The sequence below is a fragment of the Pseudoalteromonas luteoviolacea genome (assembly GCF_018100925.1).
GTDB classification, from domain to species: Bacteria; Pseudomonadota; Gammaproteobacteria; order Enterobacterales; family Alteromonadaceae; genus Pseudoalteromonas; species Pseudoalteromonas obscura.
In genome coordinates, this window is sequence record NZ_JAGJEH010000010.1 from 1 (window position 1) to 230,686 (window position 230,686).

Genomic DNA, 230,686 nt, shown 5'->3' on the forward strand with positions numbered 1-230,686 from the left:
GGAATCGTATTGAAAATCTATTTGCCCAGATAGCTCAGTCGGTAGAGCAGAGGATTGAAAATCCTCGTGTCGGTGGTTCGATTCCGCCTCTGGGCACCACTTTCCCTTAGCCTCCAGCTAGATTTTAAATTACCCTTTTCCTACAAAAACACAATTTCCCTATAAAATTATATTTTCGTCGCGAATGACGGAGACGACTTTGCGAACGCCAGAAAGCAAAAAACCGTGCTGAAATACAATATAAGTTTGGCGACTTATGTTTCAAACGCGGCTTCCATAAACATTTCTACCTGTTTACGTTGGTTATCTTAGCCTTAGGGTATCCCTATGCCTAGCGTTTAACCTAAAAATTGCTTTCTTTTGTTCCTGTCGAATTTTTATGACGAAAAAATTTAACAGACAATCTAATATCCCACAGCGAGATCCCAACAAAGGATTTTGTAGGAATAAAAAACAAGTGTTTTTTGCTCCTGAAGTACTTAAAGCAACAAGGTCAGATACTCAGACACTTGTTTTAGGCCATATTGCCTACCACCACGCAAAGCACAACAAATTCAATTCATCTGTATCAGCAATTGCTAAGCATTTAAATTACTCAGTCAATGCAGTCAAAAATGCTCTGAAAAAGCTCTTAGAGCCGTCTGATGGCGGAAATGAGGCGCTTTTAAGGGAAGAACCAAACCCAAATAGCTACAGCCGCCAATTATTTATAAACACAAAACACCCTCTAGGATATAGGCTCCTACAAAGTTACGTTCAGATGTTAAATAAACAACAATCACAGCATACACTGCGCTTGTATGGTGTACAGCTACATTTGTTTGAATCTAAAACTCGTTATGACTCTAGGCACCAACATAAGATGCTAATGCTTCATGCACTCATTGCTGGAAAAATTAACGCAGTAAAGCTCTCAAAAAATAGTAAAAGGGAAAGTTATTGCCAAAGTATTGGTCAGCTGGCCCAGAAGCTTGGTTGGGCCTATATGACAGTTAAAGCTCTGCTTCAATCAATAAATGAGTTCGACTTACTAGAAGTCATGTGGAGTGCAGTGAATAAACCAGCTTTTATTTTATTCTCGATCAAAAGCAGGATTCATAAGCCTCAAAACAGTTCAAAACTTATAGATAATTTGCAAATACCTATAGAGCGCTATAGAAGCTAATTTTTCACGATAACTTTTTACTGTCATGCCTTGGTAGGGAGTATCCGCGTCTAAAATACGGCAAAAAGCAATAAAACCAATATTCCACCTTTTTTTAGTCGCTAACTTTTAACTGTATTTAGAGAAAGTATATTTTTGTTTCTCCTTTTGGAAGACAAATAATTTTAATTTTCCGATTTATTAATTTAGTGACAGCAAAAATACCGAGTAATTAATTTGGTGCAATATCGTACTAAATCCGTTTCTAAGTGTCCAAATTCAGTGATGCCTTTAAAACGTATATAGATAAAAAGTAATAATATTTGATAAGAGTCAATCTTTTAAGATATTTTGAAATTAGTGGTTTTGTCTGTTTTTTGGGCGTGTTAGTTTTGTTTAACCAGTTCTTTAGTATTGGAAGTTTAATTAACTGGTTTATTAATTATGAAAAAACTGACTAAGTAGAAGGAGTTTATATGAACTGCACATGTTGTTCGAAAAAGCTGAATATAGGTATGATTCATAAATCAGACCCATTAACGGGGCAAAGGTTTAAATCTTGCCCACATTGTTCTGATGCTAATGGAAATGAACATGTATTTCATCCATACCCAGCTTCATTTGGTAAGACGCCTGCAAGAAAAACAGCTAAGAACCCAGAAGGCTTTCAAAGCTATTGTTGTGATTGTAGGACTTTACCAAAGGGTAATATTTCAAGGGCATATCAAAATGGTCGAACATGTCAGACATTAAAATAAATATGTCTATATTTAAGGAGGATGCAGTAGCTTGGTTGTCAAAACTAGAGTCTGGAAGTGTGGATCTAGTAATTACTGATCCTCCCTATGAGTCATTAGAAAAATATAGAAAAATAGGAACAACAACGAGGTTAAAAAATAGTAAAAGCTCAAGTAATGCTTGGTTTCCTATTTTTTCAAATGATAGATTTGAAGAATTACTTACTGAAATATATCGAGTACTTAAAACGAATAGTCATTTCTATCTTTTTTGTGATCAAGAAACGATGTTCATTGTAAAGCCCATTGCTGAAAAAGTAGGTTTTAAGTTTTGGAAACCTATAGTGTGGGATAAAGTAAATATTGGAATGGGTTACCACTATCGTTCGAGGTATGAGTTTATCTTATTTTTTGAGAAAGGTAAGAGAAAGTTAAATGACCTTAGTATTCCTGATGTCCTTGAATGTAAGAGAATATTTAGAGGTTATCCAACAGAAAAACCAGTTTCTTTGATAGAGGTTTTGGTTAACCAAAGTTCGGAAGAAGGAGAGTTGGTGATAGATCCTTTTTTCGGCTCTGGTTCTACTTTGTTAGCAGCAACTGGTAATAACAGAGTTACCTATGGGTGTGATATTTCAGAAAGTGCTCATAAGTATTTAATGGATAGAGTTAGTTAGAGTAGCTGTGCTTCACTGCTTTTTTTTAATTCTTTCTCTAGCTTGTTTTAGCTCTGCATTAGCTACACCAGCTATTGTTGGGCTAACCTTTTTTAGTACACTTAAATTTTGAGCTAGCTTGTTAAGTTGTCTTAATTCTTTTACTTTTCTTGCTTTTCTACAGTATTTTTTAGCTTGAGCTTCATCGATCCCTTTTAAAGCGTCCAAAATGTTTTTTAGCATATCTTTTGCTTTTGGAGAGCCTTGTGCCTTTAAGGTATTTACTTGACCTAAAGTACTTTTAAATAAAGAAATTGTTTCAGAAAGGCAGCCCCTACTATTTACAGAATTCTTAAGTTTATTAATCTGAGCTCTAACATTAGAAACTCTTTTCCTTGAGGGTGATAACTTATGAGAGTTAACAGTCACATCATGAACATCTATCCGAGAAGAATTACGCATGACTCTACTTTTTGATAATGATCTATTTGGCTTCACTTGAATGCTTGAAAACATTCCGTAGATTTGAGCCTTCAAAAAGCTTACATGTTGGTAAAAATTACCTTCTTTAGAGCTAACATAAATGTCGTCATAATACCTGGTATATTTTAATCCTAGACTTTCAATAGCTTGAACGAGCTGGGGTTCTTTGTGATAAAAAATCAGATTTGCAATATCACCGCTTACTGGGCTGCCTTGAACTAGGTGACCTTTAAAAGTACATAGATCAGTTAAGGCTTCTGCTACATCGTTAGGGAATTTAAACAAATATTTAAAGACATTAATAACATACTTCGATTTTATGGAGTCAAAAAAGTTACTAATGTCTTCAGATTGAATCATCTTAGTGGACATATGCTCCATGGCATTATCCAAGTAACTTTTCCCTTTTCTTCCAGCTAATATATATTTAGGCAGTTGAACGTTTTTTATGACTCTGCTTCTTAATTTTTGCAAGATAGTTTTCAGTGGGTATTTTACATCGTAAGTAATACGTTCACTTCCGTCTGCTTTTACGACCCGTTTAGCTATTTGATAATAGCTATCAGAGTTTGCGCGGAGTCTGTTTAATTCATTAACTGTTATAGAAAGAGTTTTAGCTAAAACTGATAAAGAACCAATTTGTTTTTGAGTGTAAAAGAAATTAAACCTTTCCACGAATTAGTTCTCTAGTGGCATCTTTGAGTAAGTCATGCAAATGAGTAAGGTCATTCTTCTCAGGCTCTTCAGCAAGAAGAATTAAGTTACTGAGTTGAATATTGAAAGCTTTACAAATGGTAAGTAAAGAAGACAGAGATGGGTCTCTCTTGTTATTCTCTATTTTTGATAAATATGATTTATCAATGCCTGAAATGTCAGCTAGTCTTCCTAGACTAAGGCCCTTTAGCTCTCGACACTCTTTTATTGCATCTCCGATAAATAGCATTTTCATATCACCTAAAAAGTACGGAGGATTTATTTGGCTGGTTGCACATGAGAAAGAAATCATTCAATAAAACCAGCCAATAACTTAAGTAAGTAATATGCCTGTGTTACGTATTGAATTATGTCCTTGGACTTAATTCTTTCTTTATCTTCTAGCTGCTGAATTATACAATCCAACTTGTCTAATGTGCTTTTGTCTACAGTATCTGCGCAGTTATCACGAGCTTCTTTTAAAGCAGTAATAATTTCTTTCATTTTTATAATCCTATTATGGAGTTAATAACAAATCAGGTTAGATGTACCCGCCGTTATATACATCACGAACTGATTTGAAACACTGTAGATAAACCAAGCCAACACCCCCAGAGTTTGCTCTGGAAACTCTTCCCGCCGTTACCTGTTATTCAACTGGTATGAAACTTATCAGGCACTGGGCCGATAACCGTCTGTTGGAGAAAAGTAGTTCACAATAATAGTGAACGACCAAAATGGCCTTTTGCAGTTCGAAATAGAATTATGAAAGAACACAACAAGCGAAATCGCTTGCTCTAGGAGTACTTTATTATGGTGTGGACTATATGTCAACACTTATTTGCGCGTCACTCACTGCGAAGCAATAGGGGAGTGACGCGGCAGCACTCCCCAGAAAAATTAATGCGACCCAATCAATATTTGAAGTTATGGGCGCATTATGCCACTATTAAACTGATTAATTAGCGAGGCCTACTGGCTATCGCACCTTTAAGAAAGCTTAGCTTTCTCTTGTCTAAAGCCGCGGCTGTACGCGGCGAAAAAATAACATTGGGTCAGATTTAATGGCACGCTGTATTTTGCTTTTGAAGTCGCAAATTACTTACGCACTTACCATAATCTTTTCTAAGCACTCAATAATTCCAATAGGAGATTCGTTGTCACTTAACTAACCTGTGCTAAGCACATTTTTACTGCGCTTTATTATGTACGCTTGTAACAAGAAGCATTTAAAGCGAGGCTTTTTGGCCTTATTGAACCTTCGTGCCTGTATTCGCTTTTAGCGGAAATTGTATGCTCCAACATGCAATTGGCATTTAAAACTTACCAATTGGATATGGGTTCAAATAGTTAGTTAAGTTGATAGCGAACCACCTTTATTTTTTCCAAATAAGGTGCGATTTATGAGCAGTTTAAAATATCAATTGCAAGGGTTAATACTGCGCAATAAAGATGGCAGCTTTGCTTCTCAAGCTGAGCGAAGAAAAACACTTATTCTCGTCGCATCACAGTTAAAGAGTGGTGGCTATCGACTCTCATCAGTTAATTCCCTAAAACCAAAGCACGTAAATCATTTAGTTTCTCGATGACAAAGCGAAGGGCTGTCTTCAGGAACAATCAAAAATAGAATGAGCCATATTCGATGGTGGGCTGAAAAAGTTGGTAAATCATCTATGCTGCCAAAATCTAATAATGGTTCAAACCAAGCTATTCAGTTGGAAATAGAAAAGCGTACTTATGTAAGTAATGACTCAAAAGGCAAAGAATTAGATTTAGATAAGCTTAATCAGGTCAATGATAACTTAGTGAAACTTTCACTTAGACTTCAACAAGAGTTTGGCCTCAGAAGAGAAGAAGCAATCAAGTTCAGTCCAAGCTTTGCGAACAGAGGCGATAAAATAGTTCTTAAGTCGTCCTGGACTAAAGGTGGTAGACCTCGAGCTATTCCAATCAAAACTCACGCACAAAAAGCATTGTTAAAAGAAATTGAAGATACAGTCGGCCGCGGCGCTCTTATAAGGACTGATAGAAACTATGTTCAACAATTAAAAAGTTATGAATGGCAAACAAGCCGTGTTGGGCTAGATAAAAACCATGGTTTAAGGCATATGTATGCTCAAAAACGCTATTTGGAATTAACTGGCTGGCAGGCGCCTTTAAATGGTGGTCCAACTAATAAGGGTTTAACAGCCGAGCAAAAAGCTATTGATAGGGAAGTAAGGTTAAAAATATCAGAAGAACTAGGTCATAGCAGGGAGCAGATTACAGCGATTTATCTAGGTCGATAATTTGATATAGAACAGTCTTATAGAGTTATTTTTACTCAATTTAAGTAAATATGTGAGTCTTCGAAAATCGAAGGGCTAATACTATAGGGTTAGAAGTGCAAGCTTTCTTATCTACAAGTGCTTCTATTTATTGCATTATTGCATTATTGCTTTTAATTAATTTTTGAGACAGCCTCTAAAAAGGTATCGGTATGCCAGCAAAATATTATTACTCAGAAGCTAACAAGCACTTCATCTGTTATGAAGGTGACGTCGAAATAACCAATGATGATGAGATGGAAGCTTTTATGGCCTCTTCTTTTTACTTTGGCTTAGGTATGACGAAAGAAAGTGCACAGGAAATATTACTTATGAATAAATCAGAGTTAAAGAAAATAATTTGGCATTGATTTTCGTTTTAAATAAGTTGATATTAAAATCAGCTTTATACCATTGATTTTATTTGTTTTTAAAGTTTATTTGCTATAATTTCTTCCGACTAACTACTAATGTTTTTACAGTGCTAATTTGGGGAGAATAACTATAGGTTTTTTATCTCAATTTGGCATTTTATAAACTCTACCTGTCAAAAAGTTTAGAGCATCAACTTTAAATTTTTGATATTGCTCCTTTGTCGGTGGTTTATCTAGTTCTACATCTAGACGTTGGCGAATAAGATTATAATCAGCTAATATTTCATCAAGACAGTTATCACCTGCATTGATTATTGTTTGATAGCGCTCTTCGAATAATAGAAACCAATTTTTTACATTGTTTTTATTATGAGTTTCTTCAACTTTAAATAAATCTAAATTTTTATCCAGCTCGTTGTTTAGTTTTTTAACTTCAATATTTATAGATTCAATGTTTCTACCTTGGTCAAACATATATTTAAAATTAAAAAGTGTTTCTTGGTTAACGCCATTTAAGAATGGGTTAACATATCCAATCATTGACTTATCTTTTTTATATTTTTGATTACACCTAACTCCTGCTGGTATAAGGTTTGATAGTGTCAAAGCTAGAAATGGAAATTTTGATTTTGGAAAAAAATGGTCTAAATCAGGCCTTGTTTCAGCGCCGATCTCATTGATGGTTTCTATGTCCTCATTATTACAGTATGGACATATGTCCAAGTTTAGGGAGTTTGTAATTTCTCGTCCAAAAATTTTTGACATAGAGTCATAATTAAATACATTGTCGAAAGAGTTTACCCAGTCAGGAAAAAGAGCAATTTCTTCTTCAGATAGTTTATAATTGCCTGACTTCATTGAGCTTAAATTCTTGAGCTGTGTTTTTATTTGAGATGCAACAGTCGTTACTTCCATTTTTTTTATGATACCAGGAAGTAGCTTTGAATTACGATTCGTCATTAGTAATTTAAGTTCAGTTATGATATTGCAATGAATAGTCTTTATTTTTTCCTGATCGACTCTTTTCCTTATTGGCATTGAACTTATTGATGAGTCTAAAGTTATGTCTTTAAAGTAAAACTCCAGGCAGTACCTTTCTGATAGTTCAAATAAATGATTATAAATAGTGTCTATTTTTTCATATAATTTATCTGCGCTGCATAACACTAAGTCTTTTACAAACTTATCGGAAAAAACTTTTTCCACTCGCTCTTTATCATTACCTGAATGTTCTATTATCAGCTCATGCAGGGATGGGATAACTTTTTCATTTATTATTTTTTGCTCGTAATCATTCAAAAAGTCTTGTGTATAGGAATAGCTAATTTTGATCATTGGTACCAAGTATCATGTTTTGTATGTTTTTACTTTTAATCTTCTTAATTAGAAGGTGGTCTAGATGAGTGAGTGAATCTGTATTTGCATGTTTTAGCAGTCTGCTAATAGCTTTCTTAGAGTGTTCACCAAAAGTAGAGCTTAGGTGCATTCCATCTAGGTAAAGATCAGTAATGTGTGTAGCAAATCCAAAAGATTCAACTACTTTTGTATGGCCATTATTCCGATCAAGTGAGACTATATCTTCTGGAAGAAAATCACTTATTATAATCGGGGAGTGAGTGCTCAGTATGAGTTGTACAGAGTTTTTAGGAAACTCAAACCTTATAAACTCTAGTAACTCTAAAAAAAATGTTCTTTGCCAGTCAGGATGTAAGTATAAATCTACTTCATCCATAATAATAATGTGGTTGTAATTTTTATTTACACCTACCCTTTCTATGTAGTGATACAATTCAGAAAATATATTTAGTTTAGCGAACTCTCCGGTACTAAAACCTTGCCAACCGTATTTGAAATTACTTTGTAATAATTGCGGTAATTTTGATATACAGTGTGTTAGATTTACTATTAAGTTAGCGTTAAATGTTGATATTTCATTTTTGTTTTGTAACTTAATATGATGTTGATAACGATTAACTAAGTCTGAAATGTCACTTAGTGTAGCAAGAATTTCATTAAACTTTAGTCTTATTATAGGTGTATCAAGTTCGATGATATTTGCTTGCGAGTCAATGTCATTTTTCCCTCTTACTTCGGCTAATATTTTAAATATGTAATTATCGTTGACTGTTTGGTTTATAAAGCCTAAGAGTAGTTTTATAAAAAATACATCTCTGTAATCTTTTCTTATTATTGAGAGCTTAGATAAGTAATTACAAATTGTTATTATATTTGCTTCTAGTAATTGAGAGCCTATTTCAAAAAAGTCATCAATTAATAGTTCTTTTTGAGAATCATTAAGCTTATCTGACAGTTGCTCCAATTGGTACTTTGAATCTATATTCTCGGAAACAAAGTCTTTGTTATTGAGTAATGATTTTAAATATGCATTAGAAGATGTGCTAAATTGAAAAGTAAATTTTACAGTAGGCCTTGTTTGTTGCTTAAAAGAGGGACTACTAGATAAGTACCTAATCAAACGGTTAGTTCGCTCTATTATAACTTTATTACTGCCGTTAACATACTGTGAAAGTGACAAGTCTTGAATGAAGGAGTTAGACCTCCTCTTAGAAGAGAATTCATTTGCTTCGACTCCAGTCAAGTTATTAGCTTTGATTAGTTTGAGTTTGTGGCGTTTACTAAATACGGGGAAGTTTTCTTCAAATGTAACATCTTGATTGCTAACGATTGAATCTTTATCTAAGTACAAGTTCACACTACAAATGTGATATTTTTTGTTCTTTGAACTATACCAAACAATAATACCGCTAGATTCAGTACCCTCGTATGCAACTTCAAGAAAATCAAGGATAGTGCTTTTACCAACACCATTTTTTCCAATGATTGCACTACAGTCTAACCCTTCATAATAATCCAAATCGCTTGGATCAAATTGCAAGAATAGCTTTTCTTTTGAGTAATGACACTTATGAGAACTGTTGATTGGGATATCTATTTCCTCTAGTGCTTTGTGATTTACTATATGGATAAATGCTAATTTCATGCTATGAATGCAAACTGAGTTGTAAAAAAGTTCATTTATCATAGCAAGTTATAAGTTTTACTTGAACTTTTAATATCAATAGTTCATTTAAACTAAACTTATGATTAGTTACTAAAATGCTTGAAAGAAAAACAAACTTAAAGTAGCTTTATCAATCGGAGAGGCCAAATATGGCCATCTCGAATATAAAATGAGGTCTTTGACCATCAAAGTTTAAGAATTCAACAGATGAAAACTAAGCGTGTGTTTAGTTCTGTTTAAGTGTAGCCGTTACCGGCACTAGGTATATTCCTAGTAAGAAACTTTTCTTACTAGTACTTGAAGGGCAGTACATTCGTTAATGCTTTGTACACCCTTGGGTATGACGTATCACTTCGTTTTTTATCCAGAAACCTATGCATTTTCTCACTGGTATGTTTACCAGTTTTTCTTATTTCTTTGGTGGGAGCTCTCATGACTACATTCCTGACAAAACCCGAAGTGATTGAACTAACGGGTCGCAAGCAAAAAATTAAACAAATAGAACAACTAACCTTAAATAGAATTCCTTTTACTGTAGATGCCTTTGGGTGGCCTAAAGTTTTACGCCGAGCGATTGAGCTAGAGTTAAGCTTTTCTTCTAAAGTTAATAAATCAGGGTATATCTAGGAGATTAAGCCATGGGTAGAAAACGTGCTCCTGAAAATGCAGCTCTACCAAAGGGTATGATCTTTAACAAAAAGAGTAATACCTATTATTTGAGGCTGCATGGTCAAAGAGATATTCCTTTGGGTAAAACAATGACTGAAGCCTTTAGGAATTTCTATAACTACGCTGATATTAATTTTGAATGTCATACTATGCATGATTTGATTGATCGTTATATGAAGGAAATTTCGGTCACTAAAAGTGAGGCTACTCATAAAAGTAACTTAAGCGCGGTAAAGCATTTATTTAAGCGATTCGGGCATATGAACCCGACTATGATAAGAGCTAAGCATGCATATCAATATTTAGACCTAAGAGCCCGAGAAGGAGCACCAGTCAGGGCAAATAGAGAGTTTGCATTGCTAAGTACTATCATGAGTCATGCTGTTCGGTGGGGGATGATAACTGAAACTCCATTTCACGGCATTATTCGTAATCCAGAAAAGCCAAGAGACAAGCTTGTCACAAATGAAGAAATAGCCATTTTTCTGAAGTTTTGTCCTAGATGGCTGCAACTTTATATTGCGTTAAAACTTGCTACAGGGCTCAGACAAACAGATCTTGTTTAGAGATTGGGATGACGAAATTGGCCTAAAAGTATTCGTCTCAAAGTCTAATAGCCGCATACAGTACAACGCGGTTGATTATATTCGACAGATTGTAAGTGAGCTTAAAGAAATTAACGGGTATCGTGGTAAAGGCAAAAAAAGATCGCCGCTCTTACATTGGTACTTTTTTGCGTCGCATTCCAATTCAAGGCTTGAGAAACCATTAACACCTGATGGTTTAAGAACGGCATGGAGTAAAGCGATGAAAGCGGCCATTGAAAGTGGTGAACTGACCCAAGAGCAGCGTTTTCAGGAGCGCGATTTGAGAGCTAAGGTTGCATCTGACTGTATTAATATCTCACAAGCTAGTGAGTTATTGGGCCACATGAATATGTCAACAACGAAAAGAGTGTACAGAAGAGGATATTCAATTGTTGACCCTTTATCGCCAAGTGAGTCAAGCACTAAAAAACAAAGCATTGAAAAGTAGTGTCAAAAAAGGCATTATCTTTCAGTAAAGACTTTTCGATTACCTTGAATATTCTAGCTTATTAAAAATCATAGAGTTTCTAGGTTTTATTTACTAACTGATTTAACCCAGACGAAAATAATAGGAAAATTCGGATTGGTTTTATTAGGAAAATCAGTAGTTTAAAATTCTGTAGGCTGTGGATTGAAAATCCTCGTGTCGGTGGTTCGATTCCGCCTCTGGGCACCACTCTTTTTGAGTGCCGACTTAGCTCAGTTGGTAGAGCAACTGACTTGTAATCAGTAGGTCATCCGTTCGACTCGGATAGTCGGCACCATCTTCTTTGCCACATCAATTTAACTCATTTTAATGATAATTCTGCCGTAATATATCTTTCTGCAAGATGGTTTTTAACCCTCAGATAAGTAAGCTCTTTAGGCTGTAAATGGTCGTTTTCCTAAATGGATACAGCTCTGCTATTCGGTTAAAAATCAAGGTGTCGTTGATTAAAGTTAGATTATCCTTTTTTATGGTAACGATCGAAAAATATAATCAAATTAAATAAATAGTACATCTCTATGCCATTTGTTAGGATGAACTGAAGCGGACAGAACTCACCTTCTAGGGGTGTCTGTTAGTAAAACATTCACTCATTTGTTGTACAAAACTGCTATGTATATTCACCATGTGAAAGGTGCTTAATGGACAATCTTAGAGCGGACCTAATATCATGAAATTTCAGTTTAGAATTGAAAGCCAATAGTTAAAAGTAAAGTCTATGTCGATAAAGCCAGAAGAATACGTTGTTGATGCATGGATAGCATTACTGCGAGCGAAAGAACATTCCCTCAATTTTGTTGAAAAGTCTTTTAAGGAAAACGGTTTACCACCATTTTTTTGGTACGATGTTTTGTGGGAGTTGGATAAAGCAGGTGAAAAAGGGCTCAGACCCTTTGAGATTGAGCAAGGGATGTTGTTGCCTCAATATGGCCTATCTCGGCTTTTGGCTAGAATGGAAAAAGCTGATTATGTTGAAAGAGTGCCATCACCAAATGATGGTCGTGGTCATCAGGTTATTATCACAAAGCTAGGTAAAGAGGTTCGTCAAGATATGTGGAAAGTGTATGCCAAAGGCATTCAGTCTACAATCGGTGAAAACTTTAATGAAGATGAGTGCAGAACAATCCAAACGCTCTTAACTCGGCTTTATCGCCGATAAGGTCCATTGTGTGTCACTGTTGTTTGAGTTAGCTAATTTGACGTATTATAAAGAAAATTCACATGCTCAATTACAAGTCATCAATGACACAACAGAGGGGATATTGTTGCGCCATTTAAGCTAGTTTAGCGTCACTCTATGCTATACCACACAGAAAAAGTTAAGTTTGTTGCCATCTAGGTCACGGAAGTACGCGCCATAGAAGTGCTCTCCTCTGGGCCCTGGGGATCCTTCATCGGTTGCCCCCAACTCTAACGCTTTTGTATGCAACATATCTACTTGCTGAGGGGTTTCAACCGCGAGTGCGATCATGACGCCGTTTCCAATAGTTGCGCTTTTACCGTCAAAGGGTTTGGTTATGGACAGCTTTGGTTGTTGTGGATCTATTGACCAAGAAATAAAGGTCTCAAACTCCATAAACCTTGTCGCGCCAATCTTCTCCAGTAATTCATCATAAAACTTGGCGCCTTTTTGCAAGTCGTTTGTGCCGAGTGTTACATATCCAATCATGTCTTTAACCTCAATTTAGAATTTATCATTTGTAACCAATTAGTTGTTTGAAAAACCAATCGTAAAATTTGGTTTGAGAATTGCGGTGCGCATTTCAATGATCTCTTGATATTCAGTGCAATGCCAAAAGTCTTCGAGATGTTGGCGGGTGGGAAATTGGATCATGCTCAGTCCAGTTTCTGTGGGCCAGTTACCCTCGAAAGTAGAGATGCTAGAAGCGTTTACTCCCGCAATGATCAGCTCGCCTCCAAACTTTTTTAAAATCACATCTGCTACTCGAGCATATGTGTCAAACCCTTTCATGTTTTCTGACTGACTAAAACTGAACAGTAGGTAAGCTGATTTATTATTTAACATCGGAGTGTCCTCATTTTTAGAAAATGTGCCGTTCTCAGAGGTCAACCTGAAAAACGAGTACCACTGAAGGTGATGCCATTCAGAGCTAAGTGAACAAGCATCATTGACAAATAGAGCAAGGCCAATTTCGTGCTGATATATGCTCTATCCACCATGGAAAATTGAATACACCATTCGTTCGACATGTTGTGGAAGGTCACTGTAGTTTCCCAGATCTCTGTATTTTGGAAGCTTCACTTGCTTTGGCAGGGATTTAGCTAAGCTCATAGTTGCGTCAGCACTTTTTTTCATCGCCTCTTGTAAGGCTGGCTCAACTGCATTAAATAGGTCGTTGTAAAAATCAGCAGCTATTTGCAGGTGTTTGGGATCCAAGTTTTTTGAATGTGCTGTAATTGCGTATTTAGGACCAAAGGAAACCAATGCGTTAAGCAGCTTTCGGCTGCCCAAATAATTAGTATCTGCGATGAATGCTCCTTGGGTAATTGCACCAACTTCATACAAGTCAGCCGAATAAACAACCTGCTCATTTGGTAGGTGTACTGCGATCATGCCTACGCCATCAGCGGCCCCAAAGTGTAATAGGTTGATGGTTGTTTTCCCTACCACCAGCTTGGTGTTATCGCCAACATAATGGTGCACTGTTTTGGGGGCTTGCCCTGTTACATCTAAGCGGAAAATTGAGTTCGCAGCCTGATGTGCATAAATTTCAGCATTGGGAAAGACTTCAGTACCGCCAACGTGATCATAATGCTCGTGTGACAGTACTATTTTTGTTACTGGCAATGAAGTTAACTTTGAGATAGTTGACTTGAGTAAGGTCGCACGCTGCGTATTTGCAGGATCTGTAATTAGTACTCCCTTATCGCCTATTACAATTAGCGACTGGTAATGGAGCAGAAAAGCTGAATAAACGTTTTCTGATAACTTTTGAACGTTCGCTTGCTGTGCAGATATCTGCGAACCATAAGACAAAGTAAACAGAACAAACGCAATTTGAGCTATGTATTTCATGATAAACCCTCGAAAAACTGCATCTAAACCAGCTATATTGCGTAAGTAGATGCAAGTGCATGTAAGTCTGAAATGTACATGCAAGTGCATCTACTTGCAAGTGGAAATGAAAATAGATAAGCATCAGGTGACGCTTAAACTCAAGTTAAGTACCGGTAAATATATGTTTGAGCACAAAAAAATCGGAGACGGCATGGAACGAAATTCTTTTTTTAAAATGGTGCTGAGGCTTACTCTGAGTCCGGCATGGCTTGCTTTACATAGCAAGAAATCTTTTAAAGTGCTTCTGAACGCAGCCTTGGGTGGTTTACGAAAATTCAACTAGTATTTTATTAAGTGTTCGAGTTAGGTAGTATCAGATCATTGTGGGCGTTAAATGCACAGGATTGATCTTTGACCCTTAGTATGGAACAAATTGAGATATTCACGATCCCTAGTCCGTGTAAGGGGATCTGTGAAGTTAATAATCGCGGTTACTGTAAAGGGTGCTTTCGCAGCCGGGAAGAGCGTTTTTGCTGGAACCAGATGACAGAGCATCAAAAAAGAATGGTTGTGGATTTATGCCAGCGGCGCAAAAAGCGTATTATGGCAAAGAAGCAAGCTCAGCAGCCTGACAATGCGACTGAGTCACAGGATAAGCAAGACGATTTATTTAAATTCGATATTTAGCCTTGAGCACTGCAATAACCCCCTTTTTCTCTAGTTTTTCTAATGTACTTTTTAATTTGGGGATCAGCGCTTTGTGTTTTTGATGAAGGTAGTGGAAGCTATCTATGGTCATAAGGTCATCAATTTTAAGCGTATCAATATCCATATATGGCAAGTGTTCTCTTAGATGAAAGTCAACAATGAGTGCGCCTTGCACTTTTTTTTGCATCAGTAAGTTGAGCTGAGCCGCACTGCTTTTTACTTCAATGAGTTCGCCTTTATAGCTTTGTTCCATCATATATTGATAAACAACTAAGTAGCCACTTTGTACCACCATAGATTCGATCTGATTAAATGAGCAAGTTGTGCAATGGCTTATTAGCTGTAGGTTGAAGGAGTAAAGGGGAAAGTCGACGTAAAGTAAGTTGGCATAGCTATCAGTTACACCAGCGATCCGGCCAAGTTGTCCATCCAGCTCACCTTCGTTGGCAGCAATCAACGCACTTTGTCTGTCAAAATCAATTAATTCAAGTTTATGGCCTATGTCTTTATATGCCAAACTCAATAGCTCTATAACATAGCGAGCTTGCGGGGTATCTGCAGGACGATTGAAGTAAAGTGTTTGTGCGTGAGACAAAGAGCATTGCGATAATAAAAGTATCCATAATATTTTGATATTTCCCACATATTTCCCCTAAAATGCAGTTTTCATTGAGCGTCTTGCTTCGGTCTAATTGATTACCCTGCAATAATTAACTTTGTAATTCAAGACTGCCGCTGTCTAGTACATATATGATACACTGTTTTTATAGTTTTCAATAATTGTACAGTACGATGTCATATAACCTGTGTAACCTCTCCCGAGCCGAAAAGTATCAAGTTCAACTGGAATATGAAGCGTCTTTTTGGGCGTATCAGATTAAACGCGGCAAAAATACGCGAGAAGCAATTTATGATGCTATCAATAGTCGCCCTTTATCGGAACGTGACACACTAAAGGCGAAATTTGAGCAATACTTGGGACTTATGTTAGTTTAGTTATGCAGTTGAGTTGTTATCGTTTGCCTGAAATCCAAACACCATTGGTTAATAAGTTTTATCAGGCTAACAGAGTACGAGGAAGGGCAACCAAACAAGATACGGTATGGGTTACTAAATCATCAGAGTTGATTGCAGCTTGTAGAATTCAAAATGTTGAACAATATGCTTTTTTGTCAACCGTTTTTGTTGCTACAGCATATCGAGGACAAGGGGTTGCGAAGCGGTTGCTGCTCTGTGCCATTGAGTCGCAAGAATGTGTTTACACATTTGCTTATCGCACTATTGCACCTTTGTACTCACAACTCAATTTTGTTGAAATTGATCAACTGACTTTACCTACAGTCTTGCGGGAAAAGTTTGTGAATTACACGAATCAAGGCAGAGAAATTATCGCAATGTGTTTTCAAAGGACTGTTCACACATGAAGTATATCGTCACTTTTTTGATATTCATTTTTAGCGCGGTATGCAACGCGCAAGTATCTCGTATCTCCCCGGCTGAAGGTTTGTCACAAAGCTATGTTAATACGCTGCTCTTTGATAAAAAAGGCTATTTATGGCTATCTACTGAAGGGGGCTTGAATCGCTATGATGGTTATCAGGTGCTTGAGGTCATGGGCCCAAATAAAGCCCTTGATAAAATGCAAATTGACCGGATTTATCAAGACCCAACAGGAAAAATATGGATAGCCTCGGGCCGAGCTGGATTGTTTAGCTATCACCCGGAAAAAGACCATTATAGACAGTATATAAAAGCGCCTGCGTCCGAACTTGACTACATCCAAAATAGTGTTTTTCAAATGCTTGAGAAAGGCCCCAATGAATTATGGCTAGGGCGCACTAAGAATGTATCAGTATTGAACAAAGAAACGGGAGAGATCACCGAAGTTATTCCTATTCCAGGTATGACAGAGCGTAGTCTTGTGCGCGGGTTGTTGCAGTTTGAAGATATTTTGTATATTGCAACGACCGAGCGATTATTTGCCTACCATATTCCAAGTGCTAGGCTTAAGCCGTTAACACATATCGATGACCCAGAGCACCCATTTCAGCTCAACACCAAATCACTGTTATTACTTGATGACTCAACCTTGCTTGTCGGCGCTGTTCTTGGTTTATACGAACTGGATATCGGTGAACTACAAAGAGACTTTGAGGCAACCCCAGCATATAAAACTGTGCTAGAAGAATTTAATATTTGGCACATGTTAAAGCAGCAAGCATACCTATTGCTTGGTACAGACAAAGGGTTAATGCGCTTTGACCCACAAACAGGCCTTATTGAACCGGATAAACGCCTGACACAAAGTCGATTTTCGATTTCAGATAGCAGCATTATTCATTTAAATGAAGATCAAAACGGTGGAATTTGGGCCGCTACGCGTACTGACGGCGCATTTTATATACCACCAGATAATCATATTTTTGATAACGTACAAAATGATTCGATTTATGGCGAGCTTTCTCATGGTGCTGTGTGGGGAATAGTTGAGTTTCAAGGATATATTTGGGCTGCGACAAGAGATGGTTTAACGCGATATGACCCACAAACACGTGAAGCAACGCCACTCCTTCAAGGTTATATGGGCGAGAGCTTTTTACCCGAATTCTCTATATTTGAACTATTCCCATACCAAGATAAATTGTGGCTTATCAGTAATCGTGGCCTGTTTGTTTTTGATCCCAAAACAGAGATTGTTGCTCGTCCTAGTGCACAAAACCCAGAGTCAACGGAAGTCTTGGCAGGGTTTGTTAAAGGTGCTGTGTTAGTTGAGCCCGGGTTACTTTATTTTGTAGACGGAAACTCAGGCTTTTACTTGTTCAATATGAACAACGGTATTTTGGAGCCTTTGGGGTCAAGCTTTGCTCAGTTTGATCCTTTCTTAAGCTATGGTTTTTTCGAACCCCTTTCAAGCCATCCATCTGAGCCCGTCTTTTATAGTGAGGGCCGCTTATTTAGGTACAATCATACACGGCAAAAGCTGACTCAGATTTATCAAGTACCAAAAGCGCATAAACAGTCGGCTGTAGACTTGCTCAGTTATACCATCGATAAAAATAATGTGCTTTGGCTATCGTTTGCTACGCATGGGTTGGTTCGATTGACTGCTGATGGGTATAAACCACTGCCACTGCCTGCTGATTCACTTTCGGTAACCAATTTCATCCTATATGAAATGCAGCAGGATAAAGCCGGTATGATCTGGATGTCTTCTCATCAAGGGATATGGCGTTTAGACCCCGATAATTTTCACCTTCAAGGGTTTACCATAAATGATGGTTTGATGAGCAATGAATTTAATAGTGGCTCATCGGCAAAATTGGCGAATGGTCATATTGCATATGGCTCCTTGCAAGGGATCACGATATTCGACCCTGAAGTTAATCGTCCTAATCGGCCTCTTTTGACACGTGTAAATATTACCAATGTCGATTTAATGTCCCGAGATCTCAAGCCCGCAGGATTAAAGTCGTTTTCTTCTATTGATTTGAATCACGATGATATTGGGTTGGAGGTGTCATTTTCAGCAATGGCTTTTACAGCGCAAGAACGCATTGTTTATGAATACCAACTTTCAGGCGAACAAAGAATCTTAAGTCGCAATAGTAATCGTGTTGTATTCCCAAAGCTAAACCCCGGCTCATACCGTCTCAAAGTATGGGCTAAAGATCCCCTAACAGGTGATTATACTCAGCCAGCGGAGCTTAATATTCGCGTTAAATATCCAATTTGGCGCTCACCCGTGGCGCTTGCCTGTTATCTAATATTAGCCAGTGGCCTATTTGCTCTTTGGGTGCATAGGAAAAATAGAGTCGCGCAACTATTAATGGAAGCCCATAAAGAGACCAGAAATAGTGAAACACGTCTTAAAATGGCGTTGGAAGGCAGTAACTCAGGTGTGTGGGATTGGCAATCTGGGTCAAATTTGGTCTACCAGCCAAGGTTAGTAAATGAACTTGGATACAAAAATGACTACATTAATCTAGATGACTATTTGGAGCTTATTCACCCACAAGATCGCGCGCTTTTTCGAATCGAGTGGCTAGAATTTGTCTCGACCGCAAAGGGGTATATTGATTGCACATACCGCCTAAGAAATCGCGTAGGACAATGGCGCTGGTACAAAGACTACGGCAAAGTTATGGCGTGGCGAGAGGCGGTACCTATGCGTGTAGCTGGTACATACACAAACTTAACTCGTGAACGTGTATTTGAAGAGCGAGCAGCACTCTTTGGCGAGGCTTTTGAGCAAACCCGTGACTGGGTTATGATTTTCGATAAGCGTTTTCGTATATTGGCATGTAACAAAGCGCTTCAGGATGCGTTCTCCGTTGAAGCCAACCCATTATCCAGTACCAGTGTGAGTCTAGGCTTAGAGCGTCATGTTAGGATGCATTATCTGCGCACCATGAGTAAGTTGTCTGAAGAGGAATATCATAGCGCTGAAGAGGTTTTGCGTTTGCCGAGCGGTGAGGTTAGGCATGTGCTGGTAAAGATCACCTCAACATTGGGGCAAAACTATATTATTGTCCTCACCGACATCAGCAAGCAAAAACGCACAGAGAAAGAGCTTTACCAATTAGCCAATTACGATGCACTGACTAAACTGCCCAACAAAGTGTTGTTTATGGACAGAGTGCAACATGGGATAGAGCAAATTGGAGGAACGGAACACTCATTAGCAATATTGGCAATAAAATTTGGTAAGTTGCAACGTTTGGCTGATACATTTGGTGAGGATTTTGTATTAGCTATTATTCAACAGGCCGCGACAACACTGCAATGTTGCTTTAGAGAAGTTGATAGTTTAGCAATTGGCCAAGAAAAAGACTTTTATATCTTGATGGAACACTTGGACTCAGTTGATGCTGTGACTCAGTACGTACATTGCTTGATGGCTCGGTTTGAAGAGGGAATACGAGTGCATGAACAGCAAGTAGAGATAGATGTATTTGTCGGAATTGCATTATTTCCCAATGACGCATCAGATGCTTTTGAGCTCAATCAGGCAGCAGAAATTGCGTTAAGCCATGCTAAAAAGAGTCCGAATAGTCACTTTCAATATTATCACCAAGATATCAATCAACAAGCAAAGCGGCATATTGAAATCGAACGACGTTTAAACGCAATCCATAAAGATGAATTGCTGTGCAATTATTATCAGCCGATACTCAATGCGACTCGAGGTCATATCGAAGGTTTTGAAGTGTTGTTGCACTGGCCTGACGATAACAGAGTGAGTGCACAAGAATTCTCGGCAGCTGCTGAGAAAACAGGATTGGGTATAGATTTGATATTGCAGACGATAGAACGCGCTTTGATAGAACTAAAAGTGTGGCATTTAACTTGGCCAGATCTTTACATATCAGTCAACTTATCGGCGCAGGCTTTGCATTATGAAGGTTTGGTTCACCATGTGCAGCATGCGCTTGAGAAAACCAATTTGCCTGCGAGTTGTTTGGTGTTCGAAATCTCCGAATCGGTGATGATGGAAAATGTCGCCGACTCCATAGAGCGTATGCACTTGCTCAAAACACTTGGCTGCCGTTTATACATGGACGATTTTGGCACAGGGTACTCATCTTTGATGTATCTTACCCAATTTCCGGTAAGTACCTTGAAGATTGATGGTGGATTTATCGTCGATATTGGTAAAAACAAGGACCACGAAAGCATTATTCACTCCACTTTGTCTCTTGCGCACAGCTTGGGTAAATACTGTGTTGCGCAAGATGTAGAAAACATAGAGCAATTAAAGTTTCTGCGCATGCTAGGCTGCGAACGTTTTCAAGGGTTTTTATTTAGCCCACCTTTACCTGGCGATATGATCGCGCATTTGATGGAGAATACTTGGCAAGAAATGTTTGATAGCTAGAGCTTTTCTCCACAATGTCTGCAATAAAGGCTGTGGGAGCGTTCAGAGGTCATCAATTTAATCGCTTGGTGAGCCTCTGTTGCGCTGAGGCCCAATTCCACTCTTAGGGCTTCGAGGTGCTCAGCTTCTGTATCATCGAGCTTTCCGTCGACCAAGGCGTGTAATACGGCTTCATGAAATGCGTCGCGGCGCTTGCGTAGCTGGTCTGCAAAACTAGATGCGAGCAGCCCGGTTGGGATCGCAACCATGCCCATACTGAGCAAGGTTATCACTCCGCCAAAAAATCGTCCAAGTGGCGTAATGGGCACGACATCCCCATAACCAACGGTGGTCAACGTTGCCATAGCCCACCACATGGCAGCAGGAATTGATCCAAATTTGTCAGGTTGGACATCATGCTCGATTAAGTAAATACCGCACGACGCGACGATTAACACCAAAGACATAATAAAAAATGCTGCCATGAGTGAGCTGGCTTCTTCCTTAAATGCAGCTAAAAGTAATTGCATGGCACGTGAGTAGCGGGTGAGTTTAAAAATGCGCATCAATCGTACAACACGTAAGAATCGCAAATCGAAAGTGAAAAATACCATGAGCAAAGTTGGTAAGATGGCGACTAAGTCAATGACGGCCAAAGGAGAGCGAATATAGCGCAAGCGAATTATAAAGTGGCTTTTTGTGTCATCTTTGAAGTTGAGTTTATCAACACAGCACCACAATCGAAGCAAATACTCAACACAAAAAATACCCACGGAAATGACCTCAATATAAAAAAACGTGAGGTAATACTGCGCGGCGAGTTCAGGCACTGATTCAAGAACGATAGCGACCACATTAAAAATAATGAGTGCGATTAAAAATATATCTAAGCTGTGGGCTATTTTCCGATATTTTCCACTGCCTTCTAGTATTGCCGCCGTTTTTTGTCTCAGTGTTAAACTCATGTCTTGCAATCACTAACTGTTATTTTGAAGTGGTAAAGTCATAATAGCTGCACCTTCTTCAAAGTCTCTTTTTACATTGAAGCCAAGGTGTTTGGCCAAATTGATCATGCCGGTATTTTCAAATAGTGTGATCCCTTCAATATTTTCTACGCCCTTTTCTCTACAGTAATCTATCGCCGCATTCATCAACAATTTACCTAAACCAAGGCCTTGTGAATCAGAGCGTACTATTACAGAAAATTCAGCTTGAATATTATCTGGATCCATTAAAACCCGAGAAACCCCTAAAGTACGAAAGGCGCTTTTGTAGCGTTCACTAATGATAAAGGCCATTTCACGGTCGTAGTCTATTTGCGTCATTTTCGCGAGTTGGTCGTGGGTAAATTGTGGCAATTGGCCAAAAAAACGATTATACCTGTCCTCTTTAGTGAGCGATTGGTCAAACTCTTGGTGATTGCGCTCATCCTCTGGTTTAATTGGTCTAAGAATCACTTCTTGGCCATTTTTTAGTGTTAAAACTCGTTCTAGTTCTTTGGGATATGGCTTAATTGCTAAACGCTTACGGTGTGCTTTGGGCTGGTATGGCGAGAGCCCTATCTGGGCATCCAGCACTAGAAATTGACCTGAGCTTGCTAAAATAGGGTTGAGCTCTAGGCTTTGAATATCAGGTTGTTCAACAATCATTTGTGACACCCTAGTGAGAAGGGCACATAAGCGATACTTGTCGACTTTGTCAGGCAGTGTGCGCTCTTTTAACACACCTTTGTCATGGGCAGCTGCGATTAAATATTTTGCTAGATTCATGTTTAAGGGCGGGAGCGCTACGGCAGCTTGAGAGAAGTTTAACCCTGTTCCCGCTTCGCCTAGTAAGATAACTGGCCCTACATCAGGTTCGGTTTTTATTGCAATACGCAGTTCTTGAGTGCCAGCTCTGGATGCCATTTTTTGTAGAGAAAACCCTTCAATCTCAGCGTCTGGGTAGGTTTTTTTGATCCGCAGTAGCATTGAAAATGCGGTTTGCTCGACTTCATTACCATCATTCAAATTGAGCACGACGCCGCCCACTTCAGATTTAGAAGGGATCGCAGCGCTGATCAACTTCAATGCAACGGGGAACCCTATCTCTTCAGCTTGCTCTTTTGCTTCGCTGGGCGTAAGTGCAACTTCGGTATGAATACAATCTATGCCATAGCAAGAGAGGATCTGGCTAGCCGAGTGGGTGGATAGATATTGATGGTTGGTGCGCAAATAGCCATTAATTTGCTGTTTGGCCTCTTTGCTATTGATGAGTTCATCTTGGATGATAGATTCTGGCGTCTGGGTCAAGTGCTTTTGGTTTCTGCGATACGTAATTAGATGCATAAATGCACTGACAGCGCCTTCAGGGGTGCGATAGGTTGGTATGTTACTCAGCACACAAATATCTCTTGCTGAACGGGCGGCTTCTTCGCCCATAAAATTCGTCATAACAAAGGGCCTTGCCATTTTGGGAATTTTTTCAAGTGTTTGAGCAATGATTTTGGCATAGGCCGAGCTTGGCGCAAGTGCAGACGGTGTATGAATAATCAACAAGTTTTTCACCTCATCAGCCTTTAAAAGTACTTCTAATGCACGTTGATACCGTTTAGGTGACGAGTCGCCAAAAATGTCGACAGGATTATCCGTTTGCGAGGATTGAGGCACGATCTCATTAAGAGCACTGACGGTTTTTTCACTGAGTTTAGTAAGCTTTCCTGAGCGCATTAACAGGGTATCAACGGCCATGATCCCCGGTCCACCGCCATTTGTTAATATAGTCAGTTGTTCCACTTTAAGCAGTTTTGGGTGCAATGCGAGCGTCTGAGTGGCCGCAAATAGCTCTCTTAAATCATTTACTCTTAGCATGCCCGCACGTTGAAACATTGCATCGTACACCGCATCGTCAGAAGTTTTCCCGCCAGTATGGTGGTAGGCGGCGCGTGCGCCGGCGATTGTGCGGCCAGTTTTGATGGCGATGACGGGTTTGTTAAAAGCGGCTGCTCGCGCGGCGGATATAAACCTGCGCACGTCTTTGATATTGTCTATGTACAGTAAGACCGCAGATGTTTTGCTGTCTCTTGCCAAGTAATCGAGCAGCTCATCGAAATCGATATCTAGACAGTCGCCTACAGAAATAAAGTGAGAAAAGCCAATGTGTTTAGTTTGCGCCCAATCTAAAATCGTTGAGCACACAGCAGCTGATTGAGATACAAAAGCGAGCTTTCCAGGTGTGGCGACCGTATGCGAAAAGCTTGCATTGAGTCCGATGTGCGGCAGGATCAACCCTAGGCTGTTACTTCCCAAAAGAGTCACCTCAGATTGCTGTGCAGTACTGTGCAAAGTGTGCTTTTCAGTGTTACTTAAACCGGCAGCAACGATAATAGCATGTTTACAGCCTCTTGAACCAAGCGCTTGAATTAGTTGGCATAAAGTGTTTTTGTTAGTACAAATAATGGCCAAGTCAGGTATGCAAGGGAGGCACTCTATATCCTGATAGGCGAGCACGCCATGTACCGCAGTGTACTTTGGTGTGACTGGCATAATAGGGCCTTTAAAGCCGCCTTGGAGTAGGTTTTTCATTACGACATTACCAGCACGATTGGGGTTGTTGGAAGCACCAATAACAGCCACTGATTTAGGGTTAAAAAACTGGCCTATACGTCTAACACTCATGCGTACTCCTTTGATTTACCAATACCAAATTATGTGCTGGATCATGACTGTAACATGTTTGTATGAGATTTCGAGCAGATAAGTGTTTTACTTTGATCTCAAAAGCGCTTTTGCGAAAAACAAAAGCGCTTTTGAGGGTTAGAGGTGAGTAGCTTGATTAGACTTTAAATCTGGATACATCTTCTTGCATCTTATGTGCGTCATATTCCAGCGCTTCGCAATTTTTACAGTTGTGGCAAGAGTCGACGTAAAGCTGCTCTGCTGACACTGAAATGTTTGCGGCAGCATTTTCAACGCCTTGAACTGTCGCCATTTGCTCTTCAGTCGCACCAGCTATTTGAATGACCATGTCGCGTATTTTATCCATGGCTTGTTTGTTATCGTCCATGCTTTGCTGTGCTTCTGTAATGCCTTCATACATTTGTTCGCTTAGTTCTAAGCTGGTTTGCATGGCTTGCTCAGAGTCATGTACTAGGCTTTGCAGACCATGGATCATACGTTCAATTTCTACTGTTGAATTTTGGGTGCGTTTGGCCAGTGTGCGAACCTCATCAGCGACCACCGCAAACCCACGTCCACTTTCACCGGCGCGGGCTGCTTCAATTGCGGCATTTAATGCCAATAAGTTTGTTTGCTCAGTGATCCCACGAATAACCGATGTGACACTCTCAATCTCGCTGCTCGCTGAAGAAAGTTGATGCATCAGTTTACTGTTTTCATTGATATGTCCGGTTAGCTCAGACATGTTATGGTGGGCTCTGTGCATAATATCTGAGCCTCGGGCCATGTTTTCATCTGCTTCATTGACGTTGTTTTGCACAGCCACACTATTTTCGGCGATAAGTGACACCGCTTGTACCAGTTCACTGACGGCAACTTTAACGGCGTGTGTATTGTTTTTTTGCTCTTCAATAGCTTGTTGGGAGCGTTTTGTCACTTCGACGGATTGGTGTGCACCATGTTCGACGGTCTCACCAGTGTGTTTGATTTCTCTTACTATATCAGCGGTTGTATCTATGAACTGATTGACCGACCCTGCAAACTCCGTTACCTCATCGCGACCAGTCAAATTGATATGATGGGTTAAATCCCCTTCGCCATGACTAATGGTTGCCATATTGGCATTGGCCGCTTTTAATCTTTTGACAATATGCGACCCCTTCCAAAGCAAAAGTCCTGCAATTATTGCTGTGAGTATTCCTGCTAGCATCATGCCTTGGTGTTGCGCAGAAATAAGCTCATTGCTGATCCCCATCTCTATGTCACCAGAGAGTTTATTCATGGTGCCTTCTACCTTGTGAATGCTTGAACGCAACTCACCACGTAAGCCTGAATTGGCATCGAGGCCGCGCTCTACCAGCGCTACAGTCAGCGCTCGCGCAGTATTTTCAAACAGCGTCAGGTCATTTTGCCCAGCGCTAAATTGATCATTAAAGTAAACCTTCATGACTGCTAACTGCTGAGTGACTTCGTTTTTGGTAGACATATTGAGGTTTGTTTGGAAGTCATTTTCAAGTAGCACTAATCGCAATGCTTTACTCATCGCGGTAATATCGCCAATATTGGTCAGGGATTCGTGCAAGGCAACTTCGGCGTGATTAAATTCACCGCGCAGCCCTTGGCTCGGTGAGAGACCTATCTTTTTATCTAGCGCGACTAAGTTTCGTAGGTTTGACTCGTAGCTACTCAGATCTTTTTCAGCCACTACCAAAGCCTGTTGTAAATGACTGGGGAGCTGACGACTCAATATGGTCATGTTGTTGCGCATTAGCTTGATCCGAGCATCAAACTTGTCGACGTACTTTTGCTGTTTTCGAAGTAAAAAATCTTTCTCATGGCGTCTTAGCATCAAAAGGTCGTTGCTGATCTCTTTGCTAGTGGCCAACTTTTGCCCCAAATTGGCGATGTGAGTCGTTTCATACCAAAGCACGCCCACCATACAAAACAGTGCAATCATGACAAGAGAAGAAAGTAAAATGAAAGTGTGACGAATGGTCATAGTCTACTCCTTAGCTTTGATATTCCTATCATCAAAACTTAGAACAGAATTATAAAATTACCAATACGCAGTGAAATTTATTGAAATTATTTGTCCAACCACTTATTCATAGCTGTGTAATAGCTAGTTGTTTTACATTTTTATTACATTAATCCCCAAGTGAAATCCATGTAAATTCATTTTTAGATTTAGCTTGTGGTATATGCTAATCACTTTCGTTATGAGCGCTCGGTAGCACTGTAAATTGCAGGCTTTAGAGTGCTTCCTTGAAGGTGTGTGGTCGGGAGCTAATTTTATTAAATGTCCTTATTGTTCGATTGTTTACACAGTGATGGTGCCTATGGGAATTAAAGGGGGCGAATAGATATTCCACCACCCAACTTCTTTTTCAAAGTAGGCCTTACAATAGCTTCTGGCAATTAAAGCGTTTTTAAATACACTGAACATTTTTCCAATTGAGAGCGATTTTCCCTGTATATTCCGCCAACAGGGGAAGCATTTCATTAGTCAATGTTCAGGCCCATAATTTCTTTTGCAACAGTTTCTAATATCGCCAGCTCTCTATATATCGACTGTCCTTTTTTGTTGCTATTAGCCAGTGTTTCACGATTGTGCGAAATTGCATCTTTAATCGGCAACCAAACTGGTCGCATACCATTTGCTTGCTCGTAGGATTCCATCTGAGGTTCAGTGAAAGAGCCACAAATATCGACGACAAAGCAGTGTGAAATAATATGTACATTGTCGAAATCTGGTTTGTACCAGCTTTGATACTCTTCATATATACCAAATGGTGAAATGTGCGTTATTGACTCTGCACCGGTTTCTTCTAGTAATTCTCGGCTTAATGCGACTTCAATCTCTTCACCCTCATCAACACCACCGCCAGGTAGTGTGTAATCATCATATCGCGCTGTATAAAGAAGTAAAATTTCTTCTCCCCTGGTTACAATTGCGCGCACGGCATGTCTAATAAAGTGGCTGCCAGGCAGGGGCACGATAGGCTTGCTATTGAGTTGTTTCATAAATACGTCGTTATTTGAGAATGCAAATTTGGTGAGTTTACCATATTTGCATTCTAATCTGTGGGTCAGCTTAAAATGGAACTGGGTAAGTTTTTAAAATGGTGTCTATTTCTGCCAACGCTTCAGGAGGAAGCGGTTTGTCAAAAGCACTGATGTTTTCTTTCAGTTGTGCCATTGAGGTAGCCCCGATGATGGTTGAAGTAACGCCATCTACCTGATCACACCAGGCTAAAGCAAGCTGTGCAGTACTGAGGTGGTGTTCATGTGCAACTTCTTGATATGCAGCGGTCGCCTGTTGTGAGTATTGGGTATCTCTAAACAGCCCGTTGCGCTGCATTAAGGTCCAACGACTGCCTTCAGGCCTTGCACCACCTAAGTATTTACCTGATAGCAATCCACCAGCAAGTGGAGACCAAGGCAAATAGGCGATGTCCTCATTGACGCAGTTTTCTAATAAGTAAGGCCAGTCTTTCTCATGAAGTAAATTGAATTCGTTTTGAATGGAAACTGGTCGCTCTATACCGTGCTGCTCACACAAATGTAAGTAAGTATTGATCCCCCATGGCGTTTCGTTAGAAAGCCCCCAATGACGTATCTTTCCTTGATCTTGACAGACTTTTAAGCCTTCGAGGATATTACTCATTTCGTCTAGCTGCTGTGCTTTGCTGACAGCGTGTAGGTCTAACATGCCGTGCCAGTGTTTGCCAAAATGTGGTGATGTGCGATTTGGCCAATGTAATTGGTATACGTCGATGTAATCTGTTTGCAGTCGTTGTAATGATTGTTCAACAGCGTTGATGACTGCGCTTTTATCGATAGGTTTGCCCTCTCTTATCCAACCGAGTCCCGCACCTGCTATTTTTGTCGCCAAAATAACTTCTTGGCGTTTTTCTTCATGGCGTTTAATCCAGTCACCTATGATCAATTCGGTTTTACCATAGGTATCTGGCGAAGGGGGTACTGCGTACATCTCTGCGGTGTCTATAAAGTTGATCCCTTGACTTAGTGCGTAGTTGATTTGCTCATCAGCATCGTGCTGATTGTTTTGCAGCCCCCAAGTCATACTACCTAAACAAACTCGTGAAACCTTTAGTGATGAGTGGCCTAATTGGCTGTACTTCATAGATACTCCTTGCAAAATCGAACAGGTTTAAACAGCTAAGATGTAGTCGTTAGATACATACAAATTCACTAACAGCAGTGTAGAGCATTTCTACTTATTCTGCTGAGGTTTGTTTACACTGAGTTATTAAAATTAGCAACTGTGCCTTTATTGTAAACAAATGATTGGATGTATCTGTTTGATAAATTATTGTACCTAAGTTTTTGGATGTAGACGATTGTTAGGTTTATTGAGAAATGGATCATTACGTTATTTTTGATTTAATTGATAATTTAGGCTTAGTAGTTCTATTTTTTGGATTGCTTATTGGCTGAAAGAGTCCAATTGCTCGGTGGTTTGTTATCAAATAAGTCTATTTTGGAATACGCACTTCTATATCTTTGAAGTCTTTATGTGCCTTGTATTTAGCTACCGATACTTTTGAGGCGTTATATCGCATTTGTTATATATCAAAAAACCAGCAGGGGGCTCTTCTTAACGGTTGCAAAGGGCAGAGGGCTGACTGTATACGCGATGTATGCGTTTGTTATGTACTGCTATGCGTTAACGCTCGAGTCTGGCCTAAAAAGCGATGTTCATAAATCGTAGTCATTGAAGCAATAGACAAATGGCTAGAAAACTGCCACCATACTGTATAAGTAAACAGTGTTTGTAAGGGGCGTATCGGTGAGGAAATTTATCCATATTGATATGGATTGTTTTTATGCTGCGGTAGAAATGCGTGATAACCCCGCACTCGCTAAAGTACCCATGGCAATTGGTGGCAATAGCCATCGCGGGGTATTAAGTACCGCGAATTATATTGCACGTGAATTTGGTGTGCGATCCGCGATGTCTAACTACAAAGCCAAACAACTTTGTCCTCAATTGGTCATTGTTCCGGGGCGCATGCAAGTTTACAAAGAAGTCTCTCAACAAATCCGGCAAATATTTGCGCGCTACACCCATTTGATAGAGCCCTTGTCTTTGGATGAAGCCTACTTAGACGTTACTGAGTGTGAGGTTTGTCAAGGCAGCGCCACCTTGATCGCGCAACAGATCCGCACAGATATTTATAATGAAACAGGGCTGACAGCGTCAGCTGGCGTTGCGCCGATCAAATTTTTAGCCAAAATAGCCAGTGATGAAAATAAACCCAACGGACAGTGTGTGATCACACCTACTCAGGTAGATGACTTTATCGATGAATTACCGCTGAGAAAGATCCCCGGGGTTGGTAAAGTGACACATGAAAAGTTGTTGGCATGTGGACTTGTTACTGGCCGTGATATCAAAGCACTGAGCCAAGATGAAATGGCTCAACGTTTTGGTAAATTTGGCAATGTATTATGGCGGCGCTGCCAAGGTGTTGATGATCGGGGTGTAGAGACTGAGCGAGTGCGCAAGTCGGTAGGGGTTGAAACAACTTTTGAGAAGGACATTAAAGATTTAGCGCAGTTAAAGGCTATTTTATGTGACAAGCTTATCCCTGAACTTACTCGTAGAAGTGCTAGGTATCAAACGGAGCGCGCCTTTACAAAGTTAGGGGTTAAAGTAAAGTTTTACGACTTTTCTCAAACCACCAAGGAATGTCAATGTCATCAAATTGACAAAGATATTTTGTGTACTTTGTTGGAGCAGGCTGTGGCGCGCTATGGCAATAAACCTGTGCGGCTGGTGGGGGTGCAAATTGGTTTAGGTGATGCGCCGAGCAATCAGGTACAAATGGGTCTATTTAGTTGAGATCACAAGACAAACTTTATATGTGTTAGGGGTTGTGCGACTAAAATATAACTGAATTTGCATGTTTCCGTGTTAGAGTAATGTTAATACAAAAATAACACAGAGGACATCTCGTGCAATCGATCATGATAGTGTTGTTCGGTATTTTAGGTATGCTGTTTGGCTGGTTTGTATACTCTAAGTTTATCGCAACCAAAATTTTCAAAATGGACGATAACTTCGTCACACCTGCCCATGAACTCAATGATGGGGTTGATTATGTTCCAACCAATAAAGTGGTGTTGTGGGGTCATCATTTTACTTCAGTGGCTGGTGCTGCGCCCATAGTTGGTCCTGCTATTGCAGTCTATTGGGGATGGGTTCCAGCTGTACTTTGGGTGGTAATTGGTACCATCTTTTTTGCCGGCGTCCATGATATGGGCGCACTTTGGGCTAGTGCTCGCCACAAAGGCAAGTCAATGGGGGCATTATCTGAAACTGTCATTGGCAAGCGCACCCGTTCGTTATTTATGATTGTGGTATTTTTAGTACTCTTAATGGTTAATGCGGTGTTTGGTGTTGTGATCGCGAACTCGTTTGTTGCTAACCCCAATGCTGTTTTCCCTGCTTGGTCGGCCATTGTTGTGGCTTTGATTATTGGCCAGTTGTTAAAACGAAAAGTGCCACTGATCCCGTTGTGCTTAGTAGGTGTAGTGGTGCTGTATGCGACAATTTATGCAGGCAGCGGTATGCCTATTGCGCTTCCCAGTGAGGTATTTGGCTTAACTGATAAAGCCAGTTGGATATTAATCTTATTTGTTTATGCGGCTGTTGCGTCTTTGCTACCTGTTTGGATGCTATTACAACCTCGAGACTTTATTAATGGCATGCAATTGTTGGTTGGGTTGGTACTGCTATATGGTGCAGTTTTTGTTGTGATGCCAGACATAACGGCACCTGCATTTAATACGCAAACGGCTATCGACACGCCAAGCATTATTCCTTTGCTCTTTGTCACCATTGCCTGTGGTGCTGTCTCTGGTTTCCATGGCATCGTATCGTCAGGCACCAGCTCAAAGCAGTTAAATAAAGAAACTGATGGTCGTTTTGTCGGGTATTTAGGAGCAGTTGGTGAAGGTTCGTTGGCGCTCATTACTTTAGTGGCTGTGAGCGGGGTTATGTTGGCGGTATCGCCTGAAGAATGGCACGAAATATATAGTCATCTTGGTGCAGGATCTGTTGGCGCATTTATTCAAGGCGGATCTAATTTAATCAGCACAGGGTGGGGGCTATCCGCTGAAATCGCATCTACTTTATTAGCTGTTATGGTCGTTTTGTTTGCGGGCACGACTATGGACTCAGGTGTGCGTTTACAGCGTTATATCATCCAAGAGTGGGGTGATATCTATAAGTTACCAGTACTAAAAAATGGCATTGTCGCCACCTTAGTTGCTGTGGGATGTTGCTTATTACTTGCATTTGGTGCAGGCGGGGCTTCGGGCAGTGGTGGCATGATAATTTGGCCGTTGTTTGGCTCGACGAACCAAATTTTGGCAAGCCTAACCTTGTTGGTGATCTCTGTTTACCTTATCAAGTTGGGCCGACCAGCCAAATTTACGCTTATTCCCATGATATTTGTGATCTTAATGGCATTTTTCGCGGGCTTGATTAAATTGGGAGAGTACTACGAAAAAGGTAATTGGCTACTAGTTGGATTAGATATCGTCGTATTGGTCGTGAGTGTTTTAGTGATGTTAGAAGCTTGGAGTGTGGTCAGTAAACTCAAAAGTACACCGGAAGCGGCTACGGACAGTGAAGAATCGACAAGCTAACTTGGCTCTTGCAAATAAATAACCGATAATTGGCCCTTAAATTACAAGAACAAGGGCCTTTTTATGTCTTTTCCTCTCTCATTGCCAGCATCAAATTGGCAGCAAAGTGACGCTGATGCCTTAATCGTCATTACTTCAGATGTAAGTGATTTAGGCGATAAACAGCTCAATGAGGCAGCTGCGCCTTATTTGGCCGTAGATGCACGTTTGGCAACACAGGCAAATGTCTTGTTGGCGCCTCAAGTTCCGGGCCAACGTTTAATTTTAGCGCCGACCGGACCTCTAAATCGTGATTACGATGATGTGCGTCGTTTCTTCGCTGCTGGTCAAGCGGCCATTGCACAAGCCAAAGCGGCTGGTGCTGTAAAGCCTGTTGTGGTGTTGGCGGGTGTACCGAATGACGAACGTTATCAAAACGCCTTACAGGTTGCATTTTTGGGAATGTGCCAAGCACTTTGGCAGCCTTTGGAAGCACGAGAGTATCGCGGTACGCAAATTGAGCCAGTAGAAAGCATTTATCTTGTTGGTGCTGACGAAGCTCTGTGTTCACAGCTAAATGCGATTGCTGCGGGTCAATATGCTGCGCGTGATTTATGTGGCACTGAACCTGAGCGTATGGCCCCCCCTCGTTTTGCCGACTACTGTGTGTCTTTATTTGAGAATACCTCAGTTAAGGTAGAAGTTATTTCCGACATCACGGCCATCGATAAAGAATACCCAATGTTGAGCACGGTTGCGCGTGCGTCGTATGCTGTGGAACGTCATCACCCGCGTGTTGTAAAAATGGAATATGTACCTGAAGGCGATATTGAGCGCACTTTAATGTTTGTAGGTAAGGGCCTTGTTTACGATACTGGTGGAGCAGACTTAAAAGTTGGCGGTTTTATGGCTGGTATGAGTCGTGACAAAGGTGGTGCTGCATCTGTGGCTGGGTTTATGAAGTCAGTGGCCGAATATCAACCAAAAGGTGTGAAGGTGATTGCTTATCTAGCGGTCGTTAGAAACTCTATTGGCTCTGATTGCTTTGTTCCGGATGAAATTATCGAAACCCGTGAAGGTGTGCGTGTACGTATCGGTAACACCGATGCTGAAGGGCGTTTAGCAATGGGTGATTTACTCAGTGAAATGAAAGATTTGGCTAAATCTGAGGTAAACCCTGAACTATTCACCGTTGCTACACTTACCGGCCATGCAGCAAGAGCGATGGGCCCATATAGTGCACTTGTTGAAAATGGTCCAGCACGTGCAAACTCAGTATCGCGTCTGATCGCTGATCAAGGAGATATCTGGGCAGATTGTGCGGAAGTATCTCGCAGCCGCAGAGAAGATTATGACTTCGTACAGCCGCGCACTTTGGCTGATGATGTGCTGTCTAGTAACAATGCACCTTCAGCGGTAACAGCGCGTGGCCACCAGTTCCCAATGGCATTTTTGGCCATTGTAGGTGGTTTGGACAAACATGGCTGCGATTCTGAGCTACCTTTACCATATGTACACATGGACATTGCAGGTAGTGGAGTGGAAAACGGCGATTGGCAACATGGTAAGCCAACAGCCGCGACGGTAAGCAGCTTATTCGCTCGCTATTGTCTATAAGAGCGAGTGATCTTATGACAACGTCATGATCACTGAATATAAAGCAGGTACTGAGTATCTGCTTTTTTTATCGGAGTAGAGTACATGGCATTTGAACTTGCCCCTGAATTACATAGAGATTGTATAGAGCTAGCGTCTTGGCCGCTGTGCAAAGTGCTATTGATGAATGATAGTCAATACCCTTGGTTTATCCTTGTGCCTCAAGTTGAGGGAGCACGTGAAATCATTGACTTGACCGAAGCGCAGCAGACCCAATTTTGGCAGGAGTCAAAGCAACTAAGTGAGCTTTTAATGACGGTTTTCACGCCAGATAAACTCAATGTTGCTGCATTGGGCAATATGGTACCGCAACTACATGTGCATCATATTGCGCGTTATACACATGACGCCGCTTGGCCTAAGCCTGTTTGGGGTGTGCACACTGCTCAACCATACAGTGAGAGTCAATTATTAGCATTAAAAAAGGCGCTGTCACTTTAGCGCCTTTTGAATATTTAAAGCCCCAAGACAGACTTGCCTTGTTTGAAGGTGACGTCGACGGGGATATTTGCATTGGCCAACTTATTTAAGTCTGCTTGCAACTCTGTTTTTATATCTCCGTGAGTTGCAATTAGTTGGTCAACCTTTTGGTAATCACCATCACCTTGTAGGGTGAGGATCAAATTAGATAGCTTTTCCATTGCAGCACCCATTTTATCCATATCAACCTGATACAAGCCTTGGGCATTTTTAGAAAAGGCGCCTTCTTGTTTGAAGAAGTTGAAGCGGATCATGTTAGCTTTACCATGGGCGCTAGAAGCGCCGAAGCGGACCGAACGGAAGATGCCAGCCATAAAGGTAACATAATAGTCTTCCAAGGTACCTTCCGTTATCTCGCCTTTTTTCAGTAGCTGTTCCACCATGTAAAGCCCTAGGATATCGGCCTTACCTTCTTCTATGGCGCTGGCATGTTCTTGTAGCGACTGACGTACAGTCCCTTTACCTGTGAGGGTATTCTTGATCCCCAAACCGTGTGCAACTTCATGGAACATCGTATTGGCAAAGAATGCGTTAAACGTAATGTGTTTGCGTTGTTCTGGCACTATCAACTCATCCGCAATGGGTACGAGAATTTTATCAAACTTAGCGCGCATTGCATTTTTTAATTGCAGTCGGCGAGTGCCTTTTTCTAACTGAACTTGTTCGTCGTTTGGCAAGTTGATAGCAATGGTTTTACTGCCAGCATTGGAGTGTCCTGCGTAGTACACTACGTCATAAGCGTTTAGATCTGCATCTGAGCCAGGGACTTCTTGCTTATATTTTTGCGCAACGGGCAAACCTGTTTGTAACTCAGGTAAAAATGCAGCAAATTTTGCGAGGCGTTCGCTCCATGCTAAGTCTTTAACTAATACGTATGACTCAAATGCGCTTCGGTAGCCAAAAAGTTGATCTTCATATGTTTCGATAGGCCCAATAACCACGTCGATAGGGTTATTTTTCATATCCATCCAAGCAAAATCCGAAGGCTGATAACTGTTGTTTAACAACGCATCTGCACGCAGGTTTAAGTAATTTGAAAACTGCTTGTCTACGGCAAGGGCGCTAGCTTCTCTTAAAAGTTTAGCTGCGGCTTCAAGTTCAGACCTAAATTCAGTGGCATATGGCACTGAATATAAGTTACCTTGCTGGTCTCTTTTAACCATGGAATAAAGACCCTGCTTGTCTTTGAAATCAGCTTGGTTTAGTTCTTCTTTAGAGATGTCACTTGGATAAAATTCTGCCCCAGGTGCTTTTTGATCAAAGCGAGTTAGGAAAATTTTGTCGCCATCTAAGCGGTCCCAAGGGCCATAGTTAATATCGGCAAAACGGCGTACCTGTTGGTCGTCGATGCGCGCAAGGAAGGTCTCTTTATCTTGTCCAAAAGCTTGTTTCCAGAACAGATCATCCATAATTTTTGACGCATCTATAAGAAGTGCAATCATTTTTTTCTGGTTGTCATTAAGATGACTCAGGTCACTGGTTAAAGTGACCTCTGTATAAATATTGAGGCGATTTTTATCAATATTTTGCAATGAATATGTCACAGTGTCTTGCGCAGCGGCTGTATTCGATTTGGGTGTGTCTGCTTGTTGCTGTGAGCATGCGCTTACTAGCAAACCGGAAGCGATTAAAATCGCACTAGAGAGTTTAGAAAGTTTCATCATTTATCCCAGGATTTTAGTTATTATGATTGTGTCGCATCTATGATGCGGAAAAAATAGCAATTGAGCAAACGGTAAAAACAAAGTATTTTTTATTGTCACCATGCTCAGAATAATTTTTATACTTTTCTTAACTTTATCGAGAAGTTAGACAATACTTAAAGCAGTAAAAATTATAAGGCCATCGTTAAGTGGCGAATTTAAAGGACTTGACCATATGTCTACAGAAAACGCATTACTTACCATTCTTGTCGATAAAATCAATAATGACACACTCGTTTTACCTACCTTACCTGAAATAGCTGTTCGAGTTCGTCAAGCTGCCGACGACCCCGAAGTCAACCTACTACAAATGGCAGACGTGATATCTCATGATCCTGCACTGGCTGCTCGTATGATAAAAGTAGCAAATAGTGGTTTTATGGGACGTTCTATTAAAGTAAATACCTTGAACCAAGCGGTAACTCGTATTGGACTTCGGCAAATAAAAAATATTGCTACGGCCATGGCCATGGAACAACTGTTCGTTTCTAACAACAAGTTGATAAAAACATACATGGATAAAGCGTGGCAAAAAACTTTGAAAGTGGCTTGCCAAGCGATTTCGACAATGGAGTTTTACTTGCGCTTGAACAAACACACATCGCTGAACAAAGACACAATTACTCTTGCCTCGCTAGTATTTAATATTGGTGTGCTACCTATTTTAACAGAAGCAGAGAAACACCCGGAAGTATTCGCAAATCCAAGCTTTCTAGCACACGCTATTCAAAAATTAGCAGGCCGCATAGGCGGTGCGATTATGCGTGAGTGGGGATTTACTGACGATTTTGTTGAAGTTGCAGAAAGTTGGGCTAATCCAAACTATAAACCTGAGCATGTTTGTTATGTTGATTTCATCCGTGCTGGTGCTATTGTTGAGGGGATTTTACAAGTATCAGACAAAGCCGCTGCTTTGGGTGTATATGAAGAAAAAGGCGTACTTCGCTCTATTGATATGTTCACAGATGATGCATATTTAGACTTGCTAACGGATGTGAAATCGATGTTTGCTTAACTTTGTATTTAGACAATAAAAAAGGGCCTAAAGGCCCTTTTTTATTAAAGGTCGTCTTTATCACCCAGTTCTTTTGTGAGGTCTTCAAGTAATTCTTTAACTTCCTCTGAGACAAGAATAAAGTCTGCATCTAGCTTAATTGCTAAATCTTCTTTTGGAATATCAGCGTTTTGCTCTTTTAGCGCATCATTGTAGCTAACACGCTTGATTGATCCGTCGTTCTGCAATAAAAATTGTACACGCTCTTTCCAATCTAGCGCCAGTTTAGTGACGCGTTTGCCATTTTCTAGATGAAGCTTAATTTCGTCACTGGCTAAGTCATGTTGCTTTAATTTAACTTGAGCACCTTCGTCGGCAGCATCTTGTAGCTCTGCATCGTTGCCAATAGCAAAGCCCTCAGGAGCTTCAAACTTTGTGAGCCAATCAGTTAAGAATACATCGAGGTCGTAATTAGCAAATGCTGGCACAATGGGAAGTGTGCCCAGAGATTTACGCAATAAAGCCATCATTTCTTCAGCTTTATTAAAGCTGGCACTATTGACGATAACCCAGCCACTTTCTTGATCAATAAAGGCAAACTGCAAGCTCGATTTTTTGAATGCTTGAGGTAGCAGAGTTGCTAGGATATTTTCTTTAAGCTCATCTTTTTCTTTTTTCTTTACTGGGCGGTTTTCTTCACGCTCTATCTGCTCGATTTTTTCAGCGACCATGTCATTGATCACCGCAGCTGGCAGTACTTTTTCCTCGCGTTTGGCACATAACAAAATGCTATTTTGCGAGAAGTGAGACAGAGTCTGGCCGTGTTTCCCTAATGCGTTTACCCAACCAAAGGTGCTCATATCTTGGCTGCCGCAAGCGCGGAATATATCTTGCTCAAGTGCTTTTTCAAAGTCTTCTTGCGTGTACGAAACATCTTGTTTAAAACGGTAACAGATCAGGTTGCTGAACCACATATATTCAAATATCCAAGTGAAAAATCGAACTGCATCATAGCAAATCAAAGGTGTTTCGGGCAAAGCCAATATTGTGGCTTTTGTTATTAAATTTCACGGGCTGAAAAGGCGTGAATAAAAGATCAATTCACGCCGTGGCGTTAGGGTTAACTAAACATTGCTTGTTGTGCTTTCATTTCTTTAGGGAAACGAATGTGGTAGGTGAGTCCTTGGCCCTCTTCCGAGCTAACTTCAATATCGCCATTCAGTGTTTGTTTCACCAAGTTGAAAGTAATATGTGTACCAAGGCCGCTTCCACCTTGATCTCGTTTAGTAGTGAAGAAGGGGTCAAATAGCTTCTCCAATTGTGCTGGTGAAACGCCTTTACCATTATCTTTATAAACGATTTTGACATCTTCATTGTCATCAGTAATTTGGATGTCTATGGTGCCCTTATTCACCCCCTCAAAGCCATGGATAAGAGAGTTCATGATAAGGTTAGTGAAAATTTGGCTAATGGCTCCCGCAGGCAAATTAAGTGTGAGATCAGCAGGACAGTCAATGTTGACTTCATGAGCTGTTTTTTTCAATTTTGGGTGTAAAGAGCGAAGAACTTCGCCTAGATACTGTTGGAAGTTTATGGTTCTAACCGCTTCACTGGCCTGATCAACGGCAATTTGTTTGAAGCTGGCAACCAACTCAGAGGCCCGGGCGAGATTGTTGGTTAGAAGGCTGGCGCTTTGTTTTGCCTCGTGCATAAACTCTTCTAAGGCCTTTGGAGATAAGGTTTTTTCTTTATATGCGGCTTCTAATTGATCGAGGCGTTCTTGTAAAAAGGAGGTCGCAGTGACGCCAATACCTACTGGTGTATTGATATCATGGGTGATACCAGCTACGAGGCCACCCAGCGCAGCCATTTTTTCTGAGCCGACCAAACGTTCCTGTGCCATATTCAGCTCTTCGACATATTTTTCTAATTCGTTTTGTTTTGTCAGCAGTTCTTCTTCTGTTTGGCGCCGCAAATCTATCTCTTCTGTGAGTGTCAGCTTTTGTTTTTCTAGTTCATATTTTTGCTGTTGTAAGTCCATCATTGCCTGACTAAGGTTTGACGTTTTCCTAGCAACTTCTTGCTCCAGCTGAATATTGTGCTGATCTAATTTTTCATTACTAATAATGAGCTCTTTTTGTGTCTGATCGAGTTGTTTTCGATATTCTGCAACTTTGTCGATCAGCTTATTAAAGGCTTCTTCCATAACCTTGAGCTCATTTCGCTCTGTGGTATCAATATCTATTTTATGTCCATCAACATTGTCGACTTCAAAGTCTTCTATCTGTTCTGTGAGGTCCGTCAGTGGCTCTGTAAGGAGTTTTCTAAAGGCCAATAAAAATAGGATAATTAAGAAAGTCGTTTTGACCATGGCATTCCCTATCAGAAAATAGATAGAGATCATAATTCGGCTGAAAACAACTTCGCGACTAGAAAATAAGGTTACGTCACCGACTTGTGTGGCCCTTCCTGAAAACTCAAAAATGAGTGGGAATGTGTATCCGAACAATCCGGAGGGCGTGTCTTCAATTAAAGCTTCCTCTTGAACAAGCTGCTGACTATATAATTCGTGAATATTGAGAGAACGCCCGAGTTGCGAGATGATTTCACCGCTATCATCTCTCACAATTATCCCCTCGATCATTGGTATCGCCAATAACCCTTCGGCAGTTGTGACAGTTTGTTTGGTGTTTAACTCCCAGATAGCGCGTGTCAGGCTGCGACTAAATGTTTTTTGCAGCATGGTCAGTTCGTTACGGATGTAGTCTTTAGTGTTGACATATTCGGCGACAACTTGTCCACAAGTTACGACAAACGTTAGCAGAAAGTAAACTGACAGAACGTTTGTAAGTAGTTTTTTCGACAGACTTTTCTGTAGCATGGAGTGTTCTTCGCTCCTGACGACCATGTTATAGCACGCGTGTTAAAATTAAAGTTAGCCAATAAATGGCTAAAAATAAATGTTTATCTTGCTATCTTTACAACATATAAGCGTATATAAAAAACTTACTGGATGTTGATTATTGTGTTATAAGATTAGAACAACAATAACGTTTATTTGTTACTAGAACAATAAAGATTTACCTTCTTATGAGCTATTCCGTGTTAGTGTGTGACGATTCGACCGTTGCACGTAAGCAAGTTGTGCGCTGCCTGAACACGCACTTAGATGTTGAGGTTTGTCAGGCTAAAAACGGCCAAGAAGCCGTCGAAATATTGCAAAATTCGCAAATTGACTTGCTTTGCCTTGACCTTACCATGCCGATATTGGATGGAGTGGGTGTGCTTGAGGCGATTAAGACGCTTAAAATTGAAACCTATGTGGTTGTGATCTCGGCAGACATTCAGGACCAAATGAAAACAAGAGTGGCACAATTGGGTGCTTTAAAATTCCTTGAAAAGCCGGTCAAAGCAGAACAACTGATCTCTTTACTCAGCGAATATGGTATTCGTTAGATAAGTATTTCACTTTCCAGTACGTACCTTGAACTTTTTGCATATTTAATTTCTATTTATCGACTTGACAGATTGACTAAAGATCGGGCAGTCTAGGTCCTGTAAATATTTTTTAAGTAAAAATTAAACTTAGGTTGACGTAAAAACCATGAACCCAATTACATGTAACGTGACAATTATTATTACGACCACCATCCATACTGGATAGTGGCATAGGTCCGTGCATATTTAAAAAAGGCCTGTGCTCACCAAGAGCACAGGCCTTTTTCGTTTCTGGAATGAGGAAAATTGAAAAATGCGAGTTTTAAAGTTTGGAGGCTCTTCACTGGCAGATATAGCATGCTTACGTCGCGTGCAGTCTCTGATCCTGAATTATGGCGGTGAAAAAGCGGTTGTGGTGCTCTCAGCTCCTGGTGGCATGACTGATAGTTTGGTCGAATTGGTTCAAATAGCCGCGCGCGGCGACGATTATGCTGCGCCGTGGGATGCACTAGAGTCGCGCTGTGAGGCCCTTAAACATGACGTTGAGTCTCAATATGGAGAGATCTTAGAGTGGCCTGAATTGGACGTACTCAAGCAACAATTGCAGGGTGTCCAATTGCTCAAGCAGTGTCCTGCATCGGTCAATGCTTTTGCAATTAGCTTTGGAGAACGAGTAAGTGTTTCTCTTATGGTGACAATGTTAAAAGCGCATGGTGCGCGTGCGTTGGATGCGACAAGTTGTATCAAGACTCAAGCTCAGTACTTAGATGCAGAGGTTGACTTGGACAGAACCCGTGAAGCCGTTAATCAGCAAGTGGCTTCTAGAGACTCAGGTATATATATCATGGCTGGGTTTACTGGCAGCAATGCGGCAGGCGAACTGACAACACTAGGGCGCAATGGGTCTGATTATTCCGCAGCTGTAATGGCCGCAAGTCTCAATGCCGATATTTGCCAAATATGGACAGATGTTGATGGAGTATACAGTGCGGATCCTAGGTTAATTAAAAAGGCGACTAAAGTTGACCGCTTGTCATATAAAGAAGCCATGGAGCTTGCCTATTTTGGGGCAAAAGTTTTGCACCCTAAAACAATCTTGCCATGTGCTAAAGCCAATGTGCCATGCGAGATAAAAAATACTCATGATCCGGATGTGCCCGGCTCTTTAATCTCGTCTGACGGTACAGGTGACGCGCCTGTGAAAGCACTATCCAGTTTAGATAATCTCGCCATGCTGACTGTGTCTGGACCGGGAATGAAAGGCAAAGTGGGTATGGCTGCAAGGGTGTTTGGTGCACTGGCTAATGACAATGTATCTATTGTTCTGATCACGCAGTCGTCATGTGAGTTTAGCATTAGTTTTTGTGTGTATGAACAGGACTTAGCATTGGCACTCAATGCGTTAGAGACAGCATTTACATTGGAGACGCAAGCAGGACTTATAGAGCCTGTTGAGGTACGTAGAAAGCTCGCCATCGTAACCTTGGTCGGTGACAATATGAAGTCACATAAAGGTCTTGCTGCTAAATTTTTTGCCTCTTTGGCACAAGCTCAAGTAAACGTGGTTGCAATTGCACAAGACTCCACAGAGAGTGCCATCTCAGCAGTTGTTTCAGGAGAGTTATGTAAAGATGCAATGAAAGTTTGCCATGAAAACTTCTTTACTCATGTTCCTTCTATAGACCTCTTTTTATTGGGCTGTGGCTTAGTCGGTAAAGAGTTAATCAAACAACTGGAAAAGCAACAAGGCTGGCTGGCTAAACGCAATATCAAATTAAACCTATATGGTGTGTCGAATTCGAAACAGTGCTTTTTAAGTAAAGAAGGTGTGGATTTCGAACAGTGGCCAAGTCAACTGAAGCAAAGTGAAGCAGGGTTTGACCTGAATACACTAGAGCAATTTGTCAAAGTGAATCATTTGATTAATCCAGTCATTGTTGATTGTAGTTCTTCCGAGCAACTTGCAGATCAGTACGCAAACTTTTTAAATGCAGGGTTCCATGTGGTAGCCGCCAACAAAAAAGCTAACACTGGAGATATGGCGTATTACCATCAGCTAAAAAATGCAGCGCAACGTTCAGGAAGGAAGTTCCTTTATGAAACGAACGTTGGAGCCGGTTTGCCGGTTTTAGACAATTTACAATTGTTGTTTGGTGCAGGTGATGAATTATTGTCTTTCAACGGTATTTTATCTGGTTCGTTGTCATACATGTTCGGTGCGATTGAAGATGGTCTCAGTCTGTCAGAAGCAACAGCGAAAGCGAAACAAAACGGTTTCACTGAGCCAGATCCGAGGGATGACCTATCGGGTACCGATGTGGCAAGAAAGCTATTGATCATTGCTCGCGAGGCTGGATTAGATTTGGAGTTGAATGATATTCAAGTTGAGCCTGTGGTTTCAGAGGAGTTTGCTCAGGGCAGTTCAGTTGATGAATTTATGGCTCGTCTGCCAGAATTGGATGGGGCATTTTCCGATCGGGTACAAAGTGCGGCCAGTGAAGGTAAAAAGCTGCGCTATGTTGGCAGCATTCAAGACGGTAAGTGTAAAGTGGGTATAGAAGCAGTGGACGCTAGCCATGCGTTGTTTGATATCCGCGATGGAGAAAATGCGCTAGCAATTTTGAGTCAGTATTATCAGCCTAAGCCATTTGTGATCAGAGGTTATGGGGCGGGCGCAGAAGTAACGGCCGCAGGCGTATTTGCTGATATCTTAAAAACACTTTCTCGTTAGGAGCGCAACATGAGAAAATTTTATGCGCCAGCTTCCATTGGGAATTTTTGCGTTGGATTTGATTCGCTGGGTGCTGCGATTGCGCCAATTGATGGCCAGTTACTTGGCGATGTGGTTAGTATCGAAGAAGCTCCACGAGATCAGTTCAGCTGCGTTGGCAAATATGCCCATAAATTGCCTCAAGAGGCACAAGATAATCTCGCTTTTCAGTGTTTAACGCATTTCAGGTCCCATGTGAAAGCTGATATGCCTAGCTTGTCGCTGACTCTTGAGAAAAGGCTGCCGGTTGGCTCTGGGCTAGGATCTAGTGCTTGTTCCGTAGTTGCAACATTTGCAGCGTTAAATGCTTTTGCAGGCACTCAACTGTCCCAGATTCAAATGATTGAGTTGATGGCTGATTTTGAAGCTAAGGTGAGTGGTGCTCGTCACTACGATAATATCACACCATGTTATTTGGGGGGGCTCCAGTTGACAGCTGAGTTGGTGCCAGACCGAGCATTGGCACTGCCAGTAGACCCTAATTGGTACATTGTGGTGGCCTATCCTGGTTTTGCTTTAAATACAGCAAAGGCAAGAGCGGTTTTAGCACCTGAATTGAAACTTGGAGACAGTGTTGCATTCGCTCAGCGATTGTCAGCATTTTGTGCGCTGCTGCAACTACATAGATTTAGTGAGGCGGTGTCGCTTATGCAAGACTCGGTGGCAGAGCCCAGCAGAGCGCAATTAATCGATGGATACTCAGATGCGAAGTTGAGCCTGCCAGAGCTAGGTGCGAGCGTCGTGAGTATATCTGGCGCAGGTCCGACATTATTTGCTCTGTGTCCAACATTAAATGCGGCTCAACAATGCCAATCTTGGCTTGAGTCTAATTATTTAAATGAGCACGGTTTTAGCCATATCTGCCAGCTGGACAGTGCAGGTACCAGAGAATTGGTTTAAGGAATTGATATGAATTTAGTAAATCTTATGGATCCTCAGCAGCAGGTTTCATTTACAGAAGCGGTTAAAATTGGCTTAGGCCGTAACCAAGGTGTCTTTTTTCCACAAAACTTAGCGCTAATCGAGGATGTCAACGCACTATTGGCGATGCCATTTCAAGCGCGTAGCAGTCGGATACTACAGCATTTGATTGGTGATGAGTTACCGAGCGATACGCTGGATGCCATGGTTAAAAGTGCTTTTAACTTTCCAGCGCCGTTGGTGGAAGTGGAAAGCGGTACTTATTGTTTAGAACTGTTTCACGGTCCAACATTGGCGTTTAAAGATTTTGGTGGACGCTTTATGTCAGAGTGCATTAGCTTATTCAATCAAGGTGAGCGCGTCACGATTTTAACAGCCACCAGCGGGGATACAGGGGCTGCTGTTGCCCATGCATTTTATGGCAAAGAAAATGTTGATGTAGTGATTTTATATCCTAAAGGCAAGATATCACTCGCACAACAAAAGCTGTTTACTACACTTGGCGAGAATATTCATTGTTTCGCTGTAGATGGCAGCTTCGATGATTGTCAGGCGCTGGTAAAACAGGCGTTTTTGGATGATGAAGTTAAGTCTCAGTTAGGGTTAAATTCAGCTAATTCAATTAATATCAGCAGGCTACTTGCTCAAGTGTGTTATTACTTTGAAGCATTTGCACAATTAACGGACTCTCAACGTAAACAGGTTCATGTTTCAGTACCGAGTGGTAACTTTGGCAATGTTTGTGCTGCCATGATCGCTGCGGCGATAGGGCTGCCTATTAAAAAGCTCAGTGCAACAACGAATCAGAATGATACCGTACCGCGTTATATCGAGACGGGAAATTGGTCTCCAAATGCCACGCTAGAATCATTATCCAATGCTATGGATGTGAGTAAACCTAATAACTGGCCACGAGTTGAAAGCATGCTTAATGGTAGATCTTTTTCTAAAGATGATTTTTATTCATGTTCAGTGTCGGAATCTCGCACCCAAGAAGTGATGAAGAAAATCAACCAGCTTGGTTATATTGCAGAGCCGCATACAGCAATTGCCTATGAAGGTTTACGCTTAAATCAAGCTGAAAATGAAACTGGCATCTTTTTGGCAACAGCGCATCCTGCTAAATTTAAAGAGTCTGTTGAAGGTGTGTTAGAACAACAACTTGAAATGCCTGAAGTCCTTGCTACTGCACTGGCAAAGCCATGTTTAGCAGAATCAATGAGTGCTGACTACGAGGGTTTAAAAAAGCGTCTTTTTGAAAAGTTAGTGTCATAAGCATGGCTGTTTAAACTATTTGTGCATACAGAAAGTCGCAATGGGTGAATGTATGCACATTTTAATTCTTAATGAAATAATCAATTTACATAATATTTTTTTATATTTAAATAAAAAAATATCATCCCTTAAACACTGTGAAATAAATTCAATCCTTGCTTAAATATGCTCACGCAGATTTCGTAGGCAATTGGATGTAAATTGCGTACAATTGCATTCGGTAAATTTAATCATACGTGCACCTAGGAGAAACCATGTTAGAACGTAACATGAATATTGCAGATTTTGACCCTGAACTATTTAACGCGATCCAATCAGAGACGACTCGTCAAGAAGAGCACATTGAACTAATCGCATCTGAAAACTACTGTAGCCCGCGTGTTTTAGAGGCTCAAGGGTCACAGCTTACAAACAAGTACGCAGAAGGTTACCCTGGCAAGCGTTACTATGGTGGTTGTGAACACGTTGATGTTGTAGAGCAGCTTGCAATTGACCGTGCATGTGAACTATTCGGCGCTGATTACGCAAACGTTCAGCCACATGCTGGTTCACAAGCAAACGCAGCGGTATTCCAAGCATTACTTCAGCCACATGACACAGTGTTAGGTATGAGCCTTGCGCACGGTGGTCACTTGACTCATGGCTCTCATGTGAACTTTTCAGGTAAGACTTATAATGCAATCCAATACGGTCTAAATGAAGAAACCGGTGAAATCGATTACGCTCAAGTAGAAGCACTAGCACTTGAACACAAGCCAAAGATGATTATTGGTGGTTTCTCTGCATACTCAGGCATCGTTGACTGGGCTAAGTTCCGCGAAATCGCTGACAAAGTGGGCGCATATTTACTTGTAGACATGGCGCACGTTGCAGGCCTTGTAGCGGCTGGTGTATACCCTAACCCTGTACCTCATGCGCACGTTGTGACAACAACAACTCACAAAACGCTTGCTGGTCCTCGTGGTGGTTTGATTGTATCAGCTTGTGGCGATGAAGACGTTTACAAAAAGCTAAACAGCGCAGTATTCCCTGGTGGTCAAGGTGGTCCTTTATGTCATGTTATCGCGGCAAAAGCAGTGGCATTTAAAGAAGCATTAGAGCCTGAGTTCAAGACTTACCAAACTCAAGTTGTTAAAAATGCACAAGCTATGGTTGCAGTGCTTCAAGAGCGTGGCTACAAAGTTGTTTCTGGTAAAACAGACAACCACCTGTTCCTACTTGACCTAATTGATAAAGATATCACAGGTAAAGACGCAGATGCAGCGCTTGGCCGTGCAAACATCACAGTTAATAAGAACTCTGTACCTAATGACCCACGCTCTCCATTTGTAACATCAGGTCTACGTATTGGTTCTCCTGCGATTACTCGCCGTGGCTTTAAAGAAGCAGAAGCGGGTGAGCTAGCAGGTTGGATCTGTGACGTACTTGACAACATCAATGATGAGTCAGTGCAAGCAGAAGTGAAAGAAAAGGTAAAAGCTATCTGTGCTAAATTGCCTGTTTACGCATAATTACACTCACAATTTGCGTTATTTTTGATATTATAAAGGCCGCATTTATGCGGCCTTTTTATTTTCTGTCATCCAGCGTAATTGAACACGCTTAGTTGCCATCGAGTGGCATTGATGATTTTCAAACACGCCGCATTAATAGACTACCTAACAGTGAGAATATATGCATTGTCCTTTTTGTACGGCAAAAGATACCAAAGTAATTGATTCGCGATTGGTGGCATCAGGCCATCAAGTGCGTCGCCGTCGCGAGTGTATAGTTTGTCATGAGCGTTTTACGACCTTTGAAGGCGCTGAATTATTGATGCCAAGAGTGATTAAACAAGATGGCACCCGAGAGCCATTCAATGAAGATAAGCTGCTCAATGGGCTGCATCGTGCTCTAGAAAAGCGCCCAGTTAGTACTGAACAAATAGAAGAAGTGGTACATCAAATCAAATCCCAGATCCGAGCAACGGGAGAGCGTGAAGTAAATAGCAAAATGATTGGTGAATACATTATGGAAGCACTTAAAAAGCTGGATAAAGTCGCTTATGTGCGTTTTGCTTCTGTATACCGCAGTTTTGAAGATATAAAAGAATTTGGTGAAGAAATTGCGAGGTTGGGTGATTAATGGCGTTTTCGCAGGCTGATCATGATTATATGGCAATGGCCATCGAACTTGCAAAGCAAGGACAGTATACGACGACGCCTAATCCGAACGTCGGCTGCGTCATTGTAAAAAATGATCAAGTGATAGGGCAGGGTTTTCACATACAAGCAGGTGGCCCCCACGCTGAGGTACATGCATTACGTCAGGCTGCTGGAAATACCCAAGGAGCCACAGCATATGTAACGTTAGAGCCGTGCAGTCACTATGGTCGCACTCCTCCATGTGCAAAAGGGCTGATAGATGCAGGCGTAAAAAAAGTAGTTTGCGCTATGGTGGATCCCAATCCACAAGTTGCAGGCAATGGTTTGAAAATGTTGGAAGAAGCTGGGATCGAAACAGCATTTGGTTTACTTGAGCACGAAGCGCGAGCGCTGAATAAAGGGTTTCTAAGAAGAATGGAAACCGGCAAGCCATTTGTTACCGCAAAGCTGGCCGCAAGCTTAGATGGAAAAACAGCGCTGCAAAATGGCCAAAGCAAATGGATAACGGGCCCACAGGCGAGGCGGGATGTACAAAAATATCGCGCACAAAGCTGTGCCATATTATCTGGTGCTGATACGGTGTTAGTGGACGACGCCACACTTAATGTGCGTGCAGGTGAATTTGACGACTTTGATAAAGTTTCTCAGTTAACTGAGTTGCGTCAACCAATTCGCGTGGTTATTGACACGCAAAATCGTTTACATCCAGATCTCAACTTGTTTAGCTGTGCATCAAAAATCATTATTTTTCGCTCCAAACTTGATAATCGGCATCAATGGCCTCATTTCGTAGAGCAAGTATGTTTGCCCACTGTAAATGACAAGCTTGATCTGAGGGCTGCGCTAACATATTTAGCACAGCAAAATGTGAATCAGATATGGCTTGAAGCGGGTGCGACATTATGTGGTGTGATGCATGAACACGGCCTAATCGATGAATATATGATTTACATGGCGCCAAAAATTATCGGCGAAGGCGGCAGAGGTTTGTTTAATAGTTCGGTACTGACTGAAATGGGACAGATCGCTGAGCTTGAAATTACAGAGTGTGCGCAAGTAGGCACAGATATTCGCATTAATGCGACTAAAAAATAAGAGAATTTATGTTTACAGGCATTATTGAAGCAACCGGCACATTATCAGAGCTAACACTCAAGCAAGGCGACTTAAGTGTTAAAGTGAAATCCCATAATTTAGATATGGCAGATGTAGCACTGGGTGACAGCATTGCGACTAATGGTGTTTGTTTAACTGTGGTAGAAAAATACAGTGATGGTTTCAGAGCGGATGTGTCAAATGAAACGCTATCACTGACACGATTTGGTGACTACCAAGTTGGTCAAAAGGTGAATTTAGAAAAAGCACTGCAACCTGTCTCGCGTCTTGGTGGGCACTTGGTTTCGGGTCATGTAGATGGCATTGCAACCATTGTTTCTGTTGAAGCGAATGCCAGAGCCACAGACTACTGGCTATCGGCACCGGAAGCGTTACTAAAATACATACCTTACAAAGGTTCTGTGGCCATTGATGGTATCAGCTTGACAGTGAATGCCATTGAGGGCAATAAATTCAAACTCACTATCGTGCCTCACACAGCACAAGAAACCACTATCGCAGACTTTAAAGTCGGTACTGTGGTGAACTTAGAAGTTGATCAAATTGCAAGGTACTTGGAGCGTTTAATACAAGGTAGCAAAACGACTTCTAGCGAATCGACTCTCACAACCAGTTTGTTAGCACAAGCTGGCTTTATTAAATAATTGGCCATTCAAACAAAGTAAATAATGGGAAAATTATGAGCTTAAATAGCGCAAAAGAAATCATCGAAGACATTAAAGCCGGTAAAATGGTGATCTTGATGGACGATGAAGATCGAGAAAATGAAGGTGATTTAATCATCGCGGCTGAGCATATTACGCCTGAGGCGATAAACTTTATGGCGACTTATGGCCGAGGTCTTATTTGCTTAACTATGACGCAAGAGAGGTGTCAACAACTCGACCTTCCGTTGATGGTGAGAAATAACGGCGCTCAATTTTCTACTAACTTTACTATGTCTATTGAAGCTGCTAAAGGCGTGACTACGGGGATTTCAGCTGCTGATAGAGCACGCACAGTGCAAGCTGCTGTTGCTAAAGGCGCTGTACCTGAGGATATTGTTCAACCCGGTCATATTTTCCCAATTATGGCGCAGCCAGGCGGTGTTTTAACACGCGCAGGTCATACTGAAGCTGGCTGTGACTTAGCTCGCTTGGCAGGACTTGAGCCGTCGTCTGTGATTGTCGAAATCCTTAACCCTGACGGCACTATGGCAAGACGTCCAGAGTTAGAAGTTTTTGCCAAAGAGCATGACATTAAAATTGGTACAATCGCGGATTTGATCGAATATCGCAACTTAAATGAAACCACGATTGAAAAAGTAGCCCAGTGTAAACTGCCAACTGAGTTTGGTGAGTTTGATCTTGTTACTTATAAAGATACCATTGACAATCAACTTCACTATGTATTGTTGAAAGGCGAAATAAAAGAAGATGAGCCTACGCTAGTGCGGGTTCACTTGCAAAGCACATTCAATGACATTCTTCTATCGGATAGAAGTGCAGATCGCAGCTGGACTTTACATGGTGCGATGCAATATATCGCCCAGCACCAAGGAGCATTAGTGATCCTTGGTAAAAGTGAACAAACAGAAGATCTGGAACAGCTGGTCAAAGCATTTGCAGCCGAAGATCAGGGGGAAAAGATTAACTATCGCAAATTCCAAGGTACTTCTCGTACTGTAGGTGTTGGTTCACAAATTTTGGCAGATTTAGGCATTCAGAAAATGCGCTTAATGAGTTTGCCGAAGAAATATCACGCATTGTCGGGCTTCCACTTGGAGGTTGTCGATTACGTAGAGCCGAAATAATCTCGGTCTTCACTTTTTACACCTACTGTCTTGTTGGACAGTAGGTGTTTTTCTTTAAGATGTGCTATTATGCGCGTCAATTTGGCTATTGCTAATACTGATCAGGAATCATCTAATGAAAATAATTGAAGGTAACAAGTTCGCTCCAGGTAAAAAATTTGCCATTGTCATTTCTCGTTTTAACGATTTCATTGGCAGCAGCTTATTAGAAGGTGCTGTAGATGAACTTAAGCGCACAGGTGGCGTGAAAGAAGAAGACATCACAGTGGTTTATGTACCGGGTGCCGTTGAGTTACCTCTTGCAGCTAAACGTGTTGCAATGAAAAAAGAGCATGATGCTATTATCGCGCTAGGCGTTATTATTCGCGGTGGCACACCACACTTTGATCTGGTTGCTAACGAGTCAAACAAAGGACTAGCAAGCGTTTCATTAGATTACGATATTCCAGTTGCATTTGGCGTATTGACAACAGAAAGTATTGAGCAAGCTATCGAACGTGCGGGAACCAAAATGGGCAACAAGGGCGGTGAAGCTGCACTTGGTGCACTTGAGATGGTTAACGTACTTGAGCAAATTTAAGAGGAATCTCAGTGAAACCAGCAGCTAGACGTAAAGCGCGTGTGCTTGCATTGCAAGCTGTCTACTCATGGCAGTTAAGTGGCAACCCGATTGCTGATATTGAACAGCAAATGCTAATCGAAAATGACGTATCAAAAGTTGATGTTGAGTATTTTAAAGATTTAGCACGTGGTGTTGCAGTAAACCATAAACAGTTGGATGAAGCGATTCAACCTCATTTATCTCGTCCTTTTGATGACTTAGATATGGTTGAATTAGCGACTTTACGCGTAAGCGCGTATGAGCTTAAGTTCCGTGAAGATGTGCCATACAAAGTGGCTATCAACGAAGGGATTGAACTGGCCAAAATGTTTGGTGCAGAAGACAGCCATAAATTTGTTAATGGTGTGTTGGACAAAGCAGTTAAGAAAATCCGCAAATAATCAGAATCATGAGGAGAGCCGGCGTTGGCCGGCTTTTTTAATGTATGAAGGAATTTGAGTTAATAAATCATTACTTCAAAGGCAGAGGCATAACTCGCCGAGATGTTGCCGTTGGTATTGGTGATGATTGTGCAGTTGTTGAAATTCCAGAGAATTGTCAACTTGCCGTAACCACAGACACCTTAGTCGAAGGTGTACACTTTTTCCCCGACATTCCAGCCAGAGCGCTAGGTCATCGTGTCTTGGCAGTTAATCTCAGCGATTTGGCTGCGATGGGTGCCGAACCTACTTGGATATCAATTGGTTTAACTTTGCCTGATGTCAATATGGCTTGGTTGGAAGAGTTCACCGAAGGTTTGCATGAAATCGCGGAATACTACAATGTACAATTGATCGGCGGTGATACCACTCAAGGGCCTCTTACTATAACAATTTGTGCTAAAGGGATTGTGCCTAAGGGTAAAGCATTGACGCGTTCTGGCGCCAATGTGGGGGATTGGATTTATATTACAGGTCCAGTAGGAGATGCTGCTCTAGCGATTGAATCTCGAAAACGTGGTATTGCATTAAGTGAAGATCAAACCAAACGTGTAGTTGAAAAATTACATTATCCAAAACCACATGTGGCGGCTGGTCAAGTATTGAGAGGTTTGGCAACTTCATGTATTGATATTTCCGACGGTTTGCTTGCAGATTTACAGCATATTGTTGAGCGCTCTATGGTTGGAGCAGATATCGATGTGGACAAAGTCCCCGTTTCTGATGATTTGCGAGCGGTAAAAGATCAAGCTCTGATTGATATGCTAAGTTTGTCGTATGGTGATGATTATCAATTACTCTTTACTGTAAATGACAACAACAGAAGTGCCGTTGAGGCAAGATTAATGCAGTACGGTGTCGAAGCGACCTGTATAGGACAAATAACTAATACTGTAGGCGAAATTGAGCTCTACAAAAATGGCGAGAAATACTCTATTCCAGAGCAAGCTGGCTATGAACATTTTAATTAGGAGCGAGCTTGGATAAGTCGTTAAAATTCAATCTCAAACGCCCACATCAATTGTTTGCATTGGGGTTTGGTACGGGCCTTGCCCCCAAAGCCCCTGGTACAGTCGGCACCTTGGCTGGTTTGCCTTTTATTTTTGCTACTATGACTCTACCAATTTGGTTTCAAGTTAGCCTCGCAGTATTGATGACAATATTTGGGGTATGGGTATGCGGTAAAACGGCTCGGGACGTTAATGTACATGATCACCCCGCAATTGTATGGGATGAGGTCGTAGGTTTTTATATTACTATGATTGGTGCAGCTATCAGCTGGCAATCATTGTTGGTCGGTTTTGTACTGTTTCGATTCTTCGATATTGCAAAACCTGGACCGATCCGCATGCTTGATAAGAAACTGCATGGTGGTCGCGGGATCATGGCGGATGATGTTTTAGCAGGTATTTTTTCATTGATTTGTATCCAAGCTTTGTTTAAAACAGGGGTCCTAGGCGGCTAAATTAAAGTTGAAAAAGAGGGAATCTATGCACAAGTTTTTTCTACTGTTAATTTTGACGGCTGCGTTTCACGTAAATGCGGCTATCAACGATTACGTTGTTAAACAGTGGAATATGCAAAATGATTTACCATCACAGAGTATTAAAAGTGTGGTGCAAGATCAGCAAGGCTATATTTGGCTCGGTACACAATTTGGACTGAGCCGATTTGATGGACACCAGTTTGTAAACTTTAATACTCAAAACACCAACTTTTTAGTCAGTAATGCAATCAATAAGCTTGTTGTTGATCGCTTTGGCATGCTGTGGGTAGGCACTCGACGAGGTGTATTGCGTATCGATCCGCAGACGATGAAAGCGCAGCAATTTAAAATACAAGCTGATGTAAAAGACATCATCGAAGACAATAGTGGCAACATCTGGGTTGCGGCAAATGGTCTGTACTACATCTCAGCGAAGCGTTTAATGTTGGACAAAAACAACTTAGACGACAGTAAATTATCACTTACACATATCAGTCAAATTGTCGGTGCGGTAACTAAAATGGCGCCATCTCCAGATGGTATCTGGGTGGTCAATGAGCGGCATTTATTACGTATAGGTGAAGCGCAGTTTGTCGGATCAAACGGCATGAGGCTGGAATTATCGAGTAAAATTTCACTGCCTAGACAATTGGCTCAAACCAACATTCACGACTTAGCTTGGGTTGACGGCAAACTATTTTTGGCTTCTCAACTCGGCGCATTTTTCTTGGACTTTGATGAAGTATTACGTCGCTTTGACGAAATTGGAAACAGTGCTGTTTATAAATTTTTAAGTGATGAGCAGGGGGGCTTGTGGGTTTCTACATATGGTCGTTTGCTCTATAAAGAAAGTGGTGGGGAATGGCAGTCTGTCGATCTCGTACAACTTGATCAGGGGATATGGTTTACCGACTTATTCATTGATAAAAGCAACAATGTGTGGCTAGCAAGCATAAACGAAGGATTATGGCTTGCACACTCAGGTCGAGTGGAAAGGTTCCAAGCTGGCTTGCGGGGCAAGCAAGCTATTTCCGCAATGACAATGGGTCCAAGAGGTAATGTCTGGGTCGCGACCCGTGAAGGGGTCGGGATGCTCGATCAAGATGATAACTACCAGCCTATTATTACGCCTGCCCAGTTAAAGGGTGTAGAAGTACATGATATGGAGTTTCTTGACGACCGCCTTTACTTAGGGACTGGACGAGGGGTTGTAATATACGATGATGGTCGCTTATTGGCCATTCCGAATAGAGAGTTTCGTCAAACACAAGTATTTACAATTAGTCCATCCAACCAAGGTGGCCTTTGGATAGGCACAGGGCGTGGTTTATATAGACTCGATTACAATGGTTTAACGCCATTTACCTACAATGCTTTTTTAGGCAGTCAGTTTGTTACCTATATTGTCGATTTTCCTCGCTATGGGTTTATTGGCACTGATAAAGGTGCTTATAAATATAATGAACGTGGAATTGAAAAAATTGGCGGCCAAACCTCTTTAGAATCTGCCTATGTGACAAGTATTTTGCACGTTGAAAATTACACAACGCTGGTCGGTACGTTTTATGACGGGCTGTATTATCGCACCAGTTCGGGTGATTGGTTCCAATTAGATGCATCGCACGGTCTACCATACGGGCCTATTCTGTCATTGCATTATGATAAGGAGCAAAACTTTATTTGGGTTAGTTCAATGAAAGGGGTCTATCGTATGTCGATAGAGCAATTTACCCGTGAAATAGACAACCTCAAAGTAGAGCAAGTGATAAACCCCTTTGACCGTCAACTAGATGGCATGCCTAGTCAATGTTGTACAGGCCTTGGTCATGACTCAGTTGTTGAAGTGGATGATGTACTTTTATACCCAAGCTTGCAAGGGGTGGTGAGGATCCCTAAAAGTGTTAAGTTGTTCAGTGATAGTGAACTACAACCTCGCTTTGAAGGGATCACAACTCCAACACGAGAGCTGACACCTAATAAAATTGTTGAGAGTATTGTGCTCGATACAAATGAGCGGGATTTGACTATTCGCTATACGGCAATTGATTTTTATGCGCCGCAAAGTATTGAATTTAGGTATAGACTTGAAGGGCACGATGATCAATGGCGCGATGCGTTGGCGCGAAGAGAGGCGATATATACTAACTTACCGCCAGGTGAATTTACCTTTAAGTTGGAAGTGAAGCGCAGAGGTGAGGATTGGCAAGAAGCCCATTCAAAGTCTGTAAAATTGACACTTCCGCGTCGTTTTGACGAAACCGTATTTTTCAGATTGATTATTACTTGCGGCTTCATTTTCTTATTTTATCTAGTTTTCTGGGTATTTAGAGCGCAAGAGCGACGTAAACAGGCTGCGTTAGAAGAGTTGGTCACTGAGCGGACGACCGAATTGAGAAAAGCCAATGAAAAACTCAATAAGGTTAATACGCAACTGAAATTGGTAAGTCATTCTGATGAACTAACAGGTCTCAAAAGCAGGCGCTTTTTATTCGACCAGTTGCCTAAGGATATTGAGCACTATCAGCGCAATGCTCACTCATTGAGAGAGCAGGGTAAAAGCCTTGTGTTAATGATTTTGAATATCGACAAATTTAGCAAGGTAAATGATGCAAATGGTCCGATAGGTGGAGATAGTTGTCTGCAGCAGCTTGCTACATTGCTCAATACTCGCACACAGGGGTCAGATTATGTGGCACGTTGGAGTGGCGACGAGTTTTTATTGCTATTACGAGACTTTCAATGTTCCGATGTTGATGAATATGTGAAAGAGCTTTGCAAAGCAATTGGTGAGTTTGATTTTACTTTACCAAATGGCAAGTCTACGAAAATGACTGTTTCAGTTGGCTGGTCTTTCTATCCGTTGCAAATGCTCGGAGGGCATGTAATTGGTTGGGAAGCGTCGGTTAACTTGGCTGATATTGCATTGCATCAAGTTAAGCGCAGTGGTGGAGATGGCGCTGCGTCGGTTGTCTTCGATGATGAGCTAGACGCATTTGAGTTTGAGCAGAGTCAAAACGTAGAGTCTCAATTGCAATTGTTGCAATCAAATGGCTTGGCGGAAGTCAAAGTTTGGATGCGATAGCAAACACATTATAGTAGCTTGGGTGACACATTTAATTTGAGATGTATCACCCGCTTTGAGTTAAAGGCCTGCCCTGTGCCGTTTGGTTTATTTATTCATTTGCGCTTGAACGGTGAGTAAGGCTTCATCCATTTTTTGTATAAAGTCATATTTGTATGGAAACTTGTCGCCATTGTCTTTGGTGTAGCCAATATGTGCGGTTCGGCTAAGAACTATGCGATCTTCTTTGAACTGTTTCATATCCAGTGTTTGAATTTCTTTCTTTACCGACTCAAACCCCATCAATGTTGATAATCTGTCGTTGACGTAACAATCCAAGCGAAACTTCGAGAGCTTTTTAATATTGGTCAGGGTGTCTTTATTTTCCCAAATCTTGATCAGTCCTTGGTTTTTTGCTGAATTAAGCTCCTTATCTAAAATCAAAAACCCCGAATTAATACCTATATTGATTGGAGGGCGCTGAGGCGAGCGTTGCAAAATATTGTTTAACGTAATGCCTGGGTTGCAAAATGCCACAACGTCTTCTGCGCCTAAAGACACTGAATAAGGCCAAATATAGGGCCTTTTGTCTTTGTGGATGTATGGAGGAAGTAAAGCAAAGGCTTCGCCATTCTCCATTGCTGCCACCCCTCGCTTCCAAGGAATCGCTTCAAGTGTTACTTGGTAGTGTTCAGACAATTTCCTCGCTGCAAGTCTAACTTGCTCGATATAAATGCCGTACAAATATCCGTTACTTTCGTAAGAGTACGGAGGGTAGCTGTCGTCCACTAAAATGGTAACACGTGGCTTGAAAGCCGCATCAGCTGTGGCTGGAAAGCTGATTACAGAAGTGATGAGCATCAATATAAGTGGTATAATTATGGGACTCAACATAGTTTGTGTCATAGTTTATTTGAAGGGAGCCATTGATAACTTTAGGCAATTTTGATTGAGATTACCAGAATCGGGTTATCGACACGGAGCGAAATAGGCACAGATATTTTGTAAATGTGTAGGTGTAATAAGGCGTAATTTATTTAGTTGGGCTTAGGCGTTAAAATATGTAAAAGGTAGCTTGCGTAAGTATTGCGTTGTATACCTAGTTCAAGATAGTACCAAAAAGAGAAATAAGGCGAATCCATGGCAAAGCTTAAAGTAAAGGACTGTACAGATGTGATCTACTTAAAGGCGTTTCATCGTTTTGGTAGGCTAACATATTCTGTTGATACGCAAGTCAGTGGTGTTGAGATTTCACGTATTCATGCAGTCATTGAACACAATGGACAGGATTGGGAGTTACGTGATCTGAGTAAAAATGGCGTATGGCTGAACGGACAAAGAATAGCTTACAATCAGGCAATACACCTGAAAGTCGATGATGAGATCACATTTTCCGAAATGCATCCTCAGACCTTTATCGTAGACTCAATCTCTCCGCCAAAGGATTTGCTGATCCCGTCGTGCAATGATCAACCAGATGAAGTTATTCCACTCGAAAAGTATCACTTTCTACCTTCAGAAGCAGACCCAGAGTTAGTGGTTTTTTATGACAATGAAAAACTATGCTGGTGCTACGAGCATCTTGAAAGTGGCAGGATAGTTGCCCTAACTGACAGCGATAACCTGTGTGTCGCAAATGAGTTATGGTATCTATTTCAAGTTGAGGCCGCTTCTCAAGAAGCGACCATGCCTATTGATAAAGCACATCAGTCAAATCTTGAATTTGTGTTTGATATTAGTCTCGACGAAGAAATAACAGAACTAAAAGTGAATCACAACGGCGCAGCGTTAGATTTTGACGTCAGAACACACCATTATCTGACAGCGTTATTGGCTCGTTATAAGGCCCGTGATGAGGCCGCAGTAGAAGAAGAAAGTGAAAGAGGTTGGGTTAGCGTATCTCAGTTGTCTAAAGATTTAGGTATTAGTGAAAGCCACATCAATATCCAAATACATAGAGCTCGTAAACAATTCGTCGACTTGGTTGACGACAAAAGCTTGGCTGAGAAAATTATTGAGCGGAAACGTGGCAGAGTACGTTTCGGTGGAAAACACTTTACCATTAAAAAAGGTTCTCACACCGAAGCATCTTACACAGGGATGCAGCTAGCGCTATAATTCTACATTGAGATCTAGTTTAGAGTATGGGAATGTATGGGGCTTTCATGGCGTTGCATTGCGGGATTTACATGCTTTGTGGGCTGCTGTTTTCCTGCTTATAGCAATAGCATTGAAGCGGTCTGGCACAGTGCTCCCAGCACGTCTTTAGAATCTGAAAAAGTGAACAATTGGTTATACCATGGTCTTGAAAAGACCACCTTTGTTCTTGGTAAATTAGAACAACCGACTGTACCAGTATATATTCACGCTATTGAGTATGCGAATGAGCCAGTCCCCTGGGGCGAAATATCCCGGGGGAATATTGATAGCATCACACTTCATGTAAACACCAAAGCGTCATTATGGGCATTAAAGGCTGATTGGACGCTATATCATGAACTCGCTCATCTATATCATCCTTTATTTGCCTACCGAGACATGTGGCTAGCGGAGGGTTTGGCGACCTATTTACAAAATGGGGTGATGCTAAAAAGTGGTATCATTTCGTCACAAGAATTTGTGCAACGTATCAGCGATGGACTTGCCCGAGGTGAACGAGCAACGCACTTATTTATCGGCACCTTGTCCTCGGTATCAGAAAATATGTGGCGGCTAAAAGCATATCAGCGCGTTTATTGGAGCGGTGTCGCTTTTTTCATTGAAGCTGAATTAAAGTTACAGGAAGAAGGTGTAAAGCACAGCTTGGTGGGGCTTATTGCTCGCTATCAAGCGTGTTGCCGAAAAAATGCGAGCGCGGGCAAAAAGGAGAGTGCTTTACACTTTTTGAGAGAGCTAGACAAACTCGCGGGAAGCAAGGTACTTGAGCCTCTTTATCATTTCTATGGCACAAGAAGCAATTTCCCTTTTATTACAAAATCCCAAGTACGCCTAGCTTCTGTACATTATTTACCACTAACAAAATAATGCGCGAGCAAAGGGCGGAGAGCTTTACTCGCTTTTTTAACACTATAATCTGGCTTTAACGTATTCTCCTGGGGCGTCGTAGATACCAGGATTAGCCTTGGTTTTTACTGCTCGAGCTGGTACTTTTTCATCAGTGAATTGAGTTATCCATTTACCCCAATGTCCCCACCATGAGCCTTTTGTATGTTCGGCTTTTTCGAGCCATGCATTTGCTTCGCCTTGCAGTGCAGGCCCAGACCAAAATCCATATTTATTGGCTTTTGGTGGATTGATCACACCCGCGATATGTCCTGACTCACCCAGAACAAAAGTCGTTTTTGAGCTGGTATATTGGAAACCTTTAAAGGTGGCTTGCCAAAGTGCAATATGGTCGTCACGGGTAGAAAGTGCATAGATAGGTTGTTTGACCTTGGTTAAGTCAATTTTAGTCCCCCTGATATCCACTTCTTTATTAGCGATCAAACGGTTTTCCAAGTACAGATCTCGGAGCATGAAATTATGGCATTTTGCCGTGAGATTTGTGCTATCGCCGTTCCAATACAGGAGATCCAGATCCATCGGCGGTTGGCCTTTGAGGTAATTGTTGACGTAGTAATTCCAGTAAAGGCTGTTCTCCCTAAGCATACTGAACGACACGCCGAGCAGGTGGCCGTGCATGACACCATTTTGTAGATTGTACGCCTCAAGTGCCGAGATGGTTCCTTCATTGACAAAAACACCAAGTTCACCAGGCTGGGAGAAATCCAGTAATGTCGTTAGCAGCGTCGCACTTTTTATCTTTTGCTTCATTCGCTTGGATGTGAAATACGCCATGGCGGTGGCGACTAGCGCACCGGCAATACAGTAACCGATGGCATTCACATATGCTTCACCTGTTTGCTTTTCTATCTCATCTATAGCTGTAATAACACCGTCAACGACATAATCTTCAAAACCAATTTCAGCCATACTCGGATCTGGGTTTTTCCAAGAGATCATGAATACAGTATGGCCATTGTCCACGGCCCATTTGACGTAGGAGTTCTCTTCTTTTAAGTCCAGAATGTAATATTTGTTTACGTAAGGAGGGACAAACAAAAGAGGCGTTTTATGTACTTGTTTTGTTGTAGCTGAATATTGTATCAATTCAAACAAGTGGTTTTGGAAGATAACTCTACCCGGTGTAGTAGCAAGGTCTTTCCCCAGCTCATAGGCATTCTCATTGGTCATGCTGATCCTAAGCATGTCGCCACTTTTTGCCATATCTTTTTTGAATAGCTCAAGCCCATTAATTAGGTTTTGTCCTTCAGACTCGATGGTTAGTTTTAATAACTCTGGGTTGGTGGTGATGAAGTTACTTGGAGAAATCGAGTTAATAACTTGTCTTGCAAAGAATTCGAGCCGCTCTTTTAGTTTTTCGTCCAACCCAGGTGTTTGGCGAATTGAATCAAGTAATGACTGTCCAAAAAGTAGATAACTTTGTTTGATGTAGCTAAACCACGGATTGTCTTGCCATTCATCGGCAAGAAACCTCTTGTCACCACGCTCAGTTGAGATAACTTCTTCACTTGAAGCGTTCAGGCTTTGCTCCCAAGTTTGCTGAACAATTTTTAATTGTTCCTGCCACCAGTTTAATTGTTGTTTTGCAAATATCTCTGGTTGTTTTGTAATTTCTTTGGCCCATTCGCCAAAGTCTTCTGCACTTTGTTCATTTAGCGCTTTTTGAACTGGACTATTATTGAACAAATTTTGTGAGAATATACTGTAAAGATCTTGATTATACTGCCACCAAGCGCTCATGGTCTGAGTAAAATCTTTATTGTCGGTATCCATTTTATGCTTCCTAGTCGGAGGTGTGACAGACGAGTCATTGCTGTAAAAGGCGCTGTATTTACCTGACAAACTGCATGCAAACTTGAGTTAGAGCTGGTGTATATTCATGGCGTTTTCGTAACTAGAGCACTCTTACTCAAGTGACTTGTCAATGGTGTTAGCTCTAAAGTATGACAGAGCGGCCTGAGCAAACTTAATCTCACACAGGCCGGCAGTGCATTAGACTTTTGCAGCTTTAACAGTTTCTTTAGAAATAGTCTCTAAATTGTCTTTGAACTCTTGACCTAGTTGAGTCAATTTTTGTCCATCTTCGATCAGCTGTTGGCTCAGCTTATTAACAGCACTTAGTTGGCTTGCGTTGAAATCGATGAAAGACTTAACGTCTTTTACTTCCGCTGCAGTTTTAAGTTGTTCAACTGATGTTTCAGTGAATGAGTGAGCGGCATCAAGTTGAATTTTAGCCAGTTGCTCAATATTTTTAGCAACTAATTGGTTGAACTGAATTGCCGGAGAGAAGAATTTCTCGCTTTGCTCAGTGATTGATTTAAAAAAGTCGTTGTACATGGCTTGCTTCCTATTGAGAGATAATCCGTTTAATTAAATGCAATATCCACCTACTACAGAAAAGTTACCTTTTCTAAATGGTATCGATGAGTTTCTAGTTCATATACAGGCCACCATTGAGGGCCAGTGTTTCACCTGTAATATAGGCTGCGCCTTCAGAGGCTAAAAAGCTAACAGTTTCAGCTACTTCTAAAGGTGTAGCAAGTCGCTGCATAGGGACTTGAGCTTTGATGCTTTCCAGTACGTCTTCACGCATTTTCGCGACCATAGGGGTTTCAGTGTACCCAGGTGCAACAACATTCACAGTAACACCTGCTCTTGCCCCTTCATATGCGAGTGACTTACTAAAACCAATCATCCCTGCTTTAGCAGCAGCGTAATTAGCTTGACCAAATTGTCCTTTTTGACCATTTACGCTAGAGATATTGATAATACGACCTGACTTATTGCTACACATGTGTGCAAACAATGGTTGGGTCATGTTAAACATTGAATTTAGGTTTGTATCAATGACTTCGTGCCATTGCTGTACGTTCATTTTCTTGAACGACGAATCTCGGGTAATACCAGCGTTATTTACTAATACATCAACCTTGCCGTGTTTATCGATGATAGACTCAAGGCTGTTGTTGCACGCTTGGGCATCGGTTACGTCCAAAAATAATGGCGTAACAAACTTTGGGTTAATATTTGATTGGTTGCACCAAGTATCGAAATCTGCTTCGGTACGTCTTGGGCTTGCCACGGCAATAACAAAGTAATTGTTTTCTACGAGCTTTTGGGTAATTGCAGTACCTATACCACCTAAAGCGCCTGTTACTACTGCTATTTTTTGATTTTCCATAATATGCTGTTCCGAACATAAAGTGGCAAAACAACTGCACAACTAAGCCACAAATTCACTGAAGCCTATAGGCATTCAGCAGGGGTTAAAACTAACGCTATTGTTCATGCCTATTGTGACGAAATAATAACTAATTTGTTTAATATAAAAGACAAATTCTCATCATTTTGTATGTGATATAGGCACGAGACCACTGCGATGGTCACTCAAAGCGCAATGAACAATGTTAATTTTAGACTAATAACTCAAATTTAAAAATGTAAAATCAAATTTGTCTAACCAATTGTCCAAATACGCGTGCAGTAAGTAATAGTCGGTATTTAAAATTTCGGTATTAGACTAAAGGCTAGTAGACACAAATTAATTCAAAGTTGATATTTTAAATCTATAAATATCAATGTTTTATTTGTTTTTGTGGAGGTAAAAAACAAATAAAAAAACTATCATTTGGATCAATTAAAATCACACTATTTCAGTTTTGGGTAATTTATTTTGGACTATAATTTATCTAAAATGCATGTTCAGTTTGAGGGTTATGATATGTTGCATGAAAGACGCTTTAAGAGCACATTATTTTTTTATAAGCTATTGATAGCTATGTCAATATTATTTAGTTCGTTTTCTTATGCGGATATCAAGGTAGTCAGTGCTAAAGATCTTTTAATTAACCAAATGTCAGCAAAGCCTCATACCATCATAGATGTACGTACGCCTGAGGAGTTTGCAAACGGTCACTTAAAAGGTGCACTCAATATCCCTTACGATCAGATAGCTGCACAGTCGTTTTTACTCGCAAAGCTAAAAGACAAAACGTTAGTGGTGTATTGCCGTTCCGGTCGCAGGGCAAATATCTTCGAGCGTGCTTTGCTTGAGCAGGGGTTCAAATTGTTACACTTGGAAGGGGATATGCTAGGGTGGCAAGGACAAGGGCTACCAGTTGTAAAGTGATAACCCTAAAAGTGGCTAGATTTATACAAGTGAAGAGAGCATTTCTTCACTGTACTCTACTAATGGCTGGTGATTTTTAACTCTTTCAATATAATCTGGGTTGGCAATGAGTGGTCTACCAATTGCTAGTAAGTCAAAACGGTCCGATTGAATCGCTTCTGCACCGGTTTGTGGTGTAAAGCCACCAACACCGACCAATGTTTTGTTGTAGCGACTTCTAACATAATCGGATGCTCTCCCTCCAAGGTGTTCGAAAGTCATTTGGTCGTCGAAAATACCAATATGCAGAAATGCCAAATCACGTTTTTCCAATTCAGGTAACAAATAGTCGAAAACCTCTTTATCACGCGAGTCTGGCTGCATATTAAAATAGGCTCCCGGTGATAGACGCAAAGCTGTGCGATGGTAACCAATTTGGTCTGCTATAGCATCAACGACTTCTAGCGCAAATCGGCTCATATTTTCTGGTGTCTCGCCATACTGGTCGACTCGTTTGTTGCTATCAAAATGTAAAAATTGATCTATGAGGTAGCCATTTGCGCCGTGGATCTCTACACCATCGAAACCAGCTTCGATTGCGTTTGCGGCTGCTTGAGCATAGTCGTGGATCAACTCTTCAATTTGTGCCACCGTCGCTGGAGTCGGAGTGATATAAGTCAATTCACGCATGCGGGGTACGGTCCCTTCGACAGCTTCTGCACTGGGCGCAATGACTTCTTCACCAGAGAAAAAGAAAGGATGGGCCACTCGACCTGTATGCCACAACTGAGCAAAAATCTTGCCTCCCTTTTGGTGTACAGCATCGGTCACTTTTCTCCAACCTGTGACCTGCTCGTTCGTGAATAAACCAGGAGTATTTGGGTAACCCTGAGCATCAGGGCGAATGATAGTGGCTTCTGAAATGATTAAACCTGTGTCCGCACGTCGCGCATAATATGCGGCCATTTCCTCAGTTGGCACTAGATCTTCATCCGCCATACATCTTGTAAGTGGTGCCATAAGTACCCGGTTTTGTAGTGAAATAGCCGAATTCAGTTGATAAGGTTGAAATAGAATATCTGTCATGGGTTGTTCTCTTTATTTGAATGTTTGTTCAAGATAGCCTTATTTGAATGATCATTCAAGAGCTATTTTGAACATTTGTTCAAATTTGTTTAAGATATACCTAAATGATTTACCTGAGTAGCCTATGAGAAGTGCAGAGTTCAACCGAGAAGCCGTATTAAGAGCTGCCATGAATGCGTTTATGGAAAAAGGGTTTAACAAGACCAGCATGCAAGATTTGAAGCAAGCGACAGGTCTGCACCCGGGATCAATATACTGTGCTTTTGAAAATAAAAAGGGGCTCTTGCTCGCGGCGTTAGAGCAGTATAATTTGGATCGAAACGCTGAACTGCAAGCTATCTTCAGCAATGAAAATGATGCAAAAAGTGGGTTAAGCGCTTATTTGAGTAATATTGTGGCTGAATGCGTAAGCGGTGATCCGACCCAATCTTGTCTAAGCCAAAAAGCCATCAATGAGATTGCGCAGACAGATGAACAAGCGCAAGCTGTACTCAGTCAACAGTGCGTTATGTGGCAAAGCGTTATGAGAGATGTTTTTGTTCAAGCTGGTGAAGAGGGAGATCTCACTGGTACGCGTTTACCTGAACAACGTGCGCAAAGCTTAATTGTCGGTATTTATGGCCTAAGAACATTCTCGCAGGCGCAAAAAGATCCAAGTGTTATATCGGAAATTGCTGAACAATTGCTCATTGATGTTTGTCGGTAAAGTCTTTATCTGGACAGTAGACGTGAGCACAGGGCTCAGCTCAGGCAAAATTTACTTATATCATTGTTCTATTAGACATTATTACTAGCTATAAAGGCTAGCTCTGTTGAAGACTTTGGTATAGTCTATGAATTCTTTTGGTTATTAGTTAATTAAATGGAAATCATAGTGATATGGAATATCAATTTTCTAATGCAGCTTTAAACATTAGGAACCAAAGCCTTAAAGTGGATGGTAAAAGTGTCGCACTGGAAGAGCGCACGTTTAAGTTGTTAGTTTATTTAATTGATACTCGGCCTAAAGTTTGCACGCAGGATGAACTTGTCGCTTATTTATGGCCAGATTCTGTGGTTTCACCTTGGTCATTACCCCGCTTAATATCTGATACACGCAGTTTGTTACGACGCCTTGGTGTGGAGCAGGATTTGATATTCACTGTTCGAGGCCAAGGATATAAATTCAACCCTGAAATCGCCGTCAGCTTCGAGCATGTATCTGAGGATACTAGGATTCAACTAGAGCAGCTAAGAGCAGAGCACAGCTCAGATGGGGTCCACTTGAAGTTTTGGATAGGTGTCACTTTACTAATGTGCTCAGCATGTATTTGGTTGGTGATAAATCAGTCAGTTATACACCAACAAAATACGAGCTTCAAAGCCAGTGAACCGACAGATGCGAAAGGACGTATTCTGTGGGTAGACGACAATCCGAAAAATAATGTCAAAGAGCAAGGCTATTTTTTGAATCAAAAAATAGGCGTTTATAACACCACATCAACCCAAGAAGCCCTGTTACTGTTAAGTATGTACGAGTACACCGTCGTGATCTCTGATATGGGCCGAGATGGTGAGCCCTTGGCTGGGTTAAAGCTGCTTAAAGCGATGCGCTCAACAGGAGATCAGACGCCATTTTACGTTTACACCTGGGTTGAATCAGAAAAACAAAAAGAGGTTATTTTGTCAGCCGGCGGGCAGGGAGTCGCGACAAAAAAGCGGGAGTTATATGACTATATATTACTGCACTTTAATGATGAAAAAATTTAGTTTGAATTTTTAAGTATATGATTATTTTACTTTTCAATTTAATTCAAAGGGATTCAAGGGACAAATTCATGCAACTATGTCAACGTTGTATAGCTGCTCTCTTACAGCAAATGTCTTGGCCTTAACACTAATACTGTGGTGGGTATTTTGTGTTAAGGCCGTTTTATTTTATTGGTCTGGCTTCAAGAGCAAATGGGTATACCTGCCAATTGAGGCATACGGCTCCGCTCTATTGTATTTAAGTTCAAGTGCCAATAGTTCATCGAATTGCTCGTCTGCTTTATTCGTTTCACGTAAATAGTCATGAAAACAACGAACGCCCGTCTTACTTAAAGTGCGTAAACACAGTTCGGCGAGCCAACTATCTACATGCTCACTTTCAAGTGGCTGGTTGGGGCTCAGGCCCACTTTTTGTTTGACCTGAAGACCATTTGAAACATAATCAAAATTACCGTAGACCATATTGGCCAGTCGTTGCGCTGATTTGTTAAAGTACATTAAGGACAAAATACCATCTGGCTTTAAACATTTATTAAGGATTGTCACAGCCGTCTTTTGTTCCACAATCCACTCTAGTACGGCATGGCAAAGTACAAGGTCAAACTGCCCGAGATTTAATTCTGCGAGCTCTTGCAGCGGTGCATTGATTAACGACAGTGATGAAATATTCCTAGCTTCGGCGCGCTCTTTGGCAATGGCTAACATTTGCGCAGAGACATCAAGTAAAATAACTTCATGGCCGAGTTCAGCTAAATATAGCGACAGTTGCCCTTGCCCACCTCCAGCATCTAAAATTCTCAGAGGCTTACTGTCGAAATGTTCGTCCAGCAATTCATCCAAGTCTCGTTTTAGAACCGCTTCTCGGATCTTGCCTTTACTCGTGCCGTAAATGTTATTCTTAAATTTTCCGGCAATATCGCAAAAATTGCGATCTGTTGGCGCGGAGGTGGAGTACTTTTTAGCCATGTTACATTTATACCGGGTTATTGATGTCGACAAATTCTACATCTAGGTCATATTTATCGGCTAAGTATTCACCTAGGGCTTTCACTCCGTATCGCTCTGTCGCGTGGTGTCCAGCTGCAAAAAAGTGGATCCCTTGCTCATTGGAGCTGTGAATTGTTTGTTCTGATGCTTCGCCTGTCAGGTAGGCATCGATACCTTGACTCGCAGCTAAGTCGATGAAGCTTTGCCCACCACCTGTGCACCAAGCAATGGTTTTAATAAGATGATCGCCAGCTTGATTAACTAGCGGCTTTCGATCTAACTTATCTTCTATTAGCTTCGCGAACTCAGCTACTGTCATCGGGTTTTTGAGTTTTCCTTTAACCGCAACACTGTTTTTGTTCCACGGCTCTAATGGGCGCTCAATTTCTAGGTCTAACAATTTTCCGAGCTGTGCATTGTTTCCTAGCTCGGGGTGCACATCAAGGGGTAAATGATAAGCAAGAAGGTTGATATCATGCGTTAAGAGGCTTTGGATTCGGCGCTTTTTCATGCCTGTAATTGATTGCTCTTCGCCTTTCCAAAAATATCCGTGGTGTACCAAAAGTGCGTCGGCGTTCTTTTCTATTGCGACATCAATCAACGCTTGGCTTGCGGTGACACCGGTGATTACTTTTTTGATGTTGTCTTTACCCTCGACTTGTAACCCATTTGGGCAAAAGTCACTTATCTGGAAGGGCTTGAGTAATTCAGTAAGTTGGTTGACTAATTTTTTGCGCTGCATAATGGCCCCTAACGGCGATAAAAACGCATAGTTTAGCGTTTTTTTTCACGAAGAAAAGTGGATATTTAGATTGGTAAAACTTGGTTTTTGGGGTTACTACCGTTTGTGCTTTGCAAGAAATAGACTAGTTTTATTCAGACTAACTAGCAACTGAGAGACAGTAAAATGGCCGTGAACGCAATTCCCGAAGGCTATCATGCTTTAACACCGTACCTTATTGTGCAAGGAGCTACACAGGCAATTCAATTTTATCAAAAGGTATTTGCAGCCGAGTTGGTATTACAAATGAATATGCCAGATGGTGGTGTTGCCCATGCAGAGCTTAAAATAGGTAATTCCCACCTAATGATCAGCGATGAATGTCCCGACATGCATTTTAAAGGACCTAATCAACTTGGTGGTACGCCCGTTACTTTGATGCACTATGTTGAAGATGTGGATATGGTATTTTCTCAAGCCTTGGCAATGGGGGCAAAAGAGCTCAGAGCAGTAGAGAATCAATTCTACGGTGATAGAGCAGGCACACTTGAAGATCCATTTGGCCATATTTGGACGATCGCAACTCATATTGAAGATTTAAGTGAATTGGAACTACAAGAACGGATGAGTGAATATATGTCTAAGCAGGGTTAATAGTGAGTGTATAAGCCCCACCCAAATGAGGCTCACGCAGTAACCTTGTTATTTAGTTGTAGGTTGGTCTTGGACTTTTGACTCAAAGTCGCGGCTGTCATGGCGTTCATGAAGCTGCTCGTGATCTTCTCCCCAAGTGCGATTAACCATGCGCCCTTTTTTCACAGCAGGCCTTGCAGAGATTTGCTTGGCCCAACGGAGCACATTAGGATATGCCTGCACGTCTAAAAATTCTGCTGCTTCATATAAATCACCTTCTACAAGTACCCCATACCATGGCCATATAGCCATATCCGCTATGGTATAGTCATCACCACACAAGTAACGATTATCTTGCAAATGAATATTCAATACGTCCAACTGCCTTTTTACTTCCATGGCGTAACGATCAATTGGGTACTGAAACTTCTCAGGCGCATACGCGTAAAAGTGGCCAAACCCACCACCCAAAAGAGGTGCTGATCCCATTTGCCAGAATAGCCAATTAAGGCACTTTGTTCGATCTTCAAGTTCACTAGGAATAAACTCACAAAACTTTTCTGCTAGATAAAGTAAGATTGAACCTGATTCAAACACATTTATCGCAGGTTGGTGTGTGGTATCAACCAAAGCGGGTATTTTCGAGTTTGGGTTGATACCTGTAAATCCCGAAGAGAATTGTTCACCTTCCATAATGTCGATAAGAAATGCATCATATTCTGCTCCAGATATCCCTTTTTCAAGCAACTCTTCTAATAAAATAGTGACTTTAACTCCATTTGGGGTTGCCAATGAATATAGCTGTAAAGGGTGTTTTCCTGTTGGCAGTGTTTGTTCAAAACGGTGACCAGCCGTAGGTCTATTGATGTTTGCAAATTTACCGCCATTTCCGGCTTCCCATTGCCACACTTTTTCTGGGGTATAGGTGTTCTGTGCCATATCGTTTCCTATAGGTTTAGAAAAAACTTTGAAGTATCGACAGATGACCGTGATGATTTAAATTTTAGTTCACATAGCAAGATTTACTTTGCACGATTGCTTCTCTAGAAGGTTTGGAAAAATTGCAAAACTTCCAATGACGTATAAGTCTCTGCGTTTTTTGATGTCGTCAAAGCGTGGCATTGAATGTTATTTAGTCAATTATTTTTACTATTTGTTTTTGAGGAAATTAATGTTGTTCAATTTTTATAAGCTTGAATTTCAACTTGGTAGGTAAATTTATAGGTATGGATGAATGAAAAGGAAACGAGTTTGAACTACGGTGATTATTTTTTAGTCCCTAAAGTGGGTTGTGTTTTTCGTTGTATTCGGTACATTGGTGTTAACAGTATTTTTGTTTTGTTAATTAATTTTAGAGGGACATGAGCACATGCGTATTTCTTTTCGTCCAATCATCTTATTTTTGACACTTCATTGTTCTTTTCTTGTTCATGCTGATGACAGCGCTGTCTCTGGTGTGGCCAGTGCCAAGGAGCAAGCTACTGAAAGGCGTATCGCTGGCTTATGGCATGATGTAAACAACAGTAATTTTGCCAATGGTCATTTGATTGTGTCGCAACAGGGGAGTGAAGTTTTTACTGCGCATTACCTTGAGTTCAAAGGTATACCTTTTGTGGAGCACGGAGCGGGTAAGAGAGAGCAAGATACCATTACAGTTAAGGTCCAAGTAACACAACAGATCCCAGGCTGGACGACTGAAGGTGTCCATACATTAACTTTGTCTGAGGATGGGCAATATCTAATTGGAGAGTATTTTTCAGGGGGAAATAAAGGCCCTCTGAAGTTTAAAAAGGCAGGCAAATAATAACCTGTAAAACAAGAAAAACATGTAGAAGGAAATAAAATGAAAAAATCACACAACAGGGTATTGAGCAGAGTGAAGCAGGCATTGCTTCTCTCTGGCTTTATGGCCTCTCTTCCTGCTCTTGCTGCGGTACCTGGCGCGCCAAAAGTAGAGTGGATGGTCGAAAAGCATAGTTTAGTAACAATTACAGATTCACTGGCATATAAAGATGTAGTCGTCGCGCCAAGTGTTGATGTTTCTGTGCCTTGGTCAAAGTGGACTGGGGAAGCTGGCGAAACAGTTAAGATTTTACTTGATGGTAAAGTAGTACATAGCAGAGTTTTGACTGAGGTAGGCAGCTCGCAATCGGGTGTAGAAACATTAACATTTAAAAAAGGCGGTAAGTTCAATTTAACTGTCCAGCTGTGTAATTTAGACGGATGTAGTGACAGTACTAACAATAAAGTACTTGTTGTTGCGGATACCGCAGGGAGTCATTTAGACCCTTTGCCAATGAAGGTGAATGATCCTCGCTTTCCAATTGAAATGACAAACCGTTCATACGTCAATACAACAGGCAAAGTTGTCGCGGCATATGCGGCAGAGTGGTCCGTGTATCGTGTGGAAGGAATGGACTACTACATTGACAATATTCCAGCGGAAAACTTGACCCATATTTTTTATGGCTTTGTTGCTATCACAGGTCCCAACGAGTCTTTTCAAAAAGAGAACCCTACTGGATATAATACGTTTCAACGCGTCGCAGCTGGCTTAAATGACTTTGAACTTGCGCCACCAGATCCATGGGCTGCGTACATGAAGCCAGTTGGCGACCAAGTGAATCAAGATGCTATCAAGGGTAACTATGGTCAGATGATGGCCTTGAAGCAACGCTATCCCGATCTGAAGATCATTCCATCTATTGGTGGATGGACTTTATCTGATCCGTTCTACTTTATGGCAGATGATGCCAAGCGAAAAACTTTTGTAGAATCATGTCGTAAGTTTTTGAGAACATGGCAATTTTGGGATGGCATCGACATTGACTGGGAATTCCCAGGTGTTGCAGCGGCGAATCCTAACCTAGGTTCGCCAAGCGATGGTGCAACTTATATCAAACTGATGAAAGAGCTTCGTACAATGTTGGATGAAGAGGAAGCTCGTACAGGTCGAAAATACGAGCTAACATCTGCCATTAACGTCGGTTTTGATAAGCTAGAAAAGGTCAACTACGGCGAAGCGATAAAGTACATGGACTATATTCTTATGATGTCCTATGACTATTTTGGCGCTTGGGATTTAGAAGGTCTGGGCCACCAAACCGCGGTGTATCCTTCTGATTTCAAACCTTCTGATGTACGTACAACACAATATAATCTGAAAACAGGTATTGATCTGCTCAAGGCACAGGGAGTACCAGGTAATAAACTGATCGCAGGTATTGCGATGTATGGCCGAGGCTGGACTGGTGTTGAGCATACGCCTGGTACGCACCACATGCAGGGCACGGCAACTGGGCCGTCTGCACCAGCGGATGCATTTAAACTTGAACCTGGCACGTTAATGTATGCAAACATTGCGCAGTGGGCAAAACACCCAGATTGGGAATATCACTACGATACAGTTGCGCAGGCACCGTACATTTATCGTCCAAGTACGGGTGATTTGATCTCTTACGACGATCAAAGGTCGATAAAAGCGAAAGGCGAGCTTGTATTCCAAGAGGGTCTTGCTGGTATGTTTGGTTGGGAGATCGATACTGATAACGGCGATATCTTAAATTGGATGCATGAATCACTTGGACACCCATTGGTTGACGGCTCTAATCGAGCGCCTGTGGTCAACGCCGGTGCAGATCAGAGTGTATTATCAGGTTCAGTTGTCAAGTTATCGGCAACAGCCAGTGATGCTGACAACGACGCGTTGACTTATCAGTGGCAACAGGTGTCAGGCCCCGCAGTGACGCTTGGTGTGACAAGTGCACTAAACGTAGAGTTTGTTGCGCCTGACGTAATTGGAGAAGCCACAGTCGCATTACGCTTTACGGCCAATGACGGCAAAGGCGGTAGCACAAGTGATGAAGTCATTGTTACGATTCGCGATAGTGTTGTAAATACACCGCCTGTAGTCAATGCCGGCGCAGATCAGCAAGTTGAATCAGGCGCTTCAAACGTATTATTGGATGGTAGTGCGACATCTGATACGGATGGTGATGTTCTTACTTATGCTTGGACACAAGTGTCAGGAAGCGCGGTTGTTTTGGCTGGTGGAGATACCAATAAGGCAACCTTTTCAGCCCCTCAAGTAACCCAGTCTGAACAATTGGTGTTCCAGTTAAGTGTATCTGACAATGGGGTAGACACGTACACAGATACCGTGACTGTGACTGTAACGCCAAAAGGTACTGGTGGGCACCCTGCGTATGATGCGTCCGTAATTTACAATACGGGAGACCGTGTCAGTCACTTTGACCAAGAAGTGAAACAGACTCTGGTTTGGGAAGCTAAATATTGGGTATCAGGTGTTGAACCTACGCGTTTCGCTGATTCTTGGAAATTGGTTAGCCAAGCTGAGTTTCCATGGCATGTGAACGTGGCATACAACGCTGGCGAAGAGGTAAATCACTGCGATGCATCTAACCTATGCGCGCGCTATCAAGCGTTATGGTGGACTAAAGGTGATGAACCAGGAAAAAGTGGTGCATGGAAAAAGCTATAAAGCTAGATAATATGCTTTAGTACGACCATGGCAATACATCAGTGTCACTTCATCAAAAACCCAGGAAGTGACACTGTTTTATTAACGCTAAAAGTCTTGCCTCATAACGAATCTATTCGCTTGCATTTAATGTTTAGCTGTTTTTAACCAGCGTTTTGCATCGTTCAGTATGTCGCAATAAATGTCAATTTTGCGCACAGAATATGACAGCATATCAGAGCTTGAAGCAATCGCTTGATTTTTAAACTTTTGATATCTAGTTATCTGCTCTTGGTTTGATTTAAGATAATCACGAAAAAGGATGGCTTCGCTAAAACAGGGGAGAGAGTGGTGGGCGAGGTGCAATATATAACATTTGCGGGACTCGACCTTCCAGTACCAACAGCATTGTGTATGAATTGGGCTGCGGCCAAAAAATGTATAACCCAATTTTGCAAGCGCAGACTGTACGTGAATATCATCCGGCTCAAAGGGGGTTTTAGCAGCAATGTCGATGATATTTTTGGAACACATACTAGGTATAGAAGTGCTGCCTATATGCTGAACTTCTTCCAACTTTAGGGTATTGCCCAGCTCAACTAAACACCGTTTTTCGCGAGCAAACCACTGTGGCCACTGCGGGTTATAAGGGAGCTGTTCAAACCCAACATCAGGCATTTTTAACGAGAGCAAATGAAGAAATTTAGTTTCAATGGCTTCGCCATTGAGGTGTTCATGTTTATGTTTCAGCTCTTTGAGCAGCTTTAAGTAGTGTAGATTAATCATTACCTTCCTTTATTAATTACTCGTACCATAAGCCGATTAAATCTCGCTCTAGTAAATTCGCTGTGGATTGAATATCGGTGTAATAGTAGTCCATCAAGTACTGCTTTAGAGGTCTACTCATCGAAGAGACTTGTCCGGTTTTGTGTACACGAACGTGGTTGCGGTGTAGCTTGTTGCGAATATTATCAGGTAACTGCTTGAGCTGACGCAGTGCTGTATTGCGGATTTTGAGTGTGGCTTGTTGTTGGTCAAACTCGATATCATCAAAGGGGGCTGCACCTATGAAGTCAAAGGTTTCAGCCATGATGCGGTGCGTATCTTTAATAAAATCATCAAATAAAATCACTTTTACATTTTTACCAAAGATTTCTATGTAGCGTTTGACGTGTTGATAGTAACTGGCATTGTTCAAATATTGCAGCCCGTCGTGAAAGTAGCTTGCGGGTGGAATACACTTTCCTTCTCGTCTATTTTTGCAAAGTGATATGGCGCGCTCGAGGTCAGATTGATCTTCATTTCCAGTGCGTAAATAGAGCGAATGTAGCGATTGTATCTGCTCCCACGGGCGGCGTAGCATAATAATGACTTTTGCGCCTTTGCAATGTGTGTGAATATTGTGCGCCGCAGCTTTGCTGGTAAGATACCAAACAGAGCCTTCTGCGTTGATAGCTGAATTGGCAAATAACTTTAGATAGTCACTAGTTTCAGTGATTGCATGTGGTTGCACCATCAAATCTGTTGCGAAGTAGTGGGGCTCTTTCAAAATAGATACATGTATTGACGGGTGCTGTTTTAAGTACAGGCACATAGCTGTGGTGCCCGAGCGCGGTGCGCCGACGACAAATAAATTTGGGTAGTTATTTACCATGTAAAGCTTTCCTTATTCTATCGGAGTGTCACCACGATGAGTCTGATTAGATTTTGCTAACCCCGCTTCATTTGAATGCTTGTTACAATCATTGCGGGTTAATTTTTATTGTATAAGGCCTGTCTAATATCATGCTACCCCTTCAATAGGTCCTCATAAAGAAGGTGAAGCGCATTTAAGTCAGGCACCTAACGCCTTAGAGTAGCGTAAGGTTTAGCAATTAAGCGAACGAGTCTAAAAAATGTCGGCTAAGCGCTTTACCTACAAAATCGCCATAAAACACGCCTTTATTTGTCATCTTTATAGTGCTCTCTTGTACAGCAATAAAATTTTGCTCTATTAATTTTTTTAGCATTAAATTATTTGAGGATAGTAAATCAATTCCGTGTTTTGCTTTAAGCCATTTGCAGTCCAGACGAGCTGTTTTCATGCCCAGTACTATGTCTCTGGCGATCAAGTCCATTGATGTGAGCTTTACACCCCGCTCAACGGGCAATATATCTTGGTCGATAGCAGCTTTATACTTTTCTTGTCTTGAAGTGTTTTGAATGTACTCCCTTTGTAAAGACGAGAAAGCAGAAACGCCAAATCCATAGGTATCTTCACCTTGCCAGCGCTGATGCAAATGTTTTTGTGGGTAATCTCCATTTTTGGTAAAGGTGAAAAATGTAGAGTTTTGATAGTTATTTGTGTGAAGTTGCTCAATGGCATAATCCATAAACGCCATTTCTTGATCATCTGTAGGCAAGATGATGCTGTTTTTGTGTAGATCACTAAAGTATTTTGAATTTTGATAAAGCTCCATTTTGTAGACTGTGATCGAATGAACATTGAGCGCAATTGCGCGGTCAATGCTATATCGCCAGCTTTGTTCGGTTTCCCCCTCTAATCCACTGAGTAGGTCAATATTGACAATAACGCCCGTATCCAACGCGCGTTGAATGGCATCAATGTTCATCGTTTCAGTGTCTTTACGACCAGTCTTTGTGACAACTTCGTCACTAAAAGACTGGATCCCAAAACTGAGTCGTGTAATACCAAATTGTGCGAGTTCTTCTGACTTCTTCTTATTATAAGTAATTGGTTCTACCTCAAATACAAACTCCGATAAAGCCATGGTGTAATGTGCGTTTAAGGTATCCATGATCTGGGATAGATGCCGCGCTTTTAATAAACTTGGTGTACCACCGCCAAAGTAAAGAGTATCTACTGGACGTTTAGACCAAGCATATTGTTTTGATACGAGTGCGATTTCTTTACACAGGTAATCGACATAATTGTCTATATCTTGCTGATTACTTTCAGACAGCTCAATAATTTTGAAAAAACAGTATCTGCATCGCTGGATACAAAAAGGGATGTGGATATACAAATTTAGTCTGTTGTCTTCCAGTGCTTCAGAATGAAATGTGCCCTTCCAATAGCGGCTGGGTGGGTAAGTAGTTATAAACCCTTTGCGGTTTAGATCACTGACAGGCAACTGCGCATCGTCGTTTTTGATTTCCATATTGGTTTCTTATACCTAATGTTAGGATCAGCAAGTTAGTTAGCTACTGTGTTTAGCGATGATCTGCGACACTTTCTCAAGATTGTAAAAGTTCTCGAAAGTTAGTGAATCATGTTCAAATTCGACATTGAAGGTTTTCTCTAACAGTAAGACAAACTCAGTGAATACGATTGAATCCATTGCCAAGCCATCTTCAAAAAGAGGGGTTGTTTGGTCGAATTCGTCATAGCTGAGATTCACATCGAGTTTTTCTACGACAAGCTGTTTTAATGCATCAATCATATTTCTGATCCTTCATAAAGTTTTGTTATTTCTTTTCGGTTAATTTTTCCACTGCTCAGCTTAGGCAGTTGCGGGAGGACAATAACCTTTTCAGGCATTGCGTAAGGCGGTAAATAATCGGCTAATTGTTTACGGAGAATTTTGGGATCTGTTTGTGAGCTTGACCCTACAACCGCAATAATAGTATGCCCCTTGATATCTTCTTTACCTTTTATTAGGGATACATCATCTATTTCTTGATGCCGTTTGATTTGAGTTTCCAGTTCAGAAAATGCAAGTAAACGCCCATCTCTATTCACGCTAAACGTATCTCTTCCGATAACTCTGAAGCCACTATGCTTTGAAATTGAGACCAGATCTCCAGTTGTGAAGGGTGACTGTTGTTTTGGCTGGTGCAAATAATAGTCAAAGCCAAAAGGGTGCTCAACAATGAGCTTTCCTTTGTCTATTGTGACTTCCACAGCGCTCAATGGCACAACCGCATCATTGATTTCTTGATCTGCTTTGTGTACTTCACCAATTGCGATGACTCCTAATTCGGTAGACCCATAAAGGTTGAAAATTTGCTTAAATTTGGCTTTGGCTCGAGTGTATTTATGATTGTCGAAACAGTCCCCGGCGCTGACAATAAATTGATAAGTTAGATCGTTGTTTGGCTTATAAAGCAAGCCTTCTAACATATGGGGAGTGAGATAAATCACATTGGGAACAAAGTGATGCTCGACAGTTTTAAACTTAATAATATTTAGGTTGTTTGTTATATGAATTGTAGCGCCAACAAGTAAACTAGGTAATAGCGCTGCACCAAAACCATACATATGGTGAATCGGAACAGGAATAAGGACGCGATTTTCATGGCTAAGTGGCAGGCGTTCTAGCACATTAACGGAGTTGGCGACTAAATTCTCTCTCTGATGCACGACTACTTTTGGAGAGCCTAAACTACCTGAAGTAACAAAATAGACCGCACCCTCAATCGCTTTCGTATTGCCCTTATTGTGTTTGCTGAGTGTGATGTGAGTTAAATCACTGTGATAATGAGCAGACATGTGTAATTGGTCACCAAATATGCCATCATCAAATTCAGTATGATTGTAAGGTAATAAAGCAAAGTTTATGTCGGTGCTCAATAACGCCATCAACATCATTAAATGCTCAATTGACTGATCGCAGCAAAATGCAATCGGTGGGGTTAAATTGTTATCCAAGAGCCAACTTCGATAAGTATTGATACGTAAAATAGCATCTTGATAGCTTATGGTTTGGTGATCATCGCTTAAGGTGTTTTCTAGCGCACCTAGTTGTTTCCAAGTATCAAAAAATTTCATTCGCCGACTACCTTGTTTACAGCATAATGGACAGTCTATCGACCTGAGTTAGCAATTTAATAAAGTAAAATAGCGCTAGGTGTCACCTCAATAAGTGGCAGTTTCTACTCGTTATTTAAAGAATACTTTATTTTTAAGTGGTTGTTTTTTTATTTGATTTTATTGTGATTTTTTGAATTTTTTAAGGTGTAAAATTTTACAGTTACACACATAATGGTCCAGCTTATGAGTGTACGTAATTAGAACGAGGCTGAACATGCAAGCGAAGAGGTGAGGAAGTATTATTATTTGGCGCTGCGATACCACATACCACAGCGAATTTTGCCTTTATAAGGCTCTACACGGTGTTTGAAAAAAGCTATGTTAAATCTTTACCGATCCACACAACTTTTCCGATGATTTCCAACTGCTCCATTTCGTCTGGTTTTACGACTTGCTCAACATATTCTTTATTATCGCTGATAAGCCTCACAGAGCCGTCCAAGTACTGTTGTAGTCGTTTGGCATATAGCTCTTCTCCAAGCCTTACTACATATATCAGACCTTCGCTGAGTTTTTTGTCACTCAAGTCAACCAAAATGGTATTGTTATTGTGAATGGTTGGCTCCATAGAATCGCCTTTGGCAAATACAACTGCTAATTTACTCTTTTCGAGGTTCTTGTACTCGAGCCATTTTTTTCTAAATGCTAAATGCCTTGATACTTGCATTTGGTCATTAAAAGCGCCGTGTCCTGTGCTGACTGAGACATGGTAGCCTGGTACTAATACAAAAGCGTCATTGAACTCATCCAGTTTTACAATGGGGTGCAACGTTGAATCAGGGGCGCAGCTATCTTCTCCTGTGATCAACCACAATAAACTCACTTGTGCTTCACTGGAAATCCTTTCAATAATGCTGAGTTTAGGGTCTTCGCCTTTTAATATTCGACGCAACGTGCCTTCAGAGACATCAATTTTTGACGCAAATGCCCTGATACTGTGAGGCTTTATTGCTTCCTCTACACGTTCTGCCAAGGTATTTAGGTAACTTTCTCCGTCCATAATGGGTTTCATTTCCTACATCACATCTATTTAAGCGTCAATTTGGACATTATAAGGAGCTTTAAAAATAAACTCAATGCAATTTTTTACGCAGGAATAAATTTATTAGCGGTTGTGGTGCGTAACTTTTTGCTCTATACTTGTTAAAAAATTACGCAGACCGAGCTTTAGTACGGTTCAGTATGCATTAATTACGGTAAGTTATAACAGTTAGTAGGGCACTTTTGAGTGCAAACGTACTTGCTTGCGTAAAAAAATAAGGAAAGTGAATATGGCCAACCACCCAACATTTAATACACAAATGAAGTCTAGACTATCTCAGCATCTGGTGTCTGCTCATAGCGGTGCTGACTTAAGTCCAAAACCTGTCAAGTTAGTGCGTACTCCAAAAGGGGCGCAATTATTAAAGTATGCACGAAAATGCAGGGGTTATACACAAGCTGAATCAGCAGCTTGTTATGGTATTGAGGAGCGCACGCTAAGGCGTTGGGAAAATAATGAATATAACCCTAGATGGAATGATGTTATTTCGTTGATTGAAGATGTGTATTTAATGGATATTACTCAAGTTATTGAAGGAGTAAGGAATGACTCCGAATTAACTGCGTAAATAGTTACGCGTTTGCTGTATATCATAAATCAGGTCAGTTTATTACGCGCCCTTTAAAGTTGCGTAATATTATGACCTCTTTAGATAAAGCCTCGTTGCTTGTCAGGTAAGCCGAGTAGTCGTTAAAGTAGCTGAGGAGTAAGTTTTTATGATGAACTTGGGTGTATTACATAGGATAGCTGATTTTTTCTAATGACCCCTTATTAAACTCAAATGGTTCCATAATCACCCTTCGCGTGAAAAATCTATTTTATTGATTTAAAAGGAAGATTTTCTATTTTAAGATATTGATTCGAAGATAGAGGCTTTTGATATTAGAGACTTTGCCTGTTAACTTTTTACTCAATGGATAGCTGAGGAAGCAGTACAGACTACAAATATTTTTCTCAATATAGAAAGGAAATTATTATGTCTTTATCTAAATTATCACTGACCATTGGTACGTTATTGGCGAGTTTAAATTGTTATGCATCAGCGCAAAATGTGGCAGATGTCGATGGTTATGAGCGCGTAACCAGCTACGCTTATGGACCCGTCAGAAGTGTGGCTATTACCAGTGAACATGCCCACAAACTGGTACTTAACGTACGACTTAGCAACGAATTTAGTCGCTGCGATAGTGCCAATGTATACTCTAATCGTACACACACTAACCTTGCAAGTTTAAATGTCTCTGTAAATTCCCATATACAGGCAAGTTTGACAATGGAAACAGATCTCAGTGATGAAAATGTACTACAAGATGCTAAGACGGTTCATATAGGGTGTACTGATGAGTTCGGGCAAGATTACAACGTGTTAGTCAATGTGCCTGGCGCGCCAATTGTCGACTGGCAAATTTCCTTGCAACCAGCGGGTAAGTTTATTTATAAACCATATTCATATGGCTATCATTCAGCATATAAAATTGAAAGTCGTCTTAGTATAAATAACCAAAACACGCAGTCTTACTGTACAACTATAGCAAATCGGGGTGTATCGCTTGGTCTATTTCATGGTGAAGACCGCAAAGGTCCTTTTCATTCAGACGTATTTATAAAAAATGAAGTATTGGCGAACCCTGCACATCAAGTTTTGTATCAAATTATTGAGTGTGAAAATGCGGCCGGAAAGACCATGGCAGTGAAGGTTTTCAATTTAACAAACCCCAATCACATCCACCTTTGGGAGGATCAGTTGATAGTTAAATAAAAGGGGCGAATAAAAAAGCAAGTCGTGAGACTTGCTTTTTTATGTGCAAAGATAAATTACTTAACTTCTTTACCTGCGGCTTGTTGATCAGCATGGTAGCTTGAGCGAACAAAAGGACCACATGCTGCGTGTGAAAAGCCTATTTCGTCCGCATAGTCTTTCAGCGCGTCAAACTCTACCGGTGGCACATAACGCTTAACAGGTAAGTGGTGCTTCGAAGGTGCAAGATATTGACCAACTGTCAGCATATCGACGTTATGCTCTCGAAGATCTCTTAAGACTTCTTCGATTTCTGGGATCTCTTCCCCTAATCCAACCATCAAACCTGATTTAGTTTTAACTTCAGGGTGTGCCTCTTTAAATCGGCGTAACAACTCTAAAGACCATTTATAGTCGGCACCTGGACGAGCTAGTTTGTAAAGTCTCGGTGCTGTTTCTAAGTTGTGGTTGAACACATCAGGTGGCGTTTCAGTTAAGATCTCCAAGGCACGATCCATACGACCGCGGAAATCAGGAACTAGGATTTCAATTGTAATGCCTGGATTATGTTTGCGGATTTCTCTTATGCAATCAGCAAAGTGCTGGGCACCACCGTCACGTAAGTCATCTCTGTCTACAGAGGTGATCACCACATATTTAAGCTTCATATCTTTAATAGTGAGTGCTAACTTTTCTGGCTCTGCCGCGTCAGGCTTCAGCGGGCGACCATGTGCCACATCACAGAATGGACAACGACGAGTACAAATAGCACCTAAAATCATGAAAGTTGCTGTACCGTGATTAAAGCATTCAGACAAATTAGGGCAAGATGCTTCTTCACAAACAGAGTGTAAGCCATGCTTTCGCATCGCGCTTTTGATCCCTTCTATTCGCTCACTTGATTTTGGTAAGCGGATCTTTAGCCATTCTGGTTTGCGGAGCATTTGCTCTCGTTCAGTTGGTAGTACTTTTACCGGGATCAATGCCATTTTTTCAGCATCGCGTAACTTTACACCCGGTTCCATTTTGACTGGTTTACTCATTCGTTCTCAAACCCTTCAGTGTGAACAACATGCTCAGCGTTAATGCGCTTAAGCATATGTTTGATGAGCCCTTGACCCGCTTTATCAAGTGAATCAGGCCCATTTAAATCGCTAGTTTGTACCATCTCCATGCCAGCATAGCCGCATGGGTTAATACGTAAAAATGGACTAAGGTCCATATTGACATTCAGTGCAAGCCCGTGAAATGAACAGCCTCTTCTTACTCTTAAACCCAAAGAAGCCACTTTACGGTCATCGACGTAAACGCCTGGAGCGTCTGCTTTGGCGTTGGCATTGATATTGTGCTCTTGCAATGTATCAATGATGGTTTCTTCGAGCCAAGTAACAAGTTCACGCACGCCAATTTTTAGACGTCGTAAATTAAATAGAACGTACATCATTTGCTGCCCAGGACCGTGATAAGTTACTTGGCCGCCTCTATCAACTTTCACAACAGGAATATCTCCTGGTGCAAGCAGGTGTTCTGCTTTACCAGCCTGGCCTTGAGTAAATACAGGATCATGTTCAACTAGCCAGATTTCATCTGGCGCAGAATCGTCACGTTGATCTGTGAATTGCTGCATTTTTTGCCATATTGGCTCGTAACTTTTTCGTCCTAGGTGACGAATGATGACATGATGGTTGCTCATGGACTTCCCTGATTACAATACGTAACGAACCGCTTCGATACTACCGAGCTCGGTATATATCTGCTCAATGTGTTCTTTTGACGTTACCGTTGCAACTAAAGTCACTGATTCATATGTCCCTTTACTGCTTGGCTTCACCTTAGGTGCGTAGTCACCAGGCGCAATAGCTTGCATTTTAGTCAGGATTTGATCTGTCAGATCAACGTTTGCTAGGCCCATAATTTTAAAAGTAAACGGGCAAGGGAATTCTAAGTACTCATCAAACTTAGTGTTTTTTACAGGTGTTACCATGACGGTTTCCTCACTACAGATACTAAGCGATGATTGTGTAATGTGAATTGTTTTCACTTAGGCATCATCACCTCAATAATGCCGGGCATTCTATCATTTTTGCAGCAAAAAAAAACGCCTCTAATAGAGGCGCTGTTGCATTATATACATACTCTGCACAGGGTTATTGCATGATCTGTAAACGTAAGTAGTCGTATATGCGGCTGAAGAAACTGCCTTCTTCGATTTCTTCGAGTGTAACAAGTGGATACTCGGCAATATCTTCCCCTTCAAGTTGCAAGAACAAAGTACCTACAGTACTGCCCTTTGCAAGGGGAGCGGTCAGCGTTTGGTCCAACTCAAAATGTGCCTTCAAGTTCTTGCGTTGGCCACGAGGAATGGTAATAGGTGTATCTTGTGTGATACCCAAAGAGACAGTTTCTTTGTTACCCATCCAAATACGTTGATCTGCAAAACTATCACCTGCTTTGTAAGGAGTAATCGTTTCGAAAAATCTAAAGCCATAGTTTAGCAGCTTCTTGCTTTCTACTTTTCTCGCTCGCTCGCTCTCTGTGCCCATCACGACGGCTATAAGTCTCATGTCGCCCTTGGTTGCAGAGGTGACTAAGCTGTAGCCTGCTTCTGCGGTATGGCCGGTTTTTATACCATCCACATCTAAGCTTGCATCCCACAGTAGTGAGTTGCGGTTATATTGCTTGATACCATTAAACGTAAAAGACTTTTGCTTATAAAGTGCATACTCTTCAGGGACATCACGGATCAGCGCAGCCCCCAGAGTGGCCATGTCTCTAGGTGTGGTGAATTGCTCAGGGGCATCTAAACCATGGCTATTGATAAAATAGCTATTGGTCATACCTAGTTTTTCAGCGTGTGCATTCATCAAATCAGCAAAAGCACTTTCGCTACCAGCTATATGCTCGGCCATTGCAACACATGCATCATTTCCTGATTGAATAATGATACCGTGGTTTAAATCATCAACGCTGACTTTTTTCCCTACTTCGATAAACATTTTTGAAGATTCAGGGAAGTTTTTTGCCCAAGCTTTTTCACTGATGGTAACCATGTCATTGGGAGAAATATTACCAGCAAGAATTTCTGTACCAATCACGTAACTGGTCATCATTTTAGTTAAACTTGCAGGTAAAAGCTTAGTATCCGCTTCTCCTTCAGCGATGACTTTACCTGTCGTGAAGTCGACCAGGAAATAACCTTTCGCACTCACTTGCGGTGGAGAAGGTATGATCTGTGCACTTGCCGAAAACAATGACAAAGAACACACGACACCAAGGATTTTTTTAACTACTTTTGGTTTAAATACTGTCATCATGCTCGCTTTTTAATTAGTCTGGGTAGTCGCTCAATTGTTAGACCAACCAGTAGATTTTATTTTTGTACTGCATACTACATATTATACCTATATGCAGGCATTAGTCGCGGAACAAAAATTATGTAATTCAGTTTTAGAATATTTTAAAGTTCATACTCTGTGTAAAGCAAGAAAGCTTTATTAAATTCACCTTCTTGTAAGGTTTGTAGCACTTTTTGTGCTGTATGATCATCCAAAATGGGTCCAAGTCGCAATTTGTAAAGATTATCTTCAAACGCGATAGGTGTACCTAGTTCAAATTTATTAGAAAGTTGCACCGCTAAAGCCTGTACATTTTCCATACTGCTGCCAGCGGCAACTTGCACATAAGTTAAGCGTGGATTTTTTCGGTCAATAGTAATCGCCTCAATCTTAACCTCAGCTGTACCTTGTAAATGATAACCCAGTTTATATGCGGCAGCATAAGACAGGTCAATGATCCTATCATCATGAAAAGGCCCGCGATCATTCACTCGGACAATGGCACTTACGTTGTTTTGCAAATTGGTGACCTTGACAAAACTGGGCAAAGGCAGTGTTTTATGAGCTGCTGTCATGTCAAACATGTTGAATGTTTCACCATTGGATGTGTAGTAACCATGAAATTTACGGCCATACCAAGACGCAGTCCCTGTTTGCGTAAACCCTTTTTCATCCGACATTGGTGCATAGTGTTTACCAAGCACCGTATAAGGACGTCCAGCACTGACACTTTTTGGCTCGTTGGTGACTTTGGCATCTTGCATTTCGAGCTCAGTCGGGGCACGCAGCGGTGCCTTGTCTTGATTTGTATGATATCGACTACTACATGCGCTGAGAAGTAGTACGACAGCCAAAGGAATAAGGACGTTTTTCTTCATAAATTACTTTAATAACATTTTTTTATCTGTTGCTATTGCCATAATGATACCGAAACCAGCCATCAGTGTAACCATCGATGTCCCACCGTAACTGATCAAAGGCAGTGGTACGCCAACAACGGGTAATAATCCGGATACCATGCCGATATTGACAAAGATATATACAAAAAAGGTGAGGGTGAGTGCGCCTGCGAGCAACTTGCTAAATGCTTCTTGTGCATTGACTGCAATATAAAGCCCTCGGCCGATTATAAATAAGTACACACTTAACAACATGACGACGCCAAGCAGGCCAAACTCTTCGCTCAATACTGAGAAAATGAAATCAGTATGGCGCTCTGGTAAAAATTCGAGCTGTGATTGCGTACCATGTAGCCAACCTTTGCCCTCTATCCCTCCTGAGCCGATGGCTATTTTTGACTGAATAATATGATATCCAGCGCCTAGCGGGTCACTTTCCGGATCGAGTAAAGTTAAAACACGCTGCTTTTGATATTCATGCATGACAAAATGCCACATAGCAAATGCCCCAGGAATAGCCAATAACACACTGGTTCCGATTAGACGCCAGCTTAAACCAGATAAAAACAACACAAAAATGCCTGAACTGGCTATCAGTAAAGAGGTGCCTAAATCAGGCTGTTTTTGGATCAAGACAGTAGGGACTAGAACGATAGCAAACCCGATCACTAGGTGTAGCATTTTAGGGGGCAATTGTTGTCGGCCTATGTACCACGCAACCATCATAGGAACGGCTAATTTCATAATTTCTGAAGGCTGAAAACGCGTAACACCAATATCTAGCCAACGCTTTGCTCCATTGATGGTAATGCCAAAAAAGAATACCCCAATGAGCATAACTAATCCCACGGTGTACAGTGGAAAGACCAGCCTTTTTAGTGTGTTGGGGGAGATTTGAGCCATTACAAAAAGGGCGACAATGGCACCTAACATCCGTGTTGCATGGCGTGCCATCATGTCCATGTTTTGACCGCTGGCACTGTAAACGACGGCTAAACTACCGATCATCATGACAAGCAGCGCTGCCAGCAGAGGAAAATCAATGTGAATTCGTTGCCAAAATGAACGGCGCTTTCTCAATTGGTTCATTTACCCTCCGTGTCACTTGGATAAGACTCAAAATAATAATCCATAAGCTTGCGTGCGATTGGGGCTGCGATAGTTGAACCGCCCCCTTGGTTTTCGACAATAACGGTGACGACAATCCTGGGGTCATTGAAAGGCGCAAACCCTACATAAATGCCATTATCTCGATGTTTTTCTTTTAAGCTTTCTGCATCATACTTTTCACCTTGCGCAATACTCACTATCTGTGCAGTACCTGTTTTACCAGCAGGATCATAGTTTGCCCCTTTAAATGCTTTGTGTGCTGTACCGGTCGCTTTTTTTACGGTGTTATGCATGGCATCGAGTGCAATTTGCCAATTACGGGGATCTTTTAACACAACAGGCGGCTTTTCCTCTGTATACATTTGCTCCACGTTGTTATTTTGTTTTGCAACTTGCACGAGGTGAGGTGGGCGATGAATGCCTTTATTTACCAAAATAGAGACTGCATTGGTTATCTGCATCGGTGTCGCAGTCCAATATCCCTGACCGATACCGACAGAGATAGTATCTCCGGGCCACCAAGACTCTTTGAAGCGCTGTCTCTTCCATTCAGTAGTCGGCATGATTGCTGGGGTTTCTTCGTGTATATCAATTCCCGATAAATCACCAAATCCAAACTGGCTCATAAAATTGCTTATTTTAGTGATGCCAAGTTTGTAGGCTGTTTCATAGAAATATGTGTCACATGACTGCTCGATGGCTTCGTAGACATCCACATGACCATGCCCCCATCGTAACCAGTCTCGCCAGCGATGTTCAACATTGGGGATCTGGAAAAACCCGGGATCCCAAACTTTGGTATTCTCTTTGACCACTCCTTCCTCTAAAGCCAAAATAGCAAGGTGAGGTTTGACGGTTGAAGCGGGTGCATATCGCCCCTGAGTTGCACGATTGATAAGTGGTCTGTCTGGGTTAAGCAGCGCGCGATAATCTTTGCTACTTATACCATGAACAAATAGATTTGGGTCGTAACTTGGATTTGAGTAGAGCGCGAGGATCCCACCATCTTTAGGATCCATAACGACAATGGCTCCACGCACGCCATCAAGCACTTCTTGGGCAATTTTCTGTAACCCAATGTCTAACGTCAATACCAAGTCTTCACCAGGTTTGGGATGCTCAATGCTTAGTGAACGAATAATTCGGCCACGATTATTGACTTCTACACGCTGAGAGCCTACTTGGCCATGGAGGCGCTGCTCATAAAATTTCTCGATCCCGAGTTTACCAAAGTCATGGGTGGCGCGGTAATTTTTGGCAAGGCCTTGAGATTCTAGTTCGCTGAGCTCTTTTTTGTTGAGTCGAGATACATAGCCTAAAGCGTGGGTCAGTGCGTCGCCATAGGGGTAATGTCGTGCTAATCTCGCTTCAATGCTAAAACCGGGGAAGCGGTGTTGATTGACCGCGAAAATAGCGACTTCTTGTTCGTCTAGACGTGCCTTAAGAATTTGGCTTTTAAAGCGCCGAGAACGTCGGTTACTTTTTATTACTGCTTCTTTTTGTGCATCTGTAATGCTGATAATTTCGCTGAGTTGCTGCAGCGATAATGCCAGATCGTCAACTTGCTCAGGAATAACTTCTAGGTTATAAACAGGCCTATTTTCGGCCAACAATACGCCATTTCTATCGTAAATTAACCCGCGATTGGGGGCGATAGGAATAACTTTAATGCGATTATCATTGGAGCGGGTTTGATAAGTTTCGTGCTTTTCAACTTGCAGTGTATAGATGTTGTTAAGCAGAACTCCAATAAGGATAACGACAAAAACGAAGCCAACAAAAGCGCGTCGCGCAAACAAATTGGCTTCAGCGCTATGGTCGCGGATCGTTGGCCGGTTTTTTATCATGGATGGCTTATTCTCTGTGATATGGGTGGTTGTTATTTAAGCTCCAGCCTCGGTATAGACTTTCAGCAACGACAATTCTTACCAGTGGATGGGGCAATGTTAGATTGGACAGAGACCATTTTTGCTCCGATGCGGCAATACATTCTGGTGCAAGCCCTTCAGGCCCACCTATCAGTAAGCTGACGTCACGACCATCGAGCTGCCATTTTTCCATGTTAGTTGCTAGTTGGTGTGTATCCCAAGGTTTGCCAGTTACTTCTAATGTAACGATGCGGTTTCCTTTCGGAATAGCCGCCAGCGTTTTTTCGCCTTCCTGTTGTAAAATGCGTTTAATATCTGCATTTTTACCGCGCTTACCCGCGCTGATCTCGATTAAGTCTAAAGGCATATCTTTTGGAAAACGACGTTGATACTCTTTAAAACCAGTTTCCACCCATGCCGGCATTTTTGTGCCAACAGCAATTAACTGAATTTTCACGCTAGCCCCAAAGCTTTTCTAGATCATAAAAATCACGAGTTTGGTCTTGCATGACATGTACCACAACATCTCCCAAGTCAACAAGTACCCACTCACCGACATCTTGGCCTTCGTGGCCTAGTGGTGTTTCGCCGGCATGACGCGCTTCTTTTGCTACATGGTCTGCAATTGATTGAACGTGGCGTTTCGAGTTGCCTGAACAAATGACTAAATAATCAGTGATTGAGGACGTTTCTCTGACATCTAACTTCACAATGTCACGGGCTTTCATATCATCGACTTTATCTAAAGCAAAGTCTAAAAGTTGTTTTGAATCCAAATCAGAATCTCTATGCTATGTACACTACTAATAAGGGCGCAATTCTAACATGTTTTCCAGTAGAATTATCAAGTCGATCAGCGGCAGTTACTGTGCGTACAGTTTATTTTTATTAATATAAGTTATGACCGACTCTGGCAGCCAAGGTTCAACGGACTGGCCGGATTTTATTACTGTGCGAATTTCACTCGATGCTGCGGAAAAAGGCTCGCCAGTCATAAAGTAACATTTCCCTGCTTGAACTTGGTGCAATGTATCTGGATGGGTTACCTTGGCATGTGCTAGGTAATGGGTTAGCTGCAAGCATGGTGCAAATTTATCGCCCGGCCTTGCATATACTACGATATGGCATAGTTGAGTGATTGTTTGCCATTGATACCAACTGCTAAGGCTATTAAAAGAGTCCATACCCATCAAAAAAGCGATGGGAGTATTGGGGTGTTCAGCCCTTAATTCTTGTAAGGTTAATACAGTATACGAGGGCTCAGTGCGTGTAATCTCCCTAGTATCTATGTTAAATCTTGATTCTTCGTTAGTAGCCAATTGTAACATCGCCAAGCGGTGCTCTGTGGCTATACTTGGGCCTTTTTTATGCACAGGTGTTGCATTGGGCATAAATGATAAAGAAGTGAGAGATAATTCCTTTAAACACTGTTCGGCCATATTGATATGCCCTAAGTGGATCGGGTCAAAGGTACCGCCAAAAAGTGCAATCATCAGTGCTGAGTTCCTAGCTGGTTTGAACTGTCAGCAAAAGGCATTGGGAAATTTATTGGCTGACAAAAACTTAAAGCGATATGTGCAAGGCCTTGGAATGGCGCACTAAGTCCATTGCTTTTGAAGGCTGAATCAAACTGCGCGAGCAGAGATATAATATGTTCTAGTTGGGCGATTGTGAGCCTATCTAAAGCTTGTTGTGTCGACTGCTGCTGGTTTTTCCAAATATTATGTTGCTTGAACAGTGGCGCAATAGCTAGGCCCTGTACCAGTGCACGCTTCATAGCGAGTAAAGTCTGCGCTTGATTTTGTATTGTCCAAGCAACACTGGTCGGTTCAACATTGTCAGTAGCTAACTTATTGAGTATTTTCACGATATACTTTGCATTGCCTTTCAACAAACCATCATTTAGATCGAAGATGTCGAACTTGGCTTGATTGAGTAGGCCACTCATAAGTTGCTGTTGATCAATCAAAGCATCTTTATATAGTAGTGACAGCTTTTCAAGTTCTTGATACGTGGCAAGTAAGTTACCTTCCGTTGCCAGTAGTAAGCTGCGCTTGGCGTCGCTTTTTAAATTGACTTTTAAACGTTTACATTCGTCATCCAACCACCTTTCTAAGTGATAACCTGTGAGGGCATAACAAGGTACAAATAAGCCTTGTTTGTCGAGAGCTTTAAACCAAGCTGAGCGCTGAATATCTTGGCCCGCTTTTGCACCCTTTATAATTAATATGACATCTGGGTTTATATTGGCAGCCAGCTCTTTTAGGATGTTAACGCCTTGCGTAGGTGGCTTCTGTTGGTTTAAATCAAGTTCGATAATTGTACGTGCACTAAAAAGCGACATGCTGTTGTACTGGGCAATGAGTTCTTGCCAATCGAAGCCGGGCAGCAGGGCAAACTTGATGACTTCATCAAACCCTTGCTTTTTAGCTACTTGACGGATATTTAAAACACAATTTCCCTCTTGGAAAGGCTCTTCACCAAAAACAAGGTAGAAAGGATGCAGGCCTTTACTTAACTGGCCTGCTAGTTGATTTGCATAACAGCGCATTAGAGTTGTGACAGTTCGCGAATAATTCGTTTAGTGGCTAACTTGCGCATCTCAGATAGGATGATTTCCATTTCTTTGGATTTGGCAAGTGAGTTCGTTGGATCGTCTTGATAGTTGCGATAAAGCTCGAAACTTTGTTCAAAAGGCTCTTGATCCGGGCGAGATAGGCGGTAGGAAACTTTATATGCAAGCTCATACTGAGCAACTTGGCCATTTTGAAAAAGGCTCAATGGCTGCCTGCTCAGCGCATCTCTGTACAAGTGAAGCTCTGCTGCATTTTTACTATTTTTACCCGTAATCTCATCGTTAATTTTGACTTGTGAGCGCTGCAACTCGTATTTCAGTTGCTCGTATAAAGCTGACTTTTGGTCTTCCCCTGTTAGATGCAATACTCTTAGATCTTCAGGGATATACGACGCTTGTTTTAGATGAAAGCCACAGCCTGTGACAGTCAAACAGACTAGCAAAACTGCTAGTCCATTCTTTATGCCAGCAAGCGCGCGCATAGCAGCCAAGCCAGTAAGGCTTGCTGCTAAAATGACTCGCTTAACTAAGCCAATCATTAGTTGGCAACCACATTAAGTAGCTTGCCCGGCACATAAATTACTTTACGAATGGTTTTACCATCAGTGAATTTAGTGACGTTTTCTTCTGCGAAGGCTTTTGCTTCAACTTGCTCTTTTGTTGCGTCGGCGGCAACAGTCAATTTTGCACGCAGTTTACCGTTTACTTGAACAACAATCAGTTTTTCATCTTCAACCAAAGCGCTTTGATCTACTGTTGGCCAAGCGGCATCCAATACATCGCCTTGGTGACCAAGTTGTTCCCACAACTCATGACACATATGTGGTGTAATTGGCGCTAGCATAATGATAATTGCATTTAGCGCTTCATTTGCAAGTGCAATGTCTTGGTCGTTTTCGAGTGGTGCTTTTGTCAGTTTATTGGACAATTCCATAACTGCTGCAATCGCTGTGTTGAATGTTTGACGACGTTCAACATCATCAGTGACTTTAGCAATGGCTTTGTGGATTTCACGACGCAGCGTCTTTTGATTACTAGACAGCTTACTTAGATCTAGATCTGCAGTACCTGCATTTTTAACATCAACAGCATATTTCCAAACACGACGTAGGAACCTTTGAGCACCTTCAACACCAGAATCAGACCACTCAAGTGTTTGCTCTGGTGGAGCAGTGAACATCATGAATAAGCGTACTGTGTCGGCACCGTACTGTTTAATAACCGTTTGCGGGTCAATACCATTGTTTTTAGACTTGGACATTTTCCCCATACCCGCTGACATAACTGGCTCACCGTCGTCTTTATGCCAAGCTTTGATGATACGGCCTTTGTCGTCTTTTTCTGTTTCTACATCCAGTGGAGAGATCCAAATATCACCGCCTTTTTCATCTTTACGATAATAAGTATCAGCAAGGACCATACCTTGACAAAGCAAACGCTCAAACGGCTCGTCTGAATTAACTAAACCGAAATCTCTCAATAGCTTGTGGAAGAAGCGAGAGTATAGTAAGTGCAAGATAGCGTGTTCAATACCACCGATATATTGGTTTACAGGCAACCAATAGTTTGCAGCACCAGGCTCTAGCATGCCTTCATCGTAGCGCGGGCTACAGTAACGAGCGTAGTACCAAGATGACTCCATAAAGGTGTCAAAAGTATCTGTTTCGTGGAATGCTGGTTCGCCATTTACGGTGGCTTTGGCCCATTCAGGGTCTGCTTTAATCGGAGATGTTACACCATCCATTACAACGTCTTCAGGTAAACGCACTGGCAACATTTCTTCAGTCGCAGCGAGTTCTGAGCCATCTTCTTTGCTTAGCATTGGAATTGGTGAACCCCAATAACGTTGACGGCTAACACCCCAGTCGCGAAGGCGGAAGTTTACTTTGCGTTTGCCAGCACCCAGACTTTCTAACTTATCAGCAATAGCATTGAAAGCGGCTTCAAAATCAAGGCCATCGAACTCACCTGAGTTGATAAGCACACCTTTTTCAGTGAAAGCTTCAGCAGCTAGATCAGCTTGTTGCTCAGCATCCGCCGCAGGGCTAATTACTTGCTTGATCTCTAGGCCATAAGCTGTCGCAAACTCATAGTCACGTTGATCATGACCAGGTACCGCCATGACGGCACCAGAACCGTAGTCCATTAAAACAAAGTTAGCGATCCAAATTGGGACTTCTTTACCTGTTAATGGGTGGATTGCGCTCAGGCCTGTTGCAATGCCTTTTTTGTCCATAGTAGCTAAATCAGCCTCTGCTACTTTGGTGTTTTTGCATTCTTCGACAAATGCAGCCACGTCTTCATTGCTTTTCGCCGCTTCTAAGGCAATTGGGTGGCCCGCTGCGACAGCAACATAAGTGACACCCATAAATGTGTCTGGGCGAGTCGTATAGACAGTAAAGCTTTCATTGTTGTCTGCGCGTTTGAAGTCGATCTCTAAACCTTCCGAGCGGCCAATCCAGTTGCGCTGCATGGTTTTAACCTGTTCTGGCCAGTGATCTAACTTGTCTAAGTCATCAAGTAGTTCTTGAGCATAGTCTGTGATTTTGATGAACCACTGTGGAATTTCTTTTTGTTCGACAAGTGCACCTGAACGCCAGCCACGACCGTCGATAACCTGCTCATTAGCAAGTACAGTTTGGTCGACTGGGTCCCAGTTTACGGTTGACATTTTCTTATACACTAAGCCCTTTTCATATAGCTTAGTGAAGAACCATTGTTCCCATTTATAGTATTCTGGGTGACACGTTGCGATTTCGCGATCCCAGTCATAACCAAAGCCCAGTTGCTTCAGCTGACCACGCATGTAGTCAATGTTTTCGTAGGTCCATTTTGCAGGCGCAGTATTATTTTTGATTGCTGCATTTTCAGCTGGTAGACCGAACGCATCCCAGCCCATTGGCTGCATGACATTTTTTCCTTGCAAGCGCTGGAAGCGCGAAACAACGTCACCGATTGTGTAATTACGGACATGTCCCATATGGAGCTTACCACTTGGGTAAGGGAACATAGACAAGCAATAGTATTTTTCTTTGCTTTCGTCTTCGACTACTTTAAATGTGTTATTTTCTTCCCAATAGGATTGAACCTTGGGTTCGATTTCTTGTGGGTTGTATTGCTCTTGCATTGACGTTTCCAGACTTCTTGCAAACTGATTGTAAAATTGGTCAATAGCATACCCGAAAACTTAGCCTGATCACAGCATATGATGGGCAATTTGCATGGAATAATCATATTTATGTCAATTTCAATTGCCCAACAATAAAAGACGTTGAAAATGTCTTTTATTGTTGGGCTCATGGCCCTTTTTGAGGAGTGCTCTATACTCTGAATATGCAATGTGAATGTGTTCAACAGGTGTTGTATCAACTTCGGCAACCATGGGTGACGTTTACGTGTTTGGCTGGGCATGATAAGTCAAATATGTAATTTGTGGCGTTGGGGTTTACCACTGTGACTAGATGTAGATGAACAGGAGGCAACATGGCAGATTATAAACATTGGCTTGATGATTTTTCTAAATGGTTTAAAGATGTGAAAGAGCATGAGCTGAAAAAAATGGTCGATGAATTTATTAAGGAAGAGCAGAGGTGGCGGGAGTTTGGCAAAAACAAGCTCAATGACTACAAGCATTACTTCAAACGTGATCTACAGCATATTTCACAACACCACGATCATTACCAAGGTGTTGCGTGGGAAGAGTTTAAAGAATCAATATTATACGAGTTAGCTTATTTAGAGGACAGGACGCAGCTTGAGTGGCAAGCTTTGATGTCTGATTTTGCACATGATGGCGTTTATAAAGAAGGTGAATGGATAGCTTTGGGGCAATTAGTGTGTAAGAATTGCGGCAATAAAACCGATGTTTATCACACTCTTGAGATAAAGGCTTGTAGTGAATGCGGGCATGATACTTTTCTGCGCAAGGCGCTGACACCCTAAACGACACAATGTTGTATTTCGAAGTGTGAACAATAAAGAAACCAGGAATGACTAAAACAATTAAGCCACTGTGTTCGGATCAGCTGACACCGACTGTTTCATTGCAACATATTCGATCATGTATGCAAAACCCTTATCCCGAGTCTTTACCTTTCATAGGACAACAACGCGCTCAGAGCGCGCTCGATTTTGCCCTTGGTATGGAATTACCTGGATACAACGTATTTGTCATGGGCGAAGCAGCTACAGGCCGCTTTACCATGGTCAAGGATAAATTAGAAGCGCATAGCAAAACGCGACCAACACCCAAAGAGTGGCTTTATGTCAATAATTATGACGACCACAGAGAGCCTATCACTATGTTCATGCAGCCTGGTGAAAGCCGGCAGCTTGCAGATGACATTGATGCGTTTTTGGACGAAGTTGTGGACACCTTTCCTGCTGCATTTGACAACCCGGGCTATCAGCGCAAGAAAAAGTCAATTGATAGAGACTTTGACAATAAGTACAACGCAGCATTGACAGCGGTTGAGCAGCTGGCGATGAATAAAAGCGTGATCATGCTAGAGGAGAATGGGGCTGTCAGTTTTGTGCCAGTAGTCAATGGTAAACAGCTAGATGAAAATGAGTTTGCTGTACTTGATGAGCAAGTCCAAACTCAGTTTTACGAAGCCATTGACGAGTTGGAAGATGGCTTAATCGAAGCGCTTATCGAGTTACCTCGATGGAAGCGAGAGTCGTCAGAAAAGCTCAGAAAATTGAAAAAAACGACGATTGAGCTTGCAACTAAGCCATTGCTTAAAGCGCTTGAACACAAGTACGCCAGTCATATAGGGGTGATCCGTTACTTAAAAGATCTTCGCGTTGAAATAGTTGAAGCGGTTTTAGATTGGCTGGATGATGACTCTGCGGGTTCTGACGAGCAAAAAGAAGATTTCGATGCTAAAGGTATGTTGACAGACTTTTTTGCGCCAAATATTTTAATCGAATACAAAGAAGGGGCGCCTGCTCCGGTGGTGTATGAACCCAACCCAACGTTTGGAAATATATTTGGTAAGATTGAATACGAAAGCGCACAGGGGTCGCTGATCACTAGCTATCGCTCTATTCAAGCCGGAGCACTACATCGTGCAAACGGCGGGTACTTAATCATGGATGCGGATAAAGTACTCGCGTCTCCGCAAGTGTGGGACGGGCTTAAACTGTCATTAAAAACACATCAGATTAAAAATGATTTGCCATTTCAAGATAGCTCTGTGGGGAGTAGCTTTACCCTAAAGCCTCAGCTGATCCCCATGGATGTTAAAATTATTTTGCTGGGTTCTCGAGATTTGTATTACACCATTAGTGAGTATGATGAAGAGTTTGGAGAGCTTTTCAGAGTCCTTGCTGACTTTGATTATTACTTGCCCTCCAGCGATAGGTTGCAGTACCAGTTTGTCACTAAAGTCCAAGAGTATTGCGAGCAAACTTTAAATTGTGGCCTGACGGCAGAAGCGTTAGTTCGACTTTTGAAGTTTAGCTATCGCCAAGCAGAACACCGCAGCAAATTGTCTGCACGTTTTGCTGATGTACTTGAGCTGGTGGCAGAGGCAAGCTATTACGCTAAACAAGATGGTGAAGAGATGATCGACGATCATCATATTACTGAGGCTTTACTTGGCAAACAATACCGCACCGGCCAACTAAGCGAAAATATGTTAAGTGACATAGAGGAAGGGCACACATTAATCGCCACACAAGGCCAAGCGGTGGGCAAAGTAAATGGACTGACTGTACTGCACATAGGCGACACAGCGTTTGGTACACCTGCACGGATCACGGCAACGGTCTATGCTGGTTCAGATGGTGTCATTGATGTTGAGCGAGAAGCCGAGCTTGGTAAGTCAATCCATTCGAAGGGAGTGATGTTGCTTACTGGCTATCTCGGTAACAAGTATGCGCAGCAGTTTAGTTTAACTTTGAGTGCAAATATAGCGATTGAGCAAAGCTACGGATATATAGATGGGGACAGTGCGTCACTGGCTGAATTATGTGGTTTAATCTCTGCCATCACTCAGTTACCTATTGAGCAGTCTTTGGCATTGACAGGCTCTATAAATCAGCATGGTGAAGTGCAGGCGGTCGGCGGCGTTAATGAAAAAGTAGAAGGCTTTTTTAAACTCTGCAAGATGCGCGGCCTAACGGGTAGTCAAGGGGTGATCATTCCACATTCCAATTTAATTAACTTAGTGTTAGAAGACGAAGTGGTTGAGGCAATTGCAAGCAACAAGTTTAATTTGTTTGCAGTGAAAAGTGTTGACGAGGCGCTAGAGATTCTAATGAATGTGCCTGCTGGGAAGGTCAACCAAGGTAAGTACCCAAAAGGGACCATCAATCAATTAGCATTAGCTAGACTTGAGCAAATAGCACAAGTAGTTAATGGCGAAGAAAAAGAACCATCTGAAGACACTGAGTAGGAGTAGTTATGTCTGTAACCGGTATTTTGGTCACCATTTTAGTCTTTGGGCTAGCATGGTTTATTTTCAATAATAGTCAAAAACAGATGCAAATTGCGCAAATGAATCGATTGGATGCTGAGGAGTTTCTTGTATCGAATGCAAAAAAAGAAGGTGTGATTACGACAGAGAGCGGTTTGCAATATGAAATAATTGAGAAGGGAGACGGAAATACTTTCCCGACAATCAATGACAGCGTACGAGTTCATTATCATGGAACTTTAATCAATGGTATGGTTTTTGACAGCTCTGTAGATCGAGGGCAAGCCATCACTTTTAGCCCTAAGCAAGTAATTGCAGGCTGGACTGAGGCACTACAGCTCATGGCAGAGGGTGATAAGTTTCGACTCTATATTCATCCGGATTTAGCCTATGGGAATAGATCGACGGGAAATATTAGTGCGGGTTCGCTATTGATTTTTGAAGTTGAACTAATTGCAATTAACTAGCACATAAAGGTTTAAGATTTGTGTAAGTTGTATTATTTTTAGCTTGCATTTTATCTATATTGTTATTTAAATGGGAACAGGTATCGTCATGGCAAGGAGGTGGTACTTGGCATATCTGTTTCTAATAGTATGTAGTTTTGCAGGGGCATTGTTTTGTAGAAGGGTGAGTAACAATAAACATATGAGAATAGAAAGTTACGTCTCTTCTACCAACCCTGGATTTTATCAACAACTTTCATCTGATCGATTTGATATCGATAGACAAGCGGCGTTTGTCAAAAATTTAGCTGCAGTTTCGTCATTAGGTGAATTGACTAAGTTAGAGGAGGTAACATTAAGAGAGCTTCTATATGATCGGTTTTTAGCTGATATGGGAGTTATTTTCTTCTCTTTGGGTACCGTGATTTTTTCGACTCTAATTGTATTCGTAATTTAACTAAAACCCACTTTGTCGAGCAAAGTGGGTTTTTTTACAGATGAGATTAGCTCCAGCCGTCATACCTTTTTCTACGCGACAAAAATAATGTCAGGAGTACACCCAGTATCAGCCCTGACAGCGCAATAATGCCGCCATAAGATAGTAGGGTATGTTGCTCAGCTTTAATTTGATTTTGACTTTCTTGCGCTTGCTGCGTTAGTTGAGCATTGAGATCTGCGATTGTTTTTTGTAATTCAGTATTTTGGGCTTCCAGTAAATCGTAGTCATTTTGCAGTTGAGGGACCGACTCTTTTAAGGTGTTAAGCTGTTGCTCAGCTTGGTTTAAAGAGCTACTCAAATCGCCAACTTGTTGTTTGAGTCCAGCTTCAGCAGTGACAAACTTTGACTCAACCCAACCACTTCTATTTTTATTATCTATTATACGGACAAAGTCGTTCTCTTGTTCGTTGGTAATTTGCACTGCAGTACCGGCTTCTATGGAGCCTAAAATGCGGTAATTTTTGCCAGGGCCTGAGTGTATAAATAAGTAAAGGTTATCAACAATAAAGCCATTTGGCGTGTTCTGCTGTGCCGTTTGTTCTTGGGGTGCTGCATCATCGGCTTCCTGTGCACAAAGCGTAAATGGTGCAAAAACAAACAAAAGTGGCAGTGCGAGGTGTTTTATCATTCGCGAGCCCTTATTTTTTTAAGGTTTATATGAATTTATCAAAATAGTATGGCTTTCAAAAGCGCTTGGCAAGAGCTTAAAGGACAATCACGATTTTTTATTTGTTAGCATTCATTACTACTGATCATTCAGCCCCAAATATCGTATTCTCAGAAGTGGAGGTTTGTCTTAATCGAATGGGGTCAAATAATGAACCAATTGACAGCTCGATGAAAAGAAAAGGTTGAAGTATGTGATCAAATCAGCGGAGTTTGCGCTTATTGGAGGTAAAAAGATTGCAAAATTAGGTGTCATTGTATATTTTGAACGTTCTCATTTTATAAAGGTAACCTACCCCCTAATGGACACTGAAATAGAACTGAAGTTTTTGGTTTCAGATAATGAAGTTCCGCTTATTCCAGCATTGATCACACAGTTTGCGAAGCGGGTTAATAATAAGCCGGCAAAAAATCTTGAAAATGCATATTACGATACGCCCAACAGAGAGCTAAGAGCGCTTGATATTGGTTTGCGTACGCGATGTGTCAATGACGAGTGTGAGCAAACAATCAAACTTTCGGGAGAAGTGTTGGGTGGTCTTCATCAGCGTCCAGAATACAACCTTCCGCTCAAAGGTAGAAAGCCAGACATTTTTGCGTTCGACACAGCTATTTGGCCTATGGGAATGCGTTTGGAGCCTATTGCAGAAAACCTCTTTCCTATTTTTACAACCAATTTTATTCGTCGAACGTGGCTAATTGAAACAGATGCTGGCAGCTTGATAGAAGTGGTACTCGACAAGGGCGAAGTATCTGCAAGTGGTAAGTCAGAGCCTATTTCTGAACTTGAAATCGAGTTGGTTGAAGGTGAACGTACAGATCTATTTTTGTTGGCGGAACAGCTTGTTTCACAAATTGGTGTGCGATTAGGCTTTTATTCTAAAGCGGCAAGGGGCTATAGGTTAGCAGATGATATGCCACTGCAACCAAATAGTGAAATTGGGTTTGTCCCTTTATCTGCCGAAATGAATCAAGAACAGGCATTCATCAAGACAGTTAACTATGCCATTGAACTTGTGCAAAAGCATGAGCAATGCTACGTCAATGAGTCGAGTTTAAAAACGCTGAAGCGCATTATTGATGGAGTGCGTTTAGTCAGGCATGCGTTTTGGCTTTTTGAGGAGTTTGTCGCAAGGGAAACCACAGATAATCTCCGTAAGGAATTAAAGTGGCTATTGGGTGAACTTGAGTGGGTTGAGAGTGCTATTTATTTAAAAACATACACCTCAAAGCGCCACGCATACTATAAACGCATCCACAATGCGCCTGAATTGTCACAAATAATTGATGATTTAAAGAGTGTGCAACCAACAAAAACGGATCTAGAAGATTTGTTCCATTGCTCGCGTTACAACAAGTTGTTGCTGTCTCTGACTCGATGGCTGATAGAGAAAAGTTGGCGTCAAAACTGGGATCAAAATGCCATTAAGGCAGCCCAGAGTAGTGTTCGTGGCATGGCCAAAAAAACATTTGACCAAGAGTGGAAGAAGCTTAGGGGCATGTTTCCTGACAAACAAGCGATGGCGGTCGAACAATATGTGCAAACAAGACCGAACATTGAAGAAATGTTGCTAAGTGGCAATTGTTTTGGTGCACTTTTTGAAGAAGGGGAGAGGCACAGCTTTAGAGCTCCTTGGATGGATATTCTTGCGGGTATCTACGAACTAGAAACGCTGCATTATTTAAAGCGTTTGTGTGAGGGCCAAGACGCTCAGTCGTTCTCGGAAATTCTTACTTGGCTTCAGCAAAAATCAGATTTTTTGATAAGCGCAATGGAACAAAGCAGACAAGCCTCTATCAATTGCGAACCATATTGGTAGGCCACTAGCTACATGATAAAGGTAGAGTGTTTACTGGCACTCTACTGTTAAAAATTTTAAATTTACCTGCCAATAAACTCGAAATCGCTTTTGTGTTTTTCTCGTCTGATATGGACTCCTTTCTAAAAAAACACCATTTTTCAAACCAATAGATAGTAATTTTAATTTTATCCCTGTGTATAAATACTGACTCAATGGCTGGCTAATTGACTTACAGCAAAGTGAATAGCGGTTGTTAAATTGAGATTGTTAGAGATTACGAAATAGTCGCGACAGGTCAAATTTCATCTACTACACTAAAATCAATGCCACCACATAGGTGACCTATGATAGATATTGATGACAAAGTCTTAGCTGACTTGCGGTCTGGTTTCAATTTGCCTGCCAAACCGGAAATATTGCAAAGTTTACAAAACGAGCTGAATCAAGATGAACCAGAGTTAAGTCGTGTAGCGGAGATCATTACAGAAGACGTTGCGACTTCTGCTGCTGTATTGAAAGTCATTAATTCTCCAGCGTATGGCATGTCGCGAACAATAACAGATATAAAGCAGGCGGTGATGTTTTTAGGCATGAATTGCATAACACAAGTCGTGACAGGGCATCTACTCAAGAGTGCATTTGAGCAAGATGATTGCTGTATATCTCTGCAACGCTTTTGGGATAGTGCGTCCGACATATCACAAGTGGCCATGCTCATTGGAAAACAGACTAAAACACCAGTTCCCATTGAAGACTTGCAGTTGCTAGGACTATTTCACGATGCGGGGATCCCTGCAATGGCCATGCGGTTTCAGGATTACAATGATGTTTTGATGCGCGCAACACAGCGGCCGGAACACTCATTGGTTGAATATGAGTCGCAGCAATACCCTACAAATCATACCGTTGTAGGGTATTACTTGGCAAGTTCATGGCATCTTCCCAAAAGAGTGTGTCAAATTATACTGCGTCATCATGATGCGCACTTCTTTCAGGATAACGACTCTGATCTTGAAAAAAAAATCCTTGCAACACTGAAACTTGCAGAAAACTTCTCTTTTGAAATTAAACACTTTAGAAGTTGTGCAGATTGGCATGCCTTTAAAGATGACGTGATGTTGGCATTGGATTTGAGTGACGATGATTACACGGATATGAAAGAGGATGTTGAAGAGTTTTTAATTGGCTGAGATATATAAAAGGCGCTTTGAAAAGCGCCTTTCTGCTAACATAATTTAGACTATTAAAGTCCGGCAGCTGCTTTAAGTGCTTCTGCTTTATCTGTTTTTTCCCAAGGGAACTCTTCACGACCAAAGTGACCATATGCAGCAGTAGGCTGATAAATTGGACGCTCTAGGTCGAGCATAGTGATTAAGCCATATGGACGAAGATCGAAGTGCTCACGAACTAGCTCAATTAGGCGTGTTTCTTCAAGCTTACCAGTACCAAAAGTATCAATGCTGATAGAAGTAGGCTCAGCTACACCAATAGCATAAGAAACTTGGATTTCACACTTGTCAGCAAGACCTGCTGCTACAATGTTCTTAGCAACATAGCGACCAGCATATGCAGCTGAACGGTCTACTTTTGATGGATCTTTACCTGAGAAAGCACCACCACCGTGTCTTGCCATACCACCGTATGTATCTACGATGATTTTACGACCTGTTAGACCACAGTCACCCATTGGACCACCGATAACAAAACGTCCAGTTGGGTTGATGAAGAATTTTGTTGCTTCGGTAATTAGTTCTTTAGGTAGCGTAGGCTTAATGATTGTTTCCATTACAGCTTCAACTAGCTCATCTTGTGATACTGAGTCACAGTGCTGAGTTGAAAGTACAACTGCGTCGATGCCAACTGGCTGACCATTTTCGTATGCAAAAGTTACTTGTGATTTTGCATCTGGACGTAACCACGGCAGCGTGCCATCTTTACGCACTGCAGCTTGACGCTGTACAAGACGGTGAGAATAAGTGATTGGTGCAGGCATTAAAACGTCAGTTTCATTACATGCATATCCAAACATTAAACCTTGGTCACCAGCGCCTTGATCTTCTGGACGAGAGCGATCTACACCTTGGTTGATGTCTGGAGACTGTTTACCAATGGTGTTCAAAATTGCGCAAGAGTCAGCATCAAAGCCCATATCAGAATGGGTGTAACCAATTTCACGAACTGTTTTACGTGTTAATTCTTCAATGTCTACCCAAGCGCTTGTGGTTACTTCACCACCAACCATGACCATACCAGTTTTAACGTAGGTCTCACACGCTACGCGTGCCTTTGGGTCTTGCTCAAGAATTGCATCTAATACTGCATCTGAAATCTGATCCGCAATTTTATCCGGATGGCCTTCAGAAACTGACTCTGAAGTAAATAAGTGTTTCGCCATTATTTATACTCACAAAAAAAAGCGCTTCGCGAACATGCGTAAAACAGCGCGAGAAAATTTTAGAAGAGATATTCTAACGAAAACAATTTTATATGCATAGTTTTTTTACGCCTAGACGTCTATTTTTAGATACTTGCAATTTACGCATTAAAAACAAAGTGAATTTATAACTTTTCTTGTGATTTTAATTGCAGTGGTAATTTTATTAGGTAAAAATGGGCCTTTAAAAACACTCGTGCAAACACTTAAAGGTAGGAGAATCCATGCCATCTCGCAAAGAACTTGCAAACGCAATTCGCGTTCTATCCATGGACGCTGTACAAAAGGCTAAATCAGGCCACCCAGGGGCACCAATGGGCATGGCAGACATCGCAGAGGTACTTTGGCGCGATTATTTAAAGCACAACCCAAACAATCCGGAATGGGTAGATAGAGATAGATTTGTATTATCAAATGGTCACGGCTCAATGTTAATTTATTCGTTATTACATTTGAGTGGCTATGACTTGTCTATTGACGATTTAAAGAACTTTCGTCAAATGCACTCTAAGACACCAGGTCACCCAGAGTATGGGTATGCGCCTGGTATTGAAACGACTACTGGTCCATTAGGCCAAGGCATAACTAATGCAGTAGGTATGGCAATTGCAGAGAAGGCATTAGCGGCGCAATTCAACCGCGACGAATATGACATTGTTAATCACTACACTTATGCGTTTTTAGGTGATGGCTGTCTTATGGAAGGCATCTCTCATGAGGCGTGCTCTTTAGCTGGTACATTAGGGCTGGGCAAGCTAATCGCATTTTGGGATGACAACGGCATTTCAATTGACGGTGAAGTGGAAGGCTGGTTTAGCGATGATACACCGCAGCGCTTTGAAGCATACGGCTGGCACGTAATTCCAGCGGTCGACGGTCATGATAGTGAAGCAATTAAAGCTGCGATTGAAGCGGCACGTGCAGAGACGGGTAAACCAACATTAATTTGTTGTAAAACTGTGATTGGCTATGGTTCACCAAATAAATCTGGTAGCCATGATTGTCACGGCGCACCTTTAGGTGATGAAGAGATCAAAGCAGCTCGTGAATTCCTTGGTTGGGAGCATGGCGCTTTTGAGATCCCTGAAGGCGTTTATGCTAAATGGGATGGTTCGGCACACGGCCAGCAAATCCAAAGCGAATGGTTGGTTAAATTTACTGAATATCAAATGCATTACCCTGAATTGGCAGCCGAGTTTGAGCGCCGTACAAAGGGTGAATTACCAACAAACTGGACTGAGCAAACTGAAGCTTATATTGCTGAATTACAAGCAAACCCAGCAAACCCAGCAACACGTAAAGCGTCACAAAATGCATTAAACGCATTTGGTCCAATTTTACCTGAGTTTATGGGTGGTTCAGCGGACCTTGCAGGTTCAAACTTGACGTTGTGGGAAGGTTCAAAAGGCCTGACAGCAGATGATGCATCAGGTAACTATATCTTCTACGGCGTGCGTGAATTTGGCATGTCAGCGATTATGAATGGTATTGCTTTACACAAAGGCTTTATCCCATACGGCGCGACTTTCCTGATGTTCATGGAGTATGCACGTAACGCAGTACGTATGGCCGCGCTAATGAAGCAGCCTAGTATTTTCGTTTACACCCATGACTCTATTGGTCTGGGTGAAGATGGTCCTACGCACCAACCTGTAGAACAGCTTGCAAATATGCGCATGACACCAAACCTTGTTAGCTGGCGTCCATGTGATCAGGTTGAGTCAGCTGTTTCTTGGCAACAAGCAATTGAGCGTAAAGACGGTCCTACGTCTTTGGTTTTCACTCGTCAAGGTCTAGCACAACAGGCTCGTACAGAAGAGCAAGTAGCGGCGATTAAACGCGGTGGCTACGTGCTTAGCTGTGATTCAAACCCTGATGTGATTTTGATTGCGACAGGCTCAGAAGTGCAGCTTGCGGTGGAAGCGGCAGAACAACTTCGTCAGGACGGTAAGAAAGTCAGAGTGGTGTCTATGCCATCTACTGATGTATTCGATGCACAATCTGCAGAGTACAAAGCATCTGTTCTACCAGCTTCAGTAACACGCCGTGTGGCAATCGAAGCGGGTATTGAAGACTTCTGGTACAAATATGTTGGCTTAAATGGTGCGATTGTAGGTATGAGCACATTTGGTGAGTCAGCACCAGCAGGTGAGCTATTTAAACACTTTGGTTTTACAGTTGATAATGTGGTAGCGAAAGCTAATTCACTATTTTAATTGACTGATAACAGTTATAAAAAATCGCCCATAAGGGCGATTTTTTTTGCCTGAAGATAAAGTGACAACAGGCAATTATCGTTAAACGTAGAGAATTAAACTCTAAATTGAGACACTGACTGTCTTAGCTCCTCAGCGAGCTTAGCAACTTCAGAGCTTGAAGTTGACGTTTGGTTTGCGCCCTCTGCAGTTTGTTCTGCAATTGCGACGATAGACTCTAGTCGTTCGCTGATCTCTTGAGAAACTTGCTGCTGCTCATTGGCAGCTGTGGCTATTTCTTCACTCACGTCATGGGCTCTTGATACTGCATCAGTAATGCAGTTCAATGCTTCATTGGCTATATCACTTTGTGACACACAAGACTCCGCTTGTTGTTGACCTTTGGACATCGCCGTTACCGCTTCTTCTGCACCAGCTTGTAATGATTCGATCATCGATTGGATTTCTTGCGTCGACTCTTGTGTTTTACTTGCAAGAGACCTTACCTCATCAGCAACAACAGCAAAGCCTCGGCCTTGTTCACCTGCGCGAGCTGCTTCTATGGCCGCGTTGAGTGCAAGCAAGTTAGTTTGTTCCGCAATACCGCGAATAACATCTAGGATACCACCAATGGCAGAGCTATCTTGGTGAAGCTTGTTGATCACAGTAGACACTTCTTCTACTTCGTGTGCTAGCTGCTCGATGGTGCGTTTGTTGTCATGAGAAATCCCTTTGACGCGCTCAGCTTCTTGATCGGCATTTTTAATTTCTTCAAGAGCCTGATGGGCACTATTGCTCACACCATGTGCCGTGCTACTCATTTCTGTAGTCGCAGTTGCCGCCTGTTCAACTTGAGACTGTTGGCTTTTAATAGCTTGGCTTGACTCAGCAGTGATAGCTGATGTTTGTTCTGAAGCCGCCGCTAATTGAGTCGAGCGAGAAACAATACCTGTAATAAGTTCTTTCAGGCTAGTTATAAGCGTATTACAACTTTGTGCCAATTCACCAAACTCATCTTTTGCAGACGCATCTAACGAGTGTGTCATGTCGCCTTTTGCAACGATATCTAGTACACGGTTTACTTCGGCCAGAGGCTTGGTGATTCGACTGACAGTAAAATACGCAATACCGATGGCTAATAAGGTCGCTGCAATCATACCAGTCCATGTAGCGATGTTGGCTGATGACACGTCCTCAGTTACTTCATTTTGAATTTCAAAGGCCAATTGCTTGGACTGAGCAACCAGCGCACCGAGTTGATCGAGCGCTTTTTTTGTCGCCTGCTCAGCGTTGTTAAGCTCATTTTGAGTACTAATACGAGCTGTAATTAATTTTTGACGGTTGTTGGCAATACTGTCACTGCCCTGAAGTTGCTCTTTCAACGCGTTGTAGTAGGAATCCAAGTCATTGAGCAAGTCTTCATCTAATTGGGCCACAGTACTGCGCATTAAATCTAGGTTGCGGTCAATGTCTTCAAATACATAGCTTTGTTCTTTTTTAACAATATCTAATGTACTGGATTCATTAATTGTCAGTATATCTGCACTACTCGTAGCCAGAGAGCTAAACGAGTTTTCCAGTTTATTTGCCGCTTGATATGCGCGCGCATTTAATGACTCAAAGCCTTCTAAATCAAGAATATCGACAACGACTGTCGCGGCATCATCTGCGGCAATCTCAGCTTCTTCAAGTTGAGCAATAAGCTGCTTATTGAGGCTAAGTTCTAGAGATTTATCGGCAAACAAGGCGGTAACCGATTTGGAAAATGACCCAAAGCTTGCAGATACATCTTTGCTACTACCATAGAGAGTAGGCTCGTCTCTGACAACTTGATTGAGCGCAGAGTAGCTTTTTTCAAAAGTACTTTGACGAGTATTAAAAGTTGTCTTTAAGTTGTTTAGGTCACTGCTAGATTGTGTGAAGTAACTCGCCTGAGCGATTTTGCTCATCTGCGTAAACTCGATTTGCAAAGCTGCACTTCGGTCTAACGCTGGCAGTGATAAGTTGTTGACCAATTGAGTAGAACTATCAATATTTGCGATCCTAAGCAGTGAGTTCACTCCAATTAACAATAAAAGCAGGGTAATTATTATAAAGCCACCCCAAATACGTTGGCTAACGGTTAAATTCATACAGACATACCATCAAGTTAAAGCAGTACAACCACTTATCGGATTTATTGCGCATTAGTTAAGTATTTTATAGCAGATGTGAATATAAAATTCAGTAAAAACGGATGGTTTTTGACTATTTGCTGTAAATTTGTTCATTTGTGGACAGATTTATCATAGTCATTGGACCACCCCATACACATCCTGTATCCAAAGCGACTACATTTCTCACAGATGTTTTCCCTTCGAGCGCTGCCCAGTGACCAAAGATGAAACGTGTGCTGCTTGTTTTAAATCTTGAGTGATTAAACCAAGGTTGTAAATGTTCAACATCGTTTTGGCTGCCTTTACTATCGAAATCTAGTTGCCAATCTTTAGTTAAAAATCGCATTCTAGAAAACACATTGACTATAGTGTTGAATTTAGTTTGCGGATTGTCGTGAGTAATTTCTATCGCTGGGCTTTTGCCATACATACCCGACAAAAAGCCTGCCGCATGTGGGCCTTGGTAACAAGATTGTGCCCACTTTGACAGCGCTAGTGCTTGTTCTATATCCCAAAATGGATGTATTCCAGCATGAGAAATAAAACTATCAAATTCAGGTAAATAGGTGCAAAGGGGCTGAGACTGTAAAAAACACAGGTAAGCTGGTAATTCGCTACTTGCTAAAAGAGGCTCTAATTTGTCTTTGGGGTTGGGCGATCTATTGTTTAATACTGTCGACAACAGGTGCAAATCGTGGTTACCAAGCGTTACAGTGACAGAGTTTTGCAAAGAGGTGACGTGTTGCATACAAGCAAGGGAGTCCGGTCCACGGGCAACCAGATCACCAACCAAATACAAATGATCTTGACTTGGGTTAAAGTCTACGGCTTCAAGTAGTTGTTTGAAAGGGGTGTAGCACCCCTGTAAATCACCTATAGCGTAACTTGCCATTGTTATCAGTGCAAAATATCAGGTCGGTTGAGTCTAAAGACTTTTATCGGGGCTTTGAACTCTGAACCAAACTCATTACGCATTAAATAGTAGCCTTCCATTGTACCTACAGGAGTATCTAATACAGCACCACTGGTGTATTGATAACTCTCGCCAGGTCGGATCGTTGGCTGTTCGCCCACCACACCTTCGCCTTCGACTTCTGTCTCTTTACCATTGGCGTCGGTGATCAACCAATAGCGACTTTCCAGTTTTGCACTACACAAGCTATGATTCTTTATCGTAATAGTATAAGCAAAAACGTATTTATCTTTTTCTGGTTGAGATTGAGCTTCAACATAAAATGTCTCAACAGACACCTTTATCGGCGATCCTAATTCACTGTTTGTTGTCATAAATCCAGTTGGCAATTTCGATAAATTGAGAAAGAGAGATATTTTCCGCACGAAGAGACGGGTCTATCCCAAGTTGAGTTATTTCTTCTACCGTAAGTAAATTTGATAGGCTGTTACGCAGAGTTTTACGGCGCTGATTGAAAGCCTCTAAACAGACGGTATTAAGTATTTTAGTGCTTTTAGCGCTGCGTTGACTGGCATCCTTCGGGATTAATCTAACAACGGCTGAGTCCACTTTAGGAGCGGGTTTAAAGCAAGTTGGCGGTACTTCAATGACAGGCATCGCGTGGCAGTAGTATTGTGTCATCACACTTAGTCTGCCATATGCTTTAGAGCCAGGTCCTGCGACCATACGGTTAACTACCTCTTTTTGAAGCATAAAGTGCATGTGCTCAACTTGATCTGCAAACTCAAATAAATGAAAGAGTAGTGGAGTAGAGACATTATATGGCAGGTTACCAAATATTTTTAGCTTGGCGGTTTCACTGACGAGGCTAGCAAAGTCAAATTTCATTGCATCGCCCTGATGAACGGTTAACTTGCTGCCCATCGTAGGATGCGCAATTAAGCGCTCGGCAAGGTCTCTGTCCAACTCTACAACTGTGAGTTTGCCACTTAGCTCAACTACGGGTTCTGTAATTGCACCTAAACCTGGTCCAATTTCCACTAAGTTGTCATTTGGAGTTGGGTCAATCGCTGTGACAATTTTATCGATGATACTATCGTCATTTAAAAAGTTTTGACCAAATCTTTTGCGGGCGCGGTGGCCCAAATGTACTTTATCTGTCATGAATTCTGTATTTTCTTGCTTGCAAGCTTGATTGCTTCGTGAATTGCTAATTCAAAGCTACCTACTTCCACATCACCTGATGCAGCGAGATCAAGTGCAGTGCCATGATCTACGGAGGTTCTTATAAACGGCAGTCCCAAAGTAATATTAACTGAGTTACCAAATCCTTTATATTTTAACACAGGTAATCCTTGATCGTGATACATTGCCAGTACCGCATCTGCATTATCTAGGTATTTAGCTTGAAAAAGTGTATCGGCAGGAAGAGGACCAATGAAGTTTTTGCCTTCATTGTTAAGTTTTTCAAGTACTGGAGAAATCGTATCTATCTCTTCATTCCCTAAATGTCCGCCTTCTCCAGCGTGAGGGTTTAGTCCACACACTAAGATCCTGGGGTCTTCAACACCAAATTTCGTTTGCAAGTCATGGTAGAGAATGTTTGCAACTTTAGTCAGGCGTTCTTGTGTTATTGCCTTTGAGACATAGGCCAGTGGTATGTGGGTGGTGGCTAAAGCAACTCTTAACCCTGTGGTGGCGAGCATCATTACCACATCTGGTGTGTTAGATTGATGGGCAAAATATTCGGTATGACCACTAAATGAGATACCTGCTCGATTAATTATTCCTTTGTGTACCGGCCCTGTGACAACGGCGTCAAAGGTGCCATCCATATTCTTCTCAGAAGCTATGCGTAGCGTATCTAGTACATATTGACCATTTTGTTCATCTAGCTGTCCAGGAACAACGTCACATCCTTTGTCTACTTGAAGGTAGTAAAGTTGCTTCGGTCCCGCGGGTTTTACATCTTTCTGTTGATCAAATGGGAGTAACTCAATCTCTAAGCCTAGCTCGCGGGCTCTTTGCTCCAGTATGGTACGGTCTACGACGGCAACAAGCTGGGCAGGCCAGCTCTGTTGCGCTAACTTAATCACTAAATCAGGACCAATACCAGCAGGTTCCCCAGGAGTAATAGCTATTCTCAAGCTCATATACACTCTTCTTATTTGTTCTCTAGTACTTCAACGTGAGCTTGCTCTCGCATTTCTCTCATCCATTTGAAGCTTTCTTCTTTGAATTTTCTTCTAAATAATAGTTGGTGCGCTCTATTCATTTTTGCTTGTTCAGTTTTATCTGCAACGCGCTTATCTAGAAGCTGTACAATATGCCAACCAAAATTACTGCGAAATGGTTCACTGATCTCATCTTGCTCAAGGCTCAATAGAGTGTCTCTAAATGCTGGCACATAGGTAGTTGGATCTGTCCAATCGTATTCACCGCCTTTGAGTGCTGAACCTGGATCTTGAGAATGCTCTTTTGCTAGTTCGGCAAAATCCGCCTTACCAGCTCTTAAATCTTTGACAAAACCAGCCAGCATATCACGGGCTTTTTCTTCGCTAAGAATAATAGATGGTTCTAACAGAATGTGTCTTGAGCGAACTTCGACAGTTTCGACAATCTCTCGGCCTCTAACATCCTGAACCTTAACGATGTGGAAACCAGCGCCTGAGCGTAATGGTCCGACTAATTCGTCTTTCTTTTTGCCTTTGATGGCTTCGGCAAATAGCGTTGGCATCTCATTGATACCCATCCAGCCCAACTGACCACCGTCAAGCGCGTTGGCACCACCTGATGAGGCAATTGCAATACGCTTAAACTCTTTTCCCTCGTTTAAGAATTTGATGACGTTTTCTGCGCGCTCTCTGGCTTCTTCAATTTCTTCAGGGTTTGCTTTGCTTTCTATCTTTATTAGGATATGGCCAATATTGTACTCTTCGCTTTGGCCAGTTTGCTGTGCAAGGATTTTATTTAAGTTTTCAATTTCTTGTGGGCTTATGTAAACCCTTCTATCCACCGCGCTGCGTTTAACCTGCCCGACAGTGATCTCTTTTCGAACTTCTTCTCGGTAAGCTTGGAAGCTGTCACCAGCTGCTTCAATCGAGTTGCGAAGGTCAACAATGGTTCCACCTTGCTCTTTTGCGATATTTGCTAAAGTTTGATCTAAATGGGCATCAGAAATAGTTAGGCCCATTCTATTTGCTAGCTGCAAAATCAAAGTTTCATCGATCAATTTATCGGTTGCTTGAATGCGCAATACTTTATCCGATGGTAGTTCTGTACCTTGTTGATTTGCTTGTTCTTTGACTCGATTTACGATTTGATCTACTTCACTTTGAAGTACAACACCATCATTAACAGTGGCAACTACTTTGTCTATTTGTATGCGTTCAGCTAGTGCCGGCTGACATAGTGCGGCACTTAGTACGGGAATGAGTAACAGCTTTTTGAAATTCATAAGAGTCTTTGTTGTTAATTATTTAAAAAATAAGGTCTTCTATAACCAAATATACCTTGTTTCAGTAATTGGCTTGCATCGTATCTCGACTTGCTCCCCAACCCTTTTAACACAAAATTAAAATTTATGCTCGAGTCGAAAACCGGGTCTTGAAAATTTGTAGACTGATTCAAGTCTGTTTCTATGGTCCGGTTGCCAGTAATTTGAACAGCCCAGCAGCAAGATTCGTATTGCACACCGGCAAATACCTCAATACTGCGCTTACTTGTCAAATCACGGTGATAACTTGCTACCACTTGCCAATTTTCGTCAATTGGTAAGCTGGTGAAGATACCGACTTGATCTATCTCATTACCTGAGACATCGTTAGCATAGTGATGGTTCAACTGTACCAGCTTTTTATTGTTGCCTCGATAGTCAATTGTCATATGCGAACGGATCAGGTCCTTTTCGTCGGCATCATACTGTATACCGCCCGAAAAGTACCACCTAGGATGCCAATGTATTTTGGTCTCCGCTGCAAAAAGTGCATTGTAGTTATTATCACCAAAACGTCCATCAAGCGTATTCTTTGTTGGTTTGACCGAGTCACTTAGATAAATGATTTGGCCCATACTAAAGCTGAATCGCTCAATATTTTTACTATCAAGCAAGCGAGTAGTTGCACCTAGAGTAAATTGATTTGCTTCAGAGATATAGTCGACGCCCGAAAAGCGACGTTCCCTAAACAAACCAAAAAAATCATCTTGCATCTTTACTGTATCGTACTGGCCGATTTTGCTTTGATCCTTTTTAGGTGTGTATAAATATTGGATCTGAGGTTCTAATGTTTGCGTACCATCGGTGAGTAAGAAGTGTGTGCTTCGCTCCAAATTTAATTGTCCATGCAAGCGGACCTTCGGCAATGTACGTGAAGTCGATTCTGCGTACTCGCTTTCACTAAAATGACCATTTTGCTCGTAGTGCGTATGTAAAAGCGCAAACTTTGAGTCGAATGACCAGGCGTAATCACTGAGGTTGTAGGTTACACTTGGCTCAAGGTGAATTCGGGTTGCATCCGTTATTTGAGCATCACTGTTTTTAAAGTGACTCATTTGTCCAGTGAAACGCCAGTCAGCGCCAAGGTATTCTTCTGGTGTACGGTTTTTAATCGTGATCTCTGGAAACGCAGAGTAGGATTCTACATGGTTACCCAAAACTTCAAAATTTTGTACCTGCAAGTCGACTAGCCAATCTTCTCCAAGATAGCTTAGTTGACCTTTTCGAGCTAAATGAGTATCTGTTTGATTCGCGTAGTTTGAGCCTAGGTCCGTTAAGTAATTGTCATCACTAACATTTGTTACATCAACATTTGCACGCCAAAAGTCGTTAAAATAACTTTTTTGCTGCCAATGAACTAAATAACGTTCATCTAAATTTGCTTCTGATTTATCGTTGCTCAATACCTCAGCTGCGATAGTTCCGGTATGTTGTTCTGTTAGATAGCGGAATTCGCCCTGTAATTGCAGTCCTTTGTTTGACATATACCTAGGAGTCAGTAACGCGTCATAATTTTCTGCAAGGTTAAAGTAATAAGGCGTGACGATTTCTAGACCATATCTGTTTGAGCTTGATAGCGTCGGAGTGAGTAGTCCAGATTTTCTTTTATCATCAATTGGAAATGTGAAATAAGGGATATAAACAACAGGTGTATCGAGTATCTTTAAGACAGAGTTGTATGTTTCTCCCCAACCTTTTTCTTTATCTAGGGAAATTGTGCTGGCTTCGAGTTCCCAAAAAGGGTTATCGCTTGGGCAAGTTGTAAAGCTTGAATTGAACAGGTCAACTTGGGTTGATGTTGCACGAAGCTTTTCAGCTTTCCCTTTACCTAGTTGTTGAGTCAATTGATACTGGGCGCCGAGTAAGCTAAATTCACTTTGGCCAAGATCAGCATACATTCCTGAGCTATTGACCATGGTGTAGTCATCTTGAAAGAGCAAGGGGCCCGAAGCATGCAGAAGCCCTTTTTGCTTATCTATTAGTGCGCTCTCGGCTGTGACGGTCATGGTGTCGGTATTAACAGCAACATCCCCCGAAAACTCAGCACTTTCTTTACCCTGCAGTTCGACTTTATTGGCTTGAATATCGATGGTGTCGGGTAGCAAACCTGTCATAGGCTGCCAGTTTTTTGGCTGAAGATAGTCTTTACAGAGCCCGCTAACAGTGTTCGAATTAGCTATAGCCTGTGTACTAATAAGGGGTAGGACTAAAATGCCCCAGTTTTTGTTCATTTATCGACCTTGTCTACCTAGCACCACGATTCAGCCAGACATGATAAATGAAAACAGTGTTAAATACAGTAATTAAGATCAGTAATTGGTGAAAATATGGCGAGCTTAACTCCAACACTTGCATTGCAACGAAAAGAACAAAGAATACGCTTTGTCGAGACTCATATTAAACAACTTAATCAAGCTGATGATGAATTGACCATCTCTGCTATTACAGGAGATGCAAGCTTTAGATTGTATTTTCGCGTTCGCGCGACACAGTCACAGTATGTATTAATGGATGTACCGCCAGATAAAGGCTCCATTGAGGCGTTTATTCACCTCAATCATGTCTTTTCTCAAGGTGGGTTGGCTGTACCAGAGATATTGGCTTTCGATACCGAGCTTGGCTTTGTGCTGTTGGAAGATTTGGGGTCGGTCCATCTTGCAGATATTATTGCTCAGCAGGGGGATTACCGTTATTACAGTGAGTTACTTGCTTGGCTGCCTCAAATTGCAACGCTTGAAGTATCTAAATGGATGAACACTTATGATGCACCGTTTATCGAGCAGGAAATAAACATTTTTAAATCTTGGCTACTGGAGTCCTGGCTGGGTTATCGGTGTTCCCCTGAAGTAACCCGTAATTGGCAGTTACTAGTTTCCCGTCTTAGCGAGTCTATGATAACACAACCTCAAGTTGTAATGCATCGAGACTTCCACAGCCGGAATATTATGTATAGCCAAGCTGGTGGGCGTCTTATTGACTATCAAGACGCAGTAGTAGGCCCTGTTTGTTATGATGCTGTTTCGCTGCTAAAGGATTGTTATCTTAAATTGCCGTCACAACAATTTGAGCAATTGAAAAGGGAAAGTTATCAGCACCTTGCAGATGCTGGGTTACTCCCTGATATGTCTTTTGCACAATATGTTGAATCTTTTAATTTAACAGGGCTTCAAAGGCATTTAAAAGCGGCAGGTATTTTTGCTCGGTTACATTTGCGAGACGGTAAACCTGGGTACTTACCAAGCATATTGCCAACTTTAAATTACATAGTGGAAACTGCGGAGATGTTTACAGAGTTTCAATGGCTTGCAACTTGGTTACAATCCGAGATAATACCTATGATAGAAAAGAAATTAACAGAATCATAATGAAAGCAATGATCTTAGCCGCTGGCCGTGGGCAGCGTATGATGCCCTTGACCGCAGATATGCCAAAACCATTATTAGAAGTTGGCAATAAGCCATTAATAGAATACCACCTCGAAAGATTAAAGTTGGCAGGTATTACGCAAGTGGTGATCAACCTAGCGTGGCAAGGCGAAAAAATAGAGCGCTATTTTGGTGATGGCAAGCATCTGGGTTTGCAGATTGATTACAGTTACGAGCCTGATGGGGGGTTGGAAACAGCGGGTGGTATTGTTAAAGCAATGCCGATGTTATGCGAAGATCACGATACTTTTATTGTGATTAATGGTGATATCTTTACCGATTATGATGTACATGCGTTAAGTCAGCTAAAACTTATGCCCGCAGAAGCACACCTAGTTTTGGTGGAAAACCCATCCCATAATCCCGCTGGAGACTTTCGTTTAAGTCATCAACCAGCCAACGAGCAAACTTATACATTTTCGGGTATCGGGCTGTATCATAGGGCATTTTTTGACAACCTTTCGGTAGAAAAAATACCACTTGGACCAATGTTAAGATCTGGAATAGAGGAAGGGATGGTGTCTTGTGAATTGTACGTCGGGGCATGGCATGATATAGGCACACCAGAGCGACTTGCAGAGATCAACGCAGCCTTGGAGGCGAGTAATGTGGGGTAAAATTCTAGGTACAGGGTTTGGTTTTTTGTTTGGGAAATGGCTTGGAGCCGTCCTAGGGTTCTATTTGGGTCATTTATTTGATAAAAGCTTGAAGCAGGACTTTGACAAGGCTGGTGGCTTTCAAGGTTTTTTTAGTGGCGATGATCTAAATGAGCGTCAAGCACTGTTCTTTTCTAGTTGTTTTGCGGTAATGGGCCATATCGCGAAATCTAACGGCAGAGTTAGCGAGGTGCATATTCGAGCCGCTTCAGCGTTTATGGATGAAATGGCTTTACATGGTGACGACCGCAAAGAAGCACAAAGTGCCTTCAACTCGGGTAAGCACAGTGATTTTTCTATTAAAGAAGCTGTCGGGGATTTTAAAGAGGCATTTGCACGACGCTATGATTTATTGCAGCTGTTTTTAGAGATCCAAATTCAAATGGCGTTTTCAGATGGCCACCTTTCCAGCAAGGAGTTGGAGCTGCTTAAGTTGGTCAGTAAATTTTTAGGTATTGGCAATAAACACTTTAATTTCGTATTAAAACGCTATCAAGCAGAATTCAAGTTCAGGCAGCAGCGGGCTCAATGGCAGTCGCAGCAGCAAAGCCGTCATTCACAAAGCAGTTTCAGGCAAGAACGTGAGCAATCGAATAACTATCGCCAAAACACAGCCGCTAGCACTGATGTATCTAAGGAACATGCATTAGCCGTGTTAGGACTTGAGCAAGGTGCAAGTGATAAAGAGATTAAGCGCGCATATCGCAAATTGATGGCACAGCACCATCCAGATAAGTTGGTATCCCAAGGGTTACCTGAACATATGATGGAAGTTGCAAAAGCCAAATCGCAAAGTATTCAGGCAGCCTACGAAGTGCTTAAAAAATAACTAGTTTAGAGCTGCCTTAAAAAACCAGAAAGTTCTTTTCGCAATCTATAATGTTGGTTTTGTTGGGAGTTTTGGCCGAAAAGCTCCCTTTGACGATAATCGTATTTACTATTTCTTTTTGCCCATCGGCGCCTATCTTTGATCGTATGAAGCACGGCTGGGTTGTCGTAAGAATAGAAAACGTCTAGCAGTGCAGGGCTTACCAGCGATAAACTTGCAGCGAGATGCTTGTTCCTGTTGGGGTTTGCAAGTTGAGCGCTGACAGTGACCAACGCGTCCACCCGTATTTTAGGCAGCGTAGCTAGATACTCGGCAAATAACCCTGCACTGTTTCCAAATGCAACAATGGCAATGTGCTCATGTTCACGTAGTGCCAAAGTTTTGTAAAGTGCATCAAAGCGAGCTACAAGTTCAGTTTTGTAGTCATTTAGGGCTGATTCGCTTATCGCAGAGATAGCCGTTTGTCGCGTTGCGCTTGATTCACTTTTTGCTGTATTTGCAATAGCGTCTTGCATTAAGTCTGCGTTGGCATTGAAACCTGGAGAGGGGATCACATAGGTGTCGTAGCCGTCATCATTGAGTGCCTCGCGCAAATAACTCAAACCGTTTCCTTGTAAAGGCGATTGCTCTATGCCAGGCAGCATGACAATAATGCCTCGCTTGTTGCCACTCATATATTCAGAGAAAAGCACAGGGATCTCTCTGTCGTCGTCTTTGATGGTAATGAATGAGTCACTGGGCAACCAATAACTCAAATCGGATTCTATGACTTCGACTTTGGCTACAGGCGCAATGTGCTCTATTGCTAAACAATGGTTATTGAATGCGGCGATAGTGCATAAAAAAATAATAAAATGTGAAATTATCGTATGTTTCATCGAGTATTCGTCAAATTCGCTGCGGCTACCTTAAGTATCGACTAAAAACCAGCGAGCTTTAGTATTTTAATTCGGGAATTTGATACACTGTGCGGGTATCAAATTATGGAGGTTTAATAGTGTCTAAAGTGGCAGATAGCAAACGTGATTATATTTGGCTGTTTTTCAAAGGTGCGGGTATGGGCGCTGCGGATGTTGTTCCAGGTGTTTCCGGCGGGACAATTGCTTTTATCACCGGTATCTATGCACGTCTTTTAGCTGCAATTAAAAATGTCAATGTGGCCGCTTTACAGATGGTTTTGAAGGGAAAGATAAAAGATGCTTGGGCACATGTTGACGGAAACTTTTTGCTAGCTGTATTTGGTGGATTATTTACCAGCGCTTTATCGCTGGCAAAAATAATTACCTATTTGCTAGACAATCATCAGCAGCTGGTTTGGTCATTCTTTTTTGGGTTGATCATCGCCTCATTTGTGTACATTGCAAAACAGGTGGAACGCTGGCAGCTTAAGCACATTGCGAGTTGTGTGATTGGAGCGCTGATAGCACTGGTGATTACGTCAATGAGCCCAGCAGAAGCGCAAGCGCAACCTTGGTTTTATTTCGTTGCCGGAAGCATTGCCATTTGCGCGATGATTTTGCCCGGTATTTCCGGGAGTTTTATTTTGCTGCTGTTGGGAATGTATGGGCATGTATTAAACGCAGTGAATGATCGTGACTTTGCGTTGGTTGGCTTGTTCTTGATTGGTTGTGTGTGTGGACTAATGATGTTTTCAAGGTTTTTATCATGGCTCTTGGCACGCTTTGAACAAGTTACATTTGCCCTGTTGTCTGGTTTTCTCATCGGCTCATTAAATATGTTGTGGCCATGGAAAAAAGTCGTGACAACCTATGTCAATTCGAGCGGTATTGAAAAACCTCTGATGCAAAAAAATATTTCCCCGATGGAGTTTACGCAAGTCACGGGTCAAGATGCCCAGTTACTGCTTTGCTCAGTACTGGCAGTTGTTGGACTGATGCTAATTTTAGCGTTAGACAAGCTCAGTCATAAGGACTAACCTAATTGCCAAATCGAGCCACTTTCTATGTGGCTCATTTTTTTGTCGTTTGACCTTCTCATTATTCTATATCTTAGTCAGCAAAGTCAGATTAACGAAATAATCATAATTTCCCAGTATTATAAGGTTCATCATGTTATTCATGCTTTCACCTGTTTTTTCGTAAACCAGCTGTAAAAATTAGACTAGAGTACAATGCCATAAGTGTAAAAAGTGTGTTACTTTTTGGCGAAGATGTACTCACTAAACAAGGAAACACCTTGAAATGAAACTTGTAGGGATAAGTTGCCTGCTGTTGTTCTGTTTGCTGGGGATCAATTTTTCAGCGTTTGCTTCTACTACTCAACTCGATTTGACCGCTAATACATTGGGTTTTATATGCATAGCCATTTTTGTGGTTGCCTATACCCTCGTAATGCTCGAAGAAAAATTACATATGCGCAAGTCAAAACCTGTTTTGGTTGCCGCTGGGTTAATCTGGATTTTAATTGGTGCCTATTACATTGAACAAGGTATGCCGGATGCAACAGAGCATGCTTTTCGCCATAACCTACTCGAGTTTGCAGAACTCATGCTGTTTTTATTAGTTGCCATGACGTATATCAATGCACTGGAAGAACGCAGGTTATTCGACTCGCTGCGCGCATGGATGGTAAGAAAAGAGTTCAACTATAAAACCCTGTTTTGGCTAACGGGCTTTTTATCATTTTTTATTTCGCCTATTGCCGATAACTTAACAACAGCATTGTTAATGTGTGCTGTGATCATGAAAGTAGCGGAAGGAGACAAAAAGTTTATCAACCTAAGTTGTATAAATATCGTTGTTGCTGCAAACGCAGGTGGCGCCTTTAGCCCATTTGGTGATATTACCACACTGATGGGGTGGTGAGCTATGCTCGTGGGGGTTCAAGTCCCCCCATTCGCACCAAATAAAACGTCGATTTATCAAGGCGTTATGAGAAATCCCGGTGATTGTTAAAGTCATCGGGATTTTTTTATATGCATCGAAATACATAAAATGGTAGACAAAATTGGTATCGATCACATACTGTAAATAAGTTACGTGTGGTGAAGGAGAGAATACCAATGGCGAAAATCGTTTTAAGTGACAGTGCAATTTCAAAGCTAGAAATTCCAATCAGCAAGCGAGATTTTACAGCAACGTTTATAGGGTTCACTGGATTACAGTTATACCTGCGTTGGGCTAAAAGTAGCGTACAACCACAGTCATTAGATAAATTAGGGCGAAAGGCTAGCACAGTCTTTAATTGGCGCTTTAGATATCAGAAACCAAACACTAAGCAACGGACAAGTGTGTCACTTGGATATTATCCCGAAATAGACATTGAAGCCGTTCAGGTTGAGCATAATCGTTTATCCAATCTTTTACGCGAAGGTCGAGATCCGCAACTAGTACTACTTGAAGAAAAGGTAAGAGCTAAAAACGTTCAGTCGTTAGTTGATGGTTTTACGCGAAGGTCTTCAGTCAATAATGTCTTTATGCGATTTAAAGAAGATTGGCCGCTTACTGGTGGGAGTGATAGAGCTTTTCGTAATTACGAACTTTCCTATGAAAAGTATATTTTACCAGCTTGGAACGCACGCGATATGAAAAGCATTGCGCCGAGAGAGTGGGACGAGTTTGTATTGAACCTTGCAAACATAGAAGGGAAAAAAGGCGCCGCAGAAGCTGTACACAAGACAATGAGACGTTTGTATAGTTATGCTGTAGAAAAAGACATACTAGCATCAAACCCTTTGTTCGGACGTAAGGCGGTTCTACCTAACATTGCAACCTCACCCGATGAGTCGTATTTAGAGAGTGAAGACGTTCACAAGTTACTTAATGAACTAAGCGCGCAAGATTGTCCCTCCTGGTTAGAACTACTCATCAACCTTATGTTACGGGTAGGGGTTCGATCTGAAGAGTGGACCAGAGTTAAGCTAGGATGGTTCAACTTTCAGAAGATGCGTATAGAGCACCCTCCAGAGTCCATGAAGAACGGTAAAAAAGCTTGGACACATTTACCTGAAAACGTCATCAAAATGGTTCTAACGCACTTAGAGGAACTAAAAGCACAGTACGGTGAACTTGATAAAGAAATGTATTTGTTTCACGTACCGGGTGAACCATTCATACAAGTTAAACGTGATTACTTCTCTCGCAATGTAAAGTACCTTCAAGGTTGGCTCATGTTCACGCCTAAAATGTTCAGAAAGACCATATCGACACATTTGCAGGAAAAAGGGGCTCCAACTGAGGTATTACGCGCTATTCGTAACCAGACGTTATCTAAAGGTGTTGGTAAGCACTATGAGTTTGGTGATTTGTTTCAACTTAAAAAGACTTGGGTTGAGCGATGGCAGGATATTTTAGAGGAAGTTAAGGCGGACCCGTCAGCCTTAATTAGTGACAAAGAAAGTCATCTGAATGATGAATTAGCTTCAAAAGTGTCTGATATTTTCGGGTAGTAAATGTAATGCTTGTGTGGTTTGTGCACAGGCTGATTTTTTGTGATACGATAGTTAACAGTTTGGCAATCTATGCCAGGCTATTGATATTTCTTGGAATGGAAATATTGTTCCGTCTTGGCTAATTAGGAGTTTTATATGAATAAAATCTATAAGCACGCATAGGAGAATTTATGCAATTAAACAAAAATGCTCGTCGTGATGACGACAAAGAAAACGAATGTAAAAAACCAAGTATCTACCAAGGCTTTTTACAAACGTTCGTTACTAGTGTTGCAAACAACCTTGGGAAGTTGTTTGTGTCATTGCTAGTAATTATTCCGATCAGTTATGTTGAACCGGCAAAGTTAACGCTGCTGATGGAAAAATTTAGAACTTTCTTTTAAGAAAGCTTTAAATGAAAAGTGGTTCAGAATGGTACTCTGGACTACTTTATTTCACTACTGTATACAACAGTATTCACACTATACACACATAGTGTAAGTTATTACACTACTGACAAAGACAACAAAATTGTTGTTTTAATGAAATCTATTCAACCGACTGATTATTAACATTTTTATTTTTTATAATATCGAGTTATAAGCATATATCAAACCCTTTATAACCCCATTATACCCCCTATATACCACCCCATCAGTCATGACGGGGCGCATTCATCACGTTATCAAGACCTTTCTGCACAGCCTCTTGCACAACAATTGATATCGTTCGTAGTAGCTGAGGTGGTAGCGCTTCTAGGCTAATAGCTGGTTCAACATGGACACCTAGATAAATATCAATATCCCGCTTTCGCCACTTTCTAACCGCACGTTTTGCTGTTGGGATAGGTTTAGGGAAATCAGGTTCGTTTTTCAACTTTAAGTTAATACCGCTAATGCTACAGCCGAGCCTTTCAGCCAGTTCAGACACTGTGTAAAAATCTTGTTCAGCCATGGCTCTAGTCCTCATTCCATTTTTCGACATCACGATAGTACTCCCATTGCTTAAGCTCACTTAAGCTGTCGTGTATTCTGGTATTTATTATGAATGCCGTTTCAGCGCAGAAGCTGTTTGTATTCTCCTCATATTCTTTTATTTCGTGATCACTGATGTCTTTCCAGGGGAGTTCAAGAAACACGACCTCTAGGTCACCGTGAATCCTTATAGCCAATCCTTTTGTACCGTCAATTAGGATAGGGCCAAGATAAGCATTGAAAGCCGTTTTTACCAAGCTACCCAGAGTGGGCATGTAAGTCGGTATCTGGTCCCATATACAGGAGTCTTTTACGGGTAAGTATAAGTCTTTACCTTTATACTTTTTACCTCGTACTCTCTTCCACTCACTATTAGGGGACTCCTGGAACATAAAACCAGATAGAGCTTTTCTAAACTCATTGGTTAAACCTGAATCGTTAACTACTGCACCCGTAGATGAAAATTTTAAGTTGAATGACTGTAGGCTATCACTTAACTCACCCTGTTGTTTTATCAACTTTCTTAACTCTTCTAGAACAGGACCTGATGTAGCTTTAAAATATCTATAGAATGGTTTCTTACTCATTACTAACCACCCCATCAATCGCTAACAGTGAATAACCGTCGAGCTCTAATAGCGCTTCAGTTTGTTTAACCAGTGCGTCAATTTGCGTTTTCGTCAGTGTCACCCCACCGTCTGAGTTTCTTTTTTGATTTACAAACAGGTTGTGAAATGCGGCTAACGTTGAGGCACGCTCATGTTTCTTACTCATTGTTCAGATCCTTCTAAAGCACATCTGATATTGTAAACGGTGTCAAAATCTTCACCGTCATCGTCGTAAATGATATCTAATGCTTTATCTATCCGTTCTCTTAACAGTTGAATTGTTTTAAGGTCGTCAAGTGATTGAGTGAATTTAATTGGATATAGACCGCCATCTTTTGCAAGAGATTTATAATGGCTGGTTTCTCCCGAATCAACGAACTTAGCGTAAGTGTCATTATTAAAAAAATGCGTAGCCCCTTCAGGTGCATTATCAATAATCTTTTTAATTTGTTCTTGTGTGAGCTTATTATTCATTACTAACCACCTATTTTCATGTTCGTACGAAGACAGCCGCGATTTATTCCGAGTTTTCGCGCAGCCTCAGACTGATTACCACGTGTTAAAACGAGTGCTTCATTTATGGTTAAATGCTTTATAGTTCTTGTTAAGTCACCAGACCCGTTATGTTCTCGAACATAAGCCCGTAGTGCTTTTTTTAAGTCCGACTCTGTTCCTATTTTCTCTAATACTTTGTCTAACTTGCTGCTACTTGTTATTTGCATGGCTTTTTATCCTTAATAAGTTTTCGTAATTTTTGAAATATTGTCGTTGTTTCCGGTGTGTCACTAACACATTCGGGTGGGTTAGGGTCGTTTGTATCCCACGACTTACCACACTTGTGGCAAGATGTTGTATCACCGTAGATTCTGGGGTCATGCTGCACAGCGTGTTTCCCCTTCAATTAGTGCATCAACTAGTTTTCTGGCTTCGTTGATGTAGTACTCGTAATCAACATCTGAGCGATGAAAATCGTTGATACCATTGCACTCACGCATTTTGTAACCGACCATCAAGCCGATCCGTCGTTTAGGAGCGCTTCGGTCTGGATTGATGACAGGTGAATACATGCCGCTAGGTGGCTTTTGCCCTGGTTTAACAACCTTGTAATCACCAGTGTTGATGTGCTGGTAATGGTCGCCTGTTTTCCAGTGTCCAATCTGTGTTGCGGTAGGGGGCATTATTTTAGTCAAAGCGCCGCCGGTCTTGCTCACATAGCAACGGCTTGTTGATTGGATGATGCGAGTTCGATCACATACGTGGTCATCACCCCAGTAAACAGGGTCAATGATTTCCAGTTTTGATGACCGAGGGACTTTGGTCGTAATGATGAAATCAAAATCATCAGCGTGATTTGTAATAAATTCACGAATGTTTACGTTATCAATAAGTGCTGCTTGCGCTGCTTTTTGAATAACCAGTGACGAGTGGTCTTTATGCCATGGCACTTCCCGTGTACCGGGGTTTTCTGCTGCACGTTCCCAAGCATAAGCGCCAATACGCTTAACTTTTCCTTTCAGTGTTTCGGCCATGTATGAGTTCACATCACGAATATACATAGCTTTATAATCAACATGCTCAAGCTCTAATCTTGTTACGTTCTCCCAGTGTTTACACATGTTTTCATAGTTGGTGCGGTATTCTTTAGGACAAAGGAACGTCATACCGTCAGTGTTGATCTGCACCATGGACAGGCCCGGTATTTTCATCAACCATTCGGCTAACATACACAGCAACAACTGCCCATTGATAGTTATGCTCATTGTGTACTGAGGGTCATAGAAAACACTGTGTTCGTTGTTACTGTTACCGTACACGCCATTCAAGGCCAGCTTTAACATCGCGTTTTCAACAGTGCCCTTTTTGAATGTTTTTCGCTGGTTGTATACGCCTAGATAAACATCACAGAACGTTTCAGATAAGTGAGCAGGGAATAGATTGTTTGCTATTGCGAGATTCGGGTAATAGCTCGCAACATCGACATCAATTAAGTCATGTGTATCAGTGCTTCTAACTATTGTCTTGTGCAATGAACCATGTATCCCACCTGCACCAAAATCAAAATCAAATCCGTCTATGATTGCCGTTAGGTTTGAGAAAAAGCCTTTAATTTGTTTTGGGTTTATTACTGCTTGTTCGAAATACTGCTTGATGCGATTAAACTCAGGCTGTTCAAATTGAACATAGGGGAAAATTACATCCCTAAGCCTGATTTCATTACGCGGTGTTTGCAACTTTACACCTTGAAACTTTGTCGGCACGCCTTGCGACTCTAACTCTCTTATAAATACTTCTGAGCCGATTTTAGTATCAGAGAAATTTAACCAATCTTTATTGGGGTACTTATCAGCTAAATCTTGCCTAAATGCGATAGCGTCTAATGATTCAAAGTAAAACTGTTCGGTTTCATCAACATCGTGATCATTGTATGAAAGCAGTACATCACCCTGTTCTCGTGTGATCGGTTTTGTTGGGTCAAACGGTAAGTCTCGAACGTCTTTCGCCCTCATGTTTATCTCAAGGACTTTGAGGCTTGTATATTTTGCAGCATTATCGAAATGATGGATTTTCAACAGGTCTATTTGTTTAACAAACCTGTCTTTCATCCAGATTGTATGGCCGAACCCACTACGGTCACTAATGATTGCTTGTGATTTAGCGTATAGATCAGCGTTAGTGATCACACCACCTGTCTGCATAATCAAGTGCAGCAAAACATAGTCATAAGGTGTGTTGTTAAACCCGACCATATATGCGCCAGCATTAGACAGTGACTGAAGGAATAACGCTAATCGTTGACCGTCATCACACCATTCACTAATTACAAAACGATAACGCGTCCCAGTTGCTGAATGTTTAATACTGCAACTGAAGAAATTTGGATAACACTCGTTATCGTATATGTAATCGAGCGGTCTAGGGTGCGGTACCGGTGCGAATAACTTACGCATGTCGTCCGACCTCTCGATTTTTAATTTCTACGTGTAGTGCTGTGGATAGTAAGCTGATGTGATCATCATCAAGTTTTGGTAGCAAATCCTGCATCAACCATTGTGTGTAGTTACCTAAATGGTTGAGATTTTTAAGGTCTGTGTGTCTTGTAGACTTGACCCAATTGTCGATCACACTATTACGATATAACCCGTCTAACCCGTCTAACCCGTCTAACCCGTCTTCGTGAAATTTATGAGTTTCATCAAGCATGATTTTAGGTTGTTTATTTGCCCATTGTTTGAGCGTCATTCGTTGTGGAACTGAGCCCATGAAAACAACACTAGTAATGTCAAAGCCGGGGATTTTCGCCAATATGTCAGCCGTCATCGTTACGAGAACAGTAAATTCATCTGACTCATTTACCGATATAGTTTTGTATTGGCTGGTTAACCCTGGGATGCATAGACTTATCAAGTCTGTTTCATGAACCGCGCGATGTTTGAAATCATAACCAGCGAGGCAGCAACCGACCCTTGCTTGCTCTTGCTCTAATAAGTACGTGATCCCCAATTTGTGTAGGTTCTTTATTTGTATGGGGAGCGTTATGACATTTACGTGTTCACTTTTTAAATTGAGTGTCATGTCAATGACCGCGCTTTCACCACCGTTGAACCAATCTGATTCAACGAACACAGTGTGTCCTTTGATTAAAGTGTCGATGTTTAGCTTACATTTCCGCATGATTCTTAATCCTTTCAGTTAGCTGTATACTTTCGCGCTCACTCAGTGTTTGCGCGGTGAATATGTTTACGCCGAACACACGTTTAAACTCTGATTGTGTGAGAGTGACGTCCCATTGTTTTTTGTTCGCTGTAGTGACACACCACTCTTGAATCTCGCGCCTTAATTGCGCTTGGGCGTGTTGTCGTTTTGCGTGGTTGTTGATTGATGAATGGCGCACTATTGATGGTGCGTTTTGCATACGTTGTGCAAATACGTGCATAGGTGTATCGACCTTTGCGCGTTCTGCTAATACTTGATCGATAAAGCCGGTATCGAGCTCGATTAAAGTACCTGCTTTTGCTTGGAAATCTTTTTCCCTATTTAGGCGTTCTTCGTTAGTTTCAACGTGCTGACACTCTGGACATACGACGGTAGATTTGTTGGCTGGTATGAAATAAGCTGAGCACTCAACACATACAACACCTTCAGGGCGTGAACCGTCATCACTGGATGCACGACGGCTTTTGCGTTCTAGCGTCCACACTGGATCTTCATGAGGATGACCCAATTTGTATTCAGCCATCATGTCAGGCACGTTATTAACGTGATCGATCAGGATGCCGTGTGGCTTACCGTCAATCACACGTAATGCTCGGCCGAATTGCTGCTTGAATAGACTGTATGATTTGGTTTTACGTAACATGATGCACGCGACAACTGCGGGTACATCGAAACCTTCACCGAACAAGTCACAGTTGACCAGGTTTGTTATACGTCCAGCTTTAAAGTCTTTGATACATCTTGCGCGCTCTGCTGCGGGAGTTTTACTCGATAGCGCTACGCTGTTTACACCATGTCGATTGAACTCGTCAGCTACATGTTGACTGTGTTCGATGTTTACGCAAAACGTTATAGCTTGTTGTCCTGGGCAGATACGTAAATAGTGCTCAACTGCATCCCCTGTAATGTCTGAGTTATCTGATTCTTTCGCTAATTGTTTCTGGTTGTAGTCCCCGGAGCTGGTGACTTTGACGTTAGAAACATCGAGGCGAGTAGGGGGGACGTAGATTTTATAAGTACTCAGATAGCCGCGTTTTATCAGCTCCCCCATATTTGAACCGACTATTAGTTCATCAAACACACCGTCAAAGTCACGACCTAGACCTTTACCGTCAGAACGAATAGGTGTAGCAGTTACACCGACTCCTTTTGCGTTAATAAATTGGGATACACAACGGCCCCATTTGTTTTCAGCCAGTACGTGATGAGTTTCATCCATGAACCAGTTAGTAACGCTTTTGGCAAGGTGCTCAGTTTGACCCTTCTTCATTCGAGCGATAAACGTATCAACACTGGCGACGATAATGTTTGCAGTCTCTGAAAAGTAACTATCACCGTGGTTTTGCTGATTTTCAGTTGTTATGTCACTGACCGTTTTTTTAGCTGCATAAATCGAGTGATGTAGTTGCATCACGCAAAGCGCATCGCTTATCTGACCAAGCAATACATCACGGTGTGCAAACACGATTGAAACTCCGCAATTTTGACGAGCAATACGAGTTAATTCAGCTATCACGAAAGTTTTACCAGCCCCCGTGGGTAGTACGACACAGACGTTTTTCAATCCGTTTATGTGCGCATTGATTGCTTGGTTAACTGTTGATGTCTGATGTTCTCGTAATTGAATCATTGTCCTTTTGCTCGTTTTTGTGTTGCAATATGCATAACTTAAATGATGCAAAAAAATATTTCAAATTATTTTTTTCTGTGTTAGCTTAATTTTCGTCAACAGACATTTGATTAACTCAAAAGGAAATATAATGGGTATTTTAGAAAACATTGAAAGTAAGTTAGACCGCGTAATCGAGTTGCTTGAAGGTGACGATCTCGTCACTGAGACCACACTACCCAATATCATGAAAGATGCCGCCACTGCTGATCCAGTTGGTTTTTCTCAAGCAGTTGAACAAGCAAAAACTTCACCTAGCGTTGAGGTAGATAAAAACGGCATTCCTTGGGATGAGCGTATTCATGCTAGTACCAAAACTCAAACAGACAAAGGTGTTTGGAAGAAGAAAAGAGGTGTGAATGATAAGTTGTTCAATGAAGTTGTTGCAGAACTTAAACAGAACAAAAATTCTGATAAACAGGTTCAGTCTGCATCTGAAAATGTAGCAAAATTCCCCCCTGTTGGTGACGCTCCTACAGCCCCAGATGTACCGAATGTACCTAGTGTACCGCCAGTCCCAGGTGCACCAGTCGCAAATGATAATTTTAAAAAACTAGCTATCAAGGCTGTAAATGAGATTGCGGAAAAGCACGGCGTTGAATATTCAATGCTGGATGAAGTTTTCGCGCAGTTTAACACTAAAGATTTCACTTTAATGAAGCCTGAACATTACGAAAGGTTCCATGCGATTGTTGATGAATATGCGTGTGACCTGAACGACACCAGCGATCTAGTTAAATCAATTGTTGAAATTGCGGGTCAGGAAACATTTGATAAATACATCGCTGAAAACTTCAACGTACGTGAATACAGCCAAGTCCCTCGTACTCAATTACGAGTATTGATTGATGCTCTTACACCTTGGAACCAGCAACTAGTTGACTGGAAAGCAGCACAAGCAGCTAGCTAACGGGGGTCATCATGGAAAATCAACATAAGAAAATTAAAGGGTATCGAGAGTTAACTCAAAGTGAAATTAACGCGATGAATGAGATCAAGGAACTGGCTGAAAAAGTTGGTGAACTGGTTGATGAGTTACAGGGCGTTGATGGGGTCGATCAAAGGTGGGTGGCTACAGGAAAAACTGATTTACAAAAAGGTTTTATGTGCCTTACACGCAGTGTAGCCCAACCAGATAGCTTTTAATTACGGGGGTCATTATGGAACATGCAAAGCTCGGTGCTAGTAACTCTAAAATTTGGATGAATTGTCATGCGTATGGACGAATGACTGAAGGTTTAAACGGTGGTACAAACCCTGCCGCTGAACTTGGCACAGCCGCGCATGAGCTCGGCGAGTTTTGCTTACGCTTTGGTTTAAACACTTACGATTGTTTAGGTATGAGTTTTAACGATCACACCGTTGATCAAGTAATGGCTGACGCTGTACAAATTTACGTGGGTCATATTCGCGAATTGTGCGCGAAATACAACGTTTCCCCAATGCTTGAGCAACGCGTGTGCATCGTTTCTATTGGATCGGGTGTGTTTGGTACATCTGATTGTATTGTAATTGTTGGTGACTGGGTTTTTGTCATTGATTACAAGAATGGTTATGAAGTTGTTGAGGTTGAAGGTAATTCACAGGCTGCGTTCTACGCTGTTGCTGTGTTAGATACATTCAACCTTTGGCAAACCGTCAAATACGTATCAAGCACTATTATTCAACCCCGTGCTAATCATAAAAATGGTCCCATTCGCACATGCGTTCAGACAATTGAGCAAATGCGCGATTGGCACGCTCGCATTTCATATGCAATCAATGCAAATCACAACCCGAATAGCCTAGCGACGGCTGGTGAGCACTGTAAATATTGCCCTGCACGGGGTTTCTGCCGTGCACGCATGAAACGCACTATTGATTTATCAACGTTCGATAAGCCAGTAAACAAACTAACGGCTCAAGAAGTATCCGATGTTTATCAAGAAGTTGCAGCAATGAAGAAAAACCTTGAGGCGCTTCAACTTCACGCTGTAGACGTCGCACGAGCTGGTGGAAAAATTGAAGGTTGTAAGCTGGTTAAAGCAATCACTAAATCTAAATGTGAGGATCAAGACTCATTCATAGCCGAGGCTGTGCAAGCAGGTGTAGCCAAAGCTGACTTACTAGAACCAAAGCTCAAATCAATGACCGCCTTAAAGAAAATCGTATCAGAAACAATCGTTAAAAAACATTTCATTAAACCACCTGCTAGCACGACGCTTGCGCCGCTCAGTGATAAACGTGCAGCACAAAGCACAAGCGCTGTAGGTGTGTTCGATAGTATTAAATAAGGACTTTAAAAATGGCTTCAAGAGTTATTCATTCAACAGTTTTTCGCGTTAGTTATCCGCATTTAGATAAACCACACGCACAAAATCCAACAGATCAACCTAAATATGCCGTATCGATGATGATACCGAAAACAGGTGTGTGCCCAATCAACAATCAACCTACGTCGTTCGACAATGTTATTCAGGCATTGAATGAGGTGACGATGGAAGAATGGCAACTCCCTTATGATCAAGCAATAGCACCTGGTATGGGCATTCAATTCCCTCCCTCATTTAAAGATGGCGACACTGTTTTTGAGAAAGACCAAAACGGCAACCCTATACCAGGTCAAGTGCGAAAAGGTTCGGCGGGTATGTTTATTTTATCTGTTAAAAACGTTGACCCTGTTGGGTGTGTCTCGGCTGATGGTCAAACAGAGATTCACGGCTCTGCTGTGTACGCTGGTTCATGGGCACGCGCTGAACTAGAGGTCTCGGCCTACAATAGTGCGAACGGTCGAGTTGTTTCGGTCAAACTTCTAAACGTCCAACTTTGCTACAACGATGAAAAGTTAGGTGGCGCACCAGTACGACAATCTGCGTCACAAGCGTTTGCCGCTCATGCTGTAACAGATACAAACATTCAAGCTGGACAAGTTCAACAACAGTTCGCACCTACGTCAACTCCTGTTCCGGGTGCTGCCGCTGTTCCGGGTGCTGCCGCTGTTCCGGGTGCTGCCGCTGTTCCGGGTGCTGCTCCTGTTCCGGGTGCTGCTCCTGCTCCTGCTGCTGCCGCTGTGCCGGGTGCTCCTGCTGCTGCCGCTGTGCCGGGTGCTCCTGCTGCTGCCGCTGTGCCGGGTGCTCCTGCTGCTGCCGCTATTCCGGGTTCTCCTGCTGCTGCCGCTATTCCGGGTTCTCCTGCTGCTGCCGCTGTTCCGGGTGCTCCTGCTGCTGCCGCTGTGCCGGGTGCTCCTGCTGCTGCCGCTGTGCCGGGTGCTCCTGGTGCTGCCGCTGTGCCAGGTGCTCCTGCTGCTGCCGCTGTGCCGGGTGCTCCTGGTGCTGCCGCTGTGCCAGGTGCTCCTGCTGCTGCTCCAATGGGGAACACCGATCCAGTCATCATGAACCCTGGTGAAGCAAGTTATGCAGAATACGCCGCACAAGGCTGGACCCCTGATCTGCTAATCCAGCACGGAAAAGCACAAGCAAACTACCTAAACCCTGCGGTGTAGCAATATGACACCTGAAGGTAAAGCTAGCGAGGTGGTGCGATTACGCGCCACTGAGTTAGGTGGTCGACTATTCAGAAATAATGTCGGTGTGCTAGTTGACGCGAGAGGTGTACCTGTTCGATACGGTCTTGCGAATGAGTCAAAGAAAATGAACCAGAGTATTAAATCAAGTGACTTTATCGGTATTACACCGATCACTATCACCCCTGACATGGTGGGAAAACAGATCGGAGTGTTCACTGCCATTGAAGCCAAAGCAGACGGTTTTAAGGTTCGTCAATTTGGTCCGAAGTCTCGAGAGTTTGCACAACAAAAGTTCATCAACTTGATCACAAACCTCGGTGGTGCCGCTGGTTTCGCCTGTAATGCCGAAGATGTCGACGGAATTTTAAAGGAATTAATTGAGAGGTTAACGCGATGATTGAAAAAATACGCGAAGCAGTTGAACGACTTAATGATCCGGCTGTTGTACATGAGCAACAAATAGAAATACAAACAAGACTGAAAAATTTAGTTGTCCAGTATGGAATAGAAAATGTTGCGGCCGCTTCTGGTCTTGCTCAGTCATCACTTCAAACATACCTTAGATCTAAGAGGCCAAACATAAACAGACAAACAGTCGCGCAAGCTGAACAGGTGTTCAAGATGGTTTGTGAGGCTGTGTAATGGATTTATCGCAAGTTAAACAGTTTATTGAGTTACTTACAGGTTCTAAAGATTCAATAGTAACCTGGCAAGTTTTCCATGATGTAAAAGCGAACAGGAACGAGAAGTTAAGCGCATGGTTTAACTGTGATATTCAAAACGCTGCTGATTATTTGCAGCAAATGCAAGCGTTACAATGTGGTGTTTATGTCTGTGTAAATGAAACTGACGGGCAGGGCAGAAGTGCCGACAATGTTACTCGCGTTAGAGCTTGCTTTGCTGATTTTGACGGTGCTTTAGAACCAGATTGGCCGATAACACCAACGTTTGTTACTAAGCGTGATGATACGCACGGTCATGCGTATTGGTTGATTAACGGGGAGTGTGATACCGAGACCTTCACTGCACTGCAAAAGCAGATTGCAATACATAGCGACACAGATCATCAGGTTGTAGACCCCTGTCGTGTTTTACGTGCTCCTGGCACGTTGCATTTAAAAGACCCCAACAACCCTAAGCAATACGTGATCACGTCTGTGACAGGTGGTCACTATACAGCGGAACAACTGCGAGATGCATTCTCACTCAATGCAACCCAAGACGCTCAGTTGAACATCTGGCTAGAAGCGCGTGCAGGTTTAAAAGACGGTACAGGTTACGATGATACACCGCGTTACTTAGATAAAGTTGTTAAATGGGCGTCAGTGATTGCACCCCCGGCAGTATTAGGGTCTGGTTCAAAGACAGTTTTCGGTGTTGCTTGTTATGCACATGACCATGGTGTTAGCTACAACAGTGCTGTAAATATTCTATGGGAGCACTATAACCCTCGATGTATGCCGCCATGGGAAGAACACGAGAAAAAAGAATTTTTTGCGATAGTTGAACGCGCCTACAAATACCCAACAAGTGCACCAGGTTGTAAAACTGCTGTCTCTACATTTAGAGCAATTGGACCTGTTCCTGAACCTGTCGACGGATGGGAAGCCAACAACGAACTTACACCGGCTGAAGAAGAACTTATAACAATTGATGTCAATGAAGCCAAAGAGAATTTACGAAGCACCCAACGGTTAGATCGTGGCCGAGGTGAGATTTTATTACCGCAACTAACGATGAAATCAGCGCATTATGACCTTGCGTTGGCGTTTGATGGTATACGGTACGATGGTCGTGAATTGATTAGATGCGACAAGATCTTTTATCAGTTTAATGGTAAATCTTGGGATGTTATCAGCGACGATGTAGTTAAATCTGAGATACAGAAATTCTATGCACAGTTTAAACCAGCGGATAGATTTACGCGGGGTATATATAACGTGCTGGTGGACTTAGCTAATGTCCCCGTTTTACCTGAACAGAATAACGATATCGTAATTTTTGAGAACGGTATCGTTGACGTATCGAGCGGCACCCCTCAATTACAAAATCACACACCTGATGTGTTTACATTTAATCACTGCGAATACAACTACAACAGAAAAGCGCAGTGCCCAAAATGGCACGAATTTTTATATTCAATTTGGCCTGATGACTTTGAGTTGCACAACATGTTGCAAGAGTGGTTCGGCTACATTTTAACGGGCGATATCACGCTACAAAAAATGATTATCTTACTCGGCAAGTCTCGCGGTGGTAAGGGGGTCATTAGTGACATTATGCGTGCGCTCGTGGGCAAAGGTAACGTGTCTGCTCCAATGTTACCCAACCTTGCCGAGAACAGCGCTCTGTTCGCCATGAGTAAATCTAAGTTGGCGCTTATACCTGATGCGCACACGGTGCACGTTGCAAAGCGTGACGCTGTTTTAAGCACCATTAAAGCGTTAACTGGCGGCGACCCAATCACTTACGACGTTAAGTTTAAAGACGCACAGACTACGGTGTTTAATACCCGGCTTGCTCTCAGTACAAACAACATGCCTGAGTTCATTGACGCAAGCGGTGCTCTAGTTAATCGATTAATGGTGTTTCCTTTTTGGATATCTTTCGCGGGAAAGGAAGACCCCAAATTACGTGAAAAACTACTCGCAGAGATAGAAGGGATAGCACAGTGGGCCATGGAAGGGTTAGCTAGATTGCGTGCAAAAGGTTTCTTTACAGAAGCGGAATCTAGCAAGCGTGAAAAGTTAGATTTGAAAGAAGATATGTTCATTTTAGGTGACTTCGTAAATCAAATGACAGAAGTACCATTCGACGGTTTTTCTAGTGTTGATGAATTACATACAGCTTACCGTGTTTGGTGCACTACGAAAGCACAAAAACCCCTTACTAAACACAAATTCTCAGGATTACTAAGAGATTCCGATTTACCCATTGTAAAAGACCGTAAGTATGTCAACGGAAAGCAGATCAGAGGCTTTGCAGGTATTCGAGTGATTCCCGGCGCCGTGGGTGGTTTTAGTAATGTAGCGTCAATACACCAGGGGAGTGTCTAGCAATGCATAATCACGTTAGCCAAACGAGCAAAGCTCACAGGGACTTAACACGTACCCCCCGTTGGTTGTTCAACGCTATCAATCGAGAGTTTCAATTCTCAATGGATGCGGCGGCGCTATGGGATTCACGATTGGTAGATTTTTACCTTTCACCCCTTATAAACTCGCTGCTGATGGATTGGTCAAAACTGACGACAGGGAATGTCTGGTTAAACCCCCCTTATTCGAACATACGCCCCTGGATGCTCAAATGCATAGAGCAACGAGCATTGGGTATTACCACTGTTTGCTTAGTCCCTCATGAATCGCGTGCTGAATGGTGGTTTTACGCGCTTCAGGCAAATGAAATACGCGATATCGTCGGTTACTACTGCCCAAAAACAGGTAAGTGGAGATCAGGCGGTATCAGGTTTATTGATGCTCAGACAGGTGAGGAAATGCCCTGTGAGCTTGGTAAACCTATGTGTCTAATAATCTTCCGGGCGTACACCTTTACCCCGGTCATACAAACTACTGTTAGCAAATTGGAGTTGTTAAATGCAGCGTGAATTGACGGAACATGAACTGATAAACAAACCATCTTGGGCAACTCATTACTACATAACTGAGTACGATAACGCTGTTTTTGAGTCGGTTGATTATTTTCAACATGGTTTAAATGGTAAGCGTTTTAAATCACGCGGTTATGTTACTGACGGCGCTTTGCGGATCGACAGTGAACCAGAGCCGAAACTATCTAACATATTTTTCACTGCATTTCTTTCAACTGCATTAGCAACCCTGTTAGCGATTGCGATCATCACATGGGACCAATTTGGAAGTAATGATCAGCTAGCTTCAGCGGGTTTTATAGCTGCATTAATTTATTCAATCAAACGGTTGTACAACAGCCAATTCATCAACAAAGGATTAAACAATGAAAATTAGACTTACGAGAACTTTACCTATCGACTCGAAACATGGGTGTGATAAAGGCCGAGTATTTGAAACTACATCACGTGACCGCAGCGCCTATTGGATTCTGGGCGATGCAGGGGAACCTGTTAAAGTTCTGGGCGGTGAGTATGAGCCTGTTAAAGTTAAGGGCGATACAGGGCATTCTGCTAAAGAGGTAAGTCGTGATGCATGAGATTGACTGGAATACTATCTCTGAACTCGGATTGTTAGAGAAAATCAATACTGAAATTATGCACCCTCTCGGCCTCGCAGTATCGAGAAACCCAGAAACCGGTTTAAGTAACGGGGCGTTTATTTCACCTGACGGTGTTTTCAATTATGCACCTGGTTCAAAGAGTAAAATTCTTACAGACAAAGAAGTTAAAAGCAAAATCTCTGAGATTGTCAAAATATGAGAAAACATCTACTCATAGTGATTTTAACTTTTAATGCCTCCGCCGTGATTGCTCGAAACGGCGGGGAATCTTATCCACCCATACCCCCCGAGGTGCCTAGTTTGACGACGATAGTATATGACACATTTTGTAATATGGTAGCGTGCGATAGCCGCACTACAACAAAAAACATGATAGTCACTGATAACGCAAAAAAATGGTTTGATGTGAATGGATGGCGTGTATTCTGTTCAGGTGAAACATGTGATATTCACAAGCTAGAAGAAAGTTATAAAGCGAACTCTTTTGAGAATTTGGCTGATTTAGAGCTTATTAAATATCACCATGAACACGGCGTATGGTACGGCATTGTTGAAGATGGGAAATTGAAGACTGAGCCCTTAGCTAGCTCTTACGCGATTGGTTCAGGTCAAAAAGCGGCTATGTATGGCTTACGTAAAAATCACGATCTTAAAGACCTCATAAATACTGTCAAAACAATAGATTTCCGCACAGGCGGTGAGGTCCATTGTTTTGACGTTACTGAGCCCGTGCAATGATGCGCGGGTTTATTTGAGTTTTAAAATATAAGCCTAGAAGTTACACAGATAGTTTTCAACACGCTTGATTTAGTACTACTGATTTGAGTACCATTACAAACACTGGTTATCCATACAGTTGTTTTATGCCAATCATTAAATATCAATTCAATTTCGGAAATGTCTATCTGACGAGTGGGGGACTTGCACAATCTACTAGTTGTATCTCTCAAAGCTGCGTTAGATGCACGACAAAGAGCGGAGAAGTCAAAAGCATACAGTTTAGAGGGTTTACCTCGATCTTTCGTATGCGACAGTTTGAGACAGTCACAGTTCACAATATAAAAGCTATTAAACCGGGTGATGAGTTATTTGGTGGTCAAAGGTGGCTAGAGCTAGAAGGGGTGCACGTTGGTGTGCTGGTGGATGACGGTGTATATCTGGTTCTTGGTGATCGTGGGCTTCCTGTTGTAGATGATGATTACAAGAAGCCCAAAGAGCGTGAGCCAGGTCAAGTTGTCTATATGTCTGAGTTTAGATAGGCAGAGTAGGGAACTTAAAAGAGCTTTTATTTCTGTCACGAACCATATTTTTTTTCGAAAAACTCATCCAGTTTTAGTTTTACTTCATCATATTTCTTTGAACGTACTCGGTCTTGAACCTTTACAAGATTTAAATTATCGTGTGTAAAAAGTGACAGTATTTGAAATAGTCGAATTAAACAATGGAGAAAAGAACTCACGTTTCTTGCATGACCTTTCCGCCAAGAATTTTTAGCGCTGAAAATTTCCATATTATGAAAAATTTGTTCAATCGGATGAATGGCCTCTGCTGAAACTTTACCGTTATAAATAGATTCTATTAAGTCGTTGTAGTTCTCAAAGGTGGATTTGTGATGATACTCAAGGGCACTATCTAAGCCAAAGTGTTTAGCGTTGTTTTTAGGGTATAAAAGCTTGTAGAGGCTTTCAGCGTTTAGTTCATATTCAAAGTCCTTTAGTTGTTCGTCGAAAAAATCTTGAAATAGCTCTCGGTGCTTATAATAATTAGTGAATGTGTTGTTTTCTTGAGTAACTTTTATTTGCTCTTCCACCTGCCGCGTTGCATGAATACGAGCTGCAAGTATCATAAGCGGTATGACACTACTAAGGAAGTAAAGAGGGGTTTTGGAAATATCGAAAAAAGTGTCTATTCCCTCTTTAGTCCAGCTAAACTTATACCCTTCCCAATATAATGAACCAACAGCTAAAAATAACCCCAGTGGTAGTAATAGCGATGCCCAGAAAATATACTGTCTGTGGAGCGCTCGTGATGGGTTATTAGTGAGTAATTGAGACAGTAGATTGATTAACTTAATAACTCGTATTTTATCACGACTCGGCTTTTCTGGAGTAATCACTATACCCCCTCACGCTCGACTGTTTGATTATCAAATAAAATAATCATCAACACGCCAAACATACCCGCGCGGCCAAGGTACGTGAATAGCTCGAAATTATCATAAACGAAAGTCCAACTATTATATTCAGGGGAAGAATTGCGGAGGGTGCTTTCAATCAATGCGATGAAGCACACTAATGTTTCATAACCGATCAAATACATTAAAAAATTATCTGTGTAATGCATTTGAAAGCGTCCTGTAAGCTTCAACGAAACTATCGGTCTATATATGAATAGGTTGAACGCAATACCTGAATACAAAACCTGAAGGCCAAACACTAGCAAACCGAGGTACATAGGGGACATGTCACCATTTAGCTCTATTAAGTAGTTGAACGAGATATACTCGACAACAAGGAGAGTCCCCAGAATTATAGCGTTATCTCTGCAAGCGAATTGAGCTCTATATTGACAGATGACCGCAACGGACGCGACTACTGCCAAAAGTGTGAGATTAAATGCAGTTGAATCGAGTAGAGCAAAACTAAATGCAGCTACAAGAACAGTACATATAACAATAAATCTAAAAGGGGATATCTCCATTACCTAAAACTCCGCATATGCTAAGGAGCTGGTACAACCTTCACAATTTCAGGTATAACCGCTACTTTTTGTTGTTGTTCACTTGGACGACCTGGCTTGTAAGTGCCACCGCCAAATACATGAGCTGGATTGAATTTTACAGTTGATTGTAAGTTCATAATGATTTCCTTTTATATGTGGGTCATTTTGATCTTACACGTACCCTCCCTGAGGCTTCAACTCTGGTTTTGCAATCTTCCAACATTTCCATAATGTCTACGTTGGAGTCGAGCTTACAAAACCGCATCCATGTTAGAAAGTGATTTAATTTGATATTAGGACTCACAGAGTTTTCGTAGTTTTCGTAAGTCTTAATATTAATTTTTACCTTTTCTGCCATTTCACTTTGCTTCTTGTTAGCTGCAAGCCGCATAGCGCGTAAATGATCACCTGTTATTTCCTTCATAACTAAAACAATCCTGTTACTATTTGGTTAATGGTGTGATTTTTAACGTTAACAATAGATAAGATAACCCTATCAAATTGAGATACACCCAAGGAACGAAATTATGAATGTTTTTATACCCGATAATGATTTGTTATCTAACCTGCATTTCAGTATTGAGGATGAGGTGGGAGTGTGGCACATAGTGGGGGAACTTACAGACTATGAACGGCAATTCCTCGAAACCATCCCTGATACTGAGACTGTCCGCGGTCGTTAGCTCTTGCGTACGACTCGGACTAAATACTGAACTGTCGGACAGTTATCCGAAGGAACAGCAGTAAACGACGATGTTTCAAATGTACGCGTTTTAAGTACACCTCTCAACCTACTTGTTGTAGTCGCTTGACGCATCTTTGTAGTCGCTTCTTTTTTATTAGACACTTCTATATAAATTACTTCGCCAATTTCCATTGGTAGTAAAAGATCGCTCAATGATTTTTTATGTTGTAATTCTGGTTCAGACATTTCGTTCATCCCATGATCACTAAAATGATAACACAATGTTAGAGATAAAAAATTTCATAGTCAAGTTAATAGTCAACCAGTTTGCATAACTAGACAGTTGCAAAAGTGAATAAATTTCAATTAAATCAATTAACTATATTTTTTGTTAGACAGTAAGGCAACACCGAAAACCTGTGTCACATTACATTTGTCTTATGAAAAATCTTTACAAATCAACATACTACAAAGGTATTAAGACGGATAAGTCATAAAAGTCGCTCAACCTTACTATTTCAGCGTGCGTGCGGGGTGCTGCTATATCCTCTATATACTATATATATTTATATATTACTTTATATATAGATATAACTGTCTTCTGTCTTATAAGTAGTATAGTAAGTTGAAATATATAAGGTTTTTACAAGACGAGTATCGAAAAATTGAATTGTCTTACTTGTCTTGTCTGTCTTACCCCTCCAGCCCAAAATCAAAAAAGTGATTTTAAATCTTGAAATCAGTTAAGTGATTCTGTATATTGAAAATCAGTTAAGTGATTCTAAGGAAAAAGAACAATGTACGAGCATTTAAATCAAGTATCGTCTAACGTATCAACTGAAGTAGCGAAAAACGTTAGGAAAGATTTAAAACATCATTTTCCACTGGTTAAGTTCTCAGTGAGAAAACGCGGCTATGGGGCTATAGATGTATCATGGACTGACGGGCCTACAACTGAGCAAGTAGAATCTATCGTAAATAAATATCAACAAGGCTCGTTCAATGGCATGGAAGATATTTACGAGTATTCAATAACTGAATTTAACACTATCTATGGTGGTGTAGATTATGTTTTCACAAAACGTTCTTTATCAGATGAGACTATCTCGAAAGCCATTCATTTATTAAAGCTAGAACATGTCGGAAGTTGTGACGATATACCAACTGTTGACGGTTATAGGCGAGGTGAAGGACTTTCAACGTCACCATTTGATCACTTTAATCCATTTTACTCATGGCAAAGATTGATAACTGATAAAGCGAGTGAGCTCGACTTATCCAATGGTTTTAAGCCACATTTAAAAGCTGTGCATACTAATGCTGGTTGGTTTGCTGAGGTTAACGGTGCGTTCATTGCGGCAACACAGTCAAATGGTGTAAAAGAAGCATTCAGCAAAGCATTACAACTAATCTAGTCAAACATTCTCATTGAACAAAAGCTCGTCATGATGACGGGCTTTTTTTATGCCTTTTCAAAATCACTTTTCTGATTTGTCGATTCACTTTATTGATTCTTTCTTTTGTTTCTAATCTGATACATTATTTTGATTTTATCGGGTGCCCCTTAGTAGGTTCTTTTTTAAGGACTTTTTGGAGCAGGGGCGCAGACACGCGGAGAAAGGCCACTCAGAAATTTCAAAAATCAATGTTCCATATCTTTAAAATTGAGCAAATCAATGCTACTGTGTTTGAATCAATAAACTGATTCTAATCAATGATATGGACATTAAACCTGGCTCATTAAAACAAGATAAATTCGACCTTTATATAGAACTTACAAACATCAGAAGTAAGACAGTTATCCAAGGATTAAAAATGTCCTTGGTTCTAGGTCTTACTGATGATGACGTGATCGAAAATATAGAAGGTCTAACCTCGTCAAACTATCATCGAGGCAAACGCGCGTTTTATAAAGCGTACGAAATCGTAAGGAAGATCAATGAATAAAGTTAACCAAGCTGAATTAGCTAATTTGTTTGGTGTCACACCTAAAACAATTCGTGAATGGCGTGATGCAGGTATGCCTGACTTGGGGAAAGAAGGGCGCTCAGTCGTTTATAATTCTCATGCTTGCTTCAATTGGCGTGTTGAGTTTGAGGCAGACCGAACAAAAGAACGCTTTGGTGTTAACCAACAGGAAGCGGGGTCAATGAATATGATTGAAGCCAAAACCAGAAAAGAATCAGCCCAAGCGTTGTTAGCTGAGTTAGAGTTGGCAAAGGCTTTAGAGCAAGTCGCTAACATTGACGACCTTATGCGAAATGTTGCTGACGCACTTCAGGCTGTTCGTGCAAAATTGATAGGTCAATCTAATAGGCTTTCAGGCAGTCTTGCCCATCAGGACCAAGAGGAAGTGTGTCGTATTTTAGATGAAGATGCAGACGAAACTTTAAAGGCTTTGTCTGACTATTCGCACAAGTATGTTAGAGGGTGAATTGCGTGTTAGTATGCTCCTGATTTGAAATATAATTAATTAAAATAGTTGAGGTTTAAATGGACGTTAGAGTATTTTCTTTAGAGGAACAAAAAAGGAAGATTTACAGTGGTAAAACACGAAAGTATTTTGAGGAAGTGTATAAAACATATGCTACTGGGTGCCATCGCTCAGCAACTGTAATGCTATGGTCGGTAGTTGTATGCGATATCATTTTTAAGCTGCAAGAATTAAGAGATCTGCACGCAGACTCAAGTGCAAAAGGAATTCTAAAAGAAATTGAAAAGTTACAAAAAGCAGACCCTTATTCACCTAAGTGGGAGAAGGAGCTGGTTAAGCTAGTTTTCGAACGTACACAGTTATTGGATACAGCTTCATATCATAAAATTTGCATGATTCAAGAACATAGACACCTGTCTGCGCATCCAGTTATTAGTGATGAAGATACTCTATTTGAGCCTACAGAAGATATGGTGCGAAGTGACATTAGGAATAGTGTCGAAGTTCTCCTGTGTAAACCTCCATTTCTAACACAAAAAATCTTGTTCACAATCTTGGCTGATTTGGAAAAAGTTAAAGATTTATTTCCGGAAGACAGACCACTACTAAAGTATTTGAACTCTAAATATCTCAATTCTGTAAATACAGAAATAAAAGTAAAACTCTTTAGAGGGCTGTGGAAAATTGCATTCAGGTCTGAAGATGAAAAAGCTAATGAAAATAGAGATATTAATGTACGAGTGCTTAAAATTTTGTTTAAGCAAGAAAGTCATTCAATACTTGAATCTATAAAACAGGACCCTTCTCATTACTCAAGAGTTTCAGAAAGCCCTGAGATAATAACAGCTATGATCGAATTTTTGTCATTTGAACGTGAAATGTATTTAGCTTTAAATGATGCTGTAAAGGAGTTGATTAGACCAATTTTGGCAAAGGATATCTCGCTATTTGGGGTAGCTTTTTTCATATCTCAATCACCGCAAGAGCACCTAATTAAATTTATAAATTTAATCAACGAAAAGCTGTATAAGAAGTATGGAAGTCCAGGTAATTATTTAACACTATCACAAAGAAGAACTTTGAAGTCTGTGGTTGATGAGTTCGGATTGGACAGTGAATTTAGGCTTTTCGGTATAGCTTGTTACAACAATAGTTCAGACTTTGATCGTGCAGATATGTACTTTGAAAGATATATAGAGCCTAATTTAAAGCGGTATACTGCTGACGAGATTCTGGTTTTACTCAAAGGTGCTAATACAAATAATCAGTGTTATTGGCGAAACCGAAGTGATATTGATATGTTAAAAGTGCTTAAGATTGCGAAAAACCTTTTAGTCGAAGATTATGATTTTTCTCAGTACACAAATTTACCTATTGATAAACTTGAAGAAGAAATTGAAGTTATTGAGGGTGATACTTAACGCTGTAACTGCGCCTTAACGCACCCCATCAATTTCTTTTATCCTTTCAACAATAGCTGCTTTCTCTTCCATAGCTTTGAACGCGGGGGATAGGTTTGGTCCTTTAACCCCGTTTAAAGTTGCTGCAATCTTTTTGTCTATACCTCTAACGTAATAGTCTTGCAGTGCCCCGATAACATCTTCACTGGTAATCTTTGTTAGGCTCAATATTAATTCAAACCGTTCAGGTGATTGTGTTCCTTTGAATAGATATCGCATAAATAATTATTAGTTAACTCATAATTATTTTGCACTTTATCAAACGTATTTGCATAACTCAAATGTTGCACATATGATGTTGTTATTTGCAACATTTGAGTTATGTAGTGGGTGTAGTAAAAGACGTCCTTATAACCAGTCCTGAAGCTATCGAAAAGATAGAGGTAGACTTAACCGATATCTTTCGTACATGTCTGCGACCACCACCTAAATTAGATCTAGTTGAATGGGCTGATACATATCGATATTTACCAGATAACAGTGCTGAATCTGGACGGTGGAAAACAGGTCGAGTTGAAGTCGCACGGCAACCAATGCTGAGCATTTCCAATCCTGTGGTTCAGGAAGTGACCGTGATGGCGTGCATTCAGTTGGTAAAAACTGAACTGATGCTCAATACGGCAATGTATTACATGCATCAAGAGCCGTCACCGATCATGTACATAGCACCTAATGAAAAGTTAGCTGAAGCATGGTCCAAAGAGCGACTAGTTAAATCCGTAAACGCTACACCTGTGACTGCGGATATCTTTTCTGATAATCGCCGGGGTGAAGGTAACACCATATTGCAAAAGCAGTACCCCGGCGGTCAAATCTCCATTGTATCAGCACGTAACCCCGGCGATTTAGCAATGCGTGCTTGTATGATCATGCTGTTCGATGAAGTTGATAAATACCCATACAACGTTGGCGCTGGTTCCGGCGGTTCCGGCGGGGAGGGTGACTCTATTGCTGTTGGCTGGGGCCGTTCAACAACATACGGAAAGCGAGCGAAAAAAGTTGTCGCTTGTTCCCCCACAGTTGAGGGTAGGTCTCGCGTAGCTAAAGAATACAAAAACTCAAATCAGTCTGTTTTCCTTCAGCCTTGCCCCCATTGTGATCATGCAAAAACACTCACATGGCCTGATGTGTACATCCCCAAAAATGACAAAGGAGAGTTTTTACACGAAGATGCAGCTATTAGATGTTCAGAATGCGGTGCGTTGTGGACCGAAGCAGACAGGCTCAAGTCTATTCGTAACGGTTACTGGGTAGCAACGAAGCCTGAAATAACCTGGCACCATGGTTATAAAGTTTCTTCATTGGCTAGCCCGTTTACCCCAGTAACAACCCTCGCAAAAGAGTTCTCAGATGCTCAAGGAAACCCCGAGTCACTTAAAGCTTTTTATAACACTAGAATGGCTGAGACCTGGAAAGAAGTTAGCGATCAGCCTGATCATGAACGCCTTTATGAACGCCGTGAAGCCTACAAAATTGGGATTGTCCCTCGTGGTGGATTGTTCTTAACGTGTGGTATTGATGTACAAAAAGGTTATCTAGTTTATGAGGTTGTTGCGTGGGGTCGACGTAAGGAAAACTGGTCGATTGAAAAAGGAGTGATACCCGGTCACATCTCAGAAGACGAAACACACGAGCGATTACGAGAGTTTTTAGATCGGACTTTTACTAACTGTATCGGTGTTGAAATGCCGATGTTGAAGACCTGCATTGACTCAGGTTATGAAACACAGCAAGTCTATAACTTCGTTCGTAACTACGGAAGTTCGAGAGTCGTTGCAGTTAAAGGAGAGAAGGACGAAAACTTATCGACAATCCTCGGTACACCAAAACCAGTCGATATTAACTTAGACGGTAAACGTATCAGCAATGGGACCATGTTGTGGCACGTAGGCGGCTCAGTCATCAAAGAGGAGTTTTACCGCTGGTTAAACCTGAAAAAACCAACTGACGAAGCTTTGGCAACAGGTAACGGCTTCCCCTCGGGTTATTGTCATTACCCAATGTATGACGAGGAGTTTTTCTTACAGATCACCGCTGAACAGCACGTAATGCTGACGGATAACCGAGGATTTCAAACTTATCAATGGCAAAAAGTCCGTGATGATAACCATTTCTTAGATTGCCGAGTATATGCGCGTGCCGGTGCGTCAATGCTGCAAATTGACCGTATGAAAGATGCCGACTGGAACAGTCTAGAAACTAAGTATTATCCGGATTTATCGCCGGATGAAGTTGAAGAAAAAACCCCTGAACCTAAACCAGTTAGTAAAAAACCGACCCGAAAAAAGAAACGAGAAGGATGGATAAAGCGATGAACGAAAAACAAAACTATTTAGCGAGATTGGAAAAAGCGTATTACTCAGGTGCTCTGAAAGTTCGTGAAGGTGATCAATGGATTGAGTTTCAAAGTGCTAAAGAGTTACGTATTGCAATCGCAGATTTAAAGCGAGAGTTAGCGGGAAGTACAGTAAGAAGAAAGCAAATAATCTCAAGCAATGGTTACTAACAATTGACCAAATCATAAAACCCGTTTATTCTGTCTAAATTGCAACAAAATAGTTATGCAGTTTTGGGGTTTTTAGATGGAAATTTGGGATAGGGTTGTTAGTTTTTTTAGCGCAACAAAAGCATTGAAAAATGCACAAGCTCGTGCTGCTATTAAGCTATTAGACCGTCAATACGATATCTCATCGAAAAGCCCTCGCAACAATGGTTGGAAGCGCCCTAAAACAAACGCATCACAAGAAGTAAGCGCGGCACTAAATGACGCCATGGCTAGTGGACAGGAGTTATGCAGGAACAATCCATTAGCAAAACGCGCAAAACGAGTGATTGCAGCTAGTACTGTTGGTGCGGGTATTCGAGTTAAGTTTATTCACGAAGACGGGAAGCCCAACAGAAAGCAAAAGCGCAAATTAATTAAGCTCAACAAAAAATGGAAACGTTGGGCTAAAAAGAAAACGTGTGATTTCGATGGTCATCATACGTTCTATGGTCTTCAGTTCCTTTGGATGTCGACTATTGTTGAATCAGGCGGTGTTTTCATCAGGAAGCACATAACACCGTTAGGTGAATTGGAACTACAAAGTTTTGAACAGTCTCATTTAGACCGTTCAAAGTCGAGCACAGGTACAGACACGGATGTCGACATTATCGATGGTATGGAGTATCGCAATGGTAAACTGGTTGGTTACTGGTTGTATGACACTCCAACCCAAACAATAGCACACAGACATCACCGAAAATCAGAGTTTTATTCGGTCAATGACGTTGTACATATCTACTTGAAAGAACGTGCAGGACAGCACTTAGGTATCACCTGGTTTGATGCATCAGCAAACATTCTACGAAACTACGAGATATATAAAGACGCTAAGTTGATGCAACAGCAAATCGCCGCTTGTTTTGCCTTGTTTGTTGAAGAATCGGCTAGCGCTGGTGGTTTAGCTGGCGATTCAGACAGTGAACTACCTGAAGAAGTGTCACCAGGGATGATTGAGAAGGTCGCGAACGGCCAAACCCCACATGTTGTGACACCACCGAAAGCCGACGCATCAACTAATTTCGATATCAGCTTAAAAAGGGATGTTGCTGTTGGTGTAGGTACTACATACGAATCAATGACTGGTGATAATTCTCAAACCAACTTTGCGTCAGGTCGTATGGGTCGTATCGAGTTTCATCAACAATTAGACATTTATCAGCACATCATGCTTGAACCAGCATTAGACATTATCGCTGGCTGGTTCATGGACCAATTCGAGCTACAAGACAGGTCAATTAATTCAACAGAAGAATTTGAAGCTAGCTGGACATTCCCGCCGAGGTTATCAGTCGATCCAAAAGTGGACTTTGACCACATCATGTCACAAGTCAGAAATGGCATGTTGTCACCGAGTCAAGCGGCGCAAAAGCTTGGTCGAGACTTTATGGCGATCATAGAGCGATGGAAAGAAGACAAAGAATTGCTAGATGGTCTGCCATTCGATTTTGACCCTTCGATGTTTTCAAGTGCTGGTAATCAGATTGATGAAAATGACACAGCAAGTGGTGCTGTAAAAACTAAATCGGAGGGTCAAAACGATGATCAGGACTGATGTCGCAGCGTCAGTTTCTGCCAGCACATCGGGTGTTGGTGGTGTAACAGTCGCGTCAGGGTTACTTGAGAATATCAGTGTTTACGCGCCATTGATCGGGTTATTAATTTCGTTCATCTCCCTGATCCTTTCAGTGGTGTTTTTTTTAATGAGTAGGGCTGATGCAAAGCGACAAGGAGACAAAACAGATGCCAACAAATAAGCAGGTAAGACAAGGCACTTTCAGTGTACGAGCTGAGATTCAGCAAGACACTATTGATGTCGAGAATCGCACAGCATGGGTCTGTTTCTCTACTGGTGAGGCTGGTCGTCGTTATGACTGGTGGAATGACACCGAGTATATGGAAGAACTCGACATCACACCTGAATCTATTCGTACAGCTCGATTAGACAAAGGATTGTCAGTTTGTGATAACCATAACACTAGGTCTTGCCGTGGTGTATTCGGTGTTACTGAAGAATACAAGATTGAAAACGGTGAGATATTGGGGCTTGTGAGATTTGCCACAGACCCAGCCTCTGAAGAAATGTGGATCAAGGTGAAAGATCGTGTTTTACGTCATGTTTCCCTTGGTTACAAAGTCCATAAATTCCAAAAGACTCAAGCAGATGACGACAAGATTCCAACGTACAGAGCTATTGACTGGGAACCAACAGAATTAAGTTTTACCCCGGTTTCGTTCGAAACCACAAACGGTGTGCGTTCTGAGCAAGAGCGTACAAAAGAAAATCTACACACAGTAATCATAGAGGATGTAACTATGCCAAGTGAAGACGTTAACTCGAACGAGACCACAGATAAAACTCGTTCAGAAGGTAACAACAATTTACCACCTGTAGAGCAGCCAGCGCAGGCAGGTGCAACTGAGCCTGTAGCTCGTTCAGAAGGTAACAACAATGTACCACCTGTAGAGCAGCCAGCGCCACAAGCAGCTACTGCTAGCCGTGCTGATCTGACTGAAATGTTGGCTGTGACACGTAAAATCGGACTAGATGATCAAGTTGCAATTGATGCATATACACGTGGCGACTCGGTAGATTCGATTTACAAAACAGCAGTCAATGCTCAGTCCGATAACTCACAAAAAAATTCTATTCGAAATTACGCGACATTCGTTAGTGATGGCCGCTCTGATCAGCGTGAAAACATCCGTAAAGCTGGTGAATCGTTCTTGCTTCAAAGGTCTGGACGCCCAATGCATGAAAATGTATCTCAGACCTTGGTTAGAGATTTTACAGGTATGACCTTGTTTGACATGGCTCGATTTTACGTTGACGCAAGCGGAGGTACAACCCTTGGGTTGAGTAGACAGGCACTTGCCGCTCGTGCGTTCCACAGTACAAGTGACTTTCCTTTGCTGCTTGAAAATGTGATGAATAAAAATTTACAGGAAGCATATCAGGAAACGCCGCAAACATTCCGAGATCTTGGGCGTCGCACTACTGTAAACGATTTTAGAGAAAAGAAAACTTACTCCCTCAGTGATGCGCCAAACCTATTACCTCTCGGTGAAGACGGTGAGTACAAAGCGGGTACGTTCACAGAAAGCGGTGAAGCTTATTCTATCGCTACGTTTGCACGTAAGATCGGGTTTACTCGTCAAATGCTCATAAATGATGATATGGGGGCATTTGATCGGGTGGCCCCTTCTTTTGGTAGAGCTGGAAGAAACTTAGAGTCTAATATCGTTTGGGGCTTGATCCTTGGTTTCAACTTCTTCACGAACAAACCAGAGCAAGTACTGATGAGAGACAAAAAACCTGTCTATCACGCTCAGCATAATAACCTACTAGAAGCGGGCTCAAAGTTATCGAAAGATAACCTAAAGAAAATTCGTAAATTAGGGCGTCAGCAAAAAACACTCAGTAAGGATTACATGAATGTAACTTGGGACCACCTTGCTGTGTCAGACGAAAATGAAGCTCTCGCAGAAGAATTACTTTACCCGAGCCATATAGCTAACACCATGGCTGAGCAGCACTTACGTCATAAGATGCAATTGCTTGTTGAACCTCGTATTTCAGCGGTTAATGAACAGCAATATCACGTCTTCTCTAACATGCTTGATACGTTCGAGTATGCCTATCTTGCTGGTGAAGAGGAAATGTATACCGAAACATACACTAGCCACGACATCGACGGTATGAAAATCCTAGTTCGCAAAGATTTTGGTGCTGGATGGATCGACCATCGCGGCACCGCTATGGCTACCGGTGCACAGTAATAAGGAAACAATCATATGAAAAATTATATTCAAGACGGAAAATCTTTAGAGTTTACTGCGCCAACTGGTGGTGTGGTTTCAGGTAATTTGTACATTATTGGCTCGACTGTTGTTATTGCGTCTGTCTCCGCTGAAGAAGGTGAACGCTTTAACGGACGTACTGAAGGTGTATTCGAACTACCTAAAGTTGCGTCTGTCTCTGCTGGTGAAGGTGATGCGGCCAAGTGGTTAACATCTTCAAAATCTGTCAGTAGCGCCTCTGGTTCTAAAGTGGTCGGAGTGTTTGCTGTTCCAGCTATCGCGACTGAAACGACGTGTACTGTGAGACTTGTTCAAACAGTGGTGGCTTAAATGAGTTATCGGGATATTTTTGGTCTTATGGGGGAGCTAGTTAGCGAAGCTCTAGGGCATACTTGCGTGTATGTCACTACTAGCGGTGAAACCATCGAAAATGTCTCGATAACTATTAATACAGGTAAACCAGTTATCGATGAATACAACATTGTGAGAGGTTGTATTGTTGAAGCTGGTATCTTGATTACTGATGTACCTGAACCAAAAGAGGGAGACTCTTTTACTGATGACTTAGGCAGATCTTGGAAAGTTGACGGCTTAGTAAATGTTGTTACAGGTAAAACGTACGTTCATGTTGTGGAGCAATACCTATGACAGTGTACGACGCAAAAAGCCTAGATAAATTGATCGGTAAGATTAAGACCAAGCCTAAAACAGCAGATCGAGCAGCGGCTTTAGCCATCAATAAAACAGTCACTTTTTCTATTTCTGAAGCTGTAAGAGACATAACCACAGAAACGACCCTACAACCTAGTTACGTCAAAGGCCATATCAAAAGAGTCTCACGAGCAGCACCACACAACTTGAAAGCCGTCGTCGTTGCTAATACGCGTGAGACTCTTTTAACTCGATATCAATATCACAAGACAGAAGACGGAATCGCAGTCCGTATCAATCGGCGTGGTGGCTTTCAAAACATACCAAATGCGCGAGTGATGAAAACCCCCTTGAGAGGGTCTTTCAAAACGGGGATTGCCTTATCAAACAAACACGCTGTAGGCCATTTCAAGCAAGGGTTACATAAAGGGCGGGGACGTACCCCTGGCAAGTCTCGAAAGCTGCAAAAAATTATCCAGAAAGCACGTACTAAGCCCTATAAGGTTCAAGTACTGCATTCACGTTCAATCAATCAACTATTTGTTAGTGCAAGAGGGCGTATGCAACCAGCCGTTAAGTCGAAGTTACGCACTGAGTTTAAAAAGGATTTCAGGAGGCTTTCACGATGAACCAAATACCCGCAATACATGCAGTGATGCGAGAAATTGAAGACAAATTAACAGCTATACCGGGTGCTTACGTACGAACTGGTTTTGTACAACAACATATAAAAAACCTAATTAAAGACAAACAACTACCAGCGTTAGTACTTCAGCCGGGTAATGACTTACCGGCGCAAGCAATAAACGACGCAACAAAAATTAGTCGAGAGATTAATGTTGCAGCGTTGGTTGATACTCGTGACAAAGACACTGTGATTAGCCGTCTTGATGACCTGCTTTATCAGATGCGTTCAGCAATATATGTAGGTCATGAAGAAACCGCGAAAGCTAGTGTTGCGCTCGGCCCTGCAAAATTTGATTACCCCGATCCGGGTGAGCAAGTAGCCCTCGTTGAGACAGTTTTTACACTGAATTATCAAGAAAAATGGAGAGAAGAATGATAGCGGAACAAATTAAACCGATTGGTGATATCGCGATTTTAAAAGTTATCCCAAATGAACAAAAAATCGGGTCCATCGTTTTAGCTGGAAGTGCTGTAGAGAAATCAACACTGTGTGAAGTAATGGTCCCCAACGAAGTTAGTTACCACCGTAACGGCGAGCCTAAAACACCGTATTTGAAAGTTGGTGATGTTGTGCGCATTCCGAAAGGTAATGTCGGCACTGAAATGCCAGAAGCCCCAGACGGTGAAACCTGGTTAGCAATTCCTGATGATTGCATTTTATACATTGTCCCAGGGGGTGCACATGCCAGTTAAATCGAAACTAGTACAGGTGACTTTTTCATGCAACACCGAGTACAACGGCGTTGAATACACACCAGGTGATTCAGTGAATGTGTCACCTGAAATGAAAGCGCTTTTTGAAAAACATGGATTCATTGAAGGTGATGAAAATGCAGAAAACTAAAAATAGAAGCTTCCAAGGCCGAGGCTCTATATACGCTGAGGAAATTGGTGCTAATGAGGGGTTATTACCTTTAGGTAATTGCAACGGGTTAGAACTTTCTATCAGTGAAGAATCTCAAGATATGATTGATTTTGAAAATCCAGGTGGTGGTGTTTTAGATACTGTTTCTCGTGTTAATCAGATATCTGCAAGTATTACATCCACAAGTTTTTCACCTCGCAATATCGCGATTGCGTTGCGTGGCTTAGTAAATACTGTGAGCGGTGTTGCAGTAGCTGCGGAGGAACATACTGTAAAACTTGATGCGTTCACACCTTTTAAGAAAATCCCGGATAAATCGAAGACAATCACTGTTACAGATAGTGCAGGAACTAAAACATATGTTGAAGGTACTGACTACAAAGTACGTAACAGCGGTTTGATTGCTTTATCTAGCGGTTCGATTACAAGTGATTCGATAATAAAAGTAACTTACGAGTCGATGACTACTCATAACATTCAGGGTATTACGCAGCAAGGAAAAGAATATCGCATTATCTTCGACGGGTTAAACGAAGCCGACACAAATAAACCGGTACGTTTAACATTCTTGCGTATTCGTTTTAGCCCTGCCGATGCACTTAGTTTTATTAGCGAAGATTTTTCGAGTGTCCCACTAAATTTAAATGTTATGAAAGACGAATCAGTAATAGATACTGGTGAATCACAATACATCAAGATTGAACAAGCGGCTTAATCCCAACTGTTGGCCGTTAGCGCGGCCTTTTTAGAGGTCTTTCAATGAGTAATAACGAACATAATCAGGAAATTGTACAGCTAGTCATTGACGCTAAGAACTTATCTAGTGATGAGTTGACAGAAGCGGCTGAGCAACTACTTGGTTTAAGTAAAACTGCATTGAAAGCAGAAAGAGCACTTACTGATATTGAAGTAAAACAAGGTGCTTTAGATTCATATAAACAACTAAAAGAACAGTTAAACACTACTCGCCAAGCGGTTGCAAAAGCCGAGGTTGATTTTAAAAAATTATCGTCATCAGTTAATAAAAACAAGAATGCCACTGATGAACAAAAGCAGTCAGTCGAGCTCGCTAAAATTCAGATTAAGCAGCAAAGAAAAGAACTTACAGACCTTCAAAGAACTTACGACACATCATTAAAAGATATAAAAGCTTTTGGTGCACATAGCCGTAACTTGGTTCAAGTTTCTGAGCAATTAGCTGAAGCTCACAAGGAACAAGCTACAGAGGTGCAGCGTTTAAATGCTGAATTAGCTAAGCAGACCAACACTGTTAACCAGCGAATAGAATCCGAAAAGCGCCGTTTAAATGTTACGGGCGAGCTCAACGAAGAAACACAAAAGCGTATTGAATTAGAGCGTCAAGAGGCTGAGCAAGCTAAACAAAATGAGTTGGCAGCGCGAACTTTGAGTATGTCTCTCAAGCAATATGAGAAACGCCTAGAAGAATTAAATAGAGACAAGAAAAACGGCGTCATCAGCACTGGTGATTACATCAGGAAAGAGGCTGAGCTTAAATTACAATTGGGTTTAACATCAGCACAAGTTGCTGTGTCAAAACAAGCAATTGAAGCTGATAGTAATGCTAAGACCAAAGCCAGTAAATCAACTGACTCATTGACACACGCGACACGTCGCCTCGCACAGATTTATACAGTATTGATAGCTGCGCAGTCAGCGATTGAAGTCGTAAGGCAAACAACAACGGCTTACGGTGAGTCAGAAGCAGCAATCACTAAAGTTGAGAAAACGACAGGACAGGCCCGAGAAGTAATCGCAGAAATGCATAAAGAGCTTGCTGTGTTGGCACAGGAAATTATGCCGACTAGTACAAATGAGCTAGCGCGCTTTGCAGAGATAGCTGGTCAATTAGGTGTCAAATCAACTTCAGATTTAATGAACTTGGTCGCAGCCGCCGACGCGTTGAATGTTTCTACGAATTTAGCGGGTGATGATGCGGCTACCTTATTGTCTCGCATATTATCGATGACCGGTGAGGGCATACCGGAAATTAATAACCTGGCATCTTCTGTTGTGGCACTTGGTAACAACTTTGCCATTGCTGAAGATGAGATCGCATTCATGACAAAGGAGATTGTCACCGGTACTAGTGCGATCAACGTAGGAAGTGCGGCAGCGGCTGCATTTGGTACAGTGCTCAAAGAGTCAGGACAACAAGCTGAACGTTCGCGCTCAGGCTTTACACGACTTTCTCAGTCGATTTTGCAAGCGTCACAACGTGGCGGCGCTGATCTTGAAAGGTTGCAGACGCTAACTGGTTTAACAGCAGATGAAATCGAGAAGAACTTAGGGGAGAGACCAGAGGAAGTTTTATTTAAGCTGGTTAAAGGGTTTTCTGAAGCTAAGGGGGAAGGGGTTTTACTCTCCAACATTTTGAGAGATATGAGAATTGACTCTCAAGAAACCTTAGAAGTGTTTGAAGTGTTATCGAATAAAGTGACACGTCTTCGTTATGCAATCGACCTCTCGAACAAAGCTTACATCGAACAAACCGCGCACTTTGAAGAAGCGGCAAAAACTTACGCCAATCAAGAATCCCAAATAGCTAGATTAGTAAATCAGTTCGGTAGTTTGAAGCGTTCAGCAGGTGAAGCGTTCAGCGACGAACTAGATTCAAGTATCAGAACCACATCAGAGCTACTTAAAGCACTTGATGATGTTTCGGTTTTATTGATGAACGAATTAGGTAATTTAACAACCGGTTTTGGTGAGTTGTTCGATTCTATAGGCCTTGTTTCTGAGGTTACTGAAGATTTTACTAGTAAAGCGTTAGGGTCCACTTTAACTGTTGCGCTTGCAAATGTACGAAACTTGTTTAATACCTTAACGATAACAGTTAAAGGGTTTGGCTTAGCACTCAATGAAATAAAGCTGTACTTGGCTGAGTTATCAGGAGAAAGCGACGAACATCTAAACAAAATACGTGAAACAAGTCGGAAACTTGCGCTATCAATAGAGCAAGATACCAAAGACATTGAATCTGGTTTTAAACGCATATTCAATGAGTCAAGCGCAGCATACGAAGACTTCATAAGTACTTATGAAAAATACCAAAACTCCTCAAGCCAACTAGGTGAAAACCAACTTAAGCAGCTTCAAACACTAGTAAGTGCAAACAAGTATGTGAAGGAGCACGAGCAGTCTTATGTCGAACTAACCGCTGCATTAGTCCGTGCTAATCGAGAAACAGAAATCCGCGATAGGATGATAGCTGAGCAGGTTAAGCGCGATGAAGCACGAGCACAGGTAGAGCGCGAGGAAATTCAACGGACTAAAGAACTTCAAGCACAAGCTGAAAAGTTAAACCTTACGCGCAAAGAACTAGTAACGGAGAATGAAAAGCTTAGTCAGTCTTATGCTGATGGCAAAATTTCTGTTTCAGAATATGAGGAAACTCTCACACTATTAAGTTTTGCAGAGGGTAAGTTAGTCGAACAAGAAAGAGAGCTTGCTTTAAGTAAACAACTTTCAGTTGCTGAAAATACAAACCTGAGTGAATCAGTGCGAGAGTTAAAGCTTGCTGAGATTGATTTAGAAAGCGCTTTAAATGAGCTTGATTTACAGCTCAATAAGAACATTAAGTCTGATAGTGAAAAGCTACAGCTAACATTGCAGCGCATTGATGCTGAACGTCAATTAGCTCTGGTTAAAGAACGTCTACGAATTCAGAGTGAACTAGAGTCGAAAACAAGCCTTGAACTACAGCTCATACAAGAAAAAAACACGACAGCAATTGAACGACTCACATCACGTTACAAAAGCGGCACTATTACTTTTGGTGAGTATCAACGAGAACTAGATAGACTCAAAATCACACAGTCGTTTTTGACTGATGCTGTGATAACAGAAACACGTGTCAAGCAAGAGAATACTCAAGCAACAGCTAGTGCTTCAGCGGTAGAGAGTCAATATTCAGCAGCAAAAGAAAAATCTACACAATCTGTAAAAAATAGCATTCGTTGGAATCGGGAAAGTACCAAGGCGATAGCCGCTCATGGTCGAGCTGTTGCTAGTGCTGCACGTCATGTCTCGTTGTTCGCAAGTGCTCATGAGCATTTAAATAAACAATTTAGTTTCAGCGGACAAAGTACAGCAGACCTGCGGAAACGATACGATGAATTAGAGGATTCTATAGCTTCGAACAATCGCGTTACTAGCTCGTGGTGGCGTGACCTGGCACAACAAAGTAATGTCGCTTTTGAACGTGAAAAAGACATCATTAGCCAAACATTACACATGCGTCAATGGACCGAACAAGTTCAATCCGGTAGCACTTCACTAGAACAATTAAACAAATATGCAAATAGCGCGAAGGTTGCTTTTAGAGATTTGGGACACTCTGAATTAACCGGATTTCTCAACCAGATTGAGCAAGCCAAGGCTGCACTTCAAGAAACAAAATCACTATCAAATGAATTAAGTGTTAGTACAAACACAACACAAGAAATCATTAGGGAAGTACCAAGCGAAACAGTTGTTATCAGGCTTGAAAGTGGTGGGCAATCTGCAACAGCTCAAGCTAACAGACAAGAAATAAACAGAATCATTAATGTTCTACGTCAAGCGGGGTTAAACATCGCGTGAAGAATACACTTGAAAACATCACTTTACCTAGCCTTGGTTTTGACTCATTTGGATACAGCCCGGTTGCTCAAAAAAACTCACAGTCAATCACAGGTCGAGCAATCATTCAACGTGGTCAAATGCTCGATGGTCGTCCAATTACGTTAGAAGGTGCACGTAACAGAAGTTGGATAACGCGAGAGACCGCCAATCAGCTTTCAGAACTTCGCATTAAATTTGAACCGCTAACACTCATATTTAACGGGCAAACATACAAGGTTAAATTCGACCTAGCTCAAGCTGATCACTTGGTTATAAATCACGTTATGGGTGAGCAACTTTATTTAGAAAAGATTAAGTTAATCGAGGTACTAAATTAATGAGTATTTACAAAGGAGACATAAAGTTCAAACGCTCGCAGAGAATGGACAACACTGATAATGGTGGCGGTAGAATAACCGGTAATGTCATTTTAGACGGTGAGCAGAACGGAATTTTTGAGGACATATCAGACTTAGATCGTGCGTATGGCTCAGTTGATTTAATGAAAGTCTACGCTCATATCGATACGCCATCAGTAGAAAAATACTTCGGTGCTAACTTTGGCTTGATTGTACCACCTTCGGATCCGAGTGTTTCAGTCACTTTAATGAGTACACGAGATCATTATGACGTCCGTAGTGATGCACGTAATGTTGTTGAAAGTTACCTGGCACAGTCTAGTGAATGGCCGGGCTCATTGCTTGGTGTTCAGCTTTTAGGTCAACGCGCTATACGTATTGTACAACGTGAAGACATACGCGATCCTGAAGTTGGTGAAGTCTTAGTGTTAACGGAGGGATTGAATCAACAGTATGTCAGGGTTGTAGATAGTACATCCGAGGTGCGTAGTTTCTCAGTTATGTTAAGCGGTTCATTGCATGAGTTTACGCGCAAAGTTGTTATGTGTGAGATAAGCGAACCACTTCGTTATAAATTCACCGGCGGCGACCCTTCACCAACTGATTTCAATGATACACCATGCGTAATCAATGAAACGATTGTTGCAAATGCAGCGAAATACTATAGCACGTCAGAACTTAATCAGGACGCAACACTTGGTTCAATGACTGTGAACGTTAACAGCATTTTTGCGCAATTGGTGCCGTCTTCGCGTACAGAAACACCGATAGTTGATGTCAATGCGATAGGTCAAATCAACACAATTGTATCTGGGACTAATCACGTTACATTCAACACTAATTTACTCTTGACGTCGTTACACTTTGGCAGTGCAGTTACACCAAGTAGCGTTAAGATAGTAGTTGGAAATGCTACCGTCACTGACAATAACAGTGAAATGGTGATAGGGGATTTAGTCGTTGGTTTCATCGATTATCAAAATGGCATTGCTCAATTTAATAATTCACTTCCTGATTTTGGCACACAGCAAAAAACAGTAACTTATACACCAGCTTCAGTTAATCAAGTGTCCACGTTTTCTGACGCTTATGAAATCACAGCACAAAATAGAGGCTATACGTACGTCAAGAGCCTTGAACCGATACCTAACCCAAGTACATTACAAGTGAGCTATTTAGCGCAAGGTAAGTGGTACACGCTTAAAGACAACGGCTCAGGTATCCTTGTGAGTTCTAACGCTGGCGTGGGGCAAGTTGATTTTGCGACTGGTACGGCTCAATTAACGCTAGCTGTTCAACCTGATGTTGGTAGTTCAATCATCTATCAGTGGGGCACAGAGGTTGCGAGCATAGACAGGTCAGGAGCTGTCGCAAAACCTTGGTTCAAACATACGTTAACCAGTGGCAAAAACATCATTAAAGATTCTGTATCTGTAACGTGGGACACGTTCTCAATCAATGAGACTTCAGGTGACGGTGTGTTAGAGGTGGACCACTCTACCGGGGAAATAAAGTTTTTACCCTCTGTTATTCCTGATTCAGCATCCTACACCATTAATTATAGTGAAGCGGGCGATCTGTCTACGTCAGAATTTAACCCTGTGATATCGGGTGCAAATTACAAAATTGAGGTGCCAGGCGGTGTTGAGCCCAAAACTCTAAGTTTTAATCTGACAGCAAATACAAAAAATATAAGAGTGCGTGTTAGTAGTCAGACATATAAAGAGTTCGAAACTACGTCTACTGTCATTGTAAAAGATGACGGTATTGGGAACTTAGTTAATAATTCAGGTGTTCATATTGGCACCGTAAATTACATGTCTGGTGTTGTTTTACTCAATCGAGAATTTCAATCTGTAGTTTCTTATAGTCACATTTATCGTAATCGAGTTCACCGCACTTCCAGTCAGTTAGTTGATGTAACGTTACCGGTTTTAACAACATTATCTGTAACTAGCGGCGTAGGCTCTGCGGGTGGTGCACAATCAGTGTTATTCGCGCCGTCTCATTTAGAGTTGGAAATCGAAAAATCGTTACAAGAAAGATTCATCGTTGGTTCTCTTGTATTTGAATTCGCGGGGAAACGATACGTTGAACGGCTAGGTAGCTTATACGAGTTAACCTATTCAAATACTGGTGTTCTGGGGGCACCGCTTGGGACTGTTGAGTCTATAAATGGTGTTGTCAAAATTAACTCTTGGAACTCACAAGCTAGTAACTGCCAAGTCATATCATTGACTACAACCATCGACCATACACACTTAGACGGTAATGTAATTTTTCGCACACCTGGTGCACCAATTGCACCACAATCACTGACAGTTCAAGTGCTGGATAACACAGGTACGTTGCAAACAGCCACGGCAAACGCATCAGGTTTAATTGTTCATAGTTATATCTCTGGTCGCATAGACTCCCAGACTGGCGTAATCACACTGACATTTGCAGAAGCTACCGACGTAAAAACACTACGCTATTCATGTGTGACATACAATCACTTACCACTTGATGCGGATATCATAGGGCTTGATCCAGTACGTTTGCCTAGTGATGGTCGAGTCCCTGTGTTCACAAAGGGTGACACTGTTTTAGTGCATCAAACAGAGCGAAAAACATTTCAAGCGACGGCGGGGCAGACGCTAAATGTAGGTCAAGTAAGGCTAGCTGATTTAAAAGTATTAGAGCTGGTTGACGCTGATTACACGCGAGATTTGGACGCTGGAACTGTCACTCTAGGTGCGTCTGTCGCTGATGGTACATACACTGTCGAACATCGCTTTGAAGATATGACACTTGCTATTGATGTCGCAATCACTGGTGATATAAGACTCGGTAAGCAATTAAGCCACAGTTACACAGCGGGTGTGGCTAAAGTTAGCAGCCTTTTAATTGCTAACGATATGTGGTCCCGCTACGACAATCTATATGACCAACAAACATGGACTAACGAATGGTCAGATACATTAATCGGCGATCCGTCTAATGTAGAGTTCAATGACGTAGACTATCCGATCACTTTAACGAATGCTGGTGCAGTTACTGAACGTTGGGCAATCGTTTTTACATCAAATATCAATTTTAAACTTATCGGTGAACATGTCGGTTTAATTGCTGTAGGTAACGTAAACGAAGACTTTTCACCGATCAATCCAAACACTAACACACCATATTTAACAATCCCTAAACTCGGATGGGGTCAAGGGTGGGTTAACGGCAATGTACTACGTCTAAACACCCATGGCGCAATCTTTCCGATTTGGCTAATTAGAACAGTCTTACAAAATGACGCGGTTGTAATCGACGATGCGTTTACTTTGACTGCACGCGGCAATACAAACAAGGAGCAATAACATGACACATCCGGTTAAATGGTTTTCAAGTAAGATGGAGGGCGCTCCTATTTTGACGTCTGGTTATAACGCCGAGGATTGCGGTTCTTTAGCTGCATTGTTGAAAACCGTACTCACATTAGGTTTTGGTTCAAAACCCGTTGATTCGCTCGTCTATGACGCTGCAAAAGCTGAAGCAAAAGCGACGTTTCAAGCAGGACATAGTTATTTACAGCATCAAATAATCAAAGTTGAAGGTGCTACAGATAACACATATAACGGTGAATTTCGGGTTTCTGCGGTATCAAGTACTGAAGTATGGTTTAAGTTGACCGCCGTACCTGCCGGTGACGCATTAGGGACCATTACTATGTCTATCCCACCTGCTGGTTGGAAGGTGAAAGCCGAATCCTCTAATGGTCATATAATCGTCTTTGAACCAGGGCGTGATGTTGGTAATGTCATGTTACGTGTTGATAACAGCGACTTTCCAAACCCTAACGGCTCAAACACATCAACCAATAATAATACTGGTGCACGTGGTACGTCTAGCAGTTATAGAGCGATCAAAGCTCGTGTTGAGTCGGTTTCGTCGTATACAGACATAGACATGTACGACGCTGAAATTGAACAACGTTGGCCAGCGTCACATGTTTACGCTACCGAACCTGAATGGGAAATCATTTCTGATGATGCGTTTTTCTATTTTATAATTAAGTATGCTAGGTCTTCATGTAAGGCTGTATTTTTCGCTGGGTATATTAACAGTGTTAGACCCGGTGATAGATATTGTTTTCTATTAAACGGTTTGAGTTATTGGTCACAAAATACAACGACAGGGGCTTGGTCTAATACTTCATGGTCGGCGTACAATTTTGGTCTTAGGTTCAACACTCCATACTCCAAGAATCTGATATCGCGAGGTCATCACCAATTATTCGGAACTGAAACAGTCATTTTTAGAAATAATATGGATTACTCGGGTTCTTTACTGTCACATCCTAACCCTGCCGACAATGGGTTCTATATCAATAATCAACCTGTAATGATATGTGAAAATGAAAATACATACCGGGGAAGCCTGCCGGGATTATTAACACCTTTATCTGGCAGCGTGTCATACGATAATAAGACATTATCAGAGTTACCCACTATGCCGAACAATACTGTGCGTTGTCACATGCTCGTTATTAGTGATAGTGCAACTTGGAGCGGTGGGACAAATTCTAGGCCTTATTTACATTGCTTTGATGTTTCTGATTCAGGTTGGCGCGCATGATTATAAATGATAACCCCCTCGGTTGGGTTAAGTTCACGACATCGGTAGATTTAAGTAATGGTCACAATGTAAATTATGTGGGTGTTCCTCAATTTACTGATGAAGCTTTGATAACTAGTCATGACACTGGTTATGTGCAATATGATTTAGTTGCTGACCTTCAAAGTATCGAGTTAGTTTTTTGTCCGAACTCGTTCGGTATTCCTTGCGCTTTAATTAGCGTTCAAGGGTTTGAGCTACATGTAAGCAATGTCGGTAATTTAGTGTTGAATGGTGTTGCATCAAGTCACTTAGTTAAGTACGACCAAAGAAATCAATTGATTTTAATGGGTACTAAGTTGGTGTTAAACGGTGTAGAAGTTCAAGATTTAGTGTTGAGCGCTTTACCCGTAGGTATTGCCTCTTTAGGTAATGATGGGGTCAAACATAACTGTAAACTATTTGACTTAGCTGTATATGATTACCCATTGACTGCCAGCGCATACAATCGAGCGTTACCTGGCATAAAAAAGGCTTTTACTGATTATGCTGATTTAGAATCAGTAAAAACTGATTACATGGTTATGGGTGAGTTTACTCATAATGTGACAACAGGTTTAACTAATACGAGCCCAAGTGATAGTTACATCGAATCGTATTGGCTTAAACCAGGTGATACGTTGTACTTATTTGAATACATAGATCAACCTGAGTCAGACACGCGTAAGATTGAATTTAGAGCTGATGAAACAATTATGCTATTTGGTGAAGCTGTCACGCTTTCTCTCGCGTTAGAGCCAGTTTTACAGGTTGTATTTGATAGTGCAGGGAATACGTATTTATTTAGCACACCATCAGAGTCAGTATCGTCAGCAGCGACCAAAGGCGTTTATCTTATGCCGTTTGCAAAGCTTGCCCCCAGTGCATCGGTTACAGCTCTCCCAATTACGACTCATAAATCTAACCCTATAGTTGTTCCACCTGAAGATGTATTTAAAGGGCAAGTTGGGTTTAGCTTGATTTGGGCTAACTTTGAGACAAAAGAGCAAGCCAATCAAGGAGGGTATGACGTTGTTGTGAAGCATGAAGAAGGACAGCCATCTATCGTGTATAGAAGCGTAAACCGTCAAAAGCTCAATATACAACAAGGGTACATATCTAATAAGACAACTATACAAGGTGCGCCAGCTCCTGATAGACGTGTCCTGTGTTATCTGCAAAGCGGTACATTGATTGATGAAACACGTTCAAATGCTTTGGGCGTATATCGTTTCGATAATTTAGAACTAGATAAAAAGTACATGATAGTTGCACAGGATAAACCTGAATATGGTCAAGCTGAGTACAACGCAACTGTTGCTGATTTCCAAACCCCTGAGGCTTACACATGATTACTTTATCGCAAGAGATCAGGGAGCAAATACTACTCACGATTGGTGACAGGGTATCAAAAATCAGTTTGTATGCTGGTTCAGTTCCTGCCGGTGCTGGTGTGATCACAGACCAAGTGTTGCTTGTTGAATTGACTACACCTAGACCTGCATATACGGGGTTCTTAGATGGTCACATGATAATGGCACCAACAGATCAAGCTATGGTGTTGCAATCAGGTGACGTCACTTTTGCTCGATTATATGACGGCTCCGGTCTTACCCTTGGTGACGTAAGTGTAGGTAACGCTGCGAGTAATGCTGATCTTAAGTTTGGGCATGAAACTGCCAGTGTTTTTGCTGGTGCCCTAGTTAGCCTTGCTGATTGGGTTATTCAATGACAATGGATTTTAACAAACGGAGAAGTGACAAAGCGGCGCTTGAATTTGCTAATGTTCTGGAAATTGCTGATCGTGGTGATACAGCGGCATTAGCTTTAGATTTCAATGAGCCTCGCGGTAATGGTCGTTTAGAGTTTGTTAAAAGGGCTGGTGGTACAGTCGAGTTTGTTCTAACTGGTGTCGTAGCACTTAAACCGATAGTCACAGAAGGTCGAGTGAATTTGATTACTCGATTGTCAGGGAGTAATGAAGTTGGCAGCGTTAGTACATCTGGTTCATTGATTTATGATTTGAATGTTGAACGTAATATTGAACATCACATTAATACCAATCATTCGAAAGCCGTTAAAGTTGGTAATCATGTGATGTTCAAAACACCTAAGAGTGTTCGACTATCTGCAAGTTTCGGTGCGAGTTATTCTGATGGATTTAGCGTTAGCCAAAGCGTTAACCAGAGGTTTGACTCTCTAGACAAGGTTACGAATCAAATCACTCAGACGCTACCGCATGGCCAAGTTGTTACTCATAGTCACTCGGAAAACTACACAAACTTAGCTCAGTTAGTTGTTAGTCATGATACTGGGTTTAATCAAGGCTCAACCGATACAACGACTGTATCAGCTATGTGGGAGAATTTGACGCGCATTAATCACGCATTGAAAACCACAGTTGAGCAAAGCGCATATCAAACAGCGTTCCGTACATCATATTTCGGAGCTGGTGAAGCGTTAGAAGTATCGTTGATAACGACTATAGAGCAAGCAGGTATACCAGTTTTTGGGCAACGACCTCTACCACCTGTTGAACCCCCGGCGCCACCAAAGCCACCAAAACAATTAGATTTTAAAGTGCTTCGCCTCAAAGGTGCGCACTTAGAGTTTGTTCGAATTGAACTAGACGCGGTGATAATAATGAATCAGATAAATGTGTATTCAACCAATAACAATACCAGAACACCTATACACCCCACATCAGCTAACTTACAGCTCGATATTGAGAGTTACACATGGTCGTTGTCGGGAACTCTGTTAGGCAAAGACGCTAAGCAATACTTAACACCAGGTAGTGAAATCGAGATCACGGCCAATGGTCACACATGGCTATTCCTTGTCACATCATATGACCGTAGTATCTCAGGGGTTGCTGATGTGACTTATAGTTTCCAAGCTGCATCACGCGTGAGATATTTAGCAGAACCATACGCACGCAAGAGCACCGGTGTTGTTGATAGCGTGATTTCTCCGTGGCAAATCGTCGAGCAAAAATTACAGCCGTTGGGTTTCACACTCGATAGGTCCACGGTACCTGACTGGACTTTATCGGCTAATTCATACAGCTACGACTCGAAAACACCTCTATCACTCTTGGTTGAGGTTGCAAATGCATGTGGGGCTATCGTACAGCCCGATAAATCACAAGATAAATTAACAGCAAAACCTCGATACAGAGTACCACCATGGGAATGGTCAACATTATCTGACGCACAATGCGACCATGTTATTGATGAGTCTGCTGTTATCAGCGAATCGAGTGATGACCAAAGTACACCACAGATTAATTGCGTAACTGTAATGAGTGATACAGCCGCTGTAACTACTGAGCTCGTCAAAGCCGGTACGGCAGGGAATTTACGCGCTAACGACGTGATATCACCGTTACAACAAGATCATTCGGTGAATGCGCAACTAGGGCGTTCTGTGATTGCTAACAGTGGCGGTCAATCGGTCATCGAAATCACAACACCTTTAGATGCAAACGGGTTAATTGAACCAGGTGATATTGTTCGATACGCAGGACAAACAGGTCTATGTATTAGCACCGGTATCACAATCAATTCGTTAGTAGATGTTTGGCAACATATTAGTTTAGAGGTGCATCATGGCAACTAATAACCCCTGGGCAAATTTTAAAACACTTTTACCTCAAGAGGTCCAATTCCGGGGCAAAGTGGTCGCAGTAGACACAACGAACAACCGTGTGAAAGTGGAACGCAATGACGGTACGTTGTGGGTCTCTGGTTCAGCTTCATTAAGTGACACTGTAATAGCTACAAATGACGGTGTTAAACACGTTATACGTAACGACAATTATCAAAAGATCGAGGTGTGATATATGGAACAAGATGCGTTTAGTATTGTTAAATCGCAATTGAAAATACATGAGGGGTGTGACTTAAACATGTATAAATGTACTGCTGGAAAGTGGACAATCGGTTTTGGTCGAAATTTACAAGATAGAGGTATTGATAAAGAAGAAGCAGAGTTAATGCTGTGTAATGACATTAAAAAAACTTATACATCATTAACGAAAAATCTCCACTTTTTTGATTCACTTTGCGAGACTAGAAAAGCTGTTTTAATAAACATGGCTTTCAATTTGGGCGTCAATGGATTACTCGGATTTAAGAAAATGATAGCCGCTTTAGCGAACCAAGACTACACAAAAGCCTCAATTGAAATGCTGGATTCAAGGTGGGCACGACAGGTAAAAGGTCGGGCAGTTGAGCTAGCAGAATTGATGCGTGGTTCTCATAGTACCATTTAGGTTTTGATAAATGTATTTTAAAACAGATATTTATGTTTTTTATCGAAACCTTGAGGGTGTGGCAGGCTGGTATGGTTAAGTTCAATGAATTTTTTGTCTTGCTCATTCCGTCAATTGCAAATTACGTAGTACCAGCGGCGATAATGAGCCTGTTTGTACCTAATAAAAAGCCATCTGCGAGCTGCGAAAGTGTGGAGCTCAAACGTGGTGCGCTGCGAATTTTAACTTTGTTCTTGTTGACCGTTGCTACGGCCGTTATGTGTCATAGTTTACTGCATTTGCCACCTGTGCTTGGCATGATGATGGGATTGGGCTATTTGCAATTTTTTGGTTATTTCTTGCGAGTCACATTGCCTGGATCTTTAGCGCGCAAAATGGCGATGGCAGAACGTGAAGGGGACAAAGAACGGCTCAAGAAGCTGGGTAGTGTGGTGCCATTTGACGTTTTTAGTAAAGTGTCTCGTGCAGAGTGGGATACTCTGTTGTTCTTTTACGGTATCGTTATGTGCGTTGGCGGACTCGGCTTTCTAGGGTATCTCAATTTAATGTCTCATATTTTATATGGTGGTTGGTCTGCAACTGGGGCAAACGTATTCTTAGGGGTGATATCAGCGGTGATTGATAATATCCCAGTGATGTTCGCTGTTTTGTCTATGCAGCCTGAGATGTCTCATGGACAATGGCTACTGATCACGTTAACAGCAGGTGTTGGCGGCAGTTTATTGTCTATTGGATCCGCAGCAGGTGTTGCCTTAATGGGACAAGCAAGAGGAAACTATACATTTTTTGGGCACTTGAAGTGGACACCTGTCATTGCTTTGGGATATGCCGCCAGTATTGTGGTTCATCTTTGGTTAAATGCAGATCTTTTTGAAATTTATGGCTAAATCATCTTCTCTAAACAGCGAACTAGCGAGTTAAGTTAGTTGGCAGATCTGATTGTAGGCCAGGCGCAACGCTTGGTCTACGGGCTTACTTTGCTCTGTTGCTCTGATAATGCAGTTTATTGAGATTTGTCCATGTACTTTGCCAACCATGACACCCGATCTATTTTTAGCTGCTCTTACCGCTTCAATACCTAGCTCCGTTGCTAGGATCCGATCTTCGGGACATGGATTACCGCCTCGTTGAATGTAACCTAAAACGCATACAGCGCTTTCAATATGTGCGGTTTCTCGCAATGCAGCTTGTAAGCCATGTGGCCCGCCAGGCCATAAGTTTTCTGCCAGAACAATAACAAATCCACTGTGATTATGTTGTCGCTGAGACTGGATTTGGTTTATTAAATCTGCTTGGACTTGCTTTAAATTTTTACTGTCGCAATTTTCAAACGACAATATGGCTTCTGCCCCTGTTGCTAGCCCGACATTGAAAGCGATATGGCCACTGTGGCGCCCCATGACTTCAACAATAAAAACGCGTTCAAAGGCATTTGCTGTGTCACGAATTTTGTCGATTGCATGCGTTGCCGTGCTTACAGCGGTCGCAAATCCAATGGTTTTGTCGGTACATGCTAAGTCATTATCTATGGTGGCTGGTATGCCAATAAGATGCCCTTGCCAATAGGGCTGCAATGCCATCATTCCCCGAAAAGAACCATCTCCACCAACCACAATCAGTGCATCAATACTGTGTCGCGTAAGTGTACTTGCAACTTGCTCAACGCCACTATTTTGATGCATTTCTTTACAGCGTGCACTTTTTAAAATGGTGCCTCCAAATTGAATGATTGGCGCCACCAAATCAACGGTTAGTTCTTTGAATTCATCATGCATTAGGCCGTTGTATCCATGAAAGAAGCCCAGGCATTGAATGTCTTGTTCGTGACAGGCCAGTACAATCGAACGAATGGCAGCATTCATGCCCGGCGCATCGCCGCCACTGGTGATAAGTGCTATGCGTTTCATAAAACCCCCTCAGTATTTAAGGTGCGATGCTAGCTTTATCCTAGACAGCGATGCTCAAATGTCAAAAATGCTACTGACTCGACAATGACCAAATAGAAATGCTGCCAGAGATCTCGTTACCTACAACTAACAAAGCTTCACCTGTCGGGCTTTGCGCTTGGTCAATAAAAACCATTCCTTCGGGTGCAAGATCGCCACTTATCTCCGCACCGGCTTCCAAGCCTCGGTTTATCATGTAAGTATTCATGGTGACATTGAAAGGGTTTGTAACATCATAAATAAGAATGCCACCCATGCGCTCAAGGCCAATAAATGCGTAAGTACGGTCATTTATCTGTCCGATGGCAAGCGCTTCGGGTTCAGCCCCTTTGGCATCTGAGCGAGTATCTCCCTTATTTTCATCTTCATCATTATTGAATGCAGAGCCGTGGATTGCAGCTGTAATTTTGCCTATCTCATCCCCCGAGTCGTAGACTCTATAGCCGTTGTGATCCCAAATAGAGAAAGATCGTGCGCCGTAAGTATAGAGTGCTTCGTATTGGCTATCTTTGTCGGCATCACCTAATACGGTACTGACCTTGAGTCTGCCAATATCTTGGTCGTCATTGTTCACATAATCAAAGTTGTTACCTAGCGTTAAATCTTCAGCTCTGATCTCATCAGTGTACGCTAAGCAGCCATCGTCTTTATCGTATTCAAGGCCGCCTTCAGCTAAGCAAGTGCTTTCGTCAGGAGAATCAAAAAAGTACTCTCTGCCATCTCCTTCGTTGGCGGAAATGATAAAGTTAGCACCTTGCCATTGATAAGCAGAAATCGAGTCTGGCTGATACATGCCATAGAGTCCGGGGTATGACGAAAAATTAATTGCGTTGTCTTTATCTGAGGCGTCTAACGTCCATTTCCCCCAGTCTTTAAAGCCGAGACCATGAACAGATAGGCTATTGTCTTTGAGGTCAACTTTTGCGATGGCATTATTCTCTTGCAATGAAATATAGGCATAGCGACTATCTTTGCTGACAGTGACATATTCAGGCTCAAGATCCATAGAAACAGTGGTATTTATTTTTTTGCCTTTAATGGTTCTACCTGTCGGGTTGGCAAATACAACCCCTTGCTTGGACAGAGCAGCCATTTGGTCATCAAACTGGTTGAAGTTGATGAGCGTCGCATTATCTGCAATTTGACCACTATTGATCGTGATTATGGCTATGCTGCCCTCGGGGTCAATGCTGTAATCTCCTTTGGGCTCGCCTTCATTGGCGACGATGACTTTGCTGCCATCCGGTGTAAAAGTTACCATATCTGGTAAATAACCAACGACAACAGATTTGATGAATGCAGGCTTAGAAGCTGAAACGTCGAAAAACGCAATTTTACCAGCTTGACCTGTTTCTTTGGCTATCGCAACAGCAAGCAAATTCCCGTGAATTGCTAAGCTATTAGCATCACCACTTTCATGCTCGTTTAGGTTTAAAGTCTCTTTGCTTTGCAGGTTTGTGCCAGTGACAACCCCGTGCGCATTTTTGGTGAGCGAGTCAGGGTCCAATTGCCCAATCTCGATAATTTCAACCGTCGCAGGGGTGGCAGAGCTATTTAGTGCAAAGATACGTTGACTTGGGGCATGATAGCCGACAATCTCAGCAGCCCCTTCAGGGCTTTGTGCGTTGAGAACAGCACGACCAACTAGCACAGGGGTTAATTGCGTATGTGCATTAACTCCAGGCTGTCCTGCTGAGCCAGGCGTACCTTGCTCACCTTTTTCTCCTGCAGGTCCGGTCTTGCCAATTTGCCCTTCAGCCCCATCAATGCCATTTGTACCATTATTTCCATCGTCACCATCAAGTGAACAACCAGTAAAGAGGGCTGAAAGGACAAAGGGAAGTAAGATTTTTTTCATAGTCGTCTGTTCCTAAAACATCTGTATTTTGATGCGCATAATTAACCACAACAAATTTACAACAGGGTGACAGATCAATAAGAAAGGAGAAAAGTAGTGCTAGAAGGTAGGAGTTTAAGCTTGGAGGAGGTTAAATGGCCCTCGCACACAGTGCGAGGGAGGCCAATTAATTACCACCAGAAGTGATACGGTTTAACTCTTCACGCTGCGCTGTAGGCAGGTTATCTACAACGATGTTATATGAGTCATCAATTAACTTTTTTAATTCGTCTTCAGGAATACTGCCATCAAGTACGATGGTATTCCAAAGACGTTTATTCATATGGTATCCAGGTACAATCGACGAATATTTGTCACGAAGTAACAAGGCTTCATCAGGGTCGCATTTTAAGTTTAGCCACCACACTGGTTCACCATTTTCATTTGTTTGGCCTTCTTTACCTTCATAAAGCGTTGCAAACATTTTATGTTGCACTTTATACACATCTACTTCTTGTGCAAACGGCTTGGTAATAAAGGTCCCAGGCTTTGCCTGTAAATAATTATGTACACTCTTCTGATCCATAGCCCGTGTCCTTGAAAAAACTATATTAATTAAAACAACATGGGGCTAATTTTAGCAGCTATTGAGAGAATTCTGTAATGAGTAAGGCCTGTTATGCAAAATGTCATGAAATAACAAACATACTTGACATATTCAAGCTGAACAGTATTCGTCTAATTACATAAATTAAATTTACAATCCATTGAAATTTATTAAATTAGATTAGATAAGTTCAAAAAATATGCCTATTCGGTCTTTCTCACTCTAAAACCATCTCAAGTAGTGCTTAATAAGCACTACTGTGGAGTAGCTGCAAACTACACCATGACCAAATGATCTATCAAGTACCGCCTAAACTACTTAATACTAACTTTAGCCTAGTATTCGTAAATTCACTATTACGTTTTACCAAACTCGATAATACGCTACGTAAGAATCCCAAATTAACATCATTTTCCTCACCTTAAAGGAGCCGATCATGTAGCAAAATCCACATTTACAGCTTGCAAACGGAGAGAACTTATCAGCTAAATTCAATAATAATTTGTTTATTAAAGAGTTTTTCCACTTACGTTAGCAAATTACCTATTTTTAGTACTAAAGAATTGGCAATCACTTGTATCTTCAAGGCTGGTATTAAATTAAATAATGCAATATTTTGCAACAATTTTGTGTTTTTGATTGGTTTTTATCCGTAAAAAGAGGGGATAGGGGGCTTTAAGCGGTGATTGTAGGTTTGTTTACTAACAAGAATTTATGAATTCATGACACTAGAAAAGTGTTAGTTTACAAGCTGCAGATTTGGTTTTTCACCTGTCTCCGCTTGTAAAAATCGTTCGAACTCTTCGCTAGATAGGGGTTTTGAGTAGTAATACCCTTGGATTGTTTGGCATTCAAGCTGTTTCAAGAGCGTTAATTGCTCTTCTTCCTCGACACCTTCGGCGACCACGTGCAAGTCGAGGTTATGGGCAATGGTGACGATAGAGTCAACCATATTTCGACCCCGTTCACTTTCCATGTCGTCGATAAATGCTTTGTCCACTTTCAGCGTATTAAGTGGAAATTGCTTTAAGTAAGCTAAAGATGAATAACCTGTACCAAAATCATCCATTGCAAGGTGGATCCCACGAGAGCTCAGTGAGCGCATAATTGAAATCGCTTCTTGTGGATCGTCCATGACCGTCCCTTCAGTGATTTCAAGCTCTAGAAAATACGAAGGAAGTTGATTTTTTTGCAAGATAATATCTATGCGGGCTGTTAAATCAGGTAGGCTAAATTGCTTTGCTGATAAATTGACTGCAACTCGGCCATTAAACAGGCCTTGGTCGACCCATCGCTTAACATCTTTACACGCTTTATCGAGCACCACCTCACCGATTTCAATAATTTGGCCTGTTTCCTCGGCAATAGGGATAAATACGCCTGGACTAATAATGCCTTTTTTAGGTGTGATAAATCGCACCAATGCCTCCATTCCAACCAACTTGCCTGTGCGTATATCCATTTTAGGTTGGTAATAAACAATAAAATGGTCTTCTTTTAAGCCGAAGCGCATTAAGTTTTCTATTTGTAACCTTTTTACTGCTTGCTCATTCATTGAATCATTAAAAAATAGGTAATGGTTACCTTTTTGTTTTGCATGATACATCGCCGTATCAGCATTTTTTAACAGGATCTCAGGGGTATTACCATCTTCAGGAAATAAGACAATACCCACTGAAGAGGTAATGACCAGCTCGTGATTTGCCATCTTAAATGGGGTGGCAATGGCTGCTAAGAATTGTTTTGCGACTTTTGTGATGGTATGTATGTCGTTGGTACCAGACATAACCAGTGCAAATTCATCACCACCTAAACGATAAAAGGTATCCTGCTGTCGGCATAGTTTGTTAAGTCTCATAGCCAGTTTCGAAAGCAAGCTATCACCTAGCTGGTGGCCAAGTGAATCATTGATCTTTTTAAAGTTATCAAGATCAAACACCAAAAGGGCATGGTGCGTACCCTGTTGCGACAGCTTTTTTAAATTAGTAAAGAATAAATTTCTGTTTGGCAGGCCTGTTATTCGATCTCGGTTGGAAAGGTTATGCAATTGCGATTCTGCTTTCTTTCTCTCTGTTAAATCTGAAAAAACAACAACATAGTTTGTGACATGACCATGGCTATTTTTAATTTCGTCGATGGTTACTTCGATAGGTAACATATTGCCTTTTTGGTCGTATATCTTTAATTCTTCCTGCCAGTGCTCCGTCTCTTTCAAGGCGGACTTTATTTGTCTTATAAAACGACTGTCATAGCCTGGCAGTTGAAAGTCTGATTCAATGTACTGCGCGCGCTTGCCGCCAAACACCCTGAGGTAGCTTGGGTTTAAATCTACCAGCTTAAAATTATGATCATAGATGGCGATGGCATCAGTTAGGGACTCAACACACTTTGCGAATAAGTTGAGACGCTCTTCAGTACTCTTTAAGTGGTTGATATCACGTACAGTACCAGTCATTCTCAACGGGTTAAGGTTATCGTCTTTACTGATAACTTTGCCCTTGTCTAGGACCCAGTGATACTGATTTAAATTATCTCTTAATCGATAAGAAGCTTCGAAAAAGGCGGTCTTCTCTGCAAAGTGTAGTTTAAGCTGTTTTTCAACAAGTGGAATGTCTTGTGGGTGAATTCGCTTGGCGTTAGGTATGAAGTGATTGCTTTTTTCTTCATTTAACGCGTATTTGTCATTGATACGAATGATATCGCCGGACTGAATATTCCAGTCCCACAGAGTATCGCCACTTCCTTCTACGGTACTCTTTAACCATTTTTCCGACATACGCAAGTTATCGAGATTTTTTGCTGCTCTGCGGTTAATAATGAGCATCACGAAAAATGGCGTCAAGCACAGCATGACAACAGCCAAAAAAAGCAAAGGGTTGTTCGACAGCGGCTCTAAAATGACATGTGCGTGTACAGGGGTACTCAGAGCTAAAAGATAAATAAGAGCCAATAAGTTTCTTATATTGTTTTTATATACCATAGTGTACAAGATTAATACATTCATCGTTAATCTAATCGAAACAGCTATCCTGAGTCAAAGCATAATTGATGAAATGTGGAAAGAGTCGGTTAGAATTTAGGATTTTTGTACCTTTTTAACCAAAATGTCAAATATGAAGCCCGCTGGCAAGGTATGTAACTACCTTGATGAGCGAGCATTCACTAATTTATACGCAGTGTAATACTGGGGAAGGATTTGGCGGTAACAGTCGAAATAAAATGCTTTATTTCTGCAAATGACAATTGGTTCAGCGCATCTAACAACTTCGACTGCATAGAAAAGGTATGATCTTCGTTGCCAATAGCAATCCAAAAGCGCTGCGAGCGCAAACGCAAATTTTTGTCTTTTTCAGCAATTTGTGATTTCAAGCTGGACTTAACATCTGACCATTGTAAATGCTCTAAACTGTCGATATTGTCTACAAACTCTTGTAAAAATAGTTGGTGATAGTTGAGTAACTCTGAACTTTCATAATTTGGGGATTGAATGTAAAAGGCAATACCTGCTCGAGTATTGAATGGTGCGTAGCCTGCGCCAACTAAGTAACCTAGTTGCTGTTCTGTACGTAGCTTTTCAAAATAATGTTGGCTAATTAACTGGTTGAACGCCATGATTTTTATTTTATCTTGCACGCTATTGCTGGGTGCTTGAATATAGTGAACAAAAGCGTGTTCACTGTGTTCATTGGCAATTGTCTCTGTAAGGTGTTTGTCAATTGTATTAAGTGGTTTCTTTAAGTCATCCAAGATTTCACTCTTAGCAAAATTACACAACAGCTGTTGTTGTATTGCAATCGCGTGCTTAGTCTGCCAATTGCCATGCAGGAATGCCTTGGCATGAATAGAGGTAAAGAAAGAGTCACGAAAAGCATTGAACTCATTGAAGCACACATTTTTTAATGCAGCAGCAAGTTCGTTCGGTGTCGGGTTCCAAGGCATTAACTTGGCACCTAAGATACTAAATAGCTCACTTACTGGCTTATTTTTATTGTGATTTTGCCAATGTCTGATGAGTTGCTTTTTGTACTCTGCGAATCGGGTCGCGCTAATAGGTTGCTTTTGAAGTGCTTCAACAAGTTGAGATACTAATTTTAGCTGACAAGATGAAAGCCCCGCAGTATGTAGTGTCAACCCACCTTGGTGTGAAGTAAGGTGGTAGCTAAGCCCCGCCAGTTCAGCTGAATAAAACTGTTCTGCGACACTGTCCATAAATAAATCAGCAAATAGTCTTGTTAGTGCCATTGCTTTATGGCTTGAGATTGAGGCTTCGGAATCTAATTCAAGATAGAAATGCCCTTTAGTGACTCTAAACGTGGCATCTTGTTTAAACCAAAAAGCAAACCCAGGTCTTTCTTTAAGCTGAACAGGGGTGTGTGTCGTTGACTCAATATCATAGAGAATGTTTTCTTGGCTGAGGTATGGGTTGACGTTCGGTAGTCGCATTTCAGGCAACGGTTGATCAACTCGGGCAAGGGCATTAAGCCACTCTTTATTGAGTTGGGCGATTTGGTAGGGTGTGTTATACCACTGAGCAATTTTATTGACTGCACCGGGTTCATCGGTGGTCTCTGGGTGGATCAGTACCAGTCGCATATTATGTGGCGACAAGTAACTTAGCAGTTCGGTATGAAGTGTTTGATTAAAGCGCTCCATACAGTAATCACCATACAGTGTGTTTTCTTCACTGTAATGATGCATATTGACGCTAACATTGCTTACCCAGTCTATCAGCTTGTTGACTTCTTGGTTGTCAAACGCCAGCTCCATTAAGCGTTTTTTGTCGGCGTATAATGCGGGTAGAATATGGTGTTGTTCCTTGATCAAACTGATATATTCGAACAACATCTCAACAATGTCTTCGTAAAATTCAATACCAATATCTGTCAGTGCGAAACTGACATTAAAATCTTTGAAGTTACTGCCGTTGACGCCTCCACCGGCCGAAAGGGCATTTATCCAACCGTTCTTCTTTAATATTGCGTACAGTGAACCTTCGCCTTCGTAGCCTAATAGGTGGGCAATAAAACTCAAGCTTTTATATCGGTATAGTTCATCGATATTAGGCATTGCAAAGCTGACAATTAGCTTTTGTAAATGCTTGCGAGGTTTTATATGAAGCTTTAAACCAAGGTCTTCATCACGATAAAAAGGCACGTCAACTTTTGGCTTTTGATGCGATTTGTCGCCTTTAATCCCGTGAAAGTGACCTGTGGCCATTTGCTGCAGTTCATCAAGTTGTTGCGGACCAGCCAGCACTAAGGTCATCCATTGGGCTTTGTAATTTTTATTAAAAAAGTCGATGATTTCTTGATGAATATCGCCATGACCATCACCTAGGGTGTCGTGATTGCCCACAGAAAACTTAGTAAAGGGGTGAGCTGGGTTTGCAGTCTCTTTGTGCGCTTGAATGATCCGTCTGTTATCGTCTTTCACTTTAAGGTTAAATTCGGCATCGATGGCGTTGCGCTCATCATTCAAAGCACTGTGCTCAAAAAGAGGTGCAATGAAAAAGTCAGAGAAGCGAGATAGTAAAGACTCAAATTTATTAGCTAGGCAATCGAAGAAGTAACAAGTGTGTTCTGTACCTGTCCACGCGTTGCTGTTTCCACCACTTTGGCTTACTACCTGAGAAAACTCTCCTTTAATTGGGTATTGCTCTGTACCCAAAAACAGCATATGCTCAATAAAGTGAGCCATACCTTGGCGGCCTACGGGGTCGTCAAAGTGTCCAATGTTAATAGCTAAAGAGGCCGCAGACTTCTCACTACTCGAGTCGGTAATTAGTAAAACTCTTAGACCATTGTCCAGTGTTATGTGCTTATATTGTTTATTATCATTGTTGCTTAATTTCAAGTTTACGCCGCCGATATAATAAGTGAGACAGTCTTAAAAGTAGTAAATCACTTACCAGTTCTAAGTATTTTGTTTTAATATAGCGGACATGCAACTAGGTTTACTACTGAATAGAGATAAAAATACGATACTTTTCGGAGAGCTATGAAAACCATATTGATCATGCGCCATGGTGAAGCCGGTCCAATGCAGGCAAATGATGCTGCTCGTTTATTGACAAACAGAGGCCAATTACAGGCTTTGGAAATGGGGCTGTGGGTCTCTCAATCCTACCAACCTAGTGCATTACTTGTGAGTCCTTATTCTCGAGCGCAACAAACAGCGGACGCTGTAAAGCAGAGTAACCAGTTTACTTTTGAGGAAACGTGCGCAGATATAATCCCCAGTGGGAGCGCTTCATTTGCAGTGGATTACTTAGAAACTCTGATTAGTATGAACGAAGCCATAAGTACATGGTTGATTGTAGCGCATATGCCAATAGTTAGTTATATGGTCGATCAGTTTGTTCCAGGTGAAATGCCAATATTTCCAACAGCCGGCATTGCAGTGATAGAGTACTGCCCAAAAACCCACAAAGCACAATACAAAGGGTTACACGCCCCAAAAGTGTAATCCAAGGCGTTGCCAACTTCCTCAATGACCATCACATTAGATGGCTTATAACTTAGTTCATTAATCTCTCTCCAAAAAAAGTGCAATAATTTTTAGTGCGCTGCGGAACTATAGTCAGATCACATGTTCTTATAATTGTGTTTCGCAATGTAACTAATGAGGTCTAATGTCCTCTTATCTCGTTTTACATTTCGATAGGATACGCACGCTTTCATGACACCGGTTACCATTTTGGGCGATGGTATCCAGTGTAACTTAATAGTGTTTCGGTTTATTGACCAAAGTATTAATCATTCTGATTTTGCTTTATCAATGAAAGATTGATGTTTTGTATATCAAATGGGTAAAAAATTATTTCTTGAACATAGTATTGATCAGTTTATAAGGACAAATGTCCGCTTTTTGTAGCTAAAAGTTGTTAAATTTGACCTAACGTCGTCGAACGTTGTAAAAATGTGTGTAATTTATGTGTTTATTAGAAGCATTTTAAAAATATGCTGCTATAATTACGCCCGTTGCGTTCAGCCTCGTTTTGTCGTTTTGCACTCTCGAATTCGAGGTCCGCGTTGTTTGTCATTGACGCGCAAAATTGAACGCCATAGCCAATGTGATACGGCGCCCAATTAAACCGTTGAACTCAAAGAGTGCATTAAAAAGGTCAAAAACCAACATGAAAGCAATGAAAAGATCTACGTTAGCAACTCTAATTAATGCGACGTTGTTCTCTGCTGTGGCAGGTACTTCATTCACTACACTTGCTGAAGAAGAGCAAGCAAAAAGCAATCAACTGGAAGTGATTCAGATCACCGCACGTAAACGTGTTGAAAACGCACAAGAAGTGCCAGTTTCAGTTTCTGCCTTACAAGGTGACAATTTAGACGCCTATAGTTCTGCTGGTATGGATATCCGCTTTATGAACGCTAAGATCCCGAGCTTGTCGGTTGAATCTTCGTTTGGACGTACATTCCCGCGCTTTTATGTCCGCGGTCTTGGTAACACCGATTTCGATTTGAACGCATCTCAACCTGTTTCATTGGTCGTTGATGAAGTTGTTCAAGAAAACCCTATCCTAAAAGGTTTCCCTGTATTCGATATTGAGCGTATCGAAGTATTACGTGGTCCACAGGGCACTTTATTTGGCCGTAATACGCCAGCTGGCCTAGTTAAATTTGACTCTGTAAAGCCAAGTCAAGAATTTGATGGCTACGCATCAGTTGCATATGGTAGCCGCGAGTCGGTTGACTTTGAAGGTGCTGTAGGTACAGGTTTAACTGACAAAATTTCTACTCGTGTATCAGTATTGTGGCAAGAGCAGCCAGACTACATTGATGTTCGCTCACCTGAAGGCGTTACTAATCAGTTTGCTAAAGATGACTCATTAGGCGGCTACAGCGAAAAAGCGGCTCGTATCCAGTTTTTATACGAAGGTGATGACTTCACTGGTCTATTAAACTATCACGTTCGTGACCTAGACGGTCGTCCAATTCCTTTCCGCGCAAACTTAATTGAGAAAGGTTCTAACAACATTAATCCTATTTATGATAATGATGTTGTTTTTCATGATGCGTCATCTCGCGCAACACAGCAGGTTGAAACACAAGGTCTTAGCTTGAAATTAGAGTGGGATCTAGCTGAGCATACAGTGACCTCTATTTCAGCATGGGAAAGTGCTGAAATTTACTCGCGTGCAGATGTAGATGGTGGTTATGGCGCTGCTTTCTTGCCTGTGCAAGGACCTGGTGTGATCTTCTTCCCTTCAGAAACAGCAGATGCATTACCTGATCACGATCAGTACACGCAAGAGCTGCGTTTATCAAGCAACTACTCTGGTGACTTTAATTACCAGGTTGGTGTGTTCTTGTTTGACGAAGAAATGACCATTGAAAGCTTTAGTTATGACACGTTAGCATTTGACGCAGCAGCTGGTAATTATGGCTTGCAAAATGGTTATGCGGTTCAAAATCAAGAGACATCTGCGTGGGCTGTGTTCGGTTCTTTCGACTACACAGTATCAGATAAATTGGATGTCACTTTAGGTCTTCGTTACTCAGATGATGAGAAAGAGTTCCGCGCTGAGCGTACTAAGAGCCCTGTGGGTGCAGCGGACTCAATTGTAGGCACTGCTAACCCAAGTGATAGCCACGTAAGCTGGGATTTAAGTGCAACTTACAAATTGACTGACGACGTTAATCTATTTGGTCGTCTAGCAAATGGCTTCCGTGCACCAAGTGTTCAGGGCCGTATCTTATTTGGTGATGAAGTAACAGTAGCAGAGTCAGAAACAACCAATTCAATTGAATTTGGTGTTAAGTCAGACGTGCTTGATGGTCAAGGTCGTGTAAATGGTACCGTGTTCTACTACCAAATGAATGATCAGCAGCTTACAGCTGTAGGTGGTGGTGCAAACTTCAACCGTCTAGTTAACGCAGACAAGACCACTGGTTATGGTTTTGAGCTAGACACTGAATGGGTGCTAACTGATGAACTAAATGCAACCTTTAACTTGAGTTATAACAAGACAGAAATCGACGATCCAAGTCTTGCTATCCAAGGTTGTGCACAGTGTACTATCACAAATACAAAGAACGCAGCTGGTTTGTATCAGCTAGATGGCAACAGCCTACCTCACGCTCCGGAGTGGATTGCAAATGCAACACTTCGTTATACGAAAGAGCTTGAAGGCGGTGACTTCTTTGTATACGCAGACACGTCATACCGTAGCAAAATCAACTTCTTCTTGTATGAGTCGGTTGAATTTGAAGGTGAAGCATTATTCGAAACAGGTGTAAGAGCAGGTTATGCTTGGGCATCTGGTGACTATGAATATGAAACGTCAGTATTTGTACGTAACTTATTCGATGAACAGGTTGTGATTGGTGGCGTAGACTTCAACAACAATACTGGTATGTTGAATGAAGAGCGTTTCATCGGTGCTGAGTTCAAGGTTCGTTTCTTTTAATCATTAATTGATGTGAATCATTCGCTTTTTAAACCCGTGTTATTGTAAAAGTAACACGGGTTTTTTATTTCTTTAATGCAACTGTATGAATTAGCTGATACAGTCGCATCGTAGTTTAAGTAAGAGGAGTCAAACATGTCTGGATTTTGGAACTATCGCGTGATTTTTTGCGAAGGTAAAGATAGTGAATCACCGCTATACCAAATTCATGAAGTTGAATACAATATCAATGGTAAGGTGACCAACTGGTCAGAGACAGGGGCCGCTCCTTTTGGTCATACGGTTGAAGACTTACAGGCTGATGCTGATAGATTAAAGTCTGCCTTTGAAAAGCCGGTATTGAAAGTTGTGCGCAAGCAGCGTGGCTACGAGTTAGTAGAAGTTGAGACGGGTGAAGAAGCCTACGCGGAGCCGCCAGCAGCACTTAAAGGTTAATTATCTAAATAATAGGGAGTGTTTATGAGTTTAAAGGCAATATTATTCGATTTTGATGGTACGTTAGTAGACTCAGAGGCACTCCATTATACTAGCTGGTGTGAAGTATTGGCGCCTTTGGGGGTGTCTATCAGCGAGGCTGTGTTTTGTGATGAGTTCTCGGGTGTCCCAACCGTAAAAACTGGCCATATTTTGCAGCAGCGTTACAACTTACCTCATACTGGCGATGCGCTAGCCCACCAGAAAAACACACAATTTGTTAAAACCGCTTCGCGACAAAAACCTAAGCTGATGCCCCACGCAATTGATGTGCTCACGCTATGTGCAAAACATTACAAGTTGGCTTTAGTGACAGGTAGTACACGTGATGAGGCGTTGCCTGTTTTGGCACATTATCAATTGCTCGAATACTTTGACTGTATCGTCTGTAAAAACGATGTAGCTAATCCAAAGCCACACCCTGAGCCATATTGCATGGCGATGGCCAAGTTAGATGTATGTGCTCAACAGGTCATTGCTGTGGAAGATTCCCAAACGGGTTTGACTTCAGCCGTAGCTGCAGGAATAAATACAGCTGTGATCCCACATCAGCATTCCGTAGATCAAGATTTTTCAAAAGCGACGTGGCATTGTGAGAGTTTGGATGCCATGTGGCGGCAAATTGTAAAGCCGAGATAGACTGTACAAGTCTAGTAGAAGTGCTACTTTAAATAAGTGTCATTGAAGTTGTAAACATGAAGTTTGCGCTCTAAAGACATTTATTAAGCGTTTTTATCTGCAAAGGAAAGTAGCATGAAACAAGTTGTCTTACGGCTCCTAACAGCCGCTATTATTATTTTTAGCCCCATCACTTTTTCAAAGTACAGTCCCGAGGTTCAACTGGCGAAGGTGTATACAGAGCAAAAGCCTGTTGATCATTATCTTGTGAGTGAAAAATATGATGGGGTTCGCGCCATTTGGGATGGAGAATCGCTTAAAACGCGGTCGGGAAATATTATACATGCGCCTAAGTGGTTTACTGCGGTGCTGCCAAATCGTTGGTTGGATGGTGAATTGTGGGCGGGCTACAATAACTTTTCTTTTGTCAGCAGCTTAGTACGTAGAAAAGTACCAAACCATGAAAATTGGCAACAAGTACATTACCTCATTTTTGATGCGCCTGATCCGCAACTGAGTTTTGAACAGCGTTTCAGCAAGTATCAACGTCTTGTCAATGGACTCCACAGTATTCATATTAAGCCAATTCCTCAGTATCAGTTTTCGACCAAGACAGAGCTAGACGCCTTTTTTAATCAAGTATTAGCACGTGGTGGAGAAGGGGTTATTTTGCATGAAAAAAATGCCAACCATCGTGCTGGCCGCACTGCTCAAGTATTGAAATATAAACCTATATTTGATGCGGAAGCCATTGTGATTGCCCATGTTCCAGGCAAGGGAAAATATCAAGGTATGATGGGCTCGATCACCGTCAAAACCATGGAAGGCGTGACATTTAATATTGGTACTGGGTTTAGTGATGAACAAAGGCAGTCACCTCCTCCAATAGGAAGCACCATTACTTTTCAATATCAGGGTTTTACTAAATATGGTAAGCCGAGGTTTGCAAGCTTTTTAAGAATTAGATCGCAAATCTAGCAAGCAAACGCACTTTAAAATCAATTTGAGCTATGGTAAATTTCGTCCTTTTTTCTATTGGATGTGAGGTAAAAATGGTCGTCGGGTTTGATTACGGTAGCTCAAATTGTGCGATGGGTATAATGCAAGATGGCTTGGTAAACTTAGTGCCTTTAGAAAACGGACAACATTATTTACCTTCAACGCTATATGCATTGCACAACTCTCTAATCTCAGACTATGTAGCGAAAGGGCTTCATCAAGATGAGCTGATTGATTACAAGAGTCAAAGAAATGGTATTTTGAAGAGTGCGCAGTTTGCTCGCAATGACTTGGACCTTTTATCGCAAGAAACTGGGGTATTTGTTGGTCAATCCGCGATAGAAGAATACATTTCTATGCCTGAGGAAGGTTATTTCGTTAAATCTCCCAAATCTTTCTTCGGCGCAATTGGCTTAAAAGCGGAGCAAATTGCTTTTTTTGAAGACATCGCGACAGCGATGATTATGGAGTTGAAAAAACGCGCTGAGCAGCATCTGGGCACTTCATTGACTCACACAGTTATCGGCCGTCCGGTGAATTTTCAAGCTGTAGGTGGAACTGAAAGCAATCGTCAAGCTTTGTCAATTTTAACTACGGCCGCAAAAAGGGCTGGATTTACCGAAGTAGAGTTTTTATTTGAGCCCCTAGCCGCGGGGATCGATTTTGAGTCTGGCTTGCAAAATGACCGAAAAGTATTGGTTGTTGATATTGGCGGTGGTACCAGCGACTGTTCATTCGTACAAATGGGGCCAAGCTACAGAGACTGTGCCGACCGTAGTTCTCACTTTTTATCTCATACCGGGAAACGAATAGGTGGAAATGATTTAGATATTGCACTGGCGTTTCACAAGTTGATGCCCGTATGTGGATTGGGAGGTGAGTTCAAATCAGGGTTACCGCTACCAAAACAGATATTTTGGCAGGCCTGTAAAATCAATGATATCCAATTGCAAAGTGATTTTTATAGCAATGCATTTGGTAGAGAGCTAAGTACCATGCTGCGTGATGTTTGCGAACCAGATAAGCTTAAGCGTCTGCAAGTGCTGCAAGAAAATAAGATGACACACCAATTTGTGAGGCAGGCAGAGCTTGCGAAAATAGCATTAAGTGAGTGCGATGCACATCAGTCGGATCTGTCCTTTATTGAGCCTGAGCTTGTGCAAAGTATCAACCTCGCTCAATTAACGGAATCGGTGCACAACAGTCTACAGCAAGTTGTTACGCTTGCAGAGCAAGCTATTGCAGAGGCCGGTACCAAACCTGATACGATTTATCTAACTGGCGGCAGTGCTCAATCTCCACTACTTAAAAATGCATTGCAAACCGCACTTGGGGATATCCCAATGCTCAATGGCGACAACTTTGGTAGTGTCACCGCTGGGTTGACTAAATGGGCTCAGCGTATCTATCGTTAAGGTAGCCGAGTTGCAAGATAGTCAGGATAATCGGGCTGCATTCTAGGTAGCTCAATATCCATAAACTTAGAAGTCAGTAGCATATCTGCGCTGGCTTCATTACACGCCACAGGTATGTTCCACACCGCAGCGAGGCGCAATAGCGCTTTTACATCAGGATCATGGGGTTGTGAAGACAAGGGATCCCAAAAAAATATCAACATATCAATTTTTTGTTCGGCAATTTGAGCACCAATTTGCTGATCTCCTCCCATAGGGCCGCTGAGTAGCTTTTGCACCTCTAAGCCTGTATCTCGCTCAATCAGGTTTCCCGTTGTACCTGTTGCGCTTAGTGAGTGCTTACATAGTTGGGTTTTGTGCGCCTTACACCAGGCTACTAATTCAGACTTTTTTCCATCGTGTGCAACCAATGCAATGTGTTTATTGGCTGGAATATTAACGCGAGTATACTTCATATCTATCCTTACAAGAGGAGGTTAACCGCAAGGGCGACAAAAATGGCTGCTGAAACTCTATCTATCCAAATCGGGGCTTGTGGATGAGCACGAAAGTAGCCCGCTATTTTGTCCCCGCCATATACGTAAACGCAATCAACTGGAAACGCCAATATTGGGTAGAGTAATCCAAATAGAGCCAATTGAACTGTAGTGGAAGTATCTAGACTGGTGTCAACAAACTGTGGAATAAAAGCGATGAAAAACAATGCCACTTTTGGGTTGAGCACTTCTGTCATCATGGCTTGAATGGTGACATTTTTATTCGGTTGGCTCAGGTCATCAGTGCCTTGCTGGGTGTCCTGATTTGTTTTACTTAGGGTTGCTTTGAATGTCATTACGCCCAAATAGGCTAAGTAGCCAGCACCGAGGTACTGAACTGTGGTATAGGCTGTTTCTGAGGCTTTTAAAATGGCAGACAAACCAATAACAGCAAAGATGGTGTGGACGATACCACCTAATGCAAAACCAAATGCGCTTTGCATACCCGCAGTTTTACCATGGGTGAAAGTCTGTGCCATTAAAAATGCATTTGAGGGGCCAGGGGCGATTGCGATGATAAAGCTGGCAAATAAAAATGAGAGCAAAAATTCAGGATTAAGCATAATCAAATAATTGTAATTAAGTTAGCGGTTAGTTTAATCATTCGGAAAATGATTGGAAATGGTTTATTGCAATTTTTGAAAACTATGCGGGTATAAAAAAACCCGCATAAAAAGGTTGGGGGATATTGATCAAATATAAATGCTAAAAAGAAGTCGTGAGTCTTCCTAAACAACAGCCTGTGTAGCTATTAGGTAAATTATGCCTTGCTCATATGACAGTTTTACGACTTCTACACAATTTCCTGCATATTAACTGGCACTGTGTAAAGCTTGTCTATGTTTTGTGAATAGCAAAGCTAAAAATGGTGTTGCCAAGCATAAGTGCAGTGCCAATTGCCATGGTGCGAGAAGTTCCAGAGGCTGTGTCATGGCCATTAATAGCCCTGCACCACTCATTTGCATTAGTCCAATCAATGCTGAAGCTGTTCCCGCTTGCCTTGGGAACTCAGCCAGTGCGTTACCAGCGGCCGCACCGAGTGTAAAAGCAAAGCCAATCGATGCCATATACATTGGTAGCATATAATTGATAAGACTGCTCTGAGGTAATAATAGCGTGATGAAACCAGCGCCACAAAATAGACTCAGGCCAAATTGCAGTGCGCGACGGCTATGACGTTTTATGAATTGGGGGGCAATAAAACTAGATACGATACTAATGGCGGCATTGATGGCAAACCACAAGGTAAAGTCGGCCATTGGCAAGCTTAGGTGAGACATAATCCATCCAGGAGCACCGACGACAAACACCAGCATGGCTGACATACAGACCATAGTGATAGCCGCATTGAACATAAATTTTGTACTGCTCAACATAGGTGAAAAACGACGTAGATCTAAAATATGGCCTTGATATATAGAGTCTTCAGGCTTGGTTTCTTTGAAAATGACGCATAGTAAAGCAAGACCAGCAACGGCAAACACAAATAGAAAAGCAAAGTTGCTTCGCCAGCCAAATTCAACGGTGAGCCATGCGCCCAGAATAGGTGCTAGCGCGGGAATAAAGCACACAATACCATTTAGGTAAGTGATCATTTGACCACTGCCTTTGTGCCCAAAGCTATCCCGGACAATGGCAAACGCGGCAACAAAAGTAGCACATGCGCCAAGGCCTTGTAAGACTCTGGCTAACATCACTGCTCCCCAAGTATCAGACAAAGTGGCCACAGCTGCGCCGATCATAAATAGTGCTACACCGGACAATGCGATTGGCTTTCGCCCATACTTGTCTGCAAGTGGCCCCGCAATTAACTGCCCAAGCCCAACAGCAAGCATATAAATGCTGACAGTTTGTTGAATCTTTGCCTCGCTTACGGCGAGCGCATTTTGCATGTCTACAAAAGCGGGTAAATACAAATCGATGCCAAGAGGGCAAAAAACAACCAATAGGGCAAGGATAAAAATAAGTGATTTGCTGGTTCGGTGTTGCATGGTGTCTCCTTTTCGTCGCTATTGTATTGCGCGGTGAGAAAAAAGACAGGACAAATCGCCGCCATCGTGAAATATTTTATTAAATTAAAGGAATAAATAAGAAATATGCATACCAATTAAGCACTAAGGCAATTTAATGAGACAATTTTATATTGCAGTCCAATTACTCTGGTCATAGCAAGTAGTTGCGCGGTTGCTCGATCAGATACAAATGGTGCTTGTTTAACACTAGAGATAACTGGTCTGATGTGTTAGTTTGGGTCAAAACAATCTGCGGAATAGAATATGGCCAGTTCACTACTAAAAATATATAAACGAATCAAATGGCTGCCATTTGGCAATTGGCTTTTCAGTAAGGCTGTTTGTAGAAGGGCACCGTACTTTGCGACAATCAAACCCAAGATCACGCATTTAAGTAGCGGGAGAATATGCGCACAGATGCCAAATCGACGTGCAGTTCACAATCACATAGGCACTGTTCACGCCATTGCCCAGTGCAACCTAGCTGAGTTGTGTGCCGGCGTGGTCACAGATGCGACTGTTCCTGTGCAGACTCATAGGTGGATCCCAAAAGGAATGACAGTTCAATATTTGAAAAAAGCGGATACAGACCTAAAAGCAGAAGCGGTTATTCCATTGCCTCATGATTGGCAAGACAAAGAAGATATCATTGTGCCTGTTGAAGTATTTAATACCGAAGGCGTGAAAGTCTTTCACGCCGATGTCACTATGTATATTACAGCGAAAAGTTAAGCCTGATCTTGCATTTCGATTGGAGTGACATTGGATAGGTCTGTTTTATGCGTGAGCTTGCCTTCAATGTGTGCTCCAGCTTCGATGCTCAGAGTGTCATGAATGATATCTCCATGAACTTTTGCTGTAGGCTCTAAACGAACTTGCTGCGCTGAAATACAGCCATTGACCGTACCTTTTACATGAACTTGAGTCGCTTTGATATTGCCTTCTATTGTGCCTTGTTCTCCGATGACCAAATGTTCGACCTCAAGGTTACCAGATACAATACCATCAACTTGAATTTCACCGTCACATTGGATATCTCCAATGACTTTGGTATTAGGCGATATCATGGCGACATAGAGCGTATGGGGTTTATTATTCTTTAGTTTATTGAACACGTTCGAGTACTCTTGCAAGTTTAACAGGGTTAATATGCTTTTTATCCTGTAATACTTCGTAGTGCAAGTGCGTACTGGTACTTCTTCCTGTGCTGCCCATCAAAGCAATGACATCAGATTGACGAACTTGCTGCCCTTTTTTCACTTTAATTGTATGTAAATGACCGTATCGCGTCGTAACTCCATTCGCGTGCTGGATTTCCACAAATTTACCATAGCCACCATATTTACCTGCTCGGACAACCTGTCCATCTGCAGGCGCTAAAATTTCTGTTTTGTGCCATCCCGCTAGATCGACCCCTTTATGGTATGCGCGTCGGCCTGTGATAGGATCCTTACGGTAACCAAATGCACTGGAAATATAGTATTTATCTTCTTTAACGGGCATGCTCGCAGGTAGGTTTTGTACTAAGCTCTCGAGTTGGTTGAGTCTCACCGAGCTGTCTATTGCTTGTAAGTATGCAGCTGGCAATTTGTCACTTTGCACCTGATGGTATGGACCACCTTGTGCTTGGCTTGAGGTATCGGCTTCAATCCCCGCTTCTTGCATACTAGCCAAAAGCACGTCATTTCGATTAGCAATTAGATGGTGAAGTCGCTTGAGCAACTGAGTTTGTGCATCGTTAAGCTCAGTGGCATGGTGGTGAAAAGAGTCACTGTGCTCCTGATGTAGTTCAATATTATTTAAATGTTCGTCTGACTTTGGCTCTACATCTGAGCTGCCTTTCTCTGCTGAGTTAGCTTCGCCTTCGGTGATAGTATGAGGCAATGAAGCCATCAACTCATTGAGCACGGCGTGCTGTGCGTCAAGCTGTGCAATACGTGTTTGCTGTTGAGCCAGCTTTGCTTGCAGCGCCTCGTGTTTATCAAGCCAAGCTTCTTCTTTATGGGAGACTTCACTGGTCAGTTGCGATAGATGTATTTTTTGCGAGAAATATTGTGATGTTGAAAACCCAAGCCAAGCTAAAATCGTCATTACACTTATTACAAGCACTATTTGTAACCAAGAAGGTACTGTCAACAGACTTACTTCGCCATTTTGACGCAACATCAATTGTTTTGGTTGAAATAGCTTAAAAACTAGGCTTTTGATAACGCTTAACATAACACTCAAAAATTTAGATAACGCCTAACTCTAACAATTTTTATACAAAAAGCCAGTATAAAAATACAAAAAAAAGGCGTGTTTATGCACGCCTTTGATTTGAATGAAATTATTTTATTCAATTACTTTGCTGGAAGTACAGTGCCTTCTACTGAGCCAAAGCCAATGCGGTTGAAGCCATCTGCTTCACACCAACCACGCATGATTACCTTGTCACCATCTTCAAGGAATTTGCGCTCTTCGCCGTTGCTCAGTGTAATAGACTCTTTACCACCACGAGAAAGTTCAAGTAGTGAACCTGCTTCTTCGTGCTCAGGGCCTGACTGAGTACCAGAACCTAGCATGTCGCCAGGTAGGAAGTTACAGCCATTTACTGTGTGGTGTGTAACCATTTGCGCAACAGTCCAGTAGCTGTGCTTAAAGCTTGACTCAGACACCTTGCTTGGCGCTTCATTCGCGCTGCGCATCTTGTCTGTTTCGATCAATACATCCATTTGAATGTCAAACGCACCAGCTTCACGGTTTTGTGCAGACTCAAGGTAGCTCATTGGTTGCGGGTCGTTCTCGTCGCGATGCCATGCAGTACGATACGGTGCTAATGCTTCAGTTGTTACAACCCAAGGTGAAACAGTTGATGCGAAGTTTTTCGCAAGGAATGGACCCAGTGGCTGGTATTCCCACGCTTGTAAATCACGTGCAGACCAGTCATTGAATAGGCAGAAACCAAATACGTGGTCTTCAGCATCAGCAATGCTAATTGCGTCACCAAGCTCATTGCCTTTGCCTAGGTAGATACCAAGCTCTAGCTCATAGTCAAGACGTTTACATGGACCGAATGAAGGCGCATCTGCATCAGGTGCTTTCGTTTGTCCTTTAGGACGTGGGAAAGTTTGACCCGATACGTCGATTGATGATGCACGACCATGGTAACCGATCGGTACCCACTTATAGTTAGGTAAAAGAGGGTTATCTGGGCGGAATAAGCTACCTACAGCTGTAGCGTGATAGATAGACGTGTAAAAGTCAGTGTAGTCACCGATATGACATGGTAGGGCGTATTCAACGTCATCTTGAGCAACTAGCGCGCCTTCAAGCGTGCTTTGATGCTCAGAACCTTCGCGTAAAGCACGTGAAAGTGCAAGGCGCAAGCCTGACCAATGTGCTTTACCAAGACCCATAAATTCATTTAGCGCTTGTGCGTTTGCTGCTTCAACAGCTTCTTGTGCCACACCGTCAAAAATGTTTGCTGCTGCAACAGCTGCTAGGTCCAATACTTGGTTACCAATTGCTACACCGCCGCGAAACTCTTCGTTGCTGCCTTTACGACGAAATGAGGCAAATGGTAAGTTTTGAATTGGGAAGTCAGTACCTGCTTGGTTTGCACTTGCAACCCAGCTCTTTAAATTAATATCGTGTGTTTCATTGATAAAAGACATGGTCTTTCCTTTTTTATACAAGCTGCATATGACTATGCATTTTAATTTGTGCTTTCGCCAGAATATGGCCAAGTTTAAATAGCAAAAGCAGCTTAGAAAAGCTGCTTTTTAATTTGTCTTTGCTGGTGGATGATTAAATCACACCACGACGCTCTTGGTCACGTTCAATTGACTCGAATAGAGCCTGGAAGTTACCTTCACCGAAACCACCGTCATCAACACGTTGGATCATCTCAATGAAGATAGGACCGAATAGGTTTTTAGTGAAAATCTGTAGTAGGTAGCAGTTTTCGCTTTGGCTATCTACTAGGATCTGGTGTTCTTTGATCTTTTGCTTATCTTCAGCAACCCAAGGAACACGGTCGAAAATTGTATCGTAGTAGTGATCAACAATATCTAAAGTCGCGATGTTTGTTTTGTCTAGCTTATCTAGAGAGCCAACAAGGTCGTTCGTTAAGAACGCAAGGTGCTGTACGCCCGGACCATTGTATTCGTCTAGGTACTCATCGATCTGGTTGTTGTTGTCATCTTTACCTTCGTTGATTGGAATCGAGAAAGTACCACAAGGTGACTTAAGTGCGTAAGAAAGTAGTGCAGTCTTCTGGCCTTTGATGTCGAAGTAACGAACTTCTTCAAAACCAAATACGCCTTTATAGAAGTTTGCCCATGTTTCCATTGTACCTTTGTAAACATTGTTAGTTAAATGGTCGATACGAATGAAACCTTTGTCTTCTACAATGTTTTGCTCAGCTAGATCTTCAAAATCATTTTCGAAGATAGAGCCTTTATCACCGAATACATCGATGAAGTAAATTAGGCTGTCACCAATACCGTAAATTGCAGGGTATGGTAGGTCTTTGTTTGCAGAGTCTGTTGCTGGTTTTGCACCGCGCTCTACGGCAACTTCAAACGCTTTTTGTGCGTCTTCTACACGCCAGCCCATTGAACAAATAGCTGGACCATGTGACTTAGCAAACTCAGCAGAGAAACCGCCACGCTCGTTGTTTAGTAAGAAATGGATCTCGTTCTGGTTGTAATGAACGATGTCTTTACCTTTAAACTTTTTAAGTTTAGAGAAACCAAAATCCGAAAAGATTTTGTCCATGTAATCTGCGTCTGGGGTTGCGTATTCGGTAAATTCGATACCTACAAGGCCAAGAGGATTATTTACTTCACTCATTGTCATTCTCCTGCATTAAGCACTGGATTGCTTGTTGTAATTTATGCAGTGGATAATTAATCAAAATGACCTAAAGTGAAAGGTTTTCACCGCAATTCACTGTTAGCCGTTTTGTAAATTTGACTGCACATTTGGTGCTGTTTTAAGACAAAATGGAAATCGACAATTTTTTTAGATTGAAAAGCAGTAATTGAACAGAAAATCGGGTTAGTGTTTTGTCTGGTTTGTGGGTTTTATTTTCTATAAATGCATGTTTTGTTTGTAGTTTATTTTTTTTAACACATTTATTAATACATGAACCTATTGTTGCTGGTCATGGCCGTGTGTGCTGTATACTGCAAAACTGTGTAAATTTACCTTTACGTTTTGAGGTTGGGAAATGAAAAAGCCGCACTATAAAGTACGGCTTTTAGTAAATTTTATTTGCGGTTTATTGTCTTTCACCGCTCACTTCAAGCTCTTTTTCAAGGTAGTGTGCTTGCGTATGAGGTTCGTTGTCACCTTCGGCGCCATGCATCCAATCAACCAGCTTATTACTTAAAAGGTACATTGCTAGGGCTGAGATCAGCGCGGTTGCACCTAGACCGATGAAAATACCCATTGCATTATTCATAGCCTCTTGGCCTTCACCAATGAATGAACCGACGAATCCAGCGATTTTGTTAGCCACGGCGGTGCACAGGAACCAAATACCCATCAGTAAAGATGCAAGGCGAAGTGGCGCAAGCTTGCTTACCATAGATAAACCGATAGGAGACAAGCACAATTCACCGAGGGTGTGGAATAAATAGAAAAGCACTAACCACATCATGCTGATCTGCAGAGTTCCACCTGGCGCTGCGCTTTCTGTCATCAATGCAAACATCATGGTTAGGAAGCCCAGTGCTAAAAACACCAAACCTATGGCAAACTTAACTGGCGAGTTGGGCTCGCGTTTATCTAGCTTTAACCAGATCATTGCCACAATTGGAGCAAAGATGATAATGAAAATGGAGTTCAAAGACTGGAACCAAGACGCTGGGATTTCAAAGCCCATTAACACTCGGTTAGTGTAATCATTGGCGAATAGGTTCATTAGACCACCGGCTTGTTCAAAGCCCATCCAAAAGATGATACTAAATACAGACATAGTAAAGATCACGCGGATACGGTCTTTCTCAATTTTTGTTAGGGGCTCTTTAGTACCAGACTCTGATTGTTGCTGAGATAATTTAGCGGATGGTACAACGCCGATGTCGCCTAAGTACTTTTTGCTAAGTAACATTTGCATTACTACAGAAATGACCATACCGACACCTGCCGCGACAAAGCCTGCTTGCCAGTTTATCTCTGATGCAACATAACCAGCAACGATAGGGCCCAATGCACCCCCTAAGTTGATACCCATATAGAAGATGGTGAATGCGCCATCACGACGTTTGTCGCCTTCTTCGTATAAATCGCCGACCATGGTGGAGATATTTGGCTTGAATAAACCATTACCGATACATAGTAGTGTTAAGCCAATATAAAAGACGTTTTCCTCTTGACCAGCCACAACACTGTGAGGAATACCCATAATAAAGTGGCCCGCGGCCATTAAGATGCCGCCAATGATGATGGCTTTGCGTTGCCCAAGTACGTTATCTGCTAGCCAGCCACCAAACAGCGGGGTTAAGTAAACGGCCATTGTAAATGTACCGTATAGACTTAATGCATCGGCATTGGTCCAACCAAAACCACCGTTTTGTACCTGAGCTACTAGATAAAGTACTAAAATTGCACGCATACCGTAGTAGCCAAATCGCTCCCACATTTCCGTGCCGAACAGTAAGAATAGGCCCTTAGGATGGCCTAAAAACTCACCGCGATTAGGTAATGAATTCATGTTTTGTTCCCAAACTTAGTCATAATGTGTTATTTGGCCTTTAATTATTAGTGGTCATTTATCGTTAATTCCAAGAAAAAATCACACTTGCTTTGAAGGGGAGGCCAGTACCCAAAAGCTTTACACACATAGTCAGTAGTGACTAACTATGCAATAAAAACGCGTCAGTATACCCAGCGCAATGGCATTGGGGAAGCCTTACCAGATGGCTTTAGTAGACTTCAAGCATAAAAAAACCAGCCAATAGGCTGGTTTTAAGCACTGATAAATATTAGCGGCAGTAATTATCAACAAAGGTCAAGTCATTAATATGAGCAGGACCTTCCATAAGCTCTGTGGCAACTGCTGTGTTTGGATTGAGCGAGTAAATTTTCGCATTTTGTCCACTTTGTCGTCCTGCAATATACAAGGTACCGTCGTCAGAAATTGCCAGACCAGATGCCCAGTTTACGCCATGTTCGCCGATTTTACTTAAGCTCATATCAGCGGTATCAAGGGTATATAGTGCTTTACCTGTTAATACATACAAAATGTTGTTGTCAGCAGAATAAGCAATATCACCGTGGCTGAAGTCATCACCTGCATATTTCAATTTACCTAGCACTGTTTTTGCGCCTGTTTCCAAGTTGTAATCATACATGTAGGTTTTGCTGGTCGCGCGAAGGTGCAATCCATCATCGCTGATCGCTGAGCGGTATATAGGCCATGATGTCGCATTGGCAACGGCAGTCTCTACATTGCCGTCTAGGTCAAGCGACCATAATGTGGAAGCTTTGGTTTGTTTGTCATTTTGTTCCATGAAATACAGCACGCCATCTTTGCTGGCGATATTAGATGCTGTGTGTGAAACGCCAGCTACTTTACTATAAGTCATAGAATCTAAATTGAAGTTGAAAATGTAACCATCGCCTGCGTTGCCATAGTTGTTTATGCCAAATAAACCTGTGACACAATCGGCGGTTACTGACACATTATCAATCAATGCACCATATGAGTCAGATGTACCACTACCAGAAAATGCCAACACACTTTGAGCACTGTTTGCAGAAACTGTGACAGTCACATGCTGCCAGCCGCGACTAGTGCCGTTTAAGCTTGCAACAACTTGTCCATCCCAAGAAACAGTTGCTTGGTTTGTTTGGCTATTGTTGCTCACGCGAGGAGAGTAGTAAAAGCTCACAACATAGCGTTTTCCTGCTTCTGTCGCGATGGACTGGTATGCAGTATAGTTACTCGTTGAGTCTAGCTCGAGGTACTGTGAGCCGTTTTGTGGTGCAATTAACCCGAGGCGATCAGTTTGGATCTCAAAGCGTGCACCAGTACGTTGCCAGCCTGGGAGGTTATTAAAGAGTTTCCAAGTCCCTGAAATATTTCCTGATTGTTCAAAAGAACCATTGGCAATTAAATTCGTGTCAGCCAGCGCGCTCTGGCTTGATGTCAATGCAGCAATAAATAATACAGATGACGTGGATAGCTTCATACTTTACTCCCAACTTACTTACCAAACATCCGTTGTTAGTAAAATGTTAAATTAGATTCGTTTCTTCTAATCTTATTTTCTTAGTTTTGTGAGCTGAGGTCAATTAAAATACAAAAAATGACTGGAATTTATTATTCCTTAAATTTAATTTTAGTCTAATTTAGTAGAAAAGTATTAATTTTTACTCCCGGTAAACTTTTTCCGTTTCTGTTGCAGGGCCAACCATCCCGGTTTTTGGCTACGGTTAAGTGCCGCTAAAACTGCAATGGCTTTTTCCAAGGTAATTCGTTGTGAAGCAATATCTTTATATACCTGCTGCGCAGTTTTCTTGCGCTTTACCGCTGCGCCTGCATCTAAAAACGATTCTACAACTTGCAAGACAAATCGGGTCACTCTATTTTGCTTAATATCTTCGACTTCTTTATTTGACTGTGTGTCCTTTGTTTGTAGTCGCTCTTTGAGGTGCGCTATTTCGGCCTGACTGAATTCATTTTGTGCGTGAGGTAACTTACTAAGCTTGGCCAGAAAAGCATTGAAATAATCGTGCTCAATAACACCTATGCGCGATGTCTGAGATAATTTAAGCAGCCCTTGGCGAAATTGAGCTTGGCTAATGTGATGGCTGAGCAATTGGTCGCAAGTTTGGTGTAGATGATGCCACTTTTGCCAAGCGTATACATAATTTAGTCCAGCACCTTTGATATTTTGCATGCCTACGATGAGCTGGTGTTGACCATTTATTCCAAGCTTTGCAATTTTTTGTGTGAGTTCATCTGCGCTGATGTAGGGGTTTTCAATTAAATGTGTACGTTGTAAGAGTAATTGAATTAGCTTATCGCTAAAGGCTTTTTCATTTTGACTCAAATCTTCTATGGCAATTAACTCTTGAGCCATGTACCAGTTGTCTATGAGATCTATAAAGTGTTGACGCTGACGCTCGCAGCTCACATGTTGTTCCAAAAAAGCGATAATATATGCTTTATCTTGCAGTGCTTGGATTGTGGTTTGACTGTTGGGTAGCAGTGCAGCGAGTTTTTCACACAGTGCTTGTTCTGATAGTAAGCACTTAAACTGCTCTAAAAGCTTAGCTAAATCTTCTTTGTCATTGTTTGTGATAATGCGCGTGATACGTGAGTGTACAGCTTGTTTGAAGTATGCGAGAAAACCGTCAACATTTGTGCCAATCACAACAATATGGTCGAAAGTTAAATCTTCAATCAGTATTTGAGCAAAGACTTTGGTGCGTGCGATGCGGTCATTTCGGTTATTGATCAACGCAACGGTTTGTACGGTTGGCTGTTGACTCAGGGTAAACAAGTTCAGGCGTCGCCAGTTTTCTATGGTCGCAAGTCGCTCGTTGGCAGACATACTATTGACGAAGGATTGCCTGATGTTGCCTATTGGAGCCTGTTCAAAGTGTTGTAAAACGCCAATGTCTGGAACGATTCTTTCCGCAGTTTCTTTAAACACATAATCCTTATTGATACCAATATATTGGGCCATTTTGCAGACCAATGCTATGTTATCGGGGTGCTCTTCATAGGGGTATAAAGCGCGAATATCATCGGTAATTTGAAAACCATCTCCCCAATGAACTTGAATTAGTGTGGAGTTTTTTTGTTCCGCGGATTTGTTTAGCACTGGAAACATGCACTGCTCTGCAGTAAATACTTGTGTATTTGAGCCGATAAATGCAGACATTTCATTGGCTACGTCAATACCAGTGGGGCCCAAAATATCTTCGTGGTCAGGGTAGGCATTGGTTATTGTGGCAAAATTATCATTCATCCAGCGCCTTAAAATTCTGACGTATCTTGGCGTAAGTCCCATGCATTCCCATAAAAACACATCGGCTTTGACTGATTTGGCAAATGCTAATACATCGCTTTGCTCCCAAATACTGGCTTTATCGAATGGTCTAAATAGTGGCAGTTCGTGTTGTTCTCCGTTACTGGTGGTATAAATCATCATGGCTTCACAGCCCGTGGTTTTGGTGATCACCTTTAGAGCTATACTACTAAATAACGCGGATTTCAGGCGCTCAGTTCCTGATTTTCCTCGGGTTCCCCAGCCACCAATTGAAATGGGAATGTGTTTTCGATTGCGCTGAATATCTTGGCTTACCTTTATATGCCGAGACCAAAAATAGGCCATAAACGCACAGACAAAAAACACCAGTTGGCCAATACTATTTTGGTAAATTGAGTACAAGTACTCCTTAAAGCCTAAGCTAATATTAATCAGCGCAGTGGTGATTGAGGAGCGCGCAAATAGCTGACGAATACCGCTTTCAACAGGAAATTCAGCATTGAGTGTGGAGCCATATTCATTAAACTCAATTTTAAACCCAAGCTGCCGAATGGTTTCGATGTAATTTTGCTGTTCAATCTCTCCGCCTTTTCTCAGCTGATCGAATGACGCGAATTTGAGTGAAATATGCCAGTATGCACGCAGTCTTTTGAGCAAAGAATCTGGACGAGTGATCGTCAAAATACCATCTGGTGTGTAACTTTTTGCTTGCGTAGGCAAGTGATCTTGGCTCAGTATCGAGAGCAAGTAGTCAGGCAGTGGTAAGTACGGGCGCGCTGAGTGTTCGTTTAGATGGTAGAGCGCTTCCCCTGGCACATTGGTTTCACTGATCTCAGCTGTGGTGCAACTAGGAACATGTAACTCAGCAGAGGGCTTTTTAGCTTTAGTATGACTATAGCTTTGTCGTTTGTCCGTGCTCGGGGTAAAAAACTCATGCCATATTCGCCATAACCTGCGGCCCTTCACCGTACCTTCATGGATTTGCCACGATTGGCCTTGTTTGTAACCATTAAACCCAAGCTCTGACTGCGCTATAAAACTCAATGCGCGGCCAATCTCATCTAATCCGGCGTCGCTATGCAGCGAGATCGTTTGTTTGGCTGTTAATTGATCCTCAATATCTACGATCAGTTCTTGAATATAAAAACTGTTGAGTTGCTCGCGCGTCCTAGAAATAAAACGCCTTACCGCGAGATTCGGCTCCTGCGCCAGTTGCGTGTTAAGCACATCGACAAACTGCTCAAATATTACATCAGGTTGTTCGGTCTCAAGTTGCATATTGAGCATGAGTCGAGCGCTTTGCTCCAGTATAATTCGTTTGATCTCAAAGCTCTCTTCGCCTTGCAAGCAGCGCTTCCATTGGGTAAACGCAAAGTCGTTTTCGCTAAACCGCGCAGCGGTCAATTGTTTGATTAGCGTGAATCGAATGGCGTCAGCGGTTTCATCGGCAAACCTTTGCTCTAACAACTGAATTGCAAAATTGTCTTCATAATAGGGGATGAATTCGATTGTTGCTTGTCTTACTCTAGGGTAAGGGTGGGTAGCGAGTTGCTGCAAAAGCTTCAAGTCTGAATTTGTTAAAGTGCGTTGCTGAACTAGCACTTTTGGCAGGGCTATCAGAATGAATAGTTGATCATTACTTTTGGGCTTTTCTGGAAAGTCATTGACAGACTCAGCCACTTTAGACCACATAAAACTGCGAATAAATGTAGGGCGCTGGTGTATAAGAATTTCTAAAATATCTATAACAGCTAGGTAAGGTGTGTTTTCTGCCTCTAATAACTCTATGAGTTGCGCGACTAAATCTGCATCCAACTCTGGATCTGCACTAAATTCGTGGATCAGGGAAACTTGATTCACCAGAGCACGGATCATGCCGTGACGAATATGGAAGCTGTTGCTATGAGCGAGCAAATGAATAAAAAATGGCTGTAAATCTAATTTCTGCCAAGCTGTGCTTAAATCATCTTTACTTGAACGGAGGTAACGGTTCGTAAGTGCCCCTAACTTGGCTATCAAAAACTTCAAATCCTGCTCAATTTCTGAAACATTGGATTGATATCGGGAAATGACTGCCCCCTCATCGAACCAGCGAGCGAAGGCTAGCTTATCTTTTTGCAATTGTAAGCGTGTTGCCCCTAGCTGTTCCGCATATTTTAAAATATGCAGTTCTTTCTCCGCTTTTAATTCCGCTTTATTAAGTCTTTCTATAAAACTTTTGTAATCGGCATCAATTGCCTGAAGCTTACCGTGATAATTTTCAATTTTATGGCGTAAAAAAGCGATGGTTTGTAACAGCTGCCAATAAGATGTTTGTTCTTGTTCCGGTTTGTTTTTAACCAGTTCCCACTCAGCTAGTTCATCGACAAGAGTTTGGTATTTATGCTGATACAGGTTGAGCCAAAATCGCTCAGTATCGGCAAATAAAAGGTCTTGTAATTGTCGTTTTAAGGTTTTATCTGCCATTAATGTCTTGCTCTAGGAAATGGGTCAGTTGCAGAGATTCAAATATAATTTCGTCGTGAGCAAACGGCGCGAAACCGGTGTTTTGTAAATTACCTAAGGTGACTTCAAAGCGCACGTTGTGATTGTTTCTAAACCAGTCCTGCGTCCAGTTTAAACTTATCCACCCCGCTGTTTCTTCGCTAAAATCGAAAAGCGTTTGCCAACTGATTGAGGTTAAGTACTGCCATGTTGCATTGGGACGATGTTGATCGGCAAAGACATAGCTGCTACTTAATCCAACGCTGAAAATATGGCCTTCATAATATTGTTGCCAGTTGCCACTGAGTGTAGCGGTATCTAAACTTGTCCAGTCTTCGTTAGAAACGGTACTGATTTGGGCACTGAATTGGCTATCAACCCAAGGCTGATATCGGATACGGTAGCCCCCTTGCCAGCCATGCATGTGCTGCGCACGATAAAAGTTATACATATCTTGGCTAATAAATGGATCATCCAAGTATTCTTGTTTATCAATACTGGTGTAATAAAAGTAGGGTTGCCACCACCACTGATGGCGAACTGAAACGTCATCTCGCCAAATTTGACCAATAGTTGCATCAATATGTGAAGTTAGGTGGCTTTCATTATTGAGCTTAGCTTCCTGCCAGCGGTTGTACATGCCAGCTTCGACGTACCACGGGGTATCGTCATCCAGCCAATTATAAATCCCGTTTAGAGCGAAAGACTCATAGCGTAAATTGTTAAGGCGATATGCGCCTTCTAGTCTGTACCAATTCTGCCTATAACGATTGCGCAATCGGATCCCAAAATCGAGACGGTGTGCTGTGTCTATTGGCTCACTTGTTTGAAAAATGCCGTCTCTGTCATAACTCATAAAACCTTCAATGTGGGTTTTATTACCATTGGCACTGATCAATGGTGTATTGAAATGTTTTGCTAGTTGTTCAAAGCGCAAAGTTGGCCGAGTCAATTTCAGTGGTGTAACAGGAGGGGCCACCGCAAGCTTCTGGCGATTTGCATTAAGCTGCCATGCAAACAGGCGGGCAAGATTTGCATAGTGGTGGGGGATCTCAATGGTGCCCGCAGGATAAAATTCTATTTCCTCTTGTCGCTGCAAGTCTTTGAATTGCTCTATTTTGACCAAAGCATCTTGGTCCAGTTTGGCAATTATTGGTTGCTCGCTGGTGGCATAGTAAAAAAGTTGTCTTTGATCCAGTTCAACACTCTGCCACCGCGTTCCTTGCAATACTTGAACTTCAACTTGTAGAACCTGTGATAAATAAGGGTTAAGCCAACGGATTTTTACTATCCCATTGCGCAGTTCTGTTTGTTCTAGACCAAATGGAGTTTGCGTGTTTGAAACAGGCCATACAGTATTGTCATTGGCAGTTTCTATAGCGACTAACGTAGCGGCATTAGAAATTAACTCGGCATCAGAAAAATAGAACATTAATCGAATTTGCATTGCTGATAATGCATTGAAGTCTAGAGAAAGCGTGTGATACGGGCGAATGGTGATCCCCTTCGTTTCTGCATTGGTAGCAGTGTGACGACTCAATTGCTCTGCAATGCTACGTGTTTCAATGGGCGACAGGTCAACAAGCTGTGTGCCGGCATAATTGAGATACTTTTGCATCGGTACCCAGTGACCATAACTCTGCACCCGATCATGAAGTTGAGAGAGTGAAGGTGGTACATTAAGTTTGTTTAGTTTGGAAAATAGGGCAGTAAACTCGTGATCTTTTAACGAGTATTGCTCTAGCCGATACAAACTATTATTGAGTAGCTTGGTAAACGCTGCCGAATTGTAAGTGTTAGTAGTGTGCAATAGTTCCAAAAAGGGCGTACTTAATGCAAATTCACTGAGCTGTTGTGATGAATACGGATTAAAGTAAGTTGAGTCAAATATTTGCAATTGAACAAAGGCTATTTCTTTGCTGCTCAATGTCAGGGTTTCGCCTGCATGCAAGGAAATTACACTATTTGATGCCACAGACAACGGCGCTTCTAGAGGTGTATGGACGTATGTCGTTGATAACACATCACTGTATATCGGCATAAAGTGCAAATTGGTACCTTTATCTGCGTGCAGCCAGCCAATAGCGTGCTCACCTGACTTTAATCCATAAGTACGTGCGCTTATTTGTATATTAATATCGGAATGAGCCGTGATGGTTAGTGGTTGTTTTTCCAAGCGGTACGCTTTGTATTCCGCTGTTTCGGCAGTTAATTGCACTTGTTGAGCGTGTGTAATGTCATACCTAGGCTGTATATCCAACAATTGTCCTCCATATGATGCATAACCGAGTCGATCATAGAGAGTGCTATCGTTTGGGTTAGTTTGACGTTTATCGTGATCCAGCCACAGTGTTTCCAACAGCTTGCCCTGCGCCAACAACGTGCTTGTGACCAGTTTTGCACAGCCTTTAAGCTTTTGCTTTAATGCACATAAGCCCTGAATATTAAATATTTGGTTGGTTTGTTGATATCGGCTTAGAAGTTTTTTCGCGGCAAAATCACTTAACGCGGCATTGTCTTGTTGCAGCAGTGCCGCTAAATAACGCAACACTGCGTTTTGGCGGTTTAGGCTGGTGAGAATATCCAACCTCAGTTGCCAGGCACGTAGTTGCACACTGGGGAAAGGACTATCTAATAACGTTCGTAACTTTGGAAGTGCCTTTGTTGGGGATAGTGTCGCAAGATATTCAACTTCTCCTAGTTGATACATCCAGTGGCCTCGGCTTTGTGCAAGTGCGAGCAAAGGAGGGTCTTGTGGTGTTGTTTGCAACTGAAAGTTAGATAGACTGTTTAGAAAGCTCTTTGCTTTGTCTGCTTGAATACGCTGCATGAGTGCTGCAATTGAGGGACTTTTAAGTGCCAAAGGGGTTGGTTGAGCGTAAAGGAGCTCGTTGTTTGGCAAAGGGAGTAAGGTACGCACTTGCATGGCGATATCAACCTTCGCGTCACTGGCAGAAAATACAGTAACTTCTTCTGCGTTCATATCAATATGTAGATTAAGCGGTACAAAGCCTTGCTTAGGGAGAACTTTAATCTTATGACGTACTTTTTTTATATCAACGACAAGCTCGGTTGGTCGGTTTGACCTGACGTACAAAATAGCATTTTCGCTGACGCGCTGCTCATCGCGAATGTTATACTTTAGGGATTCTACAAGGCGGTTATATTGCAGCATACCTGTTGTGTGACTGAGCATTAAATGCTGTTTTGCTTCGCGTGGCGCCTGATAAATGGCAACGAGCCTTCGGTGGGTGGTCAATGGTTTATTTGCGCTGCTGTCAGGTGTCAAAAACGAGCCAGTAGAGATAGTACTAATGAAATCTTGGTGACGTCTGATCGCCAAAGCGCTTGCGTGTTCAGGGTTAAATTGCGTGATACTCGAAATGTCATGGTCAAAATAAACTTGGCGCAGCGCACTATCTAAATTATTGACCCAGTATGGGTTAAGCAATTTTTCTCGCTGTTTTATGCCTGCACCTTGATCATATATCCCACGGTGCATTTGTTCGAGCTTGACCCAGGTACTCGAGCTACTTTGTAAAGTTAAATAGCTATTTGCGGGGACTGCGATATAGTCCACATTCGCAACCCCCAATTTATGGTGGGTAAACTCCTGAGCCTGTGCTTCAGAAACATTTATGATGCTTGCAGGTATCCCATTGATCAAAGCTTGCACTTTACCTCCCTGACTCAAGTCATAGAGGTTGCGGTGTACTGTCAGTTTTAGCTTTTTTGCTTGTTTAAAATAGACCTTAATACTTTGCGATTTATTCAATGGGTAAATAGTCGTATGTTCCTGCGCTAATGCGATGGTTTTTCCTGGTAAAGGCAGAGCCACAGCACGACGAAAGGGATCTCTATGAGCATGTTGAAACCCACGCCATAATTCAAACTGACCATCCTGTTGTTGGTTGATGACTTTTATCACTCGTGGTCGTAAAGAGGCATTTAGCTGGCACATGTTTTGTTGACAGATCCACTGTTGCTTTTTGACTTGCATAAGCGCACTGAAGGTTTGCCCTTGCCAAAAAGACAAAGAATTCAACGTGTCTAGCGTGGTTGAAAGCCATTGTCCAGCAGGCAGAAATAGGTATTTGGCCTGTTCATGATTAAGGCTTATATCAGCTGCGCTTCGTGTCAGCTGATAGGTTTCAGCGTCATACCATCGCACATCGCTTTGCAAGTTTGCATTTTGTCCGAATGCCTGAGTGATAAATAACCCGCAAACTAATATCAGCGTGAGTAAGAGAGGCATAAATTAAATTGCTCCATACTGGCTGATTGAGAGATGAGTTTTGAGCGCATGGGTTTGCTTATTTCAATATGGATAAATCGGTGCGGAGCCAGCCCTATTTTGTGTAATACATTTTTGGTTCCACCGAGTTCAAAGACGTCTTTTTGATAAACAAAAGTATGTTCACTCAGTCCCAATAAACATGTTTGTAACTTAGCGAGTTTTGCATTGTAGCTTCTGCCTTGACTCAATATAAAGTCGGCTTTTTTTCCTTGTGCTGATTTACGCTTATTTTGATTAAATCCATGCAATTGAAATATAGAAGCATTGGGGTGAATAGAGTGAAAAGCTCGAACTGCTGCAACATGAAGTCCTCGCAGTCGCTTAGAGTAGTCCATGGGCTGGCTGTCCAAGCTTTCGCTATATCTGTGATAGGTATTGTAAACCATCATATTGCAGGTGGATGTAAATAGTGCCTGACCAATTTGAAGGGTGTGTTTGTCATGAAACTGATGAGGAATAGAAACAAAACACGGTTTGCCCTTGGGCAGGTATACCAGTGCTCCCCCCCCATTGACTGCTGTTGGCGATATTAGTGCATGTACAGGGCGTTGTTGCGACCCCTGTTGATGATATTCCCAAGGCGCGATTGTATGGGGCTGAGAGAGCCAATTGTTTATTTGTTGCCACTGTATCTCTACCGTGGCAAAACAATGCCAGCTGGCGCTGAAAAGTAGTATTGTGACGATTTTATGTATTTTCATTCTGCCACCATTGGGGGGTAAGTGGTTGTGCGCTATGTTCTTCTAAAATACTAATCCACACCTCATCTTCAGCCGATATCACAAATTTTTCAAGTGTTTGCATATCTGTTCCGATTTTAATTGTAATGGAAGGGTAGCTGACAATATCGGTCGATTGCGGGTGAAGCATAAACGCCTGTTTGTTTGTGGGGATTAGTGCATACCTTTTTGTCGCGACCGTGTACTCACTGGTGATCCCTGCATGGTATTGCCCACGGAGTTGTGTACTGATAACTAAAGGAGCGCGTTCGACTATATCAGCAGGGTATGTGAACGGTTTAATAACAATCGAAAGTGGTTTATTTTTGCCCTGATAGTTCATAGAAAAGGTATCACCACGATTAACTTTATATAGGCGTGATTTGATAAAATGTCGGTTACTGCCCTGATTTGAAAATAGCATGGTAGTTTTATTCGCTTTAGAGACTAACTCATTGCTAATCGCACTGGCAGTGGCATCAAACTCAACATATTTGGGTTTGCGTTCGGTAAGGGCAATCACCTTGGGTGTTTTTAACTGCGTATTGCTGCTGAGATCTATGTCATCAATGTCGCTAATTTGACTAAAATGCACAGGGGTTGGCTCGCTGCGGGGTTCAAAATAGTTTGGTGGGCTGAAAATGAGTGCAGTGTTTGAAATAGGGTGTCGGTCAAACAGTGCTTCTGAAGCGTAGTCTGTATCTTTAACAACAGGCAGAGGCGGTGCTTCAAATAAACGCACTTTTAAGATCTGCTGTAATTCAGTGAAGACAAATTCATTGCTGGCTTTTTGAGCGAACCAGGCGCCGATTTCGGTAAAGTTGCTCAATGGGTTTTCACACAGTTCTTCACATACAACATTTTGATAATGAAATTCTCGGCGTCGGCTTTGCAGTTTAACCGCTAAACTCCCTTGGCTTGATATACTTAGTTTTGCGGTGTTTTCAGGCAGTCGCAGATAGTATTTTTCACTTTCGTTGACGGTTTGTCGCAAGGTCTCTGGTGTGATCAAACGGTCAAATTGAGAAACTCGGGACTCCAAATCAATTTTATGGCGCGCAAATACGAGACCTTTAGCGTCATACAAAGAGAGCAAGGCTTGTGCGCCTTCGGAATTTAATGCACGTATATCCATCACCACATCGCTGCCTCCAGCCACGGTGTAATTGGCGGGGGTGTCTGGTGTCAATATGTAATAATAGCTATGCAAAGCGACAATGGATTGCTCTGATTGATACCAATGTGTTAGCGCTGGTAAACTGGACTGAATGGTTATCAAGCCGGGGCGGATGTCGTTAATTTGATAGGTGTGCTCAGAAGTTACCGTTGGTTGTAATTCATAAGGGGCGACTTGCTGGCTTAAGTCGTGCCAAGTAAGACGGAGCGTGCTCAGTGGTACGGTACTATTAAATTGCAGTGGTTCGCTGCTTTTCACGCGAAATGTTGCGGTTAAATTGGGGGCAGAATAAAAGCTATCTAGATCCCATTGCTGTGCGGAAAAGTCATAGGTAATCACATTATAAGGCAGTGTTTCGTACAAGATGTCACTGACAAAATCAATATTGGGGATCCCTTGCGGTGCAAGTTTCATCCAGTCATAACTTACCGCATTGGTAAGTTCATGTGCGGTGAGTGCATTGCCACCCAGAGTGTGGTAATTCAACATCCGTTCACGCCAATCCAAAGGCAGCTTCAGCCATATTTGCTGACTGTCATCTATATCGGTGAGTGTTTGTGCATGCAACCTAACTACGACACCTCGCAATGTATCTTCTTCAGGAAGCAGTTTTAATTTGATTTGGCTGGCATCGGGGTAATTTGATACATCGATATAGAATGATTGTCCCGACGCTACAGATAAAGCTTTACGATCTTCAATGATTTGCTTGACTTGCTGCTCTTGTGCTGCCAACACCAGTTTAGATGCATGGTGGTAAGTGTGTTCTTCTAGTAATGCTCCTTGGCTGTTAAACAATTGATATTCGATGGCGTAATTGACGGGTTCGTCAAAAGCTTTTTGACCATCAAAAATAGCGTTGGAAAGCAACCTTATGGAGCGGGTCCTAGATGAAGAAAAGTTAAATGAAATATATTTATCTTCTGCTAACCAGTGAACCACGGAGCGTGTTTCGTCTTCGCTGCGCTCCTCCAATTGTTCTGCAGAGGTTAACCACAATACCCCATTAAAGCTGACCCATAACATAATAGTCAGGAATATTAAGGTAATGACTATGTGAAGTATTTTTTTAATCCAATACATGCTGTACCCTCCCTGATGCATAGTTAAAGTCATTGATAGTCAGAACTTTATTGCTTGTAGGGGTGTATATCGCAAGTAGCTTATTGCGCAACTTAATGGTGAGTGCGAGTTGCTGTGTTTGCTCTATACGAACGGCTTGCAAGTGACAGTCTGAGTATCTTTTGCAAAACTCAAACAGCAGTGGTAGGTGCTGATCCTGTGAGTATTGCTCAGCAAGTGTGCGAATATCTTGAGTGATAGAAAGCGCATTCTCTAACAGCCAGTCATTTGGGCTCAGTACGACCGTATTGAGTGGCTTAATATAAGGCTGTGCGGATACCGCGAGCAAACGTTGCAGTAGCGCTTGTTCAGAAATCGCGAAATGTTGCTTAAAATCAGATGCTAACCAGAGTGTGGCAAGCTCACTGACAGGGCTAAATAGCCGATACCCTGATTGTGGTGAAGTACCTATTTCAAGTCCGCGAGTTTCTATTTGTCCAGCAACAATTTGGGTGTTGACACCCAAATTTTTCAAAGTGTGTTGCAAGCCCTTGAGAGTACTTTCTTGTTGCTCGTCGGGGTGAGTAAATTGGAACGCGATTGCGCTGGGTCTGATGTACGAGGGGGCGCTATGGCTACGCACTTGCAGACTAAGAATTGGGTGGGTGGAAAAATAGCGAAGCGTACCTTGATGGATCACATTGAATAAGCTTCTGACATTTGCTGGTGCCATTACATTAGCTTGTTCATTGGCATAAGGGTGAGCACCTGCGATCAACAGGGATTTGGCATTGGTGTTGGCAAATAACTTACCAGAAAACTTGAGAGTGTTGCTTTCAAACAAGGGTCTAGGTACTTGAATACTTAACATTGCATTTGGGTGCATGTTAATGACATAAAGTCCTTGTCCTTGTTGGTAGCTTTGTTGTGTATTTAAAGGTGTAAGCACAATATATTGTGCTTGCTCATTGTCAAGAATTTGGATTTGATAGCCCATCATATTGGCAATATGATTGATGCGAGCTAAGCGATTCAACTCGTTTTGGTCAAATTCTCTATCTGTCTGCTGCTCAACAAGGTCATATATGGGGCCGAGGATTTCAAATTCCCAAAGGGCTGCTTCATTGTTAGTCAATTCTTGATATTGGTTACTGCCTTTGGCACTAATGTGAGGGGCAAAAGCATCGATGAGTTCGTCGAGCTCTGAGTTAATAAATGTGACGGCGACATCAGAGCCTGTGCTGGCACTTAGCACTACTTCAGACAAGAGGTTTGAGTAGCTTGGGCCATCGATATAGGCTTCGACCATTTTACCGTTAAAATCGGGGGTGGGCAGGCTGCTACTGTGCAACATCCCAAACTGGCCACGTTCAAAGCCCATCAAGTTAGTTAGCTGACGCTGAGAGAGTGATGTTGGCAGTTGATTAAAAATCCAAAACTGGCTTTGCACACCAAATGGGCTTAATTGTAAATGAGTTCGAGTATATTGATTGACTGATCGAATTTGCAATACTTCAGGGTCGTCAAACACCGAAAAGAAAGCATTATAAAATGGGCTTTGTTGAGACACTTGTTGTGTTGCAATGGAAGGGGTGAATTGTGTACCTAATACTAGAGCGTTACTTTCTAACAATTGAAACAACAGGCCTGCGGCGTCGCTGGCGACGCGCTCACTTGATGGATATGGCACACTGACAACATGGGATTTGCTTGGTGTTTTTGAGAGGACATAAAAGCCTCTAACCATGTTTGTATTGGTGTCTCTGATATATAAATATTGGTCATCTTCAAAAAGAGAAAATTGGGCCTGTGAGAGCAGGCGCCTCGCGAGGCGAATATTTTCTTTATCTTGCCTGTCGCGATTAAGCACCCGAATAGCGCTAATGAAGTGTTGAATCGACTGCGCTTGTTGGTATTGGCTAATTGAAACATGTTCGCTTTGCTGTGTGTATAAGTAGCTTTTATAAGCACTAATTTGTTGGCTCAAAGCGACTTCAGTATTGTCATTGGTATTTAGTTGCTCTGCTGGTGTCGTAAAAATAGCAGGGATAAACATAATTAAAAAGCCGGTCGTAATAGCAACTAGCCCACCGACAATCGATGTTTGAAAGGTGGCGCGTATAACTAAACCTAGGGCATTTTTTTGGTATATTTTTAATGCAAGTAAGGTTGAAAGCATGTAGCCAAACGCAAATGTGTCGGTGACTTTTAGCGTCGGATAATAATTTACCACAACATAATTTAAGATGATTTTGTATAAGAAGCCGATATTGAAAAAGAACAGTAATAGCCTTGCACCTTCGAAGTTAGCATGGCGCAGTTTTGTGAAGGTTAATATTGACCCACCCAATATCAAGATTACGGCTGTTTCAGCAAATGAAGTGAGTAATTTAGTCGGTTGCATCAATTGCAGAGCAAGCAGTGCTGGTAGCATGATACCGTTAAATTCCCAGCCATATTTAATATTGGCTCGGGATGCAATAAAAGCGGTGATCACCAAAATAATATAGGCTTTGGGTGCTGCCACGATGGATGCTGCGACTGCTTCGTACATAATAGCAAGGTTGGCAATACTAAAGTTTGTAAATGGCATCAATAGAAAACGCACAAGCAAGTAGGTTACAAAGAGCTGGATCAAGGTAACTCGCATGCCATATTTGAACCCGCCATTCCACATGACGTTGGCGGTCAAAGCGATGATGACTAAGCCGAGGCTGTATAGCTGGCTAGAGTAATCAAAGGTGATATCCCACTGAGCCAGATACATTGCAACCAGTGGCCACAGTAATGTATCCATAACCACCCTAACTAAAATGCTAATCAGAATGATGGCGAAAAAACGATCTCGACCAAACATTTCACCAAAACCAAATCTTTCCATTAAAGTTTTGGCACTAAAAAGCATCACGGCGTAAACCACTATGGCCTCAATAATGATGACAACGGCAGATACAGGTGTAACTATGAATAAGGGGACGAGATAACCCGGTACAACAAGCCCGGTAAGAGGAAAACCAAAACGCAAATTAAGCATGCAAACTACAGCAATACCAACCCACACAGTTGTAATGACGGACTGCCCTAAACCACTACCATTGGGAAATAACTGTAGTACCCAATCCATTAAGGTTGCGCCTTGATATCGTGGCTTTCTAGCTCACTGATCGGCTGGATCATTTCGAGCTGTTTTATAAGTTGAGCAGGATCTTCCAGTTGTTTAATTAAAAAAGAAATATCAATAAACTCAAACAATATACCACCAACTTCGAAGGGCTCGCCAATACTGCTGGTGGTACGTGCTGCGCGTAGAGAACGTATACTCAAGATGAAAGTTGCCTGGCCAAGTTGTGCGGGCATGTATAGCTCACCTTGTTGCAAAGTGATGTAGCGTAGCTTGCCTTTGGCTTTTTCACTGTCTAGATGAGTAACTCGCTCGAGTAAGTCTAGTGCGGTCATTTCAAATAGTGACATTTCATTGTGTTTAGCAATTTCCTCAATTCTTTGATTTGTTTGTACAACTTGGCCAAAGAGATTAAACATGATAGCCGCTGTATGAATTTGATTGAAAACGTGCTCAAGTGTCGAGAGTTTTTGCTCCATATCACCGATAGATGATTTTACTTGCTGACTTAACGGTTTTTGTAGTGCTAATGTGAGCGCTTTTGTGAGTGCGCTGGTATTGGCTTTTTGTTGATTTTCAAAAATGCGAAAGTGGAAAAGCAACTCCCCAATTTGATTAGCAAACCGATTAACGTTTTGAATAAAACGCTCTTCATCAAAGTACTCATTGGGTTCTACCGTCATAGCCCAAAAACCACGTATATCTCCAGCATACATCAATGGCACCACATACTGCGCTTCAGACTCAGTTAACTCATTGAAAAAGGGTCGTGTAATGTGCAATGCACCAAAAGCTTTAATAGCATCTGAGTATGGAGGGCGCTCATAATCCCGACGCATTTCGTGAATATCAGATAAACTACAATTGATCGCACGGATTTCATGAAGCCTATGATCTCCTTCGGTACGCGCTAGAAAAATTGAGCGTTTCAATGCCAGCTGTTGGTTTACTAATGTGATAATGGCATCCCAGGGGCTGCTTTGTGCACTGAATGCCTGCGGCAGATACCTGCCCATCATACGCTGTTGAACATTGCCAATAATGTCGTTTAACTCGATTTCTTCAGCCCATTTTCGAGAGAAAAATACCCAGAGCAAAGTCACTAAATTGGTGAAAATAATTTGCCCGCTCGGTAAAAAGTAGTTAAAGAATCTGACACAGATATAGGCTGATAGAATACAGCATAAGATCACTGCGCAGGCGATAGCCAGCCCTGTACTAAAGCTGCACCTTTGATAGGTGATGAGCAAGATGGCCAAAATGAGCAACTGCAAAGCGGCTGCGTATGTGGTTGGTGTTAGCGTGACCAGTGTTTGCTCTAAAAAGTTATCTGCAATATAGGCGTGAAGATAAACCGGATCTCTGAACGTATTAATTTTTGGCGCCCTAACTGGCAGCGCAAAATTCAACTGGTTCTGAGAAACTAAAACGACTTTATCTTTAAGTTGGGTTAAGAAAACATCATCTGATAGCAGTCTATCAGAGCTGAATTTGGTCAATGCTTGTGGAGCAAGTGAAAAATCAAGCAGCTGGCCTTGTGCCTGATATTGGTCGCCAAGTATAGCTTGCCAAACGCTTTTACAATGGCTGGGAGCTTGCTGAATGATAATTTCATATCCTAGCCAAGACTCCAGTATTGGGAGGCAGTATCTTGGATCTGCGTAAGGAAAATAGACATTGTCAAAGGACAGCTGTTGGTTTCCACCGACGTGACTAAATATAACGATTGCTTTTGCTTGTTGATCCCTGAGCTTAGAAATGAGCGCTGTTTGCTCTGCCAGCAAGTTATTGGACTCGATCACCACAACTTGTGTATTTTGTCTGTTTAAGTTTTGGCTAAACTCAAGATAAATAAGCGCATTTAATTTGTCTAAAGTACCAGTAAAAGTGATTAGTAACGTCAGTGCGCACAGCAGCATAGTAGACCAAAAAGTCTTTTGTCGTTTGATTATAAAAAACTGCTGTTTTATCGACATATTGAGCAACCTAGTCAAGCGTCGAAAATTCGAGAGATAACGTGACTTCTTGTTGCGTTGATACTCGTAAAAAGTCTAGACCATGTATCTCATTGGCCTGCCAGACATTATTATCTAAAAGGAGATCTTTTTGCCATGAGATGAGAGCCAGATCGTCTAAAATGAGGGTGGCTTCTCCGTTTTGTGGTGGTGTGTGCAAAAGCGCAAGTTTTACGGCACGTGCTGGGAGCTGTTCGGGTCCTAAAGTATTATTATCGCTCGGTAAGGAAAAGCTGTGCTCAAACATTTGCCAGTTGTATTCTCCCGGTTCCGATATGCGAATAGTTTGCTCTGAGAATAATAAATTGTCTTCTGATGTGGTAATGGACAGCTCAACATCAAAAGCGCCTGCATTGAGCCCCTTGTTGTAACCTATCAATGTCATGTCGTGATAGGCTCCAAGAGTTGTCTCACTCGGGGTAATCGGCATAGTTCTAATGGTGTGCTTAAACGGCATACGCAAAGGACGATTGTCAAATTGAGTTCGTACCATACACATACCTTGTTTGCCATTACGCGCACCAGTCAGACAAGGTGTGATACTTTCGCTGTCATTTTCCCAGCGTGATACTTCACCAAATGTGTCATCATTATCCCAGTCTTCAAAGTCCCCAAATAACATTAAATCCCTGCCTAGCTTGAGCGTTGCAGCTCCTGAAGAGGATACCTTAGTTAAAAAGGCTTTACTCGGTACAAACTCTCTCAAATCAATGGTATGCAGTCCCGGCTCAAGAGTGATTTGGGCTGTTTCAGACGGCTTCGGCGCAACACGATTATAGAAGTCGATATCAGCATAGCCTTGTCGAGGTATGACAGAAACCCCACCTTGTGAAAACTCGCCTAGTCTTCTCATTAGGTAATCACTTAAAAAGCCAGTAACTAACTTGGGCTGGTAGTCTTCGAGATAAATGGCATAAGCTCGAGCTCTGGTGGTTTTTGGTTGTGTATCAGGGCTTACTTCTAACATGACGGCAACACCAAGTAAGGTTTCAATACGATTTTGCTCAAACACAAAATTACCTAGGCCGAGTAATACAGGAGTGTTATTGAGTAAGCTAAAGCCTTGGGCAACATGGGGGTGGTGAGCGATTAACAGGTCCGGTTGAGCTTCGCTAAGTAAATTGAATCGGTTAGTGATATATCGTGTGGGCGCATAGGAGTATTCGTCACCGCCATGCAATTGCGCAATGGAAAAATCACTTTTTTCAATGGCTTGCTCGACAGCGGCAACGGCTTGACTACTGTCAGTGAGATCAGCTGCGCCCCCTTTTTGTGCTTCAGCAATATAATTAATTGGATTATCATCACCTGTGATTGAAGTGGCAGAAACGAGCCCCAATGACATGCCTTTCACTGATGTGATAAGCGGCGCAAATGCCTCAGTAGTGTTGTTACCCACGCCGCTGAATAGCAAGCCAGCTTGTGAAACATATTCTATGGTATCTTCAAGGCCAGGTTGCAAATAGTCGTATACGTGGTTATTACCCAGTGCGACATAATCTACACCGATTTCAGTTAACCCCTGCAGTGTCTCTGGTAAGGAGAAAAATGCAAATTCTTTGGTTGGGTGTACGCTTACTGGTGTGCTCAATATTGGGGTTTCTAGATTGACTGATGAAAAGTCTGCTTGTTCAACTAGAGGCTTAATATACTTTGTGATTTCTACGGCGTCTTGAGCGGCTGTCTGCGCCCTAATTAGTGCACCTTCTACGTCAGGAAGAGAGTTTCCCATCGTTATCAAGGATGGATCCATATATCGCCTACCAAACATGGTATCACCAGCAAAAAACAATGTGATGGCTTGCGTAGATTTGGTTTTTAGCTGTAATGTGAGCTGTTGATCCGACGCTAAGAGCTGCTGAGTGATTAGTAAAGGCTCGAAGCCAGCCTTGGTAACTGCGATACTGTAATTGCCTGGTTTAAATGTGGGAAGGGAAACACGGCCATTGTTATCACTCTGATAGGATACACCTGCAACAACAATTGATGCATTTTTCACAGCAACCCCGTTAGCGTCTGAAATAGTGATTTGCCATTGCGCTGTCAGGCTTTCTTGTTTGTCTTGTTCTTCTTGTTCGGCCTGCTGTGATTCAGTTGGTCCAGTTTCGTATGGGTCTTCAACAGAGCAGGCGCTAATGAAAATGGCTGTTAGAACTAAGGCTATTATTTTTGCTGTCATTGCTTCTCCCACCATTTAATTTAACATTGTGTAGTTATTTAGTATTATAAAATGTAAGGCAAACGGCATGCAATCATTTATCATTAATTAAATGCTATGTTTATCATGTAGTTATTATAGGTCATTATTATTAATCCTGATCGGGAAAATATCTGTCCAAAAATGTTTACAATTTGCTAGGCTGATGACTATTCTTAGAGTATGATCCGCTCAGAGGTAAAAAACCGTTTTGAGGAACAGATGCGTTTAGAGATTCATTGCGCCGACCGTATTGGTATTGCACAAGAAATACTCAATATATTGGTGAACTATCGAGTAGATTTAAAGGGGATTGAAGTCGACTCGGTAAATTGCCGTATGTATGTTAGCTTTCCACCCATTGAATTTGAGCAATTTCAGAAAATCATGCCTGAAATTAGATTGATCGATGGTGTTGAAGATGTGCGAACAACGGCCTTTTTGCCGTCTGAGCGTGAACATAATGAGCTAAATACGCTACTGAGTGCGTTGCCTGATGGTGTTATTTCAATCGACGCTAAAGGCGGTGTGAGGCATTGTAATGATGCGGCTTGTAGAGACTTAAACTTATCACTCGATGAAGTGATTGGCAGTAGTATAAATGTGCTATTGAAAGGGTTTAATTTTACAAGGTGGCTGGAAGGCAATGAAGTACTCGGCCAGACGACACGCGTTGAAGTTGCCGGAGAAGATTACATAGCGGATATTTTACCTATTTCTGTTCCCCAAGGCACTGAGAGCGATGTACTTGCTGGTGCCGTGATCAATATCAAATCTCAAAGTCGCCTAGGTCAACAAGTTAGTGCTTTTAGGCGATATGGACAAGAGAGCTTTGCGACCATTCATAATCAAAGCACAGCGATGAGACGAGTCGTGCGAGAAGCCAGAAAGATGGCGCAATTGGAAGCGCCTATTTTGATCACTGGCGAAACTGGCACAGGCAAAGAGCTGCTAGCAAGAGCCTGCCACTATGCTTCAAACCGTTCGTTAAAGCCATTCATTGCGCTATCTTGTGCGTCATTGCCAGACGATGTTGCAGAGTCAGAACTATTTGGTTTTGCCAGTTTTGACGATCAGGTACCCTCTAAACGGGGTGTGTTAGAGCAGGCTGATGGCGGCACTGTATTTCTTGACGAAGTTGGAGAAATGTCTGAGCAGTTGCAAACTAAATTGCTCCGCTTCTTACAAGACGGCACGTTTAGAAAGGTTGGTGATGAAAATGAAGTTAAAGTGAATGTTCGGATCATTGCAGCAACCCAGAAAGATTTACCAGCCATGGTGCAAGAAGGTGGTTTTAGAGAGGATCTCTATTATCGTATCAACGTATTAACGCTGGAGATTGCGCCATTAAGAGATCGTAAAGCGGACGTTAAGCCTCTGGCTGAGCACTTTATTCAAAAATACGCGCAGCAAAATGGTCAAGCAGTACCTTCTTTACACCCTGAGTGCTTAGAGTTTTTAGAGCAATACCCTTGGCCGGGCAATGTACGTCAACTCGAAAATGCCATATATCGTGCCGTATCTTTATTGGATGACAAAGAGTTACGCATTGAAAATATGCAACTGCCGACATTTACACATGATTTAGGTTATTTGGAGTCTGATTTTGAAGGGACGTTAGAGCAGGCGGTAAAACGCTTTGAAGCAACCTTGCTGAGAAAGTTGTATCCTGCTTACCCGAGTTCTAGACAGTTAGCCAAAAGATTAGGACTTAGCCATACCGCAGTTGCCAACAAACTGCGAGAGTATGGCATTAATCGAAAAACTGTGAAGGTATAATATTGTATATGGGTACTTACTTTTTAGTACCCATATTTCTGGTTACACCGTCCAGTCTGACATATTTAACACCAGATTCTTCAAAATATACATCAATGCTCACATTGTTTCGGCTTAAAAAGTAATCCACTTTATTGAGCGTCAAAATATAATTCCCTTTTACTGGGGAGTTGAAAGATCTCTTTGCTAACTTAAGAGTATTATTTCCGATCTTCCATTCAAATGACTCGATGTAACCTGCATTGAATTCTTGTATCCAAACTCTTGTTTCATCTTTGCTGAGAGTGAGTGCAATCGAATAGGACTCTGGCAGTTGAGACATTGAATAGGCTTTTTTCCCAATGCGAAACTTTTTGTTCGTTGCTTGCCAGCCGAAACCGAAATCAAAGTTTTTTGATATGCCAGTGGGGTACGTGACGACACCTTTTCCTGCCAAATCAAAGTTAGCTAACACACTGCTGCTAAAGCTTAATGTAGTTAAAAAGAGACCAAGTTTGAATATATTATTCATAAATAAATACTTATCTTAAAGATAATTAAAACTTAATTCAGTTTGTTAAATATAGCAAATTGCTTGGAATTTAACATATTGTCGAAAATATCACTGAACACGCTTGTTGCTAATAAGGGCTATGATACACTGGCGCTACAAATTACTGGTTAGACCAATTGAAGCATGAATTTATATTTTCGGTTACTCCTATTGTTTTGGAAGATTAGACAAAACAAAAGCTACGAAGGCATGTTAGAGCCTACAACAATTGATTTTAGGGCTTTGCCTAGTGACTGTGACATCAATTTACACCTGACTAACTCGCGATATTTAGCAATGATGGATCTTGCTCGGACTTGGATGACAGAGCGATTAGGTTTGCTGGGAAAACTACTAAAAAGAAAGTGGTTTCCAATTGTGAATGCCACTGCAATTACCTATATTCGAGATATAAAACCGCTGCAAAAATTTTCAGTAACGACACAAGTTGTTGGTTGGGATCACAAATACTTTTATATAGAGCAAAAGTTTCACTCGGAAAGAGGGTTGCATGCTATCGCATACGTTCGGGGTGTATTTAAGAGTAAAAAAGGCATCGTCTCTGTTGAGGATTTACTTGAAGTCGCTGAATTCAAAGGAGAGCAGCCTCATCTTCCCAATGAAATCGTGCACTGGAAAGAAATGTTAGAGCAAAAAAAAGTAAACAATAAAAAGGCCACTTAAGTGGCCCAAGATTGAGAATATATATCTACTTTACAATTAAAATTTGTACTTTGCGCCAATCATTGCGACAAATGGGTCAATTTCGACATCGGATGTCAACGCTTGTTTGCCATCAGCATAGACAGTTGCATCTGTGTCTATGTCCATTTTCGATACCATGACATGCAAGCCCCATTTGTCATTGATTTCGTAGTTTAAGCCAAGCTGTAATGCCAATCCGAATGAATTGTCTAAGTCTACTTTTACATTGTCAGTACCAAGTGTCTGTTTTAACGCTGCCGTTGGTTCTTCGTCAAAAAAGACCGTGTAGTTTAAGCCAGCGCCAATGAACGGGCGCAGTTTCGCGCTGCTGTCAAAAAAGTGATACTGGGCTAGCAATGTTGGCGGCAAATGTTTAATTGTTGCAATGTCATTCCCAGCTAAGCCGCCAGCACCTTCGACAGTATGAGAAAATGGCGTAGCAGCAACTAACTCAATAACAATATTGTCGTTATAGTGATAGTCGAAAGTAATGCCTAACTGGGTATCTGAATCCGCTGCAAGTCCAAGCGCTCTGTTTTCATTGATAGCTGATGCTGAGTCAATAGGGTTAACATGAATAGCACCAACGTTGACGCTAAATTGAGCGTGAGCTAAAGGTGCTGTTACTAATAAAGTTGAAATCAAAGCAGCTGTTAGTTTATTCATTTTCATCTCCTGAACCTATACAAGGTGGCTCTTTTTTAATGACTTCATAGTAAGGATTTTGGAGGAAAAAAAGCTGTTCTAGATCAAGTTTGACTTTTCATATTTCAGAAGGTTTTGAAAGTTTGATTTGGATTAAGTTTTCTAGCTGATTTACCTTGAAAATTCGCAACAATGTATCGCCCTATGAGCTATGAGCGCCAGCTTTACTCGGTTTTTAGTAATAAATATGCAATTAACTCGACATAATCTAGACACTTTGAGCACGTTTAATGAAGCAAACAGTTAGATGGGTTATTCAACATGCCTCAAGTTCTACAAGACGATCAGCAAGCTCATTTTACCGTTGTAGATATATTGCAACAATTGATCCGAGCCCGCTCAGTAACCCCAAACGATGCGGGGACCTTGGCTTACCTTTCAAAACAGTTGTCAAAGCTGGGCTTTGAGGTCGTTGATATTGAATCCAATGGCGTTAAAAACTTGATTGCGCATAGACGTTTTGGCGAGGGTCCTGTACTGGCGTATTCTGGCCATGTTGATGTTGTCCCTGCAACTACTGAAGGTTGGATTGTCGACCCATTTTCTGGGGAGATTGTCGACGGTATTGTATATGGTCGCGGCGCGGCCGATATGAAAGGCTCGATTGCTGCGATGCTCAACGCGACGAGGTCTTTATGTGAGTCGGAACTAAATCGCTGCGGCACATTGTATTGGCTGATTACATCCGACGAAGAAGGCGAAGCGACGGATGGTTCTGCGATAATTGCAGAGTACTTAAGAGAGCAAGATATCGCACTGGATGCTTGCTTGGTTGGTGAGCCTACATCTCATAAGCTAGTCGGTGATACCATAAAAAATGGCAGGCGCGGTGCTATTTCAGGCAGGTTTATAGTGAAAGGGAAGGCCGGGCATGTGGCTTATCCCGAATTGGCCAAAAATGCGGCGCATATTGCGGGAGATTTGGTGACGAAATTGGCCCAATTGAGTTGGCCAAAAGATGTTGCTGGCTCAAAAACGACACTGCAAGTCACCGGGCTTACCGTACCAAATATTGTCGATAATTTGGTCCCCGCAAGTTGTGAAATAACATTCAATGTCCGTTATAGCCACGGTTATAAAAGTGATGAGATTTGCCAAAGGCTGGCTGCTTTAAGCGACACTGTGGATGCAGAAGTCAATGTTGTTTGGGAGCGTCCATGTGAGTCATTTTATACGGGTAAACAAGCGCACAATTGCTTTTTGTCTTTAATCGAAAGAGTCATTTCGGATGAGTTGGGTTACTATCCGACATTGAGTACAGCTGGTGGCACATCCGATGGTCGTTTTTTTGCCAATGAAAATACTCAGGTGGTTGAGTGTGGCGTAAAAAATGAATCAATCCACCAAGTAAATGAACATGTTCCCATTACAGATCTTGTGACGATTGAGCGGATCTATGAGCGAATATTGGCTGCATATCTGACCGAAGGTCAGAGTGATAGTGAGTTAGTTGCCGACTGTAGCAGATTCTAACTCTTCAATCAGTTGTGCTTTCATTGTCTTAAGAGCGGCTATTTTATCTCTGGCTTCTTGTAGCTGCTCCTCAGGCAGGTTTGCTCGAATTCCTCGCTCAAGCAAGTTATTAATCCTTGTAACTTTTTTATCTACAGCTGCGATGAACTCGTGTTTTAGTGCGTGCTCTTTTTCCAATAAATATGCGTTGTAACTTTGATGATCATCTAAGTCACCACTGTAGGAGGTATTATTCTGTGATGGTGATTGAACAATGGGTGGTATATATACATCGCTTTCAGCAAAGTCAGACAGGGCAGCCTTTTCATGGGGCTTATTAACAGATGAGTCGAATCCGCTTAAGTGACTTGAGTGTGTTTGGTAAATAATAGGTGTTGGTGTTTCAGTTTGAACAGAGTGCTCAACCTGTGCGGCCTTCTTTAAGGGGGAGCTGGCAATCGTGGTAACTTGAAGCGCTGACATCAGTGCCCAAGTTCCGATCACGATTACGCTCAGCAAACCCCCACATAATATCCATTGTATCTGTTTCATGTTTTCGTATTCGCTGAGAGTAACCATTGATTGAAAAGGTGTGCATATGCGGTTTTGGCTTTACGCCGAGTGATATGTTGCAATGCACGGTAGCGGACAGTTTCACTATTTTTTGCATGATATGCGTAGCTTGGTTTATCGGTATATATCAAAACCCACTGGCCTTGAGGTGTGCGAATTGGTCTAGATAATTCCTCTAACTGATTATTAAATGCCACTTGTGCCAACCATTTTTCTGGGTGGTGGCGACTGATCTGTACAAGCTGCTGAGTGTTATCAGATGTACTAAAGTGATTGCGTAGGCCTCGTTTTAAAAACATCTGTTGAATTTTGTTTTTATTGGCATTGTCGTATATCGCGATAGCATCTTTTTGATTTTCAAAAATTGCTGCGAATGCTGAAATATGCTGTAAGTATTTAAACTCATTTTTATGAGTGGCGTAGAACTGGGCGATTTCCTGATCAGAAACATGTGACCTAATGTTGTCAACGTAATCGCTTCGCTCGCCGTGTAGTTGAGATTTAACGCCTAAATAAGCCTGAATCGACGGTCTAAGCAATTCACCAAGTGCGAGCAGGTTGAGTCGAGTTAGAGATAATTTTTGCTTGGCAAGCAGTGGAGCAGCTTTATTCTTCAATTGATGAAAGCTGACAAAATCTTCAACGTCTTTATTTAGCAGCCTAGTATCCCCTTCATGCAATGAAAATCTACCTTGCATCGATTGACTTGCCAATATGTCATCAAGAGTGAGTTTAGGTTGTTTACTCAATGATACCTGACGCCACTTTTGTCTTTGCTGCTCAGTATATTGTCCATTATTAGGGTATGGTCCTAATAGCGATTTCAATTCCTCACCAGATAATGACACTGGCAGTGGTTTTTGTGATGTATGTGTAAGCTGTGGAAACTTATGAAGTAACATCGAGCGTATATATCGGCGCACATGATATGTATTGTCAAAACCCACGGGCGCGTGCCTATCTAACAATGATAAGTTAAGTTTGCGTGCGTGTGATAGGAGGAACTGGTTCTCTAATAGCCGAGCTTTAAGGTTTGTTTTAGATATTTGTCTATCTTGGGCTTGGTATAAGCTGTGCATTAGTGCAAGCTCAGCTTCGGTAATGTGGTCGAGTGCAGAGAAGCTGGGTAAGCTAAAAAAGCTTACCCATAAAAAGATAACAAAACGCATTAGCGTGCCACCATCGCGTGATTGAGTAGGTGTACTACCATAGCGATTGAATGTGGGATCACCATTTTGGCAGTATTTAACCTATCGTGATGATCTTTTGAATTGAGCACGATACCACCCTGTGCGTATGAAAAAGCACCGCCTTCAGTTAGTAGAGGGCGAATATCAGTATCTGTTGCATTTAATGCAGTGAAACTTTGCATCGCCTGCTTTACTAATGCCATATCATTCAAACTTTCTTGGTCGTAATAGTCTTTGACCCATGATTCCCAATCTGAGTGATTGAGATCCGAGGTAGTCCATGTGTGGTGAGGCTGTAGTAGATCTGTTGTGTGAAAAACAAAGCCCAAAATTTGCGGGTTGCCAGTTTTTAGGTAGCTTTGATACCAATATTGCCCAAGGTTATCGATAGGTTGAAAAGGCATTTCCTCAAAGTCGTCATACATGTTGTAATGTGAGTGTCCGTCGATACGGTAGTTTTTTTCAGTGATCCCGTAGCTGTTGTATTCACTGTCGTCGGCGCTGAACCATCCTGTTTCTCCGCCAGGGCCGTCATCTAGGTAATCACCCTTCAACCAAGTTGCCGCCATGCTATCGATCGCCCCCCATACTGTGAGCTTGTCGTAGTTATAGCCACCAAAGTCATTGCCATGTTGGTCAGCACCTTGGGTGTGATTTTGAAAGTGCCAGTAACTGGTGTATTTGACGATACTTTCTGCCACCCCCCAGACCGGAGCTTGAACACAGTCACCTGTGATCGCGCCACATAAAAACGTATCTTCAAAGTCATCAACGTCATAGGCTGCTTGTCCCATCAGCTCGCCAAGTTGAGTAATACTCATCCCTTTTGATTGGGCGAATGATAGCAGCTTGCGATATTCTGTCGTTTGTGGATTTTGTGCCATATAATTAACAGCATCTATAACAATCCGTTTATGTGTTTCTTGGCTAAATCCATAAGCATTTCCGGCACTAGCCATAACTAAAGAAACTAAAAGGAGTTTTTTCATTTTATTTCCGTATTGAATAATTACTCGATTGTGAGAAAGCGCATTTAAAAATGTAAAGATGACAATATGATTAAAAAAATGTTAATTGCTGAGTTTTGAATTGTTTTCTTGTTGTATGAGAAGTGCTCAGGTATGATCTGGTACTGAATTTAGGCACAAATGCTAAATAAAGATAATAAGTAATGAATAATATAATTTCTGTGTTCCTTGCACTTTGCATGGTGATTATGGGGAAAGCACATGCTGAGCCTTGGTATGATGAAGATGACTTTGAATGGCAATTGAGTTTAGGTGCATTCTATGTCAACACGAAGCTACCAAAGCTAATTGGTTCCAAGCATGAATTCTCTTCTCTTGCACCGTTAATCGATGCCAAGCTTCAATATAAAAAGTTTTACTTGAATACACATTCAGGTGATTTTTTTGGCGGCTCTGATCTGGGATATCAATTAATTCAGGAGGAGGAGTGGGGACTAGATGCTATATTTGGTAACTATCAAATCCCATTCTCCGAAACCGGTTATTACTCCAACGAAGATGATGTTGTTGAAGAGTTAAGGGGTGTAAAACCACGTAAAGTCGATCAGTCTATTGGTCTTGCGTATTATCGAAATATTGGCGATTTTTTGGCTGTCGCAGAGCTGGTCTACGATGTACTTGGTGAATCCAATGGGTGGGTTTTTCATGTTGAGGCGACGCGTAACTTTGAGTTAAGAAACTGGGACTTGTGGCTGAATTTTGGTGCTAACTATTACTCACAGAACTTCAATAACTATTTTTATGGCGTATCACCTTCGGAAGTTAATGATTACCTACATGGGTTTACGGCTGGTGACGGCGCAACTGTGTTTGTTCAGACGCAAATTAACTACCCAATTGCGCAAGACTGGGTCTATAGCGCAGGGGCATCTGTATTAGTGGGTTCTGGCGGGGTAAAAAGCAGCCCCTTGGTAGACTCAAACTATGCGCGGGTTTTCTTTACTGGAGTGAAGTATGTATTTTAGACTCACTTGGGTAATTTGGGCTTCGCTGGCTGCATTGACGACGGAGTCAATGGCTAACGACAAACGTAAAGGAATATTACATGCTTCACCAACAAAATGTGTTGCACTAAACCAAGGACGTACCTGTTATGCCGATGTTGTATTTGATATATCGGCACCTGAAGCAGGGGATTATTGCCTTAGAGAGAGTGAATCTAAACGCATTTTGCAGTGTTGGGCCAATACGGATAGTTTCAGCTATACACTTAATTTTGGATCTGTTGAAAGTGTCAGTTATGAACTCATTGCCAAAGCACAAAGAGATGTGCTAGCGGTAACTACCATTGAGGTAAATTGGGTTCATAAAGTACGTACTAAAAAGCGTCGATGGCGTTTGTTCTAGGCAGGTATAACAAGGTCATGCTATAGAGAAAGCATGACCTGAGTAAACTAATTGCACTGCTCAATTAAGCCACGTAAGTGTGTACCAATGTCTTCGCTTTTGGTCTGACCTTGCTCTAACAATGCACTGAATTGAGTTTGTAGTTCAGCTAAATCGTAAGTTTCTAACAGTGTTTTCAGGTATGTCACTGTTTCTGCGCCTGCTTTTAATAATTCAGGGATACTTTCTAAGCTAATTTCTTGCTCGGTTAAACTCGCGATAGAATTTGCGAGTTCCGCCACACTTGCGCCATCTTGCAAAGCGCCCTCTACTTCCACAAGTGCGCCCATTGGATCGCCATCTAGTTTGCTGGCAACGCAGCTTGCCATTGTTCCTGCTTGGGCACTGTGTGCCATCGCTTCTAACCCATGTTCACGAATTTGCTCAATAACCGCCTGTAACTCTTGGTTTTCTGCTAAGTATTGCGCTTCAATTTGGGCTTTAGAGTCTTCAAATACATCACAGCCTGTGGTTAACAATGCACTCAAACCCAATAAAATAGCGATACGTTTCATAAACTCACCTAATTAACCTAAATTAGGGTCAGTCTACTTATTCCAAGTTTGATTGTCACCTTTACATTAAGAATGACCAATCTGTCTTTTTTGCCGAACTTGATCTAAGTAAACAATATTTGACATACCAAATAATTCTGACTTGAGTACATTGGCGATAATATGCAGAGCTCGCTTCCACGCATTTCTCACAGCAAGGGTAAACTGTTTGCCTAAATGCACCTTTAAGGTGTCTAAAAAGCAATTACATAGAATTCGAATATCGCAGGCCGATGGATGTAGGGACTTAATAGAAGCGATGTTACCGACAATGTAGCTACAGAGTTCTTTTTGGTTCGCCATACGGATCAGGCTTTGCTGGATAAACGCCCTCAGTTGATATTCAATGGCTAGTATTTGTGACTCAGCACTAGGAATAACCATTGACATTGGATGCATTTTTAAACGGTGATTAAAGCTCACACAAAAGCAGTGAAAATTTGGCTTGATAGTCGCAAACGACTGACTTAAAAGCTGATATTGATAAGGTGAAATACTCATAATCGCTCCAATTACGATTAGAGCGGATCCGTGCTCAAGTTTTTAATCAACTCTGTTTCGCTATCACTTATACTGATACAACAAACAAAACAAAATAAACTTGGGTGACTACCTATAATGCGTGTTATGTGTTGTATGAAAAACTCGCATTTGTTCTGAGTATAGCTAGTAGACTTTTATGATTGCAAACTTATTTATCAATAATGCAGAAATACAAATACTGTAGTTCTGCATATCATCAAATGCTTATTTGATAGTTGATAGTAACTTAGGGTCGGTTACGAGCCGCCTGACACCGTGTGCATGATCTTCTTCAAAGACGTTTTCTTCACACCACTGGGCAAGACTATTGATGTCGATTTTTGCACAAGCTGGGCGAACGCTCCAAGTAACTTGCAATGGAGAGCACTGTTTATCGTTGTAACTTGGCCCTGTAGTAGACCCTAAAAACTCAACAGGCTTACCAGTTGTATTTGGGATATGTTTAGGCTGGTGATAACCATTAACAACATTTCCATCGTAGCTCAAGTCATTGAAGTCAAGCGCATCTTCATCATTCACAACGAGGAAAACTTGCGTTTCAACGCGTAGGTCAGGGTTCGCACATTGATCATTAAGGCAAGCGCCCAACCCCTTACCTGGTTTGACATCACAAGAGCTGTGAACCCAATGCACTTCGATGGTATCCCCAGGTTTTACGTTTTTACAAACCTTACCTTTTGGCGCTTTTAACTCTGCGGCTGTTAGGCTTGATGTGGCGTTACACTGGTAACCACCATATTTACCGTCGCCTGCAAATACAGAGAAGTCTTTTGCTTTATGCTCTGCATTTTTGTGAAAATGAATATTACATAGGTTCATTTGTGAAGAAGGAGGCGCAAGGCTAAAGATACGCTTGTTTTCCCCGTGAAGGTTGTCGATGTCCCGTGGTGTTTGCGGACCAGCGCTGGCGCATGAGTTTGCAGTTGCAATACCACTGAAAAACAAAGTTGATAACGCTGTCAATGTTATCTGGAATGACCTTTTATTCATTTAATTGTCTCCGGATTGTAAGAAAAGTGAAGTATAGAGCAAACTAAAACGGGTACAAGTGATGTATGTTAATGATTGTTAAAGAAGTACTTAATCAATTCTGAAGATGTTTAGGTGTGTCTAATTTATCTAGTTAGTGGTTGCGTATTAATGGAACAATCTCTATAATACACGCCAATTGAGCAGCATATCGCTGCATGTGGACGCGGGATGGAGCAGCTTGGTAGCTCGTCGGGCTCATAACCCGAAGGTCGTCGGTTCAAATCCGGCTCCCGCAACCAATATTAAGAAATTTGATTATTTCTTATTAGGTCGCGCATTCATAGTAATGCGCGTTTTGCGTTTAAGCGCAGCTTAATTTAGGCTGGTACAGCCCGCAACCAAGCACGGCCTTTGGCCACACAGTTTGTTTTTGGTGTGACGCCCCGCTTGGTTCGGGGCGTTGTTGTGTCTAGTGCTAGATAATAGCAATTTAGGCCCAAGAGCATGCAGCTGAATTGATGGGGCCATGAGCCCTTTTTTTGTTTGTATGGAGGTAATTTGTGTCAAAACTCGAGCAAGATTTAACCGTTATGCTAGAGCCTGCTGTTGAAGCGTGTGGTTTTGAGCTACTCGGTCTAGAGTTTGTGCAAGCTGGTCGTCATTCTACACTAAGAGTGTACATCGAACATGAGAATGGTATTAATGTTGACGATTGTGCAGAAGTAAGTCGCCAGATTAGTGCGATTATGGATGTAGAAGATCCCATTACAAATGAATACAACTTAGAAGTGTCTTCACCGGGTGTGGATAGACCATTATTCAAACAAGCTCATTATGAGGACGCGCAAGGTGAAGAAGTGCGTTTGCGCACTAAACTTCCACAAGATGGTCGCCGCAATTTTAAAGGCGATCTAATAGCAGTTAAAGGCGATATGATCACGCTGACTGTCGACGGGCAAGAGCACCACATTATGCTAAGCAATGTCGAAAGAGCTAATATCATAGCCAAATTTTAAGATTAAGTGCGAAGGACCAGGGCAAGCGAGGCAAAACCTATGGCAAAAGAGATCTTGTTGGTTGCAGAAGCTGTATCCAATGAAAAAGCAGTCCCAAGAGAGAAAATTTTTGAGGCGTTAGAGTTCGCACTGGCGACTGCTACAAAGAAAAAACATGACGGTGAAATTGAAGTACGTGTTTCTATCGATAGAAAAACGGGTGAATATGACACATTCCGTCGTTGGCAAGTAGCTGAGCCGTTAGAAGATGGTTCACTAGAGCACCCTTATTCTGAAATCACCCTTGAAGCTGCTCAGGTCGAAGAGCCAGAGTTGCAACTAGGTGACTACGTAGAAGAGCAAATTGAGTCAATTCAATTTGACCGAATTACAACCCAAATGGCTAAACAGGTTATCGTGCAAAAAGTACGTGAAGCTGAGCGTGCATTAGTTGTTGATGCATATAAAGACCAAAAGGGTGAGTTGGTAACTGGTGTTGTGAAAAAAGCATCGCGTGATACCGTTGTAATTGATTTAGGTAATAATGCTGAAGCGGTAATTTACCGTGAAGATATGCTACCTCGCGAAAGCTTCCGTCCTGGTGACCGCGTTCGCGGATTACTATATGAAGTGAAGCCTGAAGCACGCGGCGCGCAGTTGTTTGTAACACGCTCTAAACCAGAGATGCTAATGGAGTTATTCCGCATCGAGGTACCAGAAATTGGTGAAGAGATGATCGAGCTCAAAGGTGCAGCTCGTGATCCTGGTTCACGCGCCAAAATTGCGGTTAAATCAAATGACAAACGCATTGACCCAGTAGGTGCATGTGTTGGTATGCGTGGAGCACGTGTACAAGCTGTTTCGACAGAATTAGGCGGCGAGCGTGTTGATATAGTATTATATGATGACAATCCAGCTCAGTTCGTTATTAATGCAATGGCACCTGCAGAAGTTGCGTCAATTGTGATGGATGAAGATTCACGCACGATGGAAATCGCGGTTGAAGCAGATAACCTAGCACAAGCAATTGGTCGTAATGGGCAGAACGTGCGTTTAGCAAGCCAACTAACAGGTTGGGAACTAAACGTAATGACAGTTGAAGATATGGAGCGTAAAAACGCCGAAGAATCTGATAAACTTATTAGCCTATTTACAGACAACCTAGATATCGATGATGACTTTGCAGAGTTTTTGATTAACGAAGGTTTCTCGACTCTTGAAGAAGTGGCATACGTACCTGTTGCTGAGTTCTTAGAGATTCAAGGGCTAGACGAAGAAACTGTCGAAGAGTTACGTAAACGTGCAAAAGATGCATTGACGACTAAAGCACTTCGTGATGAAGAGTCTTTAGAAGGTGCTGAACCTGCTCAAGACTTACTAGAGCTTGAAGGTCTTGACCGTCACTTAGCGTTTGTGATGGCGAGCAAAGGCGTAATCACCCTAGAAGATTTAGCAGAGCAAGGTATCGACGAATTAGTTGAGATCACTGAATTATCTGAACAGCAAGCGGGCGACTTTATTATGGCTGCACGCAACATTTGCTGGTTTAGTGAAGAGTAGTTTATTAACGGGAGGTAACGCATAACATGGCAGAAGTGAGCATAGAGAAACTAGCCGAGAACATTGGTACAACTGTTGATAAATTACTGCAGCAGTTAACAGATGCAGGGATCACCAAAGCCAAAGGCGATCAGGTAAGTGAATCTGAAAAAGCCAAGTTGCTAGACCATTTGAGTAAGCAGCATGGCGGTACAGGTTCAGATGGCCCTGAGCGTATGACTCTTCAGCGTAAAAGCAAGAGTACCTTAAGTGTTACTGGTTCTACTGGTAAAGCTAAATCGGTTCAGGTAGAAGTACGTAAAAAGCGCACTTACGTTAAAAAGAGCGCAATCGAGCAGCAAAAAGAGCAAGAACGCTTAGCTGCAGAGGAAGCTGCGCGCAAAGAAGCAGAATTGAAAGCTCAACAAGAAGCTGAGCAACAAGCGAAAGAAGAAGCTGAACGCAACGCCCAACAGGAGGCAGAGCGAAAAGCCAAAGAGGAAGCTGAGCGCAAAGCTAAAGAAGAAGCCAAACGTAAAGCAGAAGCAGAACGTCAAGCGAAAGAACAGCAGAGTAAAGAAGTGGATAGCGCCCAACAAGAGCAAGAGAAAATCGAAGCAGAACGTCTTCGTACTGAAGCAGAAGCAGCAGCTGTAAAAAAAGCTGAAGAAGAAGCAAAACGTCAAGCTGAAGAAGCTCGTCGTCTAGCAGAAGAGAATGAAGCACGCTGGAAAGCTGAAGAAGAAGAGCGCAAACGTCGCGAAGCTTCTGCAGATCACCATATGACTACTTCTACATATGCACGTGAAGCAGAAGATGAGTCTGATGCACGTGAAGAGAAAAGTGCACGTCGTAAGAAAAAGAAAAAGCCACAGGCGAAAGGCGAGACTAACGCACAACAGTCACGTGGTAAGAAAGGTAAGCTTAAAGCGCCTACATCTCTTCAACATGGCTTCCAAAAGCCTGCGGCGGAAGTTAAACAAGAAGTACGCATTAGTGAAACAATTACAGTATCTGAGCTTGCATCACGCATGGCTGTGAAAGGTGCAGAAGTTGTTAAAACACTAATGAAGCTTGGTGAAATGGTAACAATCAACCAAGTTATTGACCAAGAAACTGCTCAGTATGTTGCAGAAGAAATGGGTCATAAAGTTGTTCTTGTTAAAGAGAATGAACTTGAAGAGAAAGTATTGAGTGACCGTAGCGACAACGAGAGCGTTGGTCCACGTGCGCCAGTTGTTACTGTAATGGGTCACGTTGACCACGGTAAGACGTCAACGCTTGACTACATTCGTAAAGCGAAAGTAGCAGACGGCGAAGCCGGTGGTATTACACAGCACATTGGTGCATACCATGTTGAAACAGATGGCAACATGATCACGTTCCTTGATACTCCGGGACACGCGGCGTTTACATCAATGCGTGCACGTGGTGCAAAAGCGACAGATATCGTTGTACTAGTTGTAGCTGCTGATGATGGTGTAATGCCACAGACGAAAGAAGCTGTACAGCACGCAAAAGCTGCTGAAGTACCGCTTATCATCGCTGTAAACAAGATGGATAAAGAGGGTATCGACCCTGATCGCGTTAAAAACGAACTTGCTCAATTGGATGTTATTCCAGAAGAGTGGGGTGGTGACACGCAGTTTGTTCATATCTCAGCGAAAACAGGCCTAGGTATCGACGACCTACTTGAAGCTATCTTGATGCAAGCTGAGCTACTAGAGCTAACCGCTCCTCAAGAAGGTATGGCACAAGGTGTTGTTATTGAATCTCGTCTAGATAAAGGCCGCGGTCCAGTTGCAACTGTACTTGTACAAGGCGGTACACTTGAGCAGGGTAATATCGTTCTTTGTGGTCTTGAGTACGGTCGTGTCCGTGCAATGAGAGACGAAAACGGTAAAGAAATTTCACAAGCTGGCCCGTCAATTCCTGTAGAGATCTTAGGTCTTTCTGGTGTACCAGCAGCTGGTGATGAAGCAACGGTTGTTAAAGATGAGCGTAAAGCGCGTGAAGTTGCACTATACCGTCAAGGTAAGTTCCGTGAAGTGAAGCTTGCTCGTCAGCAGAAAGCGAAACTTGAGAACATGTTTACAAACATGACTGAAGGCGATATCTCTGAAGTTAATGTTGTTCTTAAAGCTGATGTACAAGGTTCAATTGAAGCAATCTCAGATTCACTAACTAAGCTGTCGACTGACGAAGTTAAAGTGAAGATTGTAGGTAGTGGTGTAGGTGGTATCACTGAAACAGATGCAACACTTGCAGCGGCTTCAAATGCAATCATCGTTGGTTTCAACGTTCGTGCGGATGCGTCTGCGCGTAAAGTGATTGAAGCAGAAAACCTAGACCTACGTTACTACAGCGTTATTTATGACCTAATCGAAGAAGTGAAACAAGCAATGGCTGGTATGCTTGCGCCTGAGTTCAAACAAGAGATTATTGGTCTTGCTGAAGTTCGTGACGTGTTCAAGTCGCCTAAGATCGGTGCAGTAGCAGGTTGTATGGTAACTGAAGGTATCGTGAAGCGCAGCGCGCCAATTCGTGTACTACGTGAAAACGTGGTTATTTACGAAGGTGAGCTTGAATCACTTCGTCGCTTTAAAGATGACGTACAAGAAGTTCGTAACGGTATGGAATGTGGTATCGGTGTTAAGAACTACAATGACGTTAAAGTTGGCGATCAGATTGAGGTATTCGAAACTGTTGAAGTACAGCGTTCACTGTAATTCTAACAGGGTCTAAACCTTGAAATGGGGGCGTTAGCCCCCATTTGTGTTTGTGTTTTTTAGATTTTTATAACATAAAAATCAATAGCTTATTAAAAGTGGTGACAATGAGAGAATTTTCTCGTACGGATCGTGTTGCACAGCAAATTCAAAAAGAAATTGCGGTTATTTTGCAACGAGAAATAAAAGATCCAAGACTTGGTATGGTAACTGTATCCGCAGTTGAAGTATCTCGTGATTTATCTTATGCAAAGATCTTCGTAACTGTATTAAACAGTAAGAGCGATGAAGATACAAAACAAAACCTCGCTATCATGAATGATGCGACAGGATACATTCGCTCGATCTTAGGCAAGCGTATTCGTGCGCGCATTATGCCAGAGCTAAAGTTTGTCCTAGATAATTCACTGATGGAAGGTATGCGTATTTCCAATTTAGTTGATGAAGTGATCCGTTCTGATAAAGAAAAGCGTGGCGAAGATACTGATTCAGTAGAAGGTGGTGAAGAGTAATGGCCCGTCGTAGTAAAGGTCGCCCGGTTGATGGCATTGTACTTTTACACAAGCCTCAAGGGATCTCATCTAATAAAGCTCTACAGCAGGCCAAAGGCATCTACTTTGCTCAAAAAGCAGGGCACACAGGTGCTTTGGACCCGCTTGCAACAGGTATGTTGCCAATCTGTTTTGGTGAAGCGACAAAGTTTACGCAGTTTCTATTAGATACAGATAAAACTTATGTTGTGCGTGCACAATTAGGTGAACGAACTACTACATCAGACTCAGATGGGGAAATCGTTGAAACACGCCCTGTTGACATTACGCAACAGCAATTAGAGCAGGAAGTTGCTAGCTTTTTAGGTGAGTCTGATCAATACCCTTCGATGTATTCTGCGCTTAAATATCAAGGCCAGCCATTATACAAGTATGCTCGTGAAGGGATTGAAGTACCTCGTAAATGTCGAAAAATAAACGTTTATAGCATCACGCTTGATGAATATGATGTTGAAAGCCAGCAAATTCAAATGACAGTGCATGTATCAAAAGGTACTTATATTCGCACTATCGTTGATGATTTAGGCGAGAAGCTGGGATGTGGTGCGCACGTTATTATGCTACATCGTAGTGGTGTCGGTCATTATCCAGCTGAAAAGATGATCACCATTGAAGCTTTAGAAGAAAAGTTACAACAAGCTAAAGATGATGAGGTTGAGCCATCTACCTATATTGATGAGCTATTACTGCCGATGGATACAGCACTTGTTGATCTTCCTACGATCACTTTAACTAAAGAGCAAGGTGTTGCATTTAGTCATGGTCAAACAGTTGTTGTAGGTGAAGTCCCTGAAGGGGTAATCAAGGTTATGGCAGAAGATACCTTTATTGGTATCGGTGAGCGTAACAAACACGGTCATCTTAAAGCAAAAAGAGCGCTATCGAGTGCACAATAATTTTGTCAGCGGCGTGAATTACTGATACAATGCCGCCGCTTTGTCGCTTTGGCTGAATTAGTGATCGGCTAAAGCATTAAATTTATTTAAATTGGAGTTTATTATGTCACTAAGCAACAAAGAAAAAGCAGAAATCGTAGCAAAATTCGCTCGCGCAGAAGGCGACACAGGTTCACCTGAAGTTCAAGTAGCGCTTCTAACTGCTGATATCAACAAACTACAAGGCCACTTTGCTGACCACAAACACGACTTCCACTCTCGTCGTGGTCTACTACGTAAAGTTAGCCAACGTCGTAACCTTCTTGATTACCTAAAAGGTAAGAACGTTGAGCGTTACGCTGCGTTGATCAAAGAGCTTGGCCTACGTCGCTAAGAATTTGATGAATTGTTGGATTTTTATCCGACAATAAAAAAGGGGCGACTTCGCCCCTTTTTTTGTGCGTGTACTAGCAGTATACTTACCCTCGCTCAAGCATAGTGCTGAGCAAGCGCCGATACTTCTGCCAATTGTAGTGCTTAAGTAGATCTATATGAGTACCAAAGCTTTTTGGGTGTTCTATTTAAGACTGTAATTGGTTGTTGTTGGCGTTTTAATATATTTTTTAAGGAATATTTTTGTGCAAGCAATAATTAAAGAATTCCAATTAGGTCAACATACAGTGACCCTGGAAACTGGTGCAATCGCGCGTCAAGCTGACGGTGCGGTTTTAGCAAGCATTGGTGATACTTCAGTACTTGTTACTGTTGTT

General features: G+C 41.9%; 209 protein-coding genes, 3 tRNA genes and 2 pseudogenes (1 of these 214 cut by a window edge). 118 read left to right on the forward strand and 96 right to left on the reverse strand.

What is annotated here, in order from left to right; all coding sequences use genetic code 11:
* The first annotated feature begins 23 nt into the window (after positions 1 to 23).
* The 3 genes from J8M00_RS20300 (at position 24) to J8M00_RS20310 (ending at position 2,558) form a co-directional block, all read left to right on the forward strand.
* A tRNA-Phe gene (locus tag J8M00_RS20300) sits at positions 24 to 99 on the forward strand.
* Positions 100 to 379: 280 nt separating this feature from the next.
* Complete coding sequence (locus tag J8M00_RS20305) at positions 380 to 1,165, forward strand: helix-turn-helix domain-containing protein (protein WP_211012315.1); 786 nt, start codon at positions 380 to 382, stop codon at positions 1,163 to 1,165.
* 739 nt (positions 1,166 to 1,904) lie between these two features.
* Positions 1,905 to 2,558 carry a DNA-methyltransferase gene (locus J8M00_RS20310; protein WP_211012501.1) on the forward strand — a complete coding sequence of 218 codons (654 nt, stop codon included), beginning with the start codon at positions 1,905 to 1,907 and terminating at the stop codon, positions 2,556 to 2,558.
* A gap of 12 nt (positions 2,559 to 2,570) precedes the next feature.
* Here the strand turns inward: J8M00_RS20310 and J8M00_RS20315 are convergent, their stop codons facing one another.
* From J8M00_RS20315 to J8M00_RS20325, 3 genes are read right to left on the reverse strand one after another with little or no spacing between them, the layout of a single operon-like run.
* On the reverse strand, positions 2,571 to 3,695 hold the full coding sequence (locus J8M00_RS20315) for a reverse transcriptase family protein (protein WP_211012316.1): 1,125 nt from the start codon (positions 3,693 to 3,695) through the stop codon (positions 2,571 to 2,573).
* Positions 3,682 to 3,969, reverse strand: a complete 288-nt coding sequence (locus tag J8M00_RS20320) for a helix-turn-helix domain-containing protein (protein ID WP_211012317.1) — start codon at positions 3,967 to 3,969, stop codon at positions 3,682 to 3,684. Before J8M00_RS20320 ends, J8M00_RS20315 begins: the two co-directional genes overlap by 14 nt.
* Before the next feature lie 53 nt (positions 3,970 to 4,022).
* A complete protein-coding gene (locus tag J8M00_RS20325; RefSeq protein ID WP_211012318.1) occupies positions 4,023 to 4,217 on the reverse strand; it encodes a hypothetical protein in 195 nt (64 codons plus the stop codon).
* 899 nt (positions 4,218 to 5,116) lie between these two features.
* Between J8M00_RS20325 and J8M00_RS28375 the strand changes: the two genes are divergently transcribed.
* From J8M00_RS28375 to J8M00_RS20335, 3 genes are all read left to right on the forward strand, one after another.
* The gene (locus J8M00_RS28375) at positions 5,117 to 5,302 is read left to right on the forward strand and encodes a phage integrase N-terminal domain-containing protein (protein ID WP_247687491.1); all 186 of its coding nucleotides are present in this window, start codon (positions 5,117 to 5,119) and stop codon (positions 5,300 to 5,302) included.
* A gap of 39 nt (positions 5,303 to 5,341) precedes the next feature.
* A complete protein-coding gene (locus tag J8M00_RS20330) occupies positions 5,342 to 6,001 on the forward strand; it encodes an integrase domain-containing protein (RefSeq protein ID WP_247687492.1) in 660 nt (219 codons plus the stop codon).
* Positions 6,002 to 6,192: 191 nt separating this feature from the next.
* Positions 6,193 to 6,390 carry a hypothetical protein gene (locus J8M00_RS20335; protein ID WP_211012319.1) on the forward strand — a complete coding sequence of 66 codons (198 nt, stop codon included), beginning with the start codon at positions 6,193 to 6,195 and terminating at the stop codon, positions 6,388 to 6,390.
* Positions 6,391 to 6,537: 147 nt separating this feature from the next.
* Here the strand turns inward: J8M00_RS20335 and J8M00_RS20340 are convergent, their stop codons facing one another.
* Positions 6,538 to 7,728, reverse strand: a complete 1,191-nt coding sequence (locus J8M00_RS20340; RefSeq protein ID WP_211012320.1) for a hypothetical protein — start codon at positions 7,726 to 7,728, stop codon at positions 6,538 to 6,540.
* Positions 7,715 to 9,394, reverse strand: coding sequence for an AAA family ATPase (locus tag J8M00_RS20345; RefSeq protein ID WP_211012321.1), 1,680 nt, complete (start codon positions 9,392 to 9,394; stop codon positions 7,715 to 7,717). The genes J8M00_RS20340 and J8M00_RS20345 overlap by 14 nt, the downstream gene beginning before the upstream one ends.
* 453 nt (positions 9,395 to 9,847) lie before the next feature.
* Between J8M00_RS20345 and J8M00_RS20350 the strand changes: the two genes are divergently transcribed.
* From J8M00_RS20350 to J8M00_RS20370, 5 genes are all read left to right on the forward strand, one after another.
* The gene (locus tag J8M00_RS20350; protein WP_211012322.1) at positions 9,848 to 10,042 is read left to right on the forward strand and encodes a DUF4224 domain-containing protein; all 195 of its coding nucleotides are present in this window, start codon (positions 9,848 to 9,850) and stop codon (positions 10,040 to 10,042) included.
* Positions 10,043 to 10,053: 11 nt separating this feature from the next.
* Positions 10,054 to 10,650, forward strand: a complete 597-nt coding sequence (locus J8M00_RS20355; protein ID WP_211012323.1) for a hypothetical protein — start codon at positions 10,054 to 10,056, stop codon at positions 10,648 to 10,650.
* A complete protein-coding gene (locus J8M00_RS20360) occupies positions 10,616 to 11,119 on the forward strand; it encodes a hypothetical protein (RefSeq protein ID WP_211012324.1) in 504 nt (167 codons plus the stop codon). The genes J8M00_RS20355 and J8M00_RS20360 overlap by 35 nt, the downstream gene beginning before the upstream one ends.
* A gap of 240 nt (positions 11,120 to 11,359) precedes the next feature.
* Positions 11,360 to 11,435, forward strand: a tRNA-Thr gene (locus J8M00_RS20365).
* 441 nt (positions 11,436 to 11,876) lie between these two features.
* Positions 11,877 to 12,317 (forward strand): MarR family winged helix-turn-helix transcriptional regulator, encoded by a 441-nt coding sequence (locus tag J8M00_RS20370; RefSeq protein WP_211012325.1) that lies wholly within the window; start codon positions 11,877 to 11,879, stop codon positions 12,315 to 12,317.
* Positions 12,318 to 12,458: 141 nt separating this feature from the next.
* On the opposite strand, the gene J8M00_RS20375 is transcribed toward J8M00_RS20370, so the two are convergent.
* The 3 genes from J8M00_RS20375 to J8M00_RS20385 form a co-directional block, all read right to left on the reverse strand.
* On the reverse strand, positions 12,459 to 12,827 hold the full coding sequence (locus J8M00_RS20375; RefSeq protein WP_211012326.1) for a VOC family protein: 369 nt from the start codon (positions 12,825 to 12,827) through the stop codon (positions 12,459 to 12,461).
* A 39-nt stretch (positions 12,828 to 12,866) separates the two neighbouring features.
* Positions 12,867 to 13,184 carry a DUF1330 domain-containing protein gene (locus tag J8M00_RS20380; RefSeq protein ID WP_211012327.1) on the reverse strand — a complete coding sequence of 106 codons (318 nt, stop codon included), beginning with the start codon at positions 13,182 to 13,184 and terminating at the stop codon, positions 12,867 to 12,869.
* A 144-nt stretch (positions 13,185 to 13,328) separates the two neighbouring features.
* Complete coding sequence (locus tag J8M00_RS20385) at positions 13,329 to 14,195, reverse strand: MBL fold metallo-hydrolase (RefSeq protein WP_211012328.1); 867 nt, start codon at positions 14,193 to 14,195, stop codon at positions 13,329 to 13,331.
* A 106-nt stretch (positions 14,196 to 14,301) separates the two neighbouring features.
* Between J8M00_RS20385 and J8M00_RS20390 the strand changes: the two genes are divergently transcribed.
* Together J8M00_RS20390 and J8M00_RS20395 are read left to right on the forward strand one after the other, a co-directional pair.
* Complete coding sequence (locus J8M00_RS20390) at positions 14,302 to 14,520, forward strand: hypothetical protein (protein WP_211012329.1); 219 nt, start codon at positions 14,302 to 14,304, stop codon at positions 14,518 to 14,520.
* A gap of 80 nt (positions 14,521 to 14,600) precedes the next feature.
* Positions 14,601 to 14,864: a DUF1289 domain-containing protein gene (locus J8M00_RS20395; RefSeq protein ID WP_211012502.1), complete on the forward strand. Its 264-nt coding sequence runs from the start codon at positions 14,601 to 14,603 to the stop codon at positions 14,862 to 14,864.
* Here J8M00_RS20395 and J8M00_RS20400 read toward each other — a convergent pair.
* Entirely contained in the window at positions 14,848 to 15,528 is a 681-nt protein-coding gene (locus J8M00_RS20400; RefSeq protein ID WP_284137721.1) for a hypothetical protein, read from the reverse strand. The two genes, J8M00_RS20395 and J8M00_RS20400, sit on opposite strands and share 17 nt — an antisense overlap.
* A 149-nt stretch (positions 15,529 to 15,677) precedes the next feature.
* Here J8M00_RS20400 and J8M00_RS20405 point away from each other — a divergent pair, with 149 nt between their 5' ends.
* Genes J8M00_RS20405 through J8M00_RS20415 form a run of 3 tightly spaced genes read left to right on the forward strand, consistent with a single transcriptional unit; the run spans position 15,678 to position 20,760 of the window.
* Positions 15,678 to 15,881, forward strand: coding sequence for a DUF3283 family protein (locus J8M00_RS20405; RefSeq protein WP_023398497.1), 204 nt, complete (start codon positions 15,678 to 15,680; stop codon positions 15,879 to 15,881).
* A gap of 2 nt (positions 15,882 to 15,883) precedes the next feature.
* Positions 15,884 to 16,309, forward strand: coding sequence for a GNAT family N-acetyltransferase (locus J8M00_RS20410; protein ID WP_211012330.1), 426 nt, complete (start codon positions 15,884 to 15,886; stop codon positions 16,307 to 16,309).
* A complete protein-coding gene (locus J8M00_RS20415) occupies positions 16,306 to 20,760 on the forward strand; it encodes an EAL domain-containing protein (RefSeq protein ID WP_211012331.1) in 4,455 nt (1,484 codons plus the stop codon). Before J8M00_RS20410 ends, J8M00_RS20415 begins: the two co-directional genes overlap by 4 nt.
* On the opposite strand, the gene J8M00_RS20420 is transcribed toward J8M00_RS20415, so the two are convergent.
* From J8M00_RS20420 to J8M00_RS20440, 5 genes are all read right to left on the reverse strand, one after another.
* On the reverse strand, positions 20,757 to 21,704 hold the full coding sequence (locus J8M00_RS20420; RefSeq protein ID WP_211012332.1) for an ion transporter: 948 nt from the start codon (positions 21,702 to 21,704) through the stop codon (positions 20,757 to 20,759). The genes J8M00_RS20415 and J8M00_RS20420 overlap by 4 nt on opposite strands.
* A 12-nt stretch (positions 21,705 to 21,716) precedes the next feature.
* Positions 21,717 to 24,395 (reverse strand): bifunctional acetate--CoA ligase family protein/GNAT family N-acetyltransferase, encoded by a 2,679-nt coding sequence (locus tag J8M00_RS20425; RefSeq protein WP_211012333.1) that lies wholly within the window; start codon positions 24,393 to 24,395, stop codon positions 21,717 to 21,719.
* Between the two features lie 157 nt (positions 24,396 to 24,552).
* Positions 24,553 to 26,394 (reverse strand): methyl-accepting chemotaxis protein, encoded by a 1,842-nt coding sequence (locus tag J8M00_RS20430; RefSeq protein ID WP_211012334.1) that lies wholly within the window; start codon positions 26,392 to 26,394, stop codon positions 24,553 to 24,555.
* 503 nt (positions 26,395 to 26,897) lie between these two features.
* Positions 26,898 to 27,419, reverse strand: coding sequence for an NUDIX hydrolase (locus J8M00_RS20435; protein WP_211012335.1), 522 nt, complete (start codon positions 27,417 to 27,419; stop codon positions 26,898 to 26,900).
* A gap of 70 nt (positions 27,420 to 27,489) precedes the next feature.
* Positions 27,490 to 28,542, reverse strand: coding sequence for an aldo/keto reductase (locus tag J8M00_RS20440; protein ID WP_211012336.1), 1,053 nt, complete (start codon positions 28,540 to 28,542; stop codon positions 27,490 to 27,492).
* A gap of 666 nt (positions 28,543 to 29,208) precedes the next feature.
* On the opposite strand from J8M00_RS20440, the gene dinB reads away from it, so the two are divergent.
* From dinB to J8M00_RS20460, 4 genes are all read left to right on the forward strand, one after another.
* Positions 29,209 to 30,264 carry a DNA polymerase IV gene (gene dinB, locus J8M00_RS20445; protein WP_211012337.1) on the forward strand — a complete coding sequence of 352 codons (1,056 nt, stop codon included), beginning with the start codon at positions 29,209 to 29,211 and terminating at the stop codon, positions 30,262 to 30,264.
* Between the two features lie 113 nt (positions 30,265 to 30,377).
* Positions 30,378 to 32,075 carry a carbon starvation CstA family protein gene (locus tag J8M00_RS20450; RefSeq protein WP_211012338.1) on the forward strand — a complete coding sequence of 566 codons (1,698 nt, stop codon included), beginning with the start codon at positions 30,378 to 30,380 and terminating at the stop codon, positions 32,073 to 32,075.
* Positions 32,076 to 32,138: 63 nt separating this feature from the next.
* Positions 32,139 to 33,671, forward strand: a complete 1,533-nt coding sequence (locus tag J8M00_RS20455) for a M17 family metallopeptidase (RefSeq protein WP_211012339.1) — start codon at positions 32,139 to 32,141, stop codon at positions 33,669 to 33,671.
* A gap of 84 nt (positions 33,672 to 33,755) precedes the next feature.
* A complete protein-coding gene (locus tag J8M00_RS20460) occupies positions 33,756 to 34,151 on the forward strand; it encodes an HIT domain-containing protein (protein ID WP_211012340.1) in 396 nt (131 codons plus the stop codon).
* A gap of 14 nt (positions 34,152 to 34,165) precedes the next feature.
* On the opposite strand, the gene J8M00_RS20465 is transcribed toward J8M00_RS20460, so the two are convergent.
* Complete coding sequence (locus J8M00_RS20465) at positions 34,166 to 35,851, reverse strand: dipeptidyl-peptidase 3 family protein (protein ID WP_211012341.1); 1,686 nt, start codon at positions 35,849 to 35,851, stop codon at positions 34,166 to 34,168.
* Positions 35,852 to 36,068: 217 nt separating this feature from the next.
* On the opposite strand from J8M00_RS20465, the gene J8M00_RS20470 reads away from it, so the two are divergent.
* Positions 36,069 to 36,908, forward strand: a complete 840-nt coding sequence (locus J8M00_RS20470) for an HDOD domain-containing protein (protein ID WP_023398511.1) — start codon at positions 36,069 to 36,071, stop codon at positions 36,906 to 36,908.
* Between the two features lie 44 nt (positions 36,909 to 36,952).
* On the opposite strand, the gene rdgC is transcribed toward J8M00_RS20470, so the two are convergent.
* Positions 36,953 to 37,861, reverse strand: a complete 909-nt coding sequence (gene rdgC / locus J8M00_RS20475) for a recombination-associated protein RdgC (RefSeq protein ID WP_211012342.1) — start codon at positions 37,859 to 37,861, stop codon at positions 36,953 to 36,955.
* Between the two features lie 146 nt (positions 37,862 to 38,007).
* Positions 38,008 to 39,768: a sensor histidine kinase gene (locus tag J8M00_RS20480; RefSeq protein ID WP_211012343.1), complete on the reverse strand. Its 1,761-nt coding sequence runs from the start codon at positions 39,766 to 39,768 to the stop codon at positions 38,008 to 38,010.
* Positions 39,769 to 39,977: 209 nt separating this feature from the next.
* Between J8M00_RS20480 and J8M00_RS20485 the strand changes: the two genes are divergently transcribed.
* The 14 genes from J8M00_RS20485 (at position 39,978) to J8M00_RS20550 (ending at position 55,952) form a co-directional block, all read left to right on the forward strand.
* The gene (locus J8M00_RS20485; RefSeq protein WP_211012344.1) at positions 39,978 to 40,343 is read left to right on the forward strand and encodes a response regulator; all 366 of its coding nucleotides are present in this window, start codon (positions 39,978 to 39,980) and stop codon (positions 40,341 to 40,343) included.
* 295 nt (positions 40,344 to 40,638) lie between these two features.
* Entirely contained in the window at positions 40,639 to 43,056 is a 2,418-nt protein-coding gene (gene thrA, locus J8M00_RS20490) for a bifunctional aspartate kinase/homoserine dehydrogenase I (RefSeq protein ID WP_211012345.1), read from the forward strand.
* A 9-nt stretch (positions 43,057 to 43,065) separates the two neighbouring features.
* Entirely contained in the window at positions 43,066 to 43,995 is a 930-nt protein-coding gene (thrB, locus tag J8M00_RS20495) for a homoserine kinase (RefSeq protein ID WP_211012346.1), read from the forward strand.
* Between the two features lie 9 nt (positions 43,996 to 44,004).
* Positions 44,005 to 45,291, forward strand: a complete 1,287-nt coding sequence (gene thrC, locus J8M00_RS20500) for a threonine synthase (protein WP_211012347.1) — start codon at positions 44,005 to 44,007, stop codon at positions 45,289 to 45,291.
* Positions 45,292 to 45,545: 254 nt separating this feature from the next.
* Positions 45,546 to 46,802 (forward strand): serine hydroxymethyltransferase, encoded by a 1,257-nt coding sequence (gene glyA / locus J8M00_RS20505; protein ID WP_023398518.1) that lies wholly within the window; start codon positions 45,546 to 45,548, stop codon positions 46,800 to 46,802.
* A gap of 163 nt (positions 46,803 to 46,965) precedes the next feature.
* Positions 46,966 to 47,415 (forward strand): transcriptional regulator NrdR, encoded by a 450-nt coding sequence (gene nrdR, locus J8M00_RS20510; protein WP_211012348.1) that lies wholly within the window; start codon positions 46,966 to 46,968, stop codon positions 47,413 to 47,415.
* Positions 47,415 to 48,530, forward strand: a complete 1,116-nt coding sequence (gene ribD, locus J8M00_RS20515) for a bifunctional diaminohydroxyphosphoribosylaminopyrimidine deaminase/5-amino-6-(5-phosphoribosylamino)uracil reductase RibD (RefSeq protein ID WP_211012349.1) — start codon at positions 47,415 to 47,417, stop codon at positions 48,528 to 48,530. The genes nrdR and ribD overlap by 1 nt, the downstream gene beginning before the upstream one ends.
* Before the next feature lie 8 nt (positions 48,531 to 48,538).
* Positions 48,539 to 49,195 (forward strand): riboflavin synthase, encoded by a 657-nt coding sequence (locus J8M00_RS20520; RefSeq protein ID WP_211012350.1) that lies wholly within the window; start codon positions 48,539 to 48,541, stop codon positions 49,193 to 49,195.
* A gap of 35 nt (positions 49,196 to 49,230) precedes the next feature.
* The gene (gene ribBA, locus J8M00_RS20525) at positions 49,231 to 50,343 is read left to right on the forward strand and encodes a bifunctional 3,4-dihydroxy-2-butanone-4-phosphate synthase/GTP cyclohydrolase II (RefSeq protein WP_211012351.1); all 1,113 of its coding nucleotides are present in this window, start codon (positions 49,231 to 49,233) and stop codon (positions 50,341 to 50,343) included.
* Positions 50,344 to 50,458: 115 nt separating this feature from the next.
* The gene (gene ribH / locus J8M00_RS20530) at positions 50,459 to 50,923 is read left to right on the forward strand and encodes a 6,7-dimethyl-8-ribityllumazine synthase (protein ID WP_023398523.1); all 465 of its coding nucleotides are present in this window, start codon (positions 50,459 to 50,461) and stop codon (positions 50,921 to 50,923) included.
* An 11-nt stretch (positions 50,924 to 50,934) separates the two neighbouring features.
* Complete coding sequence (gene nusB, locus J8M00_RS20535) at positions 50,935 to 51,345, forward strand: transcription antitermination factor NusB (RefSeq protein ID WP_046356678.1); 411 nt, start codon at positions 50,935 to 50,937, stop codon at positions 51,343 to 51,345.
* 44 nt (positions 51,346 to 51,389) lie between these two features.
* On the forward strand, positions 51,390 to 52,355 hold the full coding sequence (gene thiL / locus J8M00_RS20540; RefSeq protein WP_211012352.1) for a thiamine-phosphate kinase: 966 nt from the start codon (positions 51,390 to 51,392) through the stop codon (positions 52,353 to 52,355).
* A gap of 8 nt (positions 52,356 to 52,363) precedes the next feature.
* Complete coding sequence (locus tag J8M00_RS20545; protein WP_211012353.1) at positions 52,364 to 52,849, forward strand: phosphatidylglycerophosphatase A family protein; 486 nt, start codon at positions 52,364 to 52,366, stop codon at positions 52,847 to 52,849.
* Between the two features lie 25 nt (positions 52,850 to 52,874).
* Positions 52,875 to 55,952: a ligand-binding sensor domain-containing diguanylate cyclase gene (locus J8M00_RS20550; protein WP_211012354.1), complete on the forward strand. Its 3,078-nt coding sequence runs from the start codon at positions 52,875 to 52,877 to the stop codon at positions 55,950 to 55,952.
* Positions 55,953 to 56,039: 87 nt separating this feature from the next.
* On the opposite strand, the gene J8M00_RS20555 is transcribed toward J8M00_RS20550, so the two are convergent.
* Positions 56,040 to 56,825 (reverse strand): transporter substrate-binding domain-containing protein, encoded by a 786-nt coding sequence (locus J8M00_RS20555; protein WP_247687493.1) that lies wholly within the window; start codon positions 56,823 to 56,825, stop codon positions 56,040 to 56,042.
* A gap of 246 nt (positions 56,826 to 57,071) precedes the next feature.
* Between J8M00_RS20555 and J8M00_RS20560 the strand changes: the two genes are divergently transcribed.
* A complete protein-coding gene (locus J8M00_RS20560) occupies positions 57,072 to 58,049 on the forward strand; it encodes an FHA domain-containing protein (protein ID WP_211012355.1) in 978 nt (325 codons plus the stop codon).
* 36 nt (positions 58,050 to 58,085) lie between these two features.
* Positions 58,086 to 58,955 (forward strand): hypothetical protein, encoded by an 870-nt coding sequence (locus tag J8M00_RS20565; RefSeq protein ID WP_211012356.1) that lies wholly within the window; start codon positions 58,086 to 58,088, stop codon positions 58,953 to 58,955.
* 42 nt (positions 58,956 to 58,997) lie between these two features.
* Here the strand turns inward: J8M00_RS20565 and phaC are convergent, their stop codons facing one another.
* From phaC to J8M00_RS20580, 3 genes are all read right to left on the reverse strand, one after another.
* On the reverse strand, positions 58,998 to 60,767 hold the full coding sequence (gene phaC / locus J8M00_RS20570) for a class I poly(R)-hydroxyalkanoic acid synthase (RefSeq protein WP_211012357.1): 1,770 nt from the start codon (positions 60,765 to 60,767) through the stop codon (positions 58,998 to 59,000).
* Between the two features lie 219 nt (positions 60,768 to 60,986).
* Positions 60,987 to 61,331 carry a phasin family protein gene (locus tag J8M00_RS20575; RefSeq protein WP_023398532.1) on the reverse strand — a complete coding sequence of 115 codons (345 nt, stop codon included), beginning with the start codon at positions 61,329 to 61,331 and terminating at the stop codon, positions 60,987 to 60,989.
* A 94-nt stretch (positions 61,332 to 61,425) separates the two neighbouring features.
* Positions 61,426 to 62,175 carry an SDR family oxidoreductase gene (locus tag J8M00_RS20580; protein WP_211012358.1) on the reverse strand — a complete coding sequence of 250 codons (750 nt, stop codon included), beginning with the start codon at positions 62,173 to 62,175 and terminating at the stop codon, positions 61,426 to 61,428.
* 492 nt (positions 62,176 to 62,667) lie between these two features.
* Between J8M00_RS20580 and J8M00_RS20585 the strand changes: the two genes are divergently transcribed.
* The gene (locus tag J8M00_RS20585) at positions 62,668 to 63,123 is read left to right on the forward strand and encodes a rhodanese-like domain-containing protein (RefSeq protein ID WP_247687494.1); all 456 of its coding nucleotides are present in this window, start codon (positions 62,668 to 62,670) and stop codon (positions 63,121 to 63,123) included.
* Positions 63,124 to 63,144: 21 nt separating this feature from the next.
* Here J8M00_RS20585 and J8M00_RS20590 read toward each other — a convergent pair whose 3' ends face one another.
* Entirely contained in the window at positions 63,145 to 64,188 is a 1,044-nt protein-coding gene (locus J8M00_RS20590; RefSeq protein ID WP_211012359.1) for an alkene reductase, read from the reverse strand.
* Positions 64,189 to 64,312: 124 nt separating this feature from the next.
* Here J8M00_RS20590 and J8M00_RS20595 point away from each other — a divergent pair, with 124 nt between their 5' ends.
* On the forward strand, positions 64,313 to 64,894 hold the full coding sequence (locus J8M00_RS20595; protein WP_211012360.1) for a TetR/AcrR family transcriptional regulator: 582 nt from the start codon (positions 64,313 to 64,315) through the stop codon (positions 64,892 to 64,894).
* 173 nt (positions 64,895 to 65,067) lie between these two features.
* Complete coding sequence (locus J8M00_RS20600; RefSeq protein ID WP_211012361.1) at positions 65,068 to 65,937, forward strand: winged helix-turn-helix domain-containing protein; 870 nt, start codon at positions 65,068 to 65,070, stop codon at positions 65,935 to 65,937.
* 168 nt (positions 65,938 to 66,105) lie between these two features.
* Here J8M00_RS20600 and J8M00_RS20605 read toward each other — a convergent pair whose 3' ends face one another.
* Together J8M00_RS20605 and J8M00_RS20610 are read right to left on the reverse strand one after the other, a co-directional pair.
* A complete protein-coding gene (locus J8M00_RS20605) occupies positions 66,106 to 66,903 on the reverse strand; it encodes a methyltransferase domain-containing protein (RefSeq protein WP_211012362.1) in 798 nt (265 codons plus the stop codon).
* A gap of 7 nt (positions 66,904 to 66,910) precedes the next feature.
* Positions 66,911 to 67,666 (reverse strand): Nif3-like dinuclear metal center hexameric protein, encoded by a 756-nt coding sequence (locus tag J8M00_RS20610; RefSeq protein WP_211012363.1) that lies wholly within the window; start codon positions 67,664 to 67,666, stop codon positions 66,911 to 66,913.
* A gap of 165 nt (positions 67,667 to 67,831) precedes the next feature.
* On the opposite strand from J8M00_RS20610, the gene J8M00_RS20615 reads away from it, so the two are divergent.
* Positions 67,832 to 68,299 (forward strand): VOC family protein, encoded by a 468-nt coding sequence (locus J8M00_RS20615; protein ID WP_023398540.1) that lies wholly within the window; start codon positions 67,832 to 67,834, stop codon positions 68,297 to 68,299.
* Between the two features lie 48 nt (positions 68,300 to 68,347).
* Here J8M00_RS20615 and yghU read toward each other — a convergent pair whose 3' ends face one another.
* Positions 68,348 to 69,217 carry a glutathione-dependent disulfide-bond oxidoreductase gene (yghU, locus tag J8M00_RS20620; protein ID WP_211012364.1) on the reverse strand — a complete coding sequence of 290 codons (870 nt, stop codon included), beginning with the start codon at positions 69,215 to 69,217 and terminating at the stop codon, positions 68,348 to 68,350.
* A 430-nt stretch (positions 69,218 to 69,647) separates the two neighbouring features.
* On the opposite strand from yghU, the gene J8M00_RS20625 reads away from it, so the two are divergent.
* Both J8M00_RS20625 and J8M00_RS20630 read left to right on the forward strand, forming a co-directional pair.
* Positions 69,648 to 70,082 carry a hypothetical protein gene (locus J8M00_RS20625; protein ID WP_211012365.1) on the forward strand — a complete coding sequence of 145 codons (435 nt, stop codon included), beginning with the start codon at positions 69,648 to 69,650 and terminating at the stop codon, positions 70,080 to 70,082.
* Positions 70,083 to 70,121: 39 nt separating this feature from the next.
* Positions 70,122 to 72,779: a glycosyl hydrolase family 18 protein gene (locus tag J8M00_RS20630; protein WP_211012366.1), complete on the forward strand. Its 2,658-nt coding sequence runs from the start codon at positions 70,122 to 70,124 to the stop codon at positions 72,777 to 72,779.
* 126 nt (positions 72,780 to 72,905) lie between these two features.
* Here the strand turns inward: J8M00_RS20630 and J8M00_RS20635 are convergent, their stop codons facing one another.
* The 6 genes from J8M00_RS20635 to J8M00_RS20660 form a co-directional block, all read right to left on the reverse strand.
* Positions 72,906 to 73,544, reverse strand: coding sequence for a GrpB family protein (locus J8M00_RS20635; RefSeq protein WP_211012367.1), 639 nt, complete (start codon positions 73,542 to 73,544; stop codon positions 72,906 to 72,908).
* 16 nt (positions 73,545 to 73,560) lie between these two features.
* Positions 73,561 to 74,412: a sulfotransferase domain-containing protein gene (locus tag J8M00_RS20640; protein ID WP_211012368.1), complete on the reverse strand. Its 852-nt coding sequence runs from the start codon at positions 74,410 to 74,412 to the stop codon at positions 73,561 to 73,563.
* A 220-nt stretch (positions 74,413 to 74,632) separates the two neighbouring features.
* Positions 74,633 to 75,919, reverse strand: a complete 1,287-nt coding sequence (locus J8M00_RS20645; protein WP_211012369.1) for a coproporphyrinogen-III oxidase family protein — start codon at positions 75,917 to 75,919, stop codon at positions 74,633 to 74,635.
* A gap of 39 nt (positions 75,920 to 75,958) precedes the next feature.
* The gene (locus J8M00_RS20650; protein WP_211012370.1) at positions 75,959 to 76,201 is read right to left on the reverse strand and encodes an acyl carrier protein; all 243 of its coding nucleotides are present in this window, start codon (positions 76,199 to 76,201) and stop codon (positions 75,959 to 75,961) included.
* Positions 76,198 to 77,529: a class I adenylate-forming enzyme family protein gene (locus J8M00_RS20655; protein ID WP_211012371.1), complete on the reverse strand. Its 1,332-nt coding sequence runs from the start codon at positions 77,527 to 77,529 to the stop codon at positions 76,198 to 76,200. The genes J8M00_RS20650 and J8M00_RS20655 overlap by 4 nt, the downstream gene beginning before the upstream one ends.
* 358 nt (positions 77,530 to 77,887) lie before the next feature.
* Complete coding sequence (locus J8M00_RS20660; protein ID WP_211012372.1) at positions 77,888 to 78,583, reverse strand: XRE family transcriptional regulator; 696 nt, start codon at positions 78,581 to 78,583, stop codon at positions 77,888 to 77,890.
* 259 nt (positions 78,584 to 78,842) lie between these two features.
* Here J8M00_RS20660 and J8M00_RS20665 point away from each other — a divergent pair, with 259 nt between their 5' ends.
* Together J8M00_RS20665 and J8M00_RS20670 are read left to right on the forward strand one after the other, a co-directional pair.
* Positions 78,843 to 79,181 (forward strand): helix-turn-helix domain-containing protein, encoded by a 339-nt coding sequence (locus J8M00_RS20665; RefSeq protein WP_247687495.1) that lies wholly within the window; start codon positions 78,843 to 78,845, stop codon positions 79,179 to 79,181.
* 408 nt (positions 79,182 to 79,589) lie between these two features.
* Positions 79,590 to 80,372, forward strand: a complete 783-nt coding sequence (locus J8M00_RS20670; protein WP_211012373.1) for a hypothetical protein — start codon at positions 79,590 to 79,592, stop codon at positions 80,370 to 80,372.
* Between the two features lie 56 nt (positions 80,373 to 80,428).
* Here J8M00_RS20670 and lipA read toward each other — a convergent pair whose 3' ends face one another.
* The 13 genes from lipA to leuS all read right to left on the reverse strand — a co-directional run bounded on the left by lipA (position 80,429) and on the right by leuS (position 93,265).
* Positions 80,429 to 81,394: a lipoyl synthase gene (gene lipA, locus J8M00_RS20675; protein WP_023398552.1), complete on the reverse strand. Its 966-nt coding sequence runs from the start codon at positions 81,392 to 81,394 to the stop codon at positions 80,429 to 80,431.
* Positions 81,391 to 82,044 (reverse strand): lipoyl(octanoyl) transferase LipB, encoded by a 654-nt coding sequence (lipB, locus tag J8M00_RS20680; RefSeq protein ID WP_211012374.1) that lies wholly within the window; start codon positions 82,042 to 82,044, stop codon positions 81,391 to 81,393. The genes lipA and lipB overlap by 4 nt, the downstream gene beginning before the upstream one ends.
* 12 nt (positions 82,045 to 82,056) lie before the next feature.
* Positions 82,057 to 82,335, reverse strand: coding sequence for a DUF493 family protein YbeD (gene ybeD / locus J8M00_RS20685; protein ID WP_023398554.1), 279 nt, complete (start codon positions 82,333 to 82,335; stop codon positions 82,057 to 82,059).
* Positions 82,336 to 82,498: 163 nt separating this feature from the next.
* Entirely contained in the window at positions 82,499 to 83,662 is a 1,164-nt protein-coding gene (locus J8M00_RS20690; protein ID WP_211012507.1) for a serine hydrolase, read from the reverse strand.
* Positions 83,663 to 83,808: 146 nt separating this feature from the next.
* Positions 83,809 to 84,564: a septal ring lytic transglycosylase RlpA family protein gene (locus J8M00_RS20695; RefSeq protein ID WP_211012375.1), complete on the reverse strand. Its 756-nt coding sequence runs from the start codon at positions 84,562 to 84,564 to the stop codon at positions 83,809 to 83,811.
* A 3-nt stretch (positions 84,565 to 84,567) separates the two neighbouring features.
* Complete coding sequence (gene rodA, locus J8M00_RS20700; RefSeq protein WP_211012376.1) at positions 84,568 to 85,674, reverse strand: rod shape-determining protein RodA; 1,107 nt, start codon at positions 85,672 to 85,674, stop codon at positions 84,568 to 84,570.
* Positions 85,671 to 87,542, reverse strand: a complete 1,872-nt coding sequence (gene mrdA, locus J8M00_RS20705; protein WP_211012377.1) for a penicillin-binding protein 2 — start codon at positions 87,540 to 87,542, stop codon at positions 85,671 to 85,673. The genes rodA and mrdA overlap by 4 nt, the downstream gene beginning before the upstream one ends.
* Before the next feature lie 7 nt (positions 87,543 to 87,549).
* Positions 87,550 to 88,020, reverse strand: coding sequence for a 23S rRNA (pseudouridine(1915)-N(3))-methyltransferase RlmH (gene rlmH / locus J8M00_RS20710; RefSeq protein ID WP_036975605.1), 471 nt, complete (start codon positions 88,018 to 88,020; stop codon positions 87,550 to 87,552).
* Between the two features lies 1 nt (position 88,021).
* On the reverse strand, positions 88,022 to 88,339 hold the full coding sequence (gene rsfS, locus J8M00_RS20715) for a ribosome silencing factor (RefSeq protein WP_023398560.1): 318 nt from the start codon (positions 88,337 to 88,339) through the stop codon (positions 88,022 to 88,024).
* A gap of 87 nt (positions 88,340 to 88,426) precedes the next feature.
* The gene (gene nadD, locus J8M00_RS20720) at positions 88,427 to 89,056 is read right to left on the reverse strand and encodes a nicotinate-nucleotide adenylyltransferase (RefSeq protein WP_211012378.1); all 630 of its coding nucleotides are present in this window, start codon (positions 89,054 to 89,056) and stop codon (positions 88,427 to 88,429) included.
* Entirely contained in the window at positions 89,056 to 90,114 is a 1,059-nt protein-coding gene (holA, locus tag J8M00_RS20725) for a DNA polymerase III subunit delta (protein WP_211012379.1), read from the reverse strand. The genes nadD and holA overlap by 1 nt, the downstream gene beginning before the upstream one ends.
* Positions 90,114 to 90,620, reverse strand: a complete 507-nt coding sequence (gene lptE / locus J8M00_RS20730) for an LPS assembly lipoprotein LptE (RefSeq protein ID WP_211012508.1) — start codon at positions 90,618 to 90,620, stop codon at positions 90,114 to 90,116. The genes holA and lptE overlap by 1 nt, the downstream gene beginning before the upstream one ends.
* 56 nt (positions 90,621 to 90,676) lie before the next feature.
* Complete coding sequence (gene leuS, locus J8M00_RS20735) at positions 90,677 to 93,265, reverse strand: leucine--tRNA ligase (RefSeq protein ID WP_211012380.1); 2,589 nt, start codon at positions 93,263 to 93,265, stop codon at positions 90,677 to 90,679.
* A gap of 356 nt (positions 93,266 to 93,621) precedes the next feature.
* Between leuS and J8M00_RS20740 the strand changes: the two genes are divergently transcribed.
* From J8M00_RS20740 to J8M00_RS20755, 4 genes are all read left to right on the forward strand, one after another.
* Positions 93,622 to 94,080: a zinc ribbon-containing protein gene (locus J8M00_RS20740; RefSeq protein ID WP_211012381.1), complete on the forward strand. Its 459-nt coding sequence runs from the start codon at positions 93,622 to 93,624 to the stop codon at positions 94,078 to 94,080.
* A 47-nt stretch (positions 94,081 to 94,127) separates the two neighbouring features.
* Positions 94,128 to 96,539, forward strand: a complete 2,412-nt coding sequence (locus tag J8M00_RS20745) for a Lon protease family protein (protein WP_211012382.1) — start codon at positions 94,128 to 94,130, stop codon at positions 96,537 to 96,539.
* Positions 96,540 to 96,547: 8 nt separating this feature from the next.
* Complete coding sequence (locus J8M00_RS20750) at positions 96,548 to 97,027, forward strand: FKBP-type peptidyl-prolyl cis-trans isomerase (protein WP_211012383.1); 480 nt, start codon at positions 96,548 to 96,550, stop codon at positions 97,025 to 97,027.
* Positions 97,028 to 97,133: 106 nt separating this feature from the next.
* On the forward strand, positions 97,134 to 97,463 hold the full coding sequence (locus J8M00_RS20755) for a hypothetical protein (RefSeq protein ID WP_211012384.1): 330 nt from the start codon (positions 97,134 to 97,136) through the stop codon (positions 97,461 to 97,463).
* Positions 97,464 to 97,509: 46 nt separating this feature from the next.
* Here the strand turns inward: J8M00_RS20755 and J8M00_RS20760 are convergent, their stop codons facing one another.
* Positions 97,510 to 98,133 carry a TIGR04211 family SH3 domain-containing protein gene (locus J8M00_RS20760; RefSeq protein ID WP_211012385.1) on the reverse strand — a complete coding sequence of 208 codons (624 nt, stop codon included), beginning with the start codon at positions 98,131 to 98,133 and terminating at the stop codon, positions 97,510 to 97,512.
* Positions 98,134 to 98,473: 340 nt separating this feature from the next.
* Here J8M00_RS20760 and J8M00_RS20765 point away from each other — a divergent pair, with 340 nt between their 5' ends.
* Together J8M00_RS20765 and J8M00_RS20770 are read left to right on the forward strand one after the other, a co-directional pair.
* The gene (locus J8M00_RS20765; RefSeq protein WP_211012509.1) at positions 98,474 to 99,991 is read left to right on the forward strand and encodes a CYTH and CHAD domain-containing protein; all 1,518 of its coding nucleotides are present in this window, start codon (positions 98,474 to 98,476) and stop codon (positions 99,989 to 99,991) included.
* A 326-nt stretch (positions 99,992 to 100,317) separates the two neighbouring features.
* Entirely contained in the window at positions 100,318 to 101,163 is an 846-nt protein-coding gene (locus J8M00_RS20770; RefSeq protein WP_211012386.1) for an HDOD domain-containing protein, read from the forward strand.
* A 53-nt stretch (positions 101,164 to 101,216) separates the two neighbouring features.
* On the opposite strand, the gene metK is transcribed toward J8M00_RS20770, so the two are convergent.
* Entirely contained in the window at positions 101,217 to 102,368 is a 1,152-nt protein-coding gene (metK, locus tag J8M00_RS20775; protein ID WP_211012387.1) for a methionine adenosyltransferase, read from the reverse strand.
* 263 nt (positions 102,369 to 102,631) lie between these two features.
* Between metK and tkt the strand changes: the two genes are divergently transcribed.
* Positions 102,632 to 104,623 (forward strand): transketolase, encoded by a 1,992-nt coding sequence (gene tkt, locus J8M00_RS20780; RefSeq protein ID WP_211012388.1) that lies wholly within the window; start codon positions 102,632 to 102,634, stop codon positions 104,621 to 104,623.
* A gap of 95 nt (positions 104,624 to 104,718) precedes the next feature.
* Here tkt and J8M00_RS20785 read toward each other — a convergent pair whose 3' ends face one another.
* The 7 genes from J8M00_RS20785 to lptD form a co-directional block, all read right to left on the reverse strand.
* Positions 104,719 to 106,734 carry a methyl-accepting chemotaxis protein gene (locus tag J8M00_RS20785; protein ID WP_211012389.1) on the reverse strand — a complete coding sequence of 672 codons (2,016 nt, stop codon included), beginning with the start codon at positions 106,732 to 106,734 and terminating at the stop codon, positions 104,719 to 104,721.
* Between the two features lie 115 nt (positions 106,735 to 106,849).
* Complete coding sequence (locus tag J8M00_RS20790) at positions 106,850 to 107,650, reverse strand: symmetrical bis(5'-nucleosyl)-tetraphosphatase (protein WP_211012390.1); 801 nt, start codon at positions 107,648 to 107,650, stop codon at positions 106,850 to 106,852.
* 5 nt (positions 107,651 to 107,655) lie between these two features.
* On the reverse strand, positions 107,656 to 108,045 hold the full coding sequence (apaG, locus tag J8M00_RS20795) for a Co2+/Mg2+ efflux protein ApaG (RefSeq protein ID WP_211012391.1): 390 nt from the start codon (positions 108,043 to 108,045) through the stop codon (positions 107,656 to 107,658).
* A complete protein-coding gene (rsmA, locus tag J8M00_RS20800; RefSeq protein WP_211012392.1) occupies positions 108,029 to 108,835 on the reverse strand; it encodes a 16S rRNA (adenine(1518)-N(6)/adenine(1519)-N(6))-dimethyltransferase RsmA in 807 nt (268 codons plus the stop codon). The genes apaG and rsmA overlap by 17 nt, the downstream gene beginning before the upstream one ends.
* Positions 108,832 to 109,824 (reverse strand): 4-hydroxythreonine-4-phosphate dehydrogenase PdxA, encoded by a 993-nt coding sequence (gene pdxA / locus J8M00_RS20805; RefSeq protein ID WP_211012393.1) that lies wholly within the window; start codon positions 109,822 to 109,824, stop codon positions 108,832 to 108,834. Before pdxA ends, rsmA begins: the two co-directional genes overlap by 4 nt.
* An 11-nt stretch (positions 109,825 to 109,835) precedes the next feature.
* Positions 109,836 to 111,128, reverse strand: a complete 1,293-nt coding sequence (gene surA / locus J8M00_RS20810; RefSeq protein WP_211012394.1) for a peptidylprolyl isomerase SurA — start codon at positions 111,126 to 111,128, stop codon at positions 109,836 to 109,838.
* A 14-nt stretch (positions 111,129 to 111,142) separates the two neighbouring features.
* Entirely contained in the window at positions 111,143 to 113,398 is a 2,256-nt protein-coding gene (lptD, locus tag J8M00_RS20815; RefSeq protein WP_211012395.1) for an LPS assembly protein LptD, read from the reverse strand.
* 96 nt (positions 113,399 to 113,494) lie between these two features.
* Here lptD and J8M00_RS20820 point away from each other — a divergent pair, with 96 nt between their 5' ends.
* The 3 genes from J8M00_RS20820 to djlA are packed head-to-tail and all read left to right on the forward strand — an operon-like array spanning position 113,495 to position 116,077.
* Positions 113,495 to 114,532 (forward strand): aminoglycoside phosphotransferase family protein, encoded by a 1,038-nt coding sequence (locus J8M00_RS20820; RefSeq protein ID WP_211012396.1) that lies wholly within the window; start codon positions 113,495 to 113,497, stop codon positions 114,530 to 114,532.
* Positions 114,532 to 115,209 carry an N-acetylmuramate alpha-1-phosphate uridylyltransferase MurU gene (gene murU / locus J8M00_RS20825; RefSeq protein WP_211012397.1) on the forward strand — a complete coding sequence of 226 codons (678 nt, stop codon included), beginning with the start codon at positions 114,532 to 114,534 and terminating at the stop codon, positions 115,207 to 115,209. Before J8M00_RS20820 ends, murU begins: the two co-directional genes overlap by 1 nt.
* Positions 115,199 to 116,077 (forward strand): co-chaperone DjlA, encoded by an 879-nt coding sequence (gene djlA / locus J8M00_RS20830; protein ID WP_211012398.1) that lies wholly within the window; start codon positions 115,199 to 115,201, stop codon positions 116,075 to 116,077. The genes murU and djlA overlap by 11 nt, the downstream gene beginning before the upstream one ends.
* A 5-nt stretch (positions 116,078 to 116,082) precedes the next feature.
* Here the strand turns inward: djlA and J8M00_RS20835 are convergent, their stop codons facing one another.
* Positions 116,083 to 116,955 carry a DUF3530 family protein gene (locus J8M00_RS20835; RefSeq protein WP_211012399.1) on the reverse strand — a complete coding sequence of 291 codons (873 nt, stop codon included), beginning with the start codon at positions 116,953 to 116,955 and terminating at the stop codon, positions 116,083 to 116,085.
* Between the two features lie 119 nt (positions 116,956 to 117,074).
* On the opposite strand from J8M00_RS20835, the gene J8M00_RS20840 reads away from it, so the two are divergent.
* The 4 genes and pseudogenes from J8M00_RS20840 (at position 117,075) to J8M00_RS20855 (ending at position 120,871) form a co-directional block, all read left to right on the forward strand.
* Positions 117,075 to 118,013 carry a DUF368 domain-containing protein gene (locus J8M00_RS20840; RefSeq protein ID WP_284137684.1) on the forward strand — a complete coding sequence of 313 codons (939 nt, stop codon included), beginning with the start codon at positions 117,075 to 117,077 and terminating at the stop codon, positions 118,011 to 118,013.
* Between the two features lie 265 nt (positions 118,014 to 118,278).
* Positions 118,279 to 118,899: pseudogene (gene nhaD / locus J8M00_RS20845) on the forward strand (sodium:proton antiporter NhaD); the annotation flags it as partial.
* A gap of 200 nt (positions 118,900 to 119,099) precedes the next feature.
* A complete protein-coding gene (locus J8M00_RS20850; protein WP_211012400.1) occupies positions 119,100 to 120,485 on the forward strand; it encodes a tyrosine-type recombinase/integrase in 1,386 nt (461 codons plus the stop codon).
* A gap of 173 nt (positions 120,486 to 120,658) precedes the next feature.
* Positions 120,659 to 120,871, forward strand: a complete 213-nt coding sequence (locus J8M00_RS20855; RefSeq protein ID WP_211012401.1) for a hypothetical protein — start codon at positions 120,659 to 120,661, stop codon at positions 120,869 to 120,871.
* Positions 120,872 to 121,121: 250 nt separating this feature from the next.
* Here the strand turns inward: J8M00_RS20855 and J8M00_RS20860 are convergent, their stop codons facing one another.
* From J8M00_RS20860 to J8M00_RS20895, 8 genes are all read right to left on the reverse strand, one after another.
* A complete protein-coding gene (locus tag J8M00_RS20860; RefSeq protein ID WP_211012402.1) occupies positions 121,122 to 121,421 on the reverse strand; it encodes a helix-turn-helix transcriptional regulator in 300 nt (99 codons plus the stop codon).
* 4 nt (positions 121,422 to 121,425) lie between these two features.
* Positions 121,426 to 122,028: a hypothetical protein gene (locus J8M00_RS20865; RefSeq protein ID WP_211012403.1), complete on the reverse strand. Its 603-nt coding sequence runs from the start codon at positions 122,026 to 122,028 to the stop codon at positions 121,426 to 121,428.
* Positions 122,021 to 122,215 (reverse strand): hypothetical protein, encoded by a 195-nt coding sequence (locus J8M00_RS20870; protein ID WP_211012404.1) that lies wholly within the window; start codon positions 122,213 to 122,215, stop codon positions 122,021 to 122,023. Before J8M00_RS20870 ends, J8M00_RS20865 begins: the two co-directional genes overlap by 8 nt.
* Positions 122,212 to 122,523 carry a hypothetical protein gene (locus J8M00_RS20875; protein WP_211012405.1) on the reverse strand — a complete coding sequence of 104 codons (312 nt, stop codon included), beginning with the start codon at positions 122,521 to 122,523 and terminating at the stop codon, positions 122,212 to 122,214. The genes J8M00_RS20870 and J8M00_RS20875 overlap by 4 nt, the downstream gene beginning before the upstream one ends.
* Positions 122,524 to 122,525: 2 nt before the next feature.
* Positions 122,526 to 122,771 carry a helix-turn-helix domain-containing protein gene (locus J8M00_RS20880; RefSeq protein WP_211012406.1) on the reverse strand — a complete coding sequence of 82 codons (246 nt, stop codon included), beginning with the start codon at positions 122,769 to 122,771 and terminating at the stop codon, positions 122,526 to 122,528.
* 150 nt (positions 122,772 to 122,921) lie between these two features.
* Entirely contained in the window at positions 122,922 to 124,997 is a 2,076-nt protein-coding gene (locus tag J8M00_RS20885; RefSeq protein WP_211012407.1) for a hypothetical protein, read from the reverse strand.
* On the reverse strand, positions 124,990 to 125,721 hold the full coding sequence (locus J8M00_RS20890; RefSeq protein ID WP_211012408.1) for a hypothetical protein: 732 nt from the start codon (positions 125,719 to 125,721) through the stop codon (positions 124,990 to 124,992). The genes J8M00_RS20885 and J8M00_RS20890 overlap by 8 nt, the downstream gene beginning before the upstream one ends.
* A complete protein-coding gene (locus J8M00_RS20895; protein ID WP_211012409.1) occupies positions 125,708 to 127,393 on the reverse strand; it encodes a DEAD/DEAH box helicase in 1,686 nt (561 codons plus the stop codon). Before J8M00_RS20895 ends, J8M00_RS20890 begins: the two co-directional genes overlap by 14 nt.
* Before the next feature lie 130 nt (positions 127,394 to 127,523).
* Between J8M00_RS20895 and J8M00_RS20900 the strand changes: the two genes are divergently transcribed.
* From J8M00_RS20900 to J8M00_RS20960, 13 genes are all read left to right on the forward strand, one after another.
* The gene (locus J8M00_RS20900) at positions 127,524 to 128,342 is read left to right on the forward strand and encodes a hypothetical protein (protein WP_211012410.1); all 819 of its coding nucleotides are present in this window, start codon (positions 127,524 to 127,526) and stop codon (positions 128,340 to 128,342) included.
* 11 nt (positions 128,343 to 128,353) lie between these two features.
* A complete protein-coding gene (locus tag J8M00_RS20905; protein WP_211012411.1) occupies positions 128,354 to 128,578 on the forward strand; it encodes a DUF7681 family protein in 225 nt (74 codons plus the stop codon).
* A gap of 14 nt (positions 128,579 to 128,592) precedes the next feature.
* A complete protein-coding gene (locus J8M00_RS20910; RefSeq protein ID WP_211012412.1) occupies positions 128,593 to 129,705 on the forward strand; it encodes a DUF2800 domain-containing protein in 1,113 nt (370 codons plus the stop codon).
* 11 nt (positions 129,706 to 129,716) lie between these two features.
* Positions 129,717 to 130,913: an ssDNA-binding protein gene (locus J8M00_RS20915; protein WP_211012413.1), complete on the forward strand. Its 1,197-nt coding sequence runs from the start codon at positions 129,717 to 129,719 to the stop codon at positions 130,911 to 130,913.
* 4 nt (positions 130,914 to 130,917) lie between these two features.
* Positions 130,918 to 131,334, forward strand: a complete 417-nt coding sequence (locus J8M00_RS20920) for a hypothetical protein (protein ID WP_211012414.1) — start codon at positions 130,918 to 130,920, stop codon at positions 131,332 to 131,334.
* Complete coding sequence (locus tag J8M00_RS20925) at positions 131,331 to 131,579, forward strand: hypothetical protein (protein ID WP_211012415.1); 249 nt, start codon at positions 131,331 to 131,333, stop codon at positions 131,577 to 131,579. The genes J8M00_RS20920 and J8M00_RS20925 overlap by 4 nt, the downstream gene beginning before the upstream one ends.
* On the forward strand, positions 131,579 to 133,993 hold the full coding sequence (locus tag J8M00_RS20930; protein ID WP_211012416.1) for a DNA primase family protein: 2,415 nt from the start codon (positions 131,579 to 131,581) through the stop codon (positions 133,991 to 133,993). Before J8M00_RS20925 ends, J8M00_RS20930 begins: the two co-directional genes overlap by 1 nt.
* Positions 133,994 to 133,995: 2 nt before the next feature.
* Positions 133,996 to 134,541, forward strand: coding sequence for a DNA N-6-adenine-methyltransferase (locus tag J8M00_RS20935; protein WP_211012417.1), 546 nt, complete (start codon positions 133,996 to 133,998; stop codon positions 134,539 to 134,541).
* Complete coding sequence (locus J8M00_RS20940; RefSeq protein ID WP_211012418.1) at positions 134,531 to 134,920, forward strand: hypothetical protein; 390 nt, start codon at positions 134,531 to 134,533, stop codon at positions 134,918 to 134,920. Before J8M00_RS20935 ends, J8M00_RS20940 begins: the two co-directional genes overlap by 11 nt.
* Entirely contained in the window at positions 134,910 to 135,122 is a 213-nt protein-coding gene (locus J8M00_RS20945; protein WP_211012419.1) for a hypothetical protein, read from the forward strand. The genes J8M00_RS20940 and J8M00_RS20945 overlap by 11 nt, the downstream gene beginning before the upstream one ends.
* Positions 135,115 to 135,345 (forward strand): DUF7415 domain-containing protein, encoded by a 231-nt coding sequence (locus tag J8M00_RS20950; RefSeq protein WP_211012511.1) that lies wholly within the window; start codon positions 135,115 to 135,117, stop codon positions 135,343 to 135,345. Before J8M00_RS20945 ends, J8M00_RS20950 begins: the two co-directional genes overlap by 8 nt.
* A gap of 101 nt (positions 135,346 to 135,446) precedes the next feature.
* Complete coding sequence (locus tag J8M00_RS20955) at positions 135,447 to 135,884, forward strand: hypothetical protein (RefSeq protein WP_211012420.1); 438 nt, start codon at positions 135,447 to 135,449, stop codon at positions 135,882 to 135,884.
* Positions 135,885 to 136,171: 287 nt separating this feature from the next.
* Complete coding sequence (locus J8M00_RS20960) at positions 136,172 to 136,405, forward strand: hypothetical protein (protein WP_211012421.1); 234 nt, start codon at positions 136,172 to 136,174, stop codon at positions 136,403 to 136,405.
* 35 nt (positions 136,406 to 136,440) lie between these two features.
* On the opposite strand, the gene J8M00_RS20965 is transcribed toward J8M00_RS20960, so the two are convergent.
* The 4 genes from J8M00_RS20965 to J8M00_RS20980 all read right to left on the reverse strand — a co-directional run bounded on the left by J8M00_RS20965 (position 136,441) and on the right by J8M00_RS20980 (position 138,798).
* Positions 136,441 to 137,262 (reverse strand): hypothetical protein, encoded by an 822-nt coding sequence (locus J8M00_RS20965; RefSeq protein ID WP_211012422.1) that lies wholly within the window; start codon positions 137,260 to 137,262, stop codon positions 136,441 to 136,443.
* A gap of 604 nt (positions 137,263 to 137,866) precedes the next feature.
* Positions 137,867 to 138,004, reverse strand: a complete 138-nt coding sequence (locus J8M00_RS20970) for a hypothetical protein (RefSeq protein WP_211012423.1) — start codon at positions 138,002 to 138,004, stop codon at positions 137,867 to 137,869.
* Positions 138,005 to 138,027: 23 nt separating this feature from the next.
* The gene (locus J8M00_RS20975; RefSeq protein WP_211012424.1) at positions 138,028 to 138,291 is read right to left on the reverse strand and encodes a helix-turn-helix domain-containing protein; all 264 of its coding nucleotides are present in this window, start codon (positions 138,289 to 138,291) and stop codon (positions 138,028 to 138,030) included.
* A gap of 255 nt (positions 138,292 to 138,546) precedes the next feature.
* Complete coding sequence (locus J8M00_RS20980; protein WP_211012425.1) at positions 138,547 to 138,798, reverse strand: hypothetical protein; 252 nt, start codon at positions 138,796 to 138,798, stop codon at positions 138,547 to 138,549.
* 551 nt (positions 138,799 to 139,349) lie between these two features.
* Between J8M00_RS20980 and J8M00_RS20985 the strand changes: the two genes are divergently transcribed.
* The 4 genes from J8M00_RS20985 to J8M00_RS21000 all read left to right on the forward strand — a co-directional run bounded on the left by J8M00_RS20985 (position 139,350) and on the right by J8M00_RS21000 (position 142,407).
* Positions 139,350 to 139,967, forward strand: coding sequence for an LPD29 domain-containing protein (locus J8M00_RS20985; protein ID WP_211012426.1), 618 nt, complete (start codon positions 139,350 to 139,352; stop codon positions 139,965 to 139,967).
* 295 nt (positions 139,968 to 140,262) lie between these two features.
* Positions 140,263 to 140,499, forward strand: a complete 237-nt coding sequence (locus J8M00_RS28515; protein ID WP_343224730.1) for a hypothetical protein — start codon at positions 140,263 to 140,265, stop codon at positions 140,497 to 140,499.
* The gene (locus tag J8M00_RS20995; RefSeq protein WP_211012428.1) at positions 140,492 to 140,986 is read left to right on the forward strand and encodes a terminase small subunit; all 495 of its coding nucleotides are present in this window, start codon (positions 140,492 to 140,494) and stop codon (positions 140,984 to 140,986) included. The genes J8M00_RS28515 and J8M00_RS20995 overlap by 8 nt, the downstream gene beginning before the upstream one ends.
* Before the next feature lie 59 nt (positions 140,987 to 141,045).
* A complete protein-coding gene (locus J8M00_RS21000) occupies positions 141,046 to 142,407 on the forward strand; it encodes a hypothetical protein (RefSeq protein ID WP_211012429.1) in 1,362 nt (453 codons plus the stop codon).
* 15 nt (positions 142,408 to 142,422) lie between these two features.
* Here the strand turns inward: J8M00_RS21000 and J8M00_RS21005 are convergent, their stop codons facing one another.
* Complete coding sequence (locus J8M00_RS21005; RefSeq protein WP_211012430.1) at positions 142,423 to 142,665, reverse strand: PapB/FocB family fimbrial expression transcriptional regulator; 243 nt, start codon at positions 142,663 to 142,665, stop codon at positions 142,423 to 142,425.
* Positions 142,666 to 142,772: 107 nt separating this feature from the next.
* Here J8M00_RS21005 and J8M00_RS21010 point away from each other — a divergent pair, with 107 nt between their 5' ends.
* The 22 genes and pseudogenes from J8M00_RS21010 to nhaD (J8M00_RS21115) all read left to right on the forward strand — a co-directional run.
* Entirely contained in the window at positions 142,773 to 144,761 is a 1,989-nt protein-coding gene (locus J8M00_RS21010) for a phage terminase large subunit family protein (RefSeq protein WP_211012431.1), read from the forward strand.
* The gene (locus J8M00_RS21015; protein ID WP_211012432.1) at positions 144,758 to 144,952 is read left to right on the forward strand and encodes a phage head-tail joining protein; all 195 of its coding nucleotides are present in this window, start codon (positions 144,758 to 144,760) and stop codon (positions 144,950 to 144,952) included. The genes J8M00_RS21010 and J8M00_RS21015 overlap by 4 nt, the downstream gene beginning before the upstream one ends.
* A 76-nt stretch (positions 144,953 to 145,028) precedes the next feature.
* Complete coding sequence (locus J8M00_RS21020; protein WP_211012433.1) at positions 145,029 to 146,543, forward strand: phage portal protein; 1,515 nt, start codon at positions 145,029 to 145,031, stop codon at positions 146,541 to 146,543.
* Complete coding sequence (locus J8M00_RS21025) at positions 146,530 to 146,745, forward strand: hypothetical protein (RefSeq protein WP_211012434.1); 216 nt, start codon at positions 146,530 to 146,532, stop codon at positions 146,743 to 146,745. The genes J8M00_RS21020 and J8M00_RS21025 overlap by 14 nt, the downstream gene beginning before the upstream one ends.
* The gene (locus J8M00_RS21030) at positions 146,732 to 148,768 is read left to right on the forward strand and encodes a prohead protease/major capsid protein fusion protein (protein ID WP_211012435.1); all 2,037 of its coding nucleotides are present in this window, start codon (positions 146,732 to 146,734) and stop codon (positions 148,766 to 148,768) included. The genes J8M00_RS21025 and J8M00_RS21030 overlap by 14 nt, the downstream gene beginning before the upstream one ends.
* Before the next feature lie 15 nt (positions 148,769 to 148,783).
* The gene (locus J8M00_RS21035; protein WP_211012436.1) at positions 148,784 to 149,119 is read left to right on the forward strand and encodes a capsid cement protein; all 336 of its coding nucleotides are present in this window, start codon (positions 148,784 to 148,786) and stop codon (positions 149,117 to 149,119) included.
* Complete coding sequence (locus tag J8M00_RS21040; protein ID WP_211012437.1) at positions 149,120 to 149,437, forward strand: hypothetical protein; 318 nt, start codon at positions 149,120 to 149,122, stop codon at positions 149,435 to 149,437. It begins immediately after the preceding gene.
* Complete coding sequence (locus tag J8M00_RS21045) at positions 149,434 to 150,069, forward strand: hypothetical protein (RefSeq protein ID WP_211012438.1); 636 nt, start codon at positions 149,434 to 149,436, stop codon at positions 150,067 to 150,069. Before J8M00_RS21040 ends, J8M00_RS21045 begins: the two co-directional genes overlap by 4 nt.
* A complete protein-coding gene (locus J8M00_RS21050; RefSeq protein WP_211012439.1) occupies positions 150,066 to 150,503 on the forward strand; it encodes a hypothetical protein in 438 nt (145 codons plus the stop codon). Before J8M00_RS21045 ends, J8M00_RS21050 begins: the two co-directional genes overlap by 4 nt.
* Positions 150,500 to 150,820, forward strand: coding sequence for a co-chaperone GroES (locus J8M00_RS21055; protein ID WP_211012440.1), 321 nt, complete (start codon positions 150,500 to 150,502; stop codon positions 150,818 to 150,820). Before J8M00_RS21050 ends, J8M00_RS21055 begins: the two co-directional genes overlap by 4 nt.
* Positions 150,810 to 150,971, forward strand: coding sequence for a hypothetical protein (locus tag J8M00_RS21060; RefSeq protein WP_211012441.1), 162 nt, complete (start codon positions 150,810 to 150,812; stop codon positions 150,969 to 150,971). Before J8M00_RS21055 ends, J8M00_RS21060 begins: the two co-directional genes overlap by 11 nt.
* The gene (locus J8M00_RS21065) at positions 150,958 to 151,707 is read left to right on the forward strand and encodes a hypothetical protein (protein ID WP_211012442.1); all 750 of its coding nucleotides are present in this window, start codon (positions 150,958 to 150,960) and stop codon (positions 151,705 to 151,707) included. The genes J8M00_RS21060 and J8M00_RS21065 overlap by 14 nt, the downstream gene beginning before the upstream one ends.
* A gap of 44 nt (positions 151,708 to 151,751) precedes the next feature.
* The gene (locus tag J8M00_RS21070; RefSeq protein ID WP_211012443.1) at positions 151,752 to 155,594 is read left to right on the forward strand and encodes a phage tail tape measure protein; all 3,843 of its coding nucleotides are present in this window, start codon (positions 151,752 to 151,754) and stop codon (positions 155,592 to 155,594) included.
* Entirely contained in the window at positions 155,591 to 155,953 is a 363-nt protein-coding gene (locus J8M00_RS21075) for a hypothetical protein (RefSeq protein WP_211012444.1), read from the forward strand. Before J8M00_RS21070 ends, J8M00_RS21075 begins: the two co-directional genes overlap by 4 nt.
* A complete protein-coding gene (locus J8M00_RS21080) occupies positions 155,953 to 159,324 on the forward strand; it encodes a hypothetical protein (RefSeq protein ID WP_211012445.1) in 3,372 nt (1,123 codons plus the stop codon). The genes J8M00_RS21075 and J8M00_RS21080 overlap by 1 nt, the downstream gene beginning before the upstream one ends.
* A gap of 1 nt (position 159,325) precedes the next feature.
* Entirely contained in the window at positions 159,326 to 160,582 is a 1,257-nt protein-coding gene (locus J8M00_RS21085) for a hypothetical protein (RefSeq protein ID WP_211012446.1), read from the forward strand.
* Positions 160,579 to 161,952, forward strand: coding sequence for a hypothetical protein (locus J8M00_RS21090; protein ID WP_211012447.1), 1,374 nt, complete (start codon positions 160,579 to 160,581; stop codon positions 161,950 to 161,952). Before J8M00_RS21085 ends, J8M00_RS21090 begins: the two co-directional genes overlap by 4 nt.
* Complete coding sequence (locus tag J8M00_RS21095) at positions 161,949 to 162,332, forward strand: hypothetical protein (RefSeq protein ID WP_211012448.1); 384 nt, start codon at positions 161,949 to 161,951, stop codon at positions 162,330 to 162,332. The genes J8M00_RS21090 and J8M00_RS21095 overlap by 4 nt, the downstream gene beginning before the upstream one ends.
* Complete coding sequence (locus J8M00_RS21100) at positions 162,329 to 164,221, forward strand: hypothetical protein (protein ID WP_211012449.1); 1,893 nt, start codon at positions 162,329 to 162,331, stop codon at positions 164,219 to 164,221. Before J8M00_RS21095 ends, J8M00_RS21100 begins: the two co-directional genes overlap by 4 nt.
* Entirely contained in the window at positions 164,211 to 164,441 is a 231-nt protein-coding gene (locus J8M00_RS21105) for a hypothetical protein (protein ID WP_211012450.1), read from the forward strand. The genes J8M00_RS21100 and J8M00_RS21105 overlap by 11 nt, the downstream gene beginning before the upstream one ends.
* Before the next feature lie 3 nt (positions 164,442 to 164,444).
* A complete protein-coding gene (locus J8M00_RS21110) occupies positions 164,445 to 164,876 on the forward strand; it encodes a glycoside hydrolase family protein (RefSeq protein WP_211012451.1) in 432 nt (143 codons plus the stop codon).
* Between the two features lie 41 nt (positions 164,877 to 164,917).
* Positions 164,918 to 165,763: pseudogene (gene nhaD / locus J8M00_RS21115) on the forward strand (sodium:proton antiporter NhaD); the annotation flags it as partial.
* A gap of 30 nt (positions 165,764 to 165,793) precedes the next feature.
* On the opposite strand, the gene J8M00_RS21120 reads toward nhaD (J8M00_RS21115), so the two are convergent.
* The 5 genes from J8M00_RS21120 to J8M00_RS21140 form a co-directional block, all read right to left on the reverse strand.
* On the reverse strand, positions 165,794 to 166,783 hold the full coding sequence (locus tag J8M00_RS21120) for a 6-phosphofructokinase (RefSeq protein ID WP_211012452.1): 990 nt from the start codon (positions 166,781 to 166,783) through the stop codon (positions 165,794 to 165,796).
* Between the two features lie 70 nt (positions 166,784 to 166,853).
* A complete protein-coding gene (locus J8M00_RS21125; RefSeq protein ID WP_211012453.1) occupies positions 166,854 to 168,680 on the reverse strand; it encodes a choice-of-anchor I family protein in 1,827 nt (608 codons plus the stop codon).
* A 166-nt stretch (positions 168,681 to 168,846) separates the two neighbouring features.
* Complete coding sequence (locus J8M00_RS21130) at positions 168,847 to 169,245, reverse strand: MmcQ/YjbR family DNA-binding protein (protein ID WP_211012454.1); 399 nt, start codon at positions 169,243 to 169,245, stop codon at positions 168,847 to 168,849.
* Positions 169,246 to 170,005: 760 nt separating this feature from the next.
* Complete coding sequence (locus J8M00_RS21135; RefSeq protein ID WP_417714819.1) at positions 170,006 to 172,090, reverse strand: bifunctional diguanylate cyclase/phosphodiesterase; 2,085 nt, start codon at positions 172,088 to 172,090, stop codon at positions 170,006 to 170,008.
* A gap of 338 nt (positions 172,091 to 172,428) precedes the next feature.
* The gene (locus J8M00_RS21140) at positions 172,429 to 175,119 is read right to left on the reverse strand and encodes an insulinase family protein (RefSeq protein ID WP_211012455.1); all 2,691 of its coding nucleotides are present in this window, start codon (positions 175,117 to 175,119) and stop codon (positions 172,429 to 172,431) included.
* Between the two features lie 144 nt (positions 175,120 to 175,263).
* Here J8M00_RS21140 and sixA point away from each other — a divergent pair, with 144 nt between their 5' ends.
* The 6 genes from sixA to yegD all read left to right on the forward strand — a co-directional run bounded on the left by sixA (position 175,264) and on the right by yegD (position 182,196).
* Positions 175,264 to 175,731, forward strand: coding sequence for a phosphohistidine phosphatase SixA (gene sixA / locus J8M00_RS21145; protein ID WP_211012456.1), 468 nt, complete (start codon positions 175,264 to 175,266; stop codon positions 175,729 to 175,731).
* A 670-nt stretch (positions 175,732 to 176,401) separates the two neighbouring features.
* Positions 176,402 to 178,690 carry a TonB-dependent receptor gene (locus J8M00_RS21150; RefSeq protein ID WP_211012457.1) on the forward strand — a complete coding sequence of 763 codons (2,289 nt, stop codon included), beginning with the start codon at positions 176,402 to 176,404 and terminating at the stop codon, positions 178,688 to 178,690.
* 135 nt (positions 178,691 to 178,825) lie between these two features.
* Entirely contained in the window at positions 178,826 to 179,125 is a 300-nt protein-coding gene (locus J8M00_RS21155; RefSeq protein WP_211012458.1) for a hypothetical protein, read from the forward strand.
* Positions 179,126 to 179,149: 24 nt separating this feature from the next.
* Positions 179,150 to 179,803: an HAD family hydrolase gene (locus J8M00_RS21160; protein ID WP_211012459.1), complete on the forward strand. Its 654-nt coding sequence runs from the start codon at positions 179,150 to 179,152 to the stop codon at positions 179,801 to 179,803.
* Between the two features lie 114 nt (positions 179,804 to 179,917).
* On the forward strand, positions 179,918 to 180,760 hold the full coding sequence (locus J8M00_RS21165) for a DNA ligase (protein WP_211012460.1): 843 nt from the start codon (positions 179,918 to 179,920) through the stop codon (positions 180,758 to 180,760).
* Positions 180,761 to 180,834: 74 nt separating this feature from the next.
* Positions 180,835 to 182,196 (forward strand): molecular chaperone, encoded by a 1,362-nt coding sequence (gene yegD, locus J8M00_RS21170; RefSeq protein WP_211012461.1) that lies wholly within the window; start codon positions 180,835 to 180,837, stop codon positions 182,194 to 182,196.
* Here the strand turns inward: yegD and J8M00_RS21175 are convergent.
* The 3 genes from J8M00_RS21175 to J8M00_RS21185 form a co-directional block, all read right to left on the reverse strand.
* On the reverse strand, positions 182,193 to 182,651 hold the full coding sequence (locus J8M00_RS21175; protein WP_211012462.1) for a methylglyoxal synthase: 459 nt from the start codon (positions 182,649 to 182,651) through the stop codon (positions 182,193 to 182,195). The genes yegD and J8M00_RS21175 overlap by 4 nt on opposite strands.
* 8 nt (positions 182,652 to 182,659) lie before the next feature.
* Entirely contained in the window at positions 182,660 to 183,295 is a 636-nt protein-coding gene (locus tag J8M00_RS21180) for a LysE family translocator (protein WP_211012463.1), read from the reverse strand.
* A 249-nt stretch (positions 183,296 to 183,544) separates the two neighbouring features.
* A complete protein-coding gene (locus J8M00_RS21185; RefSeq protein WP_211012464.1) occupies positions 183,545 to 184,723 on the reverse strand; it encodes a multidrug effflux MFS transporter in 1,179 nt (392 codons plus the stop codon).
* A gap of 285 nt (positions 184,724 to 185,008) precedes the next feature.
* On the opposite strand from J8M00_RS21185, the gene J8M00_RS21190 reads away from it, so the two are divergent.
* A complete protein-coding gene (locus J8M00_RS21190; protein WP_211012465.1) occupies positions 185,009 to 185,476 on the forward strand; it encodes a hotdog fold domain-containing protein in 468 nt (155 codons plus the stop codon).
* Here the strand turns inward: J8M00_RS21190 and J8M00_RS21195 are convergent.
* From J8M00_RS21195 to J8M00_RS21255, 13 genes are all read right to left on the reverse strand, one after another.
* Complete coding sequence (locus tag J8M00_RS21195) at positions 185,473 to 185,859, reverse strand: bactofilin family protein (RefSeq protein ID WP_348772563.1); 387 nt, start codon at positions 185,857 to 185,859, stop codon at positions 185,473 to 185,475. The genes J8M00_RS21190 and J8M00_RS21195 overlap by 4 nt on opposite strands.
* The gene (locus J8M00_RS21200; protein ID WP_211012466.1) at positions 185,849 to 186,964 is read right to left on the reverse strand and encodes a peptidoglycan DD-metalloendopeptidase family protein; all 1,116 of its coding nucleotides are present in this window, start codon (positions 186,962 to 186,964) and stop codon (positions 185,849 to 185,851) included. The genes J8M00_RS21195 and J8M00_RS21200 overlap by 11 nt, the downstream gene beginning before the upstream one ends.
* A 122-nt stretch (positions 186,965 to 187,086) precedes the next feature.
* Positions 187,087 to 188,400, reverse strand: a complete 1,314-nt coding sequence (fahA, locus tag J8M00_RS21205) for a fumarylacetoacetase (protein WP_211012467.1) — start codon at positions 188,398 to 188,400, stop codon at positions 187,087 to 187,089.
* Positions 188,401 to 188,533: 133 nt separating this feature from the next.
* Positions 188,534 to 189,580, reverse strand: coding sequence for a 4-hydroxyphenylpyruvate dioxygenase (gene hppD, locus J8M00_RS21210; protein WP_211012468.1), 1,047 nt, complete (start codon positions 189,578 to 189,580; stop codon positions 188,534 to 188,536).
* A 430-nt stretch (positions 189,581 to 190,010) separates the two neighbouring features.
* Positions 190,011 to 191,447 (reverse strand): peptide MFS transporter, encoded by a 1,437-nt coding sequence (locus tag J8M00_RS21215; RefSeq protein ID WP_023397641.1) that lies wholly within the window; start codon positions 191,445 to 191,447, stop codon positions 190,011 to 190,013.
* Between the two features lie 271 nt (positions 191,448 to 191,718).
* Complete coding sequence (locus tag J8M00_RS21220; protein ID WP_211012469.1) at positions 191,719 to 192,927, reverse strand: DUF642 domain-containing protein; 1,209 nt, start codon at positions 192,925 to 192,927, stop codon at positions 191,719 to 191,721.
* 174 nt (positions 192,928 to 193,101) lie between these two features.
* On the reverse strand, positions 193,102 to 197,202 hold the full coding sequence (locus J8M00_RS21225) for a poly-gamma-glutamate synthase PgsB (RefSeq protein WP_211012470.1): 4,101 nt from the start codon (positions 197,200 to 197,202) through the stop codon (positions 193,102 to 193,104).
* The gene (locus J8M00_RS21230) at positions 197,192 to 201,475 is read right to left on the reverse strand and encodes a hypothetical protein (RefSeq protein ID WP_211012471.1); all 4,284 of its coding nucleotides are present in this window, start codon (positions 201,473 to 201,475) and stop codon (positions 197,192 to 197,194) included. The genes J8M00_RS21225 and J8M00_RS21230 overlap by 11 nt, the downstream gene beginning before the upstream one ends.
* A complete protein-coding gene (locus J8M00_RS21235; protein WP_211012472.1) occupies positions 201,454 to 202,218 on the reverse strand; it encodes a hypothetical protein in 765 nt (254 codons plus the stop codon). Before J8M00_RS21235 ends, J8M00_RS21230 begins: the two co-directional genes overlap by 22 nt.
* Positions 202,205 to 204,496 carry a hypothetical protein gene (locus J8M00_RS21240; RefSeq protein WP_211012473.1) on the reverse strand — a complete coding sequence of 764 codons (2,292 nt, stop codon included), beginning with the start codon at positions 204,494 to 204,496 and terminating at the stop codon, positions 202,205 to 202,207. Before J8M00_RS21240 ends, J8M00_RS21235 begins: the two co-directional genes overlap by 14 nt.
* Positions 204,483 to 207,599 carry a poly-gamma-glutamate biosynthesis protein PgsC/CapC gene (locus J8M00_RS21245; protein ID WP_211012474.1) on the reverse strand — a complete coding sequence of 1,039 codons (3,117 nt, stop codon included), beginning with the start codon at positions 207,597 to 207,599 and terminating at the stop codon, positions 204,483 to 204,485. The genes J8M00_RS21240 and J8M00_RS21245 overlap by 14 nt, the downstream gene beginning before the upstream one ends.
* The gene (locus tag J8M00_RS21250) at positions 207,599 to 209,572 is read right to left on the reverse strand and encodes a hypothetical protein (protein WP_211012475.1); all 1,974 of its coding nucleotides are present in this window, start codon (positions 209,570 to 209,572) and stop codon (positions 207,599 to 207,601) included. The genes J8M00_RS21245 and J8M00_RS21250 overlap by 1 nt, the downstream gene beginning before the upstream one ends.
* A gap of 10 nt (positions 209,573 to 209,582) precedes the next feature.
* Positions 209,583 to 211,790: a CapA family protein gene (locus tag J8M00_RS21255; protein ID WP_211012476.1), complete on the reverse strand. Its 2,208-nt coding sequence runs from the start codon at positions 211,788 to 211,790 to the stop codon at positions 209,583 to 209,585.
* 240 nt (positions 211,791 to 212,030) lie between these two features.
* On the opposite strand from J8M00_RS21255, the gene tyrR reads away from it, so the two are divergent.
* Complete coding sequence (gene tyrR / locus J8M00_RS21260) at positions 212,031 to 213,587, forward strand: transcriptional regulator TyrR (RefSeq protein ID WP_023397650.1); 1,557 nt, start codon at positions 212,031 to 212,033, stop codon at positions 213,585 to 213,587.
* Between the two features lie 16 nt (positions 213,588 to 213,603).
* Here tyrR and J8M00_RS21265 read toward each other — a convergent pair whose 3' ends face one another.
* Complete coding sequence (locus J8M00_RS21265; protein WP_211012477.1) at positions 213,604 to 214,098, reverse strand: hypothetical protein; 495 nt, start codon at positions 214,096 to 214,098, stop codon at positions 213,604 to 213,606.
* A gap of 165 nt (positions 214,099 to 214,263) precedes the next feature.
* Here J8M00_RS21265 and J8M00_RS21270 point away from each other — a divergent pair, with 165 nt between their 5' ends.
* The gene (locus J8M00_RS21270; protein ID WP_211012478.1) at positions 214,264 to 214,803 is read left to right on the forward strand and encodes a thioesterase family protein; all 540 of its coding nucleotides are present in this window, start codon (positions 214,264 to 214,266) and stop codon (positions 214,801 to 214,803) included.
* Between the two features lie 36 nt (positions 214,804 to 214,839).
* Here the strand turns inward: J8M00_RS21270 and J8M00_RS21275 are convergent, their stop codons facing one another.
* Positions 214,840 to 215,490, reverse strand: coding sequence for an OmpW/AlkL family protein (locus tag J8M00_RS21275; RefSeq protein ID WP_417714815.1), 651 nt, complete (start codon positions 215,488 to 215,490; stop codon positions 214,840 to 214,842).
* A gap of 300 nt (positions 215,491 to 215,790) precedes the next feature.
* Between J8M00_RS21275 and dapE the strand changes: the two genes are divergently transcribed.
* A complete protein-coding gene (gene dapE / locus J8M00_RS21280) occupies positions 215,791 to 217,002 on the forward strand; it encodes a succinyl-diaminopimelate desuccinylase (protein WP_211012480.1) in 1,212 nt (403 codons plus the stop codon).
* Here the strand turns inward: dapE and J8M00_RS21285 are convergent.
* The 3 genes from J8M00_RS21285 to J8M00_RS21295 are packed head-to-tail and all read right to left on the reverse strand — an operon-like array spanning position 216,976 to position 219,733.
* Positions 216,976 to 217,533 (reverse strand): hypothetical protein, encoded by a 558-nt coding sequence (locus tag J8M00_RS21285; RefSeq protein WP_211012481.1) that lies wholly within the window; start codon positions 217,531 to 217,533, stop codon positions 216,976 to 216,978. The genes dapE and J8M00_RS21285 overlap by 27 nt on opposite strands.
* Positions 217,530 to 218,723, reverse strand: coding sequence for a peptidyl-prolyl cis-trans isomerase (locus tag J8M00_RS21290; protein WP_211012482.1), 1,194 nt, complete (start codon positions 218,721 to 218,723; stop codon positions 217,530 to 217,532). Before J8M00_RS21290 ends, J8M00_RS21285 begins: the two co-directional genes overlap by 4 nt.
* On the reverse strand, positions 218,723 to 219,733 hold the full coding sequence (locus tag J8M00_RS21295) for a phospholipase (protein ID WP_211012483.1): 1,011 nt from the start codon (positions 219,731 to 219,733) through the stop codon (positions 218,723 to 218,725). Before J8M00_RS21295 ends, J8M00_RS21290 begins: the two co-directional genes overlap by 1 nt.
* A 182-nt stretch (positions 219,734 to 219,915) precedes the next feature.
* Here J8M00_RS21295 and J8M00_RS21300 point away from each other — a divergent pair, with 182 nt between their 5' ends.
* Positions 219,916 to 220,737 (forward strand): MipA/OmpV family protein, encoded by an 822-nt coding sequence (locus J8M00_RS21300; protein WP_247687496.1) that lies wholly within the window; start codon positions 219,916 to 219,918, stop codon positions 220,735 to 220,737.
* Positions 220,727 to 221,119 (forward strand): DUF3019 domain-containing protein, encoded by a 393-nt coding sequence (locus J8M00_RS21305; RefSeq protein WP_211012484.1) that lies wholly within the window; start codon positions 220,727 to 220,729, stop codon positions 221,117 to 221,119. Before J8M00_RS21300 ends, J8M00_RS21305 begins: the two co-directional genes overlap by 11 nt.
* Positions 221,120 to 221,166: 47 nt before the next feature.
* Here J8M00_RS21305 and J8M00_RS21310 read toward each other — a convergent pair whose 3' ends face one another.
* From J8M00_RS21310 to J8M00_RS21320, 3 genes are all read right to left on the reverse strand, one after another.
* Positions 221,167 to 221,673 carry a hypothetical protein gene (locus J8M00_RS21310; protein ID WP_211012485.1) on the reverse strand — a complete coding sequence of 169 codons (507 nt, stop codon included), beginning with the start codon at positions 221,671 to 221,673 and terminating at the stop codon, positions 221,167 to 221,169.
* 66 nt (positions 221,674 to 221,739) lie between these two features.
* Entirely contained in the window at positions 221,740 to 222,213 is a 474-nt protein-coding gene (locus tag J8M00_RS21315) for a globin (RefSeq protein ID WP_211012486.1), read from the reverse strand.
* Between the two features lie 246 nt (positions 222,214 to 222,459).
* Positions 222,460 to 223,245 (reverse strand): delta-class carbonic anhydrase, encoded by a 786-nt coding sequence (locus J8M00_RS21320; protein ID WP_211012487.1) that lies wholly within the window; start codon positions 223,243 to 223,245, stop codon positions 222,460 to 222,462.
* A gap of 204 nt (positions 223,246 to 223,449) precedes the next feature.
* On the opposite strand from J8M00_RS21320, the gene J8M00_RS21325 reads away from it, so the two are divergent.
* From J8M00_RS21325 to pnp, 8 genes are all read left to right on the forward strand, one after another.
* Positions 223,450 to 223,526 (forward strand) — tRNA-Met (locus tag J8M00_RS21325).
* 261 nt (positions 223,527 to 223,787) lie between these two features.
* Complete coding sequence (gene rimP, locus J8M00_RS21330) at positions 223,788 to 224,243, forward strand: ribosome maturation factor RimP (RefSeq protein ID WP_023397663.1); 456 nt, start codon at positions 223,788 to 223,790, stop codon at positions 224,241 to 224,243.
* 39 nt (positions 224,244 to 224,282) lie between these two features.
* On the forward strand, positions 224,283 to 225,782 hold the full coding sequence (gene nusA, locus J8M00_RS21335; RefSeq protein ID WP_211012488.1) for a transcription termination factor NusA: 1,500 nt from the start codon (positions 224,283 to 224,285) through the stop codon (positions 225,780 to 225,782).
* 26 nt (positions 225,783 to 225,808) lie between these two features.
* On the forward strand, positions 225,809 to 228,490 hold the full coding sequence (infB, locus tag J8M00_RS21340; RefSeq protein WP_211012489.1) for a translation initiation factor IF-2: 2,682 nt from the start codon (positions 225,809 to 225,811) through the stop codon (positions 228,488 to 228,490).
* 107 nt (positions 228,491 to 228,597) lie between these two features.
* Entirely contained in the window at positions 228,598 to 229,002 is a 405-nt protein-coding gene (rbfA, locus tag J8M00_RS21345) for a 30S ribosome-binding factor RbfA (protein ID WP_211012490.1), read from the forward strand.
* Entirely contained in the window at positions 229,002 to 229,937 is a 936-nt protein-coding gene (gene truB, locus J8M00_RS21350) for a tRNA pseudouridine(55) synthase TruB (protein ID WP_211012491.1), read from the forward strand. Before rbfA ends, truB begins: the two co-directional genes overlap by 1 nt.
* A 103-nt stretch (positions 229,938 to 230,040) precedes the next feature.
* A complete protein-coding gene (gene rpsO, locus J8M00_RS21355) occupies positions 230,041 to 230,310 on the forward strand; it encodes a 30S ribosomal protein S15 (protein WP_036975065.1) in 270 nt (89 codons plus the stop codon).
* 244 nt (positions 230,311 to 230,554) lie between these two features.
* A protein-coding gene (gene pnp / locus J8M00_RS21360) for a polyribonucleotide nucleotidyltransferase (protein WP_211012492.1) crosses the window boundary here: on the forward strand, positions 230,555 to 230,686 show its 5' end (the start). The gene runs 1,998 nt beyond the window's last position; 132 of the gene's 2,130 nt are visible here — the first part of the coding sequence; it begins with the start codon at positions 230,555 to 230,557; the stop codon falls past the right edge of the window.

What these genes read in the sequence shown, in the direction of transcription:
- J8M00_RS20520 (WP_211012350.1), top strand. Translation starts at nt 48,539, where the DNA reads ATGTTTACAGGCATTATTGAAGCAACCGGCACATTATCAGAGCTAACA.
- J8M00_RS21250 (WP_211012475.1), bottom strand. Translation starts at nt 209,572, where the DNA reads ATGTCGATAAAACAGCAGTTTTTTATAATCAAACGACAAAAGACTTTT.
- J8M00_RS21180 (WP_211012463.1), bottom strand. Translation starts at nt 183,295, where the DNA reads ATGCTTAATCCTGAATTTTTGCTCTCATTTTTATTTGCCAGCTTTATC.
- J8M00_RS20645 (WP_211012369.1), bottom strand. Translation starts at nt 75,919, where the DNA reads ATGGAAATCAAAAACGACGATGCGCAGTTGCCTGTCAGTGATCTAAAC.
- glyA (WP_023398518.1), top strand. Translation starts at nt 45,546, where the DNA reads ATGTTAGAACGTAACATGAATATTGCAGATTTTGACCCTGAACTATTT.
- J8M00_RS20930 (WP_211012416.1), top strand. Translation starts at nt 131,579, where the DNA reads ATGGATTTATCGCAAGTTAAACAGTTTATTGAGTTACTTACAGGTTCT.
- J8M00_RS20665 (WP_247687495.1), top strand. Translation starts at nt 78,843, where the DNA reads ATGGCCAACCACCCAACATTTAATACACAAATGAAGTCTAGACTATCT.
- J8M00_RS20695 (WP_211012375.1), bottom strand. Translation starts at nt 84,564, where the DNA reads ATGAAGAAAAACGTCCTTATTCCTTTGGCTGTCGTACTACTTCTCAGC.
- J8M00_RS20920 (WP_211012414.1), top strand. Translation starts at nt 130,918, where the DNA reads ATGACACCTGAAGGTAAAGCTAGCGAGGTGGTGCGATTACGCGCCACT.
- J8M00_RS20950 (WP_211012511.1), top strand. Translation starts at nt 135,115, where the DNA reads ATGCATGAGATTGACTGGAATACTATCTCTGAACTCGGATTGTTAGAG.
- J8M00_RS20550 (WP_211012354.1), top strand. Translation starts at nt 52,875, where the DNA reads ATGCACAAGTTTTTTCTACTGTTAATTTTGACGGCTGCGTTTCACGTA.
- J8M00_RS20945 (WP_211012419.1), top strand. Translation starts at nt 134,910, where the DNA reads ATGAAAATTAGACTTACGAGAACTTTACCTATCGACTCGAAACATGGG.
- J8M00_RS20935 (WP_211012417.1), top strand. Translation starts at nt 133,996, where the DNA reads ATGCATAATCACGTTAGCCAAACGAGCAAAGCTCACAGGGACTTAACA.
- J8M00_RS20670 (WP_211012373.1), top strand. Translation starts at nt 79,590, where the DNA reads ATGTCTTTATCTAAATTATCACTGACCATTGGTACGTTATTGGCGAGT.
- J8M00_RS20925 (WP_211012415.1), top strand. Translation starts at nt 131,331, where the DNA reads ATGATTGAAAAAATACGCGAAGCAGTTGAACGACTTAATGATCCGGCT.
- nrdR (WP_211012348.1), top strand. Translation starts at nt 46,966, where the DNA reads ATGCATTGTCCTTTTTGTACGGCAAAAGATACCAAAGTAATTGATTCG.
- J8M00_RS20905 (WP_211012411.1), top strand. Translation starts at nt 128,354, where the DNA reads ATGGAAAATCAACATAAGAAAATTAAAGGGTATCGAGAGTTAACTCAA.
- djlA (WP_211012398.1), top strand. Translation starts at nt 115,199, where the DNA reads ATGTGGGGTAAAATTCTAGGTACAGGGTTTGGTTTTTTGTTTGGGAAA.
- J8M00_RS21235 (WP_211012472.1), bottom strand. Translation starts at nt 202,218, where the DNA reads ATGAAAATACATAAAATCGTCACAATACTACTTTTCAGCGCCAGCTGG.
- J8M00_RS20385 (WP_211012328.1), bottom strand. Translation starts at nt 14,195, where the DNA reads ATGAAATACATAGCTCAAATTGCGTTTGTTCTGTTTACTTTGTCTTAT.
- J8M00_RS20375 (WP_211012326.1), bottom strand. Translation starts at nt 12,827, where the DNA reads ATGATTGGATATGTAACACTCGGCACAAACGACTTGCAAAAAGGCGCC.
- J8M00_RS21225 (WP_211012470.1), bottom strand. Translation starts at nt 197,202, where the DNA reads ATGGCAGATAAAACCTTAAAACGACAATTACAAGACCTTTTATTTGCC.
- thrA (WP_211012345.1), top strand. Translation starts at nt 40,639, where the DNA reads ATGCGAGTTTTAAAGTTTGGAGGCTCTTCACTGGCAGATATAGCATGC.
- J8M00_RS21255 (WP_211012476.1), bottom strand. Translation starts at nt 211,790, where the DNA reads ATGACAGCAAAAATAATAGCCTTAGTTCTAACAGCCATTTTCATTAGC.
- J8M00_RS21300 (WP_247687496.1), top strand. Translation starts at nt 219,916, where the DNA reads ATGAATAATATAATTTCTGTGTTCCTTGCACTTTGCATGGTGATTATG.
- J8M00_RS21310 (WP_211012485.1), bottom strand. Translation starts at nt 221,673, where the DNA reads ATGAAACGTATCGCTATTTTATTGGGTTTGAGTGCATTGTTAACCACA.
- J8M00_RS20940 (WP_211012418.1), top strand. Translation starts at nt 134,531, where the DNA reads ATGCAGCGTGAATTGACGGAACATGAACTGATAAACAAACCATCTTGG.
- holA (WP_211012379.1), bottom strand. Translation starts at nt 90,114, where the DNA reads ATGCGCTGTTATGCAAATCAACTAGCAGGCCAGTTAAGTAAAGGCCTG.
- J8M00_RS21030 (WP_211012435.1), top strand. Translation starts at nt 146,732, where the DNA reads ATGCCAACAAATAAGCAGGTAAGACAAGGCACTTTCAGTGTACGAGCT.
- J8M00_RS21055 (WP_211012440.1), top strand. Translation starts at nt 150,500, where the DNA reads ATGATAGCGGAACAAATTAAACCGATTGGTGATATCGCGATTTTAAAA.
- J8M00_RS20980 (WP_211012425.1), bottom strand. Translation starts at nt 138,798, where the DNA reads ATGTCTGAACCAGAATTACAACATAAAAAATCATTGAGCGATCTTTTA.
- J8M00_RS20615 (WP_023398540.1), top strand. Translation starts at nt 67,832, where the DNA reads ATGGCCGTGAACGCAATTCCCGAAGGCTATCATGCTTTAACACCGTAC.
- J8M00_RS21285 (WP_211012481.1), bottom strand. Translation starts at nt 217,533, where the DNA reads ATGAAACAGATACAATGGATATTATGTGGGGGTTTGCTGAGCGTAATC.
- J8M00_RS21135 (WP_417714819.1), bottom strand. Translation starts at nt 172,090, where the DNA reads ATGCTCATTATTAACCGCAGAGCAGCAAAAAATCTCGATAACTTGCGT.
- J8M00_RS21200 (WP_211012466.1), bottom strand. Translation starts at nt 186,964, where the DNA reads ATGTTAAGCGTTATCAAAAGCCTAGTTTTTAAGCTATTTCAACCAAAA.
- J8M00_RS20745 (WP_211012382.1), top strand. Translation starts at nt 94,128, where the DNA reads ATGACTAAAACAATTAAGCCACTGTGTTCGGATCAGCTGACACCGACT.
- J8M00_RS20595 (WP_211012360.1), top strand. Translation starts at nt 64,313, where the DNA reads ATGAGAAGTGCAGAGTTCAACCGAGAAGCCGTATTAAGAGCTGCCATG.
- J8M00_RS21230 (WP_211012471.1), bottom strand. Translation starts at nt 201,475, where the DNA reads ATGCCTCTCTTACTCACGCTGATATTAGTTTGCGGGTTATTTATCACT.
- ribH (WP_023398523.1), top strand. Translation starts at nt 50,459, where the DNA reads ATGAAAATAATTGAAGGTAACAAGTTCGCTCCAGGTAAAAAATTTGCC.
- J8M00_RS21095 (WP_211012448.1), top strand. Translation starts at nt 161,949, where the DNA reads ATGATTACTTTATCGCAAGAGATCAGGGAGCAAATACTACTCACGATT.
- rbfA (WP_211012490.1), top strand. Translation starts at nt 228,598, where the DNA reads ATGAGAGAATTTTCTCGTACGGATCGTGTTGCACAGCAAATTCAAAAA.
- J8M00_RS21035 (WP_211012436.1), top strand. Translation starts at nt 148,784, where the DNA reads ATGAAAAATTATATTCAAGACGGAAAATCTTTAGAGTTTACTGCGCCA.
- J8M00_RS21020 (WP_211012433.1), top strand. Translation starts at nt 145,029, where the DNA reads ATGGAAATTTGGGATAGGGTTGTTAGTTTTTTTAGCGCAACAAAAGCA.
- J8M00_RS20330 (WP_247687492.1), top strand. Translation starts at nt 5,342, where the DNA reads ATGAGCCATATTCGATGGTGGGCTGAAAAAGTTGGTAAATCATCTATG.
- J8M00_RS21005 (WP_211012430.1), bottom strand. Translation starts at nt 142,665, where the DNA reads ATGCGATATCTATTCAAAGGAACACAATCACCTGAACGGTTTGAATTA.
- J8M00_RS20430 (WP_211012334.1), bottom strand. Translation starts at nt 26,394, where the DNA reads ATGACCATTCGTCACACTTTCATTTTACTTTCTTCTCTTGTCATGATT.
- J8M00_RS21275 (WP_417714815.1), bottom strand. Translation starts at nt 215,490, where the DNA reads ATGAATAAACTAACAGCTGCTTTGATTTCAACTTTATTAGTAACAGCA.
- hppD (WP_211012468.1), bottom strand. Translation starts at nt 189,580, where the DNA reads ATGAGTGAAGTAAATAATCCTCTTGGCCTTGTAGGTATCGAATTTACC.
- J8M00_RS20895 (WP_211012409.1), bottom strand. Translation starts at nt 127,393, where the DNA reads ATGATTCAATTACGAGAACATCAGACATCAACAGTTAACCAAGCAATC.
- J8M00_RS21130 (WP_211012454.1), bottom strand. Translation starts at nt 169,245, where the DNA reads ATGGATCAGAAGAGTGTACATAATTATTTACAGGCAAAGCCTGGGACC.
- J8M00_RS20625 (WP_211012365.1), top strand. Translation starts at nt 69,648, where the DNA reads ATGCGTATTTCTTTTCGTCCAATCATCTTATTTTTGACACTTCATTGT.
- J8M00_RS20610 (WP_211012363.1), bottom strand. Translation starts at nt 67,666, where the DNA reads ATGCAGCGCAAAAAATTAGTCAACCAACTTACTGAATTACTCAAGCCC.
- J8M00_RS20975 (WP_211012424.1), bottom strand. Translation starts at nt 138,291, where the DNA reads ATGAAGGAAATAACAGGTGATCATTTACGCGCTATGCGGCTTGCAGCT.
- J8M00_RS21150 (WP_211012457.1), top strand. Translation starts at nt 176,402, where the DNA reads ATGAAAGCAATGAAAAGATCTACGTTAGCAACTCTAATTAATGCGACG.
- J8M00_RS20995 (WP_211012428.1), top strand. Translation starts at nt 140,492, where the DNA reads ATGAATAAAGTTAACCAAGCTGAATTAGCTAATTTGTTTGGTGTCACA.
- J8M00_RS21270 (WP_211012478.1), top strand. Translation starts at nt 214,264, where the DNA reads ATGAATTTATATTTTCGGTTACTCCTATTGTTTTGGAAGATTAGACAA.
- J8M00_RS21065 (WP_211012442.1), top strand. Translation starts at nt 150,958, where the DNA reads ATGCAGAAAACTAAAAATAGAAGCTTCCAAGGCCGAGGCTCTATATAC.
- pdxA (WP_211012393.1), bottom strand. Translation starts at nt 109,824, where the DNA reads ATGAGCTTGAGAATAGCTATTACTCCTGGGGAACCTGCTGGTATTGGT.
- J8M00_RS20345 (WP_211012321.1), bottom strand. Translation starts at nt 9,394, where the DNA reads ATGAAATTAGCATTTATCCATATAGTAAATCACAAAGCACTAGAGGAA.
- ribBA (WP_211012351.1), top strand. Translation starts at nt 49,231, where the DNA reads ATGAGCTTAAATAGCGCAAAAGAAATCATCGAAGACATTAAAGCCGGT.
- J8M00_RS21085 (WP_211012446.1), top strand. Translation starts at nt 159,326, where the DNA reads ATGACACATCCGGTTAAATGGTTTTCAAGTAAGATGGAGGGCGCTCCT.
- sixA (WP_211012456.1), top strand. Translation starts at nt 175,264, where the DNA reads ATGAAAACCATATTGATCATGCGCCATGGTGAAGCCGGTCCAATGCAG.
- J8M00_RS21120 (WP_211012452.1), bottom strand. Translation starts at nt 166,783, where the DNA reads ATGAAACGCATAGCACTTATCACCAGTGGCGGCGATGCGCCGGGCATG.
- leuS (WP_211012380.1), bottom strand. Translation starts at nt 93,265, where the DNA reads ATGCAAGAGCAATACAACCCACAAGAAATCGAACCCAAGGTTCAATCC.
- J8M00_RS20340 (WP_211012320.1), bottom strand. Translation starts at nt 7,728, where the DNA reads ATGATCAAAATTAGCTATTCCTATACACAAGACTTTTTGAATGATTAC.
- lipA (WP_023398552.1), bottom strand. Translation starts at nt 81,394, where the DNA reads ATGAGTAAACCAGTCAAAATGGAACCGGGTGTAAAGTTACGCGATGCT.
- J8M00_RS20970 (WP_211012423.1), bottom strand. Translation starts at nt 138,004, where the DNA reads ATGAACTTACAATCAACTGTAAAATTCAATCCAGCTCATGTATTTGGC.
- J8M00_RS20820 (WP_211012396.1), top strand. Translation starts at nt 113,495, where the DNA reads ATGGCGAGCTTAACTCCAACACTTGCATTGCAACGAAAAGAACAAAGA.
- J8M00_RS20885 (WP_211012407.1), bottom strand. Translation starts at nt 124,997, where the DNA reads ATGCGTAAGTTATTCGCACCGGTACCGCACCCTAGACCGCTCGATTAC.
- J8M00_RS21185 (WP_211012464.1), bottom strand. Translation starts at nt 184,723, where the DNA reads ATGCAACACCGAACCAGCAAATCACTTATTTTTATCCTTGCCCTATTG.
- J8M00_RS20305 (WP_211012315.1), top strand. Translation starts at nt 380, where the DNA reads ATGACGAAAAAATTTAACAGACAATCTAATATCCCACAGCGAGATCCC.
- J8M00_RS20455 (WP_211012339.1), top strand. Translation starts at nt 32,139, where the DNA reads ATGTCTTTTCCTCTCTCATTGCCAGCATCAAATTGGCAGCAAAGTGAC.
- rpsO (WP_036975065.1), top strand. Translation starts at nt 230,041, where the DNA reads ATGTCACTAAGCAACAAAGAAAAAGCAGAAATCGTAGCAAAATTCGCT.
- J8M00_RS20465 (WP_211012341.1), bottom strand. Translation starts at nt 35,851, where the DNA reads ATGAAACTTTCTAAACTCTCTAGTGCGATTTTAATCGCTTCCGGTTTG.
- J8M00_RS20355 (WP_211012323.1), top strand. Translation starts at nt 10,054, where the DNA reads ATGGGTAGAAAACGTGCTCCTGAAAATGCAGCTCTACCAAAGGGTATG.
- J8M00_RS21080 (WP_211012445.1), top strand. Translation starts at nt 155,953, where the DNA reads ATGAGTATTTACAAAGGAGACATAAAGTTCAAACGCTCGCAGAGAATG.
- J8M00_RS20325 (WP_211012318.1), bottom strand. Translation starts at nt 4,217, where the DNA reads ATGAAAGAAATTATTACTGCTTTAAAAGAAGCTCGTGATAACTGCGCA.
- truB (WP_211012491.1), top strand. Translation starts at nt 229,002, where the DNA reads ATGGCCCGTCGTAGTAAAGGTCGCCCGGTTGATGGCATTGTACTTTTA.
- J8M00_RS20605 (WP_211012362.1), bottom strand. Translation starts at nt 66,903, where the DNA reads ATGGCTAAAAAGTACTCCACCTCCGCGCCAACAGATCGCAATTTTTGC.
- J8M00_RS21245 (WP_211012474.1), bottom strand. Translation starts at nt 207,599, where the DNA reads ATGGATTGGGTACTACAGTTATTTCCCAATGGTAGTGGTTTAGGGCAG.
- J8M00_RS20870 (WP_211012404.1), bottom strand. Translation starts at nt 122,215, where the DNA reads ATGAGTAAGAAACATGAGCGTGCCTCAACGTTAGCCGCATTTCACAAC.
- fahA (WP_211012467.1), bottom strand. Translation starts at nt 188,400, where the DNA reads ATGTCTTTTATCAATGAAACACACGATATTAATTTAAAGAGCTGGGTT.
- J8M00_RS20320 (WP_211012317.1), bottom strand. Translation starts at nt 3,969, where the DNA reads ATGAAAATGCTATTTATCGGAGATGCAATAAAAGAGTGTCGAGAGCTA.
- J8M00_RS20880 (WP_211012406.1), bottom strand. Translation starts at nt 122,771, where the DNA reads ATGCAAATAACAAGTAGCAGCAAGTTAGACAAAGTATTAGAGAAAATA.
- J8M00_RS20600 (WP_211012361.1), top strand. Translation starts at nt 65,068, where the DNA reads ATGGAATATCAATTTTCTAATGCAGCTTTAAACATTAGGAACCAAAGC.
- J8M00_RS20425 (WP_211012333.1), bottom strand. Translation starts at nt 24,395, where the DNA reads ATGAGTGTTAGACGTATAGGCCAGTTTTTTAACCCTAAATCAGTGGCT.
- J8M00_RS21320 (WP_211012487.1), bottom strand. Translation starts at nt 223,245, where the DNA reads ATGAATAAAAGGTCATTCCAGATAACATTGACAGCGTTATCAACTTTG.
- J8M00_RS21040 (WP_211012437.1), top strand. Translation starts at nt 149,120, where the DNA reads ATGAGTTATCGGGATATTTTTGGTCTTATGGGGGAGCTAGTTAGCGAA.
- J8M00_RS21105 (WP_211012450.1), top strand. Translation starts at nt 164,211, where the DNA reads ATGGCAACTAATAACCCCTGGGCAAATTTTAAAACACTTTTACCTCAA.
- tkt (WP_211012388.1), top strand. Translation starts at nt 102,632, where the DNA reads ATGCCATCTCGCAAAGAACTTGCAAACGCAATTCGCGTTCTATCCATG.
- J8M00_RS20900 (WP_211012410.1), top strand. Translation starts at nt 127,524, where the DNA reads ATGGGTATTTTAGAAAACATTGAAAGTAAGTTAGACCGCGTAATCGAG.
- J8M00_RS21295 (WP_211012483.1), bottom strand. Translation starts at nt 219,733, where the DNA reads ATGAAAAAACTCCTTTTAGTTTCTTTAGTTATGGCTAGTGCCGGAAAT.
- nadD (WP_211012378.1), bottom strand. Translation starts at nt 89,056, where the DNA reads ATGATTGCACTTTTTGGCGGTACCTTTGACCCGATCCACTTAGGGCAT.
- J8M00_RS21125 (WP_211012453.1), bottom strand. Translation starts at nt 168,680, where the DNA reads ATGAAAAAAATCTTACTTCCCTTTGTCCTTTCAGCCCTCTTTACTGGT.
- yghU (WP_211012364.1), bottom strand. Translation starts at nt 69,217, where the DNA reads ATGGCACAGAACACCTATACCCCAGAAAAAGTGTGGCAATGGGAAGCC.
- J8M00_RS20380 (WP_211012327.1), bottom strand. Translation starts at nt 13,184, where the DNA reads ATGTTAAATAATAAATCAGCTTACCTACTGTTCAGTTTTAGTCAGTCA.
- J8M00_RS20410 (WP_211012330.1), top strand. Translation starts at nt 15,884, where the DNA reads ATGCAGTTGAGTTGTTATCGTTTGCCTGAAATCCAAACACCATTGGTT.
- J8M00_RS28375 (WP_247687491.1), top strand. Translation starts at nt 5,117, where the DNA reads ATGAGCAGTTTAAAATATCAATTGCAAGGGTTAATACTGCGCAATAAA.
- J8M00_RS20405 (WP_023398497.1), top strand. Translation starts at nt 15,678, where the DNA reads ATGTCATATAACCTGTGTAACCTCTCCCGAGCCGAAAAGTATCAAGTT.
- J8M00_RS20855 (WP_211012401.1), top strand. Translation starts at nt 120,659, where the DNA reads ATGCAATTAAACAAAAATGCTCGTCGTGATGACGACAAAGAAAACGAA.
- J8M00_RS20575 (WP_023398532.1), bottom strand. Translation starts at nt 61,331, where the DNA reads ATGTACAACGACTTTTTTAAATCAATCACTGAGCAAAGCGAGAAATTC.
- J8M00_RS20850 (WP_211012400.1), top strand. Translation starts at nt 119,100, where the DNA reads ATGGCGAAAATCGTTTTAAGTGACAGTGCAATTTCAAAGCTAGAAATT.
- thiL (WP_211012352.1), top strand. Translation starts at nt 51,390, where the DNA reads ATGAAGGAATTTGAGTTAATAAATCATTACTTCAAAGGCAGAGGCATA.
- J8M00_RS21015 (WP_211012432.1), top strand. Translation starts at nt 144,758, where the DNA reads ATGAACGAAAAACAAAACTATTTAGCGAGATTGGAAAAAGCGTATTAC.
- J8M00_RS20875 (WP_211012405.1), bottom strand. Translation starts at nt 122,523, where the DNA reads ATGAATAATAAGCTCACACAAGAACAAATTAAAAAGATTATTGATAAT.
- rdgC (WP_211012342.1), bottom strand. Translation starts at nt 37,861, where the DNA reads ATGTGGTTCAGCAACCTGATCTGTTACCGTTTTAAACAAGATGTTTCG.
- J8M00_RS21305 (WP_211012484.1), top strand. Translation starts at nt 220,727, where the DNA reads ATGTATTTTAGACTCACTTGGGTAATTTGGGCTTCGCTGGCTGCATTG.
- murU (WP_211012397.1), top strand. Translation starts at nt 114,532, where the DNA reads ATGAAAGCAATGATCTTAGCCGCTGGCCGTGGGCAGCGTATGATGCCC.
- J8M00_RS20910 (WP_211012412.1), top strand. Translation starts at nt 128,593, where the DNA reads ATGGAACATGCAAAGCTCGGTGCTAGTAACTCTAAAATTTGGATGAAT.
- J8M00_RS20485 (WP_211012344.1), top strand. Translation starts at nt 39,978, where the DNA reads ATGAGCTATTCCGTGTTAGTGTGTGACGATTCGACCGTTGCACGTAAG.
- J8M00_RS21045 (WP_211012438.1), top strand. Translation starts at nt 149,434, where the DNA reads ATGACAGTGTACGACGCAAAAAGCCTAGATAAATTGATCGGTAAGATT.
- J8M00_RS21070 (WP_211012443.1), top strand. Translation starts at nt 151,752, where the DNA reads ATGAGTAATAACGAACATAATCAGGAAATTGTACAGCTAGTCATTGAC.
- J8M00_RS21265 (WP_211012477.1), bottom strand. Translation starts at nt 214,098, where the DNA reads ATGAATAATATATTCAAACTTGGTCTCTTTTTAACTACATTAAGCTTT.
- J8M00_RS20650 (WP_211012370.1), bottom strand. Translation starts at nt 76,201, where the DNA reads ATGATTGATGCATTAAAACAGCTTGTCGTAGAAAAACTCGATGTGAAT.
- J8M00_RS20750 (WP_211012383.1), top strand. Translation starts at nt 96,548, where the DNA reads ATGTCTGTAACCGGTATTTTGGTCACCATTTTAGTCTTTGGGCTAGCA.
- lipB (WP_211012374.1), bottom strand. Translation starts at nt 82,044, where the DNA reads ATGAGCAACCATCATGTCATCATTCGTCACCTAGGACGAAAAAGTTAC.
- J8M00_RS20790 (WP_211012390.1), bottom strand. Translation starts at nt 107,650, where the DNA reads ATGGCAAGTTACGCTATAGGTGATTTACAGGGGTGCTACACCCCTTTC.
- J8M00_RS20480 (WP_211012343.1), bottom strand. Translation starts at nt 39,768, where the DNA reads ATGCTACAGAAAAGTCTGTCGAAAAAACTACTTACAAACGTTCTGTCA.
- J8M00_RS20460 (WP_211012340.1), top strand. Translation starts at nt 33,756, where the DNA reads ATGGCATTTGAACTTGCCCCTGAATTACATAGAGATTGTATAGAGCTA.
- nusA (WP_211012488.1), top strand. Translation starts at nt 224,283, where the DNA reads ATGGCAAAAGAGATCTTGTTGGTTGCAGAAGCTGTATCCAATGAAAAA.
- J8M00_RS21220 (WP_211012469.1), bottom strand. Translation starts at nt 192,927, where the DNA reads ATGAAGCTATCCACGTCATCTGTATTATTTATTGCTGCATTGACATCA.
- dapE (WP_211012480.1), top strand. Translation starts at nt 215,791, where the DNA reads ATGCCTCAAGTTCTACAAGACGATCAGCAAGCTCATTTTACCGTTGTA.
- J8M00_RS20580 (WP_211012358.1), bottom strand. Translation starts at nt 62,175, where the DNA reads ATGGAAAATCAAAAAATAGCAGTAGTAACAGGCGCTTTAGGTGGTATA.
- J8M00_RS21290 (WP_211012482.1), bottom strand. Translation starts at nt 218,723, where the DNA reads ATGCGTTTTGTTATCTTTTTATGGGTAAGCTTTTTTAGCTTACCCAGC.
- J8M00_RS21060 (WP_211012441.1), top strand. Translation starts at nt 150,810, where the DNA reads ATGCCAGTTAAATCGAAACTAGTACAGGTGACTTTTTCATGCAACACC.
- J8M00_RS20470 (WP_023398511.1), top strand. Translation starts at nt 36,069, where the DNA reads ATGTCTACAGAAAACGCATTACTTACCATTCTTGTCGATAAAATCAAT.
- J8M00_RS20860 (WP_211012402.1), bottom strand. Translation starts at nt 121,421, where the DNA reads ATGGCTGAACAAGATTTTTACACAGTGTCTGAACTGGCTGAAAGGCTC.
- J8M00_RS20555 (WP_247687493.1), bottom strand. Translation starts at nt 56,825, where the DNA reads ATGTTGAGTCCCATAATTATACCACTTATATTGATGCTCATCACTTCT.
- apaG (WP_211012391.1), bottom strand. Translation starts at nt 108,045, where the DNA reads ATGACAACAAACAGTGAATTAGGATCGCCGATAAAGGTGTCTGTTGAG.
- J8M00_RS21000 (WP_211012429.1), top strand. Translation starts at nt 141,046, where the DNA reads ATGGACGTTAGAGTATTTTCTTTAGAGGAACAAAAAAGGAAGATTTAC.
- J8M00_RS20760 (WP_211012385.1), bottom strand. Translation starts at nt 98,133, where the DNA reads ATGATAAAACACCTCGCACTGCCACTTTTGTTTGTTTTTGCACCATTT.
- thrB (WP_211012346.1), top strand. Translation starts at nt 43,066, where the DNA reads ATGAGAAAATTTTATGCGCCAGCTTCCATTGGGAATTTTTGCGTTGGA.
- ybeD (WP_023398554.1), bottom strand. Translation starts at nt 82,335, where the DNA reads ATGGTAACACCTGTAAAAAACACTAAGTTTGATGAGTACTTAGAATTC.
- J8M00_RS20865 (WP_211012403.1), bottom strand. Translation starts at nt 122,028, where the DNA reads ATGAGTAAGAAACCATTCTATAGATATTTTAAAGCTACATCAGGTCCT.
- J8M00_RS21165 (WP_211012460.1), top strand. Translation starts at nt 179,918, where the DNA reads ATGAAACAAGTTGTCTTACGGCTCCTAACAGCCGCTATTATTATTTTT.
- J8M00_RS20960 (WP_211012421.1), top strand. Translation starts at nt 136,172, where the DNA reads ATGCGACAGTTTGAGACAGTCACAGTTCACAATATAAAAGCTATTAAA.
- J8M00_RS20350 (WP_211012322.1), top strand. Translation starts at nt 9,848, where the DNA reads ATGACTACATTCCTGACAAAACCCGAAGTGATTGAACTAACGGGTCGC.
- J8M00_RS20565 (WP_211012356.1), top strand. Translation starts at nt 58,086, where the DNA reads ATGGGGCTTTCATGGCGTTGCATTGCGGGATTTACATGCTTTGTGGGC.
- J8M00_RS21160 (WP_211012459.1), top strand. Translation starts at nt 179,150, where the DNA reads ATGAGTTTAAAGGCAATATTATTCGATTTTGATGGTACGTTAGTAGAC.
- J8M00_RS20740 (WP_211012381.1), top strand. Translation starts at nt 93,622, where the DNA reads ATGGCAGATTATAAACATTGGCTTGATGATTTTTCTAAATGGTTTAAA.
- J8M00_RS20985 (WP_211012426.1), top strand. Translation starts at nt 139,350, where the DNA reads ATGTACGAGCATTTAAATCAAGTATCGTCTAACGTATCAACTGAAGTA.
- J8M00_RS20915 (WP_211012413.1), top strand. Translation starts at nt 129,717, where the DNA reads ATGGCTTCAAGAGTTATTCATTCAACAGTTTTTCGCGTTAGTTATCCG.
- yegD (WP_211012461.1), top strand. Translation starts at nt 180,835, where the DNA reads ATGGTCGTCGGGTTTGATTACGGTAGCTCAAATTGTGCGATGGGTATA.
- J8M00_RS20690 (WP_211012507.1), bottom strand. Translation starts at nt 83,662, where the DNA reads ATGACAGTATTTAAACCAAAAGTAGTTAAAAAAATCCTTGGTGTCGTG.
- J8M00_RS21190 (WP_211012465.1), top strand. Translation starts at nt 185,009, where the DNA reads ATGGCCAGTTCACTACTAAAAATATATAAACGAATCAAATGGCTGCCA.
- J8M00_RS21090 (WP_211012447.1), top strand. Translation starts at nt 160,579, where the DNA reads ATGATTATAAATGATAACCCCCTCGGTTGGGTTAAGTTCACGACATCG.
- J8M00_RS20390 (WP_211012329.1), top strand. Translation starts at nt 14,302, where the DNA reads ATGAAAATAGATAAGCATCAGGTGACGCTTAAACTCAAGTTAAGTACC.
- thrC (WP_211012347.1), top strand. Translation starts at nt 44,005, where the DNA reads ATGAATTTAGTAAATCTTATGGATCCTCAGCAGCAGGTTTCATTTACA.
- infB (WP_211012489.1), top strand. Translation starts at nt 225,809, where the DNA reads ATGGCAGAAGTGAGCATAGAGAAACTAGCCGAGAACATTGGTACAACT.
- J8M00_RS21100 (WP_211012449.1), top strand. Translation starts at nt 162,329, where the DNA reads ATGACAATGGATTTTAACAAACGGAGAAGTGACAAAGCGGCGCTTGAA.
- phaC (WP_211012357.1), bottom strand. Translation starts at nt 60,767, where the DNA reads ATGGATACCGACAATAAAGATTTTACTCAGACCATGAGCGCTTGGTGG.
- lptE (WP_211012508.1), bottom strand. Translation starts at nt 90,620, where the DNA reads ATGCGCGCGCTTGCTGGCATAAAGAATGGACTAGCAGTTTTGCTAGTC.
- J8M00_RS21175 (WP_211012462.1), bottom strand. Translation starts at nt 182,651, where the DNA reads ATGAAGTATACTCGCGTTAATATTCCAGCCAATAAACACATTGCATTG.
- J8M00_RS20660 (WP_211012372.1), bottom strand. Translation starts at nt 78,583, where the DNA reads ATGAAACCCATTATGGACGGAGAAAGTTACCTAAATACCTTGGCAGAA.
- J8M00_RS20890 (WP_211012408.1), bottom strand. Translation starts at nt 125,721, where the DNA reads ATGCGGAAATGTAAGCTAAACATCGACACTTTAATCAAAGGACACACT.
- ribD (WP_211012349.1), top strand. Translation starts at nt 47,415, where the DNA reads ATGGCGTTTTCGCAGGCTGATCATGATTATATGGCAATGGCCATCGAA.
- J8M00_RS20770 (WP_211012386.1), top strand. Translation starts at nt 100,318, where the DNA reads ATGATAGATATTGATGACAAAGTCTTAGCTGACTTGCGGTCTGGTTTC.
- J8M00_RS21215 (WP_023397641.1), bottom strand. Translation starts at nt 191,447, where the DNA reads ATGAATTCATTACCTAATCGCGGTGAGTTTTTAGGCCATCCTAAGGGC.
- J8M00_RS20435 (WP_211012335.1), bottom strand. Translation starts at nt 27,419, where the DNA reads ATGAAACAACTCAATAGCAAGCCTATCGTGCCCCTGCCTGGCAGCCAC.
- J8M00_RS21315 (WP_211012486.1), bottom strand. Translation starts at nt 222,213, where the DNA reads ATGAGTATTTCACCTTATCAATATCAGCTTTTAAGTCAGTCGTTTGCG.
- J8M00_RS20440 (WP_211012336.1), bottom strand. Translation starts at nt 28,542, where the DNA reads ATGAAGTACAGCCAATTAGGCCACTCATCACTAAAGGTTTCACGAGTT.
- J8M00_RS20310 (WP_211012501.1), top strand. Translation starts at nt 1,905, where the DNA reads ATGTCTATATTTAAGGAGGATGCAGTAGCTTGGTTGTCAAAACTAGAG.
- J8M00_RS20835 (WP_211012399.1), bottom strand. Translation starts at nt 116,955, where the DNA reads ATGAAACATACGATAATTTCACATTTTATTATTTTTTTATGCACTATC.
- lptD (WP_211012395.1), bottom strand. Translation starts at nt 113,398, where the DNA reads ATGAACAAAAACTGGGGCATTTTAGTCCTACCCCTTATTAGTACACAG.
- J8M00_RS20335 (WP_211012319.1), top strand. Translation starts at nt 6,193, where the DNA reads ATGCCAGCAAAATATTATTACTCAGAAGCTAACAAGCACTTCATCTGT.
- J8M00_RS20765 (WP_211012509.1), top strand. Translation starts at nt 98,474, where the DNA reads ATGGACACTGAAATAGAACTGAAGTTTTTGGTTTCAGATAATGAAGTT.
- J8M00_RS21025 (WP_211012434.1), top strand. Translation starts at nt 146,530, where the DNA reads ATGATCAGGACTGATGTCGCAGCGTCAGTTTCTGCCAGCACATCGGGT.
- J8M00_RS20370 (WP_211012325.1), top strand. Translation starts at nt 11,877, where the DNA reads ATGTCGATAAAGCCAGAAGAATACGTTGTTGATGCATGGATAGCATTA.
- J8M00_RS20590 (WP_211012359.1), bottom strand. Translation starts at nt 64,188, where the DNA reads ATGACAGATATTCTATTTCAACCTTATCAACTGAATTCGGCTATTTCA.
- surA (WP_211012394.1), bottom strand. Translation starts at nt 111,128, where the DNA reads ATGAATTTCAAAAAGCTGTTACTCATTCCCGTACTAAGTGCCGCACTA.
- J8M00_RS21110 (WP_211012451.1), top strand. Translation starts at nt 164,445, where the DNA reads ATGGAACAAGATGCGTTTAGTATTGTTAAATCGCAATTGAAAATACAT.
- rsmA (WP_211012392.1), bottom strand. Translation starts at nt 108,835, where the DNA reads ATGACAGATAAAGTACATTTGGGCCACCGCGCCCGCAAAAGATTTGGT.
- J8M00_RS20415 (WP_211012331.1), top strand. Translation starts at nt 16,306, where the DNA reads ATGAAGTATATCGTCACTTTTTTGATATTCATTTTTAGCGCGGTATGC.
- J8M00_RS21050 (WP_211012439.1), top strand. Translation starts at nt 150,066, where the DNA reads ATGAACCAAATACCCGCAATACATGCAGTGATGCGAGAAATTGAAGAC.
- tyrR (WP_023397650.1), top strand. Translation starts at nt 212,031, where the DNA reads ATGCGTTTAGAGATTCATTGCGCCGACCGTATTGGTATTGCACAAGAA.
- J8M00_RS21155 (WP_211012458.1), top strand. Translation starts at nt 178,826, where the DNA reads ATGTCTGGATTTTGGAACTATCGCGTGATTTTTTGCGAAGGTAAAGAT.
- J8M00_RS20785 (WP_211012389.1), bottom strand. Translation starts at nt 106,734, where the DNA reads ATGAATTTAACCGTTAGCCAACGTATTTGGGGTGGCTTTATAATAATT.
- J8M00_RS21240 (WP_211012473.1), bottom strand. Translation starts at nt 204,496, where the DNA reads ATGTATTGGATTAAAAAAATACTTCACATAGTCATTACCTTAATATTC.
- J8M00_RS20630 (WP_211012366.1), top strand. Translation starts at nt 70,122, where the DNA reads ATGAAAAAATCACACAACAGGGTATTGAGCAGAGTGAAGCAGGCATTG.
- J8M00_RS20635 (WP_211012367.1), bottom strand. Translation starts at nt 73,544, where the DNA reads ATGATTAATCTACACTACTTAAAGCTGCTCAAAGAGCTGAAACATAAA.
- metK (WP_211012387.1), bottom strand. Translation starts at nt 102,368, where the DNA reads ATGGCGAAACACTTATTTACTTCAGAGTCAGTTTCTGAAGGCCATCCG.
- mrdA (WP_211012377.1), bottom strand. Translation starts at nt 87,542, where the DNA reads ATGATAAAAAACCGGCCAACGATCCGCGACCATAGCGCTGAAGCCAAT.
- J8M00_RS20655 (WP_211012371.1), bottom strand. Translation starts at nt 77,529, where the DNA reads ATGAAATTTTTTGATACTTGGAAACAACTAGGTGCGCTAGAAAACACC.
- J8M00_RS20640 (WP_211012368.1), bottom strand. Translation starts at nt 74,412, where the DNA reads ATGGTAAATAACTACCCAAATTTATTTGTCGTCGGCGCACCGCGCTCG.
- J8M00_RS20395 (WP_211012502.1), top strand. Translation starts at nt 14,601, where the DNA reads ATGGAACAAATTGAGATATTCACGATCCCTAGTCCGTGTAAGGGGATC.
- J8M00_RS20560 (WP_211012355.1), top strand. Translation starts at nt 57,072, where the DNA reads ATGGCAAAGCTTAAAGTAAAGGACTGTACAGATGTGATCTACTTAAAG.
- rodA (WP_211012376.1), bottom strand. Translation starts at nt 85,674, where the DNA reads ATGAACCAATTGAGAAAGCGCCGTTCATTTTGGCAACGAATTCACATT.
- J8M00_RS20420 (WP_211012332.1), bottom strand. Translation starts at nt 21,704, where the DNA reads ATGAGTTTAACACTGAGACAAAAAACGGCGGCAATACTAGAAGGCAGT.